Genomic DNA, 230,686 nt, shown 5'->3' on the forward strand with positions numbered 1-230,686 from the left:
GGCAAACGAACACTGATCCCCACCCCACGCACCCGGCTTCGAGACGGCGACCTCGTCATCGTCGCGATCCCCCGCCAACCCGACGCCTCCAAACTGGTCACCACCTGGGCCCGCGGAGAATGAGCGGTGATCAGGCGACGCCCACAAAGGCGGCGATGGCCAGGATGATCGCAACATAGCGGGAACACGTGCAGCTCCAGTTCAGTCCTTCCTGGCCGGCACGACGAGCACATCCGATGACGCGTCCCGCAACACGTGCTGGGCAACGACCCGCGCTCCCCCATCGCCGTGCTCCGCCGTGAGGTAACGGCTGTTCCGGTGGACGAAGTTCTACCTGATCGCGTAACCGCGGCGGCCTCGGCCGGGGATTCGGACACGCACCACGGGTCGAACTCGCGCACCGTCGGCAGGGTCGCCCCAGCTTGCCGCAGGGTGGAACAGAACCAGCGTGCCGCCGGGACGTTTCGGCTATGCTCACTCGTATTTCCCACAACTGGCGAGCGATGGGGAGCATGTCGCACTGGACGAACTGGGTGGAACTGGGGTCCTGGTTGGCGGCGATAATTGGTACGCTGGTCGCTGTCGCCATGGCCGTGCAGGCATCGAACACCGCTCGGATGAAGGCGACGCTGGATATGGCGAGGCCCTTTGTGCGCGCGTTGGCGCTCTCCCTGGACAAGCCAGAAATCCTGGCGGCATACGAATCCGAGTGGACGACCGCCAAGGACATCCTGCGCAAGAAGACACGCCGCAAGCTCGTTGTGGCAGGATTGGCATTTGTCGTACCGGCAATGGGGGTCGCCGCGGCCCTACTTCTTCCTCAGTTTACTTATCCTGCCGAGGCACGATTCTCCGTCGGCGACGCGGCACAGCAGAAATGCGTCATCACGGGTCGAGACTGGGCAACTCGGGCTACATGTACCAACCACTGGTTCCTCAACTCGTCGGGGCAGAGGATTCAGGCACAGGCCACCCTTCTAAGTCAGGCACGCCAGACAGATCTGGACATCATCGTTGGTGGCTGCTCGGGCCGCGCACAGATTCAGTGGGAGCTTCTCGCTGATGGCGAACCTCTCGGCAACGGCACGGCTGGTTCTGGGAGTCAGGAACAAAAACTGAACGTGCCTAGGGGCACGTCATCGCTCACCATTCGAGCCGAGCGGATCGATGATGTTTCGTGCTCCGCAGAACTCGTCGTCAAGGCCGTTGTGTGGCCCTAGAGCCTGTGCAGACGTTTTAACCAGCGCGCGGTGACCGGACCGGCGCAGGATCCGACAGAGCGAATTCGCTCATCGAGCCTCCTCGGCAGCCGGGGAGGCGAGATCCGGGCCCGCGGGGAGCAGGTCCCGGTGCTGGTCGATTTCGAGAACCTGGTGCTCGGCGCGATCGCCAACCTGCCCGGCCGGGCGGAGCCGGTTCCGGCGAGGGCGCTGACCTGGCTGTGCCGCGCCCGCTACCGTTGCCGACAGCATCGCCGCCCAACCATCAAACGTCGAAGTAGAGCAACTGGTGGACACTCGAGGCGGTCCGATGGTGAGCGTCAGGATCTGAGCCCGACAAAGCTCGATCAACGGGTGTCCCGCGAACATTCTTCGGGCGCGGGTTGAGGCGGCTAGTCTGCTCGCTGTGAACGTTAAGCGTTCGGCGCTGGTCGGACTGCTCGTGGCTGCTCTGGTAGGCGGCTGCACCGCAGAATCAGGCGATACGCCCGCCACCATGCCGGCAACGACGACGGTTACGCCGCGACCCCTTGAGCCGCTGCCGGGCTCCACGCCACCGGGCACGCGACTGAGATTCGGCGAGAAAGCGGTGATCACGATCGGCAGGGCCGACGATCCGTCGCGTGTGGGCGTCATCGTCACGGGCGTGGAGAAGGCCCCAACCGAGGACATGGCCGTCCTGCGCGGGTACCCGGAAGTCGGGCGCTGGGCGTACTTCATTCGCATCGTCCTGGTCAATGAGGACGGCGACGACAACTACAGCGGTTACAGCGGTCCGACTCTCTACGGCGAACTCGAGGATGGCGGCGACGCCGGCCAGTTCCGATTCCTGGGCTCGGACCTCCGTCTGCCGCACTGCACCGTCCACAGCTCACCGCCGGCGGGATGGGACGACCCAGGCGCTCGGTTCGAGAGCTGCCGGATCATCTTCGCGAACCCCGACAGTGTCCGCCTCAGCCCGGGCTACGGAAACGGTGGAATCTATTGGGAGGAATGACCGGCACGCTAGGCCTCGACGCCACTGCGCTGACGCACCGGACGTTCAATCACTACGCGCCATGATACAGCCTCGCGATCCATGGCCCGGCGATGAACATACTCACCGAGGGTCAAGTCGCACTATTCGGGGTGACGTGGACTTCCGGGGGTCGGAGAAGTGGGGCGGGCACAGCACAGGTAGACCTTCGAGCCGGATGGTCCTTCCAGCCCTGCCGTGAGTGTCCGCAGATCGGGTCAGCGGACGGGTGAGCGGCGTTCGAGGAGGATGGTGTCGTGCCAGGTGCCGTCGCGTTGGGCGATGCGTTCGCGGATGCCGACGGTGCGGTATCCGGCGGCGTGGTGTAGGGCGATGCTGGCGCGGTTTTCGGTGAGGATGGAGGTCTGCAGGGTCCATAGCCCGTCGGCGTCGGCGGCTTTGACTTGCTTGTACAGCAGCGCTTTGCCGACACCACGACCGCGGTAGCCGTCGGCGACGTAGACGGAGGTTTCGGCGACGCCGGAGTAGCAGTCGCGTGTGGACACCGGGCTGGCGGCGGTCCAGCCGACGACCTCGCCGTCGATTTCGGCGACCCAACGATGGTCGGTCAGCCATGTCGCGTCGAGGCTGGTGCGGCTGGGCACGGTTGTGTCGAAGGTTGCCAGGCCGGTGGCGACGCCCTCGGCGTAGATGCGACGCACCGCGGGCCAGTCGCGGGGTTCGAGGCCGCGGACGGCGACGTCGGCCGGGACGTCGTCGGGGCAGCACGGGCGGGGTGCGAGCAGCCCCATGACAGCGTCGGCGGCGTGGGGCAGTCCGGCGCAGCAGGCCTGGTTGACGGTGACGAACGTGGCTGTGCCCTCTTTGTGGAGGCGGACGAAGCCGACGTCGGCGAGTTTGCGCACGTGGTGCGAGGTGGTGGATTGACTGGTGCCGAGGATCTCGGTCAGTGCGCCGACGGTGATGCCCCTCGGGGTGGTGGCCACCGCGTGCAGCAGGCGTACTCGAACGGGTTCGGCGAGGCAGGCGAACCAGTCGGCGTAGGTGGCGGCCTCGGCGGTGGGCAGGACCTGGGCTTGGGGCAGTGCGACCGGCATGACCTCAGTGTATATCGATTCGAATAGATGGTTGCATTCATCGAGTGGCATCGATACTCTCACCGCGAGTCAATCGAACGGGATCGATGAAAGAGGTATGGGATGGGTGACCTTCCTGTCGTGGTTGTCGGGGCGGGGCCGGTGGGCCTGGCCGCGGCGGCGGAGCTGGCCGAGCGTGGCCTGGTGCCGTTGGTGCTGGAACGCGGCGAGCACGCGGGGGCGACGGTCGCGCAGTGGCGTCACGTGCGGTTGTTCTCGCGCTGGGCCGAGGTGGTGGCTCCGGCCGCGCGTCGGCTGCTGGAGTCTCGTGGGTGGCGGCACCCGGATGTCGAGGGGTATCCGACCGGTGGGGAATGGACGGACGTGTACCTGCGTCCGTTGGCCGAGGCGTTGGGCGAGCGGGTGCGGTTCGGTGTCGAGGTTGTGGGTGTCGCCCGCCGGGGCCGGGATCGTGTGGTCGACGCCGGGCGCGACAGTGAGCCGCTGACCGTGCACGTTCGCAGGGCCGACGGTGGTGAGGAACGGATCACCGCACGCGGGGTGATCGACGCTTCGGGCACCTGGACCTCGCCCAATCCGCTGGGTGGGGACGGATTGCCCGCGCTCGGTGAAGCCGCCGCCGGGGACCGCATCGCGTATCGGGTGCCGAACCTGGACGACCCTGGGGACGCCGACCGGTACAGGGGCCGGCATGTGGTGGTGGCGGGCAGTGGGCACTCGGCGCTGACCGCGCTGGTGGCCTTCGCGGAGCTGGCCGAGCGGCAGCCGTCGACACGGGTCACCTGGCTGGTGCGCCGGAACGTGGACGCAGCGGTGTTCGGTGGCGGGGAGGCCGACCAGCTCCCCGCTCGTGGCGCACTCGGGTTGCGGGCCAGAGCCGCCGTCGAGGCCGGGCGGATCGCGGTGACCGCGGAGTTCCGGACCGCAGCGGTGGACCGGGCCGAGGACGGGTGGCTGACGCTGGTGTCGGCCAACGGCGAGCGGCTGGAGGCGGTGGACGAGGTCGTGGTGCTGGCCGGGTTCCGGCCGGACCTGTCGTGGTTGTCGGAGCTTCGCCTCTCGCTGGACGCAACGTTGCAGGCACCGGTCGCGCTGGCGCCGTTGATCGACCCGAATGTGCACTCCTGCGGCACGGTCTATCCCCACGGGGCGGCCGAACTCGCGCACCCGGAGCCAGGGGTGTTCCTGGCCGGGATGAAGAGTTATGGGCGTGCACCGACGTTTCTGGCGATGACCGGCTACGAGCAGGTCCGCTCGATCGCCGCCGCCCTGGCCGGGGATTCCGCGTCCGCGGCACGGGTGGAGCTGGTGCTGCCGGAGACCGGGGTGTGCAGCGGCGCTGGGGTGACCGACACACCGGACGACGAGCACGACGAAGACGGCTGCGGCGCACCATCCGCCGCCGAGGACCTGTCGTTGTCCGCGACCTTCGCGCGCTGACGCACGGTGGTCCACTCGCAGACATTGTCCACACGGGACACGTCGACCGGTGCGGGGTTACGGCGGGTGCTGGCCGTGCTGTGTGCCACGGAGATCACCAGCTGGGGCGTGCTCTACTACGCCTTCCCGGTCCTGGCCGGACACATCACCGCGGACACCGGCTGGTCAGCCACCGCCCTCACCGCCGCGTTCTCGGCCGGGCTGCTGGTGGCCGCCCTGGTGGGGATCCCGGTGGGGCGGTGGATCGACCGGCGTGGTCCGCGCGGGGTGATGACCGCGGGCTCGCTGCTGGCGGTGCCGGCACTGACCGCGGTCGCGACAGCGCAGAACCTGGCGTGGTTCGTCGGGGCATGGCTGGTGGCCGGGGTGGCGATGGGCGCGGTGCTCTACCCACCCGCGTTCGCCGCGCTCACCCGCTGGCACGGCCCGAACCCCGTGCGCGCCCTGACCGTGCTCACCCTGGCCGCCGGGCTGGCCAGCACCGTCTTCGCGCCCCTGACCGCGTGGCTGTCGGCCCACCTGGACTGGCGGGGCACCTATCTCGTGCTCATCGTCGTCCTCGCGGCCGTCACCGTCCCCGGTCACTGGCTCGGGCTGCGGCTGCCCTGGCCGCCCAGCCCGCAGGCCGAGCAGCGGCATGTCCACGCCCACGAGCCGGGTCAGGTCGCCCGCAGTCCGGCGTTCCTCGCGTTGACCGTCGCGTTGAGCGTGGCCTCGTTCGCGACGTTCGCGGTCGTGGTCACCCTCGTGCCGCTGCTGGCCGAACGGGGCGTGGACACCGGCACCGCCGCGCTCGCGCTCGGCCTGGGCGGTGTCGGGCAGGTCGTCGGCCGCCTGGGCTACGGAAAGCTCACCCGACACACCGGCGTGCGCACCCGCACCCTGGTGATCCTGCTGGCCATGGCGGTCACCACCGCGCTGCTGGGTGTGCTCACCACGGTGACCGCCCTCATCGCCGCATCGGTCCTGGCCGGTATGGCTCGCGGGGTGTTCACCCTGCTGCAGGCGACCGCGGTCACCGACCGCTGGGGAGCGGCGCATTACGGCCGGCTCACCGGGCTCTTGTCGGCCCCGCTGACGATCACGATGGCGCTCGCCCCGTTCGCCGCGACCGCGCTGGCCGCCCTGCTCCACGGCTACGCGGTCACGTTCCTCGTCCTGGGCGCGGTCACCGGTGCCGCCGCCCTGCTGTCCTTCGCCACCACACCACAACCCCAGAAAGGGATGACCATCCATGACTGACACCAGAACCGAGGTCGTCGTGATCGGCGCGGGCCAGTCCGGCCTCACGGCCGCGCACACCCTCACCACCCACGGCCTCACCCCGCTGGTGCTGGAAGCCGGGCCGGAGCCGACCGGATCGTGGCCGCGCTACTACGACAGCCTCACGGTGTTCTCCCCCGCCCAGTACGCCACCATGCCCGGTCTCGACTTCCCCGCCGACCCCGACCACTACCCCCACCGCGATGAGGTCGTCGCCTACTTGCGCCGCTACGCGGCCGGCCTGGATGCCGACATCCGCACCAACACCGCAGTGACCGCGGTGCGGTCCGACGAGGAACGCGGGTTCCTCGTCCACACCGCGCACGGCGAGACCATTCACGCCGCGGGTGTGGTCGCCGCTACCGGCTCGTTCGGCCACCCCCACACACCGGTGCTGCCAGGCCAGGAGCAGTTCACCGGGCGAGTGCTGCACGTGGCGGACTATCGCAACCCCAAACACCACGTCGGTGAACGCATCGTCGTGGTCGGCGCGGGCAACTCCGCGGTCCAGGTCGCCTACGAACTGGCCGAGGTCGCCGAGGTCTCGCTGGCCACCCGCAGCCCGCTCGCCTTCGTGCCTCAGCGCCGCGACGGACACGACCTGCACCACTGGCTGGACACCTCAGGCTTCGATCACCTTCCGCCGGAATGGCTTATCCGCTACCTCGGCGGAAACCTCGTGCTCGACACCGGCGACTACCGCGACGCCCTGACCAACGGCCGGATGCAGCGGCGGCCGATGTTCACCGCCTTCGACCACGACGCCGTCGTATGGGCCGAGGGTACCCGGGAGAGGGTGGACACGGTGCTGTTCGCCACCGGCTACCGCCCGCATCTGGACTACCTCACCCCGCTGGGCGGACTTGACGACAACGGGCTGCCCCGCCACTCCAGCGGCGTGTCGGTGACCCACCCCGGGCTGGTCTACCTGGGACTGGAGTTCCAGCGGACCTTCTCCTCCAACACCCTGCGCGGAGTCCACCGCGACGCCGAACACGTGATCCCCGCTCTGCTCGCCCACGTAGCCAACGCCCCCGCCGCCATCGGCCTGTAAGCCGGCACGACCCCTCACAGCACGCTTGTCTACGACATCGGTCACCGGGCAGGCGTGCTGTGGGTAGTCGTCGGAGCCGTGCCATTAGTAGTCCAGGATCTCGCTCAGCAGCGTCCGGACCCGCCGGACGATGTCGTCGCGGATGGGACGGACGGCGCCGACGGACTGCCCAGCGGGGTCGTCGAGGTCGCAGTCGAGGTAGCGCTTGCCGGGGCAGGCATCGCGGAAGTGCGCGGTCAGCGTGAGCAGGTCGGTTTTGACAACCGCCTGGCTGAGGACCCGCCGCGCAACCGGAAGGCTCGGGCATTCCTGCACTCGGCCCACCGCACCGGCGACATCGACTTCCCCACAGGTGGCCGGCATCGTCATCGTCGCCGGCGCGGCCGCCCAGCGAAACGGCAGACGCCACACCGATCCCGTCGCTCCGACCGCTCTGCCCGCGGCGACTGCGAATGAGACCTCATGACCGTGAGACCGAAGTACCGCTCGACGTTCATCTTCGAAGTCGGCACTCTCGATGACGACTTCCACTCCACTACGGCGCCCGTGAGCTGACGTCCAGCACAGAGGGGCCACAAGCGGAAACACGGCTTGCACCCCTGTTGTCTGCGCGTTTTGTTGCTGGTGATGCCAAGGCGAGTGCATGATCTGTCGATCACCTCAACGCCGTGCCGTATAGAGTGTTATACATCTGGATACGGCACGGCGTTGAAGGCGGGCCAGGTCCCCGTCGCCGCCGGAGAGCAGCGTCGTCTTGCGTGCTCTCACTGACCGGCACGCTCGCCGACACGCCCACGATGGCCGGATTGGGTGTTCCGCTACCGCAGTCCCGCCGGGCTGGCAAAATACTGTTTCACTCACGATCGATGGGAGCTGGCGGAGTGGCACGTCTTCATGTCGGCTGCGCGATGTGGACCCACAAGGCGTGGCCCGGACGGTTCCTGCCGCAGTCGCTGCCGGCCAGGGAGCGCCTGCGGGCCTACGCCGGCTGGTGCAACGCGGTCGAAGGCAACACCACCTTCTACGCGACTCCCGCCCGGAGCACCGTCGCGACGTGGGCGCAGCAGACCGGACCCAATTTCCGGTTCGTGGTCAAGCTGCCCAAGATCGTCACGCACGAGCGCCGGTTCGTCGGGGTCGAGTCCGAGATGCGGGCGTTCCTGGACGCGCTCGAGCCCCTCGGCGACCGGGCGGTCCTGTGGACCCAGTTGCCCGGCTCGTTCGGCCCCTCGGACGTCGATGCCCTCGGCCGTTTCCTGCGCCGGCTCCCCGCCGACCGCCGACGCGCCGTCGAGGTGCGCCATCCCGGATTCTTCACCAACGCAGGCTCGACGTCGCTGCTGGAGGGGGCGCTGGCCGACGCGGACGCCGAGTGGGTGCCGTTCGACACCACGGTTTTCTTCCAGAGCCCGCCGACCAGTGAGGCCGCGCGGGATGCCTGGGCCAAGAAACCGCGGCTGCCGCGGCGGACGCGGGCACTGACCGACCAGCCGATCGTCCGCTACCTGGGCCGGGACTCGGTCGAGGAGACGGTCGAGGGGTGGCGGCCGTGGACCGCAGTGGTCGCCGACTGGCTGCGCGAGGGTCGGTCGCCGACGGTTTTCCTGCACACTCCAGACAACGACGAAGCACCGGCGCTCGCCCGCCGGTTTTACGACGACGTGCGAACGCTGGTGCCCGGCCTCGACGCACTGCCCGAACCGGACCCGGTCCAGCCCGCGACCCTGTTCTGAGCGATGTCACGTTCGAGCGGGACGCACCGTCACCTCGACACTGACAACATCTTGATCACCGGATCCGCTACGCCCAGGCTGCGCCGCCGCGCGCCGGTCGCTGACCGCGGGCTGGGATGTGGCCGCCCCGACCAGCCCGATGCCACCAGGAATCACCGCCCGAGACATTGATCAACAGTAGCGCGGTTCGAAAGCGATTCGGCCTCCACGTTCGGTCCGTACCCAGTCGGTTTGGGCCGTTCGCGGTGATCCGCCCCGGCAGGGTGTCGGTCCGCGCAGGACCGACGGTCATCTCTGCCGGCCGCGGCCGGCGAAGCCGCCGAGAAGCATGCTGAACCTTCCTCAACCGGCATTGGTACTCCGGTTCATTCCCGCGGGTGAGTGGTCTCCCCCGGCAAGGGGAGGCTTTCGTCGGCCGGCCCTCGCGATCCTGGCATCTATGAGGAAGACAAGGAGAACAGTGCTCAGCTTGGTGAGTGTGGCAGTCGCGATGCTGGCGATGGCTGGTGCGGCAAGCTCGGAAGCCGAGACCTCACGAAATGTCGCCGTGCTGGGCCACGCCGAGATCGACACGCACGACCCGTACTCCGTATTCGGGTTCACCGTCCATGCACAGGGAAATGGCCGTTCCGGCAAAGGTGTGGTCTGGATGTCGCATCACAACGACGAGCAGATCGCCTGGATGGTCGCGAGAGTTGACTGCGTACGAACCAAAGGCAAGGTCGCTGTTGTGACCGCGGTGGTGAGCGACGCCCAGGACTTCCCGCCGGCGCGGCCGGGGGAATCCATCGCCTTGGCGGTGCGCGACAACGGCAGTCAGGACACTTTGAGCTTCGCATCAAGGGAGCAGGCGACTCGGTGTCATACGGCGCAGGAACCGGATCATCCCATCACCAGGGGTGACTTCCGAATCCTGGCGAGGCCGCACAACCAACCTGCGTCCGGCAACTCCGGGCACCCTAGTTGAGGTGGGACGTCCGATTGGCCACTGACCGGTAGCTCGACCTGACGACTGCGAGGCCGCCGGGGACAGAATTCGCAGGATGGCGGACATGCCCCAGCCGGTGCACCCGGAACCTCTCCAGACTCCCTGGCATGTCTCGTCTCGTCGTCGTGCCCCACAGCCGCTCATGTCCCTACGTAGTGGGTCGTATGAAGAGAGACGCTCACGGGCGGACGCATTTCCTGGCCAGAGTCCGCGATCGTGATGGTACCGAAAATGAGGAGCGCATCAGGTGCCAACCGATACACGTCAGGGCGCCATGCTGGTTCGAGCACGAAGGACGAAACACGACCACCAATTGCGCCACAGTGGAGGATTGCTACAGGGGAATGTCATGGATTTACTGTGCTGTGCACGACACGTCGTCATGGCCCGATCGGCGAGTAATCGTGAGATCGAGATACTCATGTTAGTGGCGACCGGAGCAAATGGTAGCGAAATAGCGGACAAGCTGCATATCAGTAACCACACCGTCAAATCACATATAAAAAGCCTGCGAAGAAAGCTGTGCGCTCGTGACCGTGCCCATCTTGTTGCGCTGGCGTTCCATGCAGGCCTCCTCGACGTGAACTCCCCCATGGGGGGATGTCGTGAGTCACGGTGAACGCTAGCGTCATATGAGTCAGGTTGGTTCAGAAACCTGCCAAACGGGCCGTGACGACTCGAGCCCTCGGCCTTCACGGGGATCTTGAACTCAACGAAGCTGGTGTTTCATGATCTGAATGAGGAGATCGAATGCGAAGAAGTTTTGCCCGGATAGGAGTAGTGCTGGTAGCGGCAACAGGCTCGGCGCTGATCTCGCTGGGTGTTGCCTCTCCAGCCAGTGCGGGCAGGTATGATTGCGACCCCGGTGAGTACTGCACCTACAACGACTTTGCCTACTCCGGTGGCCGTTTCACCACAGAGTCCACCACTCCCGATTACGACGGTGTGGACGCATGGACCAAGCTGCCCGTCACTGGCACCCTGGTTCCGGTCACACTCAACGATAGGGTGAGCTCCTATCGCAACAACGGAAATCCGCACACCTACTCTGTGGTCGCCTCTTACGAGCACAGGTACGGTGGCGGCCGGTTGCTCTGGAAAGCGCCGTTGGGTGCCAATTCCAGATATGTCGGAGACAACAACAACGACAGAGCTAGTGGGCACTACTGGGTTCGAAGTTGAGTAAGGCGAGCACATCCGACGTGCAGGGCCACTGACTGGCTGTTTCTGTAGGTGTCGACGCTTTAGCTCGGCACCTACAGAAACTTCATTCCGACTTACGTACTCGCAATCAATTCGTTCGGTGACCACTGGAGTGCCGGCATGGCTACGAGTGTCCGTCAGATGGCGGTTTTGGTACTCGGTCTGGTTGTTCTTTCTTCTGGTTGTGCAACACGAACCGGTGAACAATCGATCGACCAGTCTCCGCCCGCACTTGACAACGTCGAGAAGTTGACAAATTCTCAGGACATCGCCTTACCGTTGGATTTCTATCGGGCAACCAAAGAGCAAAGGGCTGTCATAGCGACGGCCAAGGACTTGGCAACCCGCGATTGCCTGCGTCGTTTCGGGTTCGATTGGAAAGTTGTTGAGCATACGGGCGCGCAACCACCTAGTCGACGTTATGGCATTGGCGACCTGACTGAGGTTTCAAAGTACGGGTATCATCTTCCTCCGGACTATCCTGTGAGAAACGAGCAGCCCAAAGAAATCGAATCGGAAAGTGCGCGCAAAACTGACAAGACCGCGATCAACATCGTCCTGAACGGGCACGAGACGTTCGTACCGAACAGTAATGAGAAGGTGCCCGAAGGTGGCTGCCACGGTGAGGCCCGACGATCGCTCGGTGTGACGGACTCGGCCGAGGGGACCGGCCAGTTCGACTCGGTGGAACTCGCCCCCGTCCTTGACAGTGAGGCCGCGCACCTCACCGAAAAGGACCCGCGCCTGCTGGACGCGTTCGGCAGGTGGAGTGAATGCATGAACCGCGCGGGGTATCACTACCACGACCCGTGGGAGGCCAACGATGATCGGGCGTGGGGTGGTGAGACGGCTTCGGCGAGGGAGATCAGCACGGCCGTGGCGGACCTGCGTTGTCGACAGGAACACAATGTCGCGGGCCTCTATTTCGCAATTGAGACCGCTTACCAGAATCGGCTGATCGACCGTCATGCAGAGCTGTTGCGGCAGCAGAAAGCGCAACTCGAGGAACGGATTCGCGTAGCGCACAAGGTGGTGGCGAACACTCGATGAACACTGATCGGCCTGCGACTGTTGGCCTGCGGCGAAGGCAGAGAGCCGTGCTGTCTGTGGTGCTGGCCGCCACACTCCTGGCGGTCGGTGGACTCGTGGGCGCGACATTCGTGAGGTCTCCCGCACAACTCGCCGCGGACAGCGAACCTCCGCCGCCTACGCTGCTCACGGCGAAGGTGGCCCGTCAAGAGATCAGTGAGACCGTGATCTTCAGAGGTGTGGTCACAGCCGCCCACGAGCTGGATGTGACCTCCGCAGCCGGCAGTCCGGAAGGGGCTCAGCCTGTGGTCACGGCTGTCAACACGGCTGACGGCAAGTCGGTCGCCGCGGGGAAGGTTCTGGTGGAGGTGTCCGGCCGACCGGTCTTCGCTCTCCCCGGGGACAGTCCCGCCTACCGGGACCTCCGCCCCGGCAGCACCGGCGACGACGTGGCGATGCTGCAGGCGGCGCTACAGAGCATGGGACTGTCCACGAACGGTGACACAGATGGCCACTTCGGTGCGAAGACGAAGAACGCCGTTCGACAACTCTACGAACGATCGGGATTCCAACCACCCACGACCGCAAGCGCGGACGGTAGCCAGGGAGATACGCTGCAGGGCGCCAATGAGGCTGTAGTACACGCCGAACGACAGCTTCGAGACGCGCGGGAGGCCGCGGATTCGGGTCACGCCGTCGCGGACGCCACCGAGGATCTCCTGGCCGCGAAGAAACGACTGTCGGAGTTGGACGCGCGTACCGGCGAGATGATGCCCGCATCGGAAGTGATATTCGTTCCTGCCTTCCCCGCGACGGCGCACAAGGTGAGCGTGCAAGCCGGAGACAAACTCGACGATATCGACGGCCCGCTCCTCACTCTGTCGGCGGGTGAACTGCAGGTGGTGGGCGGCCTGGAACCGGCCGATCGCGCACTTGTCCGGACCGGTCTGGCCGTGGACATCGATTCCGATGTGACAGGCTTTCACACAACAGGAAAAGTATCCGCCGTAGCCGAGACACCGGACCTCGCACCACCCGGCGAAGAGGAAGCCGGCGACGACGCCATGGCCGGCCAGCTCGCGGTCACCGTGACACCAGACACGGAACTCGACCCAGAACTTCTGGGTCAGGACATTCGCCTCACCGCGCGCTCAGCCGCCAGCGCCAAGGAAGTGCACGCTGTCCCACTAGCAGCTGTGACGTCATCGGCCGACGGCAGAACCTACGTCACCAAGATCGTGCCGAACGGACAACGGGTACGAGTAGAGATCCGCACCGGAGCCTCGGGCGACGGGATGGTTGAAGTCGATCCGGTGGGTCAGGCACTGGGCGTCGGCGACCTGGTGGTGACCGGCGAATGAGCACGCCGCACGGGAGCACCCACACACCGCAGGCAGATCCCGTGATAAGCCTCCGGGACGTGGCACGCACCTTTCCTGTCACACCTCCGGTGACCGCGCTGTCCTGTGTCGATCTCGTGGTGAACCGGGGTGAGTATGTCGCGGTCGTCGGGCCTTCCGGATCCGGCAAATCGACTCTCCTGCATCTGCTGGGCCTGCTCGATCGTCCGACAAGCGGGGTCTATGAGCTCAACGGAACCGATGTGAGCCGTCTGGCGGACGGCGATCGCACGGCGATCCGAGGTACGTCGATCGGATTCGTTTTCCAAGCGTTTCACCTGTTGCCCCATCGCACCGCCGTCGAGAACGTGTCCATCGCGATGCTGTATGCCGGTGTACCGGCGTCCCGGCGTACTCGACGTGCGACAGAAGCGCTCGATCGTGTCGGGCTCGGCCATCGGGCACGTGCGATGCCAACGACGCTGTCCGGGGGTGAGAGGCAAAGAGTGGCAGTGGCCAGAGCGCTGGTGAACCGGCCAAGCCTGCTCCTCTGCGACGAGCCGACCGGCAACCTCGACACCGGAAACGCACGGAGTGTGCTCGAACTCATCCAACGGCTCCACCACGACGAACAACTGACCATCATCATGATCACTCACGATCCTCAGGTCGCCGCACGAGCGACCCGCACCATCGAGATTCGCGACGGCATACTCAACGAATCAATGGGCGGCCATGCGTAAAGGCGACCGTTCGCGGTTGAAATGGGCCGATCTGGTGGGGGAGGCGGTGGCCGGTGTCGTACAGCGGCCCGTTCGCTCGATGTTGACCACCCTGGGAACGGTCCTGGGGGCCGGAGCATTCGTCGCGATTCTCGGCTTGACCGCGACGTCGGCAGGCCAAATCAGCCAACGCTTCACCGAGATCGCAGCCACAGAAGTCACAATTTCCGCAGGCGGCGAGCGCAGCCCAGGTGAGCGCGAATTGACGCCCGACCACGGCTTTCCTGTCCGAGCCGACGACACGGTGCAGCGCCTCAACGGTGTCGTCGCGGCGGGTCGGCACTGGCAAGTTCCACTCGACGAGGACACCATGATCAGCGCTCGAGCGCAGGCGCACGGGCGCGACCGAGTGTTGCTGGACGTTTTCGCCGCATCACCAGGCGCATTACGAGCCGCGAACACCGTCCCCGCAGGCGGCGTTCTGTTCGACTCGTTTCACGAACGACACGGCGCCAAAGTCGCCCTGCTCGGCGCGGGAGCGGCAAGTCGCCTCGGAATCTCCCGATTGGATTCGCAGCCCGCAGTTTACATCGGCGATGAAGCCTACACCGTTATCGGCATCATCGAGAACGCCGAAAGACTACCGCATCTTGGATTAGGTGTGACGATTCCGGCCAGCACCGCGCTTACTCGTTACAGTTCACCACTCGATCCGATCCAAATGCTGGTCGAAACACGAATCGGCGCCGCGGAGCTAGTTGCCCGCCAGGCACCGACAGCCCTGCGCCCAGACAATCCGAAGCTGCTTACCGCCACGGCCCCGCCTGACCCAGCGACACTCCGCGACGGCGTGGCGGCCGACGTCAACGGTCTTTTCATTCTGCTCGCCGGACTGGCGCTCGTGATCGGCGCATTCGGCATCGCCAACACCACGATGGTCGCTGTTATGGAACGCGCCAACGAGATCGGACTCCGCCGTGCACTCGGCGCACGAAAACGACACATCGCAACCCAGTTCATCGCCGAGTCAGCCCTCCTCGGGGTACTCGGCGGCCTCATCGGGGCCAGCCTTGGCGTCGTGACCGTCGTCCTCGTGGCGTACACCAAACAGTGGACGGCACTACTCGATCCGCTGGCTGTCCTCCCCGCCCCGATCGTGGGCGGGGCCATCGGCATTCTCGCCGGGCTGTACCCCGCGCTGCGCGCAGCCTCGATCGAACCCGTGGACGCCCTGCAAAGCTAGTGTCGCGTGAGGCCGGTGTCAGCCCATCAGCGTGCTGTCGCTGGGGCTCGAACGCACACATCAGGCCTCGCGTCGGGACCAACTCGGCGACACGAGGCGTGTGGACAGTACGCAACTCGCCGCTCGGACACACTTTCGTGGCAGCACAGCTACATCTGACGTACCAGTGCTTGACGCACTCCAACACCCTGAACCGGCGTTCTGCCGGGCCCCGTCACGCCAGCGGCGCGGTCGGCATGACCAGCCAGGAGCACCTCCGCCTTCCCGCGCATATGCCCGCCCAGACGGCGGAAAACCCCAGCGACGGATCCCATCACGAAAGGATCGAGATCGCTGGCCGGATCATTGCCGGACAGCATCGTATCGCTAATCGTATACGAACTTATGCTGAAACTGCGTAGATTTCTTGGGATGGCCCCGAGATTCCGGATCATCGAGCATCCGCCGCATGCCCCAGGCCATGCGGCGCTGTTGATCGAAGAACACGGGGTTCTCGTCGCCGGCGACATGCTGAACTTGCTCGTGTTCCCGGGATGCCGGTTCCTATAGGCTGGCCAGATGGCTCTCAGGCTGGACAACGTGGGCATCGTCGTCGAGGACCTCGCAGCGGCGATCGAGTTCTTCCGCGAACTCGGCCTCGAACTCGAAGGGCGAGCCATGGTGGAAGGCGAGTGGGCGGGGCGCGTCACTGGCCTCGGCGACCAACGCGTCGAGATCGCCATGATGCGCACGCCGGACGGTCACGGTCGGCTCGAGCTCTCTCGCTTTCTCGCGCCACAGGTGGTCGCCGATCACCGCAACGCGCCGGTGAACGCTCTGGGCTACCTTCGCGTCATGTTCGCGGTGGACGATGTCGACGAGACGCTCGTTCGGCTTCGCAAGCACGGTGCGCAGCTCGTCAGTAGTGAGGTTGTCCAGTACGAGGACGCAAACCGGCTCTGCTATGTCCGCGGACCTGAAGGAATTCTCATCGGGCTCGCCCAAGAACTCCGCTGAGCCCGAACCCACCGTTCCTGTGCTGAGGGGCTGAAGAAGGCGCGGTGACTCGAGGTACTCCTGCACCCTGACGAGGCGGGGGCTTCGTCGCACACTCCGCACACCGCTCAGGCATGGATGTCGAGCACTTCGCTCCTCGACCTGTACTCATCATGCCGTGGACTGCCGCATCTGTGCGCAACAAGAGGTTGCGCATGCTGTTGGCGCGTGCCATAGTGAGCCGCAACAGATGGTTGCATATTGGAGGTCTGCGATGGAGTTCAGAACGTTGGAACGCGTGATCCACATTGACGCGGCACCGGAGGTCGTGTTCGACGTGGTGAGTCGTCCCGAGCACATCAAGATGTGGTGGTCCGATGACGCGTCGTTCAAGCCCGTGCCGGGCGACGTCGGCGAACTGACCTGGGGCGACCGTTCCAAGGTCGCACCTCTGACGATCGTCGAGGTCGACCCGCCCCGAAAGTTCGCGTTCTACTGGGTCGCTCCTGACGGCCAGACACCGGCAGCAGACAACTCGCTGCTCGCCACCTTTGAGCTCGTAGCCTCCGGTGACGGCACGATCCTGCGCCTTACGGAGAGCGGTTGGCGCGACAAGGGCTGGGAACCTGATGTGCTCGAGGAAGCCTTCCGCGATCACGAGCGCGGCTGGAACCTGTTCCTGCCCAGGTTGCAGAGTTATGCCACGTCCGTGGTGACGCGATGACTGTCGCCGTCGATGACGAAGTCTGGTCGGCGATCGGCGACCCGATCAGGCGCCGCCTGATCGATCTGCTGCTCGCGCAGGGAGTCGGTACGCCGACCGGCCTCAGCGATCGCCTTCCGATATCGCGCCAGGCGGTCACCAAGCACCTCGGTGTTCTTGACCGCGCCGGCCTTGTGCATGCGACACCGATGGGCCGTGAGCGCCGTTACGAAGTGGACCAGGCGCAACTCTCGCGCGCCGTCCGGCAACTGAATGAAGTCGGCAAGACCTGGGATGCACGCCTGAACCGCATCAAGCGCATTGCGGAACAGATCCAGCGTCAGCAGCACAACTGAACGGCGTAGCAGATCGCGCTGCGGGAAACTCACTCGGAAGCGCCAATTCGGGGCAAGGTGAAGCTCGCTTTGGCTGACCCACGAAAGGTCAAGTCGTGACTGAACTGCTGCTGGAGAAGAAGAACGCGGTGATCTATGGCGGCGGAGGCGCCATAGGCGGCGCCATCGCGCGGGTGTTCGCCAGGGAAGGCGCACGGGTCTTCGTCGCAGGCCGGACTCAGGCGAAGCTCGATGCCGTCGCGGGCGACATCACCGCCGCGGGCGGAACGGTCGAGACCGCACAAGTCGACGTATTCGATCAACAGTCGGCCGAAAGGCACGCCGATGCGATCGCGGAGACGACCGGCAGCATCGACGTCGCCGTCAATGCCGTGAGCGTCATGCATGACCAGGGGACCACGCTCGCAGACCTCTCACTGGACGAGTTCATGCGGCCGATTGACGGCTTCCTGAGGGCGATGTTCATCACCAGCAAGGCCGTGACGCGCCACATGGGCCGGGAGCGTCCTGGCGTCATACTCACCTTGTCCGAACCGGGCGCCAAGCTGGCTGTCGGCGGCATTCTGGGGCACGCGGCGAGCGCCGCAGGCAAGGAGGCCTTCTCGCGGGTGTTGGCCGCGGAGTTGGCGTCCAGCAACATCCGGGTCGTCGGCATCCGCCCGCACGCTGTCGTCGATGCGCCTACGGCAGGTTCCTACACGAAGGACCTCTTCCAGCCGGGTGCGGAAGCAGCAGGGAAAACGGTCCAGGAATTTCTCGACGAGGGACTGGCTCAGGGAACGTTACTCAAGAGACTGCCGACGCTTTCCGAGATAGCGGAAACGGCCGCGTTCCTGGCCTCGGATCGAGGTGGGGTCATGACCGGCACTGTTGTCAACCTGTCCGCCGGCGCACTGGTCGACTGAGGCCGGATCGCGGGAATGCCGCTTACTTCCCAGACCAAAATGGGCACGCATCACCGGCCGGAACTTCAGGTCTCCACTTCTCTGGACGGCTTCCGGCCAGTGCAGCAGGCTGAGAACATGTTCCCGAACAGGTGCCGCGTATGCGCTTCCTGCTGATGTTCCTCGTCGCGCTGGCATGCGTGGCATTGTTCGCGGTGGGTGCCCCGTCCGTGCTGGTCGGCATCGCCGAGCAAGGTCACGCCGACGACGCCTACGTGGTGGGCTTCGTCCCTGACGCGGACTGTGGCGACGACCATGAACTGTATTTGCGCGTTATGGACGCCACGGTCCTGGACTGCGCGCCGGCGGGGGTCAGCGGCTCCGGTCAGATCTCACTGCCGGGTTTCACGGCCGCGCAGGAGGAGGAACTGGAGACGCTGGCCGCCAACCTCGGCATGGACGGTCTGTCGGCGGAGGAGCAGCAGGAGATCCAGCGGCGCGTGGACGAAGTCGCCGCCTCGGTGCCGCAGGCCAGTCGCCCCTACGGTGACCAGGCGGTGTGGGGCGCGGGCCGGGCCTGGCTGGGTGCCGGCATGGTCGTCGCCGCGGTTCTCGGCCTCATCGCCACCTTCAGGTTCGGCCCAGCGGGCGTGTCTTCGTCACGATGAACACCGTCACCTTCACGACCCCGGGTGCGAGAACAGCGACCGGTCCGCCAGCATGCGGCACTGCCATCAGGCCGACGGGGCGCGTCGGACGGGGACGTGTGGCAGGTTCCTGCGACCGACGCGCCGCACCGGTTCCGACTCGGCAGACTGGCCCGATGACCATGCGATCGCGCCTCTCGTCCCTCCTCACTGTCCTCGCTCTGGCTCTGACCCTGACCGCCTGCGGCGAGGCCCAGCCGACCGCCGAGCGCGACGACCTGTTGCAGGAGTACTTCCGTTCCGGAGACGTCAAAGGCGACTTCGTCACGGGCTCCGGAGAGGACCGCCTCGCCAACCTCGCGAGCATGGGGCCGCCACAGGACTTCGTTGCTTCCCTGTTCTCCGCGCATGCGTGCGACAAGCCGATCCTGGTGTTCGGGTTCACCACCGAATGCCAGGTGCCAGCCGCGGCACGCGCGAATGCCGACGAGTTGCTCCAGCGGTTCGTGCTGGTGAAGCACGAAGACGGCACACTCGAACTACTGCGCCTGACGCTAAGCCGCGATCCCGGCGGTTCGCCGTTGCTGTACGACGCGCAAGGTGGCACGTATCCCGACGGCCTGCAGGACTTCCGGGAGAACAACGACCTGCTCGACAGTGCCGACCAGGTACTCACCCCGGAGCCGATCACCGTCACCGACGGGCGGTTCCGGCTCGTCGTGGTCACAGGCCAAGCGAACGGATCGACCTGGGTGTGGTGGCTCGTCGGCGGCCTCGGTGCCGTCGTCGTGGTCGGGCTCGCGACGTTGCTGTTGGTGCGCGCTCGCAACGCGACCACAGGCCGATGACAACAGCCGGCGTCAGGTCCAGGCCGCAGCGCCAGGCACGGAGCACCTGTCGCTGCGGCCACTCACGACCCAGCGAGACTCCAGATCACCGCGTCGAACCTCACGACAGGGGCCAACTCGTCCTCCGGTATCTCGCGCACGACGAGTCGCGCGATGCGCCCTTCATCGGTCTTGGCACACAGCACGGTGCCCAGTTCCAGCTGCTCCGACGTCGTGCCCGCTGCTTCGACCGTGTCCGCGCAGTCGCGGTGGATCGGCAGCTCGCCGGCCTTCCAGGTGGACACGGTCGTTCCGGGTAGCGTGCCGATCTGGACGCTGCCTGCTACACCATTGGTGACGAAGTCATTTCCCCCGACGACATCGCTCGGCTGCTCAGCATCGAAGTCCTTGCCGGAACCGTCGAACACGACAACCCCCTGCCACCGAACCGTGGGGGCGGCGGGTCTGGTCTCGCCGGTGGAACCGGTCGACGTCGGAACATGCCGCGGAACGCCGGTCGGCCGGTCCTCCTCGGTCGGCGCGACCGCCGCGGGAGTGTCCTTGGTGCCCGACGAAGCGAGCAGGGTGGCAGTCGCCGTGATCAAGGCAGCCACAACGGTGGCGCCGGCAGCGATCCACACCGTGCGCTGTGCTCCGGACTGTTCTCGATGACCTGCTTTGCCACCCTTGCCGATCCCCATAACGTGAGTGTCTATCAGGCTCAGCTCCCGGACGGCCTGCGAACTCCCAATCTGTTTGCACCATAGGTGCAGTCGGCTGGGCCCGGCCGCGGTCACTCCCGCGAGGGCGCCAGCCGGTGCTGGGAGTGACCGCCGAGACGGCGTCGGTGACGCGATACATGACTGCGGTTCATCACCGTTCTCGGACGCCCTGTCACAGGCCGAGACGATCGCCGTGGCGGGCGATGAATGCGACCACCTCGTCGGCAGGTTTGTCGGGCACGCCCCACATCACGTCGGTGACCCCCGCGTCCTCCCATGCCGCGAGGTGCTCCGGCGTCGGTTTCAGAGTCGCCAGCAGGTGGACCTGCGGATGGCCCGCGCGTCCCGCGTCGGCCCACGCCTTGCGAAGCCGGTGGCACTTACCGGCGATGTCCTGCTCGGTCGGAGTGCTCATCCACCCGTCGGCGGAGCGCGCGATCCAGGCGAACGTCTTCGGCCCGCCCCCAGCACCGACAACCAGCGGGATGTGCCGCTGAACGGGCTTCGGGTACGCCCACGACGGACCGAACGACACGAACTCCCCGTCGTAGGCCGCCTCCTCCTGAGTCCACAGAGCCCGCATCGCCTCGACGTACTCGCGGAGCACCGTGCGTCGCCGTTCGGCCGGAACACGATGGTCGCCGAGCTCATCGGTGTTCCAGCCGAACCCGGCGCCGATGGTGACACGTCCATTCGAGAGGTGGTCCAGGCTCGCCACCGTCTTGGCCAGAGTGATCGGGTCCGACTCGACGGGAAGGGCGACCGCGGTGGCGAGCCGGATGCGCGAGGTGACCTGCGCTGCGGTCGCCAGGGCGACCCACGGGTCGAGGGTGCGCAGGTAACGGTCGTCGGGAAGCGTCTCGTCACCCGTGCTCGGGTGGGCGGCCTGCCTGCGCATCGGGATGTGCGTGTGCTCGGGCACGTAGAACGAGGTGAAACCGTGCTCCTCGGCGGCCAGGGCCGCATCGGCGGGAGTGATCCCGCGATCACTGGTGAACAGGACGATTCCGTGTCGCATCGCACTCTCCTCTGCTGGCTGCCGGCACTCGGGAAGATCAGCGTCCATCGCTTCCCCACGCCCAGGCCCGGCTCACGTCACCACTCATGTCCATGACACTACCCGTCGACATAGAACGTGTTCTACTTGAGCGGCTTGGTCCGTTGCGGGTCGACGTGACACCGGCGTGCCCACGGCTCACGAGAGTGCCACGCTGAAGTACTGGGTCTCCTGGTATTCCCGGATCCCGTCGCGTGCGCCTTCGCGCCCCAGTCCGCTCTGCTTGACGCCGCCGAACGGTGCCGACGGATCGGACACGACCCCGCGGTTGATTCCCACCATGCCCGCGTCGATCCGCTCGGCGATGCGCAGCCCGTCCTGCAACCGTGCCGCGTAGACATAGGCTGCTAGACCGAACTCGGTGTCGTTGACCAGGCGGAGCATCGCGTCCTCGTCGTACCACTCCACGACAGGAGCGATCGGGCCGAAGATCTCCCGGCGGAGGATCGAGGCGTCGGGTCGCACGCCGGTGAGCAGTGTCGGCGGGTAGAACCAGCCCTCCGACGGTGCCGTCCCGCGATAGGCCACCGTGGCGCCATCGGCCACGGCCGCGTTGACGAGCTCGCGAACTCCGGCGAGCGCCTTTTCACTGACGAGTGGCCCGACCTGCGATGCCGTGTCGTACGCCGGACCGACTCTGAGGGCCTCGATCGCGGCGCCGAACCGAGCAACGAACTCGTTCGCGACCGACGCGTGGACGAAGAATCTGTTGGCTGCCGTGCAGGCCTGGCCGCCGTTGCGGAACTTCGCGATCATCGCCCCGGTGACCGCGGCTTCGACGTCGGCGTCCGCGGTCACCACGAACGGGGCGTTTCCACCGAGCTCCATGCTGGCGTTGACGACGCGCTCGGCAGCCTGGCCGAGCAGCGTCCGACCGACCGCGGTCGATCCGGTGAACGAGACCTTGCGGACCCGCTCGTCCCGCAGCCACGCGGCGACGACACGCGCGGCGTCTGTTGTCGGCACGACGTTGACGACGCCGTCCGGCACTCCGGCCGCGGAGAGGATCCGGGACACCGCGATCGCCGTGAGTGGCGTCTCCGCGGCGGGCTTGAGGACCACAGTGCATCCGGCCGCGAGGGCCGGGGCGATCTTGCGGGTGGCCATGGCGGCCGGGAAGTTCCAGGGGGTCACGAGCGCGGCAACGCCGACGGGCTTGTGGGTCACGAGCGTGCGTGCTCCCCCGCCCGGCGCGAGACCGTACTCGCCGTCGTTGCGGACCGCCTCCTCACTGAACCAGCGGAAGAACTCCCCCGCGTACGCCACCTCGGCGTACGCGTCCGCCTTGGACTTGCCGTTCTCCGCCGCGATCAGCGCGGCGAGTCTGTCGGAGTCGGCGATGATGAGTTCGAACGCTCGCCGCAGAATCTCGGCACGCTCGCGCGGGGCGGTCGCGGCCCACGCGGGGAACGCCCGTGCCGCGGCCTCGACAGCGGCCCCGGCTTCGAGCACCGAGGCGTCCGCGACTTCGGCGAGCACCTCGAGCGTGGCCGGGTCCTGCACGGGGAAGACCTTCACGGCTCCGCGTCCCCGTCCGCCGATGTGGATGCCGCGCTTCGGGTCGAGTTCGGCGATGACGTCGTTGATGTCCATGATCTCTCCTGCCGCGTCCGTCACCTGGTCTCCCGGAAGACGCGATCGAGGACGTCGAGGCCCTCGGTGAGCAGGTGGTCCGGGATGGACAGTGGGGGCAGGAAGCGCAGTACGTTGCCGTACGTGCCGCAGGTGAGCACGACCAGACCTTGAGCGTGTGCCGCGGCGGCGATCCGTTTCGTGAGGCCTGGATCCGGAGTGGTGGTGCCCCGCTCCACCAGCTCGACCGCGATCATCGCGCCGCGTCCGCGAACCTCCCCGATGCGTGGATCGGCCTGCTGGATCGCGGTGAGCCGTTGCTTCATGGTCTTCTCGATCGACCGGGCGCGATCGATCAGACCGTCCGCTTCGATCGTCTCGATCACGGCCAGAGCGGCGGCGACGGCGAGCGGGTTGCCGCCATAGGTGCCGCCCAGGCCTCCGCCGTGCGGCGCGTCGACGATCTCGGCACGGCCGGTGACGGCCGAGAGCGGCAGACCACCGGCGATGCCCTTGGCCGTGACGATCAGGTCGGGCACCACGCCCTCGTGGTCGACGGCGAACAGGTCGCCGGTGCGGGCGAAGCCGGTCTGCACCTCGTCGGCGATGAACACGACGCCGTTCGCCCGGCACCACTCGGCGAGCGTGGCCAGGAAGCCGGGCGCGGGGACGATGAAGCCGCCCTCGCCCTGAATCGGCTCGATCACGAACGCGGCGAGGTTATCCACGCCGACCTGCTGTTCGACCACTTCAATCGCCTGGCGCGCGGCCTCGACGCCGCCCATCCCACCGTCGCGGAACGGGTAGGACACGGGAGCACGGTAGACCTCGCCGGCGAACGGGCCGAACCCGTTCTTGTACGGCATGTTCTTGGCGGTGAGCGCCATGGTCAGGTTGGTGCGGCCGTGATAGGCGTGGTCGAACGCGATGACGGCCGGCCTGCGGGTCCAGGAACGCGCGATCTTGACCGCGTTCTCCACGGCCTCCGCGCCGGAGTTGAACAGGACGGTTCGCTTTTCGCCCGAGCCGGGCGTGAGACGGTTCAACTCCTCTGCCAGGCGCACGTACCCCTCGTACGGGGTCACCATGAAACAGGTGTGCGTGAACGCCCGGACCTGTTCGGCGACCGACTCCACGACGCGCGGTGCGCTGTTGCCGACCGTGGTCACCGCGATACCGGAGCCGAAGTCGATCAGCGAATTGCCGTCCACGTCCAGCACAACGCCACCACCCGCGGCGACGGTGTAGACCGGCAGCACGGTGCCGACGCCCCGCGCGACTGCGCTCGCCTTGCGGGCGTGCAACTCGCGCGATATCGGGCCGGGGATCTCGGTGACCAGGCGACGCTCCTGGGAAAGTGCCGGACCACCACTGTGGCCGGTGACGGTGTCGCTCTCGGGCATCGGCGCTCCTGAGGTGAGGCTGGGTGACGAACAGCTTCGACCGTAGAGAAATCGGGACCCGCCCAACATGCCTGAAATGCCCATCGCTGTATGGCGCGACTGTGCAACTATGCCACTATGGTCTCGGTTGCCGAACTCGTTGGACACGGCTCGCTCGCGCTTGCCGGGGTGCACCTGCCTCAGCCGACGGCCGGCATCAGGTGGGTGGCGACGAGCGAACTCGCCGACCCCTCACCCTTTCTCGAGGGAGGCGAGGTGCTCCTCACCACCGGCCTCGAGATGCGGCAGTGGCGATCCCAGTGGAAGTCCTACGTCGCCCGGCTGGTCGCACGGCAGGTCGTCGCGCTCGGCTTCGCCACCGGCCTCACTCACCGCGCCGTCCCGGCCGGCTTGATCGCTGCCTGCCGGACTCAGGGCCTGAACGTGTTCGAGGTGCCGAGGGCGACCACCTTCGTAGCCATCAGCCACACCCTGGCCTCGATGAAGGAGTCCGAATCCGAGCACGCGGCCCGCAGGTCACTGGAGGCGCAGCGGCAGCTGACGCAGGCGGCCCTTCGCCAGGATGACCCGGCGGCGCTCGTGACCCGCCTGGCGGACATCGTCGACGGTGCGGCGGCGCTGGTCGGACCAGACGGCGTCGAGCCACGAGGGCCCGCGCGGACCGAACTCGACGTTTCGCTGGTGGCATCGGAGGTGGACAGGCTTCGCCCACAAGGACTACGGGCCGCCACGAGCGTCCAGACCGGCGCGGCAACCCTTGTGGTGCAACCGGTCGGATTGACAGGACCGCCGGTGGGGCACCTCGCGGTGTACATACCCCACCCCGTCACGGACCGCGAACGGACGGCGATAGCGACCGCCGTCTCGCTACTCGGTCTGGCGGCTCAGACGCGCCTCGAGCGACGCGACGCCGATCGCCGACTGCGCGCCCGCGCGTTGGAGCTCCTTGTCGAGGCCGATGCGCGGACGGCGACGATCGTGCTGGAGGCCAGGGGCGAACGTGGCGTCGCGCTGCCGAAACACGTCGTGATCGCGAGGGCAACCGGGCCGGACCACGCGTTGAGCGACGCACTGGAGGCAGTCGAGAACGCCGTGCCGCTCGCGGCGCTGGTGCGGGAGGAACTGTGGCTGGCGGTCACACCCGGCGCTATCGATCATCACCTCGCGAAAGTCGCCGAACGAGGTCTCCTCGTGGGCGTTGGCGGCCCCGAGACGATCGATGACGCCCGTCGCAGTTGGACGAACGCGGGCCACGCCCTGACCTCGGCCACCTCGGCGGCACCAGTCGTGCGGTGGGAGCGGCTGGTCAACGAGGGTGCGCTGGCCGTCATCGACGGCGAAAGGGCGGCCGCGTTCGCCGCGTCGTTCCTCGCCCGGCTGAGCGACGAGGAGCTGGTTCGGACCTTGAGTTCGTTCCTGCATCACCATGGCTCCCGCCTGAAGGTCGCCGACGAGCTGGGGATCCATCGCAACACCGTGGGCAACCGAATCGCGCAGATAGAGACGGCGCTGGGCCGCTCGCTGGACGACCCCCAGGTGCGGGTGAACGCGTGGATCGCCCTTCAGGTGGCGAGCAACTCGGCCACGACGAGTTCGGCGAGCGCATGCTCGACACCGAGAGCCGCAAGGACCGGGTGAAGCACGTCATGAACTACATCAGGCAGGCCTGAGGCACCGTGAGGCGTCCACTCTTCCCCAGGGCTGGGTGTCCTAGCCCGACCCGGATTCTCGTTCCGCAAACGCGCGCAGTACCTCGTGCGCGGCCCGCTCGCCGGAGGAGATCGCGCCATCCATGTAGCCGTTCCACCTGCTTGCCGTCTCCGCGCCGGCCCAGTGGATCCGCCCGCATGGCTCGCGCCAGCCCGCTCGTCCATGCGCCACCCATGAGCCGGGGCCGGGATTGGCCGCGTAGCCGCCCCGTGCCCACGGATCATCCGGCCATATCTTCTCCAGATAGTCCACGGGTTCGCCGGCCTCGGGACCGAACAGCCGTGTGAGTGTGCGCAGGACGTCAGCCTGCCGCTCCTCCTGCCCCAGCGAGAACCATCGACGCAGCCGATCACCGTAGCTGAACGCTACGAGGATCCCCTGATCCGCGTTCGGCGGAGAGTTGTCGAACACGACGCCGAACGTGGACTCGTCGTACAGGGACGCAACACCGGAGAGCCCGGCAGCACGCCAGAACGGGCGGGGATAGACCACATGCACCTTGGCCACGTCGCCCATCACACTGCGCTGGATCCATCTTGCCCTGGCGTTCGGCAATGCGGGCAGGAAGCAAATGGCGGCCGTCGCCGGTGGCGGTGTCGCCACCACCACCCGGCTGGTCCGCACGACCCCTGCCCCGGTGTGTACCTCGACAACGTCCGGCCGCTGGTCGACGGCCGTGACCTGCGTATTGAGCCGGACGGAGTCGCCAAGGTGCTCCGCGATCGCCCGAGCGGGCGCCTGCGCTCCCGCGGTGAAGCGGGCCTCCTGTGCCGCGCCGCTGGTCTCCATCAGCTGGGCGAACCCGCCCGCACTCGCGACGTAGAAAACCAGGTGCAGGACGGAGACCTCCCTCGGTTCCATCGCCAGCACGCCCTGCACGGCCAGGTGCAACCGGACACGCGCGGCAGGGCAGGCGACCGTGCGCAGGAAGTAAGAGTGCACGGTCTCGCTGTCCCAGTCCCCTGCCATGGGGCCGGAGCCCGGATCCGACAGGTCCACCTCCCGGGCCATGGCGTCGACCCGAGCCGTGGCCTCCTGGTACCCGGCCGCACCTGGCGCGTAGTCCGGCCCGTCACCTCGATACCTGCGCACGGCGCCGTCGCGCCATGCCTCGAGATGCTCGCCGGTGTCCCAGGTGGGGAAGGTGGCGCAGCCGAAGCGGTCGGCCAAGGCCAGCAGCATGTGCTGGTTCGGACCAACCCACTGGCCACCGTGATCGATCAGTGCTCCTCCTGGAGTTCGGTGCGACCAGATTCGGCCCCCGACCCGGTCGGCGCCTTCCAGTACGAGCGCTGGGACGCCGTGATCGTGCAGGGTCAGCGCCGCGGACAGCCCGGCGTATCCCGCACCGATCACGACAACGGGAGCGAAGGTGGGCGGAGCAGGCTGCGATGTTGTCGACCTGAGCATGACGACATCCTCGTTATTTCTGGCTCGTCAGTCAACTTTCAGAGTTTGGCGAACTTTGAGACTCAGATCCTGGCGTCATTGCTGAACATCTTGACACGCATGTAGGGCGCGTCACAGACTCCTATAACTAATTCGTCAGTCAACTATAGGAGCTGTGGTCATGCATGACACCAACTTCGAGGCCGAACTGGAGCGCAGGATCGCGCTACTCGAAGCGCCGGACAGCGAGGAGTCGGTCCTGCCGGACCTACCCGCACGGGACATCCTGCTGGCTGTGCTGACCATTGCCGCGCTCAGTGTGGGACTGATCTTCTGGGGGTACCCAGCGTGAGCGCACCGGTGAGTGACAACGCCACTCCCGCGGCCCCGGGAAGCGACGCCACGCTCAACGAACTGCCGCTGCTCGGCAAGGAGCGGATCTGGGGGTTCTGGGGCTATTCCTCGGTCAACGTAGGACTCTCCATCGCCACCTGGGCGTTCCTCCAGGGAGGGGCTGTCGCCCTCTACGTTGGTGCCGAGGCGGCCATCGCGAGCATCGTTGTCGGTTACGGCATCAGCGTGCTGCTCGTCGCCCTCGTCCCATGTATCCCGTCCGCCAAGTACGGCCTCGAGCAGTTCGTCGGACTGCGTAGCGTGTTCGGCCCGAGCGGTGCCCGCGTCCTCATGATCACGATGTCCGCGCTCCTGGCCGCCGCCTGGTCCGCGGTGCTCGCGATCATGTTCGGACACGCGTTACGCAATGTCGCCAACCAGGCCTTCGACACCGAGTTCAGCGACTCCGGTCTCGCGGTCAGCCTCATCGCACTGGCAGCCGTGATGCTGTCCTGGCTCGTTCTCTCTCGCGGACCTGTTTCCGTGGAGTGGATCAACCGGATCGTCGCGCCCGGCCTCGTCGTGGTCACCGTCGGGATGCTCGTACTGATCTTCCTGAATACCTCCTGGTCGGAACTGGCGGCGATCCCACCACTGGGATCGACCGGTGACGCACACCTCGACTTCATGCTGGCCGTCGAACTGAACATCGCCGGAGGGTTCGCCTGGTGGCCCAACGTCGGCAATCTGGCCCGCTTGACCAAGAGCCCCCGGGCAGCGTTCTGGCCCAACATGTTGGGCCTTTTCCTCACCTCGGTCGTCGCCGCCGTGGTCGGCGCGTTCGCCGCGCTGGCCCTGTCCTCCGAGGACCCGACAATGTGGATGATTCCGCTCGGTGGCGTGGTGCTCGGCATGGTCGCACTGGCTTTCGTCGGATTCGCGAACGTCACGAGCGTGGTCGCCCAGGGCTACTCCTCGATGGTCGCCTTGAAGGGTGGCGGTGGCCGGCTACTGCGCCGCGTGCCCTGGCCGGTGCTGGCCGCGGCGATCCTTGCTCCTGCGGCCGTGCTGGTGTTCTTCCCGGCCGCCGTCTACGGCAACTACTCCCGGTTCGTCTCGTGGGGAGCGATCTTGGTGGCTCCGTTGTGCTCCGTGCAGTTCGTCGACTACTTCATCCTGCGCAGGCAACGACTTCGCCTGCGCGACATCTACCTGCCGGCACACCGGTCGCGATACGGGTTCTGGCGCGGGTTCAACGTCGTCGCGTTCGTCGCGGTCGCGGCAGGGGCGATGACCTATGCGGCACTGCTCGACCCCGTCACCTACGAACCCGCTTCCATCTTCCGGTACCTCACGGCGTCGCTGCCCGCCGTGGTCGTGGCCGGTGTACTGCACTACACGCTCACCCGGTTGATCGTGGTGCCCCTGAACAAGGGTGGATACCGGCAGGAGGCGGCCGGGAGAAGCCGGCGCGACGATCACAGTTGACTGACCAATGAGTCAACTCCGCTAGAGTGGACCGCGGTAAGCCACCTGCGAGAAGGAGTGTCCATGCCGCGGCCCAGTGTCGAGACGGAACGACGCGCGCAGATCCTGCACGCCGCGTGCGCGGTGATCGCGGGGCGCGGTTTCCGCGCGTTGCGTGTCGCTGACGTCGCCAAGGAGGCGGGCTTGTCGTCCGGGATCGTGCACTACTACTTCGCGAACAAACGCGAGCTGGTGCGGGCCGCGTTCGAGCAGAACTTCACCCATTCACTCGAACGCAGGACGGCCATCCTCGAGTCGGACGAGGACCCGGTGAGCAAGCTACGCCGCCTGGTCGACGCCTACCTGCCACAGGACGACGAGACCGTGGAGGCCTGGCACGTATGGGCCGAACTGTGGGCCGAGGCGATCCATGACGAGGATCTGCAGGAACTCAACGACCGCGCGTACGGCGAGTGGCGGCGTCTCGTTGCGGGCATCGTGCGCGACGGGCAGGCCGCCGGTCAGGTCGGCGACACCGACGCGGTGGAGATCGCCAACCTGCTCGTCGCCGTACTCGACGGACTGGCACTGCAGGTGCTCGCCGGCTCCCGGAACATGACCCTCTCCCGGATGCGCGCCACGTGCCAGTCGTTCATCGACAAGGTCGTCCTTCCCGCCTGATCGCTCCCCCCGCGGCTTGCCGCGCTTCCCCTCGACGAATCACGACTTCAATATTGACTGACGCGTCAGTTATAAATAGATTGGCGGTTCAGCGCGCCTCGCGCTTGCCATCTCTGTCCGACCATTAGCCCTCGACCTAGGAGTCGCCGTGCGCCTTCCCACCGAGCTGATCGACCTCAGCTCAGAACAGAACGACATCCTCGACCTCTGCCGCACGTTCGCCACGGAGCAGATCCGGCCGATCGCCCGCGCGGTCGACGAGGCGGACACCGAAGTTCCGTGGAACATCTGGTACGCCGCCGCCGACGTCGGGCTGACCTCGTTCATGCTGCCCGAGTCCTACGGCGGCGGCGGCTACACCGATGTCTTCACGCAGTGCCTCGTGCAGGAAGAGCTCTGCACCGGCGACCTCGCCATCGGCAACCTGCTCACCGCCAACGGGTTCTTCGCCCATCCGGTGCTCGAACTCGGTACCGAGGAACAGAGAACCCGGTTCCTCACGCCGCTGACCCGGCAGCGCCCGCCCATGACCTCGGTGGCGGTCACCGAGCCGGACACGGGGTCCGACGCGGCAGGGCTGAGCACCCGCGCGGTCGCCAAGGGCGATCGCTACGTGCTGTCCGGCCGGAAGGCGTGGATATCCAACGCCGGAGCCTCGGAGTACTACGTCGTCTTCGCCACCGTCGATCCGCGACTGCGCTCCCGGGGAGTGACCGCGTTTGTCGTGCACAAGGACACACCCGGTCTCGCTGTCTCCGCACCATGGCCCAAGATGGGCCAGCGCGCCCTGATCAACGCGGAGGTCGTGCTGGACGAAGTCGAGGTCGGCGCGAACGATCGCCTCGGTGACGAGGGTGCGGGCTTCGCCGGACTGATGCACACCTTCGACCGGTCCAGGACCATCCTCGCCGCTGCCGCCACCGGCGTCGCCCGTGCGGCCACCGAATACGCGACCGAGTACGCGCAGCAGCGGAAGCAGTTCGGCAAACCGATCATCGAACATCAGGCCGTCGCCTTCCGCCTCGCCGAGATGGCCACCAGGGTCGAGTCCTCCCGGCTGATGACCTGGCGCGCCGCCAGGCGGATCGATGCGGGCCTACCTGCCGCGCGGGAGTCCGCGATGGCCAAGCTCGTCGCGTCCGAGACGGCTATGTACGCCACCTGGGCCGCCGTCCAGACCCTGGGCGGCTGGGGTTACTCCCGGGAGTTCCTGGTGGAGAAATGGATGCGCGACGCCAAGCTGGAGGAGATCGAAGAAGGCACCTCCGACATCCAGCGCCTGATCATCTCCCGGAGCCTCGATGACCGCGCTTGAGTCTGTTGTGGACAACGTCGGCGCGAAGGGTCTCGATCACCTGTGGCGTCCTGGATCGGTCGCGGTCGTTGGCGCCAGTGACGATCCGGCGAAATGGGGGCACTGGCTCGCCTCGGGGGCTCTGTCCGGGCGGGAGTTGCGCCGGGTCCACCTGGTGAACCACAACGGATCCCGGGTATGCGGCACACCCACGGTTCGAAGCCTCCGCGAGGTCGACGGCCCGGTGGACCTCGCCGTGATCGCCGTGCCCGTACCGGCCGTGGCGGACGCGGTCGATGCGGCACTCGACGCGGGTGCACGGGCGCTGCTGGTGATCACCGACGGGCTGCACCGGCTACCCCGGCGGCCCGATCTGGCCCACGAACTGGCGGAGCGGGCCCGCGCGGCAGGTGTCCGGCTCGTGGGGCCGAGCTCACTGGGCATCGCCGACACCGGCGCCCGACTGCAGCTGGCCTGGGGCCGGTTCGTCCAGGGCCCCGTCGCGGTGGTGACCCAGAGCGGGCAGGTGGGCTCCGAACTCGCCGCGATGCTGGCCAGGGACGGGTCCGGGGTGTCCCGGTTCGCCTCGGTCGGCAGACAGGTCGACGTCACCACCGAGGAACTGCTCGCGTCCCTCGTGACCGATGAGCCGACCCGTGCCGTCCTGACCTACCTGGAGGACGTGCGCGATCCGAGAGCCTTCCTGGAGGCCGCCGCCGCGCTGCGCGCCGCGGATAAACCCCTCGTCGTGCTGGCCGCCGGTACGAGCGCCGCGGGTAGCGCCGCGGCGCGATCGCACACCGGTGCGCTCACCGGCAGTATCGACGTGCTCGACGCCGCATGCCGGGCGGCTGGCGCGGTCCGTGCCGGCACACCGGCGCACGCCGCGGCACTGGCACACGCGTTGGCACTCGGTGCCCGTCCACGGGGCAGGCGGATCGCGGTGATCTCCGACTCCGGCGGGCAGGCGGCGCTGGCCGCGGACGTCGCGGCCACGGCCGGGCTCACCGTGGCACCACTTGACGGCGAAGCCGGCGAACGAGTCCGCACACTGCTGCCGGACGCCGCGCCGTCGAACCCGATCGATCTCGCGGGCGCGGGTGAGCAGGACATGACCGTGTACGCCCGTGCGGCCGAGGCGGTCGCGGACAGTGTGGACGCCGTGCTGCTCACCGGCTACTTCGGACGGTTCGGAGAGGACAGTCCGAGTCTGGCGGACGCCGAGCGCCTGGTCGCCGAACGACTCACTCGGCTCACCGTGAAGGTCCCCGTCCTCGTGCACAGCATGGCGGACGAACCGATCACGACAGGAACCCTCACCCGGGGCGGCGTTCCGGTGTTCGCCGATGTGCGGACCACTCTGCTCGCGCTAGCGGGCAGTGCGGAGTGGACCGGAGCGCGGCCACGGACGCTGCCGCCTGCGCCAACCACCGAGCATGCGCCCGGCGGTGACGCGTCCTACGTCGCCGCCCGTGAGGTGTTGGTGCGGGCCGGTGTTCCGATGGCCGAGGCGGCCATGGCGAACTCCGCCGCCGAGGCGGTCGAGATCAGCAGACGCTGGCCGGGCCGGACCGTGTTGAAGGCCGGGGAACTGGCCCACAAGACCGAGGTCGGCGGCGTGGTATTGGGCCTGCGGACCGAGGAGGAGGTCGCGGCGGCCTACCGCGAACTGACCCATCGCCTCGCGGTGCCCAGCCTGGTCGTGGAGCGCATGGACGAGCGCCCCGGGGTCGTGGAGATGCTCGTCGGAGTCAGGCGCGACCCGGTGTTCGGCCCGGTGATCGTCGTCGGCACGGGCGGGGTCACCGCGGAGCTGTGGCGGGACACCGCTCTCGAACTGGCCCCGGTCACCGAAGAGCAGGCCGCGCGGATGCTCACCCGGTTGCGGGGCTACCCGCTGCTGCTCGGGTGGCGCGGCGCTCCCGGCACGGATTTGGCCGCCCTCGCCCGATGTGTCGCGGCGGTGTCCCGCATTCCGCAGGCCGAGCCGGACGTCGCGGCCTGCGAGATCAACCCCCTGCGGGTGGCGCCCGACGGCGTTGTCGCCGTGGACGCACTGCTGACCTGGAACGACACGACAGAGGAGATGTACCGATGACCGACTCCGCCAGCCCCTTCTCCGGACGCGTCGCCGTCGTCACCGGCGGCGGTTCGGGTATCGGCAGGGCCGTCGCGACGCGCTACGGCGCCGGTGGCGGCACCGTGGTCGTGTGCGGGCGGCGCCGAGAGCCGCTGCAGGAGACCGCCGAACAGATCAGGGCCGCGGGCGGGCGGGCCGATGCCGTCGTCCTCGATGTGCGGGACGCGGACGCCGTCGCCACTGCGTTCGCGACCGTTCGTGAGCGGCACGGACGCATCGACGCCCTCGTCAACAACGCCGCGGGCAACTTCGTCTGCCCTGGCGAGAAGCTCAGTCCCGGCGGCTGGCGAGCCGTCATCGACATCGTGTTGAACGGGACGTTTCACTGCACGCGGGCCGCGGCGGACACGATGCTCGGGCAAGGCTCCGGCAGCGTGCTCTCGGTTATCGCCAGCTATGCCTGGCACGGTCATCCCGGCACGGTGCACAGCGCGGCAGCCAAGGCGGGAGTGCTCGCCATGACCCGAACCCTGGCCGTGGAGTGGGCGGACCGTGGAGTCCGGCTGAACTGCATCGCTCCCGGTCCCACGGAGACGGCGGGCGCGGGCGCGGCCCTGTGGGCCGAGCCTGCCAGTCGGGAGCGGGTGCTCGCGAGCGTGCCGCAGGCCAGGACGGCGGGCACCGGCGAGATCGCCGAGGCCGCGGCTTTCCTGCTGGACGATCGCGCCGCCTACATCACCGGCGAGGTACTGACCGTGGACGGTGGCCAATGGCTCGGCAAACAGGTCTACGGCACCCCACTGGCGCAGGTGCGGGAGGCTGGCGATGATCGGCGCTGAGCACCAGGGAGATGTGTTCGTCGACGGGGTCTGGCGGCCGGTCCCGGCGAAGGTCGCGGTGCACGATCCCGCGACCGGAGCCGTCGTCGGCCACGCCGCGGACGCCGGGCCCGGGGACGCCGACCGGGCGGTCGCCGCCGCGGCACGGCAGCTGCCCGTATGGGCGGAGGTGCCATACCCGGCGCGCGCGGCCGTGCTCGCGGATCTGGTGGGCCGGTTGCGGGAGCGGCGTGCGGAGTTGATCGAAACGGTGGTCGCCGAGGTCGGTTGCCCGGTCACCGTCACCGCCGAGGTCCAGGTGGACGTGGCGATCGAGGTGGTGGAGCACTACGCCTCGCTCGTTCGCACCAGGACGGGACGCGAGGAGGTGGCCAACTCGATACTGCACGAGGTGCCCGCCGGCGTGGTCGCCTTGATCACGCCGTGGAACTACCCGCTCTACCAGTTGGCGGCCAAGGTGGCCCCGGCACTCGCGGCAGGCTGCACGATCGTCGCCAAGCCTGCCGAGCTGACTCCGTTGAGCGCGTACCTGTTCGCCGAGGCGGTCTCCGAGACGACGTTGCCGCCCGGTGTGTTCAACCTGGTGCCCGGTTCCGGTCGTGTCGTCGGCGCGGCGCTGGCGGCGCACCCGGACGTCGACGTGGTCTCCTTCACCGGCTCCACAGTCGTGGGCACGCAGGTGATGGCCGCGGCCGCGGGTTCGGTCAAGCGGGTCTGCCTCGAACTCGGCGGCAAGTCCGCCAGCGTCGTGCTGCCGGAGGCGGACATCGAGGAAGCGGTGGCCGCGACGGTCGCCTCGGCCACTCTGAACTCCGGGCAGACGTGCAGTGCGTGGACCCGGCTGGTCGTGCCGAAGCACCACTACGCGGCGGTGCTGGAGCAGGCCGAGGCAGGTATGCGAGCGGTGCGCGTAGGCGACCCCCGCGACCCTGGGACTGAGAACGGGCCGTTGGTTTCGGCGGACCAGCAGCAACGGGTGGCCGGCTTCGTCGCCAGAGCGGAGGCGAGCGGAGCCCGGATACTCGGGCGGCGCGGCGACCTTCCCCGGTATGGGCACTACTCCCCTCCCCTCGTCGTCGCGGGCGCCGCCCCGGACTGGGAGATCGCGCAGGAGGAGGTGTTCGGTCCGGTGCTCGTGGTGTTGCCCTATCGCACCGAGGCCGAGGCACTGGAGATCGCCGCCGGAACGCGGTATGGGTTGCACGGCGCGGTCTGGGGTGAGCCGGAACGCGCCACGGACCTCGCACGACGGATGCGGGCGGGGCAGATCGACGTGAACGGCGCGGCCGGCAACCTGCACGCCCCGTTCGGTGGCTTCAAGCAGTCGGGCATCGGCCGCGAACTCGGTCTTGAAGGGCTACGCGAGTTCGTCGAGGTGGTCGCGGTGCAGCAGTAGCCAGTTGGCAACCACGCGCCGCTCACCGTCGCCGGGTTCTGGTCAGTCCGTGAAGCTGCCGGTCAGGTTGGCGGTGTTGTTGCTGCCGGGAGAGCCCGCTCCCCCGGTCCGGGTCACCAGCTTCCCGTCCACCGTGGCCGTCGCCGACAGGCTTCCGCCACTGTGCCGCATGGTCAGCCTCCATTCGTGACGTCCGGTTCCGTACGGGACCTCGACCGTCTTACGCCAGGGTGGCTTCACCGCCTTCTCCTCGCTGACCTTCCCGTCGAGGGTGAAGGTGAGGGAGGACAGGGTGGCCGTGCCGGTCACCTCCAACTCGAGGACGTGTTCTTCCGCCGCCGGACTCGACGAGGTTGTTGCTGTGTTGGGCTCCGCAGGCGGGGCGGTGGCCGACGGCGCCGGCTGCCCGCACGCGGTGAGCAGGCTCGCGCCCGCCAGCAGTGCGACGACGCCTTTTCGCCGCAAGCTGGACAGCAGACCTGCGGTGCGGAGAACCCGTCCCTCCCGCGCTGCGCCGATTTCCACGATCGCTCCGTTCCGTTGCCACAGTTCGCATTCCGCCAGGCAATCCTGACTGACGCTGCCCGCACGCACAGGCACGTGGCAGGAGCCTGCCAACGGCGTCGTGGTCATCTCATGCGCCGGTCGTAGCCGATGGACCTGCCGAGGTCGTCCGGCTCAGCGAAGTGCTGCCGCGGACACAGCCTTCGACGGTGTGTCGAGGTCGAGAACACCGGGTACGTGGAGGGTCGGAAGACAGCTAGCGCCAAATGGAGGTGTGATGAAGGAGCACGAGGTCGTTGCCGCCGTGCGGAAAACTGTCGGGTTGAGCGACGCGGACACCGCCGCCACCGCCACCCGCGCAACACTGTCCGTCCTCGCGCAGCGACTGGCGGGTCACGAGCCGCGAGACCTCGCGGCCCAGCTGCCTGCGGGGATCGCCGAAGCGTTGCCGGACGTCGGCGGTGGTGAGGCATTCGGGGTGGAGGAGTTCTACCGCCGGGTCGCCGACACCGAAGGCCAGGGCTGCACCCAGGACAGTGCGCGTGAGCACGCCCGCGCCGTCATCGCCACACTGAAAGCCGGCGTGACCGAGGGCGAGTTCGCCGACCTGGTGTCCCAGCTGCCGGACGACTACCGGCAGGATCTGCTGACCACCGCGCCGGTGGACGAACACAAAGGGCGGTGACGCAGCACAGCCCAGGCACTACCAGCCGAAGGCGCAGTCGCGGTGGTGACCGGAGTGGTGAGCGATGCTCAGGACTTCCCGCCGGCGTCACCGGGGGAACCCCTCGCCTTGGCGGTGCGGCGACAACGGCGGTCAGGACACCTTGAGCTTCGCGTCGAGGGAACAGGTGACGAGGTTGGCTCGCATGGGTGCCAGGATCGAACGCGTTTGTTTCCACGAAGACGACGGTCATCGCCGGTGATGCGGGTGCCGTGAACCCGGAGCATGCGTCGCGGTGTTCAAGCCGCGTGGTTTCGGCGGCGCGCCTGGTGCTTGGCCAGGAGCATCTCGTGCCCGGACTTTTTCCCAGACTGACACGTGCTTGGTGCTGTCGGCCGTGAGCTCCGAGCGGTCCCAGTCCGCCCAGCGGTACTTCAGGTCCATCCCGGCGATGCGCGCCATGAGGTCCATCTCCGCAGGCCAGGCGTACCGGAAGGGAATACGGCGGAAACGTCCGGTTCCGTCCGGTGACACGGTGATGTGGTTCGACGTGAACGCCTGCGTTACGACGTCGTACCGGTCGAACCCGACATATCCGTCGCCTTCGTGGCCGAACTCCATCGCGAACGGGACGGTGTCCTGCCCGGGCGGCAGGCGACGCAGATCCGGCAGACCCACCTCGACGAGGAACAGCCCGCCTGGTCGCAGATGCGCGGCAGCGTTCCGGAAGACGTCGACCTGCGCGTCCTGGGTGACGACATTGCTGATCGTGTTGAACACCAAGTAGACCAGCGAGTACTGACCGGCCACCCGCGTCGACGTCATGTCGCCGATCTTGACGTCGACCGCATCGCCGCCCGGCTTGCTCGGGATCCGCGTCGCCATGGCCTGGCTCAACTCGATGCCGCTCACCCGCACACCGCGCGCAGCCAGTGGCGCTCCGATCCGCCCGGTCCCGACGGCGAACTCGAGCACCGGGCCGTCGGCCAGATCCTCCAGGGCGTCCACTGCGGGCGTCACCACTTCGGGCGCGTTCGCACCACCCGGGCTGTCGTAGCCCGCGGCCACACTTTCGGGGAACCAGCCGTCCGCCGGATCGTCCCCTTGCTCGACGATGGCAGAGCCGCCTGCGTTCACCTCATCGCTCATGATTCCCGGACGCTACGCTCGATGCCGTCCGCTCCGCACTTCGATTTCTGAGCCCTCTGGTCACCGCGAGCCGGTCGGCCGAAGGGTTCAGCGTGCCCTTTCGAGGAATCCCGCGTCGGCGAGGCGACGGTTCGATACGTTGGCGGAGTGAGTGCGCAAGTTGCCCCCCGGCGCGTCATCGTCACCGTGCTCCTGCCGTGGCTCACCGCCAAGTTCCTGTTCAAACCCAGAGTCGGACCACTCCGAAAAGACCGGATACTGGACCGGCTCGCATTCTGGCGATCTGTGGTCGGCATGGCTGTGATCATGGCTACCACCTACCGATACCAGGAAGCTTGGGAAGTTCCGGGCAAGAACCTCCTGAAGGCGTTGCAAACCGGGGCGCTTGCTCTGCTGCTGCCACCCCTGTCGTTCCTCGTGATACTCGTGGTGACCCGCCCCGGCCGTCGCACTCGACTCCTGCCCGGCGCGCGGCGTCTACTCGGGCGTGCGGCCCTCGCGTTGATCTCCTTCTTTCTGCCGTTCCTGTTGATCGTCGTAGGTGGCGCGAACGTCAACATCACCAACCCGCACCCAGGGGCAGCAGTAGTCTTCATTCTTGCGATACCCCTGATGATCGCCTCGGCGTTCTGGTTCTACTGCTTCTGGTGCTGCACGATCTACTGGGCAGCGCGGACCGGCTTCTGGACGGGCGAAATCCACCCACTGCTCGCTCCGATCGGCACAACGGTTCTCATGCTGCTGATCAGCGGCGCGGAGATCATCTGGGGCGGCGCCGACACCGTGCCCCACCCGCTCTGGCTGACACTGAACCTGTGCGGGATCGCCACAGCACTGGTGCTGGCCTTCTCCGAATACCGACACCTCCGGGCAAGCGGCTACCGGCTCCGTGAAGGACCAGAACCGGTAATTTCGCGTCAGGCGTGCGACCACCCCGAAGAACCCGCCACTCCAGCAGGTAGGACGTGACCTCACACGCAAAGCTGTCGCCCTAGGTCACGAAGGTCGACAACTGGGCCGTCTCGCGTTGGCACGGGCTCACGATCGCCTTCGGACGGCTGTCGTGTCACTCGCCAGCGGCCGTCCGTCCGCGGCCTTGGGGACGACCTGCGGAACGGCCGTGCCGTGTTCGTCGACCAGGATCGAATGCGTCTCCCCTGGCTCGAAGGCGTGTCGCTCCCCCCATTGACGAAGCGTGACGATCACGGGGAACAGGTCCTTGCCTGCCGCGGTGAGCGCGTACACCCTTCGTTTTCCCGACGGGGCCTCAACCTGGGTGATCAGGCCGTGATCGACGAGTTTGCGGAGCCGATCGGTGAGGATGTTGCGGGCGATGCCCGTGCGCTGCTGAAAGTCGGTGAACGAACGGGCTCCGTCCATCGCGTCCCGGACGATCAGCAGGCTCCACCGATCCCCGATCACATCCACCGCCCGTGCAACCGGGCACTCCGGGTCCGTCCACGCGATGCCCTGCCTCGCCATGATGTCGCGTGCCATCACCCCTCCAATGAGTTGCGTAGTGAAACCATTCTGGCCTACTCTCCAAAGAGTTGCAATCTGCAACCAACCAGGGAGGTGGCGGTGGGGCAGGGAACAAGGCTGCTGCTGGCGGTGGTGTGCGGGGTGGCGGTCGCCAGCGTCTATGCCGGGCAGCCGATATTGGGCTCAATGGGATACGACCTCGGCGTTTCCCGCGACTCGGTCGGCTGGTTCGTGGCCGTGGGGCAACTCGGCTACCTCGCCGGACTGGTGCTGCTGGTACCGCTGGGTGACATGTTCGACCGCAGAGGCTTGATCGCCGCGCACCTGGCCATGGTGGCGGTCGGCCTGACGGTGACCGCGACCGCGACAGTTGCCTGGGTGGCGTTCAGCGGTTTGGCGGTCGCCGGTGTGTTCGCGGTGGTGGTGCAGACAACGGTCGCTTACACGGCCTCGATCTCCCCGCCCGACAAGCGAGGACGCAATCTCGGTGTCGTCACCTCCGGGGTCGTGGTCGGCATCCTCGGTTCCCGGGTCGTGACAGGAAGCCTGGCGGACCTGTGGGGCTGGCGCAGCAGTTACCTCGTGCTGGCGGGCCTCGCCGCCGCCCTCAGCCTGCTCAGCCTCGCCGCGTTGCCGGCGGACGTGCGCACCGGCGCCGAACGGTACGGAAAGGTCATCCGAGCCCTGGGCGGGCTGTTCGCTCAGCCGACATTCCTCAGCCGGGGGCTGATCGCCTTCTTCCTCTTCGCCTCCTTCGGCACCCTCTGGAGTGGCCTGGCGCTACCCCTGGCCAGTGAGCCGTGGCAGCTGAGCGAAGCGCAGATCGGACTGTTCGGCGTAGCCGGGCTCGCCGGCGCTCTGGGCGCCGCCCGATCCGGCCGTTGGAGCGACGCCGGGCACGCCGGCCGGGTCACGGGCATCGCTCTCGCCCTCCTGCTCGGCTCCTGGTCAGCGATCGGACCTCTCGGCTGGTCGCTGCTTCCGCTGATCCTCGGCGTGATTGTGCTCGACTTCGCCGTCCAGGTAGTACACGTCGGCAACCAGCACATCCTCACCGCCGCATACGCCAATCGCACCAGCAGCGCCATCGGCGGATACATGGTCTTCTACTCCCTCGGATCCGCGTTCGGAGCCACCGCGACCACCGCCCTCTTCGATGTCGCAGGCTGGACAGGCCCCACCGTCCTCGGGGCGGCACTCGCGCTCTGCGCGCTCGTCACCTGGGCACTTGCCGACGGCATGACCATCTGCCGCAGGCGCCGCGCGCGCCGTCCGATGGCAGCGGAACCCAGCTGCGCTGGTTCCCCTTGCCGTGACCTGAACGTCCTCAACTGCCGATGAGCACGTCTGAGCCACCTTGGTCCGACCCGGCACCGCGGCTCGCGTTCTCAATTGCTCCTGACCACGCGGTACTTCAGGTGCGTCACGCCTGGCGCCTCGATCGCCCGTACCTGCTCCAGGTTGACCCGCGGCGACAGGTTGTCCAGCAGGCGGGCGCCGCCACCGAGGACGACCGGCACCACGTGCAGTTCCAGCTCGTCGAGCAGCCCGGCGGCCAGGTACTGATTGATCGTCTGCGCACCGCCGTGAACCATGACGTCCCCGTCCCCGGCCGCCTCGCGAGCCTGCTCGTGGGCCGACTCGATCCCATCGGTCACGAAGATGTACGTGGTGTCCGAGAGGGACATCGACCTTCGCGGATGGTGGGTGAGCACGAACGTCGGGACGTGGAACGGCGGATCCTCGCCCCACCAACCGGTCCATGACTCGTCCCACAGTCCGGAGCGGCCGCCGCCGAAGAACATGTTGCGGCCCATGATCCCGGCACCCACGTCGGTCTGCCTTTCCTCCATGACCTGTGTGCTGGCGTTGACCTCGCCGCCCGCCTTGCCGTGCGCCTCGCGCCAGGCCTCCAACCCGACTGCCCAGTCGTGCAGTCTCTCACCGCCCTCGCCGAGCGGGTTCTCCATGCTCTGATCGGGCCCGGCTACGTATCCATCGACGGAAACCGAAATGTCGGCGCGAACTTTGCTCATCGTTCCTCCTGTGTCAGCTGTGCCGACTGTCGGGAGGTAGACAAGCTGGGTCCCGGAAACTCATCGGTCCAACGACTAGCGAGCCCTGCCTTCGCGGAGCATGGCCACCGACTTCGCCACACGGGCCGCGCGCGTCTCCGCCTTCTTCGCACTGGTGACCTGGTGCACGTGCCACGACTGCTTGCTGTGCGAAAGGGTGTCCCAGAACGCTTTGGCATTCAGGTCGGCGGCCAGAGCCGCGGCGAGGTCGCCGGGCACCTCCGTCTCGCGAGGCGCGGTGTCCAGCTCCACGTCGACGTCGAGCACTTGACCGGTCTCGATACCTGCTTCCTCGCGCCGCGCCGCACTCACCCCAAGCAGATAGCGGCCACCCATCTTCGCGACAGAGGTCCGGAACGCGAAGTGGTTGACGGTGACGGTCACCTTCGGGTGGCCGCCACCGCCCAGCTTCTCGACAACCGACTCCGGCACCTCGAAGCCCGCGGCTGTCTTGCCGGTCGATTCCAGCTCAGCTTGAAATCTCATCGGTCAGACTGCGGGCCCTTGGCGGCCTGCAGCTCCCCCGCCTGCAATCGGTCGGCGCCCCAACTGCGCTCGATGTGACCGATGATCCGCGCGACGTCCTCGTCGGGCACCCGCTCCGGCTCCCCGCGCTCCAGCGGGTCGACGTGGAAGATGTAGAGCCGTGAGGCGAACTGGTCGAACGACAGGGAGGCCTCGCCGAACCGCTCACCGTTGCCCGCGGTGGAGACCACGACACCGTCGCCCCAGTCCTGCCCACTGTCGTTGTTCGGATTGAAGAAGTAAACCCGCATTTCGTCCTGGGGATCTTGGGCGACCCGGAGGATCGTTATCGCGTGCCAGCCGACATAGCGGGCCGCGCTGTCGGTGACGGCGATACCGGCAGGCTGCGGATGGATCAGCGGTTGCCCACCGTTGTAGGAAGGGTGGTAGCTCGCGTGGAACTGCCGCAGGAAGTCGTCAAGGTCGATCAGATTCCCCGTCGCGACGTCGACGTTGATCCGGAAACCACGGGCGGTCCACCACCCGTGGAACTCGGGGTTGACCCACCTGTGTGGATCCCCGGTGCGGTCGACGCAGCGCCGCCCCATCTCGGCGTAGATCCGGTCCAGGTGGGGCACCACGAGCAAGGACACGGGGTCCAAGTCCATCGGCAACGTGGTCGCGACCCCGGCCGCGCTCTCCTTCGACGAGATCGGCTGCCCCTCGAAGTGCATGATGATCTCGTCGTCGCGCGCCGCCCAGACCACCATCTGCAGCAGGTAGTCCGGGTCGTTGTAGGCCCACATCGACAGTGCGCGGGCCGACTGGCAGGTCGGGTTGTCGCCCTGCCCGACGCCGAGCGGTTGGCCCAGCATCGACAGCACACCCGCGATCAGCCGCGCCTCCGGCTCGGGCTCGTCGCCGAACACCGTCGTCAACCGTTCCCTGGCCGCCGGAGACAGTTTCAGGGACAGCTGGCGCCATAACGCGGGCACCACTGGCGGCTCGTAGAGGATGCCGCGGTCGAGCAGTAGCGCCAGCCCGTAGATACATTGCGCTGTCCGCGGATACACGGCCGTCTCGATGAGCCGATGCACCAGGTTGCGGTAGCGCAGCAGACAGTTCCGGCCGGTGTCGGAAAGTCCGAGCGCCTCGCCGACGAGGTAGTTGCTCTCGTGCAGCAGGAACCGCAGCAACTCGGCGTGATACGGCGACACCAGCCCGGTGTCATGCATCGCCCGGGCGAAGCCGGTCGCCTCGTACTGCAGGCCGCCGGTGTCCATCGCCTCCAGGCGGGAGCGGAAGACGTCGACACCCGGGTCCTCCCGGCATGCTTCGGTGGTGCCGAACAAGCTGGTGATGAGCCGGTCGATGCCCTGCCCGGCCAGTGCGCCCAGGTCGATGTTCGGATCGTCGCGATAGACCGCGATCCGGGTGATCAGCGACTGCACCTGGTCGACCTGGATCGGTCGCTGGCGCAGGATCCGCCAGATCTCGTCGACCAGCTTGTCCAGCACGCTGTCGTAGCCGATCTCCTCGGCGAGGTACCGGAACAGGTCCCGGGTCAGCCGCGCGGTCCGGCCCTGTTGGATCCGCTCCGCCTCGCTGGGCGAGGTGAACAGCAGCTCCAGGTTCGCCGCCAGTACCTGGGACAGGAACTGGCGGGCGTCCTCGGCGGAGAGCGTCGGGTGCTCGAAGTCGCCGCGGGCGACAGCGAGCATTCGCAGCTCGCTCGTCGCCTCCATCACGACCGTGTCCACGTCCTTGCTGCGCAGGCCGGGGCCGACCAGCGACGGGAGGAGGATCTCCGGGGAGGCCCAGTCCGTCTCCTGGAACAGGCCGGCTTCCTCCAGCGCCTGCGCCCGGCTCTGGACTGCCGCGGCGCCGCCCGGCTGCAGCAGCACCCGCCGCAACGCCTCCAGGACTCGCCGCAGCTTCGTGTGCTTGCCGAAGTCACGGGTCTCGGCCATGGCGCGGATGGCGTCGTCGAGCGAGGCAACACGCTTGTTCAGTGTTGTGGCCTCACCGGTGACGTCAACGGTCGGTTTCACAGGTTTCCTTCGGTAGGTGTCTCCTACGTCCGCTCTGCGGTCAGACGTAGAAGTCGAGCTCTTCTTGCTTCTTCAGTAGATCGCGCATTCGCAACGGATCGTCACCGAAGAAGTACAGCAGTCCCCAGTGATTGCCGAACGCGGTCCTCTTGGTAACCGTCTCCTCCATCGGCGTCGAGAGGTCGTGCGACTCGTAGTAGTCGTCGTCCTCGGTCTCCTCCGGGATCTGCAGCTCGCTCACGACGCGCCGGCGCGGGTAGACGCCGAAACAGCCGGCGACGCCGGACGCGTCGACGACCTCCGTCGGGAAGAAGGCGTCGATCTCCTCCTCGGTCGTCTTCGGGTCGAAGGCCAGCACCAGCCCCTGATAGGCGTTGAATCCGTATGCCCGCTCCAGCAGCTCGAAGACCTTGAACCCCGGCGGACGGTAGGCGACCTCACCGAAGTACATCTCGCCGTCACTGGTGACGAAGTACTCCGGATGCACGAAGCCGAACTCGATGTCGAAGGTCTTGATCAGCTTCTCGATCTGAGCCTTGATCTGCGGCCGGTACTGCTCCAGTTCCGGGGTCGCTGGAACGAACACCGAGTACCCGAGCTTGACGTACTCGGAGATGTTCAGGAACTTGATCTTCCCCTTGTAGATCCATGCCTCGACAGCGAACTCCCAGCCGTCGAGATGCGATTCCATCAGGACCGGGAACTCCTCTTCTGGGATCATGTCGATCTCGTCGGGCGTGCTGATGACGCGGTGCCCGAGACAGCCGGCCTTGTCGAACGCCTTCAGGTGGATCGGGTCGTTCGGGTCGCCGTCGAGTTTGAGCAGCGTCTGGTTGACGCGCTTGAGGAAGCGGATCACGTCATCCCGGTCGTGGGCCTCCTCGAAAATCCCGACCCGGATACCACCGAGCTGCGCGCGGCGCTTCATCAGCGCCTTGTCCCTGAGCAGCATCGCCTGGCCGAAGAGGCGTGGGTTGTCCAGCAGGACGGAGTTGATCGCCCCTGCCCACTCCACCGTCTCCTCGAACAGTGGGATCGCCACGTCGACGCCCTCCGCTTTGAGGGTCTCGGCGATCTCCATCGAGCGGTCGTTGAGCCGTTCGAAGTTCCATGGCACGTAGGGGATGTCGTGGGTGGAGCAGTACTCCTCCGCCCAGTCCGGCGCCACCACGACATAACGTCGATCGAACCGGTCGAGGGCCTCCACCGCGTTGAGGCTCCAGCCAAGGAGCGCTACATATCCTTTGTCCGGATCCTTGGTGGCCGGTTCGGGCTGTGGCATGGACCGTTCCTCCGTCTCGGCGTTTTCAGTTCTCCAGGCATGGGCGAACCCACCGTACCCCGGACGTCTCCGGCCAGCCCTGGGCCGACGGATCCGGCGACCCACCGCCGACCGGCCCACATACCCTTGACCTGCAACAACGTCTCCGACTCGCGCTGTCGTGCCCGAAGGGGCGCCGGCGAGGTCGGCGTTGGCGCGCTCGCACTCGCCTCCTTGCCGGATCGTGTGCGTTTCGCCGCGGTTCCTCCCGTGGAAGCATCGGCGGCATGGTCGAGCTCCGAGACGCGACACAGGCTGATGCCCACGCCATCGCCGACGTGCTGGTCCGGTCCTGGCGCGCCGCCTACCGCGGTCTGCTCCCCGATGATGTCCTGGCCGGCCTGTCCGTCCCCGACCGGGAACAGTTCTGGTCGGACGTTCTCCGCACCCGCCCGCGACACACCCGCGCGGTCGTCGCAGTGATGGCCGGGCTCGTCGTCGGCTTCGCCGCGACGGGGCCGCCGCTCGTACCCGCTGACCGAGCCGATCCCACTCTCGGCGACGTCTACGCCATCTACCTCGCCCCCGACCTCTGGCGCCGCGGCATCGGCACCCGGCTCCACGCCGCCGCCCTCGACCGGCTCCGATCCTGCGGTTTCACCCATGCGGGCCTGTGGGTCCTCGACGACAACGAACGCGCCCTGCGCTTCTACCATCACCACGGCTGGACCGATACCGGCCGTTGGCAACTCGACAAGGGACCCGGCGGTGTCGAACTGCACGAACGACGACTCCGCCGCGACCTGAGCGACTGAACCACCGAGCAGGCTTCGTCCGTCGCCGACCGGACCCGGCCGTCCGCCGAGCGACCCTGGTGGAACCCCCACCACCGCCAGCAACGGGCTCCGTGAACGGGTGGAGCAGATGTGGGCCGTTGGAGGCCTGGACGGTGGCCGACCTGAACGCAGATCAACGCGACCAGCTGCTGACAGGTCTGCGTCAGGTCGAGACGAACCTGACGGCCCCAGCGAGAAGGCGTCTCGGTAGGGACTCCGGTTCAGCGGCACGGCGACGGGCGACCGTCGTCATTCAAGCGTCCGCCAGAATCCACAGCGGTGCGTACGGGTCAGGTTCACCTGGGTGGCCCCTTCGAAGGCGAACGACCGGGCCGCTGACGTGCCGGGACGATACCGCGTCCACTGTGGACCAGGCTGGCCCGTCCGGGCGAAGGTGGTCCAGTAGCCGATCAGCCGTTTCGCGAAGGCCTGCTCCTCCGGGGTGAACGGTGCAGGCGGTGGACCGCCCGGATGTTCGGTGTCGACGAAATATCTGAGGTCGGCACCGTGCTGGGCACCCAGCGGGAAGCCTTCGAAGTCCCCGGACGGCTGGGCGTACTCGTAGGCGTACACCGGTGCGCGCCGGGCGGCCGCGTCGATCGCGGGCAGCTGGGTGCAGGTGCCCGTAACGCCGCCGTAGTCCGTCAGCAGGGTCGCCAACGCTATGCTCGGACTGGTGAAGCGGGCCGCCGGGTAGACAGCCAGGATCCGCTTCGCAGCCCGCGTCCCGAACAGGTTCGCCACGATCTTGGGGTACTCGGTCTCGGTGACCGGCTTGCCCTGGAAATCGTACGCAGAACCGACGTGGGCACGCATCTCGTCCTTCGTGCCGCCATGGATCAGCGGAACGTCCGCGGCCGTCCCCAGCCGCATCGCGGTCAGCGGCTGCACCGGCAGTGCGGGCGTGCCTGCGACCGGGAACCACCACACGTCCGCCCGGTACCTGCGTAGCTCGCCGAAAAGCCCTTCGCGGTCGGACGGACGCACCAGTTCTCCGACCGGCTTATCACGCAGGCATTTCTCGGCCGTCGCGGCATTCGTGCAACCCAGGTCCGCCGCGAGCGCGAGGCCACGGCGGTCAGCGGCCCGCTCGGTCAGCATCGGATTCCCACACGGCGCGCTCTGCACGATTGCCTTGTCGAAAAGGCCTCGTGCAGCAGGCGCGGCCAGTTGTGCACATACGCTGTACCCACCCCCCGACTGGCCCCACAACGTCACGTTGCGCTCGTCTCCGCCGAACGCCGCGATGTTCTGCCGCACCCAGCGCAGCGCGGCCTGCTGGTCGGCGAGCCCGAAGTTCCCCGCATGCGGGTCACGCAGCGACGGATGGCGGAGGAACCCGAGCGCACCGAGCCGGTAGTTGAGCGTGACCACGATCGCGCCCTGATCGGCGATCCGCTTGGGGTCGTTGGCAGCACCGGACCCGGAGATCAGCCCGCCACCGTGTACGAAGACGAGCACGGGCAGCTTTCCCGTTGCGCGCCTCGGCGTCGTCACGTTCACGTACAGGCAGTCCTCGTTGCCCGCAGGCTCCGGCAAGCCGGAGAGCTGTGGACACGGTGCCCCCGGCTGAGTCGCGTCGCGTATCCCCTTCCATGCGCTCGCGGCCCGGGGCGTTCGCCAACGCAGTGGGCCGACGGGCGGAGCGGCGTACGGGATGCCGAGAAAACTGCGATGCGTCGCCGTCACCTGCCCCTGCACCCAGCCCTTCATGGTGTGAACCCGTGCGGTGGAGGCACTTTCGCCGGCGGCCGCCGCCGTTGTTCCCGGCAGACCGGTTGCGGTCACGGCCGCGGCGGTCAGAATCGCAACAAACGCAAACCATCGTTTCGACATGGATCCACGATTGACGAACCTCGGCAGCCCGTCGTCCCGCAACGCACGCAATCACGCCTACGGCGAGGGACGTACGTGACGCCGCGTCACCTGTCGCGGACCCAGGTGCCAAATCCGGTTTTGTGGTATTTCTGGGGGATGCGGCAGCCGCTGAGGATCGTAGTCGTCCTTCTCGGCTTGTTGACGTTTTCCGCTTGCGTCGGCACCCCTGGTACCGAGTCGGCATCGGGCACATCCCCTTCCGTGGGTGACTCCGCGGACGCCACCGGATCCGCGCCCGAACGACCCGGGTCGTACCGGGAGGTGACGTTCCCGGCTCAGGACGGCGCGACGCGGTCCGGCCGTCTGTTCGGCGACGGCAGCGTCGCGGTCGTCCTGTCGTACATGGGCCGCTCCGGCGACAGTCAGGACGACTGGAAGACTTTCGCCGAGAGTCTCGCCGAACACGGCTACCAGGCACTCACGTATGCCCGCGAGGCCGATTCCGAGCAGAACGACTTCGTCGACCACTGGCGGGACGTGCTCGGCGCTGCCACCTTCCTGCGCGACCACGGTGCGGAGACCGTGATCGCCGGAGGCGCGAGCATCGGAGCCGTGGCCTCGCTCCACGCCGCCGAGCAGCCCGACAACGGGATCAACGCCGTGCTCTGGCTGGCCGGGCTGCACGAGACCGACAGCTACGAGTTCAGCAAAGCCGATGTGGCACGGATCAGTTGCCCGATCATGTTCGTCTCGGGTGAAGGAGATGCCTACGGCAGCGCGGAATCGGCGCGTCTGTTGCACGACTGGGCACCCACCAGCGAACTCCTCTTCATCGAAAGCTACCGGCACGGCACCGACATCCTCACCCACGACGAGACCAGTGCCCGCACGCTCAGCCAGGCCATGCTCGAGTTCGTCAAGCGGATGGAAGACCAGGACGCCACATGCTGAACGGGGGCCCTTCTGGCAGACCGTTCGAAAAGGTGGAAGCCCGGAACATCGCCTGGACCGTGCCATGTTTGCGACCATGGTGTGCGGCAACTCCATTTGTCAGGCAGTCGCGAAAGCGGGTGAGCGCAGTGGTTCCAGTGCGGGTGCACGGTGTTGCTGTCCTACCGCCGGATGACGCTCCGGTGATGTTGCTGCGGGAGACCGTCGGCGATCAGCGGTGGTTGGCGATCTCGATCGGTGTGCCCGAGGCGAACGCGCTGGTGGCCGCCCACGAGCGCGTCGAACACCCCCGGCCGGACACGATTGAGCTGATCGGTCACGTGATCGAGGCCCTGGGACGTCGGGTGCAGCGCGTGCAGGTGACAGCGCTTGACGGGGGCGTGTTCATTGCCGACCTGATCCTCGACGAAGACGTGCGGGTGTCGGCACGGCCCAGTGACGCCATCGCCGTGGCGATTCGCGCCGGGGTGCCGATCGAAGTACACGAAGCTGTGCTGGACACGGCAGCCGTCGAGGTCGTCATCGCCGGAGAGAGCGATCCGGACGACCTCGGCCCGGCAGCGTCCGACCCCGTCCAGGAACAGGAAATCGCCAGCTTCCGCGACCGGCTCGATGAGATCACCGTTGCGGACTTCGACGACACACCCCCTGAGGAACCACCTGGCTCGAAGTCCTGAAGGCGGAACGCTCCCGGATCGTAGGCGCAGGCCAGCTTCCGCGGTTGGACGCGTCGGCCCGGCCGCCGGCGCACCTCGCCACGGAATTGCCTCGGTGCACCAACTAGCTGGGGTGTCGCGGCCGGCGACACCCCAGCGGGTGGACCTGTCGGTTCCGTCCGATTCGGCGAGCAGGTCAGTCGGTGCCGAACTCCATCGCGGCGTGGTCCAGCATCTCGTCGCCCCCGTAGACCTCGCCACGGGAGGCGATGGCGGCGGCGCCGCCCTGCGGCATCGCGCCGATCAGCCCGGTCGAGGCCGCCTGTGCGGCGCCGATGAGCGCGGGATGGGTCTGGCCGACCATGCCGAGGTCGGCGTACTGCTCGAGCTTGGCGCGCGAGTCGGCGATGTCGAGGTTGCGCATGGTGAGCTGGCCGATCCGGTCCACCGGACCGAAGGCGGAGTCCTCAGTGCGCTCCATCGACAACTTGTCCGGGTGGTAACTGAAGGCCGGGCCCGTGGTGTCCAGGATCGAGTAGTCCTCGCCGCGCCGCAGCCGCAGCGTCACCTCACCCTTGACCGCTGTGCCGACCCAGCGCTGCAACGACTCCCGCAACATCAGTGCCTGTGGGTCGAGCCAGCGTCCCTCGTACATCAGCCTGCCGAGGCGGCGTCCCTCGTTGTGGTAACTCGCCAGGGTGTCCTCGTTGTGGATCGCGTTGACCAGCCGTTCGTACGCCGCGTGCAGCAACGCCATCCCGGGCGCCTCGTAGATGCCGCGACTCTTGGCCTCGATCATCCGGTTCTCGATCTGGTCCGACATGCCCATGCCGTGGCGTCCACCGATCGCGTTCGCCTCCAGCACCAGGTCGACCGGGGTGGCGAACTCCTTGCCGTTGATCGTCACCGGGCGGCCCTTGTCGAAGCCGATCGTCACGTCCTCGGCAGCGATCTCCACCGCCGGGTCCCAGAATCGCACCCCCATGATCGGGTCCACGGTCTCGATGCCGGTGTCGAGGTGTTCCAGGGTCTTGGCCTCATGGGTTGCGCCCCAGATATTGGCATCGGTGGAGTAGGCCTTCTCGGTGCTGTCGCGGTAGGGCAACTCGTGGGCGAGCAGCCACTCCGACATCTCCTTGCGGCCCCCGAGTTCGGAAACGAAGTCGGCGTCCAACCACGGCTTGTAGATGCGGAGGTGGGGGTTGGCGAGCAGGCCGTACCGGTAGAAACGCTCGATGTCGTTGCCCTTGAAGGTCGAGCCGTCACCCCAGATCTGTACATCGTCTTCCAGCATCGCCCGAACCAGCAGGGTCCCGGTGACGGCCCGGCCCAGCGGTGTGGTGTTGAAGTAGGGCCGTCCGGCCGAGCGGATGTGGAACGCACCGCAGGTGAGCGCCGCCAAACCCTCCTCGACCAGCGCCGCACGGCAGTCGACCAGGCGCGCGATCTCGCCGCCGTAGGCCAGCGCGCGACCAGGCACGGAGACGATGTCGGGCTCGTCATACTGGCCGATGTCGGCGGTGTAGGCGCACGGGACGGCGCCCTTGTCGCGCATCCACGCGACCGCGACCGAGGTGTCGAGGCCACCCGAGAAGGCGATGCCGACGCGCTCGCCGGTGGGCAGGGAGGTGAGAACCTTGGACATGAGGAAGAGTATGCACCATAATGTATGACCATGCAAAACCGGGGGTTGCGCACTCACTCCGGGAGGCGGGCACTCACGCTACGCAAGCATCCATCGCGTCCGGCACCCTGTTCCGCTGGCGATGCGCGAGTTCACCCCTGCGCCAGATACTCGGCTGCGTGCAGGCCTGCCCCGATGAGCCACGGGATCAGCACCACGACCGGCCACGGTGCCATCCGCCAGCTTCGCCGGATGCCCAATGTGGCCAGTGCCACGGCGCACACCGCGGCCGCGGCCCACGTGGCGAGATTCGCGACCCAGGCCGAGTCGCACGGCTTCCATCACTCGCCGGGTGAGCCCGCGAACGGGGTGAGATCCGGGAGGCAGGACGTGCCCGGATCCGGCACGGAGCCCGCTGCCAGGTACGCCGACGCGACTGCGGTCATACACGTCGATTGCTGGGTGGTGATGTGCCCCCAGCCCTCGTTGACGATCAGGCGGCTGTTGGGCAACCGACGGTGCAGATCTTTCGCGCCGCCCACCGGGGTGGAGCCGTCGAACCGGTTGTTGAGTATCAGCACAGGAATCTCCGTGTCCACCGACCACGGCCCGGTGTAGCGCTCACGCGGCGTGGAACGCCAGAAGGCGCAGGGACTTGTGTCATAGGCGCGCAGTGTGGCGAAGTGCGGCGACACCGCCGCCCGCCGCCTGGCCGCCCCCCACCAGGCCAGGGACAACCGGGGCATGTCCACGTCGTTGCAGGTGAAGGCCGAGTACAGTCCTTTGAGGTCGGTGTAGGGAGCGTCGAACCCCAACTGATCCATCCACTGGACGCTGGCGGCGAGCTCAGCGGCGTCCGGTTCGCTCGGCGATGTCTGTACTCGATATGTCAGGTCGAGAACCCGGTCCATCGACTCCCAGGCAACCGGCTGATAGAGCAGGCCGCCCACGAACGCGACGAGTTTCGGATAGGTGAGAGTGACCTGTGCGCCGTCGGGCGCGACGAGGTGGAGCGGGTCCTCTCGCAGCGCTGTCGCCAACTGATCGAAGGCCTGGCGTGGCCTGTGGGCGGCAAACCCGCACGAGTTCCCTCGCGCGCACAGCCGCAGGAACTCGTCAAACACCTCCTGGGTGGCGGTGTCCGAGCCGGTCCGCTCGGACGGAACCGTCCACAAGGGACCGGTCAGCGAGCGAGCCGGATTGAGCACGCTGTCCAGGACGAGGGAACCCATGCGGTCCGGGAACATGTTCGCGTAGGCAAGGCCGAGGTGCACGCCGTAGGACTGCCCGAGGTAGTTCAACCGCGACTCCCCCAGTGCCTGACGCACGAGGTCGAGATCTCTGGCCACCGTAGCCGTGGACAGATGGTCCAGGAGCGCACCGCTGCGCTGACGACAGAGCGCGGCGAAGTGCAGGTCCTTGAGCGCTCGTCGACCGACGTCCCGTGCCGTGACGGGAAACACCGGAACGTCCGCGTTGAAGCCCTCCCGCTCCTGCGCCGACTCGAAGCAGGTCACCGAGGGACGAGCCTGGCCCACTCCGCGCTGGTCGAGGCCGATCACGTCGTAGTGCTCCCAGACTCGCTGGTCCACCGGAGCGGGCACGGTGCCATCCTTGATCACGCGCAGGTACTCGGTCGAGGAGTAGCCGGGGCCGCCCCGGTTCAGCACGAGCGATCCGAGCTTCTCCGCAGGCCGGGCGGCGGGCGCGCGCACGAGTGCGAGGGTGATTCGCCTGCTATCCGGGTCGGCATGGTTCATCGGCACATCAAGCGAGGCGCAGTCCAGAGCGGCGTAGTCCTGGCACTCCTGCCAGTGCACACGCGGGCCTTCCGGCGAATTCGCCGAAACCGGGACCGGGACAGCGAGCAGGGCGGGGATCACCACGATCGTCACGGTCCATCCCGGCCTGCGACGCCGTGAGCGATCGACATTTGGCACTCCTCGATTTCGTCGCGTGCGCAGTTAGTTGGTACAGCGTGCTAGCACACTGTACCAACAGGGCGGGGAAGGTGTTCGCGGCCCGACTACCGCCCGCCGGCGCGTGCGCCTGCGAGTACCCGGCAAGATCAACCACGTCGCCGAGTTCCCTCGATCGCACTTTCCCGGGAAAGTGCGATCGGGCCACTTCCCCGGGGAAGTGCTCACCATGGCCTCAGGTCTGGTCAATCCCCTACCGGCCGCCGCCTCGACCCCACTCGGCGGGTCACAGACCCAGCAGGCGGCGCAGCTCCCTCGCGTGCCTGCGGGACACCTCGACGCGGCTCCGTCTGCGATCGTCCATCACCAGCACCAGTGCGCCGTTGAAGTCGGGACGCAGCTCCCGGACGTGGTTCAGGTTGACCAGGTAGGACCGGTGCGTCCGGAAGAAGTGGCCGCCGAGCCTGCGTTCCAGTTCGTTCAGTGACAGGCTCACCAGCACCCGCTCCCCGGCGAGCTGCAGATACGAATAGCCGCGCGCGGCGCTGGCGTAGAGGATCGCCGACTCGTCGACGAGGACCGTCCGGTCACCCTGCTGTACGGGGATGCGCCCGAGCGGATCCGGCACGGGAGCGCGCGGCCGTGGTGAAGGTTCGGCCTCCTCGTCGGCTCCGCCCGACAACGCTCGGTCGAGCGCGCGGCCGAGCCGCTCGGCGTCGAACGGCTTCACCAGGTAGTCGACGGCGTCCACATCGAACGCGTCCACCGCATAGTCCGGGTAGGCCGTCGTGAAGATGACCTTCGGTGCGTGGGGTGAGTCGCGGACCGCCTTCGCCACCTCGAGACCGGTGCCACCCGGCATCTTGATGTCCAGCAACACCAGGTCGTAGTCCAGCGACCGCAGGAGAACCAGCGCCTCCTCGCCGTTGGTCGCCTCACCGACCACCTGAACGTGGTCGAACGTCCCCAGCAGGTACCGCAGTTCCTCCCTGGCCGGCGCCTCGTCGTCGACGATCAGGCAGTGAGCTCGCATGCCGATCACCCCAAGGGAATGCGCAGGTCGACAACGGTGCCGTTACCGTAGTCGGACTGGATGTCAAGACGGTAACGCTCGCCGTAGAGGGCCTGCAGCCGCTGCGAGATGTTGCGCAGGCCCACGCCGCCCTCCGCGGCGCCGTCGCCGGATGTCAGCCGCTCCAGCAACTCCGCCGACATGCCGACCCCGTCGTCGGAGACCCGGATCGACGTGGTCCTCGTCAACGGGTCGACCCGGGCCTTGAGCCGTACCGTGCCGCCGTCGACCTTGTCGGCGAGACCGTGTTTCACGGCGTTCTCCACCAGCGGCTGGATCGTCAAGACGGGCACGTGTGCGCTCAGCACCTGCGGATCGACGTCGTAGCGGACACGCAGTCGTTCGCCGTAGCGGGCCTGCTCCAGTGAGAGGTAGGTGCGGACGAAGAAGTACTCCTGCCCGAACTCGACCAGATGCCCGTCCTGCCGGACGGCGTACCGGAAGAAGTCCGACAGCCGCAGCAGCAGGCGACGGGCCTCTTCTGGATCCGTGCGCGCCTTCGAGGCGATCGTATTGAGCGTGTTGAACAGGAAGTGCGGGTTGATCTGGGCGCGCAGGGCGTCGAGCTTGGCGTCCACGGCCAGCTTGCGCTCGTGATCCAGCTCCGCGAGTTCGAGGTGCAGCGACATGATCCCGGCCAGTCCCTCGACGACGTCTCGCGGCGGTGGGATCTCGTCCACCCGGTACACCTTGAGCGTCCCGACCACTCGCTTGCCGATGGCCAGCGGTGCGATCACGGCGCTCTGCAGTGGACAGTCCGGGTCCGGGCAGCCGAGACGACCGCGATTACGCACCACAACCGTCCTCCCCTTGGCGAGCACCCGGACCGAGGCTTCCGTCTGTGGCCGGTCCCCCACCGTGTGGTGGTCGGAGCCGGGGCCCTGAAACGCGAGCACCCGCTCGCGGTCGGTGATGGCAACGGAATCGCCGCCGAGCACGGGATGCAGCAGTCGCACGGCGCGGCGCGCGGCCTCGGCGGTCAGTCCGGACCGTAGCGGCATGGACCTGTCGACCGCGGCGAACGTGCGCCCCTGCCGGCCCGGCGAACGCCGCACCGGCCCGGCCTGCCGCGGACCGCGCAGTGCGGACGGGTAGCCGATGGTGAGCACCAACGTGATCCCGAGGCCGATCAGGACAGTGGCCTCAACCTCCAGCGGCGGATCCGGGAAGACCTGCGTGACCAGGTAGACGAAGCCCCAGGTGAGCACCACCGCGATCGCCAGTGGCCAGCTGCCGTTCCTCATGCTCTCTTCCCGTTGACTCCCGCGATCGTCAGCCTCGCCAGCCGCACCGCCCGCCGGTCGGCCGCGGTCCCGTGCAGCTTGAGCCACAGCCGCTCCACATCGGAGGGTGGAGTGGTGCACAGCGAGACGATCACCGTGGCCAGCGTGGCCAGGGGGGCGGCCACGATCGTGGGCGCGAGCAGCACCTCACCGATACCGCGCTCCCCCACCGAGGGCGCCAGCGCGACCAGCAAGATCGCCGTCAGCGCGCCGACAGCCATGCCGGACACCGCCCCCGGCGCGGTCGTCCGCCGCCACCAGATGGCGAGGAAGAACACCGGCGCCAGCGCCGAACCCGCGAGGGCGAACGCCCAGGTCACCATCGTCGCCACCACCGAGGGGAAGAGGGCGGTCAGCGAGTACGGTCGCAGCAGGAGGGCGAGCCCGGCCGACAAAGCCGCGACCACCACGACGGCGGCACGCCCCGCCCACACCGCCTGGCGCTGGGTGGCGCCGGGGTTGATGTGCCGCTCGTACACGTCGTGTCCCCACGAGGCCGCGGAGGCCAACAGCAGCCCCGCGATCGTGGACAGCACCGCGACGAGCGCCCCGATCGCCACCACCGCCAGCCCCGCGTCGCCGCCGTAGATCCGGCCGAGCACCAGCGGCGCGTGCTCGGGCACACGCAGCACACCGTCGACCGTCAGCTCCGCGAGCCACGGCCGGCCGGACACCGCCTGTGACACGAGCGACCGCGCCGCGGTACCGAGTAGCACGGCGAGGGCGTAGAAGACACCGGCGAAGCCGAGCACCCAGACGGTGGTCATCCGGGCGGCGGTTCCGGTCGGGCTCGTGAAGTAGCGGTTCATCACGTGCGGCAGGCCCGCGGTGCCGAGCACGAGCGTGACGATCAGCGTGATCTGCCCGAGCGGGCCGTACCGCCCGCCCGCATGCCCGAAGTACGCGGGCTCGCCGCTCGCCAACCGGTTCTCCTCCTCTTCGAGCTGCCAGGTCCCGTCCACCTCGACCGGATTGGCAAGCGGCTCCTCCGTGAGCCGCCCGACCGCGTCGGGGTAGCTGAAGCCGGAGCGGAGCACGACGATGGCCAGCCAGATGAACACGGCGAGCAGCAACAGGAACTGCACCGCCTGCGTCCACGTGGTGCCGCGCATCCCGCCCACGACGACCAGTGCCGCGATGGCCACTGTGGACACCACCACGCCGGTGGCGTACGGCGAGAGGCCCGCCACGCCCTCGCCGACCAGCAGTTCCCACGTGAGGCCGCTGCCCACGGCCTGCGGTACGAGATAGGACAGGATGACGAGCTGTACGACGGTGACCGCGACCAGCCGAACGCGCTCGGAACCGAGCCTGCGGCCCAGGAAGTCCGGGATGGAGAATTCGCCGAACCGGCGCAGCGGCGCGGCAACGAACAGCAGCACGGGCACGAAGCCCGCGGCGAAGCCGGTCGCGTACCACACCCCGTCGAGGCCGGACACGTAGACGGCCGCGGCGACACCCAGGAACGAGGCGGCCGAGAAATAGTCACCGCAGATCGCGCAGGCGTTGGTCACCACGCCGACCCGCCTGCCCGCGAGATAGAACTCCAGAGTGGACGCGCCACGCGGACGCAGCACGAGTCCGGCGACCAGCACCGCCACGAGCAGAGCGGCCAGCACCGCGAGGCTGGCGGCGATCAAGGTGCCTCACCGCCGGATTCGGGTGACTCCTGCTCCGGGGCGCCGAGCATGCGGTCCTCGACCGCGTTCGACAGCGTCGCCGCGCCGACCGCGATCAGGAAGAAGAAGACGTAGAGCCCGACCGCCGCCATGACGAAGCTGGGCGTCATGCCTCCGAGCAGGCGTCCCTCCGACCACCAGTCCACGGTCAACGTGAGGATCGGGACCGCGACGACCACCCCGAGGAAAACGACGAAGTGCCCCACCGCGACACGCCGCACCGTGCGGAAGGCCGCGTCGACCTCGGCGGGCATGTCGTACTCGTCCCCGGCATCGGGGACCCATCGAGCCCCGCCGTCGGGGTCGGTCCACGGCGGATCCACACCGGACGCAGCCACATCGGGAACCCTACTGCTCTGGTGTGGCCACGAGAACTACTCAGCGGCGCGAATCCTCAGCGCGGTGCGCACCAGGATGAACGCACCACCGCCCGCGATAACGAGGCCGATGCCGGGCAGCAGGCTGCCCCAACTGTCGGTGCTCGCGCTCAACTGTGCGATCCGGAGCAGCTGCCACGTCACCAGCACCGCGACCGCCATTCCCGGTAAGAGGGCATGCGCGAAGGCGACGCGGCGGTACGGCAACAGCGCACCCGCGACGGCGATGGTGCCCGCGCACAGCGTCCACAGCCCTGGACCGGCGACCCCGGAAAAGTGACCCACCGGGGTCGACACCCACGGCAGGAGCGAACCGACGAGGATCAGCAGTCCGCCGAAGATCATACCGGCGCTGCCCGCGTGCATGATGCGGCGACGACTCGTCGTCGCTCCACCCGTGCTGGTCACCGAGGACATGGCGCGAGTCTAGGTCGGGCGTGAGTCAGGTCACCAAGCCATGCGTGGACGAAAGGTCATCGGCCGGGGACGAGCGGCCGCATCGGGCGCCCGAACGGTCCCGGCCGTCGCCGGGGTACGGCGAGGCGCGGTCGGCGGACCGTTCACGGCCGGGTTCGCGACGCTGGGGGACGAATCGTTGCCCTGTCCGATTCGCCCGCTCGATCCTTTCCGCACCCGTAACGCGGTTTGGACCGAAGGGAGCCAACGGTGACTCAACCAGGAGAAGAGGGTCAGTCGCCACCGCAGGGCGACTGGCGGCGAGAATACTGGCGGCGAAACCTCCGGCTGATGCTCGCGCTGCTGAGTGTCTGGTTCATCGTGCCGTTCTGCGGCGGCATCCTGTTCATCGATCAGCTGAACCAGGTCAACTTCGCCGGGTACCCGCTCGGGTTCTGGATCGCCCAGCAGGGCTCCATCTACACGTTCCTCCTGCTCATCCTCATCTACGCGGTACGCATGGACCGCCTCGACGACAAGTTCGGCGTCAGCGAGCGTGACGGGGAGGGCCGGCGGCAATGAGCAACATCCAGGTATGGACGCTGGTTTTCATCATCCTGTCGTTCGGCGTCTACATCTACATCGCATGGCGGAGCCGGGTCGCGGAGACCAAGGGCTTCTACGTCGCCGGGCAAGGCATTCCGACGGTCGCCAACGGCGCGGCCATCGCCGCCGACTGGATGTCCGCGGCGTCGTTCATCTCGATGGCCGGCCTCATCGCGTTCCTCGGCTCCGACGGCTCGATCTACCTGATGGGCTGGACGGGCGGCTATGTGCTGCTGGCCATGCTGATCGCGCCGTACCTGCGCAAGTGGGGCAAGTACACCGTGCCGGAGTTCGTCGGCGACCGGTACTCGGAGCTCGTGCGCACGGTGGCGGCCGGCGCGGCGATCATCATTTCGTTCACTTATGTGGTGGGCCAGATGAACGGCGGCGGCATCGTGTTCAGCCGCTTCCTCAACATCAACATCACCGGTGGCGTGTTCATCGCGGCGGCGATCATCTTCACCTACGCCGTACTGGGCGGCATGAAGGGCATCACCTGGACACAGGTGGCCCAGTACACGGTGCTGATCGTCGCCTACCTGATCCCGGCGGTCGCCGTGGCACAGACGATCACGGGCATCCCGATCCCGCAGGTGTCCTTCGGGCAGATCCTGAACGAGCTCAACGCGCTGAGCGCCGAGTTCGGACTCGACCGGTACACCGAGGCGTTCACCGCACGGCCGATGATCGACATCTTCCTGGTGACACTGACCCTGATGATCGGTACGGCCGGTCTGCCGCACGTGATCATCCGGTTCTACACCACGAAGACCGTGCGCGGTTCGCGGTACTCGGCGTTCTGGGCGCTGCTGTTCATCGGCCTGCTCTACACCACCGCTCCGGCCGTTGGTGCGTTCACCAAGTTCAACCTCCTGGAGGGCGTGCAGGGCCGGTCGGTGGACCAGCTTCCACAGTGGATCGAGAACTGGCGGGCAACGGGGCTGGTGTCGGTCGATCCGAACGCCACCACCATCGGGTCGGTGAGCAACAGCCCTGACGCCGGTGCCGACCTCACGATCAACAATGACATCCTGGTACTCGCGTCCCCGGAGATCGCGGGGCTACCCGCACCGATCGTCGGGCTGGTCGCGGCGGGCGGCATGGCGGCCGCGATGTCCACGGCGGCCGGGCTGCTGCTGGTCATCTCCTCGTCGGTGTCGCACGACTTCTACTTCCGCCGTTTCCGGAAGAACGCGCAGGACCGCGAGCGGCTGCTCGTCGGCCGGGTCGCGATGGCCGGTGCGGTGGTCGTGGCCGTGATCGCGGGCATCAACCCGCCCGCGTTCGTGGCGCAGGTCGTGGCGTTCGCGTTCGGGCTCGCGGCGTCCAGCTTCTTCCCGGCGATCGTGCTCGGGGTCTTCTGGAAACGGTGCAACGACAAGGGCGCCGCGGCGGGCATGATCGCCGGGCTCACGGTGACGATCGCGTACATGGTCCACACCCTGGAGGTGTTCGGGACCTCGGCGAACGACACGATCCTCGACATCAGCCCTGAGGCGATCGGCGCGATCGGCGCGGCGATCAACTTCATCGTCGCGATAATCGTGTCGAAGCTGACGTCCCCGCCGCCGAAACACCTCGAGGAGATGGTGGAGAACCTCCGCTATCCGGCGGAGCGGCGCGCGGAGCCGGTCTCCGGGGGCACGGACGAGTCCACACCTTCGAAGGAGTAGAACCATCTTGGTGGTGACGGCACCTTCCTCACATTCCTCGTGAGAAGGTGCCGTCACTGCGATGACAAAGGGGCTGCGGCCGCATTGCGCCGGAAGCAATCTTGACTCAATCCAGACAAGAGCATTAGGCTGACCGCGTGACCACCGACTTCGAGACGCAACTTCGGGCGGTCTCGTTGCGCGTGACCCGGCCCCGGCTGGCAGTACTCGCCGCGCTGCGCGACCATCCGCACGTCGACACCGAGACGGTGATCGCGCTGGTGCGGGCCGAGGTTCCGACGGTGTCCCACCAAGCGGTATACGACGTGCTGCGGGCGCTCACCGATGCCGGCCTGGTGCGGCGCATCCAGCCCGCAGGCACGCTCGCTCGCTACGAGTCCCGGGTGGGAGACAACCACCACCATGTCGTGTGCCGCTCCTGCGGTGCGATCGCGGACGTCGACTGCGTCGTCGGCCACGCACCCTGTCTCACCGCCTCGAACGACCACGGTTTCGTGATCGACGAAGCGGAGGTCGTCTTTTGGGGCACCTGCCCCGACTGTGCGGCCGCACCCACCCCTCGATGATCCACCAGTTCGGAAGGAAGTAGATGAGCGACACCCCGGACAACGTCCCATCCAGCGCGCAGGGCGTGGACCAGAAGGCGGCCGCAGGCTGCCCCGTGGCCCATGACTCGGTGACCGCGCACGGCAGCGAGAGTGAGAACCCGGCGATCGACTCGCCGACGCCGAAGACGGGTGGCCGTCCGCGCACGAACCGGGACTGGTGGCCCAACCAGCTCGATCTCTCGGTGCTGCACGCCCACTCCTCGAAGGTCAACCCACTGGGCGAGAACTTCAGCTACGCCGAGGAGTTCGCCAAGCTCGACGTCGAGGCACTCAAGCGTGACATCGTCGAGGTGCTCACCACCTCACAGGACTGGTGGCCGGCCGACTTCGGCCACTACGGCGGTCTGATGATCCGGATGAGCTGGCACGCCGCGGGCACCTACCGCATCCACGACGGGCGCGGCGGAGCCGGCGACGGCGCCCAGCGTTTCGCCCCGCTCAACAGCTGGCCCGACAACGCCAACCTCGACAAGGCGCGTCGGCTGCTGTGGCCGGTCAAGGAGAAGTACGGCCAGAAGATCTCGTGGGCCGACCTGATCGTGCTCGCCGGCAACGTCGCCCTGGAATCGATGGGCTTCAAGACCTTCGGCTTCGGTTTCGGCCGCGAGGACACCTGGGAGCCCGAGCAGATCTTCTGGGGACCGGAGGACGACTGGCTCGGCGACGAGCGCTACGTCACCGACTCGGAGATGGTGCCCGACCTGGGCGCGACCGAGATGGGCCTCATCTACGTCAACCCCGAGGGACCCCGCGGCAACGCGGACTTCCTCGCGGCGGCCCAATTCATCCGGGAGACCTTCGCCCGGATGGCGATGAACGACGAGGAGACCGTTGCCCTCATCGCCGGTGGCCACACCTTCGGCAAGACCCACGGCGCGGGCAACGCCGACGACCACGTGGGCGCCGAGCCCGAGGCCGCCCCGCTTGAGGCACAGGGCCTCGGCTGGCTGAGCACCCACGGCAGCGGCAAGGGTGCCGACACGATCACCAGCGGTCTCGAGGTGACCTGGACCGACCGGCCGATCGAGTGGAGCAACCGCTTCTTCGAGATTCTCTTCGGCTACGAGTGGGAACTCACCACGAGCCCGGGCGGTGGCAAGCAGTACGTCGCCAAGGACGCTCCGGAGATCATCCCGGACCCGTACGACCCGAACAAGAAGCACAAGCCGACCATGCTCACCACCGACTTGTCGCTGCGCTTCGACCCGACGTACGAAAAGATCTCCCGCCGCTTCCTGGAGAATCCCGACGAGTTCGCGCTGGCGTTCGCCAAGGCCTGGTACAAGCTGCTGCACCGCGACATGGGCCCGGTCGACCGCATTCTCGGACCGTGGGTCCCCGAGCCACAGCTGTGGCAGGACCCGGTGCCGGCCGTCGACCACGAACTCGTGGGCGATGCCGACATCGCGGCCCTCAAGGCGAAGGTGCTCGAATCCGGTCTCTCGACCGCCCAGCTGGTCACCACCGCCTGGGCTTCCGCGGCGAGTTTCCGATCCACCGACAAGCGCGGCGGCGCCAACGGCGCCCGGATTCGCCTAGAGCCGCAGCGCAACTGGGAGGTCAACCAGCCCGAGCAGCTCGCCGGAATCCTGGAGACGCTCGAGGGCATCCAGCGCGAGTTCAACGACGCCGGCGGCGCGAAGATCTCGCTCGCCGACCTGATCGTGCTGGCCGGCTCGGCCGCACTCGAGAAGGCTGCGCGGGACGCGGGCTTCGAGGTGACCGTGCCGTTCCACCCTGGCCGCACCGACGCCAGCCAGGAGCAGACCGACGTCGAGTCGTTCCAGGTTCTCGAGCCGCGCGCCGACGGGTTCCGCAACTACCTGCGTCCCGGGGAGAAGCTCCAGCCGGAGCTGCTGCTCGTCGACCGGGCCTACATGCTCAACCTGACGGCGCCTGAGATGACCGTCCTCGTCGGCGGTCTGCGTGCTCTCGGGGCCAATGTCGGAGGCAGCCAGCACGGTGTCCTCACCGAGCGGCCCGGCGTGCTCACCAACGACTTCTTCACCAACCTGCTCTCGCCGGGTACCCGGTGGAAGGCAGCGCAGTCCGAGGAGAACGTGTACGAGATCCGCGACTCGGCCACCGACGAGCTGAAGTGGACCGCCACCGCGGTCGACCTCATCTTCGGCTCGAACTCGCAGCTGCGGGCCCTCGCGGAGGTCTACGCCAGCCAGGACGCCCACGAGAAGCTCGTGAACGACTTCGTCGCGGCCTGGACCAAGGTCATGGAACTGGACCGGTTCGACCTCGCCTGACCCGACTGCACCGACGAGCCCGGCCGATCCACCCGCGATCGGCCGGGCTCGTCGCGTTGCGGGCCCGAGAGCATGACCAACGGCACTGTCGCGTTGGGCGGGCCTGTGTTGCGCTGACACCGACCAGATGAACCACAGATTCTGTTGGGCATGAAAGGAAGCCGTGGCTTATTGGATCGGGGCAGGTGGGTCGGCGCTCTTCGTGCTGGTGTTCCTGATCGACGGATGGCGGCGGCCCGGCTATTCACCGGTGCGACACCCGGTCAGCGCACTGGCGCTGGGAACCCGGGGATGGATCCAGACTTCCAACTTCCTGTGTTGCGGTGCCGCGATCACTCTCGGTGCCCTCGGGATAGTCACTTCGGGTCGGGATCTGCTGCTGGGCATCGCGCTGGGCGTCTTTGGGCTCGGCCTGGTGGTCTCTGGCGTCTTTCCGATGGACCCGATGCGTGGTTATCCACCAGGTTCCCCGGATGGGGACCCGGCAGATTTCAGCACTCGGCACAGATTGCACGATTACGCCGGAGCGGTCGTGTTCCTGGCTCTTCCCGCTGCGGCCGCCGTCGCGGCGTTCGTGCTGCCGGGAATGATCTGGACGGCTGTCTCAGCCATCGCCGCGGCCGGTCTCCTGTTCGGCTTCAGCGCATTCGGCACAGCGTGGGAGGACAACTCCCCGAAGGCAGGACTGGTCCAAAGAGCGGTCATCATCCCGGGTTGGCTCTGGGTCACCGCCGTTTTCCTGCACCTGGCGTCTCACTAGACGCCACGTCATCCCATGGTGCGGAGCCAGCTGCCGCAGGGCTGCACTACGGTCCATGGTCATGTCAAGGGTGTTGCTGGTGGAGGACGACGAGGCGCTCGCGGAAGCGGTCGGCCTCGCACTGGGCGGACTCGGCCACGAGGTGACGGTGGCCGGTTCGGGTGAACTCGCGTTGCGCTCGTTGCTCGACGAGCGTGCCGAGGCCGATGTCGTGCTGCTCGACGTGATGCTGCCCGGGATCGACGGATTCGAGGTGTGCCGCCGGATCCGGGCGGAATCCAGAGTTCCGGTGATCCTGCTGACCGCCAGGGGGGACCCGATCGACGTGGTCGTCGGACTGGAGTGTGGAGCCGATGACTACGTCGTCAAGCCCGCCGAGCCGAGGGTGCTCGACGCCAGGATGAAGGCGATCCTGCGCAGAGTGGCGGCTCCGGCGGCACCCACGGACCCGTTGCTCCAGGTGGGTGAGCTGTGCATCGACCGCACGGCCATGGTCGCGACGCGCGGCAGCGCGGAGCTCGACCTGACGGCCACCGAGCTCCGCCTTTTGCTGGAGTTCGCCGAACACCCCGGACAGGTCCTCAGCCGTCAGGTGCTGCTCAAACGCGTGTGGGACTACGGATACGTCGGTGACTCACGGATCGTGGACGCCGCAGTCGCGCGGCTACGCGCGAAGATCGAGGAGGATCCGGGTAATCCCACCGTGTTGCGGACGGTGCGCGGCATCGGCTACCGGCTGACCAAACAATGAGGCCTCGGCTGCCGCACCTCGGACTCCGCACACGGATCGTGATCGCGGTCGTGCTCGTCACCACCGTGGCGACCACCGGAATGGCGTTCACGGCATACCAGTTGCAGGCCGAACAGACCACCAAACGCTTCACCGCGGCGGCACAGGCGGGCTTCAACTCCGACTTGCAGGCGGTCTTGACGCGCGTACACAACAACACGTGGAGCAACCGCACCGAAGCCGCCGCCGACTACATGAGGGGCCGGGAAGGCGTCAGCTGGGGCTTGTTCGACTTCTACGTGGACGGCCGGCAGGAAGCCGTCGACGGTTACTACCCACCGGAGTCCTTGGCCGCGGGCAGTGACTCCTTTCGCTGGCCTGCCGACCTGATCAATCAGGCCAGGGAGGGCGAATCCGCGAGCAAGCTGGTGGAGTCAGCTGACGACCCGGCGTTTCTGCTCGCCGAGGAGGTCATGCCCGGATTCGTGCTCGCCCAGCGCTACAGCATGCGCTCGCTGTGGGTCGAACTGAGCAGTCTGCAACGCATCCTCGTCCTGGTCGCCGTCGTCGCGACCGTACTCGGGATCGTCGCCGCGTTGATCGCCGCGCGCCGCATTCAACGGCCGGTTCGCGCGGTCGCCGCGGCAGCACGTGACCTGGGCGGCGGCGCCCTGGACATCCGGCTGCCCGTCCGGGGCCGCGACGAACTGGCCGATCTCACCGGTTCCTTCAACGCCATGGCACAACGCCTCGGTGAGTCCATCGAGCAGCTCAAGGCCAAGGACCGGCAGCAGCGGCGGTTCGTCGCGGACGTGGCGCATGACCTGCGTACGCCCATCGGCACGATGGTCGCCGCGGCGGACAGTCTCGAGCACCAGGACCCGGCGTCGCGGGCGCGGTCCGCACAGTTGCTCGGCGACCAGGCCAGAAGGGTGGCCCGTCTCGTCGAGGATCTCCTGGAGATCTCCCGCTTCGACGCCGGGGTCGCGGAGCTGCGCCCGGAACCGGTGGACCTGCGCGCACTCCTGACCGACGTGATCGAACTGATCGCCGCCGACGCCGAGATCCGGATATCGACCTACGGCGACGGCATCGTGATCGGCGATCCGCGACGGCTGCACACCCTGGTGGGCAACCTGATCGCCAACACACTGCGGCACGGCGCGGAGCCGGTGACCGTGACGATCGACGGCCGGGACCCCGAGACCGTCACCATCGAGGTCGCCGATCACGGGCCGGGCGTACCCGAGGACCTCGTGCCGATCGTGTTCGACCGATTCGTGCGCGGAGATCAGGCTCGTGGTCCGACGGGGGGCAGCGGGCTCGGGTTGTCCATCGCACAGGAAAACGCCGCGGCGCACGGCGGCCGGATCGAGGTCGGGAACCGCGAAGGGGCGGTCTTCACCGTGGTTCTGCCCCGCACCGCCCGGACGAGCCAGGAGGACGCGGGGCAGATCTGACGTGCGGGATCAGGTCTGGCCTACGGTGGTCTGCCCGGGCCGCAGGTTCTCACCGCAGTGGCGACGCGGCCATTCCCCCGCTCCGTCGGCTCGATCGACGGGGACCATTGTGGACTGCGCGAAGGAACGCAGAGCAGCCAGCGTCGCCGGATCGGACACCGCGTCCTTACGTACCCAGTCGCCGTTGCGAGGTCCAGGATGGGGGTAGAGGTAGATGGCGTGGTAGTCGCGGTCCATTCGCGGATCGGCGGGAAGGCCGTTGCCCGCACTCCACGGACCTCGGGAGTGGATGAAGGTCGGCTTGACCTCGTCGAAGACGTAGTCCCGCATGCCCGCCCGGTCCCCACTGTTGATGAAGTCAGCGATCCTGGGCTCCACCAGACCTGCCATGTCGACCAGCCGCAGGCGGCTGGTCAGGGCGGAACCACCCAGGTCCGGCAGCAGCAGCGACGCGTCGGCCGTGCCGACGATGTCGGCGTAGCTGTTGAAAACCCGGCCGAGCCGATCGGCGACGTAGCACATCGAGATGTTGGGCTGGTCCCGGAACTGTTGCGCGGACGCGGAGAAGGACACTGCGGAGGCCGACAGCGCGACCACGAGTCCGAACACCAGCGTGGCACGGCGCCCGCGGTGCAGCCGCCCGATGAGTTCGGCGGCGGCGAGCGCTGCGACCAGTGCGGCGAGCGCCCACACCGGGGTGGCGAACCGGTGCTGGGCCATCCAGTCGGGCTTGAGTACCGCGTAGGCCACAAGGGCGAGTCCCAGAGGCACGAGCAGGGCGATCAACGCTCGCCCCCACCACACCGGCCTGGCCAGGACCACGGCGATGATCGCCACCAGCAGCAGTACCGCGGGTGCGCCCGCGTAGTTGATCAGCTCTCCCGGCCTGGTGAGGTCCTCCAGTTCGGGCATACCCTGGCTTTTCGCCACGGAGGGGTTCGACACAAGGCGCCCGAATGTCAGATACCGCCAGCACAGGAAAGTACCGACGGGGAGTCCGAACGCGACAGTGGAAAGCGCGGCATGTCGCGCGACCGCGGCCGGCCCCGACGACCGCCACTGGACGAGGGCGATCAGCGGATAGGCGCCCGCGTAGATGAGGCCGTCGGGCCGGGTGAGTGCCGCGAGCGCGGCGAGCCCGCCCGCCAGCAACGCGGCCCGCCGGGTGAGCAACCGGTCGTTCAGGATCCCCAGGAACAGCAGCACGGCCAACCACACCACGGTGAGCGCGAACAAGGAGTTCTCCAGTCCGGAGAAGCACCAGATAACGAACGACGGGTTTGCGGCCAGCGCGGCGCCCGCCGCCGCGGTCACCAGCCACGGACGGCGAGCGACCCGGCGGGCGGCCAGGTGGAACGCGGTGAGGACCCCCGCACAACACGCCAGGGCCAGCAGTTTCGGAAACAGCACGTAGTCCGGGATGCCCGCGACAGCACCGTGGTCGAACCATCCCAGCAGACGGCCGACAGCCAGCAGGACCATCCACGTCGGATTGGAGAACCCCTCCACCGTTTCGGCGCCCGGCTGCACCACGGGGCCAAGGCCTTCCGCCGCACTGCGCGCGTAGGCGAAGGTGATGGCGGCGTCGTCGATCAACCAGTTGCCGTACCGGGTGGCGTGCCAGCCGATCGCCGCCGTACCCCCGGCGACGGAGAGCACGGACAGCAACCTTCCCGACGGTCCGGCCGAACGGGTTCGCGCCCGCGTCGGGACGGACCGGACTTCGGGTGCCACCACAGTTCGCAACGACATGACGTACCGCTCCCCCAGAGGAATCGTGATCGACTTCGCTGGGATTCACGCTAGGAACGGTGTGTGCCGGGACTGTGACGAGCGATCTCCGGTTCGCTACGGATCGGAACGATCTGTGTCGGTTCCTCGACGGGGTGTGGAGCTGGGGGCAGTGATGCTCCGCGGATTTCGCGCGTAGTCCAGCCGTTACGAGCGGAGCGCGGCGAACACAGCGCTTTCGAAGTGCGCGACGTGCTCCGCGGCGGCACTCGCGGCCTTGTCGCCGTCACCGCCGATGATCGCCTGAAGGAGTGCCTCATGGTCGGCCAGGTGCGTCGCCATGCCGCCCAGTCGGGGCAGGAACAGGTACCAGATACGCAACGCCAGATTGTAGTAGTGGTTGAGGCTCGACTCGAGGTAGCGATTGCCGGTCGCGTGGTAGATGGCGCGGTGAATCTCGGTATCCAGCCGCATCATGGTTTCGTCGTCGCGCTGTTGCCCGATCCGCTCGCCGAGCGCCCCCAGCATTTCGCGTTGCCGCCGGGTCGCGCGATCGGCGGCGCTGCGCGCGCCCTGCGCCTCGAGCTGCCTGCGCACCTCGGCGATGAGGCCGTGGTCGGTGATGTTGATATCGGCGGCGAAGGTTCCCCTGCGGGGGTAGATCGCCACGAGGTCCTCGGACTCCAGCCGCTTGATCGCCTCCCGCATCGGCGTCCTGCCCACACCGATGGTCTTGCTCAGCCGGTCCTCGTGGATGGGCGAGCCGGGGGTGATCCGCAGCGTCACGATCATGTCCCGTAGCGCCACGTAGGCGCGTTCGGAGAGCGGTACCCGATCCGCGTCCTCATCCGGCGCACCCTTGACCTTGGAATCCACGGAGAATACCGTAGCCCAACATCTGATATATCAGTTGTCGACGGTAGCCCCCCGCTCTATATCGGCAGGAACGGAGCGAAGGAATGAGCACCATCCCCGATCATCCCGAATGGCTGTGGCGCGCTCCCGAGCCACGCCGTTCCTACGACGTGGTCATCGTCGGTGCGGGCGGGCACGGCCTGGCCACCGCCTACTACCTCGCCAAGAACCATGGCATCACCAACGTCGCGGTGCTCGAGCGCGGCTGGCTGGCGGGCGGCAACATGGCCCGGAACACCACCATCATCCGGTCCAACTACCTCTGGGACGAGAGTGCGGGCATCTACGAGCACTCGCTGAAACTGTGGGAGGGACTGGAGGACGACCTCGGCTACCCGATCCTGTTCAGCCAGCGCGGGGTACTCAACCTCGCGCACACGCCGCAAGAGGTACGCGACAGCGTCCGCAGGGTCAACGCCAACCGGCTGAGCGGCGTGGACGCGGAGTTCCTCGACGCGCGGCAGGTGCGCGAGGTCTGCCCGATCGTCAACACCGAACCCGACCTGCGCTACCCGGTACTCGGTGCGACCTATCAACCGAGGGCGGGTATCGCCAAGCACGACTACGTGGCCTGGGGGTTCGCCAGAGCCGCGGACGAACTCGGCGTGGATCTGATCCAGAACTGCGAGGCCACCGGATTCGACGTGCACGGCGGCGCCGTCACCGGGGTACGCACCAGCCGCGGCACGATCGCGGCAGGCAAGGTCGCGTTGTGCGCGGCAGGGCACACCTCCGTGCTGGCCGAGCGACTGGGCCTGCCGTTGCCGATCCAGAGCCATCCGTTGCAGGCGCTGGTGTCCGAACTGCTGGAACCCGTGCACCCCACCGTGGTGATGTCGAATGCCCTGCACGTCTACGTCAGCCAGGCGCACAAGGGCGAACTCGTGCTGGGCGCGGGCATCGACGCCCACAACGGCTACGGCCAGCGGGGCTCGTTCCACATCATCCAGGACCAGCTGGCCGCGGCCGTCGAGCTGTTCCCGATCTTCGCCAGAGCACATGTGCTGCGTACCTGGGGCGGCATCGTCGACGTCACTCCGGACGCCTCCCCGATCGTCGGGCTGACCCCCCTGCGCGACCTCTACCTCAACTGCGGGTGGGGCACCGGCGGGTTCAAAGCCACCCCCGGCGCCGGCTGGTGCTTCGCGGACACCATCGCCAACGACCGACCTCATCCGCTGACCGCCCCGTTCTCCCTCGACCGCTTCGTCTCCGGCGCGCTGATCGACGAGCACGGCGCGGCCGCCGTCGCGCACTGAACGACCCCGCAGGCGGGTGCGGCAAACGAAAGGAGTTACGCCATGATGCTGATCCCCTGCCCGTGGTGCGGGCCCAGGAACGAGAACGAATACCGCTACGGTGGCCAGGCGCACGTCGCGTATCCGGCCGACCCGCACGCCCTGAGCGACGAGCAGTGGGCCCGCTACCTGTTCTTCCGCGAGAACCCCAAGGGGATCTTCGCCGAGCGCTGGTGCCACACGGCCGGCTGCCGCCGCTGGTTCAACGTCCTGCGCGACACCGTCACCAACACCATCCACGCGGCCTACCGGATCGACGAAGCGAAGCCGGTGGGGTCATGAACGAGCAGCTGTTCCGGTCCTCCGAGCACGGCCTGATCGACCGCACCAGGCCGGTGTCCTTCCGCTTCGACGACCAGGAGTTCACCGGCTACCACGGCGACACGCTGGCCTCGGCGTTGCTGGCCAACGGCGTGCGCACGGTGTCCGGCAGCATCACCTACCGGCGCCCGCGCGGCATCATGTCCGCCGGTGCCGAGGAGGCCAACGCGCTGGTGCAGATCGAGCACCCGTTCCCCGAGCCGATGCTGACCGCCACCACCGTCGAACTGTCCGACGGACTGGTCGCCCGCGGTTTGGCCGGTCACGGGAGACTCGCCGGCACTCCGGATCCCGCCCGCTACGACCGCCGTTACGCGCACTGCGAGATCCTGGTGGTCGGCGCCGGGCCTGCCGGGCTGACCGCGGCGCTGACCGCGGCCAGGACCGGCGCCAGAGTCATCGTCCTCGACGATCAGCCGCACCAGGGTGGCAGCCTGCTCGGCACGGCGGAATACCTCGACGGCCGACCCGCGACCGCATGGATCGATGCGGCCGTCGCGGAACTGCGCGCCAGGCCCACGGTCACACTGCTGACCCGCACCAGCGCCTTCGGCTACTACGACGACAACTACGTGCTGGCCCTCCAGCGCCGGTCCGAAGAGGCCAGCCCCGACGTCGCGCGGCAGCGTGTCTGGCACATCCGCGCCCGCCACGTCGTACTCGCCACCGGGGCACACGAGCAGCCCATCGTCTTCACCGACAACGACCGGCCCGGCATCATGCTGGCTACCGCCGCCCGTACCTACCTCAACCGCTACGGCGTGCTGGGCGGCAGGCGAGTCGTCGTGTTCACCACCAACGACAGCGCGTACGCCGCGGCGATCGACCTGACCGCGGCCGGGGTCGAGGTGGCCGCCGTCGTGGACGGTCGTGCCACGATCCCCCACTACTGGGCCGCCCGCTGCGCGGCGTGGCACATCGACGTGCTGCCCGGACACGCCGTACACGGCACCGCCGGGGACCGGCACCTGTCCTCGGTGACGATCGGCCCCCTCGTCGGCGGCTCGCCCTGGAGCATCGACTGCGATCTGCTGCTGGTCTCCGGCGGCTGGAATCCCGCGGTGCAACTGTTCAGCCAGGCGGGCGGAACGCTGCGGCACGACGACACCGTGGGCGCCTTCGTCCCGGACGCCGCGCGGCAGCGGGTGTCGGTCGCGGGCGCCGTACGAGGCGAGTTCACCCTGCACGGATGTCTCGCCGACGGCGTGCGCGCCGTCGATCACGCCATCGCCGCCGCAGGCCTGAACGCGGTGGAGCCGATCATGGTGCCGGAAACGACCGATCGGCACGTCCGGTCGCAACGTCCCGAGCGCCTGTGGACGGTGCCCGCGCACGACGACAACGCCCGGTCGCGCCAGTTCGTCGACCTGGCCCGCGACTCCACCGTGGCCGACGTGCTGCGAGCCATCGGCGCCGGCCTGCACTCGGTGGAGCACATCAAGCGCTACACCACCATCGGTACCGCCCACGACCAGGGCCGCACGTCCGGCACCACGTCGTCCGGGGTGATCGCCGAGGCCATCGGCAGCAGTCTGGCGGAACTGGGCGTGACCACGTTCCGGCCACCGTACGTCCCGGTCGCCTTCGCCGCGTTGGCCGGACGCGACCGTGGCGAACTACTTGACCCCGCACGGACCACCTCCCTGCACCCCTGGCACCTGGACCGTGGTGCGGTGTTCGAGACCGTCGGCCAGTGGCTGCGGCCGAGGTACTACCCGCTGCCTGGTGAGTCGATGGACCAGGCGGTGGCCCGCGAGTGCCAATCGGCGCGCGCCGGCGCCGGATTCATGGACGCGTCAACCCTCGGCAAGATCGACGTGCACGGGCCGGACTCGGGCGAGTTCCTGGACCGCCTGTACACGAACATGATGAGCAGCCTGAAGGTCGGCCGGATCCGGTACGGACTGATGTGCAAGGCCGACGGCATGCTGTTCGACGACGGCACGGTGAGCCGGATCGGCGAGGACCGGTTCCTGGTCACCACCACCACCGGCAACGCAGCGGCCGTGCTGGACTGGATGGAGGAATGGCTGCAGACCGAGTGGCCGGACCTGCGCGTGCACTGCACCTCGGTGACCGATCAGTTCGCCACGATCGCGCTGGTCGGGCCGAAGTCGCGAGCCATCCTCGGCGCACTCGCTCCCGGCCTGGACGTGAGCAACGACGAATTCGGGTTCATGTCGTGGCGGGACTCCCCCGTCGCCGGGACGCGGGCGCGGATCTGCCGGATCAGCTTTTCCGGTGAGCTGGCCTACGAGATCAACGTGCTGCCCTGGAAGGCGCTCGCGGTCTGGGAGGCCATCGAGCGCGAAGGCGGACCGTACGGGATCACCCCGTACGGAACCGAGACGATGCATGTGCTGCGCGCGGAGAAGGGCTACCCGATAGTCGGCCAGGACACCGACGGCACCGTGACCCCGTACGACCTCGGCATGAGCTGGGCGGTGTCGAAGAAGAAGGCGACCTTTGTCGGGAAGCGGTCGCTCACCCGGGCCGACACGGCGCGCGCCGACCGCAAGCAGTTCGTCGGCCTGCTGCCCGCGGACCCCGGTCTCCGGCTCGAGGAGGGCGCGCAACTGGTCGCCGCCGCGGAACTGCCGCCTCCGCCGGTACCGATGCTCGGCCATGTCACCTCCAGTTACACCAGCGACGCGCTGGGCCGCACGTTCGCCCTCGCGCTGGTGGCCGGGGGACGCGACCGCATCGGGGACACGATCTACGCGGCCACCGCGGGATCGGCGACGGTACCGGTGACCGTCACGGGCAACGTTCTGTTCGACCCGGAAGGAGCCCGCCGTGATGGTTGATCACTTCGCCAGTCCCCTCGCACACCTCGCAGGACGGCTCGAGGCGGCCGGAAACGATCAGGTGGCGGTCGAGGAGATTCCGTTCCTGACTCAGCTCAACGTGCGCGCGACGCCGGATGGCGCGGCATTCACCGCCATCCGTGCCGCCCTCGGCGTCGCATTGCCCCGGACACCGAACACCGTCACCCGCACCGAGGACCTGCTGGCGATGTGGCTCGGCCCGGACGAGTGGCTGGTCCTCGGCCCTGCCACGCAACAGGACCACCTGGAGAAGCTTGTCCGGCACGCCGTCGGCGAGGAGTTCGGCACGGTCACCGACGTGTCCGCGCAACGCACCGTCCTGCGCGTGAGCGGGCCAATGGCCACCGACCTACTGGCAGGCGGCTGCGCGCTCGACCTCGACGCCGGAGTCTTCACCGACGGCCACTGCGCCCAGACGTTGCTGGCAAAGGCCCCGGTACTGCTCGCCCGCGAAGAGCGCGCAGTGCTGGTCGCGGTGCGATCGTCCTTCGCCGACTACCTGGCGCGCTGGCTGCTGGATGCCATGAACGGGAGCCACTCCGGTAGTTCGGTGCACTCGACGTAGTGCGGGGTGCAACGAGCACGGTGGACACTCGATATCGCCCAGCCGGCCACCGGCGGTTCTCCGGATGTCGAGAACGCGGTTCTGGCTTCGTCCCAGGGACGTCAGCGGCTACGAAGCGCCGCGGACGGAAGTGGAATCAACCAACAGTACGTACGGCACCTGGGAGCCATCATGCAACCGCACGAGATCACCGAGGTCCTGAACCGACCGATCAGCCAGGAACTGCTGGCCCGCGACCTGACTCGCCTGGCCTACGTCGCCAAGGACGGGACACCCCGCAACATCCCGATCGGGTTCACCTGGAACGGCTCGGAAATCGTCATGTGCACGACGACGAACGCCCCGAAACTCCCGAGCCTGCGCGCGAACCCCGCGGTCGCACTGACCATCGACACCGAGGTGCATCCGCCCAAGATGTTGCTTGTCCGGGGCCGGGCCGAGCTGGACGTCGTCGACGGTATCCCGGACGAGTACCTCCAGATGAACGGCAGCTACGAGATGACACCGGAGCAACGGGTCCACTGGGAGGCCGAGGTGCGTTCGCTCTACGACAGCATGGTCCGGATCGTCGTGACCCCGACGTGGGCGAAGCTGATCGACTTCGAGACGACGCTGCCGACCGCGGTCGAGGAACTGGTCCGGCAGCGGAACGACCGCGAGTTCAGCGGAAAGTCGCGAGGGGATGTCGAGAACCAGCGTGTGGCTCCGTCCCCGGGGTGAACACGGCCATAATGAGCCGTACCGCACGAAGGAGAACAAGATGGCCAAATACCTGCTGCTCAAGCACTACCGGGGCGCGCCGGCGGCGGTCAACGACGTGCCGATGGACCAGTGGACGCCGGAGGAGGTTTCGGACCACGTTCAGTACATGCAGGATTTCGCCGCCCGGCTCGAGGGCACCGGCGAGTTCGTCGACAGTCAGGCGCTCTCCCCGGAGGGCACGTTCGTCCGGTACGACGGTGAAGGGCGCCCGCCGGTCACCGACGGGCCGTTCGCGGAGACCAAGGACGTGATCGCCGGCTGGATGGTGATCGACGTCGAGACCTACGAGCGGGCACTCGAGCTGGCAGGCGAATTGTCCGCGGCTCCAGGCGCGGATGGCAAGCCGATACACGAGTGGCTCGAGGTGCGCCCGTTCCTGACGGCGCACCCGACCATCACGGAGTGACGCACGGTGGACGAGGTCCTGCTGCGGACCCTCACCCCCACGGTGATCGGCATCCTCGTCCGTCGCGGAGCTGATTTCGCGGCGGCCGAGGATGCCGTGCAGGACGCACTGGTCGAGGCCGTGCGCGTGTGGCCGGACGCACCACCGCGGGACCCGAAGGGCTGGTTGATCACGACGGCCTGGCGCAAGTTCCTTGATGCCGCACGCGCCGACACCTCCCGGCAGCAGCGCGAGGTCCGTGTCGGGGGCGAGCCCCAGCACGGCCAGGTCGAAGCGGTGGACGACACGCTGCAGTTGTACTTCCTGTGCGCGCACCCGTCCCTGACACCGGCTTCGGCCGTCGCGCTCACGCTGCGCGCGGTCGGCGGCTTGACCACCCGGCAGATCGCACAGGCCTACCTCGTGCCGGAGGCGACCATGGCCCAGCGGATCAGCAGGGCGAAGCGGACCGTCTCGAACGTCCGCTTCAACCAGCCCGGTGACTTGGCCACGGTGCTGCGGGTGCTCTACCTGGTATTCAACGAGGGCTACTCCGGCGACGTCGACCTCGCCGCCGAGGCGATCCGCCTCACTCGCCAGTTGGCAGCCAAGATCAACCATGTGGAGGTCGTGGGCCTGCTCGCGCTGATGCTGCTGCACCACGCACGGCGCACCGCTCGGACCGGTCCCGATGGCAGCCTCGTGCCGCTTGCCGAGCAGGACCGCGACCTGTGGGACACGCGGCTGATCGCCGAGGGCATCGACGTGCTCCAGTCCGCCCTTGCCCGCGATCACCTGGGCGAGTTCCAGGCTCAGGCCGCCATCGCCGCGCTGCACGCCGACGCCAGGACGGCCGAGGAGACCGACTGGGTGCAGATCGTCGAGTGGTACGACGAACTGCTGCGGCTCACCGACACTCCGGTGGCCCGGCTGAACCGGGCCGTCGCGGTCGGCGAGGCCGACGGACCCCGGGCCGGCCTGGCCGCCCTGGCCGAACTCGACCCGACTCTGCCCCGGTATACGGCCGTCGCGGCGTACCTGCACGAGCGTGACGGTAACCCGGTCACCGCGGCCCGCCTCTACGCCGAAGCAGCCAGGTCCGCGTCCAACCTCCCCGAGCGCGACCACCTCACACGGCAGGCCGCACGGCTCAACGTTCAGCTGCGCGGCTGAGCGCTGCTGTGTCGGTCACGTGCAGAATGCCGTGTCCACAGTGGCCACGACCGCTTTCGCCGCCTGCTCGGCGTCACCGAAGGTCCCTGGCAGCGCGGTCACCGCGAGCCCGACGGAACGGCCGTCATCGGTAGCTCCCCCGCGCGTTTCGTAGCCGTCGATGTCACCGCCGTGCCCCCAGTACACACCACCACAGCTCAACGGGACGCTGATCAGGCCGAGCCCGTATCGCCAGCCGGGAAGCACCGGCGCAGCAACTGTCTTGCGCATTTCGGCCAGCTGCGCCGCAGGAAGCAGCTTGCCGTCGAGCAGCGTACGGGAGAACCGCGCGAGATCGCCCGGTGTCGAGATCAGCTGACCGGCCGCTCCGCCCCAGGACGGATCCATCTCGGTCGCGTCGATGACATCGCCGGTGGCGTGATTGCCCGTTGTGTACCCCTGTGGATGAGGTCGCCGGATGGTCTGGTCACCTGGCTGCGGCCAGTATGTGTGGCGGAGGCCGGCCTTGTTGATCACCCGTTCGGTGATCTGCTCCTGCACCGGGCGCTCGGTCACCCGCTCGATCAGCAGGCCCGCCAGCAGGTAGTTGGTGTTGCTGTACTCCCACTTGGCACCCGGAGCGAACCGCGCCGGGTGCGCCAGTGCGGCGGCGAGCAGATCGTGGGGCTGGAAGAACTTGTGCTGAATCTCCTCGAAGTTGTCCAGTCCGATGTGCGCGGTGTAGTTCGGGAGCCCGCTGGTGTGCTGCAGCAACTGCCGGACGGTGATCACGTTGGCGTCGATGCCCTCGCCGCGAACCAAACCGGGCAGGTACTTCTCGATGGGTGCGTCCAGCTCCACCTTTCCCTCCGCCACCAGCTGCAGGACGACCACCGCGGTGAACGTTTTCGTGTTGCTGCCCGCCCGGACGTAGCCGTCCCGCGGTACCGGGACCTGCCGGTCCAGCCGGGACGAACCGGCGACCAGCGACGTCGTGCGGCCACGTTCGCTCACCGAGGCGAGCGCGGCCGGGAACTTCTCCTGGCCCACCAGTGAGTCGAGGCTCCTCTGCAGGGCCGAGTTGCTGGGTGGGTCAGCCATCGCCGCACCGGTCAGGGTGGTGCTCATCAGCCCCGCCACGGTCAGGACCGCTACGCCTTTGCGCACCGCCGAGGTGGTATTGATCTGCATTCGCTCTCCTTCTCCGACCGGATCGACACCGAAAATGATGTCCGCACCCGGCCCGAAGATCAGTAGTGCTGCCTACCGAGCGTCAGGTGGTGCTGGCTCCACCCTTTGCGGCCGGCGCGGTCGGAGGTGTACTGCTCGGAACCCTGGTCGCCCTACCTGATGAGTGCCGCGATGATCTCGGCCGTCATGGGCGAAGGGTCACCCCACCATCGAGTGCCCGTGTCCGGCGCGAAGGGCCAGGGCACTGTTTGTAACCTTTACTTCCACCCAGTGTGACACCTAGACTCGGGCGCCGAGGGGAGTACTTCCCAGGGTCGGCCCGGTCAGCACGGACATCCGATGGTGTCCCCGGGAGGCCACCCCGACGACGGGGCGAAGGAGACCTCGAACACCTCGTGGTGTTCGAGGAGGCACGGTGCCCAGTCATACCTCCGCACTCGCCGCTTCAGCGGGGTCGATCGGTTCACCCTGGATGTGGACCGCGAGCATCGTGGTTCTCGTCGCCCTGCTGGTCGCGGACTTCGTGGTCACGCACCGCCCGCACGAGGTCTCCATGCGTGAAGCTGTGGGCTGGTCCGCGTTCTATCTCACGCTGCCGGTCCTTTTCGGCATGTTCCTGTGGGTGAAACACGACGGCCCCCAGGCAGTGGAGTTCTTCACCGGGTTCGTCGTGGAGAAATCCCTCTCGGTGGACAACCTCTTCGTGTTCATGCTGCTGCTGGCTGCCTTCTCGGTGCCCACGGCGCTGGCACAGCGCGTGTTGCTGTACGGCATTGTCGGAGCCCTGGTGTTGCGCGGAATCTTCATCGCGCTCGGTGCCGCCATGTTGCAGGCCGGAACGTGGGCGTTCCTGGTGTTCGGCGCGATTCTGTTCATCACGTCGGTCAAGATCCTGCACCAGGCGATATCCGGGCAGACCACTGACCGCGACGTATCCCAGATGCGATCGGTGCGCCTGCTGCACCGGCTGTGGCCCGTCACCGACGGCTACCGCGGCACCCGCCTCACCGCCCGCGAGAACGGGCGGCGCGCCATCACACCACTGACCGTGGTGGTCGTGGCGGTGTTCGCCACCGACGTCGTGTTCGCCGTCGATTCGGTTCCCGCGGTATACGGAGTCACCGAAGATCCGTTCCTGGTTTTCACCACCAACGCCTTCGCTCTCCTTGGTCTCCGTGCCCTGTACTTCGTCCTGCAGTCCGCACTCGGCAAGCTCGTGCACCTCAATCATGGACTCGCACTCATTCTCGCGTTCATCGGTGCGAAACTGGTGCTGCACTGGGCCCATGGAATCTGGCCGTCAGTGCCGGAGATCCCCACTTCGATCTCACTCGGGGTCATCGTGGTCGTCCTCGCGACCATCACGATGACCAGCTTCGCAGCCAACCACTCCGCCGTCACAGCAACTACGAAGAAGAACTGATCATGCTCATAGACGCCCTCATCGAGATAGCCCTGACCGTGCTCGTGCTGGCCGCATTGGCGATCACCTGTGCCGTACTGCTGTCCATACGACCACCGAAACCGCCACCACCGGGCACCCAGCGATAGTCGCGCTCGGTTGACACACCGTCCGCAGGAATCGTCCACATCGGAGTAGCCCTGTCGGCCGTAGGGTGGGCGCCGGAGCGCCACCTGTATGCGCTCGAAGCCCGCCAAGGCCCGAGGGCTTCGCTGCGAGTTTGTTGATGAGGTAGCTGAACCGAACCAAGTCGACCAGCCAGCTACAGAGACCAGCGCGGTGCCGTATAGGTCATTATACACTTCGTATCGCCTATGTGACGGTCAACGACCGCACGCGTAGAATATTCCGTGGTGTGGATGGTTCGACGCCGGGAGAACGCGTCCTGCGTTGAGGCACAGCACGACGCAGCCGAGTGCGGGGCGAGGTGGCGACATTGATGATGCGACCCGAGGGCGAACTACTTCCCGACGCGTCCCACACCATGCTCCCGTGTGGACGCACGCCCGGGGGCGACGAGGTCACGGACCGGCAACGAACACCCCCTCACCGGTAGCCCGATGAACGCATCGCGCGAGCATGGGCCACGCATAGAGCGAGCGACACCGAACGATCTGATGACGCTCGCCTCCGATATCGGGTCACCGTCGCTGCAGATCGCCGGTGTCGTGCTGCTCGAGACACAGGTTCCCCTCACGCTGTCGAGGGTCCGGGACGCGCTCGACGTCAGGGTGGCGCAACTCGCCCGTTTCCGTCAGCGTCTGGTTTCCGTCGCGCCAGGGCTTGGCCGTCCGATTTGGATGGATGACCCCACCTTCGACATCCGGCGACACGTGCGGCAGGCGCGTTGCCCGGATCCGGGAGACGAGGAAGCGCTACTGGGGATGGCATCCCGTGTCGCCACCGAGCCACTCCCCGACGACCGTCCACTCTGGTCAGCTACCGTGGTGGACGGGCTCACCGGCGGACGAACAGCGTTGATCGTGACGTTTCACCACGTGCTCACCGACGGTGTCGGCGGCCTCGCGGTGCTCGCCCATCTGATGGACCACCCACCGGGCACCGGCGAAGAGCCCGATACCGGCTTCCCGCATACACCACCCACACCCGTACAGCTGATGACCGACGCCGTGGGCAGCAGACTGCGCGCACTGCTCGCTGCGCCGAAGGCGGTGCGCGAGATCAGAACCGCACTCGCACAGCTTCGCCTTGTCGCGACCACGCGACGCTCCCCCGCCTCGCTGAGTCGCGCGATCGGCACCCGCAGGCAGTTCGCGGTGGCCAGCTGCAAACTCGTCGACATCAGGGCGACGGCGCACTCCCGCGACGCCACCGTGAACGACGCACTGCTGTGCGCGGCCACCGGCGCGCTGCACGCTCTGCTGCTCCATCGAGGGGAGGACGCGGACTCGCTGACCATTTCCATTCCGGTATCGGCACGCCGGACCGACAGCACGGCCCACCTCGGCAACCAGGTGGGGTCGGTGCCGGTTGCGCTGCCCACGAAGGGACCATCTCGCCTGGAAGCCATCGCGCGCATCACCCGCAGACACAAGGCGGTGGCGCGGGGAGTCTCCTCGGTTCTGCTCGCGCCGCTGTTCCGCTTGCTCGCCGCGTTGAATCTGCTCGGGTGGATCATCCGCCGACAGCGCCTCGTCGTCAGCTCGGTGACCTACCTGCACGGCCCGCCCGCTCCGCTGTACTTTCTCGGTGCGCAGGTGGCCGACATCGTTCCGATCACCGCCATCAAGGGGAACATGACGGTCTCCTTCGTCGCGCTCTCCTACCGCGACACACTGCTCGTCACGGTCATCGCCGACTCGGACCGCTGTCCGGACCTGCCGGTGCTGGTCGCGGCGCTGCAGCGGGAACTCGATGCGCTCGCCCATGGCGGATGACGCCAATGCTTTCGCCGGCACGACCCGACCTCATTCCCGCTCTTCCGCGGAGAGTCACGGAGCAAACCGGATATCAGTTCACCGCCTACGGACTCTCGCACTGGTTGGTGCTGCTCGTGTTCGCCGCCGGATCGGCCGCGCTGATCGCGTGGGGACGCAGGCACCACGGAACCGCGCGCGCACGATGGTTCAGCAGGGCCTTCGCGATCGTCGTCATCACCCTGCACCTGACCGTGCAGCTCTACTCGGCCGTGGCCGCCGAATGGAACATCGACCTCGTCATTCCCCTGCACCTGTCCGACCTGGCGGGATTCGTCGTCGCGTACGCGTTGTGGTCCCACCGGAAATGGGCGCACGCCCTGACCTACTACTGGTGCCTGACCTTGAGCGCCCAGGCACTAGTGTCGCCCGTGCACACCGGACCGGACTTCCCACATCACGAGTTCCTGGCGTTCTGGACGATGCACCTACTCGTCATCTGGGCCGCGATCTACCTGACGTGGGGTCTCGGGGCGCGACCCGACTGGCGCAGTTTCCGGGTCGCGGTCCTCGTCACCCTGTGCTGGGTCGGGGTCGCCATGTCGTTCAACGCTTTCTCCGGCACCAATTACGGCTTCCTCAACCGCAAGCCCGAAATCACGACTGTTCTGGACCTTTTCGGGCCGTGGCCGGTGTACCTGGTGCCGGAGTTCGCGCTCGTCCTGACCGTCTGGGCCCTGATGACCCTGCCCTGGACCAGACAGCCGACGCGAAGACCGGCGGGGCGGACCTGAACCCCGCTCGGCACTCCGCGCATTGGTGCCCTACCGTGCAGCCGGCCGAGATGATGCGGCTTCAACACGAAGTCGATGCCCGCACGTTTCTCAGCCCTGCCACACGGTCAACCGGCTCATTCGTACTCCGGCGCCGTCGAGGTACATGCCGATTGGCTTGTTGTTGTAGGTCACGCCGTTCACCACGCTCGGTGCGGATCCGGCCGCGGTGCGCACGATCAGCCGATCGTCGGAGTTGTCCGACGCCATCCTGCGGTAGACGCTGATCCGGTCGTCGTGCCAGCTGATCTTGAAGGTGCGGTAGGTCTCTATCGGTGTCGGATAGTGGACGTTCGCCAGTCGCGTGTACTCATGCCCGTACTCCCGGGAGATCGTGATGTATCCGGATTCGCGGATCAGCAGGATCACGTAGTTGTAGTCGTTGCTGTGGTGACCAACCATGATCTTGAGCCCGCCGTTGGTCGAGCGGCGCACTCCCCCGATGGTCTGCCCGCCTTTCGGGTCGTACCACAGCGTTCGCCCGGTCACCACGACCGACATCGGCTGGCGGAAGCTCTTGCGTGACCGCACTCGCACCCGGCGTACGTTGTGGCCCCAGTCGCCGCGATGGAAGGGGGCGGAATAGCTCCCGTTCTCCACCGTGCCGAGATCGCCGTTGTGCACCCACAGTCCGCCACGCACATGTGTGGCGGAGTAGGTGACCAACTCGGGGCTGTTGGAAAAGTTGCTGTCATTGCTCTGGCTCGTGGCGCCGCGGAACATGTTGTAGCTGGTGCCGGCCTCCGCCACACCACCGGCCAGGAGGCTGCCGCCGCCGAAGGTCGCCAGGCCACCGGCGGTGAGCAACCCGAGTCGTAGCATGTCGCGACGGTCGAGACTCGACGGTTCGTTGTTTCCGCTGACCGGGTCGGCGTCGCGTTCGTCCACAGCGTCCTCCTTGACTTGTTGAAAATAGCCAGAATGAGACCATATTCTGTTACCAGTCCACACACCAGCGTCCGGCGTTCACCCCGCACCTGGCTCATTCCGTGACGGCAGATATTCATTGACCCGTTGTCAAGTTGTGACTGTAGTGAGCATTGTTTTAGAGTCTCAGCAGTTCGGTTCAAACAAGTAGCCGCGTGAAAGCATGCTGCGCTGCTTGGTCCACCGAACGGCGCCGCGCTTTCCGTGGCAGTTCGCGTGTGAGGAGACAACGCATGTCCAATACGGGCCCGCGAGACCTGCTCAGCGTACGAACGGATCATCGCGACGGCGTCGTCGTGGTCCGGATTGAGGGCGAGGTCGACCTGACGGTCCTTCCCGATGTGACTTCGGCGCTGGCCCGCGCGTTGTCCGGCGGTTCCAACGCGGTGCTCGTGGACATGTCCGCCGTCGGCTTTCTGTGCACTCGGGGAGTATCGCTTCTGATCGACGTCGAACAGCGGGCTGGACAACAGGGCATCCGCCTGTGTCTGGTCACGGCGCAGCGCGCGGTGCTACGGCCCATACGGCTGCTCGGCCTGCACGAACGGTTCCTCATCCGACCGTCCGTGGCGCAGGTTCTGGAGGAGTTGGCCGACACCTGACAGCCACGACGGCAGTGCCCGATGCCGGTGTGGGTCGATCGATCAGGAATCGAGAAGCCGTTGCGATCGAGTCGTACCTAATGTGATCGCCAAGGAGATCACGTTGACCGAATGGAGGCGGGCAGTGGCACGGAATCAGCACGCGGAGAATCGCGAGGGGCGCAAACCGGGTACGCCCGGCACGTTTTCGCGATGGACTCAGCGAAAGATGAATGCGCGCACGAACCGCAAGATCCGGCGCGGCCGTGGCAAGTTGATGGGCATGGAGTTACTGATCCTGAACACCACAGGCCGCCGGAGCGGGCAACCACGGGAGACCCCGGTGGCCTGGTTCCCCGATGAAGACGGCTGGCTGATCGTCGCGTCGGGCGGTGGTAGCCAGCACCCGGACTGGCACGCCAATCTGCGGGCGCACCCCGACCGGGTGACGGTCGAATTGCCCGGCCGCGACCCTTTGCCGGTGACCCCGCACCAACTCAACGGCGCCGATCGTGAGCAGGCATGGCAGCGCATCGCGGCGGCGCAGCCGCGCATCGCGAAGTACCAAAGCAAGTCCGACCGGGAGTACCCGGTGATCCGGCTCAGCCCCCCACGAGTGCCGAGGCGATGAGGGCGACAGACCGGTCATCGTCGTGGGCCAATTGCCGCAGGACGCCCTGTGCGAGGTTCGCCGGCATCTCGGCGAGTGCCTGGGTCAGGCGTATCCGCACCGCGGAGTCCGCGGTGTGCGCGGCGAGTTCGTCGACCAGTGCCCGCATGATCCGGTCCGCGCACTCGGGGTCCACCGACAGCGTTCCCAGGACCTCGGCCGCGTCGACGTCGTTCGTGCCGTCGACCACCATGCCGACGAGTATCGGTACCGCTGCGGTCGCGCCACGTGAACCCAACGCGAGAGCAGCATGCTTCCGCACCGACGGGTCCGAGTCGCCGAGCGCGTCCGCGAGCACCGTGGTCGCCTCGTCACCGGACATCTCGGCGATCGCGAGGACCGCACGCCGCCGGATTTCGACGTCCGCCGAGTACACGCCGGACGCCACGCTCGCCACACCGCCACCGCCCGCCCGCGCGAGTGCCCACCGCAGGGCACCGGCGACGTTCGGATCGGATTCGGCGAGGACCGCCCCGGCCAGCAATTCGGCGGGAACCGGCACGTCCTCGGTCGGGGCGAGGACGGTCTGCTGGCGGCGTGCGGCGTCGGGCGAGTTGAGCCCGTGCAGGAGTTCGACGATGCGCAGTACCTCCTGCCAGCCGAACGGCGCCGAGGCGTCGACCGTACGGAGTCGCTCGAGCAGCTCCTGCTCGCGCTTCAGTCGGTCTTCGGTCCGGCGGATGAGGTCGGCGACCAATGTGGATGGTGCGAAGGCGGGATCCTCCAGAGCGCGGCCGATCTGCCGCAGCGACAGTCCGAGCGACCGCAGACTTTCCACGTGGAAAATCCGGCGAATGTCCTCCGCGGAGTACTCACGGTAGCCACCCACGGTGCGACCGGTCGGTCGCACCAGCCCGAGGGAGTCGTAGTGCCTGAGCATCCGGGTACTCACCCCCGAGCGGCGTGCCACCTCGCCGATCAGCACGCTGTTCCCTCGACTCTCTCCGAGCCGAGCGCGACAACCCGCTTCGCCACGTCGACGGCCTCGTCGAAGCCGGAATCCGGGTCGTGCAGGAGCCGCTCCGTAGCGCGGGCGTGCGCACGCACCATCGGGTCGGCGCTCGCGAATCCCGTCTGCAGGGCCGGCCCGATCACGTCTCCGAGCGCGACGAGCGCCCGGCTGAGACTCAGTCGCACATACCGGTCACCACGACCGAGTTCGGTGGCCAGTTCCACGGCCAGCCCTTCCTTTTCCCCGGCAGGCACGAGGACGACGGCAGCACGCCATGCGCTTCGCGCGACCTCGTCGTCGGCGTCGTGCAGCAACGACCGCGTGATCGCAGGCCACACATTCTCGTCTCCTATCTTGGACAGCGTATGCAACGCCTGACTTCGGGCCTGAGCGTGCTCAGAACGGAGTTCCGCGCGCAGTCCGGGCACCGTGACCTCCGGCGGGAGGCGGGTCAACGCCCAGGTGAGCATGTCACGCACGAAGAAGTCCGGCTCGATCGCGCACCGTGCCAGGAGCGCGTCGACGAGCCCGGGGTCGGGTTGCGTGCCGGCCATCATGGCCGCCTTGAGCCGCGTCGACGAGTTTCGTGCGGCCAGCGCGTCGAGCAGGCGCGTGTCCGGTGAATTTTTGTGTGGCGAGTTGACGGGGACCACCTCCTGCACCCAGTGAAGACCTTGTCACAGTGTCAAGGTCAAGTGCGTGGTCCCCGGAGTGTCGCGATGTGCCTACGACGGGGAGAACCCGGTCTCCCGCCCCGGTGGGTCCGCGGGTGGGGGCACGTTCTCGTCCGCAATGGACTCGGCAACCTCCTGATTCTCCTCCGCGACCCGCTTTGCTTCGTCGATCTGCTCTTCCGACTCGGCCAACGGCTCCTCGTCTGCCTGCTCCCGCAGGCTCCGTTCCCCGTCCATCAGGTGCTCCTTTTCCTCGAGAGCTGTGCCGTCCTCCGGCTAACCATTGCGCCGACGGGGCAAACGCGGGACGACCTCCCTTCGGCGTGCGGCGAAAGTCGGGTCTCCTGTCGGCCCTCCGTTGCTGAACGGGCGTGACCAGCAGTTTTCCGGCAACGACCATTTTGTACGCATCCCATACGTAGTGCTGCCTCGGTTGTTCCCGACCTGACCCCTCGTCAACAGTGACTCCAGTGGCCGCTGGTGATCAACACGCCACCCCTGTGAGTGGCTACTCACCCGATCGTGAACGAATGGAGTACTGATGCACGCACAACATCGGTCTCGCCGCAGATTGCTCTGCGCGAGCGTCCTGGCGGGAGCGACGGCGCTGGCCGGTTTCGCGACCACGGGGGTCGCGACGGCTGACGAGACAGGTCAGATCCGTAACGCGGGTGCGGCCAACGCCGTGCCGGACAGCTACATCGTGGCGCTGAAGGAGTCCGAGGTCAGCGCCAAGGCCGTGGGGCAGGCGGCGGCGAACCTCGCGTCGCGCTACGACGGCGAGGTCAAGTTCACGTACGACGACGTGCTCAACGGGTTCTCGGTGACGATGACCGAGCAGCAGGCCCTGCGCCTTGCAGCGCACCCCGACGTGGCTTACGTCGAACAGGACGGCATCGCGCAGACCCAGGCTGTGCAGAACAATCCCGTCTGGGGTCTGGACCGAGCCGACCAGACCAACCTGCCGATGGACGACCGCTACTCCTATCCGGACAGTGCGGGTGAGGGTGTCACGACCTACGTCATCGACACCGGAATCCGCACCGGCCACACCGAGTTCGGTGGCCGTGCGCGGTCGGGTTACGACTTCATCGACAACGACTCCAACTCCAACGACTGCAACGGCCACGGCACCCACGTGGCCGGCACCGTCGGCGGCACGACCTACGGCATGGCCAAGAAGGCCGGCCTGGTCGGCGTCCGAGTGCTCGACTGCGGTGGCCGCGGGGCGTACTCGGTGATCATCGCCGGCATGGACTGGGTGGCCGAGAACGCGCAGAAGCCTGCTGTGGCGAACATGAGCATCGGCGGTCCCACCGACAGTTCGGTCAACCGCGCCGCCACCGGCCTCATGCAGTCCGGGGTCACCACTGTGGTGGCGGCGGGCAACTCCAACGAGGACGCCTGCAACTCCTCCCCGGCCAGCGCCAGCGCGGTGATCACCGTCGGGGCGTCCAATACTCGCGACGAGCGTTCCACCTGGCCGGAGATCCCGGGCGCGGAGTCCAACTACGGTCGCTGCCTGGACATCTGGGCACCGGGAACCGACATCACCTCGGCATGGATCGGCAGCAACTCCGACACCCGCGTCGCCGACGGCACATCGATGGCCAGCCCGCACGTAGCCGGCGCCGCGGCCCTGCACCTGGGCCTGCGTTCGTCCGACTCACCGCAACAGGTGCGCGACGCACTCGTCGGCAATGCGACCAGCGGGCTGCTGACCGGCATCAGGTCCGGCTCGCCGAACAAACTGCTCAACACCACCTACCTGCACGGCGAGGAGCCCGGGCCCGGACCGGACCCCGAGCCGGGCGAGCAGGCGCCGGTCGCCGACTTCAGTGTGCAGTGCGGCTTCAACACCGGCTGCACCTTCGACGCCAGCGCGTCGACCGACGACACCGGTATCGAGTCCTATGCCTGGGACTTCGGCGACGGCAACACCGGAACCGGGGAAACCGTCCGGCACAACTACAGCCAGGCAGGCAACGTCACCGCCACCCTGACCGTCACCGACGCCGACGGCCTGACCGACGCCGCCAGCCGCACCCTGCAGTGCTACGACTTCGGCAACTCGGCCTTCTGCTTCCCCGGCTGAACCACGAGGTCACGCTCTGACGAGAACACCGACGGGACGTGGGCGGAGTTGCCAGCCGGCTCCGCCCACGTCGGCTGACGCTGACAGAATATGTCGGATCGGTAACGGTCGGCATCGAAGCAGGGGCGCCGGGTACTCGGGTGGGACAGCTGCAGTCGACGTGCGGAGATCCGATCATGCCCCTGGCTCAGCCACACCACCTCGGCCGGCTCGCCGCCGCCGCCGTTTTGGTGCTCGGTCCATGGTTCCTGGCGAGCTGCGACAACGGTGACGGCACCGGTGGCGGCTACGGCACTGGTGATACGACCGACACGGCCGCCGAAACCAACTCTGAGCCTGCCCCTCAGGACGGGCAGGCCTATTTCGCGAACGGCGACCATCTCGGCGAGAAGGTGTCCGTCACGGCCGCCGTGGACGTGCCGCTCAACGAGCGCGCTCTGGTACTCAACGCGGGCGAGTACGGCGACAACTCGCTCCTGGTGCTGCTGGACCAGAAAGCCCCGAACTTCCAGGAAGGCGACCTGGTCACCGCCACAGGTACCGTCGAGAACTTCACCTACGAGCAGTTCAGCGAGAAGTACAACCTGGTCCAGGCAGCCATCTACGACGGTTACACCGACGAACAGTTCTTGAACCAGGCCACCGTCGAGGCCGCGAAGGACGCGCCAACCGGCTGAGACACGGCGTACTCGCCCTCCCCGGAGGGTGCAGCGCGCCGTTCGGCCTGACCGCGTCGGTGCCTGACCGCACTTTTCCACAAGAGTGCACGACCAGAGGCTCTCCGCCCCTGGTCACGGGGTTGGAGCCGCGCACTTTTGCGGGAAAGTGCGACGGCGGTGGGCGGCGCGCGATGGACGCTCCCGATCAGATCATCTGACTGGTGCAGAACCAAGACACGCAGTGGCCAGGACGTGGACGTTCGAGCTGCATCGTCGGGAGTATGAGCAACGAGACCAGCGAGAACAGTTGCCACGGTTTCCGGCGAGCACAGGCAGTGGTCGTCGCGGCTGGACTGTCAGTGACATTGGTGGCCTGTGGCACCACACCCTCGTCGACCTCCCCGGTACAACAGGGGGCGGCCCCTGGCAGCTCACCGGCCGGTGGCGCCCAGCAGCAAAGCATGCCGAACGAGGACGCCGAGCCGACAGGTGCCGAGCCGACAGGTGACGGAAGCATCGGACACAACCAGTCCCTCACCCCGTTCGACACCGACCACATCGCACTCGGAAAGCTGGATCCAGCCCTGCTGCGAGCGGTTCAGCAGGCGGCCACCGACGCACGGGCGGACGGGATCGAGTTTTTCGTGACGTCGGGCTGGCGGAGCAAGGAGTATCAGCAGCGTCTGCTTGAAGAAGGCATCGAAAGGTACGGCAGTCTCGAAGAGGCGAGGAAGTTCGTCAACACCCCGGAGAAGTCGACGCACGTGTCCGGCAAGGCAATCGACCTCGGCCCGACCGACGCCGATGACTGGCTCATCCGGCACGGTTCGAGATACGGCCTCTGCCAGACCTACGCGAACGAGATGTGGCATTTCGAACTGATGACCACGCCGGGAGGCGAATGCCCGGCACCACTGGCGGACGCCACCGTCGCTCCCTGAAACGGGTCACCGGAACGGGAAGCAGGTCTGCGGCTCTCGCGTGTGTCCCCCGCCAGTGACGGTGACCGACACCTGTCCGGGAGGGCTGTAGTCCGGGAACACCGCGACCTCCGCGGTACAGGTGATCTGCTCGATCGCGGTTCCGGACAGGGCGGACACATCCATGTCCAGCGTCACCGTGATCTCCGTTGCCGGTGTCCCTGACGCCACCGAGACGGCCGTCGCGGCGGACGGCACCTCACTGCCGAGCCCCTGCGCGCGCTCCTCCGGGCTCGGTCCCGCCGCCAGCAACGTCAGTGCTTCCGTCGGCGACGGGACCTTCCCGGTCGGCCGCAGCACCGGAGTGAGCTCGCCTGCGGCCAGCAGGTAGAGCTCCGCGCCCTCGGCAGGTCCGCTCGGTGCCGGATTGCCCGTGATCACCCCGCTGGGGCGGACACCGCAACCGGCGACGAGTGCGCCCGTGACGGCCAGTGCGACACCGACGAGCAGCCATCGGCGGACTCCTCCCCCACTCACCGCGCGCTCTCCGGGGCCGCACCGGCTCGCGCGTCTCGCGGCAGGCTGAGGGTGAACAACGCCCCTCCGTCAGGACGGTTGGCCACGACCAGACTCCCGCGATGCGCGCCGTCCTGATGGAGCCGGGCGTTCTCCCACGCGATGGCAAGACCGAGCCCACTGCCCGCCGAGCGCGCCCTGGCCGTGTCCGCCTTGAAGAACCGGCTGAACACGTGGGGAAGGATCTGTTCGTCCACTCCCGGACCCCGGTCACCGACCTCGACGATGATCCAGGCCGGTTCCGCACGCAGCCGAACCGTGACCGGCGGCGCACCGTGCCGCAGTGCGTTGCCGACCAGATTCGCCACGATCACGTCAAGCCTGCGTGGGTCCAGCCGAGCCCGCACGTCCCGCGGCAGATCGAGTTCCACCTGATCCACCCATCCCCGGGAACGCAGGGTAGCGCGAACGGCCGCGGCGACATCGACGTCGTCGAGCGCGAGCGCCGCGGCCCCGGAGTCAAACCTGCTGACCTCGACCAGGTCGTTGACCAGCCTGGTCAGATTGCGTGTCTCCTGGCTGACCAGGCCGGCAGCCGTCGCGACGTCTCCGGTCAGTCCCGCCGCCTCCTCGTCCAGCACATCGGCGACCGCGGTCATCGCGGCCAGTGGAGTACGTAGCTCGTGGGACACGTCGGCCACGAAGCGCCGAGCGTCGGCCTCCATCCTGCGCAACTCGCCGACATGCCGCTCCAGCGAAGCGGCGGTCTCGTTGAACGTGGTTGCCACATCCGCCAGTTCGTCGGCACCACGGACCTCCACCCGGGTCGCCAGTTGCCCTTCGCCCAGACGTTTTGCTCCCCTGCCGAGTTCCCGCACTGGTCGAAGCACCCCGTTCGCCGCGAGCAGGGCCAGCACCATCGCCAGAACCAGGGAGAGCCCGCCGGTCAGCGCCGCCATCGACGCGAGCCTGTTGATGCTCTGTTGTTCGGGAAGCAGGCTCCGGACAGTGAAGACCTCCAGACCCGACGGAGTCGGGCTTCCGTTCGGGTGAGTCAGGTCCAGCCGAGTCCCGATGACCACCGCAGGTTCTCCCCAGTAGGAGACACGCTGCCAGGCAACGCGACCGTCGCGGACCGCCTGACGCAGTTCCGGCGAGATCATGGCTGGTCCCAGTGATCTTCGGGAGGCCCGGTCCCCGTAGACCGCCATCGCGGTGTCGTCTCTGTCCGAAAGGGAGTCGGCGATCTCGTCGAGCCGAACCTGACTCGGTGGCAGGTCGTGCAGCGGGAACAGTTCCTCGACCTGACCGGTCAGCTCCACCACGGCCGTGTCCTGGGCCTTCTGCAGGATCACGTTGCTGGCCTGCACATATATCCCACCCGCGACTCCCGCGGCCGTGATCGCGCCGAGCAGCACGAAAGCGACCAGGAGCCGGCCCCGCAGCCCCCAGTGCAGGCCGGCCCACCGGCGTCGGTTCACAGGGGGCCGAACCGATAACCGAAGCCGCGCACCGTCTGCACGTAGACCGGGGCGCCTGCGTCGGCCTCGATCTTCGCCCGAAGTCGCTGGACGCAGGCGTCGACCAGCCGGGAGTCACCGAGGTAGCCATGCTCCCAGACGGCTTCCAGTAACTGCTGCCGACTCAGCACCCGCCCCGGCGCACCGGAAAGTTCGAGCAGCAATCTCAGTTCGGTCGGAGCCAGCCCGACCGGCGTGCCGTGCTTGCTGACCACCAGTCCGGCCCTGTCGATCGTCAGATCACCGTGTCGTTCCAACTCGGCCCTCGCTCCGACCGGCTGCCGCTGGCCCGCACCGGCTCGTCGCAGTACCGCGCGGATACGAGCCTCGAGGACCCTGGGCTGCACCGGTTTGACCACGTAGTCATCGGCGCCTGCCTCCAGACCCGCGACGACATCCATATCGTCGTTGCGGGCGGTGAGCATGATGATGGGCAGATCGCCCAGTGCCCGGACCCTGCGGCACACCTCGAATCCGTCCATACCGGGAAGCATGAGATCGAGCACCACCACCTCGGCGGACGTCGCGACGATCCGCGCGAGCCCCTGCTCGCCGGTCTCCACCGCGTCCACCATGTGTCCCTGACGGGTCAACGCCAGGTGCAGCCCCGCACGGACGGCCTGATCGTCCTCGATCAGCAACACGCGTGACATGGCGATCACTATCGCAAGTCTGTGGACTGGGCGCCTGCCGAGGGGGTGGCGCCCGGCGCGGGCAGAACGACCAGCGCGGGAACCAGGGTCAGGACCGTGCAACCGCAGGCCGCCAGGACAGCCGCGGCCGCACCGTCCACAGCGGCCAGTGCGGCGGCCGTCCCCACCACGGCGGCACCCGAAACCAGAGCGACAACGGTTCTTCCGGTCGCTGATGCGCTGGCGCGCGGTGTGTCCGCAGATCGACGACGGCCCTGCAGCAGCGAAGCTGCGACACAGGTCACCGCAACGGCCAGTAGGAGCCCACCGAGTACATCACTGAGCCGGTGCCATCCACTGATCATGGTGGCCGCCGAGACGGCCGCGACACCTGCGACACCCGGAACGGCCAGCCACCATCGCAGCGGGGGCGCGACCACGAGCACGAAAGCCAGCAGCAAGCTCGCGGCGGCCGTCACATGACCACTGGGGAAGCTGTTGTGTGTGGTCGAACTCGCCACCCCGAGGTCCGGACGCGCCAGCACCAGCTTGAGCACTCTCGCGGCAGCCACCGAGCACAGCACCACCCCGATACCGGCCACCCCGGTCAGGAACCGTCTGTTCCATGCCGTCACCACGAGGAGCGCGACGAAGATGGCGGCCATGAAGGACAGATCGCCGAAAAAGGACAGAACCGTTCCCGCGGGTTCGGCCAGGGCGGTCTCCTGCGCGTAGCCCCCACCGCGCTCGGCGCGGGGCAGGAGTTCACCGTCCAGTCGCTGCCCGGCACGTGTCCAGACGAACACGACGCAGGTGAGCACCAGAGCGAGGAGACATCCGCCGCCCAGCCCGGCCAGTCGTCCTCGTGGTGGGCCGGCGGACCGGTGCGTCGATCGATGCGCGTTGACAGCGTTCGGCGAGTTCGAGGCCACCTGCCGATGATGTCTTCCGCAGATGCGCACACTGTTCGCCGAATGTCATGGTTCTGTCACAGTCATGCCGCGTCAGTTGAAGAAGGCATGGCGCAGGACCGCCACGCGCTGATCGCGCTAATCCGCGACGTGCCTCAGATACCGCCGCGCCGAACGCTGGACGATCTCGTGCCCGTTCGCGGGAATCACCGCGTCCCACCAAGCGCCGTAGATGGCATCGAATCGGTAGGGCTCCAGCAAGCGTGCGGCCGCACGGACCACACTCGGTCGTTCCGGGATCAGGTTGGGGTAGCTGTACATGAAGCCGACGTGGGTCCGGTCCGGGATGACCTGGACGATGTCGCCGGTCAGCAACGCGCCCCTGCCCTGTTCACCCGCGCTCCAGTGCAGCACGGTCCCACCTGCGAAATGCACGCCGAGGTTGATCAAAGTCAGGTCTTCGGCGAGCCTGCTGGTGCGGCCGCTCCAGAACTCGACGGCCGGATCAGGGCGGCCGACCCACTGCCGATCGTTCTCGTGCAGGTGAATCGGCACTTCGAAGGCACGACTCCACTCGATCATCGTCGTGTAGTAGTGCGGGTGGCTGATGGCGATGCCGGTGATCCCGCCGAGGTCCTCGATGGCGGACACGAGATCGTCGTCGAGATAGTCGACGCAGTCCCACAGGATGTTGCCCGATCCGGCCCGCACCAGCAGCGCCCGTTGCCCGATGGCGAACGAGGGCTGGCTACCGATGCCGATGACGCGCTCGCCCTCCTCCTCGATCCGCCCGGTGAAGTCGCCCGCACGCAACGTCTCCAGGTCGGTCCACTGCTGACCGGCCCTGGGAACGTATTGGCGCTCGTCCTCGCAGACCGGGCAGTCGGTTCGCGCCTCGGCGTACTGCATCCCGCAGGCCATACAGATGGGCAGGTGATCGGTCACGGTGAACCCCCAGGCTCGTTCTCTCGAGTGTCGTCGTGCATGTCAGATTAATGCCGATCGGTGTTGTACCGGACGTCTGATTTCGGCAAGTTGAGTTGGCCCCGGTTCGGCACTCTGATCTGGCCCCACCTCGTTCGGGTGTTTGTGCTACTCGAGTGCGTGCCTGCTGGTGAGCATGGCGTGGTGAGCGAGCGTGAGCCAGGCCCGGTGGTGACCCTGGTGTGGACGCTGGACGAGGTGTTCGTCGGGTTCGCGGGCCGGCCAGTTGAGGTGGTTCGCGAGCAGCTGGAGGATGCCTGCGAGATGTAGACCTGCCAGCTGGATGAGGACACGTTGGAGGTGTACGCGGCCGAGATCGCCGCAGTTGAACGTGTCGAGATCGACGCGAGAACGATCCGCCTCCCGCCGGCCGGGTCAGTCGAGTTCAATTGGCGCGAGGCGCCGTTCTGAGCTCAGTAAGTGGCCAGTTGAGATTTCTCCGTTGGCGGCGAGTTAGCGGGACTATCTGGCCGCCAGGAGTCACGGAGCGTCAAGACCGAGTAGAGGCAGACACAGGGCAAGCCCCTCTATGCGGACCGGGACAGTGCGCTGCTGCTCCCAGCTTGCCCGGGTCAGGCGTAGCCGATGCTCAATCGTCAACCGCCCGCTGACGGCGCGCCGGTGAACGCCGTCAGGTTGGTAGCCAAGTTTGCGGGACACGGCACTGGAGGCGATGTTGTCGTCGAATGCGGCTGAGATCGCTTCTTCGGCGTGGAGCCCGGCGAACGCAAGGTGGAGTACCGCGGCGCGCATCTCGGTGCCGATTCCCCGTCCCTGGTGGGGCTGCCCGACCCATGAACCTGTGCGTACTTCCCGTGTGATAGCCAGGTTATGGGCGCTGATGCTCTGCTGCCCGACGACGACGCCGCTATCAAACACGGCGAGGTCGAGCGACCAGTCCTGCGGGGTCCAATTACCCAGCTGCTGCCAGTGGTGTTGGACGACACTCAGTGCGACCTTGGCCGGTGGTTGGTCAGTCCAGGGCACGATGAACGGCATGGCATCCGCGTCGTGGACGCCGCGGGCCGCAAGATCGGCCAGAGCGCCGAGTTCCTCGGGCGAAGGCAGACGCAGTTCCAGTCGTGGCGTCGTCAGTCGCAGTCCAAAGAGAGGGAAGTGGTCGGCAAGCATGCCGCCATCCTGCCCGCTGACCAGGAATGGCTCATCCCGTTTCCTGATCATGTGGACGACTCCTCCACGAGGTTACAGCTACGAGGAGTGGCAACTCACCTGACCATCCGCGAGAGTTTGCCCTGGCCGCCGACAAGCTCAGCTGGCCCGGTTGACCCGGCGGCGTTTGGTGGTGCGCAGCCGGAAGGACTCGGTGCCGGTTTCGATGATGGAGGCGTCGAACGTCAAACGATCAACGATCGCGGCGCAGAGCCGCGGGGCGGTGAAGGTGCGAGCCCATTCGCTGAAGGCGGAGTTGCTCGCGATCGCGATGCTGGAGCGTTCTTCCCGCTCGGTGAACACCTGGAACAGCAGCTCCGCTCCGCGCCGATCGAGTTCGAGATAGCCCAGCTCGTCCAGGCAGAGCAAGTCAACGCGGCCGTAGCGGGCGATGGTCTTGGACAGGTGCTTGTCGTCGGCGGCCTCGACGAGCTCGTTAACCAGCGCGGCGGCGGTGACGTAGCGGACCTTGAACCCGGCCTCCGCCGCGGCGGTGCCCAGCCCGATGAGCAGGTGGGATTTGCCGGTGCCGGAGTCCCCGATCAGACAGACCGGCTGCCCGGCGCGGATCCAGGCGCCTTTGGCGAGGGTGTGCACGAGGGCGGGCGTGACGTTCGGGTTCGCGGTGAAGTCGAAGTCCTCGACGCGTTTCGTGCGCGGGAAGCCCGCCTGTTTGACCAGGCGCGCTTTGCGGCGGACCTCGCGATCCTCGCACTCGATGAACAACAGCTCGGACAGGAAGCTCTTGTAGGTGGCCTGCTGCCGGGCCGCGGCGGCGGCCTGGTCGCCGAAGCGGTCACGGATGGTGGGCAGCCGCAGGATCCGGCAAGCCTGCTCGATCGCGGCGTCGGCGGCTTCCTCGGTGAGCTGGTCCCGGCCGCGGGCGGTGGTGCGGGTCATGACGCGTTCCCTTTCCTCGGACTGTTGCTGAGCAGCTGGTCGTAGGCCTCGACCTACGGCGGCGTGGGGCGGGAGTCCGGCGGCAACTCCGCAGTGCGGCGGCGCTCGGGCAGCGACACGACCTTGCTGCGGCTGCGTTGCGGCCGCGGTAGCGGCTCGGCGGTCATTTCTCCGGCTGCGGCGGTGTGCTTGCGGGCCTCGATCGCGACGACGTCCAGCGATACCGACCCGGCCGCCAACGTGATGCGGAGCCCGGCGATCACGTGCGCGTGGCTCATGCGCCGGTGCAGCAGCAGAACCTCGATCAGCAGCCTCGTGCCGGCCTGGTCGCCGTGCTTGGCCCGCGCGGCGGCCCAGAACGCGTCGTGGGTGGCGGTGAACCAGCCCTTCTTCCGAGCGTGGACCAGCGCCGTCGCTCCGCGCAGCGCACCAGGTTTGCCGGCCAGGACCTCGAGGTAGTGGTCCAACACCAAGTGCTGCCCGCCTTTGGTGGTCAACCGCGGATGCCGGGCGACCTCACGCGATCCGTGCAGCACCACCAGTTCCTCCGCGCCGAGCTTGGCCCGGACCGTTTGCCCGATCAGCCGGGCAGGCACCGAGTAGAGCGCCTGGCGGACAGTGATCCGCGCGTAGCGGTCCACCCGGGGTGTCGTGGTCAGCGCGATGTCGAAGTCGTCCACCGGTAACGGCGCCAGCAGTGGTGCCTCAACGGCGAAGTCCTGTCCGATCGTGGTCACCCGCTGGTCGATGTGGCGGGCGTCCTCGACCTGATCCGCCGCGGCGAGTTTGTCGTTGATGCCGGCCAGCCCGGAAATATCGGCGATCTTCGGGACCGGGACGAACCAGCGGCGCCGGAACCGGCCCCCTTCGCCCTCGACGCCACCCTTCTCGTGAGCGCCTTCTTTGCCTGGCATGCAATAGAAACTGGTGACTCCGTAGGCGGACTTGAACAGGACCCACCGGTCCGTCTCGACGCGTGAGCGTCCAAAGCAGACCCTGCGCACCGCGGAGGAGAGGTTGTCGTAGCGGATCTCGCCTGCCGGGACGCCGCCCAGTTCGGTGAACGCGGCGACATGACCGGCGAAGAACGCCTCCTGGCCTTGCGAGGAGTAGACGCGGTGAATGGCCTTGCCAGAGAACGACATGCGCAAAGTGAAGAGGAAGCACTTCGTGTCAACACCACCGACGTTGACCCAGACCTCGGCGAAGTCGACCTCGGCGTCCTGGCCTGGAAGATGTGTCTGCGGAACGAACCCATCCATCACGCCTGCCCGGTTCCTGGCTTCCAGCACGATCTCCGGGCGGCGGCCTGCGACGTACTTCGAGACTGTTCGATACGCGATCGTCGCGCCGTGCTCGTCGACCAGTCGCTCCCAGATCCGGTGCGCGGTATGCCGTTGCTTGGGCGGCGCCTCCAGATCCGCTCGCAGCATCTCGTCCATCGCACCGCGAAGCGGTCCTGTCACCGGCGAGGACCGGGCCGGCGTCTTCCGCGGCGGCGGCACCGCCGAGCCGAGCGCCTGACGCACCGTCCGGCGATGTACCCCGTGCCGGTCAGCCAGCGCCCGGACCGAGAGCCCTTCCACTCGGGCATCTCGCCGGATTAGCGCGAACAACTCCACCCTCGACACCATTCCGGCTCCCACGCGGACGGCCCCTCACTGGCACTGTCCACCCAGGACCCTCAACTCGAGCCACCGACTCGCACATCACGAGCAGGAGTTCGCCCGATCGGTGGGGCCCACTAACGGTGCCGAACCGGGACCAAATAACGATGCCACGGCCGGACGTCGACAGGGCGCGCACCGTTGATGTTGACCAGCAACGTGTAACCGACGTCGTCGCCGTGATGAACAGGCGGTTGCGCTTGGAACCGCCGAAACACAGGTTCGACACCACCACTCGGTGCCGAGGTCGGACTGTCCGCGGCATCGTCGCGGGCACTGCGTCGCTGCTGCTCAAGGTGCGCACCGCTGACACGGCTGCTCCAGGCGGCACTGAAAGACGTCCGCGACATCGCCGGTGTGTCCGGGACGAACGCCATCGTGGTGCTCGAAACCTGCTTCGAACGGCCGGCGAACCCCGGGTGAGGCGATGTCCGGCACGCCGCTCGGCCGCCGCCTAGAGTGATTCATCATGGGTGCACCACTGGATCCGGCGCGCACGCTGCGGTTGGTCGCTTTTCACCTGGAGAGAGCCGGTGAACCGACCTACCGGGTGCGCGCGTTCCGGCGTGCTGCCGCGACCGTTGAAGGGCTGCCCCAAGGTGAGCTCGGCGACCGGATCCGGGCGGGAACACTGACCGAACTGCCCGGCATCGGCAAGGTCACCGCCGCCGTGATCACCGAAGCAGCGAGCGGATCCGAGCCGGAGTACCTGCTGCGCGTTCAGGAACGCGCGGCCGAACCCGACGGCGGGCAACTGCGAGCGGCGCTCCGCGGCGACTGTCACACGCACTCCGACTGGTCCGACGGCGGTTCGCCCGTACGGGAGATGGCAGAGGCGGCACGAGAACTGGGCCACGACTGGATGGTGCTCACGGACCATTCGCCCCGGTTGACGATCGCCAGGGGCCTGTCCATCGAACGACTGCGCCAGCAGTTGGACCTCGTCGCCGAACTGAACACCACGCTCGCGCCATTCCGGATTCTCACTGGCATCGAGGTCGACATCCTTGCCGACGGCACGCTCGACCAGGACCCGGACCTGCTCGCATCACTCGATCTGGTGGTCGCCAGCGTGCACTCGGCACTGCGGATGCCCGCCGGTGAGATGACCAGGCGAATGGTCAGTGCCGTCAGCGACCCGAACGTCGACGTGCTCGGCCACTGCACCGGCCGGATCGTCACCGGCAAACGTGGCCGACCGGAGTCCGCTTTCGACGCTGACACGGTCTTCCAGGCCTGTAAGGAAAACGGCGTCGCCTTGGAGATCAACTCGCGTCCGGAAAGGCAGGATCCGCCACACCGGCTGCTCCGGCTCGCTGCCGAGGCCGGCTGCCGATTCGCGATCAACAGCGATGCCCACGCTCCAGGACAGTTGGCCTGGCAGTCGTACGGCTGTGTGCGCGCCGCCGAGTGCGGTGTCGGCCCGGACCAGGTCATCAACACCTGGTCCGCCGACCGGCTGACACACTGGACGACAGCACGGCGGTAGGGAGCAGTAGCGCTTCCCCGCCGCCAGCTCGGACCGCGGGCTCAGAAGGCGAGGGCCAGTACGGCGCTGACGTAGATGGCGGCTAGCAGGATTCCGTCGAACCCGAGTCGCCACCAGCCGCGCCGTTGTCTCACCAGCAGCCCGCCCAGCAGCACGGCGGTCATGAGCAGCGCCGCTGTGGTGAGGAACAGCTGGTCGGTGCCCGCGGCATGATAGAGGCTGCCACCGCCGAAGGCCACGTCACCGACGACGAGGTTGAGCGCGTCGAGGCAGTTGCCGCCGATGACAGCGGCGACGGCGAGAGTCAGTGCACCCCGGCGCACCGCCGCTATCGCGGCCACGGTCTCCGGCAGCGCATTGACCAGCCCCATGAACACACCGCCCACGAAGCCCGCGTTCAGGCCGGTGGCGACAACGAGACTTTCCGCAGCTCGTGCGACCGCCCAGCCGCCGACCACGACCAACGCCGCGATACCGGCGAACTCCAGGCCCAACGAACCAGCGGTTCGGCTGCCGAACTCGTCCTGTTCCGCCGGGTGGTCGGCGCGCGTCTCCCGTGTCGGAACCGCCCGCCACATGGGCTCCTCCTGCGCCTGGATCAACCGGAGCCCACCCAGGTAGAGCGCGACCATGACCAGCGACACCGGATGCAGACCCAGCACCGTGACCTCAGGGCTGAACGAACCCAGCAGCGCGGCACTGAGCAACACGATCAGCAAGGTCCCGAACAGCAGGTTCTGTCCTGACGCGGCGGCGTGTTCCAGATTGACCCGCCGATACGTGAGATCGGCGGCCACGATCGCCAGGGTCTGCACCGCGATCCCGCCGACCGCGTTGCTGTAGGCCAGCTCCGGCTGGCCGGCGGCGGCACTGACGCCGGTCATCACGATGCCGGACAGTGAGGTGACCAGGCCGAAGAACACCGCTCCGAAGAACGCCTCGCCCCAGCCCGTCCGGTCGGCCAGGGTGTCCCCGAGGCCGACCAGCCGAATGCTGAGCAACACGGTCAGGGCTCCCGCCGCCGCGAAGACGATGGCGGCCCAGCCCAGCGGCCAGATTCCGGTCACGCAGCTCCCACTGCTCGCCGCGGCAATTCTGAATAGCTCATGATCTGGTCAGTGTCCCGCGGCCACGGAATCCTCGCAGCCCAGCGGTCGGCGTGCCTGGTGTGGTTCCAGCGTGACGTGCGCGGCCAGCGCGCGGAGAAAGTCGGGTGCGTCGAAGAGTTCGCCCGCGGAGGCGACCCCCGTCGTCCTCGTCTGTCCGCAGAGGATGCGGTGGACCGCTTCCACCGCGAGCGGTGCGCTGACGGCGTAGATGTCCTGGCCGCGGGCAATGGTGCGTCGTTCCACGTCACCGGACCGTACGATGACGTCCACGACAAAGGTCTGCGCCGACCGGCCGCGCTCGTCGACGGCGACCGGCGCGGAGGCGTCCGAAGTGGATACTTCCCTGGCCGCGTCGGCCGTCATGTACGTGCATACCTCAGGAATGGACAGGTGACTGGGGATGGTGACGACGTCGGCCATGGTGAACTCGCCGATCACGGTCCGGACCCCCATCGGTGCGGGGAAGGGCCACTGCAGCGTCGGCGGGCTGTCATCCCGGTACTCCAGCCGCCCGCCGCTGTAGCGGACACGCCGGCCGGCGCGCCGCTGCCGGGAGACAATGCCCGCGGCGCGGGTTCCGGCCGTGGGATGCCAACTACTCAGCCCGTACGCGATGTGCGCCTCGTCAGCCGCCGTCCAGTCCCCCATGGTCGCGGTGGCAAGCAGGTCCCCGAGACCGCCGTAGAAGGCCATCGCGGGAAGCACGACCGTGCCCGCGCCGCGAGCACGGTCCCCGAAGTGCGCGAACGTGTCGATGTTGGCTTCGATCTCGGCCGCCACATCCACATAGGGGATGCCGGCTCGTAGCGCCGCCTCGATCACCGGGGCCGCGGTGTCGGCGAACGGTCCGGCGCAGTTGATCACAGCCGCAGCACCGTTCAGCGCGCTGTACAGCGAGGCAGGGTCGTCGACCGAGGCCGGCCGCACATTGAACCCTGGAAAGGACTCCGCCAGCGCACGCAGTTTGCCCGCATCGCGCCCGGAGAGGAGGGGGACGAACCCACGATCGACCAACTCGGCCGCGACAAACCGCCCCGTGTGCCCGTAGGCGCCGAACACCATTACTGGCTGACCCGATTCCATCAGTGCTCCCCAGTTGCCCGAATATCTGCTGTGGACAGCCTGCCGACGTCGGCAACCCGCTGCCAGTGTCTGAAACGCCACGTCACGTACAATTTCGGACATGAGCACTGTCGCGCTGGCCGTTGCCGACGGAATGTTGCACTTCGAGGTGGCCGTGGCGTACGAGGTCTTCGGAACCGGTATTTCCGGCGCGGCCGACCCGTGGTACGACGTTTCCGTCTGCGGCTCGGGCTCCGTCCGGATCGGCCGGTTCCGGCTGGAGGCGGACTGCGGACTCGACCAGCTGGCACGGGCGGATACGGTGATCGTTCCCGCGTTGGCCGATGTCGACGATGATCCTCCCGCCGACCTGGTCGAGGCCGTGCGCGTCGCCCACGATGCGGGCGCCCGGGTCGCCTCCCTCTGCACCGGCGCGTTCGTCCTCGCCGCCGCCGGTCTGTTGAACGGTCGGCACGCGACCACTCACTGGGCCCATGCCGAAGCACTCGCCACCCGCTATCCCGGCGTGGAGGTCCACCCGGACGTGCTCTACGTGGACAACGGCACCGTCCTCACCTCCGCGGGTAAGGCAGCCGCGATGGACCTTTGCCTGCACCTGGTCCGCTCCGACCACGGCTCGGCCGTCGCCAACGCCGTGGCCCGTCGTCTGGTCGTGCCCCCACACCGGGCCGGTGGCCAGGCGCAGTTCGTCACCGCCCCGGTGCCCGCAAAGGACACTCATCCCCTCGCCGAGTTGATGCCCTGGGCGACCCGACGGCTCCACCAGCCGCTGACCGTCGAGGATCTGGCCCGCCGCGCGAACATGAGCTCGCGCAATCTGGGGCGCCACTTCAGGGCGGTGACCGGCACCACCCCACTGCAATGGCTGCTTACCCAGCGGATCCGCCGTGCCCAGGAACTGCTCGAGACCACCGGCGACAGTGTCGACACCATCGCCGAAGCCACTGGCATGGGCACCGCCACGACGCTGCGTCGGCACTTCAATCGCACCGTCGGTGTGCCCCCGGACGCCTACCGCCGCACCTTCCGCGGCCACAACCAAATGCTCAGCCCGTGACGTGGTAGAGCTCGCCGGTCTGCCGCGAAGGGCTGCCCGGTGCGCGGGGATAGGCAAGTACCGGCACCGGTTTACCCAGTGGTGTCCCCGCACCGGTTGCCTGCTTGCTGAAGCTGAGTTCGCCACTGGCACCCTGCACGGAGTACAGCGTGTTGATATTGAGCAGTTGTGCCCGCACATCGTCGGCCGTCGGCGCCGATGCCGATCCCAGCGGGGCGGCGATCCGCACGGCCTGCGCGGCGGTCAGCAGCGCGTCGTGCATCATGATGGCACCGCCGTCGTCCAGGTGTTCCTCGGCGAACTGGGCAAGCTGGAACGCCCTGCGGAAGTCGCCGTAGTGTTCTGGCGTGCCTTCCGCCGCCGGGTTCGCCCGCCAGCCCTCGGCATCCACCGTAGACGCCGAAAGCACCGTGATCTTCGCTTCGGCCAGCTGATCTTCCTGCCCTTTGAGCAGTGCACCGAGTTCCAGGCCCGCCGTCAGGATGACCAGCGGAGTGTCAGCGCACGTGCGGAACTCGAGCGACTCGATGAACGCCCCGAGGTCCACTTCCCTCCCAGCGAAGAGAACGGCCTGCAACCTCTGCGCCGCGGAGGCACAGATGTTGGCCCTGACGTTGCCGAAGAGGTTCACATCCCCGCCTGCGCCACCGGTGCTGCCGGTGAACTGCTGGGTGGGAAACTCCATGATCTCGGCCATCTGCCGTTCGAACTCCTCCTCGAGGGAACGGGTGTAGAGATCGGCCCCGGAGTCCGAGTTGGCGTCCCGGACCATGATGGTCGAATCGATACCGGCGGCGTCCGCATGGCGTCGCAACGCCTCCACGTAGTGCCGATTGCTCGGCGAGGTCTTGATCAGACCCGGAATATGCTCGTACTCCAGATCGTCGGCGGTCAGATAGGCGCCGACCATCGGGATGTCGTTGGCCGACAACTGCTCGGCCTGCCACTTCGTTCGTTCGGTGCTCACGCCCAGCCCGATCACCGCCACGAGTGGGTTCTCCTGGTCGCGCAGATCCACGAGCTGCTCGACAACGCGACGGGAATGCTCATCACTGGTTCCGGAGTTGGCGAGGACCAACTCGATCTGCGGATTCGGATCGCCGGACACCGGCTCGGTGTTCACCCGCCGCAGCGCCGTGTAGGCGCCCTCGAGACGGTTTCGCACCTGTGCGATGGGGAGACCGCTGTCGTCGCTCGGCGTCAGTGGATCCAGCAGGGCAACGGTGACGTATGCGGGTGCTTCGCGACGGACCCTGGCGTTCTCCTCTTCCAGCTTTCCCTGGACGTCCGCGAGGTCGGAATGGAACACATAGGAACCATCGGTTACACCAACGCACTCCCCATCGAGTTCCGTCACCCCAGAACCGAACGATCCACAGACACTGAGCAGAGTGACACCGCCCCAGATGCCACTGCCGATCAGTACCAGCACCGCGCCGAGCACGACCAGCCGTCGCCGACGGCGACGTCTGCGCACGGTCCACGTCTCCGGCGGGACTATTCCGCGCATTCCGTCCGTCACTCGTTCCTCCCTTGTGGACCTCGAAAGCGGTGATGCGTCCGTCCGGGGATGCTTGGCATCAGTCCCACCACTCCGCCTCACGGCGGTGCTGCCGCGAGGCCTCGAGGAACACCGCGTGCGGACCGCCGGGACACAACCGGGACACGTCGGAGTAGTCGTCCGCGATCTGCAGATGCAAGTCGCGGCACCGGCTGTCGGTGAACGGGTTGGCCGCGATCTGCAACGCCACAACGAGCCGGGCCATCGAGGCCAACGGCTGCTCGACGTCGGCCGAGGCGACCGTCTCCCGCACCTGCTCGATCGGGGCCGAACTCCCGCGTGGCACGTACGGCGCCTCGGTCACCGACGTGAGCAACGTGAACCAGGAACCACTGTCGAGCTCATCCAGCCGTTGCCGCAGTCGCCCTGTCACGAAGGCCACTTCACCATCCGCCAACGCGTGATGGAGGTCGCCGGCCTCGTCTGCTGCCGCCCGGCAGGCAAGCCGCAGCCTGGCGTGCGCGCCGGACCAGCTCACCGGAAACCCGTCGGCTCGTGTGGCCAGCCTGCGCGCCAGTAGCCGGCGCAGAAGTACCACTCCCGCTGACTCTTCTTCGGGCCACAGGATCGGGTCGAGCACCTCCTCATACCCGGCCTGGCCACTCACCAAAAGGCCGTCCTGCCCGGCCAGCAGGAGGGCGTACTCCCTGTCGCGCGCGGCCGCGCAGGTTTCGAGGTCTCGCAGCGACGCGTCCGACATGCCGACCAGCAGCCGATCCAGCAGCTGTTGCTCCACAGTGGATGAACGGATGGTGCTTGTGGACGTGTCGGCGAACCCGAGTATCGCCTCGGGATCGATCCACTTCTCCGGTGGCATCCTCACGATGGCATCCAGCACGATGCTGGTGGATGCCGGGTGCCCGCCGGTGACCCGATGCAACATGCGCGTGATCCGCTCGTTGACCCCCCAGGCCAGCGCCACGTCGGCGATCGCGCGGCCCACTTCGTCCAGAGACAGTTCACGGAGCCGGTACCGCAGCCACCAGGAACGTGACCACTCGGCGTCGCGGACGTCGTTCGTGTGCCGGAGTTCTTCGGCGTCCACCGATGCCTGGTCGCTGTCGGCGACGTCGGTGAGCAGGCCACCGCGGCTGGTTGCCACGACGGTCAACGGGTCGGCGTCCTCCTGTTCGCCCGCGGCCCGCTGACGTCGTGCGCGGACAAGTTGGTGCAGGAACCGGCGGCCCAGCTCGTTGTCGGCGTTGTCGAGCAGCACCACGCAGTTGAGCGTGCGCTCGTCGGCCCGTCGGCCACGCCCGAACTCCGCACGCAGATCAGCCAGGAACGCGGCCCACAGCAGTTCGTCGATCCGTTGCCTGTTGTCCTCGGACGCGTAGTCGGTGGCCCACCTGTTGAGGTCGACCAGGACGTCGATCGGATCGTTGAGCAGGCCGAGATCGCGGTGGCCGTACCAGTTCTGATAAGCGCCCAGCACGAGCCTGCGCCCGGGGGACAGCCCGGCCATCCACTCCAGTCCGAGTTCGAGCAGCCGCGCCGGTGGCTTGACCGGCACTCCTGCGCTGGTGCCCATGTTGACCAGCACACTGCCAGCGGTTTCGACGAGGAACTCGCGGATGGCATCGAATCCACGGTGCCGCTGCAACGCTTCGACCACCTCCTGCCGAGCCCGGTTGTGGTCGGTCAGGTCCAGATCCAACGACATGACCAGCTGTCCGACGATGAATCGCGGAAACTGCAATGCGTCGTAACGCGGGTACTTCCGGCTGAGATCGAACGCGATCGCGGACAACAACTGGGAAACAGAAGCATGGCGATTGCTCTCGACGTCCACGTTCGCGTGCGGGACCCGCTGATCGAGCAACGCGACCAGCGCGTTCAGCAGTGCGGTCTTGCCCGCGCCCCGAAAGCCCTCCACCACCAGGACCGGAAACCAACCGCTGCGCAATCCGCCCTGCTGGTCCTCCCTCGTCATGAACTCGCGGACGAGTTCGATCACGTCCTTCAAGCCGTACACCCGACTGCTGCCGACCGACACGCGGCCACACCTCCAGCGAGCGTGACGAGTCACTTCCCCAGCACGCCCGGGGTCTCATCGTCCCGGAACGCGGCCCCGCCTCCACACGACGCCGAGGACTTCGTCACTTCTCTGATTGGTCGGGCAGTTTAGTCAGCAGAGCGCGCGGATGTGGGATCTCGGCGGGAACAGCGCCGTACTCCACCGAGGAATACCGCCTCCGATCCGGCGACTGGACTGGAAATTGTTCGCCTGTTCGGCGGTAGCATCACCCAATATCGTCACTGATCGCACCAAGAACGGGCTGAATTTCGGCGCAAATGGAAGCAAGGCCGAGCAATGTTGCCGTTGGGTAACAATGGCGCCCGGCGACCCATCGGGCAATGATGGCTCCTTTGTGGACACTCCTTCATCTGTTAACGGGAATTGCGCAACTCGAAGGCGGGTTCAGCCGACCCGGAGCAGCCAGTCGCGCAGCACCTCGGCGGTGCGCTCGGGCTGGTCCTCCGCGGTGTAGGTGTAGGAATCGGCGATGGTGCGCAGCTCGGTGCCGAGCTTGCCTGCGTAGCGCAGTCCGTGGTCGAGCGGGAACACGCGGTCCTCCGCGGCCCACGCACACAGCACGGGCTTCGTGAAGCGGCGCTGCAGGACCTCGGCGGCGCGGCGGCTGAAGTCGTTGGACACGCCGCCGATCGCCTTGCGGCCGTCGAACCGGATCGCCGCCCTGGTCAGAACGGGCCGCACGTAGCCGTGCATGACCTGTCGGTCGATCGGGTACTTGGCCAGCCGGCCGTAGGTGTTGCGCCATCGCCAACTCGAGGGCAGCCGGAGGATTTGGTAGAGCCCGTGATGGGTGAGCGGAGTGCCGGCAGCGGCCTTCAACAGGCCGAACCCGCCCGGTCCCGGCGGCCAAGAGCACCACGGCGTCTCACAGGAGTTCAGTACGAGCCTGCCGAGCCGCCGGGGGCGTTCGGCCGCGGCGATTTGACTGTAGGCACCACCGGAGTCGTTGCCGATGAGGGTGACATCGCACAGGTCCAGCACGTCGAGCAGATCTCCGATGAGACCCGCGATGCCGGGTGGGGTCAGATCGGCCCCGCGCGGCATGGGCACGATGTGTGAGCCGAGCGGCCAGTCCGGTGTGATGCAGCGAAAGCGATCCGCCAGCAGCGGAACGAGTTTGCGCCAGATATTGGCGTTCACCAGGTAGCCATGCACGAAAACGAGCACCGGTCCTTCGCCGGCCTCGTGGTATCGGATCGCCCCTTTCGGCAGGCGCACCTCGTGCGCGGTGCCAAGTCGAGCGTCGCGCCACAGTTCCGGGCTCCCCGTCTCGGTCAACGCAACTCCTGACTTCTCCGGTCAGCTACGGCACCGGGCCGCGATGTCAGGAGAGCGCGGCGAGCCGTCAGCGGACCGATGCCCGAGCGCCACCACGGCCACCACGTGCTCGGGTGCCGCATCAGCGTGCCCATCACCGGTCGCGGGTCGAAGCGGGAGTCCCGGCGGGCGATGCGGCCCGATGTGGTGATGGTGAGCTGATCGCACGCGCGGACACTCAGCCGTGCCCCGCCCGCGGTGCCGCTGAGCCGGAGATCGATGAACACGATGTCCTTGCGGGCGGCCCAGCTCAGCACCTCGCCCCGAAGGTCGGGCAGAAACGCCAGTAGCCGCAGCGCCTCCTCGTGCCACAGCGCGCGACCCCGCCCGTGACGTAGCAGCGGCTGGGTGAGTTCGACGTCCTCGGCGAGCAGGTCGTCCCACGCGTGCGGATGCGGATCACTCCACCCTGCCGCGAAGCGTTCGATGACGTGTTCGTGCAACGCGGGCCAGTCGGTCACAACACTCACCCCGCAACCGTGGCCGGCTCGTCGAGGATGCCGAACTGGTGTTGGGCGGCGGCGATGTCGTAGAGGTGGCTGATGGCGCGGACAAGGCGCTCGTTGCCACCACCGAGGTCGGCGTTGAGGGCGCGGCCGCCCATTCGTTCTCTGGCTTCCAGCACGCACACCTCGTGCCCCGCCGCCACCAGCCTCGTGGCGGCGACCAGGCCTGATATTCCCGCACCGACCACGACCACGTCGGTCCGTGTTTGCTGGCTGGGCATCGACTGGTCCCTTCGTGGCAACTTTTTGCAATCATTGCATAAAGTAGTCTCGATACGCTAGCCGACACGTCGCAGGGACCGGCGACGCCCGCTCCGGCATCGGACCGACGACGGAAGGACGCGATGGACCCCCGCAAGGAGCGCACCGTGCGGAAACTGCTGCGCGCGGCGGAGGAGATCTACGGCGAGCGATCTTCCGGCGAGGCGACCGTGGAGGAGATCGCCGAACGCGCCGGGGTCGCCGTCGGGTCCATCTACAACCACTTCGGTTCGAAGGCCGGTCTGCACGCGGCGGTGGTCGAGCGCGCGCTCCAGGTCGACCGGGACTACATGGACCGGGCCTACCTCGCCGAAGGCAGCCCGGTCGACAAGATCTACGCCGCCGCCGACGAGTACCTGGCGTTCTACCTCGCGTACCCCGACTACTTCCGGATGCTGGCGTTCCCGAACGCTCCAGGGCAGTACCTGGCAGGCCACGAACTGGCGGAGCGGCTGGCCAGGTCGGTGGACGAGCAGAACCAGCGCCTGGTCGCCGCGTTGCGCGCCGGCATCGAAGCGGGTGAGCTGCGCGGACACGATCCGCAGGAAGTCGCCACCATGCTGTGGGCGGCCTGGAACGGCATCATCAGCCTCGCCTGGCGCCCGGACTCCCTGCGGCGCGAGGAGACGCAGCTGCGTCAGCTGCTGGCCACCGCCACCGACGTCATCTCCACCGGTTTACTCCCCCGCTCCGGCTGACTCGCCGCCGTCGCGGCATACGCCGTCGGCAGTTAGGCGTCAGCAGTACGAGAACCGAGACGGCCACCACGCCGAGACAGCCACGCCGGTTGTCGGCACGCCGGATCTCGAAGTCGCCGCCCGGTTCGATCCCCGGATGCCGACGTCGATAGTGGCGCCCGAGTTGCCCTGCGCCCTCCCCCTCGTCGAGCCACGGCGTCTTGTAGCCGCACTCATCGCACCAGTACCGGAACTTCGCTGACATCATGGTCCTCTCGTTTGCCGACGAAGTTTTGTCTGTGCACGGGTGACAAACAAGGTCGACCACCTGCCACTCGTGGCCGGTCGCTCACTAAGATCAAGATGTCCCCCCGCACACTTGGAGGAACTCGGACGTGGCCAACCGTTTCGGCGTCCTCCTGCGCGATGCGCGGCGGCGGGCGGGCATGACCCAGGACGAACTGGCCGCTCGGTCCGGTGTGGGTGTGCGCACCATTCGCAGGCTCGAGACCGGTAGCGGCACCGATCCCCGAATCGGCACGGTGACATTGCTCGCCGACGCGCTCGACGTCGGCCAGGAGGAACGCCACGGCCTCCTGGCCGCCGCAGACGGCAGACACCAGCAGCCGCCGGAACCGCCCGCGCCTTCGCCACCATCCTCCCGCGGCGCCGAGCCGGCTCCGGTTGCGACCGACGCACCTGCCGCACCGGTCCGCGTCGCCTTGCCCGCGGTTCCGGTGGAGGTATCGGAGGCGGCGGACCATCTGGCTCTGGTCATCGGCGCCCGCCTGCGGCGCGAGGAGGAACTGCGGCGCGTGCACGACCCGTTCCCGCTGCCGGTGCGGTGGCAGCACGCACCCGCGCGGCTCGCTGACCACTGGGACAACATCTGCCGTGTCCCCGCCGGGGTCACCGCCGGGACGCTGGACCTCTCCGGCGAGGTGGGCGACATCGCGAGCACCTACCGGCGGGTCCCGTCCGGACGGTTGGTGGTGCTCGGCCGCGCCGGTTCGGGCAAGACCGTGTTGACCCTGCGGTTCGTCCTCGACACGCTGGCCGCGCGAGCACCTGGCGACGCGGTGCCGGTGATCTTCAACATCGGCTCGTGGGACCCGACCACGACGCCGTTGCGGACGTGGCTGGTCGAGATGCTGCAGCGCGACCAGCCCGGCCTCGCCGCGGCCGCGCCGGGCGGCGCGACGCTGGCCGCCGTACTGGTCGACACCGGGCGTGTACTGCCCGTGCTCGACGGGTTCGACGAACTCGCCGAGGGTCTGCACCGCCCGGCGCTGGAAACCCTCAACTCCCTGCCGATGCCGCTGCTGCTGACCAGTCGCTTCGACGAGTACGAGCGGGCCGTGACCGTGGTCGACGTACTGACCTCGGCCGCCGTGGTCGAATTGACCGACCTCACGCCCGACGACCTCGGCGGCTACCTGCCCCGTACCGCACGACGCGTGACGTCGGTCGACGACAACGGCACGGCCACCGCATGGGACACCGTCATCAGCGCGTTACGCGACAACGACGGTGCGCAGGGAAGCCCGTCCGCCAACCTGGCCGCCGTGCTGACGACGCCGCTGATGGTCGGTCTCGCCCGCACGGTCTACAGCGACTCGCGTGACCGAGATCCGACCGAACTGCTGGACACCGCCCGCTTCCCGACGCCGCACGCCATCGAGGCGCACCTGCTCGACTCCTTCGTGCCCACCGTCTACAGCGCACAGTCGGCATTCGACCGTAATGGCACCACGAGGCAGAACTGGGACGCCGACCGAGTGCAGCACTGGCTGGGGTTCCTCGCCGACGACCTGGATCGAAGGGGCACCGGTGACCTCGAATGGTGGCGGATGGACGGCAGACTCCGAGGGTCGTCCCGCGTGCTCCTGATGACCGCCTTCGTCACTGTGATCACGGCACTGCTCGACTGGCTGATCTTCGCACCGGTCACCGCGATCCTGACGCAGAGAGAGATGTACTGGCACGTCGTTCTCCTGGACGGGCTCGCCGTCGGCCCGATCATCGGTATCCCGTTCGGCCTGCTGTACCTGCTGATGGTGGTGCGAAAGGGCGGGATGCTCGAGCCGACCCGTGTCCGGGTGCGATTGCGGGACCGGTCGAGCAGGCAGCCCGGCTTCCGGCGGAAGATCGCCGCCCGGTTCGCCGCCGGTGTGCTGGGCGGCGCGATCGCGGGGGTCGGCTATGCGATCGCCGGCACCATCTTGAGGGTGGTATCCCCGAACTGGGCCTTCACTGGCGACGCGGGCGCGATCGTGTGGGGAACGGTCGTCGACGCCGTCGGTTATGCCATCATCTTCGCCCTGGCATGTGGTCTGGTGCTGGCACTCGCGTCCGTGCTGGAGGCACCCGCCAATCTCACGACCGCCACCAGCCCCGCCGATCTTCTCGCGGCCAACCGGACGACCGCACTGCGCCTCGCCGGTGTGCTGGCACTCGCCCTCGCGTTCGCGATCACCTTCGGTGGCAGCCTGCTCGTCAGCGCGGTGCATGCCTTCGCGGGCCCACTGCCCTGGGAGCTGGCTTGGGACCTGGGAGTCACCCTGCCGCTCGGACTGATGGGTGGGCTGTGCGCGGGCCTGGCCTACATCGTGGTCTTCACCGCGTGGGGGCAGTGGCTTGCCTTCACCCGCTTCCGCCTCCCGCTCATCGACAAACTGCCGTGGGCCGTGGCCGCGCTACTCGACGACGCCTACCGGCGGGGCGTCCTGCGCCAGTCCGGCGCGGTGTACCAGTTCCGCCACGCGCGCCTGCAGGAACACCTCGCGAAGGCATACCGCGCCAACAACTGAGCACCGAGCTGCCGCATACCAGTGCGTCGGCACCTTTTGCCTGGTCAGACGCACCGGCCAGCAATGGCCGCCGCGTGACCTTCCCCGCTGCACCCCTCGGCCGTGAGCATTGGGCCACACCGATGAAGGGTCGGTGACCTGAAAGGGGATTCTGGGGTGGCAAGCGAGACGTCAGCGGCAGAGACGCCACCGGAGCCAGTGTTCGTGGCCGGGCAACCAGCACCCGCAGGCATGTCCGGCGTGTGGGAGGCGTACTTCGGTCACCAGGCGCCGCCGGAATGTGGCGTGAACTGGGACGCGTACAGCCACGAGGAGCTGTACCAGATGTTGTGGCAGGACGCCGACATCGCCGATGTCAGCGCCATTGCCGGGGAGTGGTCCGAGCACAGAGCCGCGTTGGTCAACCACGCCGAGGTACTGCGCGAGCAGCGGGCGGCGTTGCTGGAGAGCTGGCAGGGAACGGGTGCCGAGCAGGCCGCGCGCCGACTGGCCGAGCTCGCCGATCGGGTGGAGAAGATTGCCGAGTTGGCGCACGCGGGCGAACAGGCCGCGGAACAGGCGGCCGAAGCACTGGCAAGGGCGAGGGCCACCATGCCCGCGCCACCCGGTGACCCCGCCGCACCGATGACCGGCGCGGCGGCGAACTGGGCGGACGTCATGGGGACACCGCTGGCGACCGCACCGGACCGGACCGACCGGCGCGTCGAAGCGAACACGTCCGCCCCGGACGCGGGCAGCGCTTTCAGTGCCGTGGGCGGCGCCGGGTTCAGCTTCTACAACGGTGCCAACGCGATGGACATGCAAAAGCAGCAGGCGGTCCGGTCGATGCAGAGCTACGAATCGAGCCTGACGACCTCGAGCCAGCTGATCGGCCAGGCGCAGAGCACGATTCCGGCGGCCACCACGACGCCAAGCAGCGCTGCCGGCGCCGGCGGCACCGCGGGCAGCGGCGCCGGCGCCAAACAGTCCGTCCAGGCCCTCCCGGGTGCCGGAGGCAGAAGCAGCACGAACACACCGATCGCAGCAGGCGCCGGCGCGTTCGCCGGAGTGGCGGGCGGATCCGCCGTCGGCACGCTCGGTGGCGGCGCGCCGACGACCACGGGGAAGGGCTCGGCCGGCAACCCGCTGGCGCAGGGCAGGGCCGTGGGTGCGATCGGGATGCAGGGTGGGCCTGCCGCGATGGCGGCACGGATGGCCGCCGAGTCAGCCACGATCCGCACGGGCGCGATGGGTGGCATGGTGCCGCCCGGTCCGGGCGCCCGCGGCGGGACGGACGAAGACGTCCACGAAAACCAGCTGCCGACGATCGACCACGGACTCTTCCCGCTCGAGGAACCGGGTAGCGAAGCGGTCATCGGCCTTTCAGAGGGAGACGAATGAGCGACCGGCACCGTGAACAAGTCGGGTACGGCACCAAGCGACGTGCAGCCCGCCGGCGATTGAGGCGAAAGACATGAGCGACCGACACCGGGAACAAGACGGGTACGGCACCAAGCGACGTGCAGCCCGCCGGCGATTGAGGCGAAAGACATGAGCGACCGGCAGGGAATCAGGCTCGAACTGGACCTGCTCGACCAGCGGATCACGACGCTGGCCGAGCTCGGCGATCTGACCGGCGACCTGGTCGCCACGGCGAGCAGGCTCGCCGAGCGCCTGCCGATGCTCGGCACCGCTCCGCCCGCCGAGCATCTGGCGAGGCGGCTGCGGGAGGCGGCGGGCAGCTCCGGCCTCGCGGGCGAGGTCAAGGCCACGGAGCGAGAGGTCCGCGAGTTCAAGCAGCTGCTCGCCGGAGCCAAGCACAAGTACCAGCAGCACGAGGACCAGGCAGACGAGGACCTGCATGCCAAGGAGGAGTCCGCGGACGCGGCCGGTGGACGCGAAGTGACCGGGCGACGCGACTCGCCAGGGCGGTCGTCATGACGGTCACGTTCGAATCCCCCGTCGAACATCGTGTCCAATTCGGATTGCCGGAGCTGGACGCCATCGGCGCCTACGCGGGCAGGCGCCCCCCGTTTCCGCTGAGAGTGCCGTCGTTCGGCCGGATCGAGGGCGAACGGGACGCGCTGCTGGCCTCGGCTATCAGGTCGCTGTCCGAACGTGGTCTGGCCACCACTCGCGGGCCGGTCGGCATCGCGGCGGATCTCGTCACCGCGTTGCGCCAGCACCGGAGCACGATCGACCTCGTGGTGGTGGACGGATCCGTAGCGACCGGTGTCGTGGCTGTGTTTCACGGCCCCGGGGCGCTGGTGTGTCACCAACCGATCGGCGGAGTTCCTGGCCCGGTCACCGTTCTGCGGGTCACCGCAGCCGCACTGACCGACGAGCTCGTGAAGCAGATCCCGAGGGTGGAGGCCGCGCAGGCCATACCGATCACCCTGCCTCCCGGTGTCGTTGACGACGCGACCCGGCTGCAGGAGGGACCCACTGGCGCCGCTCTCCAGCAGCGGATACGCGCACTGGTCCGGGAACGCGGCGGTGACGAGGCCGCTGTCGACGCGGTCGTCAACCTGTTGCCATCCGTGCCAGGACGTGGACAGCTCGGAGCCACCGTGCGGCGCGCAGGTGGCGCGGTTGAGCGACCGCTGGAGACGTCCTGGCTCGACAGTCCGAAAGGGAGAGTCAGGGTGGACAAGGATCCGAGCGGATGGGTGAGCATAAACCCGCTACGCCACAGCGAACTGCTCCGTGCGCTGCGCGAGGCAGCAGCGGCGGCCCGCAGCTGACACAGGCCGACGAGAAGGGGAACATCATGGAACCAGCACAGTGGCTGGCCGCCTATCGCGACAAACTCGAGCACGCGGAACTCAGTGCCCGTCAAGCGCGCGAGAGCCTGCAGGAGGCCGGAGCGACCGCGAGGTCGCCGCGAGGGGAGGTAACAGTATCCGTGAACGCCGCGGGCGTGCTCGAGGGAGTGAGCTTGACTCCGATGGCACGCAAGCTCGAATCCGAAGCGCTCGCCGGGCTCATCGTCACCACGGCGCGCGAAGCACAACACCTTGCCACCGCACGGATGGCGGAGGTGATGAGCGGCTATCTCGGTGACGGTCCCGCGCTCACACAGATCACGCGGCATCTGCCCGCGGGGGTAGTGCGATGAGCGCGCAGCCGTCGTACGACGTCGACCCCGAGCAGTTGCGCGCGCACGCAGGGAGACTGACCGCGCACGCCGACCAACTGTCCTCGATCGGCGCAGCGTTGCCCGGCGAGATGGGGGCACAGGCGCTTGGCTCGTTCGCACAGTTCATCACCGCGGGCCTCGGCGCCGCGATGACCGAGACGGCGGGCGCGTTCGCCCACTCGGCGTCCACTTTGGATAAGGTGGCGACCGGGATGCGTCGCGCCGCCGACCTGTACCAGAACTCCGACGAGGATCATGCCGCGGGCCTCATCGGACTCGGGTCGAATCTTGAGGAAGGCAACCGGTGAACGCGACGACAACGCAGCCAGGGACTCGCCCTCAGGGCGATCCCGCGCATCCGCCGGAGCCCGGCGACTCCGAGCCGTCCGCGGTGGAGATCAGCACAGCGCTCGCGGACCTCCGGCTTGGCGGAAACGCCGTCGCCAACAAGGAATGGCTGTCGGTCGAGCTGGCCGGGGAGCCGGTCGTCTCGCTCAGCATGCTCGGTTCGACGGCGAGCCCACTGTCCGCCCTGGCCAGCGCCGGGTGTGACTTCCTCATCCCGATGATCTCGTTCCTCGAGGAGCCACTCGGCCAGTTGCGCGGGGAACCAGCCTCGGTTTCGAGCCCCTCCACCGACCACGACGGAGCCGCGCAGGCCGCCAACACCGTTGCCGACGACTACACCTCCACGGCGGGGAACGAGACCAGCGAGTGGTCCGGTGAGGCCAGGGCGGACTACTCGGCGACGGTCACCACACTGACCGACGGCATCAAGTCGGTCGCCGAGGTCGCGGCGACCAACTCGAAGGCGATCATCGCCGCGGGCGAGGTGGTCGCGCAGGTGGTCGACATCGTCACCCGGCTGATCACCGAAGCCGTCGGCAAGATCGTGCCGATCATGACCGAGGCGATCGCCGCGGCCCCCGCGACATTCGGCATGAGTATCGCCCAGGCGATCCCGCAGTGCGTGGCGATCGCCGTCGACTACGGCGGCCGAATCCTGGCCAAACTGGGCGCGCTGCTGGCCAGCGGCGAGAACCTGATCAAACTCGTCGAGGGCGCACTCGGCGTGCTCGAAGTGGTCAAGGAAGGGCTCGGCGTCGTCGGCGACTTGGCCGGCGGCGAATCATCCGGGACCGGGGACCAGGAACCCGGGACTACTGGGGAGGAACACGATGAGCAGAACGAGTCAACGACGTAGGACGTTGGCGGCACTCGGTGTCACGTTCGCACTGGTGAGCGTGCTCGGTCTCACCGGTGCGGCCACGCGGACCGCGACCGCGCCACCGGTCTTCACCGATGGTCACGGGCTGACCGTGGTCCAGCAGCCGTCGTGGCTGAGCGGGAGCGAGCGATCGTTCGAGTTCGCCGTGCGCACGGACGAAGTGGCGAAGTACTCGGCGATGGCGCACCAGGTCCCCGGCGAACACGTAATCGTGGTGACGCTGCCGGAGGGCTACGACACCTCCGGCGACACCCGTTATCCGGTGCAGTACCACCTGCACGGCCACCCCGACCGCCCGGACAACGGCCTGAACCAGCAGATGTTCGAGGAGTCCACGGCCGGTGGCGTCCCGCTGATCAGCGTGGCGCCCAACGGTTCCGGCCGCGGCTGGTACACGAACTGGGTCAGCCCACCCGCCGAACTCGGTCCGCAGAACTGGGAGAACTTCCACCTCGGCCAGGTGATCCCGTTCGTGGATGCGAATCTGCGGACAATCGCGGCGCGGGACGGCAGGGCGATCTCAGGGCACTCCATGGGCGGTTTCGGTGCGTTCCACTATGCGGAGAGCAGGCCGGAACTGTTCGGCTACGTCGGAGGGTTCTCCGGCGGGCTGGACCTGCTGAACCAGGCTCAGCGAGGTGCCGTGCTCGGCAGCACCCAGCTGTCCGGTAGTGGTACGCCGACTGTTCCGCCGGACGCGATCTTCGGATCGCCGATCTGGCCACTGGACACGGTGTGGAACGAGAAAAGCCCCGCCCAGCATGTCGCGTCCCTGCACGGCATGGGCGTGGCGATGTACACCGGCAACGGGGGAAACCTGCTCGACAACCCCGTGCAGGCCATCGCCGAGAGCGTGGTGCGCGACACCAATCTGGTCACACGGGACCACCTCCTCGCGGCCGGGATTCCACACACGTTCATCGACTACGGCGATGGGAGCACGTGGGCGGAAGGCTGCAACGGCAAGCACGCACAACCTGCCTGCCTGAAGGCCGATATGAACCACTTCGTCGGGCTGCTCATGGCGGGGCTCAGCCACCCGTGACCCGTCGCTGAGCCATCGAGGACAGGGCCGCCTCCGTTTCTCCTGCTCGACGATCTGGCACTGGCGACGTCAGTCGGTCAGGTGGACTTCCTTGAGTTCGACGAATGCGTGCAGTGATACTCCCATCACGGATTGTATTGAGGTTCGGAAGGGAGCAGGAGATGAGTTTCTGGGCCGAGGCCACTCGCGTGCTCGACAAGTCCGCGGACCGGGTCGCGAACCGCAGGGGAAAGGTCGTGCGAACCACGAAGAAGGTGGTGGACGGCCTCTGTGTGGGGTGTCTGCGCCCTACGCACAAGCAGCAGTGTGGCGTGCCCTGCTGCGGCCGGACCGATTGCATGCGCGTGGTGATCGATCGCATTTGAGTTGGTTCTCCGATCGCGAGCCCCTACCCACGGCTGGTCGAGCGGCTCACGAGCCGGTCACGGGACAGTACCGCTAGTGCCCCGTCAAGAAAGGTTCAGTGCCGACCTTCCTTGACGGGGCATTGGCAGAGATGGAGGTGAAGACCCCGGAACGCGACGGCCGCCGGGACGGTCACATCCGCGGGTGTGTCGATTTCCGACGACCTGGTTCGACGTACCGGTAGAACCGATTCGAGAGGAGCCGACATGAACCCGCCGAGCCACCGGACACTGGCCATGCTCCGCGCGGTTGCCGCAGGCCGAGGACAGGTGTCGTGCAGCAGCGAACCCGACCTGTTCATCGACGGTGTACCGTGCTGCGACCAGTTCACCGCGCACGCGCTGACACACGACGGGTTGATCAGGCCAGATCGAATCGGCCTCATCGGGCAGCGGGTTCCGGCAGCGCTGACCAGCGCGGGGCACGCCCTGTTGACCGCTACCGCCACAGCCGCCTGAGCGGGCGGGGGACGTAAATCGCGGTCGACTTTCCCGAAGAGCCACACGATCCACAATGCATACGAAGACCGAGACCGCTGTCCGGTCACCGGGGACCTGCCGACCCCTCTACCGACAGGTACCCGCGCGGCAAGGCCTACCGGCGCCACTGCGCCACGCTACGAACTGGACGGCGTGCCCGGTGTCGGGTGAATGCCCGACACGGAGGTCACGGTTTGGTTGAGCTCCGCGAGAGTTATGAGCCCGTCGTCCAGTGCCCTGCTGACGAGGTCGCTCTTGGTGCGCGCTGTCCGCCCGGCGTTCGCGTACTTCACTCGCACCCGGGCGATGTAGGTGTCCACCGTCTTGACGGTGATGTTGAGTTTGGCCGCGACGAGTTCCTTGGACGAGGACGCGAACCAGGCCCGCAAAACCTCGGTCTCACGCTGTGACAGCCGGGGGCGGTCCGGAGCCTTGTCGGATATGAGCGCTCCGGACAATGACGGCGCCGTATACGTCCGGCCTGCCGCGGCAGCCCGGATAGCGGGGACCAGATGGTCCTGACCTTCGCGTTTGGTGAGATAGGCGAGCGCGCCGAGGTCGACACACTTCATCGCCGTAGCGGCGTCCGCGTGCTGGGAGTAGACGACCACCCGGCGGCCGCTGTCCACCAGCCTGCGGAGGGCTCCGAAGTCCGGCCTCGCCGGGACGAGTTCCAGGTCGAAGATCACCACGTCCGCCTCGGCACCCGGCCCGGTCCAGACGTCCGCGAGCCGGTCCCCCGCGTCGACCAGACTGATCGGTGGGTCGGCGTTCGCGCACCAGTAGCGCACGCCCGCGGCTATCGCGACGTGATCATCGACGATCACGGCTGTCAGCGGTGGTTCCACTACCGAACCGGCTGCCATTGGGCCTCCACCCATAGAGTGTCGTCCTTGCTCACGTTCTCGACCCGCACGCCGGGCGCCGCGGGCTCGGCCACCCTGACCGCGCCGCAGTCGGCGACGACGTTGACCGAGACGAGGTTCTGCTCTCCGACCACCGTTATCCGCGCCCAGGAAGCCGCCGTGGCGAGCGCGGTCAACGCTGCCTCGGTGAGATCGCGGCGGACCGCGACCGGCAACACCGGCCACTGACCCCGGGTGTCCACTTCCACCAGCACACCTTTGCGATCGGCGATGTCGGCGCAGTGCCGAAGCTCGTGCAGCAGCGGGTCAGCCGCGTTGTCCACCTCCGCGAACAGGCGCCGCATCCGGGCGGCTTCGACGGCGCATCTCTGCTGTACACCGGGATCCCCTGGAGTGCACGAACCGTCTGCGAGCCCCTCCAGTAACGGCACGGTGGTGCTGGAGAGCTCGGCGAACCGCTGCTGTCGACGCCGGTGGGATTCCGCTGCGACAGCGTCCGCCGTCCGTATCCGCTCGATCTCGTACCGGGTCGCAGCGGCGGTGGTGGCGATCCGCCGCAGCGCGACCGCCACGATGGCCACGCACAACGGGAAACCGATGACGTTGACCGAACCCGTGGCGAACCGCAGCAGCACGGCGCGGCTCACGTCCCCGAACACGAGCAGGTGCAGCCCGGCGGTCAGCTCGTGAGCGAGCAGGAACGCGACGAGAACGCGTATCGGCCGGTCTAGCAGAACGATGGTCCCGACCCAGTTGGCCGCGCCGAAAGCCCAGTCCATGGCCGTGAAGCTGCGTTCGTCGGGCATCGTGGCGTAGGACAGCACGGACGCGGCGAGCACCACCGCGACGGCGGACCGGCGCAGGCAGGGACGCCACGGAACGCGCCGGACAAGCAGTACGGCCTCGGTCGCCAGCACGACGGCCAGGGTTCCGAATGCGGCTGCCTGCGCCAGCGGGAGATCGTAGGACTCCCATCGGCGTGCCATGTTCGACAGACCGAGCCCGAACACGATAACCGCACCGACGAACAGGATCGCGACGCGCAGACCGCGTTGCAACTGCGTCCGGGTCCGCTCGATGTCGGCATCATTCACGGTCGTCCCCCCACTCCAGCCGGACAATCGTGCCCTCCCCCACACTGGACGAGATCGTGGCCCTGCCACCGACGCCGCTCATCCGCCCCCGCACCGACTCCCGCAGACCGCGACGGGTGGCAGCAATGCCGTCCGCCGAGAAACCCGCACCGTCATCGGCGATCTCCAGCCGCAACCTGCGCGAGTCTCCCCGGAGCCGGACCACGGCCCGTTCGGTGCCCGCATGCCGACGGACGTTGTTCAGGGCTTCCGCCGCCGCATCGGCGATGGCTCGCGCCACGGCGAACGGAAGTGGCAGCTGAGCGGGGAGGTCGAACTCGACGGACAACCGCACCTCGGCGAGGTCGGTTCGCAGCAATGCCACGAGATCGGCGTTCGCGGGCGGCGGCGAGTCATAGGTCGCCAGCCGGTCCAGATCACGATGTGCCTGCGCTGCCAGCCAGTCGGCACTCCCATGGACCTGTCCCATGCCCACCATCAGCAGGGTGGTGGCCGCGGTGTCGTGCAGTGCGTTGGCGAGCTCTCGCTCCTCGGCGCGCACGGCTGCCGCGACGAGTGCCTCACGACGTGCTTCTGCGGCCTCGTCCGCCAACCGATCCGCCTGCTTCGCGGCCCGGCGGACAAGTACCCACGCCCCTCTCGAGAGCACGGTCGCCACCAGAACCCAGTACAGGGCCCGCACGACACTGCCGTCCGCCCCAGCCACGGTGGCGACCACCAGCAGCCCGCCGTCGGCGACCACTGCCGCGAGAACACCGACGAGCACGGAGGTGTGCCACTGATACGTGACGCAGGCGAACGTCACAAGCAACCTCATCCATCCGAAGTTGGCGTCCGCGACGGCGTCGGTCCAGAAGACCGTCAGAGCGACGCCAAGCAACAGCGCCACATCAACGGCGACCAGAAGCTGCCCATGCCGTCGCAGTAACCACCATCCATAGACGCAGGTCCATACCAGGACAACCGCCACGATCAAGGCCGTGGCGGCGAGCTGTGGGGGTGCGGCCCTGAGCAGGGCGATCGTAGCTATGGGTAGCAGGGTGATGACACGCAGCGCGGCGGCGCATCGTCGGCCGAACCGTTGGAGCAGCCGTGCCGACTCCCCCGTCTCGACAGTCATGTTGCCCGCCCACCCACATTGTCTACGACCATGGGTGACGTTACCGGTATTTCGGCGCCGAGATGGACACAACGGTCAGAACTCAGCCGGCGAACTCGCTGTGGACCGGTAGCGGAGGAAGCCGGTCCGGACGGATACGCGGGGCCGTGCTGTCAGCCGAGAAACGCGGCTCGTCGAGCAGCGGCAGCCGAACGCTGGTTCCGCGCAGGTCGATGCGCATCGCGGGTGGCCGCGCCGGAGCGGTGATGTAACCGCGATCGGTGCCTGCGATGATCAGTGCGAGATGGTGGCCCGCAGGCACGACATGGTCCGTTGTGGATAGTCGGAAGGTCATCTCGTAGGGGCGCCCTGGGACGAGTTTCCCCGGTACCCGCAACGATCTGTGGTTGGCGAGGTCGGCCCATCCGCGAGCGATCACCTCGGCGTCGACATCAGTGGTGGTGGTCGCGGTGTCCAGGTAGCAGGCGTCGTCGCCGGGCCTGCTCTCGCCCCAGCAGGATTCACTCGTCAGCGTTCGGATGCCCTCGCCACGGGACAGGTAGTTCCGGATGGTGGCAGGTCCGTAGTCGACCAGCATCGCGCTCAGGTGCGCCGTGCTGGTGGACGGCGTCGCCGTAACGGTGATGGTGCCGGTGCCTGCGATCCTGAGATCGGCGGCGAGCGCTCCGGTGTCGAACAGTGTTCGAGCCGGTGCCGCCGCGTCCGGCCGGGTGATCCAGTCGCGGACGCCCAGTGCCGGATCGTCGGCGAACGTGGCTTCGCTGCCGTGCGCTGGCGGGGCGGTGCGCAGCGTGCCGAGCCCTGGATCAGCACCGGGTCGCGGCCAGAACGTGGTGTGGCCCGGGGCGGGCCATCCCGCCTCGTCCACCCAGCGGTCGGGTGCCCTCTCGATGCTGGCCGCGGGTTCGCGGTCGATGCCGTTCGGCACCCCGAGCAGCCACCGGTCGAACCAGCGGTGCAGGGTGTGCACCCACTCGTCGCGACGGAAGTCGAACGGATCGACGTGACCGGTCTGGGAGAGCCACAGCTTGCGGGGCACCGTCAGCGCGTCCCACCACGGACCAAGATGGACCGTCTTCACGTTGAGGTCGCCGAGGCCGTGCACGGCGAACACGCTGGCCTTGACCCGCCGTGCCTTTCGCACGTAGTCCCGCTCGGACCACAGCGGGGTGAAGTCGCCGTTGGCGGGTGCGCCTGCGGCCAGTTGTGCGTGTACCCCCGTGCATCTGGCCGCGGCCCCTGGCGACTCGATCCGGCGCGCGAGCGCGAGCGGGTCACGGCCGAACGATACCCCGTCCGAGCGGTAGTAGTCGTACCACGAGCTGATCGCCGCGATCGGCACGATCGTCCGCAGGCCCTCGACACCTGTGGCGGCGACGCCGTTGGCGACTGTGCCGTCCCACGACTTTCCGATCATCCCGACGGCACCGGTGGTCCAGTCCGCATGCACTCGGCTGCCCGCTTCGTCGTAGCCGGCGGCTCGTCCGTTCAGCCAGTCGACGACCGCCTTGCCGGAGGCGACGTCGGAGCGCCCCCCGACGTCGAGGCAGCCCTGTGACCGGTTGGTACCGGCCAGATCGACCTGGACGACGGCGTAGCCGCGCGGAACGAAGTAGTTGTCGTAGTAGAGGGGAAACCCGAGTGGACGGCCGTGCTCGTCGTAGGTCTTGCGTTCACTCTCGTTGCCACGGCCCAGGTTTCCGTAGTACGGGCTGGCGTCCATGATGACGGGAACACGTAGGTGACGGCGCGCGGTTTCGGCGGGCCGGATCACGTCGACCGCGACCCGGTCCCTCCGGCGGTCGCCGTCGGCGTCGAGCCCGATGTCCACCCATACGCGCTCCCGAACCGCGTCCGCGTAGGAGTACATGGGCTTGCTCATCCCATGTTCGAGGATGAACGCGGCGGAGCCCGCGACCGCGATCCCGGGAACCAGGGATGCCCCGATCGCCCCGACAGTCAGCGTGACGAGTAGGCGCGAACGAAGCCGAGTCATGGCAACCCTCCCAGTTGTCTGTGCCGACACTAGGAACGCGGTCGCCGCGGCGACAGGGCCGTTCGTCGGGACCGAGGCCACGACCGCTCATGGGCATGGCCCCGTGCCCGCCGCGTCAGCCGCCGTTCCTGGCCCGGTACGGCTGCGCGCGGTAGGCCCGCGGTGCGTCGGTGGTGATGCGCAGGACCGAGTCGTACAAGCTCCGGCCCAGTTCGGCGCGTGCCCGCAGAGCCGGATGGGTCGCGCTGTAGTTGTCCGCGTTGAGGGCAGGGTCACCGCGGAACCGGCCCGATGCGAACAGTGCGTACGTGATCATCGGCTTGCCCGCGGCGTCGAAGACAATGCCCGCCTCGTTGCGGCCGTCGACGAACCAACCCGCCTTCGTCGCCACGTTGAGCCGCTCCGCCGAGGACAGGTTGAGCCTGATCCCGTCCGTGAACGACGACAGCGACCTCAGGACCGTCAACAGGTGCTGGGTCGACGCCGCCGAGAGCAACTCCCCCGCCGCCAGCCTCCGCAGCATCGTGGACATCTCCCCGGGAGTCGTGGTGCCGAGGAAGAAGCGGTTCGGGTTGGCCACCGGCACCACCTGCGTGTGGACGAAACCCTTGGCCCGCAGGATCTCGTTCAGCTCCAGAGCGGGTACCACCAGGCCGCACAGGCGCACGGCGGTGTTGTCCGACACCGTGAGCAGCGTTGCCAGGACGTGTCCGATGGTGATCGAACTCGGATAGGCACCGTCGAGCGGGAAGATCCCGTCCGTGTCCTTGATGACGATCGCCTCGGTGACCTCCACTCGCTGGTCCAGCCTGAGCAGGCCCCGGTCGACCTTGTCCAGCACGGCGACCGCGACGGCGATCTTGTTCACGCTGTACGCCTCGACGACCCGGTCCGCGTCGGCTTCCACGGCGGGTTTGACGACGCCGTCGGGGTCGGCCACGTCGATGTACGAAGACCAGGTGCCGCCCGCCCGTGCGACCTGTCGCGTGTACTTCCGTGCGATCTTGCGGCGGGCCAGGTCAGCGGTCCCCGGGATCAGCGCGTCCCAGTCCGCATCAGTCTCCTGCGCCTGGGCTGCGGCCGTCGAGCCAAGGAGGGTGGATGCCGCCGCGCCCGAACCGAGTCCCAGCGCGAGCCTGCGGTTGATGATCATGTTGCCCCCAAGTCGGTGGATACGGTTCAAGCGCGCCGCAACCCTTCCCGAGGTCGCGCCGGTTCCGATGCGATCTAAGCAGGAGCACCATCCGGCCGGGAGAGCAGGTGATCTCCAGACCGGGCGGGAGGCAGGCGCGGAACGTGCTGTAACCGACAAGCCCAGCCACTCTCACGCTGAGTGACGCCGGGCTGTCGAACGTGTTCGACACTACGACCATCCGTGGCACCGGCCTCACTCGTTCGCAAGCTTTACAGAAGCGGTGGGATGCTTCCAACTACGCTGCGCTGCCCCGGAGAAGGCGATCGCCCTACCGCATTTTCACCATTCTTTGCCAAACGCGCCGGACTGGGCCAGAACTTCCCGAGGATATGTAACACCTCTGAATAGGGTCGCGATTGGATTCGCAGTACAGCGAGTAGCCAGGGGACTACTGCGACTCGAAAGGGCGGGCACCGGTCCCATATGGACCGGAAAATGATCCATTCACCCTGACCTCATTGAGCTGTTCTCGTCGTCGGCTAGCGTAAGAAAGGGCAGCCCAATGACCGACATTTCCGCCATCGAATCCCTGAAATTCCAGGCAGATCCCCTAGCCGACGCCGTGATCGCCGATTTGGTGGCCAGCGGGCGCATCGAAGCCGTGAACGAGGTGCTCGCCCACTTCCGCGCCAACGACCAGCCCATCCCCGAGGAACTGCCGGATTCGGTTCGGGCCTACCTGATCGCGACCGACAATCCGCCGGAGTGGGCCGATCTGGACCGTGTGGCACGAACATACGAGTTCTTCGTCGACGACGGTGTGCACGTCGCATCCATACTGTCGTTCGCCGCCATGGTGAACTGCTACGCCCAACCACGTCCGTCCCGAGTGCTGACCCTGACGCACAAACTGAACCAGCCCCACCGGCGGCTGTCGGAGACCGCCCAGTTCGTGGTGAACATGATGGCCCCTGACCCCTTCGGCGCCACCGGAACCTTTGTCCCCACGCTCCAGAAGACCCGGTTGATTCATGCGGCCGTACGTCACTTCATTACCCGCTCCGGCAACTGGGACATGGCGGCCGACGGCGTTCCCGTGTGCCAGCAGGACATGCTCGGCGCACTGCTCATCTTCTCGGTACAGGTCATCGACGGCATGCGCCGCATGGGCATTTCGGTGACGGAGCAGGAGGCCGCGGACTACTACTACGTCTGGCGGGTGAGCGGAGCCATGCTCGGTATCCCCGCCGAGGCGATGCCAGAGACCTTGACCGAGGCCCGAGAACTCAACGTGTCACTTGTCGAGGCGGCGTACGGCCCCTCCGCAGAAGGGGTGGCACTTACCCGCGGCCTCCTGGACCTCTACGAGAACCTGGTTCCCGGCAAGGCATTCGACGGTGTCGTGTCAGCCATGGTCCGCCAGGTGATCGACCCCCGGGTCGCCGACTGGATGGAGGTGCCCCGCTCGCGCGGCTGGGAACGCATGGTGAGCTCCGGAACCCGGCTGGTGCGCGTACTGGAGCGGTCCGAGGATCGCAATCCGATAGCACGGACCATCCTGGACAGGGCGGGCAGCCTGCTGCTTGGTGGCAGCGTCTGCACCCTCTGCGATGGACAGTCCACCACTTTGGACATACCGGAGGACCTGAGGGAGAGGTGGACGACCGCCGGGGCCTGTCCGGCGGCCCGGACCACGAGCACGCCCAGTCGCCCGGTGTGAGGCCGGACAATCCCCGGTCCCTCCGTGACGGGACCGAGAAGCAACCAGGGGACCTGCGGCGTAGTCCGGCAGGGCTCCGTGGCGCACGCAAGGTCCTCGTTTCGGCTGTCCTGCTGGGCACCGTTCTGGTGGTCCTCCTGACCGCGGCAACACCGGCGGCGGCCACCTCCTCGTTGTTGCCGCCGATTCCCATCGTGTGCAAGCTGCTGCAGCTGCCCCCACTGCTCAAGCCATGCCCGAAGAAGACACCTCCGTCCACTCCCCCACCGCCAACGCCTCCCGCGCCGACACCGTCAACACCTCCACCGAGTGTCCCGGTCACCCCGGAACCACCCACGCCGACAATCCCGGTCCTTCCGACGTCCCATGCACCGCCGGGAGGGCCTTCGTCCCCGAAGGCGACCCCGGAAACGGCGCCCACGTCACCACGGCCTTCGGTGTCACCGCCTCCGTCACCGCAGCCCGCGGCGCGGACTCGTCCAGTGGGGTCCCAACCACCAGGTGAGTCCGGAAAGTCAACGGTCGAAGCCTCCACCGGGACGGGGCTGAGCCGGCGGGCAGCCACCGCCCAACCAGACATGGACAACCAGGCCGGTGTCGAGAAGCAACGCCGTTGGGCACTCACGACACTGATCATGATTCTCGGCGCGGGTCTGGTGACAGCTGCGGCGAAAAGGCGGTCCCGTTAGTCAACAACTCCTTGAGCCGAAACGGATCGCACAGTCAGATACCCGACCCAGCGAGTCAGTGTCCGGATAGGAATCTGCATGAACGTCTATGTGACAGGTGCCCTTTGGGTGCTTGGTGTCGCGGCCGCCGCAGCGGCGGTGACCTTTTTGGTGCATCGCTTCACCCGGAACAGCAGGAACGCCGATGAGGCGGTCACTGGGGTGTTCACCATCGTGGCAGGCCTGCAGGCCGTGCTCCTCGCGTTCGTGCTGATCTCCCTGTTCGACGCGGTGAGCTCGGTCAGAGATGGCTCGCACACCGAGGCGAACGGACTGACCGCGGTGTACTGGGCGAGCGACTCGTTGCCCGCGCCCGCACGGGAGCAGCTTCAGGATCTGTCCAGGTCCTACGTTCACACGGTCGTCGAGCAGGAATGGCCGAGTATGCGGGAAGGTGAAGCGGTGGGCGGGCCCGGCTGGGACCTGCTCGAGCGGATGCGGAGCACCATCGATGGTGCTGCGACCCGAACCGACTGGCAACAGGACCGGAAGGCCGAGGCGGCCGGTCAGTTGTGGGGTGTGTACGAGGCCCGTCAGGCGCGGCTGACCGCGGCGGGCAACGCAGGCATCAGTACGGTGGTCTGGCTCGCACTGGTCGTCGGCAGCATCCTGTCCGTTGCGTTGCCCTACCTCTTTGACGTGCCGAAGCTCCTCACCCACGCGCTGATTGTCGGCACCCTCGCCGGGACGATCGCGCTACTGATGTTCGCGATCTACCAGCTGCAGAACCCGTTCAGCGGAGGTGCTCAGGTCGCGCCGGATGCCTTCAGCTCAGCCGTCGATCGGATGGTCGTGCGCACCGGAACCTAGGACGGCCCGCCCGGCAGGAGTTTCCCGGCCAGTTTCCGGTAGGAGCCATGCTCGCGCGGGTAGTCGTCGATGCCCTCGCGGAAGCAGTGCACGATGGCGTTCGCCGGTCCGGTGAGTCCGTCGCCGCGGTTCATGCTCTGGCTCTCCGCGCGGTACGTCTCACCCGGCAGTTCGCGGCCCGCGGGCATCCGGATACCGAACTGTTCACGCGTTCGGTCCTCGACCGCGCGAGTGAGGTCCTCGCCGAGGTCCAGTGCGTCGAGCAGACGCCGTTGGACGTAGTCGGTCAGAAACGCACGGCGGTCGTCGTTGCCCAGCGATCGGCGTTCGACCCTGCGCTGCTCGCGGAGCAGCACCCGCTCGAACTCCTCGATCCGCGCGGTGACCGGCTTGAGGAACACGTCAGGGTGCTCGCAGGTGTGGTACATGAGCCGCTTGAACTCCCGGGTCGCGTATCGGGTCGCCTCCAGCGGGGCGTAGTCGGCGGCGACGTGCTCCGAGGCGGCGCCGCTGGTGAGGTAGCGATGCTGTTTGTACTCCGGCGGCACGTCCTCCGCCCCGACGTACACCGGCACGAACGGCGTCGTGACCGCGCCGGTCACGGCCGTCCACAACACGTTCAGGTCCGGATGTTCGACATCGTGCAGTTGCGCGACATGACCGTAGCCGGAGCGGTCGTGCGACCACCGGGGATCCCGGACGTAGGCCAGCATGTCCTGCAGGGAAACCGGGCCGAGTTCGTCTCGTAGTTCTCGTTCCAGCTCCGCCTGGACGTTGTTTCCCCATGGATGTGTCGGAGTCACCTGTCGTTCGTCGGGCTGCCAGCCCGCATAGATCTCCTGAGGATCGAAGACCTCGCTGGACCGGGGATCGAACCATCCCCGGTCCACCGCGACGTCGATGAAGTTGTCCGAGGCGAGGAACTCCCCGGGGTGGTCCTGGTAGTCGAGCGGCAACGGGTTGAGGTATCCGGGAAACGACACGCGCGCCTCGTCCGGGCCCAGCCGCTCGGCGGCCCACAGCCCCTGGCTGCCGCCGTAGTTCACGAGGATCCAGCCCTCGTTCTTGTCCGCGAACAGATGGGAGTTGCCGCCGTAGGTCGAGAAGCCGTACTCGTCGATCAGCCCGCCGACGATTTCCACCGCTTCCCGCGCGGAGGTGGCACGCTCCATCGCGATCCGGGACAGGTCGCTGTAGTTGGGCCCGGTCTGCGGGTTCGCGGTGAGCCCGAGCAGCCGCTCGCTGGAGGGGGACCAGATGTCGCGGGCTGCCACACCGTGCTCGTTCAGCCCTCCGTTGGTCAACGGTGCGGGAAAACCGGCGAACTCCGAGTAGTTCGAGGTGATGTACCTGCTGGTCGCCCGCGCCTGTGGAATTTCGGAGAGGACACCGGGGTATCCCGCCTTGCCGGTCACTCCCACTGTTGTCGTGGCGCCCTCCGGGAACTGCCTTCCCGGTACGACCTCCAGCCAGTGACTGGACGGCTCGTGCCCGAATCCACCGAGCAGAACGCTGCCGTCGTCGGTGAGGTTCTTGCCGACGTAGAAACCGATGCTCTTCGTCGGAGCGTCCTGATCGGCACCGTTCACCTGCGTTGCCGCCTGTCGCGCCAGTGCTGGTGCGGCTTCCGGTGCCGACGTCGCGCCCGCCGGAATGACCAGCGCGGCCACCGCGAGCACCGCCACCAGCCGGAACATGGACATCTCCGGAGACCGCAGCACGAAACCACCCCAAGACAGCCGAAACGAACGGACCGGAACCTACTCGCGTGGTGCTGGACGGTCAAACGGTCACGATGCTCGTTCAGTCAAGTGTGGACCGATGCGGGCGGGCATTCGTGGTCAGGACCGGGACTCGGCGTTCTTCTCCTTGACGCGCGCCGCTTCCTTCCGGACTTCGGCCTGAGTTTCCCGCTCCCGCCGCAGCCAGTCGGGGTTGTCCGCCTTCAGCGCATCGATCTGCTCGGTGGTGAGGGCCTCGGTGATCCCACCACGGGCGAGGCCGCCAATGGAGATCCCCAGCTTCGCCGCGGCGACCTGCCGGGGATGCGGTCCCTCTCGGCGCAACTCCCTCAGCCACTCCGGCGGATCGGCCTGCAGGGCGTTCAACTCATCGCGCGAGACGACACCCTCTTGGAACTCCGCCGGGGTGGCTTCCAGGTACACACCCAGCTTCTTCGCCGCGGTCGCTGGCTTCATCGTCTGAGGGGTCTTGTGCGACGTCATCGCTCAAGGGTATCGGGCACGTGCTCGCTGATCACGCCCGGTAACCTGGCCTCGTGACAGGTCCGGGAGCAGCTCCGTCGTTCAGGCTCGCGTATGTCCCCGGAGTGACGCCCGGGAAGTGGGTGCGAACCTGGAACGAGCGGTTGCCCAAGGTCCCGCTGGTGCTCAGCATGGTGACCGCTGCCGAGGCTGCCGACCTGGTGCTCGACGACGGTGCCGACGCGGCCCTCCTGCGGTTGCCGACCGGCCGCGCGGGCCTGCACGCGATTCCGCTGTACACCGAGACCACAGTGGTCATCGTTCCGAAGGACCATCTCGTGACCGCAGCGGACGACGTCTCGGCCGCGGACCTTGCCGACGAAGTCGTGCTCCATCCCCTTGACGACACCCTTGACTGGGAACGGCTGCCCGGGCGGCCCGCCGTCGAACGCCCCGCAACGACGGCGGACGCGGTCGAACTGGTGGCGGCCGGGGTCGGACTGCTCGTCGTCCCGCAGTCACTGGCCCGCCTGCACCACCGCAGGGACCTCACCTACCGGCCGGTCCTGGATGCTCCGGAGTCACGCGTCGCACTGTCGTGGCCGGAGGACGAAACCACTGATCTGATGGAGCAGTTCATCGGCATCGTCCGAGGGCGCACCGTCAACAGCACGCGCGGACGTCCACCGGCAGCCGCACCGGAGAAGCCCAAACGCCCGGCCGCCGAAGGACGCGGGTCCGCGGCAGGCACTGCGGCGGACCGGAACGGTCGGCGAGGCTCCCGCGCCCCGCAACGGGGCAAACGCGGAAAACCACGTCGCCGCTAGCGTCGTTTCTCCTGCCCCCGCCATCCGCATATGGCACGATCGTCCGGGTGACCAGCACACCCGCCGCGACGCAGCACCTGCGCGATCTCGCGCGGCTGCGCCGCGTTCGTGATCGGATCGACCGGGAGTACCAGCAGCCGCTCGACGTCGAGGCGCTTGCCCGTGGCGTGAATATGTCAGCCGGGCACCTCAGCCGCCAGTTCCGACTCGCCTACGGAGAGTCACCGTACGCCTATCTGATGACGCGGCGCATCGAGCGTGCGATGGCGTTGTTGCGTCGTGGCGACCTCAGTGTCACCGAGGTCTGCTTCGCTGTCGGCTGCTCGTCGCTTGGCACCTTCAGCACTCGCTTCACCGAACTGGTCGGTGTGCCGCCCAGCGTCTACCGGCGGCAGGCGGCACACGCGACGGCCGGGATGCCGCCGTGCGTGGCGAAACAGGTGACCAGGCCGATCAGGAATCGAGAAGCACGGTCATCGACGCAAACATAGTGTTGCCGCCATGGACATCACCATTCACCAGACGTACCTGCCGCAGAACGACCCCGATGCCGCACTGGCCTTCTACCGCGACACCCTCGGCTTCGAGGTCCGCAACGACGTCGGATACGACGGGATGCGCTGGATCACTGTCGGTCCGGCCGGCCAACCCGGCACGTCCATCGTCCTGCACCCGCCCGCCGCGGATCCCGGCACCACCGACGACGAGCGCCGGGTCATCACCGAGATGATGGCCAAGGGCACCTACGCCGCCATCAACCTGGCGACCAGGGACCTCGACGGCACCTTCGAGAAGCTGCAGGCCGGCGACGCCGAGGTCGTCCAAGAGCCGACCGAGCAGCCGTACGGCATTCGCGACTGTGCCTTCCGCGACCCCGCAGGCAACATGATCCGTATTCAGGAACTGCGCTGAACCGCAGGCAACAGATGGAGACACGATGAGTACGGCCACGAGGACGGACACGCAGTCGCCAGCGCTGCACGTTGCCGACAGCCACGATCTGATCCGCGTGCACGGTGCGCGTGTGAACAACCTTTCCGACGTCAGCGTCGAGATTCCGAAGCGGCGGCTGACGGTGTTCACCGGCGTCTCCGGCTCGGGCAAGAGTTCGCTGGTGTTCAGTACGATCGCCGCCGAGTCGCAGCGGATGATCAACGAGACCTACAGCGCGTTCGTGCAGGGCTTCATGCCGACGCTGGCGCGGCCCGAGGTCGACGTGCTCGAAGGCCTGACCACGGCGATCATCGTCGACCAGCAGCGGATGGGCGGCGACCCCCGCTCCACGGTCGGCACCGCCACCGACGCCAACGCGATGCTGCGCATCCTCTTCAGCCGACGCGGGAAGCCGCACATCGGTTCGCCACAGGCCTTCTCCTTCAACGTCGCCTCGATCAGCGGGGCGGGCGCTGTCACGTTCGAGCGTGGCGGGAGGACCACGAAGGAGCGGCGCAGCTTCAACATCACCGGCGGAATGTGCCCGCGCTGCGAAGGCAGGGGCGCGGTCTCCGACATCGACCTCACCCAGCTCTACGACGACTCCAAGTCGATCTCCGAGGGTGCGTTCACCATCCCCGGCTGGAAGTCGGACAGCTTCTGGACGGTGCGGGTCTACGCCGAGTCGGGCTTCGTCGACCCGGACAAGCCGATCCGCAAGTACACGAAGAAGGAACTCAACGACTTCCTGTACAAAGAGCCGGTCAAGGTGAAGGTCGAAGGCGTCAACCTCACCTACGAGGGGCTGATTCCCAAGATCCAGAAGTCGTTCCTCGCCAAGGATCCGGAGTCGATGCAGCCGCACATCCGGGCGTTCGTGGATCGGGCGGTCACCTTCGCCAGCTGCCCCGAGTGCGACGGCACCCGGCTGAACGAGGGAGCCCGGTCCTCGAAGATCGAGGGGGTCAACATCGCCGATGCCTGCGCGATGCAGATCAGTGACCTCGCCGAATGGGTCCGTGGCCTCGACGAGCCCTCGGTCGCGCCGTTGCTCGCCAAGCTGCTGCATACCCTCGACTCGTTCGTGGAGATCGGGCTGGGCTACCTCTCGCTCGACCGGCCGTCGGGCACGCTGTCGGGCGGTGAGGCGCAGCGCGTCAAGATGATCCGCCACCTCGGATCGGCGCTCACCGACGTCACCTACGTCTTCGACGAGCCCACCATCGGACTGCACCCGCACGACATCCAGCGGATGAACGACCTGTTGCTGCGGTTGCGGGACAAGGGCAACACCGTGCTCGTGGTGGAGCACAAGCCGGAGACGATCGCGATCGCCGATCACGTCGTCGACCTCGGCCCCGGCGCAGGCACCGCGGGCGGTCAGGTGGTGTTTGAGGGCACCGTCGAGGGGCTGCGGGCCAGCGACACCATCACCGGCCGTCATCTCGACGACCGGGCGAGCCTCAAGGAGGAGGTGCGCACGCCGGACGGCACGCTCGAGATCCGCGGGGCCAGCAAACACAACCTGCGCAACGTCGATGTGGACGTCCCGCTCGGCGTGCTCTGCGTCATCACCGGCGTCGCGGGTTCCGGTAAGAGCTCGCTCATCCACGGATCGATCCCAGCCGACTCGGGTGTCGTCGCGGTCGACCAGGGCGCGATCCGCGGCTCGCGGCGGAGCAACCCGGCGACGTACACCGGATTGCTGGACCCGATTCGCAAGGCGTTCGCGAAGGCCAACGACGTCAAGCCGGCACTGTTCAGCGCCAACTCCGAGGGCGCCTGCCCCACGTGCAACGGCGCCGGAGTGATCTACACCGACCTGGCGATGATGGCCGGGGTCGCCTCGACCTGTGAGGAGTGCGAGGGGAAACGGTTCCAGGCCGAGGTGCTGGAGTACCGCCTCGGGAGCAGGAACATCAGCGAGGTGCTCGCCATGTCGGTCGCCGAGGCGCACACCTTCTTCGCCGCGGAGGACTCGAAGGTTCCCGCGGCCGCGAAGATCCTCGCGCGGCTGGAGGACGTCGGGCTCGGCTACCTCAAGGTCGGCCAACCACTCACCACGCTGTCCGGCGGTGAGCGGCAACGGCTCAAGCTGGCCACGCATATGGGCGACAAGGGTGGTGTGTACGTCCTCGACGAGCCCACCACCGGCCTGCACCTCGCCGACGTCGAGCAACTGCTCGCCCTGCTCGACCGGCTCGTCGACTCAGGCAAGACGGTCATCGTCATCGAGCACCACCAGGCGGTCATGGCGCACGCCGACTGGATCATCGACCTCGGGCCCGGCGCCGGTCACGACGGTGGCCAGATCGTCTTCGAAGGGACACCGCGGGACCTCGTGGCTGCCCGCGCCACCCTCACCGGCGAACACCTCTCGGCCTACGTCGGCGCCTGATCGAGGCCCGCCTCCCGTCCAACGCCGAGGTCTGAGGGGGAGGCGGGCGTCGTGACGGGTAGCGCTGCGACATAGGTCGCGATCGCGTGTCCCGCGGCCAGCAGCGGCTCGGTGGAGCGCTGGCCGCGGGCCAGAATGAACGCACCCTCGAGGGCTCCGAGCAGTGCGTACACGGCTGCCCTCGCATCGGACGGGGACAGTCCACGATGGACCAGGTACTGGCTGCCCTCGTCGATCCACGACGCGATCACCTCGTCGGCGACCGCACGGAGCTCAGGTTCGGCATCGGCGATCTCACCGGTGACGGTGCCGACCGGACACATATTGGCCCAGCCCGTGTTCTCCAGGTCCTCGGCCGCCTGAGCGAACGCCGCTTCGACGCCCGTGGCCAGATCCTCATGCGGGTCGAGCAGCAGCGGGAGCAACTGGATGTAGGCCGCGCCGGTGTGCCGCAGGGCGGCCGCGGCCACCGCCCGCTTGCCGCCCTTGAAGTGGTGGTAGATCGACCCGGTGGGCGCCCCGGCGGCCTCGGCAAGCTGCTGGATGCCCGTCGCGGCATATCCCTGCGAGCGCAGCAACTCGGCCATGGCTATCACGATTCGCTTGTCGGTTCTCACCGGATGATGATAGAACAGATACTCTAGAGCGATTGTTCTATTGGAGGACGCATGCAGACCGTGGAAACACCTTCCGGCGTCATCGAGTACGACGAGACCGGGTCAGGCCCACCGGTCGTCCTGCTGCACGGCCTGTTGATGAACCACACGCAGTGGGATCGGGCCCTGCCGCTCCTACCCGAAGGCTTCCGATACGTGCGCCCGGTACTGCCGCTGGGCGCACACCGCAGGCCGATGAACGCGAGTGCGGATCTCACCCTGCGCGGGCAGGTCAGGCTGGTCGCCGACGTTCTCGACGCACTCGACCTCGAGGACGTCACCCTGGTGCACACCGACTGGGGTGGCGCACTGTTTCTGACTGCCCATGGCCTCGATCACCGCGTGGCACGTCAGGTGATCCTGCCGTGCGAGGCGTTCGACAACTTTCCGCCCGGCCTGCCGGGGAAAATGGTGGGCATCGCGACCCGGCTGCCCGGCGGAATCCAGCTCGCCTGCAGGCAACTGCGAATCAGCTGGTTACGGCGTAGCCCACTGCTGTTCGGACAGATGGCACGACGTCCACTTTCCGACGACCTGGTCCACGGCTGGACCGAATCCGCCCTGCACGATGCCGATATCCGCCGGGATCTGATCGCCTACTGCCGGAGTACGTTCGACAAGTCGGAACTCATCCGTGACACCGAGGCGCTGAGCCGCTTCGAGGGTGACGCTCTGGTCCTCTGGTCCCCGGACAATCGGATGATGCCACCGGCACACGGCCCCAGATTGGCCGAGTTGTTCCCAAAGGGGCGCTACGGCGAGGTGGCAGGAGCCTACGTGCTTTCGATGCTCGACAAACCAGAGAGCGTGGCCGGCGAGATAGGCCGCTTCCTCGCCGACACGGCACCGCGGCCAAACACACAGCAACCCGAACGGTCGTGACGTTCGCTGAACGAGCGCGGCCACCTCGGCCGCACGCGTATCAGCGCTTCTGCCTGCGGCTACCCCCGTGCCAGTCCTCTTGTTCGCCCACCTCGTCCGCGCGCACGCCGAGCGCTCGCAGTTGCGGTAGCTCACGCAGACTGCGTTTCAGCTCGGCGAAACCCGGGAAGCGAGCCAGCCCGACCACGTGGTCCCAGAGTTCGACCGCCTGCTCCTCGGTGGGCAGGCGACTGATCACCGGACCGAAGAACGCGACACCGGTGGGCGGTTGAAAGTGCAGGATGGGGGTTCCGACGTCCTTGCCGGTGAGTGCCAGCGCCTCGTCGGTCTCGGCACGGACGACCTTGTCCCAGCTGGCGTCGTCCAGTGCGTCGGCGAGCTCGCCCGGCAGGCCTGCGTCCGCCAGGACCGGCTCGGCGAACTCGCGGGTGCCGGAGTGTCCGGGCTCCGTACCTGCCACTGACTCCTGATCGAAGATGTGGGTTCCGAGCGCCACGTGCAACCGGGCGACCGCGTCCCGTCCGTGTTCGGCACGGGTACGGGCCGCCACTCGCAGCAGCCGGAGGCCCGCGGTGTGTCCCGCCTCGTACTCCGGCGGGAACTGCGCGTCGTAGTCGACCGCCGCGTTCACCATACGCAGCGAGATGAACCGCCAGTCCACCACGTAATCCCGCTTCGCCTGCACCATGCGCACCCATTTGCTGGTCATCCAGCAGAACGGGCACACAGGGTCGAAGTAGAAGTGAATGTCCGCGTCGGCCATACACAAACCCTAAGCCGCGAGCGGTGGCCCTGCCGGGCCTGCGGGCCGACTTCCCCGGACTGGGCCGGGACCGGCGGTCACGGGAACCCGGGGGCAGGCAGCGTGCGGGTGAGGATGTTCGCCTGCCGCATGCGGCCGTCCGCGGCGAATCGGCCGAAAAAATGGACCTCTATGGCGAGATCCCGTTTGGTGTCCTCCACATGCAACGTGTAGCGAGCGGCGAGCTGCTCCCCGTCCGTCAGCGCCTCATGCACCTCTACCCGGGCGGTGGGCTTTTTCTTGCGCACCGGCCTCGTGTGCGCGATCAACTTGTCCCGGTCAAGTCGGTGTCCGTCGGCGATCTGGACGACGTCCGGCGTGTGGTACCGGTCGACGATCTGCCCCGCGTCCTCGTCGGTGTGGACGATGTCCTCGGTGAAGGACGTGACGAAGTCCGCGATGAACTGCTTGGGGTCGGTTCGGGCAAGGGAACCCATGGTGCTCCTGTCGACGATCCGAGTAACTCTTACAGGGTGTAAGAGTATCTACCGAACACGACCATTGACAAGGTGTAAGAGTTAGCGGGCGACTGCACTCACCCAGCTGAGCGGCCTGCCGTGTGCGTGACGAGTACCGGCGTCTCGCCGACCCGGATTGGGTCGCCCGGGCGGAGTGCGGTGATCGTGCCGTCTACATCCCGAACGGCTGCACCGGCTAGAGCGCTTCCGGACGTTCCCGGGCGGGAAATGGTCGAAGATCAGCGACAACGCGGGCTACTACACCGTCAACGTGACCTGTTGACCCGCGCGGTCTCGCCGTCAGTCCCCGATACCGTCGAGGGCCGTGAGCAGCGGGCCGGGCCTGCTCACCCGGCCGAGCACGGCCACCTCGACCTCCGTCACCTTCGGCGCGAGCCGGGCGTGTTCGGCGAGGCCACGAGAACTGAGATAAACCCGCACCTTCCGGCGATCCGCCAGGTCGACCTCCCGGTAGGCAGCCGCCGCGGTCACCAGCCGATCGACCACCCGGGTGAGGGTGGGACCGGTTGCCATCGTTCGCGCCGTGAGTTCGGACATCGTCAGCCCGCCCGCGGCCGCGAGCGCGTCCAGCACCAGCCACTGGTCGAACGTGACCCCCTCGGGCCGCAGCACCTGCTCGACCCGTGCCGTCACCGTCCGCGCCGCCCTGACCAGTCTGCTGCTCAGCCCCACCCCGGCACCGGTGTCGCGTACGTCCATGGTCCCCTGTCCTCACCCTTGCGCGAATTCCTTCCAATTGTAAGACTTCCACCTGAAACTGATTCAGTCGACGGGGAGGCGGCCCACGCCCGTTCGGAGTCCCTCATGGCAACCGGCCCGGTGATCCTGGATCGCGGTCGCGCGGACCTGTGGCGCGTCGCAATGGTGGTCCCCCTGCAGGGACCGGCAGGCCTGTTCGGACCTTCCTGCGAAGCGATCACCGATCTGGCGGTGCGCGAACTCAACGAGCGCGGCGGAATACTGGGCCGCGAGGTCGTCGCCGAGGTTGTCGACGGCGGCGCCGCACCCGAGATCGTCGCCACCGAACTGCGCGCGTTGGTGGAGCGGGGCGCGGTGGACGCGGTCACCGGCTGGCACATCTCCTCGGTGCGGCACGCGATCGCGCCGGTACTCGCCGATCGTGTCCCGTACGTGTACACCTCGCTGTACGAGGGCGGCGAACGCAGGCCGGGCGTCTTCTGCTCGGGCGAGACCCCACGGTGCCAGATCGCGCCCGCACTGCGCTGGCTGCGGGACAACCTCGGTGCCCGCGACTGGTTCATCGTCGGCGACGACTACGTCTGGCCGCGCGGATCGACGGCGGCCGTCCATCAGTACGCACGGGAACTCGGCCTACGGATCCGCGGTGAGACGTTCGTCGGGCTCGGAACGCCCGACATGGGCCGAGCCGTGGATCTGGTGCGCGACGCCGGCTGCGACGGGGTGCTGATGCTGCTCGTCGGACAGGACGCGGTCGAGTTCAACCGCTGCTTCGCCGCACGGGGTCTGCACGAGCGCCTACTGCGATTCAGCCCGTTGATGGAAGAGAACATGCTGATCGCGAGTGGCGAGGCGAGCACGAAGAACCTGTTCGTCGCCGCGGGCTACTTCCGATCGCTGGTGTCCGCGGGAGCGATGGACCTGCTGGGTTCGTATGTGCGGTTGCACGGCGTGCACGCGCCACCGCTGAACAACGCCGCGGAGTCGTGTTACGAGGGCCTGCACACGCTGGCCCAGCTCACCCACAGGGCAGGTAGTGCCGACCTGCGCGACCTGAACGCGGCGATCGACGGCACCGCCTACGACGGGCCGCGCGGCACCATGGAGTTCCACGGTCCGCAAGCCGCCCAGCACGTCCACCTCGCGGTTGCCGACGGGTACGAGTTCGACGTCGTGACCCGGCTGTAACTCCCGATCGGCGACGAAATCTTGACGGCACCGCCTCGACCATTTACTTTCATTTGAAATTACTTCATTTGAACATAACTCGCTGGACCCTCACCTGATGGGAGGCCAGGATGAACAACGTCGGTCTGCTCTACGTCGGCGCGGTGCTGCTGGTGAACGGGTTGATGCTGCTCGGCCGCGTACCTCCTCGGTCGGCGGGCGCGCTGAACCTCTTCGTCGGCGCCCTGCAGTGTCTTACACCGACAGTGCTGATAGTGCAGGCGGGCGGCGACGCCGACGCGATACTGGCGGCGTCCGGGCTGTATCTGTTCGGCTTCACTTACCTCTACGTCGGAGTGGCGAACCTCGCGGGCCTCGAACCGGAGGGTGTCGGCTGGTTCTCGCTGTTCGTCGCGGGTTGTGCCGTGGTGTACGCGGGCCTGTCCTTCTGGCGCAACGGTGATCCGGTGTTCGGTGTCATCTGGCTGGCGTGGGCTCTGTTGTGGACGCTGTTCTTCCTCGTGCTCGGACTGGGCAGACAGGAACTGACCAGGTTCACCGGCTGGGCGGTGGTTCTGCTCAGTCAGCCCACGTGCACGGTCCCCGCCTTCCTCGCGATGACCGGGGCCTACCGCTCGAACACCGGCACCGGCCTGCTCGCCGCGGCCGTCGCCGCGGCGCTCATCGGACTCGCCGCACTGCTCGCGTCCCGATCGCGGGACACCTCCCCCGCCACCGCTCGAGCCGCCGCAACGGCCTGACTACCGCGCACCAGCACCACAACCGAAGGAGAAACATGCGACACGGAGACATTTCCGCCAGCCCCGACACCGTCGGCATCGCGGTGGTGAACTACAAGATGCCCCGGCTGCACACGAAGTCCGAGGTACTCGACAACGCTCGCAAGATCGCCGACATGGTCGTCGGCATGAAGAGCGGTTTGCCCGGCATGGACCTGGTCGTGTTCCCCGAGTACTCGACCCAGGGCATCATGTACGACCCGGACGAGATGTTCGCCACGGCCGCCACCGTCCCCGGCGAGGAGACCGACATCTTCGCCGCCGCCTGCAGGGAGGCCGGCACGTGGGGCGTCTTCTCGATCACCGGTGAACGGCACGAGGAGCATCCCGACAAGCCGCCCTACAACACCCTCGTGCTGATCAACGACCGCGGCGACATCGTGCAGAAATACCGCAAGATTCTGCCGTGGTGCCCGATCGAGGGCTGGTATCCGGGTGACACGACGTACGTGACCGCGGGCCCGAAGGGTATGAAGGTCTCGCTGATCATCTGCGACGACGGCAACTACCCGGAGATCTGGCGCGACTGCGCGATGAAGGGCGCCGAACTGATCGTGCGCTGCCAGGGTTACATGTATCCGGCCAAGGACCAGCAGGTGCTGATGGCCAAGGCCATGGCGTGGGCCAACAACTGCTACGTCGCCGTCGCCAACGCCGCGGGCTTCGACGGCGTCTACTCCTATTTCGGCCACTCCTCGATCATCGGCTTCGACGGTCGCACCCTCGGCGAGACCGGCGAGGAGGAGTACGGAATCCAGTACGCGCAACTGTCGCTGTCGGCGATCCGGGACGCACGCGAGAACGACCAGTCGCAGAACCATCTCTTCAAACTGCTGCACCGGGGTTACTCGGGCGTGCACGCGGCAGGCGACGGCGACACGGGCGTGGCCGACTGCCCGTTCGACTTCTACAAGCTGTGGGTGACCGACGCCCAGAAAGCCCAGGAGAACGTGCAGGCCATCACCAGGGACACCGTCGGCGTGGCGGAATGCCGCGTCGGCTCGCTCCCGGTCGAACGGGCCAGAGAGGCCTAAACGACCGGCCCGCCACCACCGACCGGAGCCATGGATGCCCTACCTGACCGACATGTTCCACGAGCAGAACCGGCACCGGACCGGTGCCGGTGCCTCTCCCCCGGACGGCATCGCCGCCCAGAACGAGCGACAGGAACCACCGGACAACGCGGCGAACGCCGTCGCGGCCCGGCTACGTAGCCGGGTACTCGGCCAGGATCGTGCCGTCGAGGCGGTCGTGCGCGCCACGGTGCTCGCCAGCGCGGGCGCGCACGACCCGGACCGGCCACTCGCCAATCTTCTTCTCGTCGGCCCGACCGGTGTCGGCAAGACCGAACTGGTGCGACGGGTGGCGGCCGAACTGCGGTCTGGCCCCGACGATCTGTGCAGGGTGGACATGAGCGCACTCGCGCAGGAGCACTACGCGGCCTCGTTCAGCGGAGCCCCGCCGGGATACGCTGGGAGCAAGGAGGGAATCAGCGTCTTCGACCGATCCACAGTGGAGGGAGACCCCTACCGGCCGGGCATCGTCCTCTTCGACGAGGTCGAGAAGGCGCACCCGGCCGTGCTGCGGGCACTGCTACACGTGCTGGACACCGGCGTGCTGCGGCTCGCGAACGGCAGGGAGACGATCTCGTTCCGCAACAGCTTCGTGTTCCTGACCTCCAACCTGGGGTCGGCCGAACTCGCCCGGCGCCGCGCGAACCGGTGGCGCAGGGTCCTCCCCCGCAGCGAGCGGGCAGTGCTCTCCCGCGCGCTGACCGAGTTCTTCGACCCGGAGTTCCTCAATCGGATCGACGAAATCGTCGAGTTCGCGGAGATCGATCCGGACACCGCCGTCGAGGTGACCAGGTTGGAGGTGGAACTGTTGCGTCGCCGGATGCGCGGGCGCGGCGTGCGCCTCGACGTCGACGACACGACTGTCCAGCTGCTCGCGCGGCGTGGTTTCGATCCGGTATACGGAGCCAGGGCCCTGCGCCGTCACCTGCGGACCGAGCTCGCGGCACCGGTCGCCGCAGAACTGGTCCGCGTACGGCGGGGTGGAACGGACCCGGTGCACATCACCGTGCGCGTCGCGGGCGGCCGGATCACCGCGTCTGCCGTCCGGCCGGAGGACGACCGGTAGTCCACCCCTCGCGCCGCGTCCGCCCACTCACCGATTCGCCCCGTTCTACATGCCGCCGCAGGTGCCCCGCTCTCCGTAGGGGACCGCGTCATAGCCGGACAGGTCGTAGTTCGCCAGCTCGCCAACCGCGGCAGCCTGGAGCACCGCGACGGTCGGGATGCGGAAGAGGTTCTCCAGCTGTCCGTTGCTCTTCTGTCCGACCGAACGCACTTCGTAGAAGATCGCTCCCTGGGTCGGTGTCTCGGCCACCGGCTGCTCACCGGCCGGTGCGGTTCCGCCCATCAACATCCGGGACAGGACGGCATTCGTGATGTCGATGTCCGGGTACTTCGCGACGTTGACCGGGCCGTAACCCGCGAGGGCGTCGACGCTGACCATCGCCATCGCCCGGTTCGTCTGCCATTGCTGTTCGGTCATTCGCGACGGCGAGATCGAGCGGGCACCGATCTGGAACTGGTTGAGGTCGTCGGTGCCCTCGACCACGGGCGCTTCGCTCATGTGGTGCAGGTCCAGTGCGTAGGTCGGGGCCGTGTCCCGCCACAACCGCCAGAACGCCGGTGACTCCGGCTGCACGAAGTTCTCCCAGTCCCGGTTGAGGTCGGTACGGGTAGGTGTCGTGCTCTGCCGGATGTTCGCCTCGGCGCCGTCCGGGTTGTACATCGGGATGACCACCACCGTGAGGTTCTCGCGCACCTGCCGGGCCCATGGGCTTCCCGAGGCCAACCAGTCGAGTATCTGCAGCACCGCCTCCGTGCTGTGCAGTTCGTCGCCGTGGATACGGGCCTGCAACCAGAAGGTCCGCGGACCGTCGCCGACCGTGGCGTACAGCAGATCCCGGCCCTCGCCTGACGTTCCGGTGCTGGCGACGTCGACCCGTCCGCCGGAGGTGCGCTCGATGCGATCGAGTTCCCGCACCACGTCGTCGTAGCCCGCGACGCTGGCCCGGCTGACGTGCTGCTGGTCCTGGATGCACGGCCCGCCCGGCCGGTGCGGAGCCTGGGCCGAAGCGAGTGGCGTGGCCATACCGGTGGCCAGCAGGGCGGTCACCGCGGTGAGGGTCAGGATGCGACGCATTACATCTCCCAGTGCTCCTGCGGACACGCCGTTGTGCCTCGCGTCGGCTGTCCTTTCTATCCCGCCGGACCAGCGGCCGCAAGGAGTGTTTGGGCGAACGCCCGTGGGACTGTGCGCTCCCTGCCGCGGACGGCGCCGAACCCGTGACACTGCACATTGGCGTGAATCTTGTCGCCCACGTCGGGGACCTGCGGCCCGCCAAGGCTCATGCAGTAGAAGATCGCGGTGAACTTGGTCCGCGCGTACGGCGTGAGCTGCATGGTGAACCCCGCGTCGACCAGTGCGACCAAACCGTCTGCCCGGAAGTAGAGGTCTCCCGGATGCAGCTCGCGAGCTGGTCGACAATGTGCACCACCGGCACGCCACGCAGCGGGGGCAGCAACGCGAGTAGCCGGGCGCAGCCGCGGAGCAACGTAAGGTCGACTGCCAGCAACCGTTCGATTCCTGGTCTGCGGACCTTCACCGCCAGTACCCGGCCGTCGTGCTCCGTGACCCGGTACACGCAGGCGATGCTGCCGGCCGCTGCCGGTTCGAGGCGCCGTGCCGTGATCGTCCGGCCGAGGTCGCCGAGGTGCCGCCGCAGCACGGAAGCCATGTCCGCGGCAGGGGGCGCGGGCACGGCGTCATGCAGTCGTGACAGCCCGTGGCACACACGCGGCGGCAGCAGATCCACCCGAGTGCTGAGCAACTGTGCCGTCTTGATGAAAGCAGGCCCCAGCCGGGACACCGTCGTAGCCAGCCAGTCGGCGAAGTCTGGCGTCCTTCCGCGGCAGCTGAGCCATCCCCAGAGCGCGATCCGGCTGGCGAGAATGCCCACGATCCGCACTCCGCGGGCCCCGATCTCCGCCTTGGCGGGCCTCGAAACCGCAGCGCCGTCAAGAGGGTGCAGTCGCCGCTGTCCTGTCCGTGCACGACTCCCCAATCATGACTACTTTCCGCAACCTAATCGACACTAAGCGAATTCAAGCCGCTTGCCAGCCCAATTCACCAGGTCTGATGACGCACGACCGACTTCGGCTGGCCCGCCGGGCCGCGGCTTGTCGGAGGAATCCGCGATAATTCCGGTCATGGGTGTCGAAAGCGGTCAGTTCCTGCGACTGGTGAATGCTCTGCCGGGCATCGATCGCGCGCAGGGCGGCGAGTACACGTCGTTCAGCGTGCACGGGAAGCGTTTCGGGTACTACTGGCCGCGCACACAGACGGTGGGACTGAAGCAGACACTGCACGAGCAGCTCGCCCTGGTGTCGGAGCGGCCGGACGTGTTCGAGGTGCAGTTCACCACGGGCAGCTTCGGCTGGGTCGTGGTGTATCTGGCCGGCATCGACGCCGACGAACTCGCCGAACTCGTCTACGAGGCCTGGCGCCTGTCCGCACCGGAGGCCCTCATCGAGGAGCGCCCGGCGCCATAGCGAAGTGCCGATCCGCGGACTCGCGAAACAGTAACCCAGCACACATCTGTCCGCGCAACCGCAATGCAGTGTGTGTTCAGTCGGCCACAGTGCGCCGAGAATTGCCGAATTTGTGACCTAATTGTTGTGGCGCGCATCAAGTTTCATGGTGCTGACGAAAAGGCTCGCGGATAGTTCGCGGAGGCCTTGCCCGAGCATTACCCAGCAGAGTTACACGGCTGTGATTGCTCACGTCATTTTTATGGAGTTACTACATGGGTGCACGTCACCTGCTCACTCTGGGAGTACCGGCAACACTGCTCACAACGTTGTCGATCATCGCTGTACCAGCCAGTACGTCCGCACCCGCCGCGCCTCAGGACCATCGCGCGCAAACCGAAGTCAGCGAGATCAATTCCGCGCATCCGTACCTGACACTGGCGAACCTGCAGAAGGAACTCGCGAGCGAGAAACGGAAGCAGGAAGAGGCGGCGAAGGCGAAAGCAGAAGCTGCGGCTGAGAAAGCTGAGGAAGCTGAAAGGGCTAAGAAGGCCAAGGAGGCCGAGAAGGCTGACGAAGCCAGAGAAGCCAAGAAGGCCGCCGAGGCGGAGAAGCAGGAAAACGACAGCGCGGCCCGGAAAGAGGCCACCGCCGAAGTAGTCCAGCCGACCACCGGAACCCTGACTTCGCAATTCGGAATGCGGGGCGGCAGTCCGCACAACGGAATCGACATCGCCAACAGCATCGGCACGCCCATCCTGTCCGCGATGGACGGAAAGGTGATCGACTCCGGTGCGGCGAGCGGCTTCGGCATGTGGGTGCGGGTGCAGCACGCACGTGGGCTCGTCACCGTTTACGGGCACGTCAACGAGTCCATGGTTTCCGTCGGCGAGCAGGTCTCCGCCGGTGAGCAGATCGCCACTGTGGGAAACCGTGGCCAGTCCACTGGCCCACACCTGCACTTCGAGGTGCAGCAGAGCGGCAGCAAGACAGACCCACTGTCCTGGCTGCAGCGCCACGGGGTCTCGATCTGAGGACTGTCCGGCTGGCTCGGGCGCGAGACGTGCCGAGTCAGCTCGAACCGGAGTGTTGCCCACCGAGGTGACGTAGTGCGTCGCGGGCCGCCGCGGACCACTGCGGTGACTGCGACCTGTCCGCGATCGAGCGCGCATTCCGGAAGTGTTCGGCGGCGTGACGAGGTCGTCCGAGTGCGCTGGACAGCCGGCCGAGGTGAAATGCCGTAGGTCCGAGGCTGAACAGCCCACTGCCCGCTCCGGCGAGTTCGTCAGCCGCGGGGAGCAGCTCGGCGTACAGGCGTTCCATCCTCGGACGGTCGCCTGCCTGGATCGCAGCGGCGGCGTGCAGGCACAGACGTGCCTCGAGTAGCAGGTCCCGTGGCGAGTCGGGCATGGCGTTCAGCGCCGTGAGCGCCTGATCGCGATCGCCCTGCGCGAATAGAGCCAGCGGACGGGCCCAGCTCTCGTACGGGCCCCAGTCGTCGTCCATGCTGGTCGTCATCCCGGTCGGGGCTCTGATCCCGAGCAGTGCGAGCGGGAGGATCCCTTCGGCCAGTCCGGACATTCCGGTGCCGGCGAGCCGGGATGCGCTCGTGCGATACGCACGCCGGGCCTCGTCCGCCTGGCCGGTGACGGCGAGCCGGAGCGCGGCGTACCAGTCGGTGAAGACGCCGACGAGGGGCAGTTCGTAGCGTTCGGCGAGCAGGTCGGCCGCGGCGGCGTGGCGATCGGCTGCCTCGAGATCGGCGAGTGCGGCGCGGGCCTGTACGAGGATCAGGTGCCCGAGCACCTCGAACGTCACCAGTCGGTCGTGGCGACCCGCCAGGTCGAGCAGTTCCGCACCGAGCCGAGCGCGTCGCGGGGCGAGTCCGGTCCGGTGGAACGTGTGCATGTAGCGCCCGTTGAGCGCGAATGCCAGCAGTGTGGGGTCCCCGAGACGGCGAGCGATCTCCTCCGCTGTCCGCGCCGCCTGGTCACCCCGCGGGCTTGAGTCCCCGCGCCGCTCCATCGCGATGGTGATCAGCAGTCGGGCGCGTTCGGCGTCGTGTCCTGTGGGCAGAGTGGTGAGCGCGCGTTCGGCCGCCGCAACGAGGCGGGCGGACAGCACCTCGTCGTCATTGGCCGTCCAGATCGCCGGGACGTCGAACGCCCCGATCACGCCCGCGGTCAGCACCGGATCACCGAGTGCCTCCGCTGCGGTGATCGCTTCGGCACGGTGTCGCCGTGCCTGTCCGAGGTCCCCGGTCACGGCCAGCGCGCGGACCATGCCCACGGCCGCGACAAGACGCTCCCTGCCGTTGCTGCTTCCCGCGCGATCCAGCGCCGCGACCGTCTCCCGCCACAACCGCGCGGCGTCGTGCGGGGCGAACCGCTGCTCCGCCCGTTCGGCGGCGGCACGCGTGTAGTGCGCGGTACGGGTCGCATCGGCCCTGCCCTCCGCGCGAAGGTTGTGCTCGGCGATGGCCTCCACGTCCCCTGGCCGTACCTTTTCGAGGATCTCGGCAATCGTGGCGTGCCAGCGCGTGCGGCGAGCACGTGGAACTTCGCGGTAAAGCGTCTCGTACACCAGCGCGTGCGCGAACGTGAGCCTGTCCGCGTTCTGCTCGACCAGGAAACCCGCGAGCAGGGCGGCTTCGATGGAGTCCAGGACAGGATCCTCGGCACCGGCGAGGGCGATCAGCACATCGAGGTCGACCTCCTCGCCGATCACCGCGGCCTGGCGCAGATGTGTTCGCGCCGCTTGGGCGAGCCCGGCAAGGCGCTGCCGGATGACGTCACGCACCCCGTGGGGCACCGCGAGCAGCGCTGCCTCACCCTCTGCCTCCCAGAGCCGGACCAGCTCGCGCACGAAGAACGGGTTTCCTCCGCTGCGCCTGTGGATCGTCCGCGCGTCGGCTGTGGTGATCTCGCGGCCGGTGACCCCGTGGACCAGTTCCTGAACCTGCGATTCGGCCAGGCCGCTCAGGTAGATCCGCGTGGGTTCGGCGCGGGCGGCCCGCCCGAGAGCCTCAGCCAGTGCGGGCGAGATCTCGGTGGACCGGTACGTGGCGACGATCAGCACCCGGCCGGCGCCGCTGTCGGTGGCCAGCGCGGTCAGCAGGGCGAGCGTCTCCTCGTCCGCCCAGTGCAGGTCGTCGAAGACCAGCAGGACTGGCCCCTTCGCGGAGACTGTGGCCACGGCCGAGGCGATCGCGTTGTGCCGGTGGAAACGCGCCGAGACGGGATCGTCCGTACTGGCACCTTGGACAGGGTCGCCCGCGGCCTCGGGCAGATGTCCCGCCGAGACCAGACTCGCCCGTATCCGCGTCCACGGCCAGGCTCCCGGCGCGCCGCGCAGTTCCGGGTTGGAACCCCACGCCGTTGTCCAGCCGTCGGATTCCAGGAGGCGGGTCAGCGCACGGGCCAGTGCGGTCTTGCCCGCGCCCGCGGCCCCGGACAGCAAGGCGAGCCGTGGCATCCCGGCGGATCCGACAGCGACGGCCGCGCTCCGCAGTTCGTCGAGTTCCGGACCGCGCCCGACGAACGGATGCTCGGCCGACCGGGTCCGTCCGACCTGCGCGGTCCGCGTGTTCGGCAGCTCCACAGCGGACCTGGAGGCCAGGTGCGGGGCTTGGGCAAGGATGTCCGCCTCCAGCCGTCGCAGGTTCTCGCCGGGGTCCACACCGAGGTCGTCGCGCAGGACCGAACGAGCCCGGCGGAGCGTACTCAGCGCGTCGCCCTGCCGCCCGGTCTGGTAAAGCGCCAGCGCCAGCAGCCGCCATCCGTCCTCGCGCAGCGGATGAGCGGTCACATGAGCCTGAAGATCAGGCACCGACTCCGCCGCCTGCCCGAGCGTCAACGCGGCCTGCGCGCGGCGTTCGACGGCCAGCAGGCGCAACTCGTCGAGCCTGGTCGCCGCCCCCCGTGCCCAGTCCTCGTCGGCGAACTCCGCGAACGCCGGCCCTCGCCACAACCCGAGCGCCTCGTCGAGCAGGATGCGGGCTTCCTCGGCTCTGTCACCGGACAGCAGGCGAGCGGACTCGACAACGTCGTTCTCGAAGCGCCAGGCGTCCACGCCTGTCTGCTCGGCCCGCAACGCGTAGCCGGGTGACACCGTCACCAGCAGCCGGGCGGGCGCGCGTGGCGGGCGGTCCGGTTCGAGGGCCTTGCGCAGGGCGCCGACGAAGGTCTGGAGGGCGCCGAGCGCACCCTGTGGCGGTGTCTCCCAGAGATCGTCTATCAGCCGGGTGACCGGCACGACCCGACCCCTGGCGACCAGCAGCCGGGCCAGGACGGCCTGATGCCGAGGACCCCTGAGGTCGACCGGCCCGTGCTCGTTCTCGACCTCCAACGGGCCCAGTACCCGAAACCGTGCGGTCACGCCGACAACCTATCGCCGTCCACTCGAAACCTCCGGCTCAACCCGGTCGCTGATCGCGTGCTGATCGTGTGCTGATCGGTCGTGCCGAGGATGTGCGAGGTACGACCGGAGCACACACCCCAGGAGCGCGAACCGACATGACACCCAAGATTCCCGCATTCGTCCAGCGACGTGTCACCGTCGACGACGGTGTCGAACTCAATGTCGCGGTGGGCGGCTCTGGCAGCGCCATCGTGCTGCTGCACGGGTTCCCCCAGACCCAGCTGATGTGGCGGCACGTCGCCGCCGACCTTGCCGCCGACCACACCGTCATCTGTCCGGATCTCCGCGGCTACGGCGAGAGCGACAAGCCCGCCGCAACAGGACGGCACACCTACTCGAAGCGCACCATGGCCGCGGACGTCGTGGCTCTCGCCGCCGCACTCGGCCACGACCGGTTCGCACTCGCCGGCCACGACCGAGGGGCTCTGGTGGCCATCCGCGCCGGACTCGATCACCCCGAAACAGTCACACACCTGGCTGCCCTCGATGTCCTGCCGACCCTCGACATGTGGGACGTGCTGCACGGGAGGTCCGCCGCGGTCGGCTTCCACCTCTACCTCATGGCGCAGCCGCCCGGGCTGCCAGAAGCCATGATCAGCGGCTCGGCGGACGAGTTCTTCGGGCACTTCCTCGACATCTGGTCCACCGATCCGAACGCCATCCCTGCCGACGTCCGCGCGACGTATCTGCGCGCGTCCCGCGAGGCGATTCCCTCCATCGTCGCCGACTACCGGGCCTCGGCCACCGTCGACGTCGAGCACGACGAGGCGGACCACGCCGCCGGAAACCAGCTGCGGATGCCGGTGGCCGTACTGCAGCAGGACTGGGGCGCGGCACTCGGGTTCGACGCCGCGGCCCGGTGGCGGGCTTGGGCACCGGGCCTGGCCCACAGGACCGTGTCCTGCGGTCACTTCATGGCGGAGGAAAGCCCTGCCGAGGTTGTCGAAGCCCTCCGGGAACTGCTCGCGAGGTAGCGCACCTCTGCCTCGACCGCCGGGCCGGGGTGGCCTACTCCGCAGGGCGTTCGGTCGCCTCCCGGACCCTGGAGTGCAGGCGTTCGCGAATCTCGTCCGGGGTGTAGGCACGTCGCCGGCGCTCGCCCCTGGCTATCACGGCCCCGGTGGCAGCGACGCCGACGACCCCGGCCAGACCGACAATCTTCCACCAGCGCATGTCCCTAGAGTATCGCCATGGGCGACACCTGGATCGGACTCGACGAGGCCACCGACCTCACCCGCACCGGGGACGTGTGGATCTTCCGGGGCCGGTCCGCCGCCGACAGGGCGATCCAAACGCTGACCAACAGCCCGGTCAACCATGTCGGGATGTCGGTCGTACTCGAGGATCTGCCACCGCTGATGTGGCATGCGGAGCTCGGCCGGTCGTTGAAGGACCTGTGGTCCGGCACCTACCAGCGGGGCGCGCAGTTGCACGACCTGCACGACGCCGTGCTCACATGGACGCAGAAGTACGGGCAACGCGCCTGGCTGCGCCAGTTGGACCACACTGTCACCCGGGACATGGAGGACGACGTGCTCCGCACCGTGGCTCGGTTGGACGGCACACCGTTTCCGTCCACGGCGCGGCTTGCCGGGCGGTGGCTGCGCGGAAGGGTCCCGGCGAAACAGCGCGCGAGTGACCTGGAAACGGCATTCTGCGCCGAGATCGTCGCGGTCACCTACGCGGCGATGGGGCTGCTGCCGGGCGGCACGCGGCCGCAGTGGTACGACCCGGGCCGCTTCTGGAGCGGTGACGACCTGCAACTGCTGCACGGTGCCAGCCTCTCCCCCGAGATCGCCGTGCGGGTTCCGCCTGTTCTCCGGGGTCCCGGAAGCGGCAAGTGAGGCTGCCCGGCGGGTTCGCCGGGCAGCCTCGACCGATCAGGCGCTGTAGCCCTTCGGTGGGATGAGCGAGGCCAACTGGTCGAAGGTCAGCCAGTAGAACTGGTTACCACTGAACGAAGCCGGATCTGCGATGAGCACGGTGCGATTGACGTCGTCGTAGCCGATGACCGTGAAGTAGTGGTAAATCGTCTGGTTGGGCGGGTATCCGGGTGGCTGGTTGCCCGGAGGCGCGACGATGTTGGCCACGATCGGGTAGCCGTTGTTGATGTCGAGGACGATGTCGCGCCACAGCAGATCCTTCTGCGCCTGCGTGGGCGGATCGTTCGGCATCTCCTTGGTCTCGTACCAGCCCACATAGCCGCCGAGCACACGAGTGACCTGCCCGATCCAGTCGGTTCCGCCGACATGGGTTCCCAGTTCCGCGGCGAGATCCGCCTGGCTGCGGTACACGCCCCTGGCGGACAACGCGATCCTGGTCGCGGCCGGCCCGCACCAGTAGCCGGTTTCCTGCACCTGGTAATCGACCTGCAGGATCCGCTGCCCCTGCACCGCGGCAGGAGCCTGTGCCGTGATCGAGGATGCGGGCACGGTGAGCGGTGCCGCCGCGGCGGCCGTGGTGGCGGTCATGGTGGCGGTCATGGTGGCGGTGACAGCGAGAGCGGCGAGCGGAACGGCAAGTGAGCGTCGGCGCATGAGTGTCCTCCGGATCGGCTGAAGGCGAACCTGGTGGGCACAGCGGGAGGACTTCCACCTGATGTGAATTCCTCACTGAGTGCCCTCTGTTATCGGTTATTCACTGCTGTCCGATGCTGTCAAAGCCGCTGCCCGGTCCGCCAGGGCTGCCGCTGGCGCACCTGGGACATAGCGCACGTGCGCCAGAACCCGACTATCGGCGCGTTGACCTGCTGGAACGAGGGTTCTAGGCTCGCCGGATCAGCCCAGCGGCGCCAGGTGACGGAGAGGCTCTCGTGCTGGACGCGCTCGACCCGGACAGCGATCACGGGCGGGTCTACCGAGCACTCACCATCCGCGGGCGACGTCGTTCCGATCAGCTCGTGCGCCACACCGGCCTGCCGCTTGCGGCGGTAGCGACCGCCCTTGCCGCGCTTGCCGAGGCCGACGCCGTTCTGCTGGTGGACGAGAAGGAAGACCTGTGGGAAGCGAGGCCTCCGCATCAGGTGATGTTCACGGTGCTGCGACTCGAGGAAGCTCGGCGAGCCGGTCTCTGGCAGGCGGGCGAGGAACTCGACCGGCTGTACTACCTCGCGCAACGGGACGCCACCTACTCCCGTGATGTGGAGCCCATCGACCATCCGCTGGACCTGATCGCCCTGACCCGCCAGCTGCAGGAACAGGCGGCGGAGCAGATTCGCTGGCTGGACCGGCCGCCGTACTACAGCCGTCCTCGGCATTTCGAGGCGCAGGAGGAACTGCAGAGCCGTCGCCTGGCCGACGGTCTCCGCTACCGGACCGTGTACCACCAGGCTGTGTACGACGATCCGGACCTGTTCGCCGGAATGACCAGGATGATCGACCAGGGTGAGTCCGCCCGCGTACTCGCCGATCTGCCGGTGAAGCTGACCATCGGTGACGACTACCGGGCGCTGCTCGTGCCCGAGCCGGACCGAGCCGGGGTCGACGGGGCCATGCTCGTCCACGCCTCCGGCCTGCTCAACGCCCTCGCCGGAGTGTTCGAAACACTGTGGACACTCGGCGTGCCGATGTCGGCGACCGCGGACCGCGAGGAGTTGTCCGAACAGGACAGAATCGTCATCACGCTGATGGCAGCCGGAGTCACCGACGAGGCCATCGCGCGCCGCCTGCAGTTGTCCCGGCGGACCGTCGTGCGCCGTATCACCGCGCTGCTCGACCGGCTCGGCGCCACGACCCGATTCCAGGCCGGGGTGCAGGCCGCGAACCGCGGCTGGCTGTGACAACCGAGGCCGGGCAGCCATGCGAGAGAACGAGGAGGTGGTACCCGTGAACGTATCGACTTGGGCGCTCCCCTCCGGGATCACGGTCGGGCGGTAGGTCCTCCGGGAGCGCCGTTCGCGAGCACCCCCGAAAGGCACGACCATGCGGTTCAGTTCCGAACAGGAACATTGCACGCCAATATGCGCAGGCACACCGGCGTCCAGTCCGACTCCACACAACAACAGGTGGTGCGCCGGTAGGGCACTCTCGGTGGCCCGCAACAAGTCCCAGCATCCGCCCGTACTGCCGACGGAACACCTTTTCGGACTCAAGCAGCCCACCAAGCAGCCCATTAAGCAGGGAGCTGCCACGCCGGAATCACCCGCTCGCCAACATCCACACCACCGACGCTACTCGAACACCAGTTCTACCAACTCCGCTGTCGGCAAACGGTCGCTTCGACCCGACGAACGGCACGACGCAAGCAGCTTCTCCCGCACGCCAAGCACTTTCCCGGAAAAGTGTCGTGAGTGGACTAGCACTTTCCCGGGAAAGTGCGGTTGGGGGTTAGTTGGCGACAGGAATGATCTTGCTTGGTGGTACTTGCAGACGCACCATCCCTGACGGGGACTGCTGCGAGACTCAGTTTGCCTTTTCCTTTGCCTTTGCCACGTCCGCGAACCGCTGGAGGTAGAGCGGCCAGCCTTGATCAGCGGCCACACCGTCGCGCCCGCTCTGCCACCCGTCGCCGTGGCGGTCGAGGTGCCGGTGCTCCAGTTCGACCCGAGTCCGGCCCGACCCCACTGCCACGAAGCGCACCTCGACCTCACTACACCGGTCGGGGTCCGTCTCGATCTGCCAACGGGGTGTGATGTCCCAGCTGATGACGAACCGGTGCGGCGGCTCGAAGGTGAGCACCCGCGCCCAGCGGCACACCGATCCGTCCTCGCCGCGGTCGTAAACGGCGCCGCCTGCGCGGGTTTCGAAGACGGTCTCAGCGATCGGCACGGTCAGCATGTTGTGCTCGCGTGGTTTGATCAGGTCGAACTGTTCGGTGAAGACGGCGAAGGCTCGCTCGACCGGAACGGCGACCTCGATCTCGCGCCGTACGGATGTCTCGGTAGATGTGGTCGTCATTGCTACTCCGTTTCCTGTTCCGCGATCTGCTTGAAGTTGACCAGCGCCTTGCCCCAGAACTCATCCAGTTCCTCGCGCAGTGCCAGCAGGCCTTCGGGATCGACCTGGTAGATGCGGCGGGTGCCCTCCGACCGGACCTGCACCAGGCGTGCCTGCTTGAGGAGCCGCAGATGCTGGGAGACCGCGGGGCGACTGATCGGCAGACCGTCCGCGATCTCGGTCACCGATTGGGGTCGCTCGGCGAGAAGCTTGAAGATGCGCCGCCGACTTGGATCGCCGAGCGCGGCCCAGGCATCGATAACGTAAGTGGACACGAACGTAAGCTACTGCTTACCATCGATCGGGTCAAGACCCGCGCTGATTCGCGCCAGGTTCAGTTGCGACTGAGAGCCTTCTGGGTGATGTCGAAGACGGTCGGCGAGAAAGCCATCGTGATGTGCCCCGGGGTCGCCCTCGGGTTGACGTCCTGCACCGAGATGTTGTCCGCGCCGTCGAGGTAACTGGTCTCGATCGGCGTGACGAGCACGTCGTACTTGCTGGTGAGCACCGTGTAGCGCACGTCGCCGACCGTCTCGTCCGGCGAGTTGAGTTCCTCGATGAACGGCGAGCCGGTGACCAACTGGGTGCACACCTCGCAGACCGTGGGCAGCAGCACCTCGTCGAATCCGGGGATCTGCTTCGCCAGTTGGTAGAGCCCGGACAGGGAGGTGCCGTGGTTGGGCGGCGCCCAGGCCACGAAGTTGTGCACCTTGTTCGCGCCATCCAGGTTCTTGAGGTAGTAGCGGGGCATGATCCCGCCCTCGGAATGCCCGACGATGTTTACTGTGGATGAGCGAGTTGCCGCAAGCACCTTGCTCACGAACATCGACAGCTGCTCGGCCGAGTACTCGATCGGCTTGAACCCGCCGACGAGGTCGACGATCGGCAGCCTGATCGCACCGTATGTGATGGTGAAGACGCAGTAGCCGTTGACCTTGAGATACGGGGAGAACGCACTCCAGTGACCAGCGGACGGCGCACTGAAGCCGTGCAACAGGACCACTGGGCGCGGATGCTCGGTCGTGGGTTTGCAGGACCAGTCGTTCGCCCCGAGTGGCGCGGGATTCTCCTGCGCGGGCGGCACGCCGGTGCGCGCCTCCTGGACGGCGGGCGCGCCGGCCGATTCGGCGGCCGCGGCGGGAACGGCCACGACCGGGACGGCGGCGAACAGCACCAACAGCGATGACAGGTATCGGAGACGGGTACGCACGGAAGCTTCTCCTTGGAACGGACGGCCGCCTGTCGGCTCGCGAGAAACCGGACGCTACTGCGGAGTAGGAACACTTTTCAAGAAGTTCTTCCAAGAATCTCCGCAATCTTGACGCCGCGCCCACGCGGGCCAGCTACCGTGAGCCCTATGCCGCGTTCGCTGAGTCCTCGCACCCGTCACCAGCCCAAACGAGACGCCCTGCTGGAGGCCGCCGTGGAGGTCATCGCCGAATTCGGGGTGGCGGGCACCACGCATCGCGCGGTCACCGAGCGCGCGGGGGTGCCGCTGGCCACTGTCAGCTACTACTTCTCCTCGATCGGCGAGTTGATCGAGGAGGCGCTGCGCCGGTTCGCCGAGCAACGCGCCGAGAGCCTTGCCCCTCCTCGGCGGCCGGAGGGCGCCGAGGAGCCCACGCCGGCCGCAGTGGCCGCATGGGCGACCGACAGGTTCATGGACGTGCCCGAAGCGACCCGGCTGGCGTGGTTCGAGATGGTCATCAGCTCCGTACGCCATCCGGAGCTGGCTGAGCCCAAGCATGTCGCGCTGGGCAGCTACGAACGCGCGGCGCAGGCCGCCATCAGCGCGCTCGGGGAGCCGGAGGACACCGACCGCGCCCGCGCGTTCATGGCGCTGGCCCTCGGATTCAGCCTCCTTCGGCTGGCCGATCCGCGCGAGTCCGACGCGGCCAACCTTCGCGATTCACTGCAGCACCTTTTCCACGGCAGGCAGGATTCTTGAGCGTCGGGCTCAGGTCATCGCGACCAGGATGCGGCGTTTGCCGGTGAACGGCTGACGACCGTGGGCCATGAGCATGTTGTTGATAACCATGATGTCACCCTGCTCCCAGGGAAAGGCATAACTGACGGCATCGTAGGTGTCCTTGACGTCCGCCAGATCGGCCTCCGGGATCGGGCTGCCGTCTGCGAAGTAGGCGTTGCGGGGCAGGTCCTCCTCCGGATAGAGCTCCAGCAGCGCCTCGCTGACCTCCGCGCCCAGGCTGGACACGTGAAACAGGTTGACCTGGTTGAACCACACCGTCTCCCCGGTATGCGGATCGTCCACAAAGGAAGGACGGAGGTGGCGTGTGCGCAGGCCCTCATCGGTCCATTCCAAGGTCTGGCCGTTACGGGCGCAGTAGTCCTCGACGACCGCAGGATCCTCGGTCTGGAAGGCCTCCTGCCAGGTCAGGCCGAGCCCCTCCCGAAATGCCCTGGTGTACGTGACTCCCGCGGCGAACCGCGCACGCAGCTCCGCGGGCAGTAGGCGGAACATCACTCTGCTGTCGGCGATCGGCGTGGCTCCGCCGGTCTCGGCCGCGGTGTCGCAGAGGAAGAACAATCTTTCCGGCCAGGTTGCCGAGTACGAGTTCTCGTTGTGCATCGGGATCGACTCCGCGGGCGGATACTCCGTCGAGGTGTAGATGTTGCCCGCCACCGCGGACCGCGGCGTCGAGCGTTCGGTGTAGGTCAGCAGCTCTCCCCCGACCTCCTCGATGACCTGGTTGAACAGGTCCAGATCGACCGGCAGCCCGCGCAGCAGGATCGCACCGTGCGTGCGCAGGCGCGCCTGTAGCCCGGCCAGGTTGGCCCGAACCCAGTCGAGGCCGGTGGCCTCGTAGACCGCGATCCTGGTGTGGCTGTTCCCCTCGATCCGGCACAGCGGCTCGGCGGGGTTGTTCACGATGTCGGCGGTCATGGGAGTTCCTCCAGTTCGAACCTGATCAGTCTCGATGCGTCCGCGTACAGCGCGGCGAGTTCCTCGTGGTCGCCGAACCCGGCGACGAACACGTTCACCGCGTAGACCTCCTGCTCGTCGCTGAGCCACTGTCCCGGCGTGACGGTGGTGACCACGCTGATGACCTCGGGCAGCTCCTCGAGCTCGTCGAGCCCGTGGACACGCACGAGCCTGCCGGTGCCGGACGGGTAGAGGATCAACTCGCCGAGCGGGACGGGGATGGTCGCGCCGTCCCGCTGCGGCGGCGGGGTTCCCAGTGCGAGCGACACCATCTCGGCGAACATGTCCACGCCCGTGCGCAGCCGCAGCAGTTCAGCGGTGGCACCGCCCACCGGTCGGCCCCCGTTCACCTCGACGATCGTCGGACCGGTCAGCTCGTCGTCGATCACCTCGACGTGGGCGCACGTGTTGTCCAGCCCGAGCGCACGGACAGCGTCGACCGCGGCGGAGGTGATGAGCTTCGCGCGTTCGTCGGTCAGTTCCAAGGGCGGGCAGCACATACCGAGCTCGAACTTGCGTTCGTCGATCAACGGTTTGCCCACGAGCTCCACCGGTTCCGCCGTGCCGTCACGTACGAGCACGTCGATGGCATACTCCTGCCCGCGTAGCAGACCTTCCACCAGGAACACGGTGGTCGGGTCGATCGATCTCGTGCCAGGGCGCCCTTCGACCGGGCGGTGGTAACGGGCATCGGGGGAAGCCGGTAGCCGCTCGGCCAGCAACCGGTACGCCTCGACCAGTTCCCCGACCGTGTGCACGGTCCGCACCAGATTGCTCGCGGCGCCGTTCACCGGCTTGACGATCGCGGGCAGGCCCACCTCCGCCGCGACCGCACCGGCCTGGGCCGCATCCCCGATCGCCGCGAACCGTGGTCCCGGGAGTCCGGCACCGGCCAGCATCTCGCGCACCGCGAACTTGTTGTGTGCCAGCACGAAGACATCGGCGGGGCAGCGTGCGGTCCCCAGCAGTTCACCGACCCGGGCGGTGGCGGCGATGACTCCCTCGGCCGCGGTCAGGACGCCGGCAGGTGCCACACCGCCGGTGTGGTCGAGGATGGTCTTGGCCACGGCATCGGCGTCGCGCACGTCCTGGACCACCCAGACGTCCTCCGCCAGACCGGCCAGTTCGACTCGTTCTTCAGCTGTCACGGGTGGAGAGATCAGCACGACGCCCAGCCCGGCCGAGCGCAGCGCATCGGTTACCTGCCGAATCCAGTGCCCGTGGGTTTCCCTGACGACGCACGCGGTGCGTTCCCACCCGGTCATATCCCGTCCCGCATCTCGAATCGGATCAGTTTCGCCGCCTCCGCATGGAGCGCGGCCAGGTCGTCGTGGTCGGTGAACCCGGCGACGACCAGGTTCACCCCGTAGGTCTCCTGCTCGTCGCTGAGCACCTCGCCGGGAGAGACAGTGGTGATCACGTTGATGACCTCCGGCAGCGCGGCCACCTCGTCAAGACCATGGATCGCGGCGAGCCGCCCACCGCACGGTGGGTAGAGGATCAGCATTCCGAGCGGGATGGGAAGTTTCGCGTTCTCGCGCGGCGGCGCCGGGATCCCCAGCGCCAACGTGACGCTCTCGGCGATCACGTCTATTCCGGTCCGGAGCTTGGCCAGCAGCGGCATGATCGAACCGGCGGGCCTGCCCGCGTTCACCTCCACGATGGTCGGCCCGGACACCTCGTCATCGATCACCTCGACGTGCGCGCACGTGTTGTCCAGCCCGAGCGCTCGGACCGCCGCACTCGCCGCCGCGACGACCAGGCCGGCCCGTTCCTCCGAGAGCCCGGCAGGCGGGCACGACAGCGCGAGTTCGAACTTGTGCTCGTCGATCAGCGGTTTGTCCAGGATCTCGACCGGCTCCACCTCCCCGTCCCGGATCAACACGTCCACCGCGTACTCCGGCCCACGCAACAGGGCTTCGACCAGGAACACCTTCGCGGGGTCGATCGCGGGCGCACCGGGGCGGCCGAGCACCGGCCGGTGGTAGCGGTCGTCGAGGGACTCCGGCAGCCGCTCGGCCAGCAACCGGTACGCCTCGACCAGTTCCCCGACCGTGTGCACGGTCCGCACCAGATTGCTCCCGGCGCCGTTCACCGGCTTGACGATCGCGGGCAGGCCCACCTCCGCCGCGACCACACCAGCCTCGGCAGGATCCGCGATCAGCGCGAACCCCGGGCAGGGCACGCCCGCCTCGGCAAGTACCTGCCGCACGGCGAACTTGTTGCCCGCCAGCACGAAGGCGTCCGCGGGGCAGTGCGCGACGCCCAGCAGTTCGGCAACGCGCGCGGTGCAGGCGATAGCTCCGTCCGATCCGGTCAGCACCCCGGCAGGCGTGGCGCCGCCGGTGATCCCGCGAATCATCGTGCACAGCGCGGCCGCGTCATGGACGTCCTCGACCGCCACCACGTCGTCCACGACCTCGGCCATCGCGGCCCACTCGGCCGCGTCCATCGGCGGGGCGAGGAGCACCGCGCGCAGGCCGGCCGCGTGCACGGCTGCCGCGGCCTCGCCGACCCAGTGTCCGCGCGACTCGCGGATCAGCAATGCGGTCTTCGACCAGTCGGTCATACCCTCACCCGCCCCGCCGACACGTTTTCTTTCTGCGGCTGGGTTCCCGCCGTCGTAGCCGCGAGTTTGCGCTCGCGCTCCTGCGCGCCGACCAGGTCGTCGGGCAGCGAGTCCGGCACCTCGGTGTCGAACCGGCGCAGCAGGCGCAGGCAGAACCCGCCGAGGTTGACCGAAACCAGGAGCAGGGCGAACACGACGAACGCGAACCCGATGCCACGCCCGGTACCGGTGCCGATCAGCTCGCCGACGGATCCCGCCAGCGTGCCCCCCGGCTGGAGCAGCGGTTCGAACCAGTGCACGGCGAGCGGGGCCAGCACCGCGAACCCGATGGGCAGTGTGGACCAGGTGATCGTCTGGTTGAACGCGAACACCCGGCCGTGGAACCGCTGCGGAACCTTGACCTGCACCAGGGTGGCGTAGATGCCCTGGGACACCGACATCGCCATGGCCAGCAGGAACACCCCGATGGCCGCAACGGTCACCGAAGGATGCAGACCCATGATGAAACAGCCGGTCGCGATACCCACGTTGCCGAGCAGTACGCCGATCATCCTCCGGTGTCGTGGACCACCCCACAGCGCCATTCCCACACCGCCTGCGACCGCACCGATCGCCTCCGCCAGCGCGACACGAGCCACGTCGGTCACCGAACCGAACGACAGCACCAGCGGGGTCACCAGGACCAGCGCGGGCGCCAGGAACACGTTGGCCAGCGCGAAGTACATCAGCATGGTGCGGAAGCCCCGGTGATTCCAGGAGTACCGCAGTCCGTTGGTGATCGCGGTCAGCAGTGGCTCACGCGGTCGCCAGCCCAGCAGGTCGGGGAAACGCACCAGCAGCAGGCCGACGATGGCGAAGACGTAGCTGGCCATGTCCAGGATCAGGATGCCCTTCAGCTCGATGGCTGCCAGCAGCCCTGCCGCGATCACCGGCATCAGCAACATGGCGAAGCCGTTGCTGAGCTGAGCGAGTCCCATCGCGTGCCCGAGGTACTGCTTTGGCACGAGCTGCGCGATCGACGACTGGTAGGCGATGCGTTGGAACGAACCGGCCACCGACCCGAGCGGGATCAGCAGGTAGATGTACCACAGGTGGAGATAACCGCTGGTCAGCAAGACAGCCAGCACGAGCTGGATGCTGCCTGCCACCGCACTGGCCGCGATCATGATCCGCCTGCGGTCGCCGCGATCGACCAGCGCGCCCGCCAGCGGCAGGATGAGTACCCCGCAGAGCAGCGCCAGCGCCCACAACAGACCGAGGTCGGTCACCGAACCGGTCTTGGTGTAGAGCCAGATCGGTACCGCGAACGAGGTCAGCGCCGACCCGGTCGAGGACACCAGCTGTCCGATGGTGATGGTGACGAACCGGCCCATACTCGGACGCACGGTCGGCTTGTCGTCCACTGTGGTCCGATGGGTGTCGTGCAGTGCCCACGCCGCGTCCGCGCCACGGGAGGCGATGTGCAGTTCGCCGGACTCGCCGGTCGCACCCTCCCGCACTGCCGGGTGGACCGCGGTGACGATCTCGGCCAGCTCGTCCGCCCGGTACCGCAGGAAGAAGTGGCCCGCCTGGTCGAGGACCACCAGCGCCGTGGTGTCGGTGAGGAACTCCCACTCCCGGTAACGTTCGGCGTAGTAGTCCGTGACGGGGTCCTCCGACCCGACGACCGACACGATCGGCGCGCGCAGCTTGTCCACCCGGCGATCGAGCAGCTGGCTGAAGTACTCCTCGGCCGCTCGGCCGTCGGCGCGCATGTTGCTGATGATCCGGTCGGCCTGCTCCGGGTCCAGGTCGTCGGTGTCCACCCCCATCCCCTTGAGCCAGTTCGAGTAGAACTGGTTGCTGCGCAGCCTCTCGAGCCGGGTGCGTAGCGTGCCGACCATGCCCTTGAGGCGGGCGAACGGGAAGATCGCTCCGATGTAGACGACCTCGAGTTCCCGGCCCTGTTCCTCGAGCCTGCGCGCCACACCGACCGCGAGGGCGTTGCCCACCCCGCAGTGGCCGTAGATCGCCAGTGGCCCCTCGATCCGTTCGAGGATCTCCCCCGCCAGCCGCTCGACCAGTTCGTCGAACGGCACTGCCTCCTCGGAGAGGCCGACGTCATGGCCCGGTATGGCGACGGAGTACAGCGAGTTCCCTTTTGGCAGCGCGTCGGCCAGTGGCTGGTACACGATCGCGCTGCCACCTCCGTACGGGAAGCAGACGTAGGTGCGGGTCCGCTCGTCGGGCGGGACCGGCCTGGTCAGCTCGTAGAGCAGCCGCCGGGGTCCGTCGTCGGCGTCGCCACCCATGAAGGTCGCGAGTTCGCGGATCGTGCGGTTCTGGAACAGGTCCATCACCCCGACCTGCCGCGAGCCCGCCGGACACTCCTTGCCGATTCTCGCCACCACCTGGGTCGCCAGCATCGAGTGGCCACCGAGGTCGAAGAAGTCGTCGTCGACCCCCAACTCGTCGACCTTGAGCACATCCGCCCAGATGGCCGCGAGCATGGTCTCGGCCGGAGTCGCCGGGGCCACCAGCTCCTGGTTCGAGTCCCGCCCGGACACGGGAGCGGGCAGCGCCTTGCGGTCGAGCTTTCCGTTGGGCGTCAGCGGAAGTTCGTCCAGGACGACGAACGAGGGCGGCACCATGTAGTCGGGCAGGGTCTGCTTGAGCGCCGTCCGCAGTGCAGCGGGGTCCGCCTCGCCCGCCAGGTAGCCGACCAACCGCTTGTCGCCCGGTGTGTCCTCCCGCACGATCACCGTCGCGTCCCGCACCCCCGGCTGCTCGCGCAGCGCGGACTCGATCTCACCGAGCTCGATCCGCAGTCCACGCAGTTTGACCTGATGATCGAGCCGGCCGAGGAAGTCGATCGTGCCGTCCGGCCGCCAGCGTGCGAGATCCCCGGTCCGATACATCTTCGCGCCGCCCCCGCCGAACGGGTCCGGCACGAACTTCGCCGCCGTCAGCTCGGGCCGCTGGTGGTACCCCTTGGCCAGGCCCACTCCCGCGATGTGCAGTTCACCCGCGACGCCGACGGGACACGGACTGCCGTGTGGATCGAGGACGTAGACGCGGATGTTCTGGATCGGCGAGCCGATCGGCACCGCTGTGGCCTCGGCCAGCGCCTGCGCGGTGCAGTGCCATGCGGTGACGTCGATCGCGGCCTCGGTCGGCCCGTACAGGTTGTGCAGCTCGCAGTGCGGCAGCCGTGCGGTGAACTCTCGCGCCGCGGCGAGGGGCAACTCCTCACCGCTGCACACGACCCGCCGCAGCGAGGTGCAGTGCTCGAGGCCCGGTTCGCCCAGGAACAGCGTGAGCATCGACGGCACGAAGTGTGCGGTGGTGACGGCTTCGGTCACCAGAAGTTCGCGCAGATAGGCCGCGTCCTTGTGCCCGCCGGGCTCGGCCAGCACGAGCCGGGCGCCGGTGATCAACGGCCAGAAGAACTCCCACACGGAGACGTCGAAGCTGGCCGGTGTCTTCTGCAGCACCGCATCGGTTTCGTCCAGCCGGTAAGCGCGCTGCATCCAGTCGAGTCGGTTCACGATGCCCCGGTGACCGTTCGGCACTCCCTTCGGCCGTCCGGTGGAACCCGAGGTGTAGATGACGTAGGCGGTGTCGTCCGGGCCTGCCGGGCGACCAGGCTCTGAGTCCGGCTGCTCCGCCAGGGCCGCGACCTCGGCCGCGTCATCGAGAACGAGCAGGGTCGCGTCGCCCTGCGGCAGCACCCCGCGCAGTTCGGCCTGTGTCAGCACCACAGGCGCCGCCGCGTCGGCCACCATGAACGCCAGCCGGTCGGCCGGATACTCCGGGTCGAGCGGGACGTAGGCGCCACCAGCCTTCAGCACCCCGAGCAACGCGACGACCAGGTCGACCGACCGCTGCGCACACACCCCGACCAGCACGCCCGGCTCCACGCCGAGGCCACGCAGCCGGTTCCCGAGGCGGTTGGCTCGCCGGTCGACTTCCCGATAGGACAGCGACTCGCCCCGGAACGTGACCGCGACCGCGTCCGGGGTCCGTTCCACCTGCTCCCGTACCAGCGCGGACAGCGTGGTCTGCGGGAACTCGGTCGCGGTTTCGTTCCACCGCCGCAGTACCAGTGCCCGCTCGTCGGCATCGAGTATGTCGAGTTGGGACACGCGGCGTCCTGGCGCCGCGACGATCGAGCGCAGCAGGGTGGTCAGCTGCCCGGCCATTCTGGCCACCGTCGCCTCGTCGAACAACGCGGTGTTGTAGACGAACTTGGCGATCATCCCGGAGGAGACCTCGATCGCGTGGAACTCGAAGTCGAACCGGGTGGCGGGCAGATCCATCGGCAGCCAGCGGAAGTCCACATCGGAGGTTCCGACCGCCGGCATCCGGCCCATCTCGTAGTTCTGCAGGACGAACATCGCCTGGAACACCGGCGACCTACTGACGTCGCGCGGCACGCCCAGTGCGTGCACCAGTCGCTCGAACGGGACGTCCGCGTGCTCGAAGGCGTCCAGCACATGCCGGCGGGTCCGGCTGAGCAGTTCGACGAAGGTCGAGTCGCCGCCCAGCTGGGCTCGTAACGGCAGCATGTTGATGAACATGCCGACCACGCCTTCCAACTCGGGCAATCCCCGTCCGGCCGATGACGAGCCGACGGCGAAGTCGTCCTGCCCGGAGTAGCGCGAGAGCAGGAGCTGGTAGGCGGTGAGCAGGGTCATGAACAGGGTGGCGCCGTGCTGCCTGCTCAGCTCGCCGAGCGCCGTGGTGAGTTCCCTTTCGACGAAGAACTCGTGCAGCGCTCCGTCGAAGCTCTGGGTCGCCGGACGCGGGCGGTCGGTGGGCAGCTCCAGCGGCCGCACGCCGTCGAGCTGTCCCCGCCAGTGTTCGAGCTGACGGTCCAGTACGTCGCCGGCCAGCGTCCGGCGCTGCCAGTGCGCGAAGTCGCCGTAGCCGATCGGCAGGCCCGGCAACTCCGCGACACCGCCGGCGCACGAGGCGTGGTAGTTCACGGCCAGGTCTCGCAACAACAGGTCGACCGACCAGCCGTCACCGACGATGTGGTGGGTGCACACGGCCAGCAGATGCTCGTCCTCGCTGAGCCGGACAAGGGTCGCGCGCAGCAGCGGACCGGTGGCCAGGTCGAACGTCTCGGCCGCCGTCGCGTCGATGATCGCTCTGGCCGCCTGCTCGTCCTCGGCCGCCACCACCGTCAGCGGCACGGACACGCGCGGTTCGATGTGGACCGCGGGTTGTCCGTCCACGCCGGCGGGGAAGCGCATTCGCAGCGCCTCGTGCCGCGCCGGGAGCGCGTCCAGCGCCGACCTGATCGCCCCGGTGTCAAGCCTGCCGGTCAGCCGGATGGGCACCGGGATGTTGTAGGACGTGGTCCCCGGAGCGAACTGCTCCATGAACCACACTCGCTCCTGCTGATAGGACAACGGCACCGGATCGCCGTCCGGCCTCCTGGTGATGGTGGCCGCGGGTTCGGCTCTTCTGCGCAGCCGCCGCTCCAGCAGCGCCCGCCGGGCCGCCGCGCTGGTGGTGTCGTCGACCGTGGTCACGTGCGCTCCACTTCCGCACCGGACTCCTCGGCCAGCAACCGCTGAACCTCGTCGTCGCTGAGCTGGTCGAGGTCCTCGGTCAGCCTGCGCTCGATCTCCGCGGCGAGTCCGGCCACCGTGGTGAACGAGAACAGCCCGCGAACCGGGAGGTCGACCTCGATCTGTTTCCGGATGCGCGCCATCGCCCTGATCGCGAGCAGTGAGTTGCCGCCGAGGGCGAAGAAGTCGTCGTGGACACCGATCTTCTCCACGTCGAGCAGCTCGGCGAACATCTCGGCCACCAGTTCCTCGGCCGCGGTCCGCGGTGCGAGATACCGAGCGTCGCCGCCGAGGTGCGGCGCGGGCAGTGCCGCCCGGTCGAGTTTGCCGCTGGGCGCGACCGGCAGTGTGTCCAGGATGACGAACGTCGAGGGCACGAGATACTCCGGCAGCACCTGCCGCAGCGCGTCGCGGACGCCGTCGGAGGCACCGACCAGATACCCCACAAGTGCGTCCCCGCGGACGGCGACGGCGGCCGAGCGCACGCCGGGCAGCTCCCGCATCGCCGCCTCGATCTCCCTTGGCTCGATCCGGTAACCGCGCAGCTTCACCTGATCGTCGGACCGGCCGAGATAGTCCAGTGTGCCGTCGCGCCGCCAGCGGACGAGATCACCGGTCGCGTACATCCTGGCCGGCTCGTCGCCGTCCACAGCTACGCCGAACCGGCAGTCCGGGAATCGTTCCGCGGTGAGGTCCGGCCTGCCGAGATATCCCCGCGCCACCTGCGGCCCGGCGACGTACAGCTGTCCGGTCACCCCCGGCGGCACCGGCCGCAGCCGATCGTCGAGCACATACGCACGCGTGTTGGCGATCGGCCTGCCGATGCTCACCGGCCCTGCGGGCAACTCCGTTCCGGGCTCGAACCTCGCCGCGACACAGCCGACGGTCGCCTCCGTGGGGCCGTACTCGTTGGTGACCACCGTGTCCGGATGGCGTCGCCGAAGGGCGTGCACCGCCTCACCGGTCAGCGCCTCACCACCCAGCACCAGGTCGCCGGAGGGGAACAACTCCCCGGTCAGCACGGCGAGATGGGTCGGCGTGGCCTTGACGAACGACGGCCTTCCCGCCGCCGCGTCCACAATGGCCCCGCCGGAGGTCAGTGTGCCGAACAAGGTCGTGACCGTCAGATCGAAGGACGCGGACGTGTGCAGCAGCGCACGACCGGCGAGGCTCGGATACGCCTGCCCTGCCCACGTCAGGTATGCGACGACCGAGTGGTGCTCGACCTGGACGCCCTTGGGCTTGCCGGTCGATCCGGACGTGTAGATCACATAGGCGACGTCGTGCGGCCCCGCCGCCGACTCCGGGTCGGCGGCGGGCTGGTCCGCCCACTCCCCCGGCTCGTCGAGCGCGAGCAGCCGCACTTCTCCCGTGACCTGATCGGCCACACCGGCCAAGTCGGCCAAGTCGGCCATTGTGGACTGTGCGGTGGATCCGGCGGTGAGCACCACGGGAACGGCCGCGTCGGACACGATCAACGCCTGCCGCCCCGCGGGGTGCTCCGGATCCAGCGGCACGTACGCGGCTCCGCTCTTGAGCACGCCCAGCAGACCGAGCACCAGCTCCGCGGAGTTCGGCGCACACACCCCGACCACGGTTTCCGGCCCTGCTCCCATGGCCCGCAGGCGGTGCGCGATCCGGTTGGCACCGGAGTTCAGTTCGGCGTAGCTGAGCCGCTGACCGCAGAGGTCGACCGCCGTCGCGTCCGGGGTCCGCCGCGTCTGTGCCTCGACCAGCCCGTGCACGGTGTCACCGGCCGGATACGGTGCGGTGGTCGCGTTCCATTCCTCGATCACCTGCGCACGTTCGGTATCGGACAGCAGCGGAAGTTCGGCCACCGGCAGTGCTGGGTCGGCCATCGCGGCCAGCAGCAGCCGGAAGTACCGGTCCACCATGGCTTCGGCGGTCGCCCGGTCGAAGAGGTCAGTGCGGTAGAGCAGGCGCCCGTTCCGAGCGGTGAGGTCGATGGCCACGTCATCCTTCGCGGTGGCGTAGCGGACCGGTTCGATTCCCGAGTCCGGGATGAAGTTGAACCCGATCTGGTACAGCGGCTGAACGCCGGGATCGCGATCCCGCACGACGGCCTGCGCGACCACCTGGAACGGCACCTGACCGTTCTCGATGGCGTCGAGCATCGCGGTCCGCACGCGGCCCACCAGTTCGGCGAACGTCGGGTCGCCCGAGCAGTCGACGCGGATGGCGAGCTGGTTGACGAACATGCCGATCAGCGGTGCCAGCTCGGGCAGGTCCCGCCCGGCCACCGGAACACCGATCACCAGATCGTCCGAACCGGACAGCCGGTACAGCAGCGCCGCATACCCGGCGAGCAGCACCATGAACGGGGTCGCGGACGACTCCCCGCCGACCTCGCCCGCCTTGCCGAGCAGGCCGTCCGGCAGCTCGAAGTCGACCTGGTCACCCGAGAAACCGAGGTCCACGGGGCGAGGCCGGTCGCTGGGCAGCGTGTGCACCGGTGGCGCCCCGGCGAGGTGCTTGCGCCAGTACTCCAGCTGACCGGCCAGCCCGGCACCCTCGACCTGCCCGCGCTGCCATGCCGAGTAGTCGGGATACTGGATCGCCAGTTCCGGCAACTCCGGCTCACGCCCCTCCATCGCGGCGTTGCACGCCTCGTCCAGCTCACGGGCGAGGATCAGCACCGAGGCCGCGTCGAACACCGTGTGGTGCACCACGAACGTCAGTACCCAGTCGGCATCGGCCAGGTGACACAGGTGCGCCCGCCAGGGCGGTGGCGCGTCCAGCCGAATCGGCCGCCGGGCGGCGGCGACGGCGAGTTCGACCGCCCGCTGCTCCCGCTCCGCCTCCGGCAGGCCACGCAGGTCGTGCACCTCCGGCTCGACCGGGACCTCGGCGTGCACCACCTGCGCGAGGCTGCCGCCGTCCATCCGGAACGCCGTGCGCAGTGCTTCGTGGCGGGCGACCACGCACCCCAGCACCGTTCGCCACTGCTGCTCGGTCAACGGGAGGTCCTGCCTGACCTGACAGGGCAGGTTGTACACAGGGGACCCGAGATCGAGCTGATTGGACAACCAGATCCGCTCCTGCCCGAACGATGCCGGGAATATCCATTCCTTCGTGCTGTCGGTCATGGTCTCCAACTACCGCTCTACCTTGGGGATGGTGGTCCGGACGGCCTGATCGGCGGGCGTGGCGGCGGCCGCGGTCTTGGCGCCGCCCGCCTTCAGCTCCTCGATCCGCTCCGCCAGCGCGGCCACCGTGGGGGCTTCGAACAGGGTTTTCATGGCGAGCCGGGCGCCAGTCGTCTTGCGCACCTGGGCGATCAGCTGGATGGCCACCAGCGAGTTGCCGCCGAGCGCGAAGAAGTCCTCGTGCAGCCCGACGCGCTCGACACCGAGCACCTCGGCCCACTGGCGGGCGATCTCCACTTCCAGCTCGCTGCGCGGCGCGACGAACTCGTCCTCCGGCCCGGATTCGGCGGGCTGTTCCGGCACCGCCTGCGCCGTCCCGTCGGCGGCCTCCAGTCGCGTGGTGGTGACCAGGCCCGCGAACAGATCGCGCACGGGCCTGGTGTTGATCACCACCTGCGGGCCGAGGTCCGCCGACAGCGCACGGAGGAACGCCTCGGCGCCGTCCACCGGCCGGATTCCCGTTCCGGGGGCGGTCCCGTCACCCGTGGACACAGCGTTGACAGTGGACACTCGGGACACCGCCGACACACCTGGGAGCCCGCCGGTCACCGCGCCCTCTTCGACCTGGCGCAGGACGAAGTCCTCGATCTCGACCAGCACCTGCCCGGTGTCGTCGCACAGCGTCACGTCGGCGGAGACGACCTGGTCGCCGCTCGATTCCCGGTAGCGCAGGTAGCTGTGGAAGGTGCCGGGCAGCGGGGCGTGCATGGTCAGCCTGCCGTAGCTCATCGGCAGGTAGGTGCCGCTGCCCCTGCCCCGGCCGAATGCGGTGGCGACGTCCAGCAGTGCGGGGTGCATCCCCCATGCGCCTTCGTCCCCGCGCGCCGCGTCCGGCGCGCTGATCGAGGCCAGCTCCTCCCCCGCGCCCAGCAGGTGCGTGCGCAGCGCTGCCCAGCGCGGCCCGAAGGCGACCATGCTGGTCCGGCCCATCCCGAACGCGTGCTCGTCGTCGAGCACACGGGCGCGCGCGGTGACGGCCGCGATGTCCACCGGGGACGGTCGCTGGGGTGTGGCCCAGCCCGCGGTACCACGCACGTGCACCGCGGACACGCCCGCCGATCTGCCGCTCACCTCGAATTCGGCGCCGTCGAACTCGACCCGGTACTCCGCCGCCTGGCCGTCGGGTACGGCGAACGGCTCAAGGAACACCACGTCCCGCAGCTCCACGACGTGTCCTTCGCCCGGTGCGGGCAGGATCGCCGCGGCCGCCGCCCGCACGGTCTCCAGATGAGCGGTGCCGGGAACAACCGGTACCCCACCGATCCGGTGCTCGTCGAGGACCCAGTGGGTCGCGGCGGACACCACGCCGTGGCAGCCGGTGTCCGTGCGACTGGTCAGGATCGGGTGGTCGACAGGCCCGCCGGCGCGCCCGCCCGACGTGCGGATCGCGGTCGGCGCGCTCACCTCGGCCGCCATGCCGACCTCGTCCCAGCCACCCCAGTTGTGTGCGACGACGCTGGCCAGCCAGCCGTGGTCGCCGCGTGCGTAGGCGTCCAGGAAGTTGTTCGCCGCGCAGTAGTCGACCTGCCCGAAGTCGCCGGACACGGCGGTGACCGAGGAACACAGTGCGAGGAAGTCCATCGGCAGATCGGCGAACGCGTCGGCGAGGGCCAGTGTGCCTGCCACCTTCGGGGCGAGGACGGCCTCGGCCGCCGCCCTGTCCCTGATCTCGGCGACACCGCCGCCGGGAAGACCCGCCGCGTGCACGATGCCGTCCAGTCCGCCGAATTCCGCTTCGGCCAGCTCGCGCACCGAACGCAGCTGCGCGGGATCGCAGACGTCGGCCGCGATCACGTGCACCACGGCGCCCGCCGCCTCCATCCGCCGGACCGCCAGCATCGCGCGACCTGCTCGGTCTGCCCCCGCGTTCACGGCGAGGTGGGAGTCCCACTCCTCTCGTGGCGGCAGGCCGCTCCGCGTGAGCAGAATGAGTCTGGCACGAACCCGTCTCGCGAAGTCCTCGGCCAAAGTTATGCCGATTCCGCCGGTGCCCCCGGTGATCAGGTATCGCCCCTCCGGCCGGAGCGCGGGCGTGACCGTCTCGTCCGGGGGAAGCTCGAGCTGGGCGTAGTCGAGGACCCAGCGGCGACCGCCGCGCAGCGCGACCTCCGTCGCCGTGTCCGCGGGCCGGAACAGCTCCGCGACCAACCCGGCGAGACCTTGGCCCGCGTCGGCGCCGTGGACAGCGGGGTCGATGTCGATGCGCCGGACCACCATGTCGGGGATCTCCAACGGCACCACCCTGGTGATGCCTGCCAGCGTGGCGTGTTCCGGACGCGTCAGGTCCGCGCCCGTGACGTCCGTTGTTCCGGTGCACACGACGTCGATCCGCGCTGGCTCACCCAGCGCCTGGACAAGACTGAGCAGGCTGAAGAACCCGCGGTCCTGTGCGGCCATCGCGGACTCGTCCGCCGCGGTCAGGGACAGCGCGTGCACGATCCGCTCCGGGCGGCTCGCACCGAGGGCGGAGATCAACTCGTCGTAGTCGCCGCGCACGCCGGGCCGGATGGTGAAGCCCGTGTCCGTCGCGGCGAAGCGCTCGCCGGGGCGTACCTGCACCACCCGCACCCCCGCCTCGCGCAGCAGGGCGGGCAGCACGTCCTCGTCGACGAACGCGAGGCACGAGGCGAACGGCTCGCGGCGCAGTTCCGGTTCGGCCTGTCGCCAGGTGGGGACCGCGAACCAGGCGTCCAACGGTAGCGGCCCCGCAGGCCCGCGCGGTTGGACGGGCACCGCGGTCGAGTCGGCGTCCGGGTCGATCCAGTACCGCCTGCGCGCGTACGGGTATCCCGGCAGCGGCACATGGTATCCACCCGCATGCAGGGATTCCTGGTCCAACGTCACCCCGGAGGTCCACAGCAGACCGGCGGTGCCGTAGATCGTCTCCACGTCGCCCGTGCGCTCGGTGCGGCCTGGCAGGCTGGGTTGCGGAACCGGCATTCCCTTGGGCACCTGGCCACGGGCGAGCCCGACCAGCTGATGGCCGGGACCGCATTCGACCAACGCCCACCGCTTGCCGTCCTCGAACAGGGTGCGCACGCAGTCGCCGAAGCGCACCGCCCCGCGCAGATGGGCGGCCCAGTAGCCGGGATCGACGGCCTGTTCGGCCGTGATCCAGGTACCGGTGAGGTCGGACAGGAAACGGACGGTGGGCGCCTGCCGCGGCACGGCCGCTACGGCCTCGGTGAACTCGGCCAGGATCGGGTCCATCATCGGCGAGTGGAACGCGTGCGAGGTGACAAGTTCCCGGCTGTTCACCCCGGTGCGCTTCAGTGTCGCGGCGAAGCCCGCCACAACGTCGGCGGGACCGGCGACGACACAGGTGCCGGGGCCGTTCACCCCGGCGATCGACAATCCCTCGGGCAGCCGTTCAGTGACCGCGGCCTCGTCGAGCTGGACGGCGAGCATCGCGCCAGGGGGCATCGACTGCATCAGCTGCCCGCGCCGCACCACCAGCCGCAGCGCGTCGGCGAGGGTGAAGACCCCGGCCACCGTCGCGGCCACGTACTCGCCGATCGAGTGCCCGATCATGGCGGCGGGCCGGACGCCCCAGCTGCGCCACAGCGCCGCCAGCGCGTACTCGATCACGAACAGCGCGGGCTGGGTGTGCCGCGTCTCCCTCAGTGACTTCTCGTTGTCCGTTTCGAAGATCAGCTCACGGAATCCGGGCAGGTCGTCGGCGAGCAGATCGACGCAGTCGTCGACGGCCGCGGCGAACACCGGCTCACAGCGGTAGAGCTCGGCGCCCATCCCGGCGTACTGCGCACCCTGTCCGGAGAACAGGAACGCCACGTCCGTGCTCGCCTCCGGCGCGACGGCGGAAAGGCAGCGACGCGGATCGCGCAGTCCGTCCACCGCGTCCTCGAGGTCGCGGGCGACGACAACGGCTCGATGCGGGTACTCGGTACGCCCGACGCCCAGCGTGTGGGTCACATCGGCGAGGTCGAGGTCGACGTCCCCGGCCAGCCGGTCGGCGAGCCGATCGATCGAGGTGGACAACGTGGCCGCGGAGCTGGCCGAGACCTGCAACAGGTATGCGGGCCGTGGCTGCCGTCGCCGCCCGGCCGCGGGCGCTTCCTCCAGCACCACGTGCGCGTTGGTGCCACCGACACCGAACGAACTCACACCTGCCCTGCGGGGGGTGTCACCCGGCTCCCACTTGGTGACCGTCCTGGCGGGATAGAACGGGCTGCTCGGGAAGTCGATGCCGGGATTCGGGCGGTCGTAGTTGATGGTCGGAGGGATGAGACCGTGCTCCATGGCGAGGACCGTCTTGATCAGCGACACCACACCGGCAGCCTGCGACAGGTGCCCGATGTTGGACTTGACCGAGCCGATCGCGCACCACTCCGTGTCCGTGACCCCGTCACCGTATACAGTGGACAGCGAGGTGATCTCGATCGGGTCGCCGAGAGCGGTTCCGGTGCCATGTGCCTCGACATAGGTGATCGTGCGTGGATCCACTCCGGCCATACCGACCGCCTGGGCGATGGCATCGGTCTGCCCGGCCACGCTCGGCGCCGAGAAGCCGACCTTGCCCGCCCCGTCGTTGTTGATCGCGTTGCCGCGCACCACCGCACGGATGTGGTCGCCGTCGGCGATCGCCGAGGACAGGCGCTTGACCAGGACGACCCCCGCGCCACTGCCCCACACCGTGCCGTTGGCGTCCGCGTCGAACGCCCGCACGTGCCCGTCGGGTGAGGTGAAGCCGTCCACCCCCATGTATCCGACGCCGTGCGGGATCTCCAGGTTCACTCCACCCGCGAGGGCCATGTCGCACTCGCCGTTGCGCAGCGCCTCACAGGCCAGGTGCACCGCGACGAGGGAAGTGGAACACGCGGTGTACACCGCGAGGCTGGGCCCGCGCAGGTTCAGCTTGTAGGAGACCGAGGTGGTCAGGTAGCTGGGTTGGTTGCCGGTGGCCATGCCGATGCCGCCGTGCTGGGAGTCCATGATCCGCTGGTTGCGGAACAGGTTCTCCACCAGATACGCGGTCCGGCCCGCCCCGCCGTACACGCCGATCGAGCCCGGGTACCGCGCCGGGTCGTACCCCGCGTCGGTCAGCGCGGCGTGGCAGGATTCCAGGAACACCCGGTGTTGCGGATCGGTGATTTCCGCTTCCCTGCTGGTCATCCCGAACAACTCGGCGTCGAACTGGTCGAACTCGTCCACGACCGTGGTGGCGTTCACCCAGCTCGGATCGTCGAGGTCGGCCTCCTTGGCGCCCCTGGCCAGTAGTTCCTCCCGGCTCGCTGGGGCGATCGACTCGACACCGTCGACCAGGTTGCGCCAGAACTGCTGCAGGTCCACGGCGCCGGGCACGCGGGCGGCCATGCCCACGATCGCGATCGGCTCGACGCCGGGATCGCCGGATTCGGTTTCGAACTCGATGCCGGGTTGCGACTGAGTCACTTCGTCACTCCTGTTCCGCGGTGCCGGTTGTGCCGGCGGTGCGTCGTGGCCTTCTGGCCTGGGATCGTCCGCGCCGTGCGGCGACACGTTCGGCCGCGCGGGCGAGTTCGGGACTGCGCGTCGCGCCGTGCAGGTGGACGGCGAGCGCGCGGATGTTGGGATGGGTGAACAGTTCGACCATCGGGATCGGCCTGCCGAGTCGGGCGGTGACCTTCGCGTGCACCTCGGCGAGCGCGAGCGAGTGGCCGCCGACGTCGAAGAAGTTGTCGGTGACCCGGACGGACTCCAGCCCGAGCACCTCACGCCAGACGGCGGCGATCATCGACTCCGTCGCGGCCAGCGCGGACGGGTCGGATGTGCCTGCGTCCACGATCCCGGCCGGCACTGGCCCTTGCCGCCCCGGTATCAGCGCGGCCGGTCCCGACGAGCGGAGCGCGGGGCGGGGCAATTCACTCGCGGCGATCGGAACGTGGGGTGCGGCGGTCAGTTCCGCCACCAGCTTCAGGAAGTCCTCGGCCAGCGCGGCCATCCGGGACCGGTCGAACAGGTCCGGGTTGTAGAGCAGTTCGACGCCGTGCTCGAGCACGTACACGGTGAGGTCGAACGGTGATCCCGGCTTGTCCACCGGCAGCCATTCGGCGCGCACATCTCGCAGCAGCAGGCTCGGCTCGCTGAAGTTGAGCACGTTCAACATCACCTGCACCAGCGGGGCGCGAGAGGTGTCCCGCCCGACGCCGAGCGCGGTCACCAGACGTTCGATGGATGCCGCCGGATGGGCGGTCGCCGCCCGGAGTTCGGCATCGCAGCGACGGACGTGCGTGCTGAAACTCGCTGCGTCGCCGGAGCACAGGCGCACCGGCACGATGTCCACGAAGAACCCGGCCACGTCCTGGAACGCGGCCAGCTGCCGGTCCGCGACCACCGTGGCGACCAGCTGCTCGGTTGTCCCGGTCAGCCGGTGCAGCAGCTGGCCGAATCCGGCGAGCAGCACCCCGGCTGTTGTGCTGCCCGTGGTCGCCGCGAGCTCACGGATCGCCTGCCCTGACCCGTCCGGGAACGGGTGGTACAGAGTGGCGCCGCGATAGGTCTGCACGGCGGGGCGGGCGCGGTCCCTGGGCAGATCAAGTGTGGTGGGAACGTCGCGAAGATGCTCCGTCCACCAGGCGACGTCGAGCCCGGCGCGTCGCTCGTCCCGGTCCGCACGCCAGACCGCATAGTCCGCATAGGACGCCACGGTGGGCTCCAGCGTGGCGCCGCTGTACGCTGCGGCGAGATCCGCGCAGAGCAGTGCCTGTGACCAGCCGTCGAACACCGCATGGTGCAGGGTGAGTCCGAGCACGTGCTCGGTGTCGCCGAGCCGGTACAGCCGCGCTCGCCACGGCGGTCCCTCGTCGAGCCGCAGCGGTGTCGCCGCGTCGGTGGCCAGCCGGGCGCGCACCTGCTCACCCGCGATCGGCAGCACCGGCAACGGAACGTCCTCGACCGGTCGGCACTCGGCCTGCGGGACGCCGTCCACCGAGCGGATCCGCCACCGCAGCACGTCGTGGCGGTCGGTCACCGCGCGCAGTGCCGCACGCAACGCGGCCTGGTCCAGCTGGCCGGACAGCCGGAAGGCCATCGCGATGTTGTACGGCGCGGCATCCGGAGCGAGCTGGTCGAGGAACCACAGCCGTCGCTGGGGCGGTGAGAGAGCCGGTGGGTTCCCCGTGGCCAGCTCCGGTCCGGCAAGAGGAGGAGCGTCCGCGACGCGCTGTGCGAGGGCGCGCAGGGTCCGACCGGCCAGCACGTCCTCCACGCCGACGTCCGCCGTCAGTTCGGCGCGCAGGGCCGCCACCAGCCGCATGGCCGAGATGGAATCGCCCCCGGAGAGCAGGAAGTCGTTGCCCGCCATGGGCCCGAGCACCCGCCCCCAGATGCGCGTCACGGCATGTCGCACCGGGTTTGCCGAGGCGTCCGGCTCGGGGTGCGGGTCGTCGCCGGATTGTGAGGCGAGTGCGTGCTCCGACATGGAACGCAACGCGGGCCGGTCCACCTTTCCGGTAACCGGGTTGAGCGGCAGGGTGTTCAGCCGCACGACGGCGGCCGGCCGCATCGCGGGCGTCAGCCTGTCCTCGGTGTGGGCTCGGATATCCACATCAGACGGTGCGGTGGCGGGAGTGACGAACGCGACCAGCCGGGTCCCGTCGTGGTCGTTCACCGCCTCGACCGCCGCCGCGGTGACACCTGGGTGCTCGGACAGTGCGGCTTCCACCTCACCGAGTTCGATCCGCTGTCCACGGACCTTGACCTGCCGGTCGGCGCGGCCAACGAATTCGATCCTGCCGTCGAACCCGACGCGAACCAGGTCGCCGGTGCGGTAGAGACGCTGGTTCGCCCGGTCGGCGAACGGGTCCTCGACGAATCGGGACGCGGTCAGTTCCGGCCTGCCGAGATAGCCGCCCGCCACGCCCGGGCCGCCGATGAGCAGTTCGCCGGTCTCACCCCGGCCGACGAGGCGGAGTCGATCGTCGACGACATATGCCCGGTGGTTCGGAGTGGGGGTACCGATCGGCACCGGATCGGCCGGGATCCCGCTCACCTCGTGGGTCAGCACGACCACGGTGGTCTCGGTCGGTCCGTAGACGTTGAGGAACCGTCGTCCCGGCAGCCACTTCGCGGCCAGTTCGGCGGGCACCTTCTCACCGCCGCAGGCGATGATCTGCCAGTCCGGCACGTCAGCCGGGTCGAGCAGGGCCAGCACGGTCGGGGTGATGAAGCCGCTGTTGACCTGGTGCTCGACGAGGAAGCGGCGCAGCCGCTCCGGGTCCGCCCGGTCGGCCGTGCCGAGCAGTTGCACCGAACCTCCGTGCGCCAGCGGCGCGAAAACATCCATCGTGAACGCGTCGAAAGCCGGCGAGGCGATCCCGAGGGTCCTGGTCCCGGGCCCGATCCCGAGCAGGTCCGCCCAGCCGGTGACGAACGCGACAATGTTCCGGTGGCTGGTGAGCACGCCCTTCGGTGTTCCTGTCGACCCCGAGGTGTACAGCACGTGTGCGGTGTTCGCGGGCACAGCCGGGCATACCGGAACCCCTGCCCGGTCCTCCGATGCCGCTGCGCGGAGAGGTGGTGTCTCGAGGTCCGCTATTCCCGGCGCCGCACCGAACTCGGCCACCGCGGCGTCGCCGACCACCAGGGTGACTCCGGCGTCGGCAGCGATCGCGGCGAGCCTGCTTGCGGGGCCGCCCGGCTCCAGCGGCACGTAGCAACCCCCGGAGAGCAGCACACCGAGCACTGTGGACACCAGAGCTGGAGACCGTTCGGCGCACACACCGACCCTGGTTTCCTGCCGCACGCCCCGCTCACGGAGAACGTCGGCCACGCTCCTCGCGTGGGCAACCAGCTCGCGGTAGCTGAGCTGGACATCCCACTGCCGCACTGCCACGGCATCCGGAGTCCTCGCGGCCTGGGCCAGGATCAGCTCCGCGATACTGGTGTCCGGAAAGGACAGTTCTTGTCCCGCCAGCCATTGTGTGGCCGCGACGGGCATGGTGTTCGTCATCCAGGCTCCCCATGATCGGATGGATGGTGGACCCGTTACGCGCCGGCACCGGCGGCCGCGGTAGCGGCAACCAGATCGCCGCGCACGGTGGCGAGCAGTTCGTCCCGGGATTCGCGCAGAAAGAAGTGCCCCCCTTCGATCTGCGAAAGGCTGAATCCGGCCGCGGTGTGCCCGGCCCACGCCTGGACGTCGGCGGTCGCGACCGCGTCGTCCGAACTACCGGCGAACGCGACGATCGGCACCTCGACGGGGGGTTCCGGGAGGTACTCGTAGTCGTCGATCCAGGTGAAATCGGCCCGTAGCACCGGTAGCAGCAGTTCCATCAGCTCGGGCTCGGCGAGCACGGCATCGGGCACGCCGCCGCCCTCGGCGACCCGGCGGACCAACTCCTCGTCGTCCAGCCGGGACAGCCCGACGAACGGCCCCTGCTCCCGGATGTGCGGCGCCCTGCAGGCGCCCGCATACAGTCGCACCGGCAGCCGCTGCCGAGTCCGGCGCAGCCGCCTGATCACCTCGAACGCGACCAACCCACCCAGCGAGTGGCCGTACAGCGCGAACGGGCGGCCGTCCGCGTGGGCGGCGACCGCGTCCGCGAGTTCGGCGATCTCGAAACCGGGGTCCTCGGCGAACCTCCGTTCCCGTCCCGGCATCGAGACCGCCTGGACCTCGACGTCCGGTCCGATAGCCGATGGCCAGTCGTAAAACACGCTGGCCGCACCACCGGCGTAGGGCAGGCAGTACAGCCGGACCGCGGCCTCCGGACTTGGCCTGCGGCAGAGGAACCAGCTCATCGCGGGCCGCCCTTCAACGGTGGGTCGATCCAGAACCTGGTGCGCTGAAACGGATATGTCGGCAGTGGAATCCGGCGCCCTGACCGGCCTTCGTAGTGGGCACGCCAGTCGACATCGGCGCCCGCGACCCACCTCGCGCCCAGCTCCAGCAACTCGCCCTGCTGTCCGGCCAGGTCCGTGTCGTCGTCCAGCAGGACGTCCAGTGCGGTGACCGCGGCGTCCCGGCTCTCCGCCACCACCGCCGCGCGGCAGCGCAGGGCACGCCTGCCCACCGCGAGCGTGTACGCGACGTCGGCGAGTTCCGGCGAACCCGCGACCAGATGGTCACGCAGCCGGGAGACGACGGCACGCAACGCCGTGCTGTCGCGTGCCGACATCGGCAGCAGGTACGGACCGATGGCGGGAACCGCTACCCCGCCGGGCGGGGCCTCGCGTACGACGACGTGCACGTTGGTGCCGCCCATCCCGAACGCGCTGACCCCGGCGACCCTGGGTTCGCCAACGGGCCATTCGAGGGGTTTGGTCGGCACGTAGAACGGCCCGCCCGTGAGATCGACCTCGGGATGTGGTGTCGTGAAGTGCAGGTTCGGCGGAATCACCCCGTGCCGGACCGCGAGCACCGCCTTGATGAGCCCGGCCACGCCCGCGGCCGCGTCGAGGTGACCGATGTTGGTCTTCACCGAGCCGAGCGCGCACCACCCCTGCGGCGCGCTGTGCCCGAACACCCGGTTGAGCGCGGACACCTCGATCGCATCTCCGAGCGGGGTGCCACTGCCGTGTGCCTCGACCAGCCGCACCTCGACGGGGTCCACCTGGGCCACGGCCAGCGCCTCGGCCACCGCGGCGGACTGCCCCGCCGTCCCAGGCACGGCATAGCCCGCCCGGTCCGCCCCGTCGTTGGTCATCGCCCAGCCGGGCAGCACCGCGTAGACGTGATCTCCGTCGGCGAGTGCGTCGGCGAGCCTGCGCAGCGCGACGACCCCGGCTCCCGAACTGAATCCGGAGCCGTCGGCCGCCGCATCGAAAGCCCGGCAGCGGCCGTCGACCGAGGTCAGGGCGCCACGGCGGTGCCGGGGCCAGGTGACGCTCACGCCGCCTGCCAGTGCGAGATCACAGCGGTAGTCGGCCAGGTTCTGCGCGGCGAGGCAGACCGCCGCAAGCGAACTGGAACACGCGCTCTGCACGGCAAGGGCGGGACCGGTGAGGCCGAGCCGGTAGGCCACCTGACCCGGCAGATGGTCGGTGAGCTGACGCTCGAGCAGCCGAGTCTCCCACTCGTCGGGGTCGAGCACACCGGTCACCGCCGGGTTGTCGAACAGGTGGTAGAGGAAGTAGCGGTTCACCGAACTCGACGCGAAGACGCCCACCGGGCCCTCCTCCTCCGCAGGGTCCCGTCCCGCGTCCTCCAGTGCCTGCCAGGCCGCCTCCAGGAACAGCCGGTGCTGCGGGTCGGCGAGGGCCGCCTCTTCGGCGCTGAAGCCGAAGAACTCGGCGTCGAAGTCCTCGACTCCGTCGAGCCGGCCGCCAGAGCGCACATGTGCCGGATCGGAGCGCAGGCCCACCCCGATGCCGAGTTCGGCCAGTTCCTTGTCGGAGTAGTCGTGGATGGAGTCGACGCCGGCGCACAGGTTCCACCAGAACGACGCCACGTTCCGCGCGCCGGGAAAGCACCCGCCCAGCCCGACGACGGCGATCAGGTCGCTGTTGACCTCGGCCGGTTCGACGGGTGGGACACGGTGGGCCGGTGCCTGCGCGACCTCGGCAGCGCTCGTTGCACTGTCCCCGACGGTGCCGGAAACAGCGCCGTCGAGGTACTCGGCCTGCGCGGTGATGGTCGGATGTTCGAACAGACGGAGCAGCGGAATGTCCACTCCGAACCGTTCCGTCAGCCGCTGCTGCACACGGCCGAGCAGCAATGAGTGCCCGCCGACGTCGAAGAAATTGTCGGACACGGCCACGACGTCCCGGCCGAGCACCGCGCACCAGATGTCATGCACCTGCCGCTCGGTTCCGGTCGTCGGCGCGCCGAAGCCGGTTCCGGCCATTTCCGCCCTCGGGTCGGGCAGCGCCCGTTCGTCGAGCTTGCCGGTCACGGTGAGCGGGAACTCGCCGACCACGGTCACGGCAGCGGGCACCGAGTAGCCGGGCAGCCGTCGGGCCAGTTCCGCCCGCAGCAGCGTCGGTTGTGGGTGGTGAGTGTCCGCCGCGGCCGTGACGTATCCCAGTAGGACGTCGTCACGCACGATGACCCGCGCCTGTGCCACTCCGGGCAGCGCGCTGAGGCAGGCCTCGACCTCGGCGGGCTCCACCCGGAACCCGCGGAGCTTCACCTGCCGGTCCAGCCTGCCGAGGCAGACCAGTTCGCCGTCCGGCAGGCGCCGCCCGACGTCCCCGGTGCGGTAGCGACGTACGCCGTCGGCGGTGACGCCGAACCCCGGGCTCTGTCCGTCGGGCCGGTCGGACTGGTCGAGATAGCCCTGTACCAGGTGGCGGCCGCGGATCTCGATCTCACCGCTGTCCTCGCGCAGCGCCAGCTCGAATCCGGGCAGCGCGGAACCGATCGGCAGTGGCCCCCTCGAGGCCGCCGCATCGAACTCGGTCACGGGCAGCCGGTACTGCGCCGCGAACGTCACCTCGGTCGCGCCGTACCCGTTGACGAACACACACTCCGGCCCGAACCGCGCCACGCCTGCCCGGACGTCGTCGTAGGTGGCTTGTTCACCGCCGAGCAGCACGGTCCGCACCGAGGCGAGCCGGTCCTCGCCGAGCACGTCGAGCAGGTACCGGTACACCGTCGGAGTCGAGTGGTAGATCGTCACCCCATGCCGTGCCAGTACTCGCGCGGTATGGGCGACCCCGTGCGCACGGACATCCACCGGAACCACTGCGGCACCGGTCAACAGTGCCGGATAGAGGTCGGGAATCGCCGCGTCGAAGGCGAACGACGCCAGCAGGCTGAGCCGGTCGGCGACGGTGATCGACAGGCTGTCGATCTGGTTGTCCACCACGTGCAGCAGGTTGCGCCGAGTCTGCCCGACGGCCTTGGGCCGTCCCGTCGAGCCCGAGGTGAACAGGACGTACGCCAGTTCGTCCAGGTCCTGCCCCGACGCCGACGGGAGCGCCGCGAGGTGGTGGTCGTCCGCCAGCACCAGCCGCCTCGCGGTGTGGCGGCAGAGGGCTTCGGCCAGTTCGGCGTGTTCCGGAGCTGCCAGCACCAGTGACACGTTCGCCGTCGCGAGCTGGTATTGGAGCCGGTCGACCGGAAAACCCGGATCGAGCGGGACGTACACACACCCGGCCGCGAGTGTGCCCAGTACGGCGGCGATCGACGCGGTGCCGTGCCCGGTCAACAGTCCTACCCTGGTGCCCGGCAGCGCGCCGGCCGTGCGTAACAGGCGGGCCCGTCCCCCGGCGAGTTCCGCCAGCCGGGCATAGGTGACGTCGCCGGTGTCGGTCGCGACGGCGATCCGGTGGGGTGCGTACTCGGCGGTGTCGGTGAAACGTCGGACGATGTCGGATCTGCTCATGGCCGGTTGGCTGCGCGATCCGGCCGATTCCGGGCGCGCGACAACCAGGGTGGTGCGGTGGACTTCATCGTGCTCCCCAGTGCTCCTCTTAGCGAAGAATCACGCAAGGCTAAGGGGCACAACGAAGTTTGCCGCACGATCGCGGTGGAATGGGTACGAATGAGCCAACCGCGATAGGCCGGAGGGCCGCGATTTCTTGCGCCGAATGGCAGCATCAGGCAACTTCGGCCCGACCACCGTCACTCGTTTGCCGAAGCACTCACGCACCGGACGGCCGCGACCACCAGTCGACCACGAACCGGCACACGAGGACTACCGACGAAGTGCGGTAGTTGCGCACGCGGGGTACGACACTTTCCCACAAAAGTGCGATTCGGGGAATGAAGTGCCCGCAAGTAGCCCCCAAGCGAGATAACCAGCGACGGATGCTAGCGCGGTGGGTGATCCAGGGAGTGCCGCGCCCAGGGAGGACGCGTCCTGGTTGCCTGCCGCTGTGGCGCCAAGACTCGTGGTCGAGAAGCCCACACCACGAGCACCTGGCCTTGCGCCGGGAGGAGACACAAAGATGGGGAATTCCGGCAGGACCGTCCTGATCACGGGCGCGAGCAGCGGCATCGGAGCGGCCACCGCTCTCCGGCTGGCCACCGACGGCCACCACCTCCACCTCGGCGCCCGCCGAACCGATCGGCTGGAGCAGCTGACGGCGGACATCACCGCCAGCGGTGGCAACGCCACGTTCCAGCGTCTCGACGTCACCGACGCGGAGGACATGCGGGCTTTCGTCGCCACCGCGAGGGAACACCACGGCCGTGTGGACGTCATGGTGAACAACGCGGGGGTGATGCCACTGTCGCCGCTGGCGGAACTGAAGGTCGGCGAGTGGGACCGCATGATCGACGTGAACGTGCGCGGAGTGCTGTACGGCATCGCGGCAGCGTTGCCCGTGATGCGGGAACAGGGGGCGGGCCAGTTCGTCAACGTCGCTTCGGTGGGCGCCTACGAGGTCGTCCCCACCGCGGCGGTCTACTGCGCCACGAAGTTCGCGGTCCGGGCGATCTCGGAAGGACTGCGCCAGGAGTCCTCCGGCGACATCCGGGTCAGTGTCGTCTCTCCCGGGGTCACCGAGTCCGAGCTGGCCGACTCCATCTCCGACCCGCTGGCGAGGGAGAACATGCGGACCTACCGGTCGGTGGCGATCCCGGCCTCCGCGATCGCGAACGCCATCGCCTTCGCGATCAGCAGGCCCGCCGAGGTCGACGTCAACGAGATCGTGGTCCGGCCCGCCGCGAGCGCACAGTAGGGCGGAAGTCCGGACCAGGACCTGGGAGTGAAGGAAACCCCTCCCGAGATGGAACCACCGGGTGCGGCGGCATGATCTGATCTGTTCATGTCGTCGTTACTGCTCGGCCTGCTGAGCCTGCCGCTTTACCTGGTGATGTTGTGGCCACTCGTCGTCGCGTCCCGCCGGGTGCTCGGGGTACGGATCGGCACCGGCCGTGCCCTCGCCGGGGCACTGTTCGGCTGGACGATCGCGGGCCTGATCATCACCGCGCTGCCCCTCGGCCCGGAGCAGGATCCGGTGTTGGCCCTCGGACTGCTCATCCCGGTGGCGGGCTGTTCCTTTCTCGCGACCCTGGTGTTCCTGCTGGTGGCGGAGATGGCGTTTCCGAGCGGAGCCGGCCTTGGCGTCCTCGTCCGGATCCGCGCACTGCGCAGCAGGATGGCCCGTACCAGGAGGTACTCCCAGATCACCGCGATCGCCGTGCGGCACGGGCTTGGCAGGTACCTCGCTGGCAGAAGGGACGCGGAAGGCGAAGGGCACCGCAACGCCACGCTCGCGAGGGCACTGCGCCGGGCACTGGAGGAGGGCGGTGTCACGTTCGTCAAGCTCGGCCAGGTGTTGTCCACCCGCCCCGACCTGCTCCCGCCCGAGTTCATCGACGAACTGAGCGGGCTGCAGGACCAGGTCGCCCACGCGGATCCAGACGAGATCGCGCAGGTGCTGCGCGACGAACTCGGCGCGGGCACGAACGAAGTGTTCGCCGACTTCGACGTGGAGCCGATCGCCGCCGCCTCGATAGCACACGTGTACCGCGCGCGGCTGCACAGCGGCGAGGACGTGGTGGTGAAGGTGCAGCGGCCGGGTGTGCGCAAGGTGGTGGAACAAGACCTGGACATCGTCCGCAGGCTGGCACGGACATTGGATCGGCGGACCAACTGGGCACGCGGGCTCGGTGTGGTCGACCTTGCCGAGGGGTTCGCGGTCGCGCTCGTCGAGGAACTCGACTTCCGGGTCGAGGCGCGCAACATCTCCGCGGTCGCGTCGGCGAGTTCGGGATCCGTCCGCCTTCCGACTGTCCATTCGGCACTGTCGACCGAGCGGGTCCTGGTCATGCACCGTCTCGACGGGGTACCGCTCGGCGCGGCGACGATTCCCGGTGACGGCGCGAACCGTACCGCCGCCGCGCGAGAACTCCTGGACTGTGTGTTGCGGCAGGTACTCCTCCACGGCGTCTTTCACGCCGACCCGCACCCCGGCAACATTCTGCTGCTCGCCGACGGCGGGCTCGGGCTGCTCGACTTCGGGTCGGTCGGCAGACTCGACTCCGGTTTGCGAGAGGGGCTGCACACGTTGTTTCTCGCGGTCGATCGTGGTGACCCCGCCGCATTGCGGGACGGGCTGCTGGAGATCGTCGAACGGCCGGACGAGATCGACGAGCAACGGCTCGAACGGGCACTGGGCGCGCTCGTCGCCAAGCACTTCAGCCATGGCGAGGCGCCGGACATGGAGCTGTTCACCGATCTCTTCCGCGTGGTGGCCGGCTTCCGCTTGTCGGTGCCCGCCCCGATCGCGGCCGTGTTCCGCGCACTGGCCACAATGGAGGGAACGCTGGCCCTGCTCGCCCCTGGGTTCAATATCGTCGCAGAGTCCCGAGCCTTCGCGACAGCACAGTTCGGCGAGCAGCTGCGCCCGGATTCGGTACGCCGGGCGGCGACGGACGAACTGCTGGCCCTGCTACCGGTGCTGCGCAGGCTGCCCCGCCGCGTCGACCGGATCGGCGGCGCACTCGAGCAGGGACGGCTGTCGGTGAACGTCCGGCTCCTGGCCGACGAGCGTGACCGCGACCTGCTGACCGGCTGGTTGCACGAGGTACTGCTGACGTTCGTCGGAGCTGCGACCGGGCTGATGGCCGTACTGCTGCTGACCGGATCCGGCGGTCCGACCCTGTTACCGGATCTCAGCCTGCACCAGCTGCTCGGCTACAACCTCCTGGTGATCAGCGCCCTGGTGGGTCTTCGGCTGCTGTTCGTGGTTTTCCGTACCCAGCAACGCCATTCGACCTGAGCGGGTGCGGATTTAGCCGGTGGACACCCCCAGGGGGACCACCGACCAGGCCGCCCGCACACGTCGCGGTTCCCGCCTCGCTGCGGGGGTGGGAACCGCGACGCCGGCGGAGTCAGCTCCCGTACCAATGACTACTTCTCATCGATGCCCTTCGTTCGGTCCGCGATCCAACGGCGGCGGCCGGATCCCGAGCATGCGCGAAGCTGCTGACCTTTCACTGACACCTGGTCGCTGAGATCCTGCTCGCACTCGCGCGAGCACCGGGAAGTCCCGACCTCAACCCACAAAAGTGCAGCTCACAGCGTTCTTTCCGAAGTGACCCTTCGCTGACAACTCGTCGCGGACCGTTAGAGTGAGTGCCCTGCGGAGCTGATCCGCGGACGACTGGACGAGGGGGCGCTGTGAGTGGTCGCGAAGACTGGTTCTTCGCCGTTCTCGGGCCCCTTCGAGTCAGCCACTCCGGTCGGCCGGTCGAGATCCGGTCGGCACGGCAGCGGGTGCTGCTGGCGGCGCTGCTGATGCGTGCCGGGCAGGCCGTCTCCACGGACGAACTGGTCGAACACCTCTACGGCAGCCGCCCGTCGAAGGCCGCCCGCGCCACTCTGCAGACTTATGTGATGCGTCTGCGCCGGACGCTGCGGGACGCGGATGAGCGACGACTGATCCGAACCGAGACCTCGGGCTACGCGATCCACCTCACCGAGGAACAACTCGATCTCAGCAGGTTTCACCGACTGCGCGCCGCTGCCGAGACGGCGGCGGAGAACGGCGATGTGGCTGAACAGGCCCGGCTGCTCGACACGGCCCAGTCACTCTGGCGTGGGCAGCCGCTGGCGGACGTGCCGTCGCTCTACCCCGGACACAGCGAGGCGGACGCGCTGAACGAGCTGCGGCTGGGGACGATTGAACGGCGCAACGACGCGCGGCTGCGGCTCGGGGAACACCACGGCATCATCGACGACCTCCGTGCGCTGGTCACCGAACACCCGTTGCGCGAACGATTCTGGGCTCAGCTGATGCGCGCCCTGCACCACAGCGGCGAACACGCGCAGGCGCTCGACACCTACCGCCGAGCCACCGGCGTCCTCGCGACCGAACTCGGGATCGACCCGAACGCGGAACTGCGTGAACTGCACCTTGAAGTCCTCGCGACCCCGGCGACCGGCAACCGGCGGCAGCACCGAAGACCCCCGAGCACCCCGGTCCCGTCCTGGCTGCCCGCCGACGTCCCCGAGTTCACCGGTCGCGCGGACGAGGTGGCGCAACTTGGCGCCGGATTGCGCGACGGCGCGGGTGTCTGGACCATCACCGGACCGGCGGGTGTGGGCAAGACCAGCCTGGCCGTGCATGTCGCCCATCTGGTCCGCGACCACTACCCGGATGGTCAGCTCTACCTGAGCCTGCGGGGAACCGAGGACAACCCGGTCGACGCCGCTACCGCGCTGGACCGAATGCTGCGCGGCCTCGGTGTCCCGGGCCGGGCCGTTCCCACCGATCCAGCAGAGCGCGCCGATCTGCTGCGCGACCTGCTCGCCGATCGGCGCGTGCTCCTGGTGCTGGACAATGTGGCCGACGAGGCGCACGTGCGTACGTTGCTGCCCAACACCACCGCCACCGCCGCGATCGTCACCAGCAGGCGGATACTCGCGGGCCTCGAAGGCGCACGAGTGGTCCCGTTGGACGTGCTCTCGTCCGAAGCGGCCGTGGACCTGATGCGTGACGCACTGGGCGGGTCCCGGATCGCCAGCGACCCCACGGCGGCCGTGCGGATCGCGGACTACTGCGGCCATCTCCCACTGGCGCTGCGGGTCGCCGTCGCCCGGCTCGTCAAGCGCCCGCACTGGCCCCTGGCCCGACTTGCCGATCGCCTTTCGGACGAGCGCCGCAGACTCGACGAGCTGCGCGTCGGCGACCTCGATGTCCGGGCCAACCTGGCCTGCGGCTACGACGGACTGGACGACTCCCACCGCCAGGCGTTCCGGCTCCTCGCCGCGCTACCGGGCCCGGACTTTCCCGCCTGGGTCGCCGCTCCCCTGCTCGACCTCGGCCTCGAGCAGGCAGAGGACCACGTCGAAACCCTCGTCGACGCACGCCTTGTCGCCTGCGTGGGTCAGGACTCACTCGGGCAGCCGCGGTTTCGGCTGCACGACCTGCTGCGGACGTTCGGCCGCGAACTCACCGGCGGCGCCGACCTCGTCCCGCCGTTTCGCAGACTGTTCGAGCTGTGGCGAGGGCTCGTCGAACGCGCCGATGACCGGCTGCCACATCAGGGCCTGCTGCGCACGCGCGGCGGCACGGGTGACACCCGGTGGACCGAAGAACTCGCCACCCTGCTGCCCGCGGATCCTGCTGCCTGGCTGGACGCGGAGTGGCTGAACATCCGCGCCTGCGTCGAGCACAGCGCGGAGCTCGGGCTCGGCGGGCTGACCGGTGAACTGGCGCTGGCCACGGCCGGCTTCTGCGATCTGCAGGCTCGCCTCGAGGACTGGGACGACCTCAACCGGGTGGCACTACGCGCGGTGGACCCGGATGACGTCGGCGGGCTGCTCCAGCAGCGTGGTGTGCTCCGCGCACGGCAACACCGCTTCGCCGAGGCCGAGGCCGACTTCCTGCGGGCGAGTGTCATCCTCGAACGCAAGGGCGACACCAACGGTGCTGGTTACGCCCGCCACGGTGTCGGCTGGATGCACGAATGGGCGGGACGGCAGCCGCAGGCTCGTGAGCAGCACCGGGTGGCCAGACGACACTTCGCCGCGGCGGCCAACCGCCACGGCGAGGTGGAGGTGCTGTGCTCCCTTGGCGCGATCGAACGCAGAGCGGGTCGCCTGCCCGAGGCGGATGGCTACCTGAGCCGGGCTTACGAGATCGCCCATCGGCTGGGCGACGAGGCGTTGTGCACCTCGTCCGCACTGGAACTCGGGAGGCTGCACCAGGCCTCGGGTCAACCCGGCCTTGCCGCCGAACATCTCACCGCGACCCTGGCCTCGGCCCGCCGCATGGGCGACCTCGACCTGGTGTCGGTTGTGCGGCTGTTCCTCGCCGACGTCCAACTCGTGCTCGGCGACACCGACTCGGCGGACCGGCACATCCGCGATTCGCTGATCTACGCGGAGGAGCACAACGACCTGATGGGACAGGCGTGGGCGCTGCGGCTGCTCAGCCGCACCTCGCAGACCCCCGACACGGGCCTGCGCCTCGCCAGGAGGGCCGTCGCGCTCGCCGAGCACGTCGCACTGGACCCGGAACTCGCCCGTGCCATGCGCCAACTCGGTCTCGCGTTGCTCTCGGCAGGGCGGCACGACGAGGCGGATCGCACGCTGCGGCAGGCAGCGGAGCTGCTGGAGAGCAGTGGCTTTCACGCCGAGGCCGCACACGCCCGCGCGGAAGCCGAACGGCACAGGTTGTGCGGCTGAGCACCGGCAGCGCGGGTGACTGTCGCCCGATCGGATCGGGTGGCAGGATAACCACGGTTACGTTCAAGACCGCCGGTATGTCTGGAGGATGGTAATGACACCTTGCGGAAACGATGGCGGCCCGGACGAACTGCTCGAACACGTGGACGTGCTGATCGTCGGAGCCGGCCTGTCCGGCATCGGCGCGGCCTGCCAGCTCCGTCGTGACCGGCCCGGCTCCACCCTCGCGATCCTGGAGGCCCGGGACACGATCGGTGGCACCTGGGACCTCTTCCGCTATCCCGGTATCCGTTCCGACTCCGACATGTTCACCCTCGGCTACCGGTTCAAGCCCTGGACCGACCAGAAGGCCATCGCGGACGGCCCCGCGATCCTGAGCTACGTGCACGAGACCGCGCGGGAGTACGGCGTCGACTCGCTCGTCCGGTTCCACCACCGCGTCGTGCACGCCGACTACGCCAGCGACGAGCGCCGGTGGACCGTTACCGTCGAGCGGACCGACACCGGCGAAACGATCACCCTGACCTGCGGGTTCCTGTACTGCTGCAGCGGCTACTACCGCTACGACGAGGGATACACCCCGGACATCCCCGGTCTGGACCGGTTCGCGGGGACGGTCGTGCATCCCCAGCACTGGCCCGAGGACCTGGACTACGCGGACAAGCGCGTCGTGGTCATCGGCAGCGGTGCGACGGCAGTGACCCTGGTGCCCGCCATGGCGCCGGACGCGGAGCACGTGACCATGCTGCAGCGGTCGCCGAGCTACATCATCGCCCAGCCGGGCGTCGACGTCGTGGCGAACTTCTTCCGGAAGGTCCTGCCGTCCCCGCTCGCGTACCGGCTCTCCCGGTGGAAGAACGTGCTGACCCAGACCGCCGTGTTCCAGCTGAGCAAGGCTCGTCCCGGCCTGGTCAAGTCACTGCTGCGCAGGCTCGCCATCGCGCAGCTGCCCAAGGACTATCCCGTCGACGTCCACTTCAGGCCGAAGTACAACCCCTGGGACCAACGACTGTGTCTGGTGCCCGACGGTGATCTGTTCAGGGCCATCCGCCGTGGTGCGGCATCGATCGTGACCGACCACATCGACACGGTCACCGAGTCCGGCATCCGGCTCCGCTCCGGCGACCAGCTCGATGCCGACGTGCTCATCACCGCCACCGGGCTGAACCTGCTCGTCTTCGGCGGAATACACCTCTCGGTGGACGGCGCCGAGGTGCACCTGCCGGACAGAATGGCCTACAAGGGCATGATGCTGTCGGGCGTGCCGAACTTCGCCTACACCATCGGCTACACGAACGCGTCATGGACCTTGAAAGCCGACCTGGTCAGCGAATACATCAGCCGCCTGCTCACGTACATGGACGAGCACGGGTACGACGAGTGTGTCCCCGAACGGGACCCCCGGGTCGAGGAGGAGCCGTTCCTCGACTTCGCCGCGGGGTATGTGCTGCGCTCGCTGGACCAGTTCCCCAAGCAGGGCGCCGAGGCACCGTGGAAACTGCGGATGAACTACCTCCGCGACGTCCTCACCCTTCGTCGCGGCAGTGTGGCCGACGACGCGATGCGGTTTCGCGCCCGGCAACGCAGCAGCAGCCGAAACACGATCGGGTGAAGTGGGCGTCCACGCGTCATTCTCGCTCGTCAGTCACCTCTTTCATGACGTGGCGGTAACCGGCCGGGAAGCCCCCCGACTGGCCGGTTACCGCTGTCACGTCACCGGAACTGCCAACACGGCCGTCGGAACTGCTGACTCGGCTAGTGCTCGGCGGGGATCTGGGCGGGGATGCTCACCCCGATCACGTCCTGCGGGGCCAGCACGACCCGGTTCCGGCCACTCTTCTTCGCGGCATAGGCGGCTTCGTCGGCGGCGTGCAGGAGAGTCGTGTAGTCGGTGGCCGTGTCCGGGTAGAGCGCGGCGCCGATGGAGGCCGTGAGACCACTGACCGTGGCCGGCTTTCCCGGGGTGCGGACCGGGACAGGGACCTCGAGTGCGGCGATACCGGCGTTGATGCGATTGGCGACGGCCACGAGCTCGTCCGCGCCGACGCCGGGCAGCAGCGCGACGAACTCGTCACCGCCGTAGCGGCCGACGTAGTCCCCGCCGCGGACCGACCCCTGGACCGCGCCTGCGATCGCACGAAGCACCTCGTCACCGGCGAGATGGCCGTTGCCGTCGTCGACAGCCTTGAAGTGGTCGATGTCAATCATCAGCACGCCCGCCGTGGAGTGAATCCGTTCGGCGCGCACCAGCTCGCGACGGGTGAGTTCGGACCAGAACTCCGGAGCGAGGATCCCGGTCTTCGAGTCGGACCTCGCGGCGAGCTGGAACTGCGGCAGCAGCAGACCGAGGTGCAGGGCCACGGGAGTGATCATCAGGACGGGCAGCAACCAGGGGCGCAGCGTCACCACGAGTGCGATACCACAGCCGATCCCGACGGCGGCGAGCACGATCAGCACGTCGGACGGATTGCCGAGCGCGTTGCGTCCGGGCTTGTCCGGATTGGCGATGATGATCATGAAGATCACCAGGACGTAGTTGACACCGAAGTACACCGCACCAGCCAGGAGCACGGTGACCATGCCGCCGAACCCGTCCGCGTGGGGCATGTACGGGGCGAACTGTCCGCCGGTGCCGAGGTGCAACACGGCGCCGGCGGCCGTGCAGGCGAGCACCACCGTCGCCGCCGAGTACACCTTGCGGTGCGCCACACCCCGCCGCCGGTACACCCGCAGCCAAGAATGTGCGTAGCTGACGACGATCACCACGACCGCCAGCGGAGGCGGCAGGAGAAGCAGACCGGCGAAGATCCAGATCGACTGCAGGTGCATGTGGGGATGGCCCTCGGCCCCGAGTTCACGGATCCGCTCGATACCCTGTGCCGCCTCGAGATGAATGACCTCCGCGGCGACGAGCAGGCCGCACCACATCAGTGCCTGGGCCGTGACGGGAACCAGCGTCGCGGTCGCCGCGACCGCGACGAGCGCGACAATCTCGACCGTCACCAGCGACACCAGGACGGGCCGGGGCAACAGCCACACGGACCAGCCGCGCGGATCGAAACCCAACTGTCGGCCGGCTGAGCTGTGTATCGGCCCTCGGACCTTGGACAATCCCACGCGTAGCACCTTCTCCCCGGTAGCTCCAGCGAGAGGATGGCCATCGTAATCGCACAGAAGCGGTGTGTCACTAGTCCGGTTGGCCGATTGCCCGCCTGCCTGCACACTGTGCCCGACACCACCGGAGGTAACCATGTCGAACCTCAACATCCGCGCACTGCAGACCGGCCTGCCCACCAGCGGCAGGCGCCGTAGCCAGCGGCCCACCGACTGGACCAGGTCGTGCCCCACGGACTGGACGTTCCGTTCGCTGCCGACCGACTGGTCGGTGCGCTCGCTCCCGACGGATTGGAGCCGCCCCGCTCCGCAGCGGCCCACCGACTGGACCCGCTTCTGACCCACTCGGCCACGGGTCCGGCCTGAATACTCCACTAGGACAACCTGGCACCACCGGTTCCCGGTCCCGATGCCGCATCGGGACCGGGAGCGCGGGCCGACGCACGACGCCAGGAATCGCACGCGGCCAGTGCCGCCACGGTTCCGAGCGCACCCGCGAACGCGACCACGAGATGGGGTCCGAGCCGTTCGGCCGCCAGGCCCGCCACCACCACACCTACGCCCTGGGACACCCGCAGGGCGGTTATCGCGAGGCCGAACGCCTGTGCGCGCTGCGAGTCCGGGGTGAGTTGGACGAACACCGTGCTGGCCACCAGGTTGTAGGCACTGGCGCATCCGGAGATCGTGAACAGGAGCAACGTCACCACGAGACCGGGATCGGCCGCGCAGCCGAGCAGAACCGCACAGGCCAGCACCGGCAACGGCACCAGCAGCCGACGCCGGTAGACCTCGGGCACGCGGGCGAGCAGGGCCATGCCGGCGACACTTCCCGCGGCGAAGGCCCCGAGCAGCAGCCCCACGGTCACCGAGCCCCCGCCGAGTTCGGCCGCGTACGGCGCGGCCAGCGCCTCACCCGCGATGTAGAACCCGGACACGCAGCCCAACGCCACCAACGATCGCAAGCGCCGATCGGACCAGACGAGCAGCATTCCGCCCCGTACCAGGCTCCACCACGCGCGGCCCCGGGACGAACCAGCGCCAGCCGAGGAGGCGACATCCGGCGCCGCGGCCGCGGGGCGCTGCCGCACTCCGGCCAGCAACACCAGCGCGGAAACGCCGAAGGTGCCCGCGTCGGTCGCGAGTGCGCCGTGGGGGCCGAGCCAGGCCACGAGCAGGCCTCCCCCGGCGAACCCGACCACCTGCCCACTCTGCACCACCATCGACAGCAAGCCCATGGCGCTGACGAACTGCCGATCGGACACCACGTGCGTGAGCAGCGCCGCCCGCGCGGCGTTCCACGGCGGGTTGAGCACCTGGACCACCACGAGCAGACCACCCACGACCGGAAGCGGCATTCCCGGCAGCGCCATCAGCCCCACCAGCACGACCCGGGCCAGATCGGCGCTCACCATCACCGTCCGTCTCGGGTACCGATCCGCCAGCCCCGACAACAGCGGCCCGCCCAGCAGATCCGGCAGGAACGTGGCCGCGTACACCGCCGCCGCCCAGCCCGGCGACCCGGTGCGGTCGAAGACCAGGATCGACAGGGCGACCCTGGCCAGCTGATCCCCCATCACCGTGACCAGCTGAGCGGCGAACAGCGACCGGAACTCGCCGACCGCGAGCACCTCGCCGAACCTCGCCGCCCGTGGGTCTGGCATGGCCATCCCACCTCCGCTGGCCCGACGACGTCTTGTCGACCGTCCGTGACCGACAGCGATCCGCCGGGGTCCGGATTATCGCAGCATGCGGTGCCTGCGACGACCGTCCGTCAGTCTCGGTCCCGTCGAACCCAGCCGCGCAGGGCGCCGAGGCCGATCAACTTCTGCGCGTAGGCCCAGAGCTCGGTCGATGCGTCCGCGATGACCGACTTCCGGCCGCGCACGTCGGACTCGGTCACTCCCGGGGTCCGCCAGGTGCCACCCTTGTTGTTGAAATTGAGCAGGAGCGGCTGCAACCGGTCCATCGCCTTGGCGAAACGTGCCTCCGGCGACTCACGGGCCTCGAACTCGTCCCACAACGCGCGTAACCGCGCGGCCTGGTCCGCGGGCAGCAACGCGAACAGCCGGTCGGCGGCGGCCCGCTCCCGCGCGTCCTGGTCCCGCTCGGCATCCGTGTCGTACAGAAACGTGTCCCCCGCATAGATCTCGACGAGATCGTGGACCAGGACCAGTTGCACTGTGTGCCCGACGTCGATGGGATCGTCCGCGTACTCGGCGAGCAACGGCACCATCAACGCGAGATGCCAGGAATGCTCCGCGTCGTTCTCCCTGCGATCCTCGGCGATCAGCGGGCTGCGCCGCAGCACGGTCTTGAGGCGATCCACCTCGACGATGAACGCGATCTGCTGCGCGAGCCGCACTGACACTCCCCCGGGCTGTTCGACCCGTGCGATCAACAGATCGTCGTGTTCGGTTGCCACAGCTTCTCCGTCCTCCGAGATCGTCCCGGGCACGGTAACGTGCGCAGCCGGCTGCTCGCCGCTCCGTTTTCCGCGGCCCGCTTCCGGATGCGGGCCGGCGGGAACTCGTCGACGAATTCCCGCCGGCGCCGGGATCAGCCGCGTTTGTACTCCTCCCAGGTCACCTTCGTGACCTGAGGGCCGTCATCGCGAGCACGGTTGGCCAGACCGTTGTAGCCGAGGTAGTAGTCCCCGGCCTGGTGCTGCGCCGCCGACGACTGATCCGGGTCGTTCACCGCGATCGCGTGGATGTGGTAGGCCCAGTTCCCCTGGGCGGGAGTTCGCAGCCAGGCCGCGAAGCCCACGTTGCGTAGCTTCCTGACGACGTCTGTGCGAGTGCCCGACGTCATCCCCTGCACCGACAGATCCAGCGCGCCGCCACCGTCGTGGGTACCGGCCGACCCGCCGACACCACCGGGGTTGTACGAACCTTGCGTGACCGAAAGCTGTCGGCCCAGCAGCCGCTCGGCCTCCACCAGCATCGCCTTGGTGCGGGTGTTCATCGTGCGCCCGTGGTAGGTGACCCTGCTGCCCGCCGACACCACATTGGTCACGGTGTAGCGCTGGCTGCCCAGCTTCTGCAGCGATGTCGGCCCAGGCAGCCCGGAAGCATCGATACCGGAGTAGCCGAGGGAGCGCTGGTACGCGGCGTAGGCGGAGATGGTGGCGGTACCGAAGTGCCCGTCCACATACTTGCCGTCCAGCAGTCCCCTCGCGGTCAGCGCCTCCTCCACCAGCACGACGCTGGCCTTGCTGCCGGGCGTCAGCTCGGTGCCCGCCCTGCGGGGGTCGATCTGTGCCGCCTTGAGCACCGCTTCCATGTTGGCCGACGGCAACGCCATCGCCGCGACATCGTGCTCCGCCTGGGCCGGCGCGGCCACACCGAACGACATGGCCGTGCCCGCGGTGAGCACGGCGACCTTGGTGAGCAGGCCTCGCTTCCGGCGCGTCGCCGGGCGGGTCGCGGGTGTGATCGGCACCGCCCCGCTCCTGACAATCCTGGGCCGCATTCTCATAACTGTCCTCCGTGAGGTTTGTTCAGACGTGCGGAGAGCCTGTGCCGCGGGGATACAAGTGCCGTACAAACGGCTCGGCGACAGGCGATGGCCGGTCATGATCGCCCAGAGCGAACTCGGCACGCTCTGGGCGAACGTTGTCCCGCCGACCGCGTCTGGCCCATACCGTCGGTCCTGCAACGGACGTCGAACAGAGGCAGGCAGCGATGACAGTGGATCTTGCACCCGACATGCGGACACCGACTCCCACGGCGTCCGTCAACGAATCGGTCTACGAGCAGTTGCTGCGTGACCGGATCGTCTTCCTCGGTTCGGAGGTCACCGACGAGGTGGCCAACCGGGTCATCGCGCAACTGCTGCTGCTCGCGGCCGAGGATCCCGCCGAGGACATCACGTTCTACATCAACTCGCCGGGTGGTTCGGTTACGGCGGGCATGGCGATCTACGACACGCTCCGGCTCGTCAAACCAGACGTCTCGACCTGGGGACTCGGCTTCGTCGCCTCCATGGGCCAGTTCCTGTTGTCCTCCGGTACACCGGGCAAGCGTTACCTGCTGCCCAACACCCGGATCGTCATGCACCAGCCCTCCGCGGGAATCGGGGGTGCGGCGAGTGACATCGCGATCCAGGCCGAGGTGTTCGGCAAGATGAAGCGGCGGATCGCCGAGATCACCGCGCGACAGACCGGTCAACCCGTAGAGCGAATCACCGCTGACGCGGACCGCGACCGCTGGTTCGATGCCGAGGAAGCTCTGGCCTACGGCTTCGTCGACCACATCGTCGGGGACGAGCACGACGTCTCCGCCTGAACAGCGCGCTCCTTCCACACGGATCGTGGCTGATCTCTGTACGCTTCCCGAGCGGCGACCGGCCGCCTGTTTCGGCGAATACTCCCTCAAAGCCCGGCCGTATAGGCGGTTATACGCCATCCTGGCGGTCACCTGCGATGTCCCGGCTACGATCGACGGGATGCCACAGGTGCTGACCACGGACAAGGTCGCCATTCACTACGAGGTGCACGGTTCCGGCGCGGACACCCTCGTCCTCCTCGCCGGGCAGGCCAACAGCAGCCGTTGGTGGGACGCCGTACGCCCCGACTTCGAGACCACGTTCCGAACCGTCACGATCGACTACCGGGGCACCGGCCGAAGCGGCAAGCCGGACACGGACACCTACAGCACGCGCGGTTTCGCCAGCGACGTGGTCGCGGTACTGGATCACCTCGAGGTCACCAGAGCCGGCGTGTACGGCACCTCGATGGGCGGCCGGGTGGCGCAGTGGCTCGCCGCCGATCACCCCGAACGAGTCAGCAGGCTGGTACTGGGCTGCACCTCCCCCGGAACCCCACACGGGGTCGAACGCAGCCTGGAGGTCAGCCGGTCGCTCGCCCAACGGGACGCCGAGTCCGTGCGGCAGGCCCTGCTGGAGTTGATGTACTCCCCGGCCTGGCTCGCCACCCATCCCGGCCCCTACAACACGCTCGGCGACCCGGCGATGCCCGCACACGCTCGTCGTAGCCATCGCAAGGCCAGTGCGCGGCACAACAGCTGGGACGTACTGCCACTCATCACCGCCCCGACGCTCGTCGTGCACGGTACGGACGACAGGTTCAATCCCACGGCCAACGCTGCGCTGCTCGCGAAGCGCATCCCGGACGCCCGGCTGCGGCTGATCACCGGAGCGCGGCACGCCTACTTCGAGGAGTTCCGGGACGTGGCCGGTCCGCTGGTCCGGAAGTTCCTGCTGACCGGGCTGCCCACGACCTGATCAGCCTCTCCTACAGCCCCAGCCCCTCGGCCAGCACCGGCCATGAGCGGTGCAGGGCGCGCTCCCAGTAGGGCCAGGTGTGGGTGCCGCCGCCGTAGAAGTCGGTGGTCACCGGGATGCCGTGTTCCCGCAGCCTCGCGGTGAACTGCTTCGAGGTTCCGAGAGCCGAGGGCTCGATGAAGTCGAGCGGTGACTGCTCGTCCAGCGGCCCCTGGTCACCGTTGCCGCTGGACACGTACAGGGCGGTTCCCCGCAACTTCTCCACGTTGTCGTACGGGTTGTGCGACTCCCACAGGCCGCGGTTGAGCCGCTCGCCGCCCCACATCATCGTCCAGTTGTAGAACCCCTCACGGACGAGGATCGCCTTGATGACCCCGGGAGCGAGAGTGTCCAAAGTGTTCAACACACCACTGTAGGAGGCCGCGGCGGAGAACATGCCCGGATGACGGAAGGCATAGTGCATCGCGCCGAATCCCCCGATGGACAGCCCGGCGACCGCCCTGCGCTGTCCCGCGCGATAGCCGCGTTCCAGGATCTGCCGCACCTCGGTGACATGGAACTTCTCCCAGTCCGGCGTGTTCCAGAGTCCGAAGTTCCACCACTTGGTGTACATGCCCGCCGCACCATCGGTGGGCAGCACCACCAGCGTCTGCTTGTCCGCGGTGAACTCCTCCACATCGGTGAACTCGGTCCAGGACCGGTAGTCGGCCCGCTCGCAGCAGCCGTGCAGCAACCACAGCGAGGGCCAGGTCCGGCCGGGTTGCTCGTCCCAGCCCTCCGGCAGCAGGACCCGCACCATGCCGCTGCGCCCCAGCGACGGCGAATCTATCTCCAGATCCAGGGTGCGCTCGTCGATCCTGGTCTCCCGCAGCACCCTGGCTCCGTTGTCCGCCCGCGCCGCGACGCCGGCCTGCTGGGCGACACCGGACATCGCGGTACCGGCACTGGGCACCTGCGCGGCTCCCACCAGCAGCACGGCTGCCAGCAGCGTCCACATCCGCCGCCTCTTAGCGATCATCGCCTGCTCCTCCACGTTTGTCGCCGCAAGCACCCAGCCTGCTCACAGCGGGATGTTCCCGTGCTTCCTCGCGGGAAGTTCCTGTCGCTTGGTGCGTAGCAGGCGCAACGCCCGCGTCACCTCGATCCGCGTGGTCGCGGGCCGGATCACCCGGTCCACGTAGCCGCGCTCGGCCGCCGCGTACGGGGTGGCGAACCGTTCCCGGTACTCCCGGACGAGACGCAGCCTCGTCGCTTCCCGCGCCGTCCCGGCCACGGCGTGCAACTCCCTGCGATACAGCACGGTGACCGCGGCTTCGGCCCCCATCACCGCGATCTCCGCGGTCGGCCAGGCCAGGTTCACATCGGCACCGAGATGCTTGGAGCCCATGACCGCGTATCCACCGCCGTAGGCCTTGCGCACGACCACGGTCACCTTCGGCACCGTCGCCTCGGCGTAGGCGTACACCAGTTTCGCGCCGCGGCGGATGATCCCGGCGCGCTCCTGCCCGACACCCGGCAGATATCCCGGGACGTCCGCCAGGGTGAGCAGGGGTATGCCGAAGGCATCACAGAAGCGCACGAACCGCGCGGCCTTCTCCGAGGCGTCGATATCGATCACACCTGCCTGACACAGCGGCTGGTTGGCGACGACACCGACGGAGCGACCCTCGATCCGGGCGAACGCGCAGATCATGTTGGCCGCGAAATCCTTCTGCACCTCGAGGATGTCGCCGTCGTCGACGAGCGCCTCGATCAGCCGGTACATGTCGTACCCCCGGTGCGGCGAGTCCGGCACCAGTGCGTCCAGGGATTCGTCCCGCTCACCGAGGCGCAGATCGGCGGTGCTCGCGTACTCGGGACAGGTGTCCAGGTTGTTGCTCGGCAGATAACCCAGCAGGGTCCGGACCCAGTCGAGCGCGTCCTGCTCGTCATTCGCGCGATAGTGCACATTGCCGGACATCTCGCTGTTCACCCGTGCGCCGCCGAGTTCCGCGGCGGTGACCGTTTCCCCCGTTGTGGCCGAGACGACCTCCGGCCCGGTGACGAACATGTGCGAGGTCTCCCCCGCCATCACGGTGAAGTCCGTGATCGCGGGTGTGTACACCGCTCCCCCGGCGCACGGGCCCATGATCAACGAGATCTGTGGCACCACCCCGGACGCGTGTGCGTTACGCCGCGCCAGTTCCGCGTAGTACGCCAGCGCCACCACACCCTCCTGGATGCGAGCACCGCCGGAGTCGTTTATGCCGATGACGGGACAGCCGATCGTCAGGGCCAGATCCATCACCTTGAGGACCTTCTCCCCGAACGCCTCCCCCATGCTGCCGCCGAACACGGTGAAGTCCTGGGAGAAGACACACACCGGTCGTCCATCCACTGTGGCCTGCCCGGTCACGACTCCGTCTCCGTAGGGACGGTTGTCCGCCATTCCGAAGTCGGTGCACCGGTGCCGGTTGAGCCGGTCGACCTCGACGAACGAACCCGGATCGACCAGCAGCTCGATGCGTTCCCTGGCCGTGAGCTTTCCTTTGGCGTGCTGCCGATCCGCCGCCCGCTTCTCGGCGAGCAGCAGGACCTCCTCGTCGCGGGCGGCCAGATCGGCGATCCGGCACACCGTGCTCGCCTCCGCGATCCACTCGGCACTGTTCCCCATGGTCGCCTCCTACCTCGGAACTGTTCTCGCCGGTCGCAGTGCGGCATTGAGCCGTTCCGCGATCACCGACACGTTCGGCGGATCGATCATGGAGATGTGGTCTCCTGGCACCCGGACGATCTCCAGGTCGTGGCAGTACTCGTCCCAGCCCAGTGCGGCATCGGTGCGGAGGTAACGCGGATCGAGTGACGTGGTCAGCGGATGCGGGGCCGCCGCACGGAAAAGCAACACAGGCCCCAGGTATCCGCCCGGCCGGTACCGCTCGGCGATTCTGGCGTCCACGTAGGACGTGTACTGGTGTTCGGCCACCGCGTCACCAATGCCGGGGACGGCCTCGCGCATCCGCCGCATGACGAGCTCGACCTGCGCGCGCTCGTCCAGTCTTCCCAGGTCGTCGTCGGAGACGCCGAGGCTCACCTGATACGTCTGTTCGAGTTGGTCGGCGAACCGCCGCAACCGCTGGGTCAGCAGCTCGCGCTCGGGCACGCCCGGAACCGAGAGCGGCAGGATGGAATCGATCAGGAAGAGCAGTTCCACCTCCTCTCCTTCCGCTGTCAGCTGTCGCGCGACCTCGTAGGCAAGACAGCCGCCGAACGACCATCCGCCGAGCCGGTACGGCCCGTGCGGCCTGCGCTCGCGAATCAGCCGCAGGTACCGCGCCGCCTTCACCTCGACGTCGTCGGGCTCGGTGAACCGTTCCATGCCGAAACAGGCCACCTCCGGATCCAGCAGCCGGACCAGCGGTCGGTAGACGGCGGTGGAACCTCCCGCGGGGTGGAACAGGAACAACGCGCCGCCGTCCGTCCCCTGTGCCAGCTCGCGCACCGCGCCCCCCGCATGTCCCTCCAGCTGCGGGCGCAGCGTGGTCGCCATGCCCGCGATAGTCGGCACGGCGAACAACTTGTCCACCGTGACGGGCGCGCCCAGCTCGGCCGAGACACACTGTGACAACCGGTCCCGGTCGGCCTGGCCCGCCACCTGGTCGAACGGCACATCGACCGCGGGCTCGGCCCCACCGAGCACCCGGCGCCACTGCAACGCCACCCATCGCTCGGCGAAGTCGCGCGGACCGGGACCCGCTGCGGCGGTGTCTTTGGTGTCCTTGGTGTCCCTGGGCTCCGGGCTGTTCTCGTCGTCCCTCTCGGCCGCCAGACCGAGGTCGCCCGCGCAGTACTCGGCGATGTCGGTCAAGCTCGCACCACGCAACAACAGCGGCATGGGCAGGGAAAGTCCGAGGTCGCGTTCGATCGCCGCGCGGGCTCGCATCGCCAGCAGCGAGTCGAGCCCGAGCGAGGTCAGTGGCGCGCTGGTGTCGAGCAGCGCGGGGTCGAAGCGCATGAGATCGGCGACCACCCCGACGATGTGCTTGCGCACGGCCGCCAGCGCCTCGTCCCGGCACAGCTCCCGCAGCCCGTGCACGCCCGGCCAATCGGTTGCCGGCGTTGCCCGCTCCGGAACCGTTCCCGATGTCAGGATCTCGGTGTAGGGCCGGTGCGCGAGCTGGGGGAACAGGTCGAGCACCGCGGCCGTGTGCACCCTGCTGACCGCCGTTTCCCCCGGCTCCGCGGCGAGCACGGCTCCCAGTGCCGCCAATGCCTCGGTCGGTGACAACGGGTCGAGCAGCGGGTTGTCCCGGTTCGCCGCACCGCCGATCTCACCCCACGGCCCCCATTGGACGCTGCTCGCCGGGACACCCTGTGCGCGCTGCCACGCGGCGAACGCGTCAAGCCAGGCGTTGGCGGTGGCATAGGACGTCTGCCCTGGCGAGCCGAACAGCGCGGCGGCCGACGAGTACGAGACCCACCAGTCCAGCCGCAGCGCGGTACACGCCTCGTGCAACCGCAGCGCGCCTTCGGCCTTGGCGTGCCACACCGCTTCGAGGTCGGACGCCTTCAGCGACAGCACGGTCCCGTCAGCGAGAACACCGGCGGCGTGGATCACGCCACGCAGAGCGAGACCGTCGTGGGTCGCGGCCAGGACGAGCTCGTCGGCGACTCCTGGCTCGGCGATGTCACCCGATTCGACCACGATGTCCACACCGGACTCACGCAACCGGTCGATGCGGGCTCGAGCTTCCCCGTCCGCCGCTCTGCGCGCCGACAGCACCACCCTGGTCGCGCCGCGGCCCGCGAGCCAGTCCGCCGCCGCCAGCCCCAGACCACCGAGGCCACCGGTGACGACGTAGGCCCCCGCTCGCACGGACGGCGCCGCTCCTTCCGGCACGTCGAGCCGATGCCGTCTCAGGCGCCGCACGTACCGGTTGCCCGTCCGCCACGCGATCTCGTCGTCCTGGCCGTTCGCGGCCAGTTCCACCGCGATGTCCCGTGCTGTCGTGGCGTCGAGCAGACTTGCCCGCAGTTCGGGGTGCTCGAAGGCGAGCACGCGGATCAGCCCGTGCAGCGCGGCCGGTCCGGGACGGACCGGCTCTCCCGGTTCGACCGCGGCTCCTCCTCCGGTGACAAACCAGAGCCGGGGTGCGGCGGAACCGAATTCGGCCAGTTCCCGGACTACACCGCAGGCCGTGAGGACGGTGACCTGAGCGCTCCTGACGTCGGCGACATCCGGAGCATCGTCGGTGAGCACGACTACAGCGCCGGTGCCCGGGCGGGCACGCAGCATCCGTGGCAGGTCCGCGAGCTGCTTCACCGGCAGCAACCCCGGCTCGTCTCCCGCCTTGGCGAGGGCAGCGGCAAGCGCGTCCGCCCGCTCTCGGCCAGGGTCGTCGTCCCCGTGCAGGAGCAGGACGGGCCGCCCCTGCGCAGGCGACTGTGGAGCGGCGGATTCCCAGCTGGCCCGGTAGGTCAGCTTCTCCAGTGGCAGCGGGACGTGGGCGCGAGTCAGCGGGGCCACCGAAACGTCGCCGATCTCGACGAGCGTCCGGCCATCCGCGCCGTGGAGCCGCACCGTCCCCGCTCGGGTTCCGTTCTCGCTCTCCGCCAGCTCGGCGGTGACCGTGACGCCGAGCCGCGGGTCCCCGGTGAGCCGAACTCTGCCGAAGCCGGTGGGCACCCACAGCTGGTTTCCTGGGTCGCCCGCCGCGGCCGCGAGCGCGTGCAGGCACATGTCGGCGAGCGCGGGGTGCAGGACGTAGGCCGAGCTGTCCGGCTGTCGCACCTGTGCGACGGCGCGCCCCTCGGTGGCGCGCACGTCCCGCAAACCGCGGAACGTGGGGCCGTAAACCTGGCCGGCCGCGTCCATCCGGTGGTAGAGCGGAACCGGCACGAGCTGATCCACACCGGCGTTCAGTGCCCTATGCGCACCGGCGGTGCCGTTCCGGCCGTCACGCGCGGCAGTGGCCTCGGCGTGCCGGGCCCACTCCCCCGAAACCCGGGCGAACATCGTCAGCAGCAGCGTGCCCGCCGGACCCGGTCGGGCCGAGACGCAGACCGCGGTGTGCTCGCCCAGGGGAAGCAGCCGATGCAGTACGACGTCCCGCAGCTCCACCGGCTCTCCGAGCAGGTCTCGTGCGGCGGCGAGCGCGAGTTCGACATAGCCGGTACCGGGGAACACCGCGACCTCGCGCGTGCCGTGGTCGGCGAGCCAGGGATGTGCGCCAAGTCCCACGTCGCCGTACCAGAGGTGTTGCGCGCCATCCGGCACCTCGACGGCGGTCCCGAGCATGGGGTGGCGGCCGCTCGCACGCTCCGGCGCGTCCGCCACGGCGCCCTCTGCCCAGAAGCGCCGGTGTTCCCACACCGGTGGCGGGAGATCGGCGACCACGCGCTGGGGATATCGGCGGCGCAGGATCTCGGGACCGTCCGCGAGGTACATCGCGGCGACCGCCGCGGCGAAACCACCGGATGTGTCACCGGGAGCACCCCGCCGCAGCGTCGGGATCACGACGGCACTGTCGCTTCCCGCGGTCTGTTCGATCGCCCGCGCCGCGATCGGGTGTGGGGAGACCTCGACAAACACGCGGTGTCCGTCAGCCACCGCCGCGGCCACCGCCTGGGTGAAGCGGACGGGTCTGCGCAGGTTCATCGCCCAGTGGGCCGCGTCGAAGACCACAGGACCGCGCGGATCGTCCAGGACGCTGGAGTAACACCCCACTGTCGGCCGTGCCGGTCGTAACCCGTCCAGTGCGGCAGTGAGCCGGTCCAGCAGCGGGTCGACCGCAGCGGAATGCCCTGCTCCGCCGACCGGCAGCAGACGCGCCAGCCCACCTTTCGCCTCCACCTCGGTGACCAGTTCGGTCACCTGCTCCGCGGGACCGCTGACCGTGCACTGCGACGGTGCGGCGTATACGGCGATACCGACGCCGGGAAACCGTCCGGCCCGTTCCCGTAACTCGGCCTCGGTGAGTTCGACCAGCGCCATCGCACCCGTGCCCGCGGAGTCAACGGCGGCCAGCAGCTGCGATCTGGCCAGCACGACGCGGAGTCCCTGCCCGGCAGACAGCGCGCCCGCGACGACCGCGGCGGCGACCTCCCCCACCGAGTGCCCGATCACCGCCGCGGGAACGACGCCGTGGTCCCGCCACAGCGCGGCCAGTGCCACCTGCATTCCGAAGAGGACAGGTTGGTTCACGTTCAGCTCGCCCATCCGGGCTCCGGAAGTGAGCATTTCGGACAGCGTGGATCCGGCCTGCTCGGCGAAGTCGGCGTCGAGTGCCCTTACGGCATGATCGAACGCAGGTTCTTCGGCCAGCAGCCGTTGGCCCATGCCCGGCCACTGCGACCCGTGCCCGGAGAACACCAGGACAGGCCCATCGGCCGTGGGCCCGCCACTGGATTGTCCGATCAGGACCGACGGATGCGGTGTCGAGCGCGACAGCGCATCCAGCCGCTGCCGAAGCTCGTCCCGGTCGCGGGCGACCACCGCACCCCGGACCGAGCCAGGGGCGTCACTGTGCGCGCCATCGGCACCGTGTGGCACGGCGGCCGCGATGTCGGCGATCGATCCGCCGGACGGCTCGGCGTCCAGCCAGCTCACGAGTGCGCCCGCCCTGGTTCGCAGTCTGCGCTCGCTGCGGGCGGAGAGTGCGACGACCTCGGGCCTGCCCTGCTCCTCGTCGCCTCCTGCCCGCGGCACGGCACGGGGCCATTCCTCCAGCACCACATGGGCGTTGGTGCCCCCGAAGCCGAACGCGGACACGCCCGCCCGTGCCACCCCGGAGTAGCGCGGCCACGTCTGCTCCTCGGCAACCACCCGCAGCGCGGCCGCGGCGAAGTCGATGTGCGGGTTCGGCTCGGTGAAGTGCAGACTCCGTGGCAGGGTGGCGTGTCGCAGGGCCAGTACCACCTTGATCAGACCCGCGATGCCCGCGGCCCCTTCGAGATGGCCGAGGTTGCTCTTCACGGACCCGAGCAGCAACGGCCGGTCGGGGGTGCGGCCCGCGCCGAGCACCTCGGCCAGTGCCCCTGCCTCGATGGGATCACCGAGCAACGTCCCCGTACCGTGTGCCTCGACATAGTCGACCGTCCTCGCCCGCACCCCGGCCGTGGCGTAAGCCTTCCGCAGCAGGCGTTGCTGGGCAAGGGGGTTCGGCGCCATGATCCCGTTGGAGCGGCCGTCGGAGTTGACCTCGCTGCCCCGGATCACCGCGTGGACACGGTCGCCCGCCCTTCGTGCGTCCGCGAGCCGCTTGAGCACGACCACACCGCATCCCTCGCCGCGGACGATCCCGTCGGCCGTGGCATCGAAGGGCTTGCACCTGCCGTCGGCGGCGAGCGCGCCGGCGGCGGCGAAGTTCGCGGTGATCGCCGGGGAGAGCACGAGGTTCACGCCACAAGCCAGCGCCGCAGACGACTCACCGGAGGCAAGGCTGCGCACAGCCTGGTGCACCGCGACGAGCGAGGACGAACAGGCGGTGTCGATGGTGAGGCTCGGCCCGTGTGCACCGAGCACATAGGACAGCCGGTTCGCGGCCAGTGCCGCGGCGGCGCCGGTGCCCGACCACGCGTCGATACCGCCGAGGTTGGTCATTGTCAGCCCGCTGTACTCCGTAGCCGAAAGACCGACGAACACACCGGTGCCGGTGCCGTGCAACGAGGTGGGCGGAATCGCGGCGTCGGCGAGGGCCTCCCAGGCCACCTCGAGCAACACACGCTGCTGCGGGTCCATCACCTCCGCCTCTCGGGGCGTGATGCCGAAGAAGTCCGCGTCGAAACCGGCGATGTCCTCGAGCACTCCCGCGCCGCGCGGGAGCCCGGACAGATCCTGCCCGCCCGCGAACTGCTCCCAGCGCCCCGCCGGGATCTCGCCGATGGCCGACGTGCCCGACCGCAGCAGCCTCCAGAACTCGGCGGCATTCGGCGCGCCGGGAAATCGGCAACCGACACCGACCACCGCCACCGGCTCGCCGGATGCGCCCGGCGAACCGGCAGCGCGCTGATCGTCCGGCTCGGGCAACGCGCCCGCCAGCGTCCGCGCGAGATCGGTGATCGTCGGAGCAGCCCACAGCAGGGTGCCGGACACCTCGGCGCCACACAGCTCGCCGATCTCGGCGGCCAGGCCGACCGCCGCGCGCGAGGACACCCCGCACTCCTGCAGGGGCCGGCACAGTTCGGCCTCACCGATCGGCCGTTCGAGCAGGTTCGCCAGCCGCTCGGCGAGCCACTGCCGCCACTCGCGCTCCGAACCGGGTGCCGCCGTCATGCGGAGACGTCCTGTCTCTCGCGGGCGGTGAGGTACCGGGTCCGGCACGCGGACCGGCTGATCTTGCCGCTTGACGTCCTCGGTACCTCGCCGGGGCCGAGCAGCCAGAGTTCGTGCAGCGCAAGGCCATGCTGAAGGGCGATCGCCGCGCGCGCCGCGGCCCTGACTTCCGCGGCGGACGGCTCGTCGTCCTTTCCGGCAACGGTCTTCGCCCGTTCGGCGAACACCACGAGGAGCTCGGTGTCCGTTCCGGCGAAGGAGAACGCCGCGACGGAGTGCCTGCGCACCGCGGGATGTGCCTGTTCCACGGTCAGCTCGACGTCCTGCGGGTAGTGGTTGCGGCCGTCGACGATGATCAGGTCCTTGATCCGGCCGGTGATGAACAGCTCCCCCTCGACCAGGACGCCGAGATCTCCGGTCCGCAACCAGCCGCGACCGTCCACGCCCCTGGGCAGCGGGTCCGTGTCGGGACGCAACCCGGCGCCGAAGGCCGCGCCGGTCTCCGCCGCTCTCCCCCAGTAGCCGAGGCCGACGTTCGGGCCGCTCACCCAGATCTCGCCAACGGTGCCGTCCTCGACCGGGGTGGCGGACAGCGGGTCCACGATGCGCACCTGCTGGTCGACCGCGCGACCACTGCCGACGAGCGTGGTGGACGCGGCCCCCTGACGCGCGTCGGCGGCCACGCCCTCGGTCAGTGCCGTCGAGTCGAAGGTTCGCACGGTCGGCTCGGCCGCCGGCGAGCCGGAGGCGACCAGCACGGTTGCCTCCGCGAGGCCGTAGGAAGGGCGGTGCGCGCCCCGGCGCAGCCCGCATTCGGCGAACGTGTCGTGGAAGCGGGCGATGTTGGCGGCCTGCACCGGTTCGCTGCCGTCGACCAACGTGACGACGTCGTCGAGCCGGAGCAGGGCCCGTTCCTGCGGCGAGGTCCGGGCGGCCGCGTAGGAGTAGGCGAAGCTCGGCGCCGCGGTGATCGCGGCGGGGTTGGCCGACAGCGCCCGCAGCCAGCGTGCCGGACGCTCGAGGAACGCCCCGGGGTCCAGTAACACGGATCTGGTGCCGGTCAGCACGGGCACGGCGAGCCCGAGCACCAGGCCCATGTCGTGGAACAGCGGCAACCACGACACGTCCACCGTGCGGCCGTGCTCGACGCCGAAGCACTCCGCCGCCTGTCCGCAGTTCGCCAGGACATTGGCGTGGGTCAGCATCACGCCGGTCGGGGTGCGGGTCGAACCGGAGGTGTACTGGAGGTAGGCGATGTCGTCGGCACGAGCCAGTGGTTCCGCGGGAAACGAGGTGTCGCCGGGAGGAAGTGCGTCCACCGCGACGACCTGTGGCCGGAACAGGTTTCCCGCGTCCAGGAACTTCTCGATCGCCCGAATCCGGCCGCGCGTGCAGAGCAACATCCCGGGCGCGCAGTCCGCCAGCACGGCGGCCAGCCGTTCGTCGTGCCGCGGCACGCCTGGAGGGAACAACGGCACGGCGATCCGCTGTGCCCTGAGCACACCGAGGAACGCGGCGGCGTAGTACTGCGACTGCTCCACCAGGATCGCGACCCGGTCACCGGGAGCGGTACGCAGGCTCACCCATCCCGCGACGTCGGTCGCCAGCGCGTCGAGCCCGCGCCAGGTCAGGGTGCTCGCGACCCCGTCCGGGTCCGCGGAGTAGTCCAGGAACGTGACCGCAGGGCTGTCGCCGAGCTGGTTCGCCCAGTATTCCAACAGGACCGAAAGGGACTGCGCGCGCCCGTACTGCGGACGCGCCGAGGACAGGGCCGGCCTGCTGCTCATGTTTCCTCGACCTCGCTGACTTCGCTTGTTTCGGCGTTCTTCCTTGCCAGTTCCCGCTTCGGCGCCAGCACTCGCAGCGCGAGTACGGCACCGCAGGCCTGCAGCACGGCCGCTGTCAGCAGACCGGCTGTGTAGCCACCGGCCAGTGCGGAACCCGCCGGGGCGCCCCCGGCCAGTTCCCGTGCCCTGACCGTGGTGACGACCAGCCCGATCACGGCGACGCCGAGCGCGCTGGACAACTCGCGCGACGCGGTGAGCACGCCGGAGGCCACTCCCGCGTCGCGGTCCTCGATCAGGTCGAGTGCGTGCGCGGTGAGCGGCGTGGTGAACGCCGATCCCGCGCCGATCAGGACGAACCCGAGAACGCGTGTCTCGATCGCGTGGATGTCGTTCACCGCGGCCAGTGCGAGCAGTCCCAGTGCGACCGTGCCGAGGCCCGCAAACACCGTCCGATGTGGCCCCCAGTTCCGGTTGGCAGCCGGGACGAAGGGCGTCGCGCAGATAACCGCGGCGGCGACGAGCACCAGCGGCAATCCGGCCTCGGCCGGGCTCATGCCGAGGAAGTCCTGGTGCAGCAGCGGCGTGAAGAACACGATCCCGCTGATGCCGAGCCCCCACAGCAGCAGCACGGTGTTGGCACCGGTGAACACCCGATTCGTCAACAGCCTCCCCGGCACGAGTGGCCGGTCACTGCGCTGTTCGACAGCGGCGAAGGCGAGCAGCACCAGCACACCTGCGACAGCGAGCCCGACAGCAGTTCCGGTGCCGCCGTCGGACGGCCCTGCTCCGACGAACGCGGCCGTGAGGAGCACGAGACCACACGTCGCGGTCAGCGCGGCGCCGAATCGAACCGGGGCCGTGCTCCTCGCACCGCGTTCGCCCATCGCGGGAAGGATCAGTACCGCTGCGACGAGCACGAAAGGCAGATTGCTGAAGAAGATCCAGCTCCAGTGCACATACTCGGCAAGGGCTCCGCCGAGCCACGGCCCGACGGCCAGCGCCGCGGCCAGGGCCGCCGTCCAGGCCGCGGCGCCCGCCGCACGCAGGCGCTGCGGCAAGCTGGTGCGCAGCAGACTCAGCGTGCCGGGAACGATGAACGCAGCGGCAATCCCCTGCACGACCCGCGCGACGATCAGCAGCTCGGGGTTCCGGGACACACCCCCCAGCAGTGCCCCCGCGGCGAACACCACGAACCCGGCGAGCAGTGCGCGCATACCCATCCGGTCGAGCACGGCTCCGGAGAGCAGCAGCAGCCCGGCGTACGGAAGCATGTAGGCGATGCTGACCCACTGCAGGGCGCTGAGACTCATCCCGAGTTCCCGGCCGATCGACGGCGCCGCGGAGACCACAATGGTGTTGTCCAGTGTGGTCACAAACGCGACGAGCACGACCACGGTCAACACAGCCGGCGGACGAACCGGCCCGGTGGCCCGCCGTGCGCCCACGCCAGTCATGGCACCTCCGCAGGCGTCATGTCGTGACCTCCTCGTCACCGGAATTCCGTCGCCAAAGCCAAGTTTTATTCACACAGGACGAAACAATGAAAAATACAGGCGCAGAAACCCGCGAAAGTCCGCGCACATTCCGTCTCCTGACGGGAATCGGACCATACCTTGTGACCAATAAGCGATACAAGCGGAAGCAGGCACGGAAAACCGGCTTTCAACGAATCACCGAAAACATGTCAACCAAGTACGTACGCGTGTTCGCGATCCACGCACATGTGTTCGTGATCCGGGTACACGAGTTCGGCATTCACGACCGTCACCCTCGTTGCGCGCTCGCCCCGCGACGCCGGAGTAGCGCGCCGAGCACGGCGTCGACGACAAGGAAGCCAGCGAGCGAGACTCCGAACACCGGCATCGCCCAGCAGAGCAGTACCGCCGCGGCCACCAGCGGCACCGCGACACGGGCAGGCAGCCGCCGCCAGAGCGCACCGGGCGGTGCGGGAAGCCCGCCGGCGCGCGGCCGTCGCGTCCACCACATCCGGTAGCCGAGGACGAGCAACACCACAGCACCGAGCGCGAGCAGCACGAGGACGATCTGGTTCGCCAGACCGAACAGTGTTCCGCTGTGCGCCGCGATCCCGAGCGTGGTGAGCTTGGCGGCCAGTGGATAGTCGGCCCAGTCCTGCCGGGCCGTCACCCGCGCGTCGTACGGGTCGATCGCGACACTCGCCTTCCGGACGGGCAGGCCTTCCGCGGACTCGGCCACAATGAACGGCTCGTCCACGGCCACCGGCGGGCGCACGGTCACCGTGCCGGTCAGTCCCTCCGCGCGGGACACCTCCACCGCCTGGTCCACCGTCATCGGCACCGCCGCCTGCGCGGGTGGAAGCACCTTAGGTGGGTCGAGCTTCGGCGCTCTGGCATCCACCGCCTCGATCACCTCGTCCACCCGTGCGCCCGCATACGTCGACCAGGTCAGCCCGGTGACGCTGAGGACGAGCAGTCCGACCGTCAGCCACAGACCCAGTACGCCATGACGTGCGCGGATCCGGGTCCGGTCCGGTGCGCTCCGTGCAGGTGCCCGCGCACCGCCCGCGCGGCGGGCGCGGCGGGCACGGTCGCGCCAGAGCACCAACCCGCCGAGGACGATGAACGGCAACCAGCTCGCGACGAACTCGGCGTAGATCCGGCCCGGCTCCCCCAGGTGCAGATTGCCGTGCAACTCACGCAGCCACGCCTGGGCTGGTGGCCGGTCGCCGACCGTGACCAGCGAGCCGGTCACCGTGGTCGTGTAGGGATCTACGTACACGGTCAGGGATTCGGCGGCGAATCCGGCACCTCCCGCAAGTCCCGGCACCTCGAGCACCACTCTGGTGGCGCGATGTTCCTCCTCGGACAGCACCACCGAGGTCACCTCGCCCTCGGGATGAGCGGCGAGCGCGGCGGAGATCTGCTCGGCGACCGGGCGGGGTTGCCCGGTCGCCGACTCGACATACAACTGCTCGCCGTACAGCAGGTCGTTGAGTTGCGGGGTACAGGCGTATGCCAGCCCGGTCAGGGCCAGCACGGCCAGGAACGGAGCGACGAGCAACCCGGCCAGGAAGTGGATCCGGCGAGCCAGCAACCACACGGCGGTTCCGGGCCGAACCTGTCCGCCTGGAGCGCGCCCGCTCGCGGTGGACGCGGGTTCCCTGTTCGCGCCCTCGTCACTCGGTGGAGACGGATCGGTTCTGGTCGTCGTCATGGCAACTCCTCGCGCGGCCGGCCCGAAGACATGCGGAAAGGACGTGCCGGACTCGGCGGCCGGAGCCGCCGAGCCGGCGAACTCATCGCTGGTCGAGGTAACCGATCATGATCGACATCGCGTGATCGTCGGCATAGTGCGAGTGATAGACACTGTGCAGTTCGAGCGTGTCGCCCTTGCGCACCGACCCGAGATCCTCACCGGCACAAGTACTCATCGACTCGATATGCCCCTGATAGGCGGGGATCGTTCCGTAACCAGCCTCCGACGTGCAGATCGTCTCCTTCGTGGCGAGGTTCTTCAAGGTGATCGACTCCCCGCCGTCATGCAGGTGCCCGCCCGCGGCCCTGAACGTCCCGGAGACCGAGGAACTCCAGGCCCAGCGGGTGTGGGACTCGCCCTTCGGTATCGAGTGCTCGGACAGTCCGCAGTTGTCCGCGTCGAGCCACACCGGAGTCAGTTCACGCATGCCGGGTGTCCCGGCGGGCACGTGCTTCATGGTCACCTCGAAGTACACTTTCTGCTTCTCGGGCTTCATGTTCATCAGCTCGAGCGCCACGTACGTGAGTGGCAGGAACCCGAGACGGACCCCGTTACCGGCGGGCAGATCGCGACCTGTGCGTTCGTTGCCGGAGGCGAATATCCGTCGCCCTGCCAAGGTCGGCCAGCCACTGTCACACGTCACGTCCGATTTGGACCTGTCGAAGAACACCGCGTGATGCAACATGGCACCGGTGTCGTAGTTGGCCTTGCTCCCGTCCTCGTAAACAAGATCGGGCTGAATGCCGGTGACGTAGCAGTTCACACAGGGCGGAAGCATCAGTTGCAGGGACCTGGTGTGGGTTCCGTGCATCGGTTCGTGCGGGCCGTGCATCGGGCCGACACCGTGCCCTTCGCCGTCGTGTCCGCCACCGTGGTCGCCCTCGTGTGGTGCCATGGTGATGGGGCCGAGTCGGATCGTCGTCTCCTCGGTGCCGTCCGCCAGCCGCTCGTGCGCGAGAACTCGCGCATCGCCGTCCGCCGTCGGGTCCGCGCCGGCCGCACCGGGCACCGCGAGCGTCCCCAGGCTCGTGAGAGCGGCGGTCAGGAACACCGCCGCCTTTCGCCTGCGTCGCATTATGTCGCGCACAGAGATCTCCTTTCACCGAAAGCGGATTCGTGGATGAGCGGCGAAATTACCACCACTGAAAGGAGATTCTTCCGGCTTGCGCGCTTGAACCGATCCAGTGACAAAAACGCAGCCAAAGCGGTCGAGCGACTGTCATCACGAGTTCAACATCACCATCGTGAATCGATTATGCGCCTTTTGTCACCGGCTTCGACATGGAATTGACTGTACCCGAACGAGAATGACAATTTCTTCCACGGACGCCCCCGGGCCGGGCTCCGCTTCGATTCGCGCCGGCCCCGCTGCCGGTGGTCAGCCCGAGTGATGTCGCGTCAACGCCCCGCAGAAGGTCCGGCAGTGTGCCCGCAACTGGCTGACGAGGTCGAGCGGCGATCGGCCGCCGTCCGCCGGCCCTTGCCCTCTCGTGGCGGTCTCACCCACCTGGCGCCGAAGGACGGCGATCTCGGTGCGCAGCCAGTCATGGCTCTCGACAAGAAAGTCGCCAAGTCCCCGGCTGCGCTCCGTACCCCGGCGCCGGATCGACGCGGTGCAGCGTCACCACCGGGATCACCCGATCAATCCTGGCCTGGTACTCCCCGAATCCCGGATCGGCTTCAACCACCGCAGCGAAGAGCCGGTCCCGCTCTTCTCCTTGCGGGACAGCAGCGATCGCCTCGAAGGTCGAGGTGCCCGTCTCGACGGTGACCATCGGATTCTTGCGAATATTGTGGTACCAAGACGGATTGTTCGGGGCTCCCGCCGCGGACGCGACCACCAGCGGCTGCCCGTCGATCTCCAGGTATGCCAGGGGACTCGTCCGCCGCAGTCCGCTCCGCGCGCCCACCGTGGTCAGCAGGACGATGGATGCTCCCTCGAACATGCCGCCGACTTTTCCTTTGTTGTCCCGGAACTCGGCGATGATCTGCCGCTGGAACTCGCCGAAGTCGAACTCGCCCGCGGTTTCGGTTTGTCGCTCGGTCATGAAGTCCTTTCCACTCGATCCACTCGGACTGGAGCGCGGACACCACAATGAGCCGACACGAAAGAACCCCGCAGGCCAGTACGCGCTGGAGCAGGACACCACGATCCGAACGACGGATATCGCGGAAAAGAAGAGCGACTCGTGCCGCTCTCGATGTCAGCTGCTGTGGTGGCTGTGTAAGCCGCTACCTCCAGGCGTAGGCCCATACGGGGCTCGCCGACGACGCTAGCACGGCCCTGACGGGAATCGCAAAGTCCGACACCGGCCGCGGTACCCCGTAATCGCGTTGTCGCCCGAGATCGCGCGTGTTCTACTGCTGCAGCGGAACATGTCCTCAGGCAGCTTTCCGAGGCGCTGACCGAATGCGTCACCGCCATGGTTCTCGGTCAGCGCTGTCCGGTAGGCCGCACGGAAAGGAAACAACGATGACTCGCCCACAGGTACGCCTCGGGGTCAGGATCAACCGCGAAGTCACCGGCACCCGGTTGCCGGAACTGGCCCGGCAGGCGGAACAGGCCGGACTCGACGAGGTGTGGGTGGTCGAGGACTGCTTCTACGCGGGAGGAATCGCCGCCGCGGCCAGCGCTCTCGCGGCGACGGAGACGATCGCCGTCGGAATCGGCGTGCTGCCGACAGTGGCCCGCAGCCCGGCGATCGCGGCCATGGAACTGGCAGCACTCGCCGAACTCCACTCAGGCAGGCTGCTCGCCGGTTTCGGCCACGGAGTCGCCTCGTGGATGCGACAGATCGGCGCCTATCCGGCGTCCCCGTTGGCCGCGCTGGACGAGACGCTGACCGCGGTACGCCGGTTGCTGTCGGGTGAACGGGTTTCCATGGCCGGCAAGCATCTCCACCTGGACGAGGTCGAACTCGAGTTTCCACCGGCCGTCGTGCCGCCCGTGCTGGCCGGGGTCCGCGGGCCGAAATCGCTGGCCGTCTCCGGCAGGAAGGCCGATGGGACCGTACTCGCCGAGCCCGCCGCGCCCGAGTACATCCGCGCCGCCCTAAGGGCCGTCGAGGAGGGCCGGAGCGATCCGGCCGCACCTGCGGGTCACTCGCTCACCACCTACAACTGGCTCGCCCTCGACGACGATCCCGAGCGGGCCAGGGCGCGGGCCCGCTCCTCCTTGGCGTCGGCTCTCGGCCCGGGCGCCGAGGCGCACCTCCGCCCGCTGCCGTTCGGCGCGGAACTGCTCGCCGTCATCGCGGACAGCGCCACCACCGACGAGCTGGCCGCCCGGCTGCGGCCGGAGTGGATCGACCAGCTCACCGTCTCCGGCGACCTCGAGCGGTGCGTGGAGCAGGTCCGCCGCCTGCACGAAGCCGGCAGCGACTCGGTGGTGTTGTTGCCGCTCCTTGGCGAGCCGGACGAGGAAGCCTTCGTCGCCGCGGGCCAAATCGCGGCACGGCTGCGCCAGACTTCCTGACCGCCACTTTCGGCGGGAAAGTGCCGGTGCTCAGACGCAGTCCCGCGGGAGCGCGGTCTGCCAGTTCAGTGCGCTCATCCGCTCGTCACCCTCGTACGCGTCCAGTTGCGCGTGCACGACGAACTCGGTCGGGGTGCACGAGAGGATCGTGCGCGTCACGGTCTCCGCCTGCCAGTCACCCCTGCCGAACCGGATCGACCAGACCACCTCTCCCCGGGCCGAGGTGAAGTCGTCGGCGACCCAGCTGTAGGTCTCCTCGGCTCGCGAGGACACATCGAGGTCGATGTCGTCGTAGTGAGTCGTGCCGGAGTCCTTCACCACCCGAAGTTCCGACGTGTAGCCGATCAGGTCCCGGCACACCTGCCACCGTTGCTCCCCCTCGCGGAGCTTGGTGGTGGGCAGGGGCTCGGCTCCCTCCGGTTCGTCGAAAGGACGGGGTGAGACCTCGTCGGCCTCCGTGACCGGGCGGATGGGGAGCACGAGTGTGCTGGTCGTGGCGAACACCGAGAGTTCGACGGGTTCAGGAGGCGGCCAGGCCAGCGGCCAGTACGAAGTGGACAAGGCGAGCCGGATCCGATGGTCGGGCGGAAAACTCTGGGCCACCCCGTTGAGTGCCACGCGGACGCGGTACCGCCGTCCCGGCTCCAACGCACGAGGCTCGGCGTGCCCATCTCTGTGCGTCAGGTTCAGTAGGCCGTAGGTCACGCGGGTGGCCCTGCCGTCGGGAGCCACATCCGAAAGGCGTGCGGCCACCATCGCCACCGGCCGGTTCGCCGCGATGTCCAGCTCCACCACGGGAGAGCCGACGATCTCGCAGGTTTCGGGCAACGGCTCACTGTCGAACACGAGTGAACCGCCGTCCTCCTCACGCTGGTCGTACGGCAGGTCGGGCGGAGCGTTGTAGGAGCACCACTTCCCCGCGTACTGGCCTACCGAAAGCGGGGAGGCGACCCGCAGCTCGTCCGGCGCCCTCTCTCCCACTTCGGCGACGTTGCCGGAGTCGGGCGCCGCACCGGGATCGCTGTGTTCCTGCAGTATCCTGTTGTGGGCCAACGGATGTCGCGTCGGCCGCACGTGCGGCGACGGCCACGAGGGTTCCCCGACCCACCGCCCCGGGCGCTCCTCGTACGCCGTCGACGGAGGCACGCTGTCCTGCATCCAGACGCGCAGCATCGGGTCGTCCATGACGTCGTTGTCCTCGCCCTTGAGCCATTTGTCCCACCACCGGACGAGCTCCTGCAGGAAGCCGATCGCCGGCCCCGGCTCCCCGAGGTGCGGGTACTTGTGTGACCACGGCCCGATCAGCCCCTTGCGCGGCACGTCGAGGTCGGCCATCAGCCGAAAGACGGAATTGGAGTACCCGTCGGCCCAGCCGCTGACCGCCAGCACCGGACAGTCGACCGCGGCGAAGTCCTCGCAGACCGACCCGTGCCGCCAGTAGTCGTCGCGGCGCTGGTGCCGTAGCCACTCCTCCAGCCACAGCCCGCTGTTCTCGATCCGGTTGAGCCACATGTCCCGCCATCGCTCGCCGACGATCGCGGGATCGGGCGGGCAGGCGTTGTAGGCGAACATGGTCGAGGCCCAGGACAGGTTGTCGCTCAGCAGACAGCCACCCATGTAGTGCACGTCGTCCGCGTAGCGGTCATCGGTCGAGGCGACGGTGACGATGGCCGCGAGCCCCTTCGGCCTGCGGGCGGCGACCTGAAGTCCGTTGAATCCACCCCAGGAGATGCCCATGATCCCGATGTTGCCGTCGCACCAGGGCTGCTGTGCCAACCAGTCGAGCACATCCTCGGCGTCGTCGAGTTCCTGCGGCAGGTACTCGTCGGTCAGCACTCCCTCGGACTCCCCGGTTCCCCGTAGGTCCACCCGTACCCCGGCGTAGCCGTGCCCGGCGAAATAGGTGTGGTGGATCGAATCACGCGGCGCGGTGAAGTCACGCTTGCGATAGGGAATGAACTCCAGCACGGCGGGGACCGGTTCGTCGTCGGACGATACCGGCCGCCAGATGCGACCACCGAGCCGCGTGCCGTCCGAGAGCGTGACCCAGACGTGCTCGTCCTCCGTGACGGCGTGCGCGAACGAGGTCACCTCACGCATCAACGATTCTCCTGTTCCCGCCCGCTCCCCGGCTCGCGGGCGTCATCGAACTCGAACGACAGTGCTTCGAGGCACCGGTCGTATTTGGCCGACAACTCCGCCTCGTCGGCCGCCGCCGTGTGAATCGTGGCGTAGGCGAAGCTGTAGCTGTCCTGTTCCGGCAACTCGGACAGCCGATCCCCTTCCTGGGCGAGCAGGTGAATCGAGGTGCCCTCGATCGACCGCTCGATCTCCGCTACCTCCTTGGGGGTCGGCGCTCTGCGCACCACACCGTCGGTGAACCGCCGCGCCCACCACTTCGCCGCGAGGTCGTACGGACCCTCCCGATGCGGCAGGGCCGGATCGAGGCCCAACGCGAGACGGACCATGCACTGGTGGTTCGGCAGCCCGTCGACGTCGTCGAACAGTCTGGCGTGGGACTGCGAGTGCCGCGGATTCACCTCGAGCAGATTGATCTCGTCGGTCTCGGGATCCCAGAAGTACTCGATGTTGAACGCCACGGACGCCAGGCCGATACGGTCGATGACCTTCGTGGAGATCCGGGCCATCCGCTCGAGCACCGGGTCAGGCAGGGTCGACGGGTACTGGTAACGCAGAAAGCTCGGGGAATCAGGATAAGTGTGGGAGTCGATGATCCCGTACACGTGGATGTCGTCGCCAGTGCTGTAGCCCTCCACGGTGACCTGCTTGCCGCTGACCGACTCCTCGGCAAGACAGGCCTGCCCACCCGCGTCGGCGACCTCCGGAGGAAGGTCCACATAGGCCAGTACGGTGTCGAAGGCCTGACCCACCCTGCCGATACCCGCCCTGATCTCGGTCATCGCGTCGCGGAACTCCGTGTCGTCGTGTACCTCGAAGGCGAGTTCGGAGGAGAACGACTTGACCGGCTTGACCCACAACGGGTACCGAACGCCGTCCGGAGGCGATTCGTCATCCAGCTCGACAAGGCCGAACCGGGGATGCTCGTCGATCACCTGCTGCTGCTCGAGTCTGCTCCAGTATTTGTGCTCGCACTTCAGCACCGATTCCAGGGTCGCGGACCGCAATCCGAACCGCGCGCACAGGATGGGCACCATGGACGAGACAGGAAAGTCCCAGTAGCCGACGACCGCGTTGATCGGGTCCTGGAACGCCCGTAGCTGCTGGTCCGCCTTGGCGAGCAGGTCGTCGAACTCGATGTGCTCCGCGGCGAGGAGCTCGTCGACGCTCAGTAGCGGATGAAACCGGTAGGTGTTGAGGCCGCGGACGTCGCGCAGTGTTTCCAGGTTGTCCGGGTCAAGGCCGAGCACGAACACGTTCTCGGACATCAAGGCTCCTGTCGCCGACGGTTGCTGCTGTATGTCGAGGGGGTACCCAGCCCCTCCTCGCTCATGCACGCGCGCTCCGGTCCTGGACCGCGACCGTACGGTGGAGGCAGGAATCCGGAGAAGGGAACGATCGTGCAGATCGGAGAGTTGTCCGAGCGCACGGGCGCCAGCCGGCGCTCGATCAGGTACTACGAGCAGCAAGGGCTGCTGCGGCCCGCGCGCACCGGCAAGGGATGACGGGTGTACGCCGAGTTGGACGTGAACCGCGTGCTCAACCTGCGCGGGCTGCTGGCCGCGGGGCTACTGCTGGAGGACGTTCACCACGTCGCACCGTGCCTCGACATGAAGACCGCCGACTTCATGGCCTGCGACAACCCCGGTGACGCGACGCTGGCGATGTACGAGGGCCGCCTGGCCGAACTGGACGCGAAGGCAGCAGAACTCCAGCGGTACCGGACGGAACTGGTGGACCGCTTGGCGCGGCTGCGGGCTCAGGCGGCGGGCGCCGAAGACTTCCGGAGGCTGCTGCGCTCCGGCGCTTGACCTTGACACCGGTGTCACTACCTACCGTGCGGACGCACCCACGAGGAGGTAGTGAACGATGGCAAAACCCGGATTGCCCGGCTGGCTGTACGTGCTGTTCCTGACACTGCTCGCCACCGCGACGGACGAGTTCATCATCGCCGGCGTACTGCGCGAGATCGCCCGCGATCTCGAGGTCGGCGTTGCTGCCGCGGGCCAACTGGTCACGGTGTTCGCTGTCGTGTACGCGGTAGGCGCCCCGACGCTCGCTGTCGCCTTCGACCGGTTCCCGCGACGCAGCGTCATGGTGTGCGGCCTTGCCGTCTTCGTACTGGCGAACGCCGCCGCCGCGCTGGCACCGGGGTACGCCGCGCTGCTGACGGCCCGGGTGGCGGCCGCGCTGGGGGCGGCGGTGATCACCGCCGCCGCCTTCACGACAGCTGCCATGGGTGCTCCGGCCGGCATGCGGGGCCGGTACCTCGGCGTCGCGACGGCAGGTATGACAGCGGCGCTGTTCACCGGTGTGCCGCTGGGCACCTGGTTGGGCGTCGCGATGGGGTGGCGCGCCACGTTCTGGCTCATCGCCGCAGTGGGTGTCCTCGCCGCGGCCGGCCTGCTCGGCACCGCACCTTCGGTTCCCGGCAGCTCGACCGCACCGCTGCGGACCCGGTTCGCGCCGCTGCGCAGCGCCCGTGTGTTGCGGCTGGTGGCGGTGACCTTCACGGCGGCGAGTGGTGGACTGATGTTCTACACCTACCTGGCCGCCTACGTGGCCGAGGTCGCCACCGGTTCCGGGGTCCTGCTGGCGACCGCGCTGTTCGTGGTCGGTGTCGCGGGTCTGGCCGGAGCACTGCTGGCGGGGCGGGCCGCCGACGCGCTCGGCCTCCCGCGCAGCCTGCGCTGGGTGATCGGCGGGCACGCGCTGGCGCTGCTACTCCTCGCCGGGTACGCCTTCAGTGACCTCACCGGGCCGCTGTCGCTCGGCCTGCTCGTCGCCCTGATCGCGCTGTGGTCGGTCTTCGCGTGGGGCCTCAATCCGCCGATTCAGGGCAGCATCATGGCAGCCGCGGGTGCCGAATCGGCGATGCCCGCACTCGCGTTGAACATTTCCGGGCTCTACCTCGGGACCGGCGTGGCGGGCGCGATCGGTGGCGCCGTCGTCGCCGCGGCCGACGTCCGGTTCGTTCCGCTGGCCGGCGGTGTACTGATGATGCTGTCGTTCCTGCTCACGCACATACCGCTCGATTCGACCGGCAGCACGGCGGACGCGCCCGGTACCGGTCCACGCGATGCGCCCCAGAAGACGGCCGACGTTCCATCGCCATCGACTCTCACGTAGCGTAAGTGTGTGAATTCCGTATCGCGGGCCGTGGCGCCTGCCTCGCCTGCCGTACCCGTGCTTCCTGCTGATGCCCTTCGTGTGGTGGCGTTTGGTGGGTTGGGTGAGATCGGGCGAAACATGACGGTGTTCGAGCATGCGGGCAAGTTGCTGGTCGTGGATTGTGGGGTGTTGTTCCCGGAGGAGCACCAGCCGGGGGTGGATGTGATCCTGCCGGACTGGTCCGCGATCCGGGACCGGTTGTCCGATGTGGTCGCGATCGTGCTCACCCACGGCCATGAGGACCACATCGGTGGGGTGCCCTACCTGCTGCGGGAACGCCGGGACATCCCGCTGATCGGCTCGCGGCTGACGCTGAGTTTTATCACCGCGAAGCTCGCCGAGCACCGCATCCAGCCGGTCCTGACCGAGGTCAAGGAAGGCGAAACCCTCGACGTCGGGCCGTTCGGCCTGGAGTTCCTCGCGGTCAACCACTCCATCCCCGACGGTCTCGCGATCGCGATCCGCACCGCCGCGGGCCTCGTCCTGCACACCGGGGACTTCAAAATGGACCAGTTCCCCCTCGACCGCCGCATCACCGACCTGCGCGGCTTCGCCCGCCTCGGCGAGGAAGGCGTCGACCTGTTCCTCACCGACTCCACCAACGCCGACGTCCCCGGCTTCACCACCTCCGAACGCGAACTCACCCCCGCCATCGAGTCGGTGTTCCGCACCACGCAGCGCCGGGTGATCGTGTCCAGCTTCGCCAGCCACGTCCACCGCATCCAGCAGGTCCTCGACGCCGCTCACGCCCACGGCCGCAAGGTCGCCTTCGTCGGCCGCTCCATGGTGCGCAACATGGGCCTGGCCACCGACCTCGGCTACCTCACCGTTCCCGACGGCCTCGTCGTCGACGCCAAAACCATGGACCGCCTCCCGCCGAACAAGGTCACCCTGATCTGCACCGGCTCCCAGGGCGAACCCCTGGCCGCGCTGTCCCGCATGGCCGCGGGCACCCACACCATCACCGTCGGCGAAGGCGACACGGTACTGCTGGCCAGCTCCCTGATCCCCGGCAACGAGAACGCCATCTACCGCGTCATCAACGGACTCACCGACCTCGGCGCGAACGTCATCCACAAAGGCAACGCCAAAGTCCACGTCTCCGGACACGCCAGCGCCGGCGAACTCGTCTACTGCTACAACATCGTGCAACCCTCCAACGTCCTCACCGTCCACGGCGAAGCCCGACACCTACGCGCCAACGCCGACCTCGCCATCAGCACCGGCCTCCCCCGCGAACGCGTCCTCGTCGCCGCCAACGGCGACATCATCGACCTGCACGACGGGCGCGCCCTGCACACCGGCGCCGTCGACGTCCACAACATCTACGTCGACGGCGACACCGTCGGCGGCGTCACCGAAGCCTCCCTCGCCCAACGCCGCACCCTCGGCGAAGAAGGCGTCCTCACCGTCGTCGCCCTCATCGACACCGACACCGGCCGCCTCACCGAAGACCCCGACATCCTCGCCCGCGGCTTCGAACACCACGACACCACCTTCACCACCCTCACCCCAGCACTGGAAAAGGCACTCGCCGGCGCCGCCGAACGCAACATCACCGACACCACCCGCCTCGAACACCTCATCGTCCGCGAAACCGAAAGATGGGCCCGCAAACTCTTCCGCCGCCAACCCGTCATCATCCCCGTCGTCATCGAAGCCTGACCCCACCCAGAAACGACCCAGTCATGCGCTCACACCCCGCCCGCTACTCCAGCATCGCCGACTTCAACAGCGCGTATCCGCACAGCCCGATCCCGCTCGATCCGCACACCCGGCAGGCGTTGCTCACCTACCACGCGGCGATGGCCGGCATCACCGACGACCTCCTGGGCACCGGGGCCTCACTCACCCTCGAATTCGTCCCCCACCAACCCCCGACGCCACACACGGTGCGCCAGCACACCCCTGACCAGCTCGGCACGATCATCGCCACCCACTGGGGCCGCCCGCCCGTACTCGTCCTCGCCGAGTCGATCCCGCTCGCGCAGGCGCGAAAAGCGGTTCTCAACGAGTGGCCCACCCGCCTCGCCGACGTACAGGCGGCGCTCACCACACTCGCCGAAGACGTCGTTGCGCACAGTGAGCCGCTGTCGCCCTGAGCCGGTGCTTCATCAGCTTTGGCGGTGTGCCGCCACCGTGACCGGCGCGGCTGATCAGCCGCCCAGCAAGCCACCGCCGAGGTCGAGCACGCCCTTGACCGTGCCGGTCACCGGGTCGAGGACGGGGTCGAGCAGTCCGCCGTCCTGGGTCTGCTCACCGCCGGTGTCGGTTCCCCCGCTGTCGTTCCGCGGCGGCGGTTTCGATTCCGTGGTCGTCGATCCGGTCCTTGGGGCCGGTGGAGTGTTCGAGGTCGTCGGCTTCGGTGCGGCCGTGGACACGGTGGCTCCGTCGTCCGATTCAGCCTGAGTGGCACCCCCGGAGCCGCCACGATCGACCGCGGCAGCGGAACTGGGCCGGCGCATCGGCGAGGCGACGTCCGCGGTGTCGTTGAGCAGGACGCTGGCCGCGGTGGTCGTCGGTGTCGTTCCGCCACCGGTTCGCGCGATGTCGGTTCCCGGGCCTGGCTGCGCGCCCCGCGGTGCGGCCATCGTCCGGTCGGAGTCGTGCTGCGGGGCGTCATCCACCGGCGAGGACGCGACGGTGGGCTTCAGCGCGACCAGCCCGGCAACGGTGAGGCCGAACAGCACGACCGCCCTGCTCATGGTGCTGGTCCTGCCGAGTGCGCCCTTACGCTCCCGCTGCTTGCCCGGATCCTTGCGGAGCGCGACGGGCACAGCGGGCGCAACGGCCTCGAACCGGTCGGTCGGAGCGGAGTCACCGGCGAACTCGATGCCTTCACGACGGAGCAGTTCCACGACGGGCAGGGTGGCCCGAGGGATCTCGTCCGTGTCGGGCCTCGCGCCAGTCGCCACCTCGGCACGCTCGCGTGCCAGCAGTTCGGCGACCGTGTGTCGGCGAGTGCTGCTCTGCCGGTCATCCGCCACGTTCGTCGACACCTTCAAACCTCTCGTTCGATACGCAACAGCGCCACAACGCGCCACGCCTCGGACGGCGAGGACTACGGGCTGTCTACCACTGGCGGCCAGATACTACCCGTTTGAACGAGAAAGCCAAGGGTGCTCCCCGATCTCATATACCGAGAGTAAGCATTGGTGCTCTAACGGGAATCGGCCGCGCGGATGGCGGATCGGGAATGATCTCCCACTTCTGCGGGTTGGCAGTACCGACACCACGCAGACCACCAGACGTCTCGCACCGAGGAGCAGGCATGTCCTTCGTCATGACCGCAGAGGAACGCGAGACGTTTCTCGCCGGAGTCCACGTCGGGGTACTCGCAGTCGCCCGTGCCGGACGGGGGCCGCTGGCCGTGCCCGTCTGGTACTCCTATGAGCGCGGCGGCGACGTCCTCATCTGGATGGAACGGGACACCGTGAAGGACGTGGCCATCCGTGCGGCTGGTGTCTTCAGTCTCGTGGCGCAGTCCGAGACGGCACCGTACAAGTACGTCACCACCGAGGGGCCGGTGGTCGCCAACGACGAGCCGCCGACTCGCGCGCAGGCACTGACGATCACCCGCCGCTACCTGCCGGAGGACGAGGCCGTTGCCTACGTTGACGGCGCACTCGGCGAGCGGTCGATCCTGGTCCGGATGCGTCCGGAGAAGTGGCTCAGCAACGATCAGAGCAAGTAGGAAAGAATCTCGGCGTGACCAAGCCGCCAATCGCACTTTCGCGGGAAAGTGCGGTTGGCGGTAATTGGCGCCGGTGGTCTTACTCGGTTGCACTCGCCGCACCGGCGGGTGTGGGTCACATGTTCTCCGCCCCGGCCTTGATCGCGTCGCGAATCCGGTTGTAGGTGCCGCACCGGCAGATGTTGCGGATGGTGTCCAGATCGTCGTCGTTCACTTCGTGACCCGCCTCGCGCGCCTGCCGGACCTTGGCCACCGCCGCCATGATCTGACCGGGCTGGCAGTACCCGCACTGGGCGACGTCGTACTCCAGCCAGGCCTCCTGCATCGGATGCAGGTCCTTGCCGACCGTGGCGGGCAGTCCCTCGATGGTGGTGATCTCGTCCGTGGGCTTGACGTCGGAAACGCGGACGGAACAGGGATTGAAGGCCTTGCCGTTGATGTGACAGGTGCAGGCCTTGCACACGTTGATCCCGCACCCGTACTTCGGGCCGTTGATGCCGAGCAGGTCGCGGATCACCCACAGCAGGCGGACGTCGTCCTCCACGTCGACCGTGACCTGCTCACCGTTGATCCTGAAAGTGTGTTGGGGCACCGGTGCTCCTTAGTAGGCGAAGTCGAGGCCGTTGGTCGGCGACTGCGGAAGTGGCGGCACCGTCGGCTTCGGCGGAAAGCTGAGCGTGTCGTGATTGATCGGGAAGCTGGTCGGCATCGTGCCGGTGGCACGCGCGTAGGCACACGCGACAGCAGCCATCGAAGCCGGGACTCCGAACTCACCTGCCCCACCCGGCTCACCCGTCGTCGGAGGCATGACTATCACCCGCACGTCCGGCGGGGTGTTCCACTGGCGGGTGTAGAAGTAGTCGTCCCAGCTGCCTTCGAGCAGGACACCTTCGCGCAGATGCAGGCTGGAGGTCAGCGCCTGGGCGATACCGTCCATGAGGCCGCCCTGCATCTGTGCCTCCAGCCCACGCGGATTGATCGCCAGCCCGGTGTCCACAGCGGTCACGGCTCTGGTCACCCTCGGCCCGGTGACGGCATTGCGGATCTTCCGGTTGACCGTCTCGGGCCTGCAGTCGATCTCGATGAGGGTCGCTATCGCGCCCTTGTACTCCTTGTGCACCGCGATGCCCTGTGCGGTGCCCCGTTCCATCTGCCTGCCCCAGTCGCCCACCTCGGCGACCTTGTCCAGCACAGCGCGGACCCGGTCATCGTCGACCAGTCCCCTGCGGAACTCGTACGGATCCTTGCCCAACTTCTCGGCGATCCGGTCGATGATCAATTCCTGTGCGGTCCGGACATCCGGGTTGACCAGATTCCGGACACTGCCGGTGGGAAAGGTGTCGTACTCGTAGATCTCGTTCAGCAACTGGGTGACCGCGCCGACCTGGTAAGGCACGTTCACAGTCAGCTGGAACACCGGAACCGAGAACCCCGCGAAGTTTCCGAGCCCGAGCGGCGGCAACTCCGCGGCCATCTGCGTGATGGCCTCGCCAAACCCCTGCGTGTAGTCGGTCGCGACACTGGTGTGCCGCTGTTCGAAGGTCAGCACCTCGCCGCCGAGTACGGTCGCCCGGATCCGGGAGGTGCACATGGGGTGCATGCGCCCCTGCCTGCACTCGTCGGTCCGGTGCCACATCAGCTTCACCGGCTTGCCCATCTTCTGCGACGCTTCCGCCGCTTCCAGCACGACGTCGTTGAACATGCGGCGGCCGAACGCGCCGCCCGCCTGCTGCACGTGGACCCGAACCGTGTTCAGCGGAAGGCCGAGCTGCTTCGCCACCTGCTCCTGGCACAGGATCGGCGACTGCAGCGCGGCCCATACCTCCGCACCGTCGGGCCGGACGTCCACCACGGCGGTGTTCGGCTCGAGCGCGGCGTTGTTGCGGAAGTGGAAGGTGAATTCACCCTCCACGGTCTGCGCGAGCAGCGGAACCTCCGGCACCGCGAGAGGGATCTCCGCGGCTTTGATCTTCTTCAGCACGGTTTCGTCCGACTCACCGTCGACGGGGCCGGGGCCCCATGTCACATCCAGTGCGTTGACCGCGTCGATGCACTGCCCGAAGGTCGTGGCCCGCACGGCGACACCGGTGGCGATCGCCACGACATCGGTGACACCGGGCATCTTCCGAACCTGGTCGGCGTTGTTCACCGACTTCACGGTGCCCTTGATCGTCGGCGGACGGCAGACCATGGTCGGAAGCGCACCCGGAACGTCCAGATCCATCGCGTACTTCTTACGACCGGTCACGGCTTCCAGCGCGTCGATCCGGTTCTGCGGGGTTCCGATGATCCTGAACTCCGAGGCCGGCTTGAGCTCGGTGGAGACCTCCCTGGTCTCGCTGCTCGCGGCCACCTCCGCAAGCGATCCGTAACTCAGGCTCGCGCCGCCAGGGGCCTGCACCACACCGAGTTTGGTGGTGAGCGTGTTCACCGCGGCACCGAGCTGGATAGCCGCGGCCTCCAGCAGGCGTCCGCGGGCGATCGCCGCCGCCGTCCGGATCGGGGTGTGCATCGAGATAGTGGTGTTCGAACCGGCGGTGAACTGGTTGAACAGCAACTCGGGTCGTGCGTCGGCCAGGGTGACGCGGATCTTGTCCAGCGGCAGGTCCAGTTCCTCGGCGATCAACATCGCCGCCATGGTCGTGATGCCCTGGCCACTTTCCGCCCGTGGCATGTCGAACGACGCGGTGCCGTCGGCGTGCAGCTGAACCGCGATCAGATTCGACGTCGGCAGCGCGGCCTGCGTCAGCAGATCGTTGAGGTCGTAGACCTCGGAAAGCTCCGGGGCCGACGGAATCGCGGCCTGAGCGGCGGGCGAATCGCCGACCAGCTTCGCCGCGGCGGCCAACGTGGGAGCAGCGATCAGATAGCCCAGAAACCGGCGGCGTCCGACATCTCGGCGGTGCCCCTCGGCAGCACCCGGCTCCTCGCTTCGAGACGAACGACGTTGTTCCATCCACTGTCCTTTCAGAACCGTCTGACAACGCGCGACGCGGTTCCCGTGGTCGGGGACGACCGAACACGACGACCTTGCCAGGGAAGTCGCTACATCATGAACGCCGCACCGCCCGCGGACCGAGGACACATCGCCCAGTCCTGTCGCGAGGTAGTTGTGCAATTCGTGCATCGTTAACACGATCAGGTGAACCCAGTCGTTTGCCGCCCGCGCGGAACGGTCCGGCACGCGGATCCACGCCCGGGCCCGCGGCTAACGTAACAGCGCTTATATAAGTGCTGTTACGATTGGCGTTGTGACGACTTCGCACCCCTCTCCCGGCCACGAGAGTCCGCCCGGCACGCACGGACCCGACCCCACGGAACACTCCCACTGGCGTCCACTGCGCACACTGTTGGACGCGATGGACGACGACATCGCACAGCTCTACGCCGAGCGCGGGGTACGGGGCGTACGCCCCCGGTTCACGATGCCGCTGATCCGGCTCGGACGCCGCGGCCCCATGACCATCCGCGACCTCGCACGCTCCCTGGACCTCACCCACTCGGCCCTGAGCCAGACGGTGAGCGCGCTGCGCCGCGAAGGACTGGTTACCACTCGGCCCGGCGCCGACGCGCGAACCCGCGAGGTCGAACTGACCCCGAAGGGCAGAGACATCGTGCCGTTCCTCGAGGCCGAGTGGCGGGCCACCGAAGCGGCCGTCGCCGAACTGGACGCCGAGATTCCGTACGCACTTCGCCAGGTGATCCAGGACCTGGAAGCGGCACTGCGGCGGCGCTCCTTCCACGACCGCATCGTTCAGCGGCTGACCGAGACCGGTGATTCGTCCATATGAGGCTCATCGACGGCCTGGTCGACACGCGGCCGATGCGCGCCAGCCCAGCCTTCCGCCGGTTGTGGATCGGCAACACGCTGTCCGGTCTCGGCGGCCAGCTCGCCGTCGTCGCGGTGCTCGCCCAGGTATGGGAACTGACCGGCAGTTCCGTCGCGGTGGGCGCCATCGGTCTCGCCCAGGCCGTCCCGATGGTGGTCTTCGGGCTTGTGGGCGGAACCCTCGCCGACGCCGTGGATCGCCGGAAGTTGGTCCTGCTCACCACGACCGGCCAGATCCTCTCGGCCGGGCTGTTGGCAGCCCAGGCACTCAGCGGACTCGCCTCGTTGCCACTCGTACTCGGTCTCGTCTCTCTCCAGGCGGCCTGCGGCGGGCTGGGCGCTCCCGCGCGGAAGACCTTCGTCGTGCGGTTGCTCGCCGAGGAGCAGGTGGGTGCCGGCATCGCACTGACACACATCAGCTTCCAGGTCGCGATGCTCGTCGGCCCGGTGATGGCCGGCGTGATCATCGCGAACTGGGGTGTCGGCGTGTGCTACGCCGTCGACGCCCTGACATTCGGCGCCAGCCTCTACGGAGTGCTACGGCTGCCGTCGATGCGCCCGCTCACCGATCCGGATCGGCCGGGGTTCAGGGCCATCTGGGAGGGCTGGCGGTTCATCGGCCGCAGGCCCGTGATCGGCGGCGCCCTCCTGACCGACGTGCTGGCAACAGTCATGGCCATGCCGATCGCGCTGTTCCCCGCGATCAACGCCGAACGCTTCGGGGATCGCCCCGAAGTCCTGGGACTGTTCCTGTCCGCGATCGCCGTCGGCGGTCTCCTCGCGGGGGCGACCTCCGGGATGGTGACCAGATCCCGGCGTCCGGGTGTCCCCATGCTGGCGGCGGCGGGTCTGTGGGGGTTGGGACTCACCGGCTTCGGTTTCGCGCACTCGCTGTGGTTCGCCCTCGGCTGCCTCGCCGTCGCAGGGGCAGCCGACACCGTCTCGGTCATCTCCCGAGGGGCGATCGTGCAGCTGGCGACCCCCGACACCCATCGTGGGCGGGTGAGTTCGGTGGAGCACATCATCGGGGTCTCCGGCCCGGACCTCGGCAATTTCCGGGGCGGGCTGGTCGCCGGCGTCACCTCCGCCTCCTTCGCCGTAGTCTCCGGCGGCGTCCTCTGCGTGGTCGGCATCGCCGCGCTGGCGCTGGTGAACGGGCCGCTGCGCAGGTTCACCCCGGCCGGTCTCCCCACGAAACAGCCGGGGTGACCCACGTCAGGACAACGCAGGCCGGTCGATCAGTCGGGCGAGCTTCTTCGGCGCCTGCTGGCAGTAACTTTCGGTCAGCAGTTCCGTGATTTCTTCCCAGTCACTGTCGGCGTCGAGCATCATGCCGACGACAGTGGGTCCCCAGCGGGGCCGGAAGAACGGATGACCCGCGACGCTCAGCGCGTCGAGTTCCGGCCCCGACGACCGAAAGGTCAGCACCGTGGCGGGCCCTTCTGTCCCCGCGGCCAATGCGTAGGCCTGCGGCCGCCCGCATTCGATGGTGAGCACGTGCGCGAACGTCTGTTGCCGGATCCGCCAGCGCACACCCACCCACGCCGGTTCCTCGTACGTCTCGGGCATTCCGAGGCACACCGACCGAAGTCGCGCCACCGTCTCGGACGGAACGTCGGCGGAATCGCTCACCTGTGTCTCCCCATGCGTGACGTTGTGGCGCCGAGGCTACCGATGAGGTCTGACAGATCTCTTGCGGAAACACCTCCTCAGCCGGGATAGTCCGCGGGCCGATCCGGGATTCGCGTCGCGAGCCCCGGATCGGCGAGCGCCGCATCGGCGACGTCGCGGCAACGTGCGAACCGCACGTCGCCACAGTCGAGCGCGTACTCCACGAGTTCGCGCAGCGCGAGCATCCGCCCGGGACGACCGGAGAGGAATGGGTGACAACAGAGGTTGAACAGACACTGGTAGTGGCGCATGCCGTCCAGTTCGGCACGCCACAGCTCCAGCGCCTTGCGCGGGGACTCGATCACCGAGCCGATCTTCGGAGCGGGCAGGAACGCGTACTGCTCCCAGTCGTCCAGCGACCAGTGGACCGGCAGCTCCGCGATGGCACCGTGCGCGGTTCCGATCCGATAAGGACGGTCGTCGCCCATCAGCGACGAGTCGTACGTCAGGCCGTGCTCGGCGACCAGCTCCGTCGTTTGCCAGGTCGCCTCCCACAGGGCGGCCCGGTGCCCGCTGATCAGCACTTCCTGCTCGGCGAAGACCGCAAGGGCTCGCTCGAAGTCGGCCCGTTCCTGTTCCGGTGTCATCGAGGTGGGCGGCCGGTGGCTGTAGGAGTGGTGCGCGACCTCGTGGCCACGGTCGGCGATGCCGGGCGCGAGCTCAGGGCGCTGTTCGGCGACCCAGCCGGGGATGAAGAACGTGGCCGGGATCGCGCAGTCGTCGAGCAGCTCCAGGATTCGCGGCACGCCGACATCGGGCCCGTATGCCTGGTGCGACATCGTCATCGCGTGGTCGGCGTATCCGGTGCCCTGCGCCAGGATCGCGGACTCAGCGTCGACGTCGAAGGTCAGCGTCACCACGGCCGCCGCATCCGCGTGCCACGTCTGGTTCACCCGCTCCACTCCCTTTCGTGCGACTCGGTCACCGTGCCGGTCGCGAGTTTCGCTCCCGCCAGCGCCGCGTGTTGTCCAGCGTCGCCTTGGGATGCAGCATGCCCGGGTCGAACGGGAACGGTGCGGCGCCCTCGGCCAGCCGCAGCGGCAACTCGGGATCGGCCAACGCCGCCCTGCCCAGTGCGAGCAGGTCCGCGTGCCCCTCGTCGAGCACACGAGCCGCCTGCTCGACCTGGTGCATGCCGCCATTGGCGATCACCGGGAGGTTGCTGACCTTGCGGGCCAGCGCGGTGAGGGTCTCGCCGTTGTCCAGCCGGGCCGTGTCGATCCAGTTCCGGCCCTCGCTCGCGACGTGCAGGTAGTCCGCGCCCGCCGCGGCGACAGCCGAGAAGATGATCTCGGCGTCGCCGGCTCCACCCGGCCAGCGGTACTCGAAGTCGTTGACCTTGGTCTGCGACAACCGGATTCCGACCCAGAACTCCTCCGGTACGGCCGAGCAGATCGCGGCGACCGTCTCCGCGGCGAGGCGGACCCGGTTGCGCACCGGGCCGCCGTAGCCGTCCGTGCGCCGGTTCGTGTAGTCGGTGAGGAACTGATCGAGCAGATAGCCGTTGGCCGCGTGCACCTCGACCCCGTCGAAACCCGCACGTTCCGCGTTGCGCGCGGCGGCGGCGAAACCGGACACCGCGCGGGAGATCTCCGTCGACGTCATTTCCCTCGGCAGCGGCCACGAACCCGACCCGCCGTACTCCGGCATCATCTGTCCTCGGGGTGCCACCGATGAGGGGCCCGCCGTTTCGGACAGGTGATGGTTGCCCTGCGACAGCGCGCCCGCGTGCATCAACTGGGCGACGATCCGCCCGCCCTCGCGGTGGACCCTTCGGGTGACCTGACGCCATGCGGCCACGTGTGCTTCCGTGACGAGGCCGGGCTGGTTCGGGTAGCCCTGGCTGTAGTCGGCGTCGGTGTAGATGCCCTCGGTGATCACCAGGGCGAATCCGCCGTGCGCGAAGCTCTCGTAGTACTCGGCCATCACCTCGGTTGGCGTTCCGTCCTCGGTCGCCGACACCCGGGTCATCGGTGCGACCACGAGGCGGTTGGGCAGGTTCGTGTCCCGGATCGAGATCTGTCGCAGTGCTGGATGTGCGCTGGATGTGGTCATGAGCGGACGGATCCTTCCATGTGCGCCGCGTACTCGAGCACGAGTGGTTTGGGCGTGCCCCCGTTGATGTCGACGAGATCCTGGGGGCAGGCCGAGACGATCACGACGCATTCCCGCACCGCCTCGAAGGTGATGCTCGCACCTGCCGCCGCAGGCGAGCGCAACCAGGCGAGATCGCCCTCCTGGTCGACGGGAATGTCCATGAAGACGTTCACCGGTTGGGGGACTACGTCGATCTCCCTGCCCAGCGGCCCCGCCACACGTCGCAGGTTCTCGGCACAGGACGCGTGTGCGCCGACGACACCGAGTGCGCGGTACCTCGCCGGATCGCAGGCGGGAATCAGCATGTCGTGTCTGCCCGGTGAAGCGTCCTCGATCAACGTCAGGATCGGCTCGCGCAGGTCGGTGACGAACTGCTCGCCGACCGCGGGGAACAACCGGCCCACGTGCGCTCTGGTGTGCGCGGCCGAGAGGTGCTCCGCGAGATCGTCGCCGGTGAAGGCGAAGAGGTCACCGACCTGGCCGCCGGTCTCGGTCGTGACCCGCACCCGGCGTCCTGCGCCGACACGGACGGACCGTGCCTGCCGCGCGGGAATCTCGACCCGCTCGATCAACGAATTCAGCTGCATGACCTCACTCCATCACCGGGGACAGCCAATCTGCGATGGAGATTCCTCCAGCAATATCGGGATTCTCGCAGTGATCGTCCATCTCCGGTCAGCGCTGCCCCGTCAGCGCGTCCGCCTCGAGCGCCAGGAAGACGTCCACCCTGCCCTCAGTGGTGCTGACGTCGTTGCCCGTGAGCTCGGCAACCTTCGCCAGCCGGTTTCGCAGGGTGTTGACATGGATGTACAACTCGGCCGCGGTCGCGGCCCAGTGACCGTCGTGTTCCAGGAACGCCCGAACGGTCGTCTCCAGCTGGGCGCCGCGCGCCGTGTCGTGTCTGCGCAACGGCCCCAGCACGCTGTCCGCGAAGCGTCTGCGCACGTCCTCGTCCTGCGCGCCGAGCAACAGCCGGTGGGACGACAACTCGGCGAAGTGCGCGACCGGGCGCCCGCTCCCCCGCCGGAGCACGAGGCACGCGTCGCGTGCCTGGCGCAGCGACGGCCGCAGCTCCCTGGAGTTCTCGGCGACCCCGCCTATCCCCACCACGACCTCACGGGCCACGACCTCGTCGCGCAGGGAGTCGACGATCCGGCGAGCGAGT

200 protein-coding genes (1 of these 200 running past the window's edge) are annotated in these 230,686 nt (G+C 68.1%); 104 read left to right on the top strand and 96 right to left on the bottom strand.

The genetic code is table 11. The features are described 5' to 3' along the window. Positions 1 to 470: 470 nt before the first annotated feature. The gene (locus BM199_RS18405; protein ID WP_143101859.1) at positions 471 to 1,220 is read left to right on the top strand and encodes a hypothetical protein; all 750 of its coding nucleotides are present in this window, start codon (positions 471 to 473) and stop codon (positions 1,218 to 1,220) included. Between the two features lie 69 nt (positions 1,221 to 1,289). On the opposite strand, the gene BM199_RS33340 is transcribed toward BM199_RS18405, so the two are convergent. Then, positions 1,290 to 1,472 (bottom strand): hypothetical protein, encoded by a 183-nt coding sequence (locus tag BM199_RS33340; RefSeq protein ID WP_143101860.1) that lies wholly within the window; start codon positions 1,470 to 1,472, stop codon positions 1,290 to 1,292. Positions 1,473 to 1,626: 154 nt separating this feature from the next. Between BM199_RS33340 and BM199_RS18410 the strand changes: the two genes are divergently transcribed. Then, positions 1,627 to 2,217: a hypothetical protein gene (locus tag BM199_RS18410; protein ID WP_143101861.1), complete on the top strand. Its 591-nt coding sequence runs from the start codon at positions 1,627 to 1,629 to the stop codon at positions 2,215 to 2,217. Between the two features lie 236 nt (positions 2,218 to 2,453). Here BM199_RS18410 and BM199_RS18415 read toward each other — a convergent pair whose 3' ends face one another. After that, a complete protein-coding gene (locus BM199_RS18415) occupies positions 2,454 to 3,293 on the bottom strand; it encodes a helix-turn-helix domain-containing GNAT family N-acetyltransferase (protein ID WP_091674504.1) in 840 nt (279 codons plus the stop codon). 102 nt (positions 3,294 to 3,395) lie between these two features. Between BM199_RS18415 and BM199_RS18420 the strand changes: the two genes are divergently transcribed. From BM199_RS18420 to BM199_RS18430, 3 genes are read left to right on the top strand one after another with little or no spacing between them, the layout of a single operon-like run. Further along, positions 3,396 to 4,733, top strand: coding sequence for an FAD-dependent oxidoreductase (locus BM199_RS18420; RefSeq protein WP_091674505.1), 1,338 nt, complete (start codon positions 3,396 to 3,398; stop codon positions 4,731 to 4,733). A gap of 24 nt (positions 4,734 to 4,757) precedes the next feature. Further along, positions 4,758 to 5,975 carry an MFS transporter gene (locus BM199_RS18425; RefSeq protein WP_245788444.1) on the top strand — a complete coding sequence of 406 codons (1,218 nt, stop codon included), beginning with the start codon at positions 4,758 to 4,760 and terminating at the stop codon, positions 5,973 to 5,975. After that, the gene (locus BM199_RS18430) at positions 5,968 to 7,050 is read left to right on the top strand and encodes a flavin-containing monooxygenase (protein ID WP_091674507.1); all 1,083 of its coding nucleotides are present in this window, start codon (positions 5,968 to 5,970) and stop codon (positions 7,048 to 7,050) included. Before BM199_RS18425 ends, BM199_RS18430 begins: the two co-directional genes overlap by 8 nt. A gap of 84 nt (positions 7,051 to 7,134) precedes the next feature. Here BM199_RS18430 and BM199_RS34585 read toward each other — a convergent pair whose 3' ends face one another. After that, positions 7,135 to 7,461 carry a low molecular weight phosphatase family protein gene (locus BM199_RS34585; RefSeq protein WP_245788445.1) on the bottom strand — a complete coding sequence of 109 codons (327 nt, stop codon included), beginning with the start codon at positions 7,459 to 7,461 and terminating at the stop codon, positions 7,135 to 7,137. A 497-nt stretch (positions 7,462 to 7,958) separates the two neighbouring features. On the opposite strand from BM199_RS34585, the gene BM199_RS18440 reads away from it, so the two are divergent. The 14 genes from BM199_RS18440 to BM199_RS18505 all read left to right on the top strand — a co-directional run bounded on the left by BM199_RS18440 (position 7,959) and on the right by BM199_RS18505 (position 19,721). Continuing rightward, complete coding sequence (locus BM199_RS18440) at positions 7,959 to 8,783, top strand: DUF72 domain-containing protein (RefSeq protein ID WP_091674508.1); 825 nt, start codon at positions 7,959 to 7,961, stop codon at positions 8,781 to 8,783. Positions 8,784 to 9,261: 478 nt separating this feature from the next. Further along, positions 9,262 to 9,750: a hypothetical protein gene (locus BM199_RS18445; protein ID WP_143101862.1), complete on the top strand. Its 489-nt coding sequence runs from the start codon at positions 9,262 to 9,264 to the stop codon at positions 9,748 to 9,750. Positions 9,751 to 10,153: 403 nt separating this feature from the next. Continuing rightward, positions 10,154 to 10,390, top strand: coding sequence for a response regulator transcription factor (locus BM199_RS35210; protein WP_425425548.1), 237 nt, complete (start codon positions 10,154 to 10,156; stop codon positions 10,388 to 10,390). Between the two features lie 131 nt (positions 10,391 to 10,521). Further along, positions 10,522 to 10,953: a peptidase inhibitor family I36 protein gene (locus tag BM199_RS18455; RefSeq protein ID WP_091674511.1), complete on the top strand. Its 432-nt coding sequence runs from the start codon at positions 10,522 to 10,524 to the stop codon at positions 10,951 to 10,953. Between the two features lie 141 nt (positions 10,954 to 11,094). Beyond that, positions 11,095 to 12,024 (top strand): hypothetical protein, encoded by a 930-nt coding sequence (locus tag BM199_RS33345; RefSeq protein ID WP_143101863.1) that lies wholly within the window; start codon positions 11,095 to 11,097, stop codon positions 12,022 to 12,024. Positions 12,025 to 12,452: 428 nt separating this feature from the next. Then, positions 12,453 to 13,364 (top strand): peptidoglycan-binding protein, encoded by a 912-nt coding sequence (locus tag BM199_RS18465; RefSeq protein WP_177242683.1) that lies wholly within the window; start codon positions 12,453 to 12,455, stop codon positions 13,362 to 13,364. After that, positions 13,361 to 14,086, top strand: coding sequence for an ABC transporter ATP-binding protein (locus BM199_RS18470; RefSeq protein WP_091674514.1), 726 nt, complete (start codon positions 13,361 to 13,363; stop codon positions 14,084 to 14,086). Before BM199_RS18465 ends, BM199_RS18470 begins: the two co-directional genes overlap by 4 nt. After that, on the top strand, positions 14,079 to 15,308 hold the full coding sequence (locus tag BM199_RS18475; protein ID WP_091674515.1) for an ABC transporter permease: 1,230 nt from the start codon (positions 14,079 to 14,081) through the stop codon (positions 15,306 to 15,308). Before BM199_RS18470 ends, BM199_RS18475 begins: the two co-directional genes overlap by 8 nt. 558 nt (positions 15,309 to 15,866) lie before the next feature. Then, positions 15,867 to 16,304 carry a VOC family protein gene (locus tag BM199_RS18480; protein WP_091674516.1) on the top strand — a complete coding sequence of 146 codons (438 nt, stop codon included), beginning with the start codon at positions 15,867 to 15,869 and terminating at the stop codon, positions 16,302 to 16,304. A gap of 253 nt (positions 16,305 to 16,557) precedes the next feature. After that, complete coding sequence (locus BM199_RS18485) at positions 16,558 to 17,007, top strand: SRPBCC domain-containing protein (RefSeq protein ID WP_091674517.1); 450 nt, start codon at positions 16,558 to 16,560, stop codon at positions 17,005 to 17,007. Further along, positions 17,004 to 17,342, top strand: a complete 339-nt coding sequence (locus BM199_RS18490) for an ArsR/SmtB family transcription factor (RefSeq protein ID WP_091674518.1) — start codon at positions 17,004 to 17,006, stop codon at positions 17,340 to 17,342. The genes BM199_RS18485 and BM199_RS18490 overlap by 4 nt, the downstream gene beginning before the upstream one ends. Before the next feature lie 95 nt (positions 17,343 to 17,437). Beyond that, entirely contained in the window at positions 17,438 to 18,247 is an 810-nt protein-coding gene (locus BM199_RS18495; protein WP_245788446.1) for an SDR family NAD(P)-dependent oxidoreductase, read from the top strand. Positions 18,248 to 18,387: 140 nt separating this feature from the next. After that, positions 18,388 to 18,894: a hypothetical protein gene (locus BM199_RS18500; RefSeq protein WP_091674519.1), complete on the top strand. Its 507-nt coding sequence runs from the start codon at positions 18,388 to 18,390 to the stop codon at positions 18,892 to 18,894. Positions 18,895 to 19,049: 155 nt separating this feature from the next. After that, positions 19,050 to 19,721 (top strand): hypothetical protein, encoded by a 672-nt coding sequence (locus tag BM199_RS18505; RefSeq protein ID WP_091674520.1) that lies wholly within the window; start codon positions 19,050 to 19,052, stop codon positions 19,719 to 19,721. 62 nt (positions 19,722 to 19,783) lie between these two features. On the opposite strand, the gene BM199_RS18510 is transcribed toward BM199_RS18505, so the two are convergent. The 4 genes from BM199_RS18510 to gabT form a co-directional block, all read right to left on the bottom strand. Beyond that, positions 19,784 to 20,401 carry a hypothetical protein gene (locus BM199_RS18510; RefSeq protein WP_091674521.1) on the bottom strand — a complete coding sequence of 206 codons (618 nt, stop codon included), beginning with the start codon at positions 20,399 to 20,401 and terminating at the stop codon, positions 19,784 to 19,786. A gap of 193 nt (positions 20,402 to 20,594) precedes the next feature. Then, positions 20,595 to 21,440 carry an LLM class F420-dependent oxidoreductase gene (locus BM199_RS18515; RefSeq protein ID WP_091674522.1) on the bottom strand — a complete coding sequence of 282 codons (846 nt, stop codon included), beginning with the start codon at positions 21,438 to 21,440 and terminating at the stop codon, positions 20,595 to 20,597. A gap of 177 nt (positions 21,441 to 21,617) precedes the next feature. After that, the gene (locus tag BM199_RS18520) at positions 21,618 to 23,096 is read right to left on the bottom strand and encodes an NAD-dependent succinate-semialdehyde dehydrogenase (protein WP_245788447.1); all 1,479 of its coding nucleotides are present in this window, start codon (positions 23,094 to 23,096) and stop codon (positions 21,618 to 21,620) included. Beyond that, positions 23,093 to 24,454: a 4-aminobutyrate--2-oxoglutarate transaminase gene (gene gabT / locus BM199_RS18525; protein ID WP_091674524.1), complete on the bottom strand. Its 1,362-nt coding sequence runs from the start codon at positions 24,452 to 24,454 to the stop codon at positions 23,093 to 23,095. The genes BM199_RS18520 and gabT overlap by 4 nt, the downstream gene beginning before the upstream one ends. A gap of 117 nt (positions 24,455 to 24,571) precedes the next feature. Here gabT and BM199_RS18530 point away from each other — a divergent pair, with 117 nt between their 5' ends. After that, entirely contained in the window at positions 24,572 to 26,092 is a 1,521-nt protein-coding gene (locus BM199_RS18530; protein WP_177242684.1) for a PucR family transcriptional regulator, read from the top strand. Between the two features lie 72 nt (positions 26,093 to 26,164). Here the strand turns inward: BM199_RS18530 and BM199_RS18535 are convergent, their stop codons facing one another. After that, positions 26,165 to 27,574, bottom strand: a complete 1,410-nt coding sequence (locus BM199_RS18535; protein ID WP_091674526.1) for a flavin monoamine oxidase family protein — start codon at positions 27,572 to 27,574, stop codon at positions 26,165 to 26,167. Positions 27,575 to 27,734: 160 nt separating this feature from the next. Between BM199_RS18535 and BM199_RS33905 the strand changes: the two genes are divergently transcribed. From BM199_RS33905 to BM199_RS18565, 7 genes are all read left to right on the top strand, one after another. Continuing rightward, positions 27,735 to 27,905 (top strand): hypothetical protein, encoded by a 171-nt coding sequence (locus BM199_RS33905; protein WP_177242685.1) that lies wholly within the window; start codon positions 27,735 to 27,737, stop codon positions 27,903 to 27,905. Beyond that, a complete protein-coding gene (locus BM199_RS18540; protein WP_218160367.1) occupies positions 27,902 to 29,374 on the top strand; it encodes a cytosine permease in 1,473 nt (490 codons plus the stop codon). Before BM199_RS33905 ends, BM199_RS18540 begins: the two co-directional genes overlap by 4 nt. A gap of 63 nt (positions 29,375 to 29,437) precedes the next feature. Next, positions 29,438 to 30,034, top strand: coding sequence for a TetR/AcrR family transcriptional regulator (locus BM199_RS18545; protein ID WP_091674527.1), 597 nt, complete (start codon positions 29,438 to 29,440; stop codon positions 30,032 to 30,034). A 148-nt stretch (positions 30,035 to 30,182) separates the two neighbouring features. Beyond that, positions 30,183 to 31,349 (top strand): acyl-CoA dehydrogenase family protein, encoded by a 1,167-nt coding sequence (locus tag BM199_RS18550; protein ID WP_091674528.1) that lies wholly within the window; start codon positions 30,183 to 30,185, stop codon positions 31,347 to 31,349. Continuing rightward, positions 31,336 to 33,426: an acetate--CoA ligase family protein gene (locus BM199_RS18555; protein ID WP_091674529.1), complete on the top strand. Its 2,091-nt coding sequence runs from the start codon at positions 31,336 to 31,338 to the stop codon at positions 33,424 to 33,426. Before BM199_RS18550 ends, BM199_RS18555 begins: the two co-directional genes overlap by 14 nt. Beyond that, the gene (locus BM199_RS18560) at positions 33,423 to 34,247 is read left to right on the top strand and encodes an SDR family oxidoreductase (protein WP_091674530.1); all 825 of its coding nucleotides are present in this window, start codon (positions 33,423 to 33,425) and stop codon (positions 34,245 to 34,247) included. The genes BM199_RS18555 and BM199_RS18560 overlap by 4 nt, the downstream gene beginning before the upstream one ends. Continuing rightward, positions 34,234 to 35,643: an aldehyde dehydrogenase family protein gene (locus BM199_RS18565; protein WP_091674531.1), complete on the top strand. Its 1,410-nt coding sequence runs from the start codon at positions 34,234 to 34,236 to the stop codon at positions 35,641 to 35,643. Before BM199_RS18560 ends, BM199_RS18565 begins: the two co-directional genes overlap by 14 nt. A 42-nt stretch (positions 35,644 to 35,685) precedes the next feature. Here BM199_RS18565 and BM199_RS18570 read toward each other — a convergent pair whose 3' ends face one another. Then, positions 35,686 to 36,168 (bottom strand): hypothetical protein, encoded by a 483-nt coding sequence (locus BM199_RS18570; RefSeq protein WP_143101864.1) that lies wholly within the window; start codon positions 36,166 to 36,168, stop codon positions 35,686 to 35,688. Between the two features lie 256 nt (positions 36,169 to 36,424). On the opposite strand from BM199_RS18570, the gene BM199_RS18575 reads away from it, so the two are divergent. Then, on the top strand, positions 36,425 to 36,832 hold the full coding sequence (locus BM199_RS18575; protein ID WP_091674533.1) for a DUF2267 domain-containing protein: 408 nt from the start codon (positions 36,425 to 36,427) through the stop codon (positions 36,830 to 36,832). 228 nt (positions 36,833 to 37,060) lie between these two features. On the opposite strand, the gene BM199_RS18580 is transcribed toward BM199_RS18575, so the two are convergent. Continuing rightward, a complete protein-coding gene (locus tag BM199_RS18580) occupies positions 37,061 to 37,960 on the bottom strand; it encodes a class I SAM-dependent DNA methyltransferase (RefSeq protein WP_091674534.1) in 900 nt (299 codons plus the stop codon). Positions 37,961 to 38,107: 147 nt separating this feature from the next. On the opposite strand from BM199_RS18580, the gene BM199_RS18585 reads away from it, so the two are divergent. Then, complete coding sequence (locus BM199_RS18585; protein WP_143101865.1) at positions 38,108 to 38,929, top strand: hypothetical protein; 822 nt, start codon at positions 38,108 to 38,110, stop codon at positions 38,927 to 38,929. 69 nt (positions 38,930 to 38,998) lie between these two features. Here the strand turns inward: BM199_RS18585 and BM199_RS18590 are convergent, their stop codons facing one another. Continuing rightward, positions 38,999 to 39,457 (bottom strand): winged helix-turn-helix transcriptional regulator, encoded by a 459-nt coding sequence (locus tag BM199_RS18590; protein ID WP_091674536.1) that lies wholly within the window; start codon positions 39,455 to 39,457, stop codon positions 38,999 to 39,001. 78 nt (positions 39,458 to 39,535) lie between these two features. On the opposite strand from BM199_RS18590, the gene BM199_RS18595 reads away from it, so the two are divergent. After that, complete coding sequence (locus tag BM199_RS18595) at positions 39,536 to 40,783, top strand: MFS transporter (RefSeq protein ID WP_218160368.1); 1,248 nt, start codon at positions 39,536 to 39,538, stop codon at positions 40,781 to 40,783. Between the two features lie 47 nt (positions 40,784 to 40,830). Here BM199_RS18595 and BM199_RS18600 read toward each other — a convergent pair whose 3' ends face one another. From BM199_RS18600 to BM199_RS18615, 4 genes are all read right to left on the bottom strand, one after another. Beyond that, the gene (locus BM199_RS18600; protein ID WP_091674537.1) at positions 40,831 to 41,478 is read right to left on the bottom strand and encodes a dihydrofolate reductase family protein; all 648 of its coding nucleotides are present in this window, start codon (positions 41,476 to 41,478) and stop codon (positions 40,831 to 40,833) included. A gap of 75 nt (positions 41,479 to 41,553) precedes the next feature. After that, positions 41,554 to 42,003, bottom strand: a complete 450-nt coding sequence (locus BM199_RS18605) for a YdeI/OmpD-associated family protein (RefSeq protein WP_091674538.1) — start codon at positions 42,001 to 42,003, stop codon at positions 41,554 to 41,556. Continuing rightward, positions 42,000 to 44,033 (bottom strand): hypothetical protein, encoded by a 2,034-nt coding sequence (locus BM199_RS18610; protein ID WP_091674539.1) that lies wholly within the window; start codon positions 44,031 to 44,033, stop codon positions 42,000 to 42,002. The genes BM199_RS18605 and BM199_RS18610 overlap by 4 nt, the downstream gene beginning before the upstream one ends. 40 nt (positions 44,034 to 44,073) lie before the next feature. Continuing rightward, on the bottom strand, positions 44,074 to 45,315 hold the full coding sequence (locus BM199_RS18615) for an ATP-grasp domain-containing protein (protein ID WP_091674540.1): 1,242 nt from the start codon (positions 45,313 to 45,315) through the stop codon (positions 44,074 to 44,076). Positions 45,316 to 45,581: 266 nt separating this feature from the next. Between BM199_RS18615 and BM199_RS18620 the strand changes: the two genes are divergently transcribed. Beyond that, positions 45,582 to 46,109, top strand: coding sequence for a GNAT family N-acetyltransferase (locus BM199_RS18620; protein WP_091674541.1), 528 nt, complete (start codon positions 45,582 to 45,584; stop codon positions 46,107 to 46,109). A 270-nt stretch (positions 46,110 to 46,379) separates the two neighbouring features. On the opposite strand, the gene BM199_RS18625 is transcribed toward BM199_RS18620, so the two are convergent. Further along, positions 46,380 to 47,918 carry a carboxylesterase/lipase family protein gene (locus BM199_RS18625; RefSeq protein WP_177242687.1) on the bottom strand — a complete coding sequence of 513 codons (1,539 nt, stop codon included), beginning with the start codon at positions 47,916 to 47,918 and terminating at the stop codon, positions 46,380 to 46,382. A 291-nt stretch (positions 47,919 to 48,209) separates the two neighbouring features. Here BM199_RS18625 and BM199_RS18630 point away from each other — a divergent pair, with 291 nt between their 5' ends. Both BM199_RS18630 and BM199_RS18635 read left to right on the top strand, forming a co-directional pair. Continuing rightward, the gene (locus BM199_RS18630) at positions 48,210 to 48,899 is read left to right on the top strand and encodes an alpha/beta hydrolase (RefSeq protein WP_091674543.1); all 690 of its coding nucleotides are present in this window, start codon (positions 48,210 to 48,212) and stop codon (positions 48,897 to 48,899) included. 185 nt (positions 48,900 to 49,084) lie between these two features. Continuing rightward, a complete protein-coding gene (locus BM199_RS18635; RefSeq protein ID WP_245788448.1) occupies positions 49,085 to 49,576 on the top strand; it encodes a bifunctional nuclease family protein in 492 nt (163 codons plus the stop codon). 175 nt (positions 49,577 to 49,751) lie between these two features. Here the strand turns inward: BM199_RS18635 and argG are convergent, their stop codons facing one another. From argG to BM199_RS18670, 8 genes are all read right to left on the bottom strand, one after another. Beyond that, positions 49,752 to 51,200 (bottom strand): argininosuccinate synthase, encoded by a 1,449-nt coding sequence (argG, locus tag BM199_RS18640; RefSeq protein ID WP_091674545.1) that lies wholly within the window; start codon positions 51,198 to 51,200, stop codon positions 49,752 to 49,754. A 131-nt stretch (positions 51,201 to 51,331) separates the two neighbouring features. Continuing rightward, the gene (locus tag BM199_RS34960; RefSeq protein ID WP_281245716.1) at positions 51,332 to 51,454 is read right to left on the bottom strand and encodes a hypothetical protein; all 123 of its coding nucleotides are present in this window, start codon (positions 51,452 to 51,454) and stop codon (positions 51,332 to 51,334) included. 66 nt (positions 51,455 to 51,520) lie between these two features. Further along, a complete protein-coding gene (locus tag BM199_RS18645; protein ID WP_091674546.1) occupies positions 51,521 to 53,074 on the bottom strand; it encodes an alpha/beta fold hydrolase in 1,554 nt (517 codons plus the stop codon). A 310-nt stretch (positions 53,075 to 53,384) separates the two neighbouring features. After that, positions 53,385 to 54,131 carry a LytR/AlgR family response regulator transcription factor gene (locus tag BM199_RS18650; RefSeq protein ID WP_091674689.1) on the bottom strand — a complete coding sequence of 249 codons (747 nt, stop codon included), beginning with the start codon at positions 54,129 to 54,131 and terminating at the stop codon, positions 53,385 to 53,387. 5 nt (positions 54,132 to 54,136) lie between these two features. After that, positions 54,137 to 55,414, bottom strand: a complete 1,278-nt coding sequence (locus BM199_RS18655; RefSeq protein ID WP_091674547.1) for a GAF domain-containing sensor histidine kinase — start codon at positions 55,412 to 55,414, stop codon at positions 54,137 to 54,139. Then, positions 55,411 to 57,093, bottom strand: a complete 1,683-nt coding sequence (locus tag BM199_RS18660; protein ID WP_091674548.1) for a solute symporter family protein — start codon at positions 57,091 to 57,093, stop codon at positions 55,411 to 55,413. The genes BM199_RS18655 and BM199_RS18660 overlap by 4 nt, the downstream gene beginning before the upstream one ends. Beyond that, positions 57,090 to 57,470 carry a hypothetical protein gene (locus tag BM199_RS18665; RefSeq protein WP_245788449.1) on the bottom strand — a complete coding sequence of 127 codons (381 nt, stop codon included), beginning with the start codon at positions 57,468 to 57,470 and terminating at the stop codon, positions 57,090 to 57,092. Before BM199_RS18665 ends, BM199_RS18660 begins: the two co-directional genes overlap by 4 nt. A 36-nt stretch (positions 57,471 to 57,506) precedes the next feature. Further along, on the bottom strand, positions 57,507 to 57,926 hold the full coding sequence (locus BM199_RS18670; RefSeq protein WP_245788450.1) for a hypothetical protein: 420 nt from the start codon (positions 57,924 to 57,926) through the stop codon (positions 57,507 to 57,509). Between the two features lie 249 nt (positions 57,927 to 58,175). Here BM199_RS18670 and BM199_RS18675 point away from each other — a divergent pair, with 249 nt between their 5' ends. The 7 genes from BM199_RS18675 (at position 58,176) to BM199_RS18705 (ending at position 66,000) form a co-directional block, all read left to right on the top strand. Then, positions 58,176 to 58,487 carry a DUF4212 domain-containing protein gene (locus BM199_RS18675; protein ID WP_091674550.1) on the top strand — a complete coding sequence of 104 codons (312 nt, stop codon included), beginning with the start codon at positions 58,176 to 58,178 and terminating at the stop codon, positions 58,485 to 58,487. Further along, complete coding sequence (locus BM199_RS18680; protein ID WP_091674551.1) at positions 58,484 to 60,184, top strand: sodium:solute symporter family protein; 1,701 nt, start codon at positions 58,484 to 58,486, stop codon at positions 60,182 to 60,184. The genes BM199_RS18675 and BM199_RS18680 overlap by 4 nt, the downstream gene beginning before the upstream one ends. Before the next feature lie 137 nt (positions 60,185 to 60,321). Next, on the top strand, positions 60,322 to 60,750 hold the full coding sequence (locus tag BM199_RS18685) for a Fur family transcriptional regulator (RefSeq protein WP_091674552.1): 429 nt from the start codon (positions 60,322 to 60,324) through the stop codon (positions 60,748 to 60,750). 23 nt (positions 60,751 to 60,773) lie between these two features. Further along, positions 60,774 to 63,050, top strand: a complete 2,277-nt coding sequence (katG, locus tag BM199_RS18690; RefSeq protein WP_091674553.1) for a catalase/peroxidase HPI — start codon at positions 60,774 to 60,776, stop codon at positions 63,048 to 63,050. 163 nt (positions 63,051 to 63,213) lie between these two features. After that, entirely contained in the window at positions 63,214 to 63,810 is a 597-nt protein-coding gene (locus BM199_RS18695) for a DUF998 domain-containing protein (RefSeq protein ID WP_091674554.1), read from the top strand. Between the two features lie 61 nt (positions 63,811 to 63,871). Beyond that, positions 63,872 to 64,561: a response regulator transcription factor gene (locus tag BM199_RS18700; RefSeq protein ID WP_091674691.1), complete on the top strand. Its 690-nt coding sequence runs from the start codon at positions 63,872 to 63,874 to the stop codon at positions 64,559 to 64,561. After that, positions 64,558 to 66,000 carry a sensor histidine kinase gene (locus BM199_RS18705; RefSeq protein WP_091674555.1) on the top strand — a complete coding sequence of 481 codons (1,443 nt, stop codon included), beginning with the start codon at positions 64,558 to 64,560 and terminating at the stop codon, positions 65,998 to 66,000. Before BM199_RS18700 ends, BM199_RS18705 begins: the two co-directional genes overlap by 4 nt. 9 nt (positions 66,001 to 66,009) lie before the next feature. On the opposite strand, the gene BM199_RS18710 is transcribed toward BM199_RS18705, so the two are convergent. Then, a complete protein-coding gene (locus tag BM199_RS18710) occupies positions 66,010 to 67,752 on the bottom strand; it encodes a hypothetical protein (protein WP_143101866.1) in 1,743 nt (580 codons plus the stop codon). 186 nt (positions 67,753 to 67,938) lie between these two features. Further along, a complete protein-coding gene (locus BM199_RS18715; protein WP_281245717.1) occupies positions 67,939 to 68,607 on the bottom strand; it encodes a GntR family transcriptional regulator in 669 nt (222 codons plus the stop codon). Positions 68,608 to 68,690: 83 nt separating this feature from the next. Here BM199_RS18715 and BM199_RS18720 point away from each other — a divergent pair, with 83 nt between their 5' ends. The 7 genes from BM199_RS18720 (at position 68,691) to BM199_RS18750 (ending at position 75,978) form a co-directional block, all read left to right on the top strand. Next, a complete protein-coding gene (locus BM199_RS18720; RefSeq protein ID WP_091674556.1) occupies positions 68,691 to 69,905 on the top strand; it encodes a sarcosine oxidase subunit beta family protein in 1,215 nt (404 codons plus the stop codon). 42 nt (positions 69,906 to 69,947) lie between these two features. Then, positions 69,948 to 70,226: a sarcosine oxidase subunit delta gene (locus BM199_RS18725; protein WP_091674557.1), complete on the top strand. Its 279-nt coding sequence runs from the start codon at positions 69,948 to 69,950 to the stop codon at positions 70,224 to 70,226. Further along, positions 70,223 to 73,072, top strand: coding sequence for a 2Fe-2S iron-sulfur cluster-binding protein (locus tag BM199_RS18730; protein ID WP_091674558.1), 2,850 nt, complete (start codon positions 70,223 to 70,225; stop codon positions 73,070 to 73,072). The genes BM199_RS18725 and BM199_RS18730 overlap by 4 nt, the downstream gene beginning before the upstream one ends. After that, on the top strand, positions 73,065 to 73,658 hold the full coding sequence (locus BM199_RS18735; protein ID WP_091674559.1) for a sarcosine oxidase subunit gamma: 594 nt from the start codon (positions 73,065 to 73,067) through the stop codon (positions 73,656 to 73,658). The genes BM199_RS18730 and BM199_RS18735 overlap by 8 nt, the downstream gene beginning before the upstream one ends. Before the next feature lie 171 nt (positions 73,659 to 73,829). Then, positions 73,830 to 74,378, top strand: coding sequence for a pyridoxamine 5'-phosphate oxidase family protein (locus BM199_RS18740; RefSeq protein WP_091674694.1), 549 nt, complete (start codon positions 73,830 to 73,832; stop codon positions 74,376 to 74,378). Positions 74,379 to 74,418: 40 nt separating this feature from the next. Then, positions 74,419 to 74,826 carry a YciI family protein gene (locus BM199_RS18745; protein ID WP_091674560.1) on the top strand — a complete coding sequence of 136 codons (408 nt, stop codon included), beginning with the start codon at positions 74,419 to 74,421 and terminating at the stop codon, positions 74,824 to 74,826. A gap of 6 nt (positions 74,827 to 74,832) precedes the next feature. After that, positions 74,833 to 75,978: an RNA polymerase sigma factor gene (locus BM199_RS18750; protein ID WP_091674561.1), complete on the top strand. Its 1,146-nt coding sequence runs from the start codon at positions 74,833 to 74,835 to the stop codon at positions 75,976 to 75,978. A 15-nt stretch (positions 75,979 to 75,993) separates the two neighbouring features. Here the strand turns inward: BM199_RS18750 and BM199_RS18755 are convergent, their stop codons facing one another. Beyond that, the gene (locus BM199_RS18755) at positions 75,994 to 77,148 is read right to left on the bottom strand and encodes a serine hydrolase domain-containing protein (protein WP_091674562.1); all 1,155 of its coding nucleotides are present in this window, start codon (positions 77,146 to 77,148) and stop codon (positions 75,994 to 75,996) included. A gap of 472 nt (positions 77,149 to 77,620) precedes the next feature. Between BM199_RS18755 and BM199_RS18760 the strand changes: the two genes are divergently transcribed. The 4 genes from BM199_RS18760 to BM199_RS18770 all read left to right on the top strand — a co-directional run bounded on the left by BM199_RS18760 (position 77,621) and on the right by BM199_RS18770 (position 81,281). Continuing rightward, a complete protein-coding gene (locus BM199_RS18760) occupies positions 77,621 to 78,571 on the top strand; it encodes a TerC/Alx family metal homeostasis membrane protein (protein ID WP_091674563.1) in 951 nt (316 codons plus the stop codon). A gap of 2 nt (positions 78,572 to 78,573) precedes the next feature. Further along, on the top strand, positions 78,574 to 78,699 hold the full coding sequence (locus BM199_RS34965) for a hypothetical protein (RefSeq protein ID WP_281245718.1): 126 nt from the start codon (positions 78,574 to 78,576) through the stop codon (positions 78,697 to 78,699). Positions 78,700 to 79,227: 528 nt separating this feature from the next. Further along, positions 79,228 to 80,508 (top strand): wax ester/triacylglycerol synthase domain-containing protein, encoded by a 1,281-nt coding sequence (locus BM199_RS18765; protein WP_177242688.1) that lies wholly within the window; start codon positions 79,228 to 79,230, stop codon positions 80,506 to 80,508. A 5-nt stretch (positions 80,509 to 80,513) separates the two neighbouring features. Next, positions 80,514 to 81,281 (top strand): YwaF family protein, encoded by a 768-nt coding sequence (locus BM199_RS18770; protein WP_091674565.1) that lies wholly within the window; start codon positions 80,514 to 80,516, stop codon positions 81,279 to 81,281. Positions 81,282 to 81,371: 90 nt separating this feature from the next. On the opposite strand, the gene BM199_RS18775 is transcribed toward BM199_RS18770, so the two are convergent. Then, positions 81,372 to 82,208, bottom strand: a complete 837-nt coding sequence (locus BM199_RS18775; protein ID WP_091674566.1) for a hypothetical protein — start codon at positions 82,206 to 82,208, stop codon at positions 81,372 to 81,374. A gap of 272 nt (positions 82,209 to 82,480) precedes the next feature. Here BM199_RS18775 and BM199_RS18780 point away from each other — a divergent pair, with 272 nt between their 5' ends. Together BM199_RS18780 and BM199_RS18785 are read left to right on the top strand one after the other, a co-directional pair. After that, a complete protein-coding gene (locus BM199_RS18780; protein WP_091674567.1) occupies positions 82,481 to 82,849 on the top strand; it encodes an STAS domain-containing protein in 369 nt (122 codons plus the stop codon). Positions 82,850 to 82,931: 82 nt separating this feature from the next. Continuing rightward, positions 82,932 to 83,459 carry a nitroreductase family deazaflavin-dependent oxidoreductase gene (locus BM199_RS18785; protein ID WP_245788451.1) on the top strand — a complete coding sequence of 176 codons (528 nt, stop codon included), beginning with the start codon at positions 82,932 to 82,934 and terminating at the stop codon, positions 83,457 to 83,459. Here BM199_RS18785 and BM199_RS18790 read toward each other — a convergent pair. The 3 genes from BM199_RS18790 to BM199_RS18800 all read right to left on the bottom strand — a co-directional run bounded on the left by BM199_RS18790 (position 83,431) and on the right by BM199_RS18800 (position 85,361). Next, entirely contained in the window at positions 83,431 to 84,423 is a 993-nt protein-coding gene (locus tag BM199_RS18790) for a MerR family transcriptional regulator (protein ID WP_091674568.1), read from the bottom strand. The two genes, BM199_RS18785 and BM199_RS18790, sit on opposite strands and share 29 nt — an antisense overlap. Then, entirely contained in the window at positions 84,417 to 85,103 is a 687-nt protein-coding gene (locus tag BM199_RS18795; RefSeq protein ID WP_425425549.1) for a HEAT repeat domain-containing protein, read from the bottom strand. The genes BM199_RS18790 and BM199_RS18795 overlap by 7 nt, the downstream gene beginning before the upstream one ends. Before the next feature lie 72 nt (positions 85,104 to 85,175). Then, entirely contained in the window at positions 85,176 to 85,361 is a 186-nt protein-coding gene (locus tag BM199_RS18800; RefSeq protein WP_091674570.1) for a hypothetical protein, read from the bottom strand. Between the two features lie 304 nt (positions 85,362 to 85,665). On the opposite strand from BM199_RS18800, the gene BM199_RS18805 reads away from it, so the two are divergent. The 3 genes from BM199_RS18805 (at position 85,666) to BM199_RS18815 (ending at position 88,819) form a co-directional block, all read left to right on the top strand. Beyond that, the gene (locus BM199_RS18805) at positions 85,666 to 87,219 is read left to right on the top strand and encodes a S8 family serine peptidase (protein ID WP_218160370.1); all 1,554 of its coding nucleotides are present in this window, start codon (positions 85,666 to 85,668) and stop codon (positions 87,217 to 87,219) included. 176 nt (positions 87,220 to 87,395) lie between these two features. After that, positions 87,396 to 87,896 (top strand): hypothetical protein, encoded by a 501-nt coding sequence (locus BM199_RS18810; protein WP_143101867.1) that lies wholly within the window; start codon positions 87,396 to 87,398, stop codon positions 87,894 to 87,896. Between the two features lie 263 nt (positions 87,897 to 88,159). After that, positions 88,160 to 88,819 (top strand): M15 family metallopeptidase, encoded by a 660-nt coding sequence (locus tag BM199_RS18815; protein WP_091674572.1) that lies wholly within the window; start codon positions 88,160 to 88,162, stop codon positions 88,817 to 88,819. A 6-nt stretch (positions 88,820 to 88,825) separates the two neighbouring features. Here the strand turns inward: BM199_RS18815 and BM199_RS18820 are convergent, their stop codons facing one another. From BM199_RS18820 to BM199_RS18840, 5 genes are all read right to left on the bottom strand, one after another. After that, positions 88,826 to 89,335: a hypothetical protein gene (locus BM199_RS18820; protein ID WP_218160371.1), complete on the bottom strand. Its 510-nt coding sequence runs from the start codon at positions 89,333 to 89,335 to the stop codon at positions 88,826 to 88,828. Next, positions 89,332 to 90,795 carry a sensor histidine kinase gene (locus tag BM199_RS18825; RefSeq protein ID WP_091674573.1) on the bottom strand — a complete coding sequence of 488 codons (1,464 nt, stop codon included), beginning with the start codon at positions 90,793 to 90,795 and terminating at the stop codon, positions 89,332 to 89,334. The genes BM199_RS18820 and BM199_RS18825 overlap by 4 nt, the downstream gene beginning before the upstream one ends. Continuing rightward, positions 90,792 to 91,487, bottom strand: coding sequence for a response regulator transcription factor (locus BM199_RS18830; RefSeq protein ID WP_091674698.1), 696 nt, complete (start codon positions 91,485 to 91,487; stop codon positions 90,792 to 90,794). Before BM199_RS18830 ends, BM199_RS18825 begins: the two co-directional genes overlap by 4 nt. 8 nt (positions 91,488 to 91,495) lie before the next feature. Continuing rightward, the gene (locus BM199_RS18835; protein ID WP_091674574.1) at positions 91,496 to 92,398 is read right to left on the bottom strand and encodes a phosphatase PAP2 family protein; all 903 of its coding nucleotides are present in this window, start codon (positions 92,396 to 92,398) and stop codon (positions 91,496 to 91,498) included. 117 nt (positions 92,399 to 92,515) lie between these two features. Continuing rightward, the gene (locus BM199_RS18840; protein WP_091674699.1) at positions 92,516 to 93,298 is read right to left on the bottom strand and encodes an MBL fold metallo-hydrolase; all 783 of its coding nucleotides are present in this window, start codon (positions 93,296 to 93,298) and stop codon (positions 92,516 to 92,518) included. 207 nt (positions 93,299 to 93,505) lie between these two features. On the opposite strand from BM199_RS18840, the gene BM199_RS34970 reads away from it, so the two are divergent. Continuing rightward, positions 93,506 to 93,631 carry a hypothetical protein gene (locus tag BM199_RS34970; protein ID WP_281245719.1) on the top strand — a complete coding sequence of 42 codons (126 nt, stop codon included), beginning with the start codon at positions 93,506 to 93,508 and terminating at the stop codon, positions 93,629 to 93,631. Between the two features lie 210 nt (positions 93,632 to 93,841). On the opposite strand, the gene BM199_RS18850 is transcribed toward BM199_RS34970, so the two are convergent. From BM199_RS18850 to istA, 3 genes are all read right to left on the bottom strand, one after another. Then, entirely contained in the window at positions 93,842 to 94,543 is a 702-nt protein-coding gene (locus tag BM199_RS18850) for a GNAT family N-acetyltransferase (RefSeq protein WP_245788452.1), read from the bottom strand. 87 nt (positions 94,544 to 94,630) lie between these two features. Beyond that, positions 94,631 to 95,431 (bottom strand): IS21-like element helper ATPase IstB, encoded by an 801-nt coding sequence (gene istB / locus BM199_RS18855; RefSeq protein WP_091674575.1) that lies wholly within the window; start codon positions 95,429 to 95,431, stop codon positions 94,631 to 94,633. Positions 95,432 to 95,484: 53 nt separating this feature from the next. Next, a complete protein-coding gene (gene istA / locus BM199_RS18860) occupies positions 95,485 to 97,065 on the bottom strand; it encodes an IS21 family transposase (RefSeq protein WP_091674576.1) in 1,581 nt (526 codons plus the stop codon). A 514-nt stretch (positions 97,066 to 97,579) separates the two neighbouring features. On the opposite strand from istA, the gene BM199_RS18870 reads away from it, so the two are divergent. Beyond that, complete coding sequence (locus BM199_RS18870) at positions 97,580 to 98,587, top strand: PHP domain-containing protein (RefSeq protein WP_091674701.1); 1,008 nt, start codon at positions 97,580 to 97,582, stop codon at positions 98,585 to 98,587. A gap of 41 nt (positions 98,588 to 98,628) precedes the next feature. On the opposite strand, the gene BM199_RS18875 is transcribed toward BM199_RS18870, so the two are convergent. Continuing rightward, positions 98,629 to 99,654: a sodium:calcium antiporter gene (locus BM199_RS18875; protein ID WP_091674578.1), complete on the bottom strand. Its 1,026-nt coding sequence runs from the start codon at positions 99,652 to 99,654 to the stop codon at positions 98,629 to 98,631. 48 nt (positions 99,655 to 99,702) lie between these two features. Next, positions 99,703 to 100,779 carry a saccharopine dehydrogenase family protein gene (locus tag BM199_RS18880; RefSeq protein ID WP_091674579.1) on the bottom strand — a complete coding sequence of 359 codons (1,077 nt, stop codon included), beginning with the start codon at positions 100,777 to 100,779 and terminating at the stop codon, positions 99,703 to 99,705. A gap of 100 nt (positions 100,780 to 100,879) precedes the next feature. Here BM199_RS18880 and BM199_RS18885 point away from each other — a divergent pair, with 100 nt between their 5' ends. After that, on the top strand, positions 100,880 to 101,836 hold the full coding sequence (locus BM199_RS18885; RefSeq protein WP_091674580.1) for a helix-turn-helix domain-containing protein: 957 nt from the start codon (positions 100,880 to 100,882) through the stop codon (positions 101,834 to 101,836). Here BM199_RS18885 and BM199_RS18890 read toward each other — a convergent pair. The 5 genes from BM199_RS18890 to BM199_RS34975 form a co-directional block, all read right to left on the bottom strand. After that, positions 101,826 to 103,358: an ABC transporter substrate-binding protein gene (locus BM199_RS18890; protein ID WP_143101868.1), complete on the bottom strand. Its 1,533-nt coding sequence runs from the start codon at positions 103,356 to 103,358 to the stop codon at positions 101,826 to 101,828. The genes BM199_RS18885 and BM199_RS18890 overlap by 11 nt on opposite strands. A 58-nt stretch (positions 103,359 to 103,416) precedes the next feature. After that, positions 103,417 to 105,393 (bottom strand): hypothetical protein, encoded by a 1,977-nt coding sequence (locus BM199_RS18895; RefSeq protein WP_091674582.1) that lies wholly within the window; start codon positions 105,391 to 105,393, stop codon positions 103,417 to 103,419. A gap of 426 nt (positions 105,394 to 105,819) precedes the next feature. Then, positions 105,820 to 106,713: an alpha/beta fold hydrolase gene (locus tag BM199_RS18900; RefSeq protein WP_245788453.1), complete on the bottom strand. Its 894-nt coding sequence runs from the start codon at positions 106,711 to 106,713 to the stop codon at positions 105,820 to 105,822. After that, positions 106,710 to 107,222 carry a nuclear transport factor 2 family protein gene (locus BM199_RS18905; protein WP_245788454.1) on the bottom strand — a complete coding sequence of 171 codons (513 nt, stop codon included), beginning with the start codon at positions 107,220 to 107,222 and terminating at the stop codon, positions 106,710 to 106,712. Before BM199_RS18905 ends, BM199_RS18900 begins: the two co-directional genes overlap by 4 nt. Further along, positions 107,219 to 107,479 (bottom strand): FAD-dependent oxidoreductase, encoded by a 261-nt coding sequence (locus BM199_RS34975; RefSeq protein WP_091674584.1) that lies wholly within the window; start codon positions 107,477 to 107,479, stop codon positions 107,219 to 107,221. Before BM199_RS34975 ends, BM199_RS18905 begins: the two co-directional genes overlap by 4 nt. A gap of 123 nt (positions 107,480 to 107,602) precedes the next feature. Between BM199_RS34975 and BM199_RS18915 the strand changes: the two genes are divergently transcribed. The 11 genes from BM199_RS18915 (at position 107,603) to BM199_RS18970 (ending at position 117,260) form a co-directional block, all read left to right on the top strand. Further along, on the top strand, positions 107,603 to 108,217 hold the full coding sequence (locus BM199_RS18915) for a TetR/AcrR family transcriptional regulator (protein ID WP_091674585.1): 615 nt from the start codon (positions 107,603 to 107,605) through the stop codon (positions 108,215 to 108,217). 374 nt (positions 108,218 to 108,591) lie between these two features. Next, complete coding sequence (locus tag BM199_RS18925) at positions 108,592 to 111,006, top strand: helix-turn-helix domain-containing protein (RefSeq protein WP_091674587.1); 2,415 nt, start codon at positions 108,592 to 108,594, stop codon at positions 111,004 to 111,006. Between the two features lie 156 nt (positions 111,007 to 111,162). Beyond that, positions 111,163 to 112,386 (top strand): hypothetical protein, encoded by a 1,224-nt coding sequence (locus BM199_RS18930; protein WP_245788455.1) that lies wholly within the window; start codon positions 111,163 to 111,165, stop codon positions 112,384 to 112,386. 150 nt (positions 112,387 to 112,536) lie between these two features. Then, positions 112,537 to 112,926, top strand: coding sequence for a hypothetical protein (locus BM199_RS18935; RefSeq protein ID WP_091674588.1), 390 nt, complete (start codon positions 112,537 to 112,539; stop codon positions 112,924 to 112,926). Further along, positions 112,923 to 113,729 (top strand): ESX secretion-associated protein EspG, encoded by an 807-nt coding sequence (locus tag BM199_RS18940; RefSeq protein ID WP_091674589.1) that lies wholly within the window; start codon positions 112,923 to 112,925, stop codon positions 113,727 to 113,729. The genes BM199_RS18935 and BM199_RS18940 overlap by 4 nt, the downstream gene beginning before the upstream one ends. A gap of 26 nt (positions 113,730 to 113,755) precedes the next feature. Then, entirely contained in the window at positions 113,756 to 114,103 is a 348-nt protein-coding gene (locus BM199_RS18945; protein WP_091674590.1) for a YbaB/EbfC family nucleoid-associated protein, read from the top strand. After that, positions 114,100 to 114,432, top strand: coding sequence for a type VII secretion target (locus BM199_RS18950; protein WP_091674591.1), 333 nt, complete (start codon positions 114,100 to 114,102; stop codon positions 114,430 to 114,432). Before BM199_RS18945 ends, BM199_RS18950 begins: the two co-directional genes overlap by 4 nt. Then, positions 114,429 to 115,328 (top strand): hypothetical protein, encoded by a 900-nt coding sequence (locus tag BM199_RS18955; RefSeq protein ID WP_245788456.1) that lies wholly within the window; start codon positions 114,429 to 114,431, stop codon positions 115,326 to 115,328. The genes BM199_RS18950 and BM199_RS18955 overlap by 4 nt, the downstream gene beginning before the upstream one ends. Further along, the gene (locus BM199_RS18960) at positions 115,303 to 116,397 is read left to right on the top strand and encodes an alpha/beta hydrolase (protein WP_091674592.1); all 1,095 of its coding nucleotides are present in this window, start codon (positions 115,303 to 115,305) and stop codon (positions 116,395 to 116,397) included. The genes BM199_RS18955 and BM199_RS18960 overlap by 26 nt, the downstream gene beginning before the upstream one ends. Before the next feature lie 161 nt (positions 116,398 to 116,558). Next, a complete protein-coding gene (locus BM199_RS18965; RefSeq protein WP_091674593.1) occupies positions 116,559 to 116,762 on the top strand; it encodes a hypothetical protein in 204 nt (67 codons plus the stop codon). A 246-nt stretch (positions 116,763 to 117,008) separates the two neighbouring features. Then, positions 117,009 to 117,260: a hypothetical protein gene (locus BM199_RS18970; RefSeq protein WP_091674594.1), complete on the top strand. Its 252-nt coding sequence runs from the start codon at positions 117,009 to 117,011 to the stop codon at positions 117,258 to 117,260. A 158-nt stretch (positions 117,261 to 117,418) separates the two neighbouring features. On the opposite strand, the gene BM199_RS18975 is transcribed toward BM199_RS18970, so the two are convergent. The 5 genes from BM199_RS18975 to BM199_RS18995 all read right to left on the bottom strand — a co-directional run bounded on the left by BM199_RS18975 (position 117,419) and on the right by BM199_RS18995 (position 123,540). Continuing rightward, entirely contained in the window at positions 117,419 to 118,147 is a 729-nt protein-coding gene (locus BM199_RS18975; protein WP_091674595.1) for a response regulator, read from the bottom strand. Beyond that, on the bottom strand, positions 118,129 to 119,241 hold the full coding sequence (locus BM199_RS18980; RefSeq protein WP_091674596.1) for a hypothetical protein: 1,113 nt from the start codon (positions 119,239 to 119,241) through the stop codon (positions 118,129 to 118,131). The genes BM199_RS18975 and BM199_RS18980 overlap by 19 nt, the downstream gene beginning before the upstream one ends. Beyond that, positions 119,234 to 120,361 (bottom strand): sensor histidine kinase, encoded by a 1,128-nt coding sequence (locus BM199_RS18985; protein ID WP_091674597.1) that lies wholly within the window; start codon positions 120,359 to 120,361, stop codon positions 119,234 to 119,236. The genes BM199_RS18980 and BM199_RS18985 overlap by 8 nt, the downstream gene beginning before the upstream one ends. Positions 120,362 to 120,443: 82 nt before the next feature. Next, positions 120,444 to 122,357, bottom strand: coding sequence for a Xaa-Pro dipeptidyl-peptidase (locus tag BM199_RS18990; RefSeq protein WP_091674598.1), 1,914 nt, complete (start codon positions 122,355 to 122,357; stop codon positions 120,444 to 120,446). Between the two features lie 115 nt (positions 122,358 to 122,472). Next, on the bottom strand, positions 122,473 to 123,540 hold the full coding sequence (locus BM199_RS18995; protein ID WP_245788457.1) for a serine hydrolase: 1,068 nt from the start codon (positions 123,538 to 123,540) through the stop codon (positions 122,473 to 122,475). 514 nt (positions 123,541 to 124,054) lie between these two features. On the opposite strand from BM199_RS18995, the gene BM199_RS19000 reads away from it, so the two are divergent. The 3 genes from BM199_RS19000 to BM199_RS19010 all read left to right on the top strand — a co-directional run bounded on the left by BM199_RS19000 (position 124,055) and on the right by BM199_RS19010 (position 126,750). After that, complete coding sequence (locus BM199_RS19000; protein WP_091674600.1) at positions 124,055 to 125,212, top strand: oxygenase MpaB family protein; 1,158 nt, start codon at positions 124,055 to 124,057, stop codon at positions 125,210 to 125,212. A 232-nt stretch (positions 125,213 to 125,444) separates the two neighbouring features. After that, positions 125,445 to 125,717, top strand: a complete 273-nt coding sequence (locus BM199_RS19005) for a hypothetical protein (protein WP_091674601.1) — start codon at positions 125,445 to 125,447, stop codon at positions 125,715 to 125,717. A 262-nt stretch (positions 125,718 to 125,979) separates the two neighbouring features. Continuing rightward, positions 125,980 to 126,750, top strand: a complete 771-nt coding sequence (locus BM199_RS19010) for a bestrophin-like domain (RefSeq protein WP_091674602.1) — start codon at positions 125,980 to 125,982, stop codon at positions 126,748 to 126,750. Here the strand turns inward: BM199_RS19010 and BM199_RS19015 are convergent. After that, on the bottom strand, positions 126,747 to 128,471 hold the full coding sequence (locus BM199_RS19015) for a C69 family dipeptidase (protein ID WP_143101869.1): 1,725 nt from the start codon (positions 128,469 to 128,471) through the stop codon (positions 126,747 to 126,749). The two genes, BM199_RS19010 and BM199_RS19015, sit on opposite strands and share 4 nt — an antisense overlap. A 120-nt stretch (positions 128,472 to 128,591) precedes the next feature. After that, positions 128,592 to 128,975 carry a DUF5997 family protein gene (locus tag BM199_RS19020; protein WP_091674604.1) on the bottom strand — a complete coding sequence of 128 codons (384 nt, stop codon included), beginning with the start codon at positions 128,973 to 128,975 and terminating at the stop codon, positions 128,592 to 128,594. 53 nt (positions 128,976 to 129,028) lie between these two features. Here BM199_RS19020 and BM199_RS19025 point away from each other — a divergent pair, with 53 nt between their 5' ends. From BM199_RS19025 to BM199_RS19040, 4 genes are read left to right on the top strand one after another with little or no spacing between them, the layout of a single operon-like run. Further along, entirely contained in the window at positions 129,029 to 129,781 is a 753-nt protein-coding gene (locus BM199_RS19025; protein ID WP_091674605.1) for a LysR family transcriptional regulator substrate-binding protein, read from the top strand. A gap of 47 nt (positions 129,782 to 129,828) precedes the next feature. Beyond that, positions 129,829 to 130,272, top strand: a complete 444-nt coding sequence (locus tag BM199_RS19030) for a helix-turn-helix transcriptional regulator (RefSeq protein WP_091674606.1) — start codon at positions 129,829 to 129,831, stop codon at positions 130,270 to 130,272. A 10-nt stretch (positions 130,273 to 130,282) separates the two neighbouring features. After that, a complete protein-coding gene (locus BM199_RS19035; protein ID WP_091674607.1) occupies positions 130,283 to 130,693 on the top strand; it encodes a VOC family protein in 411 nt (136 codons plus the stop codon). 25 nt (positions 130,694 to 130,718) lie between these two features. Beyond that, complete coding sequence (locus tag BM199_RS19040; RefSeq protein ID WP_091674608.1) at positions 130,719 to 133,112, top strand: ATP-binding cassette domain-containing protein; 2,394 nt, start codon at positions 130,719 to 130,721, stop codon at positions 133,110 to 133,112. On the opposite strand, the gene BM199_RS19045 is transcribed toward BM199_RS19040, so the two are convergent. Beyond that, positions 133,097 to 133,729 carry a TetR/AcrR family transcriptional regulator gene (locus tag BM199_RS19045; protein WP_091674609.1) on the bottom strand — a complete coding sequence of 211 codons (633 nt, stop codon included), beginning with the start codon at positions 133,727 to 133,729 and terminating at the stop codon, positions 133,097 to 133,099. The genes BM199_RS19040 and BM199_RS19045 overlap by 16 nt on opposite strands. A gap of 51 nt (positions 133,730 to 133,780) precedes the next feature. On the opposite strand from BM199_RS19045, the gene BM199_RS19050 reads away from it, so the two are divergent. Beyond that, positions 133,781 to 134,650: an alpha/beta fold hydrolase gene (locus tag BM199_RS19050; RefSeq protein WP_091674610.1), complete on the top strand. Its 870-nt coding sequence runs from the start codon at positions 133,781 to 133,783 to the stop codon at positions 134,648 to 134,650. Positions 134,651 to 134,690: 40 nt separating this feature from the next. Here BM199_RS19050 and BM199_RS19055 read toward each other — a convergent pair whose 3' ends face one another. From BM199_RS19055 to BM199_RS19065, 3 genes are all read right to left on the bottom strand, one after another. Further along, entirely contained in the window at positions 134,691 to 135,413 is a 723-nt protein-coding gene (locus tag BM199_RS19055; RefSeq protein ID WP_091674611.1) for a DsbA family protein, read from the bottom strand. Between the two features lie 77 nt (positions 135,414 to 135,490). Then, positions 135,491 to 135,889, bottom strand: coding sequence for a nuclear transport factor 2 family protein (locus tag BM199_RS19060; RefSeq protein WP_091674612.1), 399 nt, complete (start codon positions 135,887 to 135,889; stop codon positions 135,491 to 135,493). A gap of 321 nt (positions 135,890 to 136,210) precedes the next feature. Then, positions 136,211 to 136,630 carry a MarR family winged helix-turn-helix transcriptional regulator gene (locus tag BM199_RS19065; protein ID WP_091674613.1) on the bottom strand — a complete coding sequence of 140 codons (420 nt, stop codon included), beginning with the start codon at positions 136,628 to 136,630 and terminating at the stop codon, positions 136,211 to 136,213. Positions 136,631 to 136,735: 105 nt separating this feature from the next. Here BM199_RS19065 and BM199_RS19070 point away from each other — a divergent pair, with 105 nt between their 5' ends. The 4 genes from BM199_RS19070 to BM199_RS19085 all read left to right on the top strand — a co-directional run bounded on the left by BM199_RS19070 (position 136,736) and on the right by BM199_RS19085 (position 140,736). Continuing rightward, positions 136,736 to 137,818, top strand: a complete 1,083-nt coding sequence (locus tag BM199_RS19070; protein ID WP_245788458.1) for a substrate-binding domain-containing protein — start codon at positions 136,736 to 136,738, stop codon at positions 137,816 to 137,818. A gap of 110 nt (positions 137,819 to 137,928) precedes the next feature. Further along, the gene (locus BM199_RS19075; RefSeq protein WP_091674614.1) at positions 137,929 to 138,558 is read left to right on the top strand and encodes an AmiS/UreI family transporter; all 630 of its coding nucleotides are present in this window, start codon (positions 137,929 to 137,931) and stop codon (positions 138,556 to 138,558) included. Positions 138,559 to 138,593: 35 nt separating this feature from the next. Next, positions 138,594 to 139,631: an aliphatic amidase gene (locus tag BM199_RS19080; protein WP_091674615.1), complete on the top strand. Its 1,038-nt coding sequence runs from the start codon at positions 138,594 to 138,596 to the stop codon at positions 139,629 to 139,631. 34 nt (positions 139,632 to 139,665) lie between these two features. Beyond that, the gene (locus tag BM199_RS19085) at positions 139,666 to 140,736 is read left to right on the top strand and encodes an AAA family ATPase (protein ID WP_091674616.1); all 1,071 of its coding nucleotides are present in this window, start codon (positions 139,666 to 139,668) and stop codon (positions 140,734 to 140,736) included. A 45-nt stretch (positions 140,737 to 140,781) separates the two neighbouring features. On the opposite strand, the gene BM199_RS19090 is transcribed toward BM199_RS19085, so the two are convergent. Together BM199_RS19090 and BM199_RS19095 are read right to left on the bottom strand one after the other, a co-directional pair. Continuing rightward, entirely contained in the window at positions 140,782 to 141,810 is a 1,029-nt protein-coding gene (locus tag BM199_RS19090; protein WP_091674617.1) for a M14 family zinc carboxypeptidase, read from the bottom strand. A 205-nt stretch (positions 141,811 to 142,015) separates the two neighbouring features. Continuing rightward, on the bottom strand, positions 142,016 to 142,627 hold the full coding sequence (locus BM199_RS19095) for an AarF/UbiB family protein (protein WP_143101870.1): 612 nt from the start codon (positions 142,625 to 142,627) through the stop codon (positions 142,016 to 142,018). 250 nt (positions 142,628 to 142,877) lie between these two features. On the opposite strand from BM199_RS19095, the gene BM199_RS19100 reads away from it, so the two are divergent. Together BM199_RS19100 and BM199_RS19105 are read left to right on the top strand one after the other, a co-directional pair. Next, positions 142,878 to 143,219 carry an MmcQ/YjbR family DNA-binding protein gene (locus tag BM199_RS19100; protein ID WP_091674619.1) on the top strand — a complete coding sequence of 114 codons (342 nt, stop codon included), beginning with the start codon at positions 142,878 to 142,880 and terminating at the stop codon, positions 143,217 to 143,219. A gap of 308 nt (positions 143,220 to 143,527) precedes the next feature. Continuing rightward, the gene (locus BM199_RS19105) at positions 143,528 to 144,232 is read left to right on the top strand and encodes a M23 family metallopeptidase (RefSeq protein ID WP_245788459.1); all 705 of its coding nucleotides are present in this window, start codon (positions 143,528 to 143,530) and stop codon (positions 144,230 to 144,232) included. A gap of 37 nt (positions 144,233 to 144,269) precedes the next feature. Here the strand turns inward: BM199_RS19105 and BM199_RS19110 are convergent, their stop codons facing one another. Next, positions 144,270 to 147,575: an ATP-binding protein gene (locus BM199_RS19110; protein WP_091674621.1), complete on the bottom strand. Its 3,306-nt coding sequence runs from the start codon at positions 147,573 to 147,575 to the stop codon at positions 144,270 to 144,272. Between the two features lie 137 nt (positions 147,576 to 147,712). Here BM199_RS19110 and BM199_RS19115 point away from each other — a divergent pair, with 137 nt between their 5' ends. Next, positions 147,713 to 148,591 carry an alpha/beta fold hydrolase gene (locus BM199_RS19115; protein ID WP_091674622.1) on the top strand — a complete coding sequence of 293 codons (879 nt, stop codon included), beginning with the start codon at positions 147,713 to 147,715 and terminating at the stop codon, positions 148,589 to 148,591. A gap of 34 nt (positions 148,592 to 148,625) precedes the next feature. Here BM199_RS19115 and BM199_RS33915 read toward each other — a convergent pair whose 3' ends face one another. Continuing rightward, on the bottom strand, positions 148,626 to 148,790 hold the full coding sequence (locus tag BM199_RS33915; protein ID WP_177242689.1) for a hypothetical protein: 165 nt from the start codon (positions 148,788 to 148,790) through the stop codon (positions 148,626 to 148,628). 17 nt (positions 148,791 to 148,807) lie between these two features. Between BM199_RS33915 and BM199_RS19120 the strand changes: the two genes are divergently transcribed. Next, positions 148,808 to 149,461, top strand: coding sequence for a hypothetical protein (locus tag BM199_RS19120; RefSeq protein ID WP_091674623.1), 654 nt, complete (start codon positions 148,808 to 148,810; stop codon positions 149,459 to 149,461). Positions 149,462 to 149,497: 36 nt separating this feature from the next. On the opposite strand, the gene BM199_RS19125 is transcribed toward BM199_RS19120, so the two are convergent. Next, positions 149,498 to 150,154 carry a C39 family peptidase gene (locus tag BM199_RS19125; protein ID WP_091674624.1) on the bottom strand — a complete coding sequence of 219 codons (657 nt, stop codon included), beginning with the start codon at positions 150,152 to 150,154 and terminating at the stop codon, positions 149,498 to 149,500. Positions 150,155 to 150,429: 275 nt separating this feature from the next. Between BM199_RS19125 and BM199_RS19130 the strand changes: the two genes are divergently transcribed. Then, positions 150,430 to 151,395: a LuxR C-terminal-related transcriptional regulator gene (locus tag BM199_RS19130; RefSeq protein ID WP_091674625.1), complete on the top strand. Its 966-nt coding sequence runs from the start codon at positions 150,430 to 150,432 to the stop codon at positions 151,393 to 151,395. Between the two features lie 622 nt (positions 151,396 to 152,017). Here the strand turns inward: BM199_RS19130 and BM199_RS19135 are convergent. Genes BM199_RS19135 through BM199_RS19145 form a run of 3 tightly spaced genes read right to left on the bottom strand, consistent with a single transcriptional unit; the run spans position 152,018 to position 153,761 of the window. Continuing rightward, positions 152,018 to 152,512, bottom strand: coding sequence for an SRPBCC family protein (locus tag BM199_RS19135; protein WP_091674626.1), 495 nt, complete (start codon positions 152,510 to 152,512; stop codon positions 152,018 to 152,020). A gap of 2 nt (positions 152,513 to 152,514) precedes the next feature. Next, entirely contained in the window at positions 152,515 to 152,826 is a 312-nt protein-coding gene (locus BM199_RS19140) for an ArsR/SmtB family transcription factor (protein WP_091674627.1), read from the bottom strand. Positions 152,827 to 152,885: 59 nt separating this feature from the next. Next, positions 152,886 to 153,761: an esterase/lipase family protein gene (locus BM199_RS19145; protein WP_091674628.1), complete on the bottom strand. Its 876-nt coding sequence runs from the start codon at positions 153,759 to 153,761 to the stop codon at positions 152,886 to 152,888. A 147-nt stretch (positions 153,762 to 153,908) separates the two neighbouring features. Here BM199_RS19145 and BM199_RS19150 point away from each other — a divergent pair, with 147 nt between their 5' ends. Further along, a complete protein-coding gene (locus BM199_RS19150; protein WP_091674629.1) occupies positions 153,909 to 154,499 on the top strand; it encodes a TetR/AcrR family transcriptional regulator in 591 nt (196 codons plus the stop codon). Positions 154,500 to 154,508: 9 nt separating this feature from the next. Here the strand turns inward: BM199_RS19150 and BM199_RS19155 are convergent, their stop codons facing one another. From BM199_RS19155 to BM199_RS19195, 9 genes are all read right to left on the bottom strand, one after another. Then, a complete protein-coding gene (locus BM199_RS19155; RefSeq protein WP_091674630.1) occupies positions 154,509 to 155,456 on the bottom strand; it encodes a TauD/TfdA family dioxygenase in 948 nt (315 codons plus the stop codon). Then, the gene (locus BM199_RS19160; protein WP_091674631.1) at positions 155,453 to 156,760 is read right to left on the bottom strand and encodes an ATP-grasp domain-containing protein; all 1,308 of its coding nucleotides are present in this window, start codon (positions 156,758 to 156,760) and stop codon (positions 155,453 to 155,455) included. The genes BM199_RS19155 and BM199_RS19160 overlap by 4 nt, the downstream gene beginning before the upstream one ends. Next, positions 156,757 to 158,064, bottom strand: a complete 1,308-nt coding sequence (locus tag BM199_RS19165) for an ATP-grasp domain-containing protein (protein WP_091674632.1) — start codon at positions 158,062 to 158,064, stop codon at positions 156,757 to 156,759. The genes BM199_RS19160 and BM199_RS19165 overlap by 4 nt, the downstream gene beginning before the upstream one ends. After that, on the bottom strand, positions 158,061 to 163,583 hold the full coding sequence (locus tag BM199_RS19170; protein WP_091674633.1) for a non-ribosomal peptide synthetase/MFS transporter: 5,523 nt from the start codon (positions 163,581 to 163,583) through the stop codon (positions 158,061 to 158,063). The genes BM199_RS19165 and BM199_RS19170 overlap by 4 nt, the downstream gene beginning before the upstream one ends. After that, positions 163,580 to 166,729: a non-ribosomal peptide synthetase gene (locus BM199_RS19175; RefSeq protein ID WP_091674706.1), complete on the bottom strand. Its 3,150-nt coding sequence runs from the start codon at positions 166,727 to 166,729 to the stop codon at positions 163,580 to 163,582. The genes BM199_RS19170 and BM199_RS19175 overlap by 4 nt, the downstream gene beginning before the upstream one ends. 9 nt (positions 166,730 to 166,738) lie before the next feature. After that, entirely contained in the window at positions 166,739 to 172,123 is a 5,385-nt protein-coding gene (locus tag BM199_RS19180) for a type I polyketide synthase (RefSeq protein ID WP_425425550.1), read from the bottom strand. Between the two features lie 82 nt (positions 172,124 to 172,205). Continuing rightward, complete coding sequence (locus BM199_RS19185) at positions 172,206 to 175,739, bottom strand: non-ribosomal peptide synthetase (protein ID WP_091674635.1); 3,534 nt, start codon at positions 175,737 to 175,739, stop codon at positions 172,206 to 172,208. Between the two features lie 35 nt (positions 175,740 to 175,774). Continuing rightward, positions 175,775 to 176,530 carry a thioesterase II family protein gene (locus tag BM199_RS19190; RefSeq protein ID WP_091674636.1) on the bottom strand — a complete coding sequence of 252 codons (756 nt, stop codon included), beginning with the start codon at positions 176,528 to 176,530 and terminating at the stop codon, positions 175,775 to 175,777. Next, complete coding sequence (locus BM199_RS19195; protein WP_091674637.1) at positions 176,527 to 180,057, bottom strand: AMP-binding protein; 3,531 nt, start codon at positions 180,055 to 180,057, stop codon at positions 176,527 to 176,529. The genes BM199_RS19190 and BM199_RS19195 overlap by 4 nt, the downstream gene beginning before the upstream one ends. A gap of 565 nt (positions 180,058 to 180,622) precedes the next feature. Here BM199_RS19195 and BM199_RS19200 point away from each other — a divergent pair. The 4 genes from BM199_RS19200 (at position 180,623) to BM199_RS19215 (ending at position 188,428) form a co-directional block, all read left to right on the top strand. Beyond that, entirely contained in the window at positions 180,623 to 181,357 is a 735-nt protein-coding gene (locus BM199_RS19200) for an SDR family oxidoreductase (RefSeq protein WP_091674638.1), read from the top strand. An 87-nt stretch (positions 181,358 to 181,444) separates the two neighbouring features. Beyond that, positions 181,445 to 183,403 (top strand): ABC1 kinase family protein, encoded by a 1,959-nt coding sequence (locus BM199_RS19205; protein ID WP_091674639.1) that lies wholly within the window; start codon positions 181,445 to 181,447, stop codon positions 183,401 to 183,403. 401 nt (positions 183,404 to 183,804) lie between these two features. Further along, a complete protein-coding gene (locus BM199_RS19210) occupies positions 183,805 to 186,816 on the top strand; it encodes an AfsR/SARP family transcriptional regulator (RefSeq protein ID WP_091674640.1) in 3,012 nt (1,003 codons plus the stop codon). A gap of 94 nt (positions 186,817 to 186,910) precedes the next feature. Beyond that, positions 186,911 to 188,428 (top strand): flavin-containing monooxygenase, encoded by a 1,518-nt coding sequence (locus BM199_RS19215; RefSeq protein WP_281245720.1) that lies wholly within the window; start codon positions 186,911 to 186,913, stop codon positions 188,426 to 188,428. Positions 188,429 to 188,571: 143 nt separating this feature from the next. On the opposite strand, the gene BM199_RS19220 is transcribed toward BM199_RS19215, so the two are convergent. Beyond that, on the bottom strand, positions 188,572 to 189,933 hold the full coding sequence (locus BM199_RS19220) for a sensor domain-containing diguanylate cyclase (protein ID WP_245788460.1): 1,362 nt from the start codon (positions 189,931 to 189,933) through the stop codon (positions 188,572 to 188,574). A 133-nt stretch (positions 189,934 to 190,066) separates the two neighbouring features. Between BM199_RS19220 and BM199_RS19225 the strand changes: the two genes are divergently transcribed. Continuing rightward, the gene (locus BM199_RS19225) at positions 190,067 to 190,270 is read left to right on the top strand and encodes a hypothetical protein (protein WP_091674642.1); all 204 of its coding nucleotides are present in this window, start codon (positions 190,067 to 190,069) and stop codon (positions 190,268 to 190,270) included. A 34-nt stretch (positions 190,271 to 190,304) separates the two neighbouring features. Here the strand turns inward: BM199_RS19225 and BM199_RS19230 are convergent, their stop codons facing one another. The 3 genes from BM199_RS19230 to BM199_RS19240 all read right to left on the bottom strand — a co-directional run bounded on the left by BM199_RS19230 (position 190,305) and on the right by BM199_RS19240 (position 193,323). Further along, positions 190,305 to 191,591, bottom strand: a complete 1,287-nt coding sequence (locus BM199_RS19230) for an MFS transporter (protein WP_091674708.1) — start codon at positions 191,589 to 191,591, stop codon at positions 190,305 to 190,307. A gap of 110 nt (positions 191,592 to 191,701) precedes the next feature. Continuing rightward, positions 191,702 to 192,352, bottom strand: a complete 651-nt coding sequence (locus tag BM199_RS19235) for an HD domain-containing protein (RefSeq protein WP_245788461.1) — start codon at positions 192,350 to 192,352, stop codon at positions 191,702 to 191,704. 134 nt (positions 192,353 to 192,486) lie between these two features. Continuing rightward, on the bottom strand, positions 192,487 to 193,323 hold the full coding sequence (locus BM199_RS19240; protein ID WP_091674710.1) for a peptidoglycan-binding domain-containing protein: 837 nt from the start codon (positions 193,321 to 193,323) through the stop codon (positions 192,487 to 192,489). A 290-nt stretch (positions 193,324 to 193,613) separates the two neighbouring features. On the opposite strand from BM199_RS19240, the gene BM199_RS19245 reads away from it, so the two are divergent. Together BM199_RS19245 and BM199_RS19250 are read left to right on the top strand one after the other, a co-directional pair. Further along, positions 193,614 to 194,216, top strand: a complete 603-nt coding sequence (locus BM199_RS19245) for a ClpP family protease (protein WP_091674643.1) — start codon at positions 193,614 to 193,616, stop codon at positions 194,214 to 194,216. 160 nt (positions 194,217 to 194,376) lie between these two features. Then, the gene (locus BM199_RS19250; protein WP_091674644.1) at positions 194,377 to 195,174 is read left to right on the top strand and encodes an alpha/beta fold hydrolase; all 798 of its coding nucleotides are present in this window, start codon (positions 194,377 to 194,379) and stop codon (positions 195,172 to 195,174) included. Between the two features lie 10 nt (positions 195,175 to 195,184). On the opposite strand, the gene BM199_RS19255 is transcribed toward BM199_RS19250, so the two are convergent. The 8 genes from BM199_RS19255 to BM199_RS19290 all read right to left on the bottom strand — a co-directional run bounded on the left by BM199_RS19255 (position 195,185) and on the right by BM199_RS19290 (position 211,493). Continuing rightward, positions 195,185 to 196,192 (bottom strand): alpha/beta hydrolase, encoded by a 1,008-nt coding sequence (locus tag BM199_RS19255; protein WP_425425547.1) that lies wholly within the window; start codon positions 196,190 to 196,192, stop codon positions 195,185 to 195,187. A gap of 42 nt (positions 196,193 to 196,234) precedes the next feature. After that, positions 196,235 to 197,827 (bottom strand): acyl-CoA carboxylase subunit beta, encoded by a 1,593-nt coding sequence (locus BM199_RS19260; protein WP_091674645.1) that lies wholly within the window; start codon positions 197,825 to 197,827, stop codon positions 196,235 to 196,237. A gap of 9 nt (positions 197,828 to 197,836) precedes the next feature. Next, positions 197,837 to 204,424, bottom strand: coding sequence for a type I polyketide synthase (locus BM199_RS19265; RefSeq protein WP_091674646.1), 6,588 nt, complete (start codon positions 204,422 to 204,424; stop codon positions 197,837 to 197,839). Further along, positions 204,421 to 206,211 (bottom strand): fatty acyl-AMP ligase, encoded by a 1,791-nt coding sequence (locus BM199_RS19270; RefSeq protein WP_091674647.1) that lies wholly within the window; start codon positions 206,209 to 206,211, stop codon positions 204,421 to 204,423. Before BM199_RS19270 ends, BM199_RS19265 begins: the two co-directional genes overlap by 4 nt. Then, positions 206,208 to 207,665 (bottom strand): MFS transporter, encoded by a 1,458-nt coding sequence (locus BM199_RS19275; RefSeq protein ID WP_091674648.1) that lies wholly within the window; start codon positions 207,663 to 207,665, stop codon positions 206,208 to 206,210. Before BM199_RS19275 ends, BM199_RS19270 begins: the two co-directional genes overlap by 4 nt. A 310-nt stretch (positions 207,666 to 207,975) precedes the next feature. Beyond that, positions 207,976 to 209,403: a PepSY-associated TM helix domain-containing protein gene (locus tag BM199_RS19280; protein ID WP_091674649.1), complete on the bottom strand. Its 1,428-nt coding sequence runs from the start codon at positions 209,401 to 209,403 to the stop codon at positions 207,976 to 207,978. An 82-nt stretch (positions 209,404 to 209,485) separates the two neighbouring features. After that, positions 209,486 to 210,532 carry a hypothetical protein gene (locus BM199_RS19285; RefSeq protein ID WP_143101871.1) on the bottom strand — a complete coding sequence of 349 codons (1,047 nt, stop codon included), beginning with the start codon at positions 210,530 to 210,532 and terminating at the stop codon, positions 209,486 to 209,488. A gap of 457 nt (positions 210,533 to 210,989) precedes the next feature. Continuing rightward, a complete protein-coding gene (locus BM199_RS19290; RefSeq protein ID WP_218160372.1) occupies positions 210,990 to 211,493 on the bottom strand; it encodes a nitroreductase family deazaflavin-dependent oxidoreductase in 504 nt (167 codons plus the stop codon). A gap of 425 nt (positions 211,494 to 211,918) precedes the next feature. On the opposite strand from BM199_RS19290, the gene BM199_RS19295 reads away from it, so the two are divergent. Continuing rightward, entirely contained in the window at positions 211,919 to 212,920 is a 1,002-nt protein-coding gene (locus tag BM199_RS19295) for an LLM class flavin-dependent oxidoreductase (protein ID WP_091674651.1), read from the top strand. Between the two features lie 30 nt (positions 212,921 to 212,950). Here BM199_RS19295 and BM199_RS19300 read toward each other — a convergent pair whose 3' ends face one another. Continuing rightward, the gene (locus BM199_RS19300) at positions 212,951 to 215,020 is read right to left on the bottom strand and encodes a CocE/NonD family hydrolase (RefSeq protein WP_091674652.1); all 2,070 of its coding nucleotides are present in this window, start codon (positions 215,018 to 215,020) and stop codon (positions 212,951 to 212,953) included. Continuing rightward, on the bottom strand, positions 215,020 to 216,327 hold the full coding sequence (locus tag BM199_RS19305) for an ATP-grasp domain-containing protein (protein ID WP_091674653.1): 1,308 nt from the start codon (positions 216,325 to 216,327) through the stop codon (positions 215,020 to 215,022). Before BM199_RS19305 ends, BM199_RS19300 begins: the two co-directional genes overlap by 1 nt. 132 nt (positions 216,328 to 216,459) lie before the next feature. Here BM199_RS19305 and BM199_RS34595 point away from each other — a divergent pair, with 132 nt between their 5' ends. The 5 genes from BM199_RS34595 to BM199_RS19325 are packed head-to-tail and all read left to right on the top strand — an operon-like array spanning position 216,460 to position 220,332. After that, complete coding sequence (locus BM199_RS34595; protein WP_245788462.1) at positions 216,460 to 216,564, top strand: MerR family DNA-binding transcriptional regulator; 105 nt, start codon at positions 216,460 to 216,462, stop codon at positions 216,562 to 216,564. 3 nt (positions 216,565 to 216,567) lie between these two features. Beyond that, on the top strand, positions 216,568 to 216,870 hold the full coding sequence (locus tag BM199_RS19310) for a MerR family transcriptional regulator (RefSeq protein ID WP_245788463.1): 303 nt from the start codon (positions 216,568 to 216,570) through the stop codon (positions 216,868 to 216,870). Positions 216,871 to 216,928: 58 nt separating this feature from the next. Continuing rightward, positions 216,929 to 218,188 (top strand): MFS transporter, encoded by a 1,260-nt coding sequence (locus BM199_RS19315; protein ID WP_091674654.1) that lies wholly within the window; start codon positions 216,929 to 216,931, stop codon positions 218,186 to 218,188. 9 nt (positions 218,189 to 218,197) lie between these two features. Beyond that, entirely contained in the window at positions 218,198 to 219,895 is a 1,698-nt protein-coding gene (locus BM199_RS19320) for a ribonuclease J (RefSeq protein WP_091674655.1), read from the top strand. 23 nt (positions 219,896 to 219,918) lie between these two features. After that, the gene (locus BM199_RS19325; RefSeq protein ID WP_091674656.1) at positions 219,919 to 220,332 is read left to right on the top strand and encodes a hypothetical protein; all 414 of its coding nucleotides are present in this window, start codon (positions 219,919 to 219,921) and stop codon (positions 220,330 to 220,332) included. Between the two features lie 54 nt (positions 220,333 to 220,386). Here BM199_RS19325 and BM199_RS19330 read toward each other — a convergent pair whose 3' ends face one another. After that, the gene (locus tag BM199_RS19330) at positions 220,387 to 221,229 is read right to left on the bottom strand and encodes a hypothetical protein (protein ID WP_091674657.1); all 843 of its coding nucleotides are present in this window, start codon (positions 221,227 to 221,229) and stop codon (positions 220,387 to 220,389) included. 272 nt (positions 221,230 to 221,501) lie between these two features. Here BM199_RS19330 and BM199_RS19335 point away from each other — a divergent pair, with 272 nt between their 5' ends. After that, positions 221,502 to 221,924 (top strand): pyridoxamine 5'-phosphate oxidase family protein, encoded by a 423-nt coding sequence (locus tag BM199_RS19335; protein WP_091674658.1) that lies wholly within the window; start codon positions 221,502 to 221,504, stop codon positions 221,922 to 221,924. A 115-nt stretch (positions 221,925 to 222,039) separates the two neighbouring features. Here the strand turns inward: BM199_RS19335 and BM199_RS19340 are convergent, their stop codons facing one another. Further along, positions 222,040 to 222,516, bottom strand: a complete 477-nt coding sequence (locus BM199_RS19340) for a (2Fe-2S)-binding protein (protein WP_091674659.1) — start codon at positions 222,514 to 222,516, stop codon at positions 222,040 to 222,042. A gap of 9 nt (positions 222,517 to 222,525) precedes the next feature. After that, on the bottom strand, positions 222,526 to 224,880 hold the full coding sequence (locus tag BM199_RS19345) for a xanthine dehydrogenase family protein molybdopterin-binding subunit (protein WP_091674660.1): 2,355 nt from the start codon (positions 224,878 to 224,880) through the stop codon (positions 222,526 to 222,528). 403 nt (positions 224,881 to 225,283) lie between these two features. Here BM199_RS19345 and BM199_RS19350 point away from each other — a divergent pair, with 403 nt between their 5' ends. Together BM199_RS19350 and BM199_RS19355 are read left to right on the top strand one after the other, a co-directional pair. Beyond that, positions 225,284 to 225,715: a MarR family winged helix-turn-helix transcriptional regulator gene (locus BM199_RS19350; RefSeq protein WP_091674712.1), complete on the top strand. Its 432-nt coding sequence runs from the start codon at positions 225,284 to 225,286 to the stop codon at positions 225,713 to 225,715. Continuing rightward, positions 225,712 to 226,962, top strand: coding sequence for an MFS transporter (locus tag BM199_RS19355; RefSeq protein ID WP_091674661.1), 1,251 nt, complete (start codon positions 225,712 to 225,714; stop codon positions 226,960 to 226,962). The genes BM199_RS19350 and BM199_RS19355 overlap by 4 nt, the downstream gene beginning before the upstream one ends. A gap of 6 nt (positions 226,963 to 226,968) precedes the next feature. On the opposite strand, the gene BM199_RS19360 is transcribed toward BM199_RS19355, so the two are convergent. The 5 genes from BM199_RS19360 to BM199_RS19380 all read right to left on the bottom strand — a co-directional run. Next, entirely contained in the window at positions 226,969 to 227,385 is a 417-nt protein-coding gene (locus BM199_RS19360) for an MmcQ/YjbR family DNA-binding protein (RefSeq protein ID WP_091674662.1), read from the bottom strand. A gap of 77 nt (positions 227,386 to 227,462) precedes the next feature. Then, positions 227,463 to 228,317: a polysaccharide deacetylase family protein gene (locus tag BM199_RS19365; RefSeq protein ID WP_091674713.1), complete on the bottom strand. Its 855-nt coding sequence runs from the start codon at positions 228,315 to 228,317 to the stop codon at positions 227,463 to 227,465. Positions 228,318 to 228,345: 28 nt separating this feature from the next. Further along, positions 228,346 to 229,479 (bottom strand): NADH:flavin oxidoreductase, encoded by a 1,134-nt coding sequence (locus BM199_RS19370; protein WP_091674663.1) that lies wholly within the window; start codon positions 229,477 to 229,479, stop codon positions 228,346 to 228,348. Continuing rightward, a complete protein-coding gene (locus tag BM199_RS19375) occupies positions 229,476 to 230,108 on the bottom strand; it encodes a DUF1989 domain-containing protein (RefSeq protein WP_091674664.1) in 633 nt (210 codons plus the stop codon). The genes BM199_RS19370 and BM199_RS19375 overlap by 4 nt, the downstream gene beginning before the upstream one ends. 88 nt (positions 230,109 to 230,196) lie before the next feature. Beyond that, positions 230,197 to 230,686 carry the final stretch of a PucR family transcriptional regulator gene (locus BM199_RS19380; protein ID WP_091674665.1) on the bottom strand. Its footprint extends 1,094 nt past the window's final position, so 490 of the gene's 1,584 nt are visible here — the last part of the coding sequence; its start codon lies beyond the right edge, outside the window — the gene reads right to left on this strand; its stop codon occupies positions 230,197 to 230,199.

This window comes from Amycolatopsis marina (assembly GCF_900111885.1).
Lineage (GTDB): Bacteria > Actinomycetota > Actinomycetes > Mycobacteriales > Pseudonocardiaceae > Amycolatopsis > Amycolatopsis marina.

Coding starts and splice junctions, on each gene's coding strand:
- BM199_RS18735 (WP_091674559.1), top strand. CDS start 73,065: ATGGTTGATCACTTCGCCAGTCCCCTCGCACACCTCGCAGGACGGCTC.
- BM199_RS19135 (WP_091674626.1), bottom strand. CDS start 152,512: ATGACGACCACATCTACCGAGACATCCGTACGGCGCGAGATCGAGGTC.
- BM199_RS18740 (WP_091674694.1), top strand. CDS start 73,830: ATGCAACCGCACGAGATCACCGAGGTCCTGAACCGACCGATCAGCCAG.
- BM199_RS19245 (WP_091674643.1), top strand. CDS start 193,614: ATGACAGTGGATCTTGCACCCGACATGCGGACACCGACTCCCACGGCG.
- BM199_RS19305 (WP_091674653.1), bottom strand. CDS start 216,327: ATGTCCGAGAACGTGTTCGTGCTCGGCCTTGACCCGGACAACCTGGAA.
- BM199_RS19065 (WP_091674613.1), bottom strand. CDS start 136,630: ATGGACGTACGCGACACCGGTGCCGGGGTGGGGCTGAGCAGCAGACTG.
- BM199_RS19060 (WP_091674612.1), bottom strand. CDS start 135,889: ATGGGTTCCCTTGCCCGAACCGACCCCAAGCAGTTCATCGCGGACTTC.
- BM199_RS19215 (WP_281245720.1), top strand. CDS start 186,911: ATGACACCTTGCGGAAACGATGGCGGCCCGGACGAACTGCTCGAACAC.
- BM199_RS18780 (WP_091674567.1), top strand. CDS start 82,481: ATGTCCAATACGGGCCCGCGAGACCTGCTCAGCGTACGAACGGATCAT.
- BM199_RS19055 (WP_091674611.1), bottom strand. CDS start 135,413: ATGGCCGACGCGGACATTCACTTCTACTTCGACCCTGTGTGCCCGTTC.
- BM199_RS18850 (WP_245788452.1), bottom strand. CDS start 94,543: ATGATCAGGAAACGGGATGAGCCATTCCTGGTCAGCGGGCAGGATGGC.
- BM199_RS18840 (WP_091674699.1), bottom strand. CDS start 93,298: ATGGCCTGCGGGATGCAGTACGCCGAGGCGCGAACCGACTGCCCGGTC.
- BM199_RS19070 (WP_245788458.1), top strand. CDS start 136,736: ATGGCAACCGGCCCGGTGATCCTGGATCGCGGTCGCGCGGACCTGTGG.
- BM199_RS19345 (WP_091674660.1), bottom strand. CDS start 224,880: ATGGAACAACGTCGTTCGTCTCGAAGCGAGGAGCCGGGTGCTGCCGAG.
- BM199_RS19160 (WP_091674631.1), bottom strand. CDS start 156,760: ATGACCGGGTGGGAACGCACCGCGTGCGTCGTCAGGGAAACCCACGGG.
- BM199_RS19225 (WP_091674642.1), top strand. CDS start 190,067: ATGTCGAACCTCAACATCCGCGCACTGCAGACCGGCCTGCCCACCAGC.
- BM199_RS18730 (WP_091674558.1), top strand. CDS start 70,223: ATGAACGAGCAGCTGTTCCGGTCCTCCGAGCACGGCCTGATCGACCGC.
- BM199_RS18650 (WP_091674689.1), bottom strand. CDS start 54,131: ATGCGAGCTCACTGCCTGATCGTCGACGACGAGGCGCCGGCCAGGGAG.
- BM199_RS18455 (WP_091674511.1), top strand. CDS start 10,522: ATGCGAAGAAGTTTTGCCCGGATAGGAGTAGTGCTGGTAGCGGCAACA.
- BM199_RS19270 (WP_091674647.1), bottom strand. CDS start 206,211: ATGAGCAGCAGGCCGGCCCTGTCCTCGGCGCGTCCGCAGTACGGGCGC.
- BM199_RS19100 (WP_091674619.1), top strand. CDS start 142,878: ATGGGTGTCGAAAGCGGTCAGTTCCTGCGACTGGTGAATGCTCTGCCG.
- BM199_RS18565 (WP_091674531.1), top strand. CDS start 34,234: ATGATCGGCGCTGAGCACCAGGGAGATGTGTTCGTCGACGGGGTCTGG.
- BM199_RS19280 (WP_091674649.1), bottom strand. CDS start 209,403: ATGACGACGACCAGAACCGATCCGTCTCCACCGAGTGACGAGGGCGCG.
- BM199_RS18705 (WP_091674555.1), top strand. CDS start 64,558: ATGAGGCCTCGGCTGCCGCACCTCGGACTCCGCACACGGATCGTGATC.
- BM199_RS18805 (WP_218160370.1), top strand. CDS start 85,666: ATGCACGCACAACATCGGTCTCGCCGCAGATTGCTCTGCGCGAGCGTC.
- BM199_RS19370 (WP_091674663.1), bottom strand. CDS start 229,479: ATGACCACATCCAGCGCACATCCAGCACTGCGACAGATCTCGATCCGG.
- BM199_RS19010 (WP_091674602.1), top strand. CDS start 125,980: ATGAACGTCTATGTGACAGGTGCCCTTTGGGTGCTTGGTGTCGCGGCC.
- BM199_RS19090 (WP_091674617.1), bottom strand. CDS start 141,810: ATGCGTCGCATCCTGACCCTCACCGCGGTGACCGCCCTGCTGGCCACC.
- BM199_RS18960 (WP_091674592.1), top strand. CDS start 115,303: ATGAGCAGAACGAGTCAACGACGTAGGACGTTGGCGGCACTCGGTGTC.
- BM199_RS19185 (WP_091674635.1), bottom strand. CDS start 175,739: ATGACGAACACCATGCCCGTCGCGGCCACACAATGGCTGGCGGGACAA.
- BM199_RS19120 (WP_091674623.1), top strand. CDS start 148,808: ATGGGCGACACCTGGATCGGACTCGACGAGGCCACCGACCTCACCCGC.
- BM199_RS18990 (WP_091674598.1), bottom strand. CDS start 122,357: ATGACTCGGCTTCGTTCGCGCCTACTCGTCACGCTGACTGTCGGGGCG.
- BM199_RS18940 (WP_091674589.1), top strand. CDS start 112,923: ATGACGGTCACGTTCGAATCCCCCGTCGAACATCGTGTCCAATTCGGA.
- BM199_RS19005 (WP_091674601.1), top strand. CDS start 125,445: ATGCCCGAAGAAGACACCTCCGTCCACTCCCCCACCGCCAACGCCTCC.
- BM199_RS19300 (WP_091674652.1), bottom strand. CDS start 215,020: ATGCGTGAGGTGACCTCGTTCGCGCACGCCGTCACGGAGGACGAGCAC.
- BM199_RS19350 (WP_091674712.1), top strand. CDS start 225,284: ATGGACGACGACATCGCACAGCTCTACGCCGAGCGCGGGGTACGGGGC.
- BM199_RS18655 (WP_091674547.1), bottom strand. CDS start 55,414: ATGAGGAACGGCAGCTGGCCACTGGCGATCGCGGTGGTGCTCACCTGG.
- BM199_RS19315 (WP_091674654.1), top strand. CDS start 216,929: ATGGCAAAACCCGGATTGCCCGGCTGGCTGTACGTGCTGTTCCTGACA.
- istB (WP_091674575.1), bottom strand. CDS start 95,431: ATGACCCGCACCACCGCCCGCGGCCGGGACCAGCTCACCGAGGAAGCC.
- BM199_RS19035 (WP_091674607.1), top strand. CDS start 130,283: ATGGACATCACCATTCACCAGACGTACCTGCCGCAGAACGACCCCGAT.
- BM199_RS18405 (WP_143101859.1), top strand. CDS start 471: ATGCTCACTCGTATTTCCCACAACTGGCGAGCGATGGGGAGCATGTCG.
- BM199_RS19085 (WP_091674616.1), top strand. CDS start 139,666: ATGCCCTACCTGACCGACATGTTCCACGAGCAGAACCGGCACCGGACC.
- BM199_RS18415 (WP_091674504.1), bottom strand. CDS start 3,293: ATGCCGGTCGCACTGCCCCAAGCCCAGGTCCTGCCCACCGCCGAGGCC.
- BM199_RS19230 (WP_091674708.1), bottom strand. CDS start 191,591: ATGCCAGACCCACGGGCGGCGAGGTTCGGCGAGGTGCTCGCGGTCGGC.
- BM199_RS33905 (WP_177242685.1), top strand. CDS start 27,735: ATGCATGACACCAACTTCGAGGCCGAACTGGAGCGCAGGATCGCGCTA.
- BM199_RS19125 (WP_091674624.1), bottom strand. CDS start 150,154: ATGCGCCGACGCTCACTTGCCGTTCCGCTCGCCGCTCTCGCTGTCACC.
- BM199_RS18935 (WP_091674588.1), top strand. CDS start 112,537: ATGAGCGACCGGCAGGGAATCAGGCTCGAACTGGACCTGCTCGACCAG.
- BM199_RS18510 (WP_091674521.1), bottom strand. CDS start 20,401: ATGGGGATCGGCAAGGGTGGCAAAGCAGGTCATCGAGAACAGTCCGGA.
- BM199_RS18710 (WP_143101866.1), bottom strand. CDS start 67,752: ATGTCGTTGCGAACTGTGGTGGCACCCGAAGTCCGGTCCGTCCCGACG.
- BM199_RS19375 (WP_091674664.1), bottom strand. CDS start 230,108: ATGCAGCTGAATTCGTTGATCGAGCGGGTCGAGATTCCCGCGCGGCAG.
- BM199_RS19175 (WP_091674706.1), bottom strand. CDS start 166,729: ATGACCGACAGCACGAAGGAATGGATATTCCCGGCATCGTTCGGGCAG.
- BM199_RS19290 (WP_218160372.1), bottom strand. CDS start 211,493: ATGACCGAGCGACAAACCGAAACCGCGGGCGAGTTCGACTTCGGCGAG.
- BM199_RS18635 (WP_245788448.1), top strand. CDS start 49,085: ATGTTGCTGCGGGAGACCGTCGGCGATCAGCGGTGGTTGGCGATCTCG.
- BM199_RS18700 (WP_091674691.1), top strand. CDS start 63,872: ATGTCAAGGGTGTTGCTGGTGGAGGACGACGAGGCGCTCGCGGAAGCG.
- BM199_RS18975 (WP_091674595.1), bottom strand. CDS start 118,147: ATGGCAGCCGGTTCGGTAGTGGAACCACCGCTGACAGCCGTGATCGTC.
- BM199_RS18810 (WP_143101867.1), top strand. CDS start 87,396: ATGCCCCTGGCTCAGCCACACCACCTCGGCCGGCTCGCCGCCGCCGCC.
- katG (WP_091674553.1), top strand. CDS start 60,774: ATGAGCGACACCCCGGACAACGTCCCATCCAGCGCGCAGGGCGTGGAC.
- BM199_RS19190 (WP_091674636.1), bottom strand. CDS start 176,530: ATGAGCTGGTTCCTCTGCCGCAGGCCAAGTCCGGAGGCCGCGGTCCGG.
- BM199_RS18970 (WP_091674594.1), top strand. CDS start 117,009: ATGAACCCGCCGAGCCACCGGACACTGGCCATGCTCCGCGCGGTTGCC.
- BM199_RS18880 (WP_091674579.1), bottom strand. CDS start 100,779: ATGGAATCGGGTCAGCCAGTAATGGTGTTCGGCGCCTACGGGCACACG.
- BM199_RS18535 (WP_091674526.1), bottom strand. CDS start 27,574: ATGCTCAGGTCGACAACATCGCAGCCTGCTCCGCCCACCTTCGCTCCC.
- BM199_RS19000 (WP_091674600.1), top strand. CDS start 124,055: ATGACCGACATTTCCGCCATCGAATCCCTGAAATTCCAGGCAGATCCC.
- BM199_RS18670 (WP_245788450.1), bottom strand. CDS start 57,926: ATGTCCTCGGTGACCAGCACGGGTGGAGCGACGACGAGTCGTCGCCGC.
- BM199_RS19075 (WP_091674614.1), top strand. CDS start 137,929: ATGAACAACGTCGGTCTGCTCTACGTCGGCGCGGTGCTGCTGGTGAAC.
- BM199_RS19275 (WP_091674648.1), bottom strand. CDS start 207,665: ATGACTGGCGTGGGCGCACGGCGGGCCACCGGGCCGGTTCGTCCGCCG.
- BM199_RS18555 (WP_091674529.1), top strand. CDS start 31,336: ATGACCGCGCTTGAGTCTGTTGTGGACAACGTCGGCGCGAAGGGTCTC.
- BM199_RS19325 (WP_091674656.1), top strand. CDS start 219,919: ATGCGCTCACACCCCGCCCGCTACTCCAGCATCGCCGACTTCAACAGC.
- BM199_RS19155 (WP_091674630.1), bottom strand. CDS start 155,456: ATGACCGCCGACATCGTGAACAACCCCGCCGAGCCGCTGTGCCGGATC.
- BM199_RS19265 (WP_091674646.1), bottom strand. CDS start 204,424: ATGACGGCGGCACCCGGTTCGGAGCGCGAGTGGCGGCAGTGGCTCGCC.
- BM199_RS18745 (WP_091674560.1), top strand. CDS start 74,419: ATGGCCAAATACCTGCTGCTCAAGCACTACCGGGGCGCGCCGGCGGCG.
- BM199_RS19255 (WP_425425547.1), bottom strand. CDS start 196,192: ATGATCGCTAAGAGGCGGCGGATGTGGACGCTGCTGGCAGCCGTGCTG.
- BM199_RS18620 (WP_091674541.1), top strand. CDS start 45,582: ATGGTCGAGCTCCGAGACGCGACACAGGCTGATGCCCACGCCATCGCC.
- BM199_RS19355 (WP_091674661.1), top strand. CDS start 225,712: ATGAGGCTCATCGACGGCCTGGTCGACACGCGGCCGATGCGCGCCAGC.
- BM199_RS18720 (WP_091674556.1), top strand. CDS start 68,691: ATGAGCACCATCCCCGATCATCCCGAATGGCTGTGGCGCGCTCCCGAG.
- BM199_RS18885 (WP_091674580.1), top strand. CDS start 100,880: ATGAGCACTGTCGCGCTGGCCGTTGCCGACGGAATGTTGCACTTCGAG.
- BM199_RS18515 (WP_091674522.1), bottom strand. CDS start 21,440: ATGCGACACGGAATCGTCCTGTTCACCAGTGATCGCGGGATCACTCCC.
- BM199_RS18500 (WP_091674519.1), top strand. CDS start 18,388: ATGCGCTTCCTGCTGATGTTCCTCGTCGCGCTGGCATGCGTGGCATTG.
- BM199_RS18800 (WP_091674570.1), bottom strand. CDS start 85,361: ATGGACGGGGAACGGAGCCTGCGGGAGCAGGCAGACGAGGAGCCGTTG.
- BM199_RS18440 (WP_091674508.1), top strand. CDS start 7,959: ATGTGGACCCACAAGGCGTGGCCCGGACGGTTCCTGCCGCAGTCGCTG.
- BM199_RS18505 (WP_091674520.1), top strand. CDS start 19,050: ATGACCATGCGATCGCGCCTCTCGTCCCTCCTCACTGTCCTCGCTCTG.
- BM199_RS18815 (WP_091674572.1), top strand. CDS start 88,160: ATGAGCAACGAGACCAGCGAGAACAGTTGCCACGGTTTCCGGCGAGCA.
- BM199_RS18760 (WP_091674563.1), top strand. CDS start 77,621: ATGTGGACCGCGAGCATCGTGGTTCTCGTCGCCCTGCTGGTCGCGGAC.
- BM199_RS18580 (WP_091674534.1), bottom strand. CDS start 37,960: ATGAGCGATGAGGTGAACGCAGGCGGCTCTGCCATCGTCGAGCAAGGG.
- BM199_RS18965 (WP_091674593.1), top strand. CDS start 116,559: ATGAGTTTCTGGGCCGAGGCCACTCGCGTGCTCGACAAGTCCGCGGAC.
- BM199_RS19205 (WP_091674639.1), top strand. CDS start 181,445: ATGTCGTCGTTACTGCTCGGCCTGCTGAGCCTGCCGCTTTACCTGGTG.
- BM199_RS18985 (WP_091674597.1), bottom strand. CDS start 120,361: ATGACTGTCGAGACGGGGGAGTCGGCACGGCTGCTCCAACGGTTCGGC.
- BM199_RS18560 (WP_091674530.1), top strand. CDS start 33,423: ATGACCGACTCCGCCAGCCCCTTCTCCGGACGCGTCGCCGTCGTCACC.
- BM199_RS19150 (WP_091674629.1), top strand. CDS start 153,909: ATGCCGCGTTCGCTGAGTCCTCGCACCCGTCACCAGCCCAAACGAGAC.
- BM199_RS18680 (WP_091674551.1), top strand. CDS start 58,484: ATGAGCAACATCCAGGTATGGACGCTGGTTTTCATCATCCTGTCGTTC.
- BM199_RS18545 (WP_091674527.1), top strand. CDS start 29,438: ATGCCGCGGCCCAGTGTCGAGACGGAACGACGCGCGCAGATCCTGCAC.
- BM199_RS18480 (WP_091674516.1), top strand. CDS start 15,867: ATGGCTCTCAGGCTGGACAACGTGGGCATCGTCGTCGAGGACCTCGCA.
- BM199_RS18600 (WP_091674537.1), bottom strand. CDS start 41,478: ATGAGCAAAGTTCGCGCCGACATTTCGGTTTCCGTCGATGGATACGTA.
- BM199_RS34975 (WP_091674584.1), bottom strand. CDS start 107,479: ATGCCCAGCCAGCAAACACGGACCGACGTGGTCGTGGTCGGTGCGGGA.
- BM199_RS19335 (WP_091674658.1), top strand. CDS start 221,502: ATGTCCTTCGTCATGACCGCAGAGGAACGCGAGACGTTTCTCGCCGGA.
- BM199_RS18950 (WP_091674591.1), top strand. CDS start 114,100: ATGAGCGCGCAGCCGTCGTACGACGTCGACCCCGAGCAGTTGCGCGCG.
- BM199_RS18615 (WP_091674540.1), bottom strand. CDS start 45,315: ATGCCACAGCCCGAACCGGCCACCAAGGATCCGGACAAAGGATATGTA.
- BM199_RS19260 (WP_091674645.1), bottom strand. CDS start 197,827: ATGGGGAACAGTGCCGAGTGGATCGCGGAGGCGAGCACGGTGTGCCGG.
- BM199_RS18590 (WP_091674536.1), bottom strand. CDS start 39,457: ATGGCACGCGACATCATGGCGAGGCAGGGCATCGCGTGGACGGACCCG.
- BM199_RS18420 (WP_091674505.1), top strand. CDS start 3,396: ATGGGTGACCTTCCTGTCGTGGTTGTCGGGGCGGGGCCGGTGGGCCTG.
- BM199_RS18475 (WP_091674515.1), top strand. CDS start 14,079: ATGCGTAAAGGCGACCGTTCGCGGTTGAAATGGGCCGATCTGGTGGGG.
- BM199_RS33345 (WP_143101863.1), top strand. CDS start 11,095: ATGGCTACGAGTGTCCGTCAGATGGCGGTTTTGGTACTCGGTCTGGTT.
- BM199_RS19050 (WP_091674610.1), top strand. CDS start 133,781: ATGCAGACCGTGGAAACACCTTCCGGCGTCATCGAGTACGACGAGACC.
- BM199_RS18470 (WP_091674514.1), top strand. CDS start 13,361: ATGAGCACGCCGCACGGGAGCACCCACACACCGCAGGCAGATCCCGTG.
- istA (WP_091674576.1), bottom strand. CDS start 97,065: ATGGTGTCGAGGGTGGAGTTGTTCGCGCTAATCCGGCGAGATGCCCGA.
- BM199_RS19080 (WP_091674615.1), top strand. CDS start 138,594: ATGCGACACGGAGACATTTCCGCCAGCCCCGACACCGTCGGCATCGCG.
- BM199_RS19020 (WP_091674604.1), bottom strand. CDS start 128,975: ATGACGTCGCACAAGACCCCTCAGACGATGAAGCCAGCGACCGCGGCG.
- BM199_RS18725 (WP_091674557.1), top strand. CDS start 69,948: ATGATGCTGATCCCCTGCCCGTGGTGCGGGCCCAGGAACGAGAACGAA.
- BM199_RS18915 (WP_091674585.1), top strand. CDS start 107,603: ATGGACCCCCGCAAGGAGCGCACCGTGCGGAAACTGCTGCGCGCGGCG.
- BM199_RS19180 (WP_425425550.1), bottom strand. CDS start 172,123: ATGGCCGCCCGCGTGCCCGGCGCCGTGGACCTGCAGCAGTTCTGGCGC.
- BM199_RS18430 (WP_091674507.1), top strand. CDS start 5,968: ATGACTGACACCAGAACCGAGGTCGTCGTGATCGGCGCGGGCCAGTCC.
- BM199_RS33340 (WP_143101860.1), bottom strand. CDS start 1,472: ATGCTGTCGGCAACGGTAGCGGGCGCGGCACAGCCAGGTCAGCGCCCT.
- gabT (WP_091674524.1), bottom strand. CDS start 24,454: ATGCCCGAGAGCGACACCGTCACCGGCCACAGTGGTGGTCCGGCACTT.
- BM199_RS18490 (WP_091674518.1), top strand. CDS start 17,004: ATGACTGTCGCCGTCGATGACGAAGTCTGGTCGGCGATCGGCGACCCG.
- BM199_RS18765 (WP_177242688.1), top strand. CDS start 79,228: ATGACGCTCGCCTCCGATATCGGGTCACCGTCGCTGCAGATCGCCGGT.
- BM199_RS19115 (WP_091674622.1), top strand. CDS start 147,713: ATGACACCCAAGATTCCCGCATTCGTCCAGCGACGTGTCACCGTCGAC.
- BM199_RS18530 (WP_177242684.1), top strand. CDS start 24,572: ATGGTCTCGGTTGCCGAACTCGTTGGACACGGCTCGCTCGCGCTTGCC.
- BM199_RS33915 (WP_177242689.1), bottom strand. CDS start 148,790: ATGCGCTGGTGGAAGATTGTCGGTCTGGCCGGGGTCGTCGGCGTCGCT.
- BM199_RS18770 (WP_091674565.1), top strand. CDS start 80,514: ATGCTTTCGCCGGCACGACCCGACCTCATTCCCGCTCTTCCGCGGAGA.
- BM199_RS19295 (WP_091674651.1), top strand. CDS start 211,919: ATGACTCGCCCACAGGTACGCCTCGGGGTCAGGATCAACCGCGAAGTC.
- BM199_RS19200 (WP_091674638.1), top strand. CDS start 180,623: ATGGGGAATTCCGGCAGGACCGTCCTGATCACGGGCGCGAGCAGCGGC.
- BM199_RS19040 (WP_091674608.1), top strand. CDS start 130,719: ATGAGTACGGCCACGAGGACGGACACGCAGTCGCCAGCGCTGCACGTT.
- BM199_RS18575 (WP_091674533.1), top strand. CDS start 36,425: ATGAAGGAGCACGAGGTCGTTGCCGCCGTGCGGAAAACTGTCGGGTTG.
- BM199_RS19195 (WP_091674637.1), bottom strand. CDS start 180,057: ATGAGCAGATCCGACATCGTCCGACGTTTCACCGACACCGCCGAGTAC.
- BM199_RS19250 (WP_091674644.1), top strand. CDS start 194,377: ATGCCACAGGTGCTGACCACGGACAAGGTCGCCATTCACTACGAGGTG.
- BM199_RS34965 (WP_281245718.1), top strand. CDS start 78,574: ATGCTCATAGACGCCCTCATCGAGATAGCCCTGACCGTGCTCGTGCTG.
- argG (WP_091674545.1), bottom strand. CDS start 51,200: ATGTCCAAGGTTCTCACCTCCCTGCCCACCGGCGAGCGCGTCGGCATC.
- BM199_RS19165 (WP_091674632.1), bottom strand. CDS start 158,064: ATGACCGACTGGTCGAAGACCGCATTGCTGATCCGCGAGTCGCGCGGA.
- BM199_RS18945 (WP_091674590.1), top strand. CDS start 113,756: ATGGAACCAGCACAGTGGCTGGCCGCCTATCGCGACAAACTCGAGCAC.
- BM199_RS18605 (WP_091674538.1), bottom strand. CDS start 42,003: ATGAGATTTCAAGCTGAGCTGGAATCGACCGGCAAGACAGCCGCGGGC.
- BM199_RS18830 (WP_091674698.1), bottom strand. CDS start 91,487: ATGTCACGCGTGTTGCTGATCGAGGACGATCAGGCCGTCCGTGCGGGG.
- BM199_RS18485 (WP_091674517.1), top strand. CDS start 16,558: ATGGAGTTCAGAACGTTGGAACGCGTGATCCACATTGACGCGGCACCG.
- BM199_RS18755 (WP_091674562.1), bottom strand. CDS start 77,148: ATGCAGATCAATACCACCTCGGCGGTGCGCAAAGGCGTAGCGGTCCTG.
- BM199_RS35210 (WP_425425548.1), top strand. CDS start 10,154: ATGGCCCGATCGGCGAGTAATCGTGAGATCGAGATACTCATGTTAGTG.